Annotated in this window: 127 protein-coding genes, 4 tRNA genes and 2 pseudogenes (1 of these 133 only partly in view); 43 read left to right on the top strand and 90 right to left on the bottom strand. The window is 71.5% G+C overall.

Translation table 11 applies throughout. The features are described 5' to 3' along the window. On the top strand, window positions 1–664 hold a 664-nt coding region (locus tag BLW76_RS01545), incomplete at its 5' end, for a M15 family metallopeptidase (RefSeq protein WP_244170010.1). Window positions 665–715: 51 nt separating this feature from the next. On the opposite strand, the gene BLW76_RS49410 is transcribed toward BLW76_RS01545, so the two are convergent. From BLW76_RS49410 to BLW76_RS01520, 7 genes are all read right to left on the bottom strand, one after another. Beyond that, window positions 716–961, bottom strand: a complete 246-nt coding sequence (locus BLW76_RS49410; protein ID WP_244170009.1) for a hypothetical protein — start codon at window positions 959–961, stop codon at window positions 716–718. Window positions 962–995: 34 nt separating this feature from the next. Continuing rightward, the gene (locus tag BLW76_RS49405) at window positions 996–1,241 is read right to left on the bottom strand and encodes a hypothetical protein (protein ID WP_244170008.1); all 246 of its coding nucleotides are present in this window, start codon (window positions 1,239–1,241) and stop codon (window positions 996–998) included. Between the two features lie 66 nt (window positions 1,242–1,307). Next, window positions 1,308–2,462: a hypothetical protein gene (locus BLW76_RS49400; RefSeq protein WP_244170007.1), complete on the bottom strand. Its 1,155-nt coding sequence runs from the start codon at window positions 2,460–2,462 to the stop codon at window positions 1,308–1,310. Window positions 2,463–2,626: 164 nt separating this feature from the next. Continuing rightward, window positions 2,627–6,538 carry a DNA-directed RNA polymerase subunit beta' gene (locus BLW76_RS01535; RefSeq protein ID WP_091304045.1) on the bottom strand — a complete coding sequence of 1,304 codons (3,912 nt, stop codon included), beginning with the start codon at window positions 6,536–6,538 and terminating at the stop codon, window positions 2,627–2,629. An 88-nt stretch (window positions 6,539–6,626) separates the two neighbouring features. Further along, on the bottom strand, window positions 6,627–10,130 hold the full coding sequence (rpoB, locus tag BLW76_RS01530) for a DNA-directed RNA polymerase subunit beta (RefSeq protein WP_091304044.1): 3,504 nt from the start codon (window positions 10,128–10,130) through the stop codon (window positions 6,627–6,629). 1,324 nt (window positions 10,131–11,454) lie between these two features. Then, window positions 11,455–12,507 (bottom strand): helix-turn-helix transcriptional regulator, encoded by a 1,053-nt coding sequence (locus tag BLW76_RS01525; protein WP_244170006.1) that lies wholly within the window; start codon window positions 12,505–12,507, stop codon window positions 11,455–11,457. Window positions 12,508–13,283: 776 nt separating this feature from the next. Then, window positions 13,284–13,739 carry a type II 3-dehydroquinate dehydratase gene (locus tag BLW76_RS01520; RefSeq protein ID WP_091304042.1) on the bottom strand — a complete coding sequence of 152 codons (456 nt, stop codon included), beginning with the start codon at window positions 13,737–13,739 and terminating at the stop codon, window positions 13,284–13,286. Between the two features lie 188 nt (window positions 13,740–13,927). Between BLW76_RS01520 and BLW76_RS01515 the strand changes: the two genes are divergently transcribed. Next, window positions 13,928–15,190, top strand: a complete 1,263-nt coding sequence (locus BLW76_RS01515; RefSeq protein ID WP_091304041.1) for a cytochrome P450 — start codon at window positions 13,928–13,930, stop codon at window positions 15,188–15,190. 20 nt (window positions 15,191–15,210) lie between these two features. Here the strand turns inward: BLW76_RS01515 and BLW76_RS01510 are convergent, their stop codons facing one another. Beyond that, window positions 15,211–16,104, bottom strand: coding sequence for an IS982 family transposase (locus BLW76_RS01510; protein ID WP_091304040.1), 894 nt, complete (start codon window positions 16,102–16,104; stop codon window positions 15,211–15,213). 231 nt (window positions 16,105–16,335) lie between these two features. Between BLW76_RS01510 and BLW76_RS01505 the strand changes: the two genes are divergently transcribed. Together BLW76_RS01505 and BLW76_RS01500 are read left to right on the top strand one after the other, a co-directional pair. Next, the gene (locus BLW76_RS01505) at window positions 16,336–16,626 is read left to right on the top strand and encodes a transposase (RefSeq protein WP_167384425.1); all 291 of its coding nucleotides are present in this window, start codon (window positions 16,336–16,338) and stop codon (window positions 16,624–16,626) included. An 8-nt stretch (window positions 16,627–16,634) separates the two neighbouring features. After that, on the top strand, window positions 16,635–17,507 hold the full coding sequence (locus BLW76_RS01500; RefSeq protein WP_143060522.1) for an IS3 family transposase: 873 nt from the start codon (window positions 16,635–16,637) through the stop codon (window positions 17,505–17,507). 46 nt (window positions 17,508–17,553) lie between these two features. Here BLW76_RS01500 and BLW76_RS01495 read toward each other — a convergent pair. From BLW76_RS01495 to BLW76_RS01480, 4 genes and pseudogenes are all read right to left on the bottom strand, one after another. Further along, a pseudogene (locus tag BLW76_RS01495) lies at window positions 17,554–18,378 on the bottom strand (HARBI1 family protein); the annotation flags it as partial. A gap of 271 nt (window positions 18,379–18,649) precedes the next feature. Continuing rightward, window positions 18,650–19,561, bottom strand: a complete 912-nt coding sequence (locus BLW76_RS01490; protein WP_091304036.1) for a transketolase family protein — start codon at window positions 19,559–19,561, stop codon at window positions 18,650–18,652. Then, window positions 19,558–20,262 (bottom strand): thiamine pyrophosphate-dependent enzyme, encoded by a 705-nt coding sequence (locus tag BLW76_RS01485; protein ID WP_091304035.1) that lies wholly within the window; start codon window positions 20,260–20,262, stop codon window positions 19,558–19,560. Before BLW76_RS01485 ends, BLW76_RS01490 begins: the two co-directional genes overlap by 4 nt. A 15-nt stretch (window positions 20,263–20,277) precedes the next feature. After that, window positions 20,278–21,096: a 27-O-demethylrifamycin SV methyltransferase gene (locus tag BLW76_RS01480; RefSeq protein ID WP_091304034.1), complete on the bottom strand. Its 819-nt coding sequence runs from the start codon at window positions 21,094–21,096 to the stop codon at window positions 20,278–20,280. A gap of 197 nt (window positions 21,097–21,293) precedes the next feature. On the opposite strand from BLW76_RS01480, the gene BLW76_RS01475 reads away from it, so the two are divergent. Genes BLW76_RS01475 through mhpA form a run of 4 tightly spaced genes read left to right on the top strand, consistent with a single transcriptional unit; the run spans window position 21,294 to window position 26,045 of the window. Next, window positions 21,294–22,568: a cytochrome P450 gene (locus tag BLW76_RS01475; RefSeq protein WP_091304033.1), complete on the top strand. Its 1,275-nt coding sequence runs from the start codon at window positions 21,294–21,296 to the stop codon at window positions 22,566–22,568. Window positions 22,569–22,586: 18 nt separating this feature from the next. Continuing rightward, window positions 22,587–23,345: a thioesterase II family protein gene (locus BLW76_RS01470; protein WP_091304032.1), complete on the top strand. Its 759-nt coding sequence runs from the start codon at window positions 22,587–22,589 to the stop codon at window positions 23,343–23,345. Then, window positions 23,342–24,535 (top strand): phthiocerol/phthiodiolone dimycocerosyl transferase family protein, encoded by a 1,194-nt coding sequence (locus BLW76_RS01465; RefSeq protein ID WP_091304031.1) that lies wholly within the window; start codon window positions 23,342–23,344, stop codon window positions 24,533–24,535. Before BLW76_RS01470 ends, BLW76_RS01465 begins: the two co-directional genes overlap by 4 nt. A gap of 7 nt (window positions 24,536–24,542) precedes the next feature. Next, complete coding sequence (gene mhpA / locus BLW76_RS01460) at window positions 24,543–26,045, top strand: bifunctional 3-(3-hydroxy-phenyl)propionate/3-hydroxycinnamic acid hydroxylase MhpA (RefSeq protein WP_091304030.1); 1,503 nt, start codon at window positions 24,543–24,545, stop codon at window positions 26,043–26,045. Between the two features lie 9 nt (window positions 26,046–26,054). On the opposite strand, the gene BLW76_RS01455 is transcribed toward mhpA, so the two are convergent. The 3 genes from BLW76_RS01455 to BLW76_RS01445 all read right to left on the bottom strand — a co-directional run bounded on the left by BLW76_RS01455 (window position 26,055) and on the right by BLW76_RS01445 (window position 29,517). After that, complete coding sequence (locus BLW76_RS01455) at window positions 26,055–27,476, bottom strand: NDP-hexose 2,3-dehydratase family protein (protein ID WP_091304029.1); 1,422 nt, start codon at window positions 27,474–27,476, stop codon at window positions 26,055–26,057. Between the two features lie 81 nt (window positions 27,477–27,557). Next, the gene (locus BLW76_RS01450) at window positions 27,558–28,610 is read right to left on the bottom strand and encodes an LLM class flavin-dependent oxidoreductase (protein WP_091304028.1); all 1,053 of its coding nucleotides are present in this window, start codon (window positions 28,608–28,610) and stop codon (window positions 27,558–27,560) included. A gap of 22 nt (window positions 28,611–28,632) precedes the next feature. Next, on the bottom strand, window positions 28,633–29,517 hold the full coding sequence (locus tag BLW76_RS01445) for a TIGR03621 family F420-dependent LLM class oxidoreductase (protein WP_091304027.1): 885 nt from the start codon (window positions 29,515–29,517) through the stop codon (window positions 28,633–28,635). Window positions 29,518–29,653: 136 nt separating this feature from the next. On the opposite strand from BLW76_RS01445, the gene BLW76_RS01440 reads away from it, so the two are divergent. Both BLW76_RS01440 and BLW76_RS01435 read left to right on the top strand, forming a co-directional pair. Continuing rightward, window positions 29,654–30,625, top strand: coding sequence for a Gfo/Idh/MocA family protein (locus tag BLW76_RS01440; protein ID WP_091304026.1), 972 nt, complete (start codon window positions 29,654–29,656; stop codon window positions 30,623–30,625). 25 nt (window positions 30,626–30,650) lie between these two features. Beyond that, window positions 30,651–31,949 (top strand): aminotransferase family protein, encoded by a 1,299-nt coding sequence (locus tag BLW76_RS01435; RefSeq protein ID WP_167384428.1) that lies wholly within the window; start codon window positions 30,651–30,653, stop codon window positions 31,947–31,949. 59 nt (window positions 31,950–32,008) lie between these two features. On the opposite strand, the gene BLW76_RS01430 is transcribed toward BLW76_RS01435, so the two are convergent. Then, window positions 32,009–32,656: a dTDP-4-dehydrorhamnose 3,5-epimerase family protein gene (locus tag BLW76_RS01430; protein WP_244170004.1), complete on the bottom strand. Its 648-nt coding sequence runs from the start codon at window positions 32,654–32,656 to the stop codon at window positions 32,009–32,011. Between the two features lie 6 nt (window positions 32,657–32,662). Continuing rightward, a complete protein-coding gene (locus BLW76_RS01425; protein ID WP_091304024.1) occupies window positions 32,663–33,808 on the bottom strand; it encodes a glycosyltransferase in 1,146 nt (381 codons plus the stop codon). Window positions 33,809–34,004: 196 nt separating this feature from the next. Here BLW76_RS01425 and rfbH point away from each other — a divergent pair, with 196 nt between their 5' ends. The 4 genes from rfbH (at window position 34,005) to BLW76_RS01405 (ending at window position 38,418) form a co-directional block, all read left to right on the top strand. After that, window positions 34,005–35,312 (top strand): lipopolysaccharide biosynthesis protein RfbH, encoded by a 1,308-nt coding sequence (gene rfbH / locus BLW76_RS01420; RefSeq protein WP_091304023.1) that lies wholly within the window; start codon window positions 34,005–34,007, stop codon window positions 35,310–35,312. A 53-nt stretch (window positions 35,313–35,365) separates the two neighbouring features. Then, window positions 35,366–36,631 (top strand): cytochrome P450 family protein, encoded by a 1,266-nt coding sequence (locus BLW76_RS01415; RefSeq protein ID WP_091304022.1) that lies wholly within the window; start codon window positions 35,366–35,368, stop codon window positions 36,629–36,631. A gap of 25 nt (window positions 36,632–36,656) precedes the next feature. Further along, on the top strand, window positions 36,657–37,868 hold the full coding sequence (locus tag BLW76_RS01410; RefSeq protein ID WP_091304021.1) for a cytochrome P450: 1,212 nt from the start codon (window positions 36,657–36,659) through the stop codon (window positions 37,866–37,868). Between the two features lie 67 nt (window positions 37,869–37,935). Further along, window positions 37,936–38,418 carry a pyridoxamine 5'-phosphate oxidase family protein gene (locus tag BLW76_RS01405; RefSeq protein WP_244170003.1) on the top strand — a complete coding sequence of 161 codons (483 nt, stop codon included), beginning with the start codon at window positions 37,936–37,938 and terminating at the stop codon, window positions 38,416–38,418. Here BLW76_RS01405 and BLW76_RS01400 read toward each other — a convergent pair. The 22 genes and pseudogenes from BLW76_RS01400 to BLW76_RS01300 form a co-directional block, all read right to left on the bottom strand. Next, window positions 38,415–39,146 carry a TetR/AcrR family transcriptional regulator gene (locus tag BLW76_RS01400; protein WP_091304019.1) on the bottom strand — a complete coding sequence of 244 codons (732 nt, stop codon included), beginning with the start codon at window positions 39,144–39,146 and terminating at the stop codon, window positions 38,415–38,417. The genes BLW76_RS01405 and BLW76_RS01400 overlap by 4 nt on opposite strands. 84 nt (window positions 39,147–39,230) lie before the next feature. Beyond that, entirely contained in the window at window positions 39,231–40,739 is a 1,509-nt protein-coding gene (locus BLW76_RS01395) for a DHA2 family efflux MFS transporter permease subunit (protein WP_167384427.1), read from the bottom strand. A 222-nt stretch (window positions 40,740–40,961) separates the two neighbouring features. After that, entirely contained in the window at window positions 40,962–41,726 is a 765-nt protein-coding gene (locus BLW76_RS01390; protein ID WP_091304017.1) for a PIG-L deacetylase family protein, read from the bottom strand. A 167-nt stretch (window positions 41,727–41,893) separates the two neighbouring features. Then, on the bottom strand, window positions 41,894–42,796 hold the full coding sequence (gene rifN, locus BLW76_RS01385; protein ID WP_091304016.1) for a kanosamine kinase: 903 nt from the start codon (window positions 42,794–42,796) through the stop codon (window positions 41,894–41,896). 6 nt (window positions 42,797–42,802) lie between these two features. Then, window positions 42,803–43,501 carry an HAD-IA family hydrolase gene (locus BLW76_RS01380; protein WP_091304015.1) on the bottom strand — a complete coding sequence of 233 codons (699 nt, stop codon included), beginning with the start codon at window positions 43,499–43,501 and terminating at the stop codon, window positions 42,803–42,805. Window positions 43,502–43,513: 12 nt separating this feature from the next. Then, window positions 43,514–44,584: a Gfo/Idh/MocA family protein gene (locus tag BLW76_RS01375; RefSeq protein WP_091304014.1), complete on the bottom strand. Its 1,071-nt coding sequence runs from the start codon at window positions 44,582–44,584 to the stop codon at window positions 43,514–43,516. Next, window positions 44,581–45,747, bottom strand: coding sequence for a 3-amino-5-hydroxybenzoate synthase (gene rifK / locus BLW76_RS01370; protein WP_091304013.1), 1,167 nt, complete (start codon window positions 45,745–45,747; stop codon window positions 44,581–44,583). The genes BLW76_RS01375 and rifK overlap by 4 nt, the downstream gene beginning before the upstream one ends. A gap of 60 nt (window positions 45,748–45,807) precedes the next feature. Further along, a complete protein-coding gene (locus tag BLW76_RS01365; RefSeq protein ID WP_091304012.1) occupies window positions 45,808–46,620 on the bottom strand; it encodes a shikimate dehydrogenase family protein in 813 nt (270 codons plus the stop codon). A gap of 108 nt (window positions 46,621–46,728) precedes the next feature. Further along, complete coding sequence (locus BLW76_RS01360) at window positions 46,729–48,045, bottom strand: 3-deoxy-7-phosphoheptulonate synthase class II (RefSeq protein ID WP_091304011.1); 1,317 nt, start codon at window positions 48,043–48,045, stop codon at window positions 46,729–46,731. Continuing rightward, complete coding sequence (locus tag BLW76_RS01355; RefSeq protein WP_091304010.1) at window positions 48,042–49,082, bottom strand: 3-dehydroquinate synthase family protein; 1,041 nt, start codon at window positions 49,080–49,082, stop codon at window positions 48,042–48,044. Before BLW76_RS01355 ends, BLW76_RS01360 begins: the two co-directional genes overlap by 4 nt. Next, window positions 49,079–49,267 (bottom strand): hypothetical protein, encoded by a 189-nt coding sequence (locus tag BLW76_RS01350; RefSeq protein ID WP_091304009.1) that lies wholly within the window; start codon window positions 49,265–49,267, stop codon window positions 49,079–49,081. Before BLW76_RS01350 ends, BLW76_RS01355 begins: the two co-directional genes overlap by 4 nt. A 19-nt stretch (window positions 49,268–49,286) precedes the next feature. Further along, window positions 49,287–50,063 (bottom strand): arylamine N-acetyltransferase, encoded by a 777-nt coding sequence (locus BLW76_RS01345; protein ID WP_091304008.1) that lies wholly within the window; start codon window positions 50,061–50,063, stop codon window positions 49,287–49,289. Window positions 50,064–50,067: 4 nt separating this feature from the next. Beyond that, window positions 50,068–60,228 (bottom strand): type I polyketide synthase, encoded by a 10,161-nt coding sequence (locus BLW76_RS01340; protein WP_091304007.1) that lies wholly within the window; start codon window positions 60,226–60,228, stop codon window positions 50,068–50,070. 48 nt (window positions 60,229–60,276) lie between these two features. Then, on the bottom strand, window positions 60,277–65,325 hold the full coding sequence (locus tag BLW76_RS01335; protein ID WP_091304006.1) for a type I polyketide synthase: 5,049 nt from the start codon (window positions 65,323–65,325) through the stop codon (window positions 60,277–60,279). Between the two features lie 32 nt (window positions 65,326–65,357). Then, window positions 65,358–70,577: a type I polyketide synthase gene (locus BLW76_RS01330; RefSeq protein WP_091304005.1), complete on the bottom strand. Its 5,220-nt coding sequence runs from the start codon at window positions 70,575–70,577 to the stop codon at window positions 65,358–65,360. A gap of 10 nt (window positions 70,578–70,587) precedes the next feature. After that, window positions 70,588–80,517 carry an SDR family NAD(P)-dependent oxidoreductase gene (locus tag BLW76_RS01325; RefSeq protein WP_482746685.1) on the bottom strand — a complete coding sequence of 3,310 codons (9,930 nt, stop codon included), beginning with the start codon at window positions 80,515–80,517 and terminating at the stop codon, window positions 70,588–70,590. A 101-nt stretch (window positions 80,518–80,618) separates the two neighbouring features. Further along, window positions 80,619–85,520 (bottom strand): annotated as a pseudogene (locus BLW76_RS50740) (type I polyketide synthase); the annotation flags it as partial. 72 nt (window positions 85,521–85,592) lie between these two features. Beyond that, entirely contained in the window at window positions 85,593–99,743 is a 14,151-nt protein-coding gene (locus tag BLW76_RS01320; RefSeq protein WP_091304004.1) for a type I polyketide synthase, read from the bottom strand. 41 nt (window positions 99,744–99,784) lie between these two features. After that, the gene (locus tag BLW76_RS01315) at window positions 99,785–100,975 is read right to left on the bottom strand and encodes a cytochrome P450 (RefSeq protein ID WP_091304003.1); all 1,191 of its coding nucleotides are present in this window, start codon (window positions 100,973–100,975) and stop codon (window positions 99,785–99,787) included. Between the two features lie 25 nt (window positions 100,976–101,000). Then, entirely contained in the window at window positions 101,001–101,216 is a 216-nt protein-coding gene (locus BLW76_RS01310; RefSeq protein ID WP_167384423.1) for a DUF5988 family protein, read from the bottom strand. Between the two features lie 187 nt (window positions 101,217–101,403). Then, entirely contained in the window at window positions 101,404–102,168 is a 765-nt protein-coding gene (locus tag BLW76_RS01305) for a Gfo/Idh/MocA family protein (RefSeq protein WP_091304001.1), read from the bottom strand. Continuing rightward, a complete protein-coding gene (locus BLW76_RS01300; RefSeq protein WP_244170002.1) occupies window positions 102,165–103,157 on the bottom strand; it encodes a Gfo/Idh/MocA family protein in 993 nt (330 codons plus the stop codon). Before BLW76_RS01300 ends, BLW76_RS01305 begins: the two co-directional genes overlap by 4 nt. 75 nt (window positions 103,158–103,232) lie before the next feature. On the opposite strand from BLW76_RS01300, the gene BLW76_RS01295 reads away from it, so the two are divergent. Next, the gene (locus tag BLW76_RS01295; RefSeq protein ID WP_091303999.1) at window positions 103,233–104,474 is read left to right on the top strand and encodes a hypothetical protein; all 1,242 of its coding nucleotides are present in this window, start codon (window positions 103,233–103,235) and stop codon (window positions 104,472–104,474) included. Window positions 104,475–104,478: 4 nt separating this feature from the next. Here BLW76_RS01295 and BLW76_RS01290 read toward each other — a convergent pair whose 3' ends face one another. The 18 genes from BLW76_RS01290 to rplJ all read right to left on the bottom strand — a co-directional run bounded on the left by BLW76_RS01290 (window position 104,479) and on the right by rplJ (window position 121,137). Further along, the gene (locus BLW76_RS01290; protein ID WP_091303998.1) at window positions 104,479–105,189 is read right to left on the bottom strand and encodes an ESX secretion-associated protein EspG; all 711 of its coding nucleotides are present in this window, start codon (window positions 105,187–105,189) and stop codon (window positions 104,479–104,481) included. Next, a complete protein-coding gene (locus tag BLW76_RS01285; protein ID WP_091303997.1) occupies window positions 105,189–106,115 on the bottom strand; it encodes a hypothetical protein in 927 nt (308 codons plus the stop codon). Before BLW76_RS01285 ends, BLW76_RS01290 begins: the two co-directional genes overlap by 1 nt. A gap of 355 nt (window positions 106,116–106,470) precedes the next feature. Then, a complete protein-coding gene (locus BLW76_RS01280) occupies window positions 106,471–107,079 on the bottom strand; it encodes a DUF3558 domain-containing protein (RefSeq protein WP_143060520.1) in 609 nt (202 codons plus the stop codon). Next, complete coding sequence (locus BLW76_RS01275) at window positions 107,076–107,528, bottom strand: PE domain-containing protein (protein WP_143060519.1); 453 nt, start codon at window positions 107,526–107,528, stop codon at window positions 107,076–107,078. Before BLW76_RS01275 ends, BLW76_RS01280 begins: the two co-directional genes overlap by 4 nt. A gap of 101 nt (window positions 107,529–107,629) precedes the next feature. Further along, window positions 107,630–107,884, bottom strand: a complete 255-nt coding sequence (locus tag BLW76_RS01270; protein ID WP_091303994.1) for a hypothetical protein — start codon at window positions 107,882–107,884, stop codon at window positions 107,630–107,632. A 532-nt stretch (window positions 107,885–108,416) separates the two neighbouring features. Next, window positions 108,417–109,307, bottom strand: a complete 891-nt coding sequence (locus BLW76_RS01265) for a hypothetical protein (RefSeq protein ID WP_091303993.1) — start codon at window positions 109,305–109,307, stop codon at window positions 108,417–108,419. Window positions 109,308–109,389: 82 nt separating this feature from the next. Further along, window positions 109,390–109,959, bottom strand: coding sequence for a hypothetical protein (locus BLW76_RS01260; protein ID WP_091303992.1), 570 nt, complete (start codon window positions 109,957–109,959; stop codon window positions 109,390–109,392). A 36-nt stretch (window positions 109,960–109,995) separates the two neighbouring features. Then, window positions 109,996–111,261 (bottom strand): MCE family protein, encoded by a 1,266-nt coding sequence (locus BLW76_RS01255; protein ID WP_091303991.1) that lies wholly within the window; start codon window positions 111,259–111,261, stop codon window positions 109,996–109,998. Next, window positions 111,261–112,430: an MCE family protein gene (locus BLW76_RS01250; protein WP_091303990.1), complete on the bottom strand. Its 1,170-nt coding sequence runs from the start codon at window positions 112,428–112,430 to the stop codon at window positions 111,261–111,263. Before BLW76_RS01250 ends, BLW76_RS01255 begins: the two co-directional genes overlap by 1 nt. Beyond that, window positions 112,427–113,611, bottom strand: coding sequence for an MCE family protein (locus BLW76_RS01245; RefSeq protein WP_091303989.1), 1,185 nt, complete (start codon window positions 113,609–113,611; stop codon window positions 112,427–112,429). The genes BLW76_RS01250 and BLW76_RS01245 overlap by 4 nt, the downstream gene beginning before the upstream one ends. Beyond that, a complete protein-coding gene (locus BLW76_RS01240; RefSeq protein WP_091303988.1) occupies window positions 113,608–114,594 on the bottom strand; it encodes an MCE family protein in 987 nt (328 codons plus the stop codon). The genes BLW76_RS01245 and BLW76_RS01240 overlap by 4 nt, the downstream gene beginning before the upstream one ends. Further along, a complete protein-coding gene (locus BLW76_RS01235) occupies window positions 114,591–115,619 on the bottom strand; it encodes an MCE family protein (protein ID WP_091303987.1) in 1,029 nt (342 codons plus the stop codon). Before BLW76_RS01235 ends, BLW76_RS01240 begins: the two co-directional genes overlap by 4 nt. Further along, on the bottom strand, window positions 115,616–116,941 hold the full coding sequence (locus BLW76_RS01230; RefSeq protein ID WP_091303986.1) for an MCE family protein: 1,326 nt from the start codon (window positions 116,939–116,941) through the stop codon (window positions 115,616–115,618). Before BLW76_RS01230 ends, BLW76_RS01235 begins: the two co-directional genes overlap by 4 nt. Next, window positions 116,938–117,774: an MlaE family ABC transporter permease gene (locus BLW76_RS01225; protein ID WP_091303985.1), complete on the bottom strand. Its 837-nt coding sequence runs from the start codon at window positions 117,772–117,774 to the stop codon at window positions 116,938–116,940. The genes BLW76_RS01230 and BLW76_RS01225 overlap by 4 nt, the downstream gene beginning before the upstream one ends. A gap of 4 nt (window positions 117,775–117,778) precedes the next feature. Next, window positions 117,779–118,531, bottom strand: coding sequence for an MlaE family ABC transporter permease (locus BLW76_RS01220; protein WP_003060268.1), 753 nt, complete (start codon window positions 118,529–118,531; stop codon window positions 117,779–117,781). 38 nt (window positions 118,532–118,569) lie between these two features. After that, window positions 118,570–119,754, bottom strand: coding sequence for an ABC transporter ATP-binding protein (locus tag BLW76_RS01215; protein ID WP_091303984.1), 1,185 nt, complete (start codon window positions 119,752–119,754; stop codon window positions 118,570–118,572). Window positions 119,755–120,149: 395 nt separating this feature from the next. Continuing rightward, window positions 120,150–120,533, bottom strand: a complete 384-nt coding sequence (rplL, locus tag BLW76_RS01210) for a 50S ribosomal protein L7/L12 (RefSeq protein WP_091303983.1) — start codon at window positions 120,531–120,533, stop codon at window positions 120,150–120,152. 49 nt (window positions 120,534–120,582) lie between these two features. Further along, window positions 120,583–121,137, bottom strand: a complete 555-nt coding sequence (gene rplJ / locus BLW76_RS01205) for a 50S ribosomal protein L10 (RefSeq protein ID WP_091303982.1) — start codon at window positions 121,135–121,137, stop codon at window positions 120,583–120,585. Window positions 121,138–121,449: 312 nt separating this feature from the next. On the opposite strand from rplJ, the gene BLW76_RS01200 reads away from it, so the two are divergent. Continuing rightward, window positions 121,450–122,298, top strand: coding sequence for a hypothetical protein (locus BLW76_RS01200; protein WP_091303981.1), 849 nt, complete (start codon window positions 121,450–121,452; stop codon window positions 122,296–122,298). On the opposite strand, the gene BLW76_RS01195 is transcribed toward BLW76_RS01200, so the two are convergent. The 6 genes from BLW76_RS01195 to BLW76_RS01170 form a co-directional block, all read right to left on the bottom strand. Next, window positions 122,295–123,068: an alpha/beta fold hydrolase gene (locus BLW76_RS01195; protein WP_091304067.1), complete on the bottom strand. Its 774-nt coding sequence runs from the start codon at window positions 123,066–123,068 to the stop codon at window positions 122,295–122,297. The two genes, BLW76_RS01200 and BLW76_RS01195, sit on opposite strands and share 4 nt — an antisense overlap. A gap of 161 nt (window positions 123,069–123,229) precedes the next feature. Continuing rightward, window positions 123,230–123,949, bottom strand: coding sequence for a 50S ribosomal protein L1 (gene rplA, locus BLW76_RS01190; RefSeq protein WP_003079259.1), 720 nt, complete (start codon window positions 123,947–123,949; stop codon window positions 123,230–123,232). Between the two features lie 74 nt (window positions 123,950–124,023). Continuing rightward, complete coding sequence (gene rplK / locus BLW76_RS01185) at window positions 124,024–124,461, bottom strand: 50S ribosomal protein L11 (protein ID WP_043781763.1); 438 nt, start codon at window positions 124,459–124,461, stop codon at window positions 124,024–124,026. A 74-nt stretch (window positions 124,462–124,535) separates the two neighbouring features. Further along, entirely contained in the window at window positions 124,536–125,396 is an 861-nt protein-coding gene (nusG, locus tag BLW76_RS01180) for a transcription termination/antitermination protein NusG (protein ID WP_091303980.1), read from the bottom strand. A 66-nt stretch (window positions 125,397–125,462) separates the two neighbouring features. After that, window positions 125,463–125,903 (bottom strand): preprotein translocase subunit SecE, encoded by a 441-nt coding sequence (gene secE / locus BLW76_RS01175; protein ID WP_091303979.1) that lies wholly within the window; start codon window positions 125,901–125,903, stop codon window positions 125,463–125,465. A 26-nt stretch (window positions 125,904–125,929) separates the two neighbouring features. Next, window positions 125,930–126,002: transfer RNA gene (locus BLW76_RS01170), tRNA-Trp, on the bottom strand. A 206-nt stretch (window positions 126,003–126,208) separates the two neighbouring features. Here BLW76_RS01170 and BLW76_RS01165 point away from each other — a divergent pair. From BLW76_RS01165 to BLW76_RS01150, 4 genes are read left to right on the top strand one after another with little or no spacing between them, the layout of a single operon-like run. Next, a complete protein-coding gene (locus tag BLW76_RS01165) occupies window positions 126,209–127,129 on the top strand; it encodes a TIGR03619 family F420-dependent LLM class oxidoreductase (RefSeq protein WP_091303978.1) in 921 nt (306 codons plus the stop codon). Between the two features lie 60 nt (window positions 127,130–127,189). After that, window positions 127,190–127,540 (top strand): GntR family transcriptional regulator, encoded by a 351-nt coding sequence (locus tag BLW76_RS01160; protein WP_091303977.1) that lies wholly within the window; start codon window positions 127,190–127,192, stop codon window positions 127,538–127,540. Further along, entirely contained in the window at window positions 127,537–128,496 is a 960-nt protein-coding gene (locus BLW76_RS01155; RefSeq protein ID WP_091303976.1) for a hypothetical protein, read from the top strand. The genes BLW76_RS01160 and BLW76_RS01155 overlap by 4 nt, the downstream gene beginning before the upstream one ends. 35 nt (window positions 128,497–128,531) lie before the next feature. After that, a complete protein-coding gene (locus BLW76_RS01150; RefSeq protein ID WP_091303975.1) occupies window positions 128,532–129,437 on the top strand; it encodes an SGNH/GDSL hydrolase family protein in 906 nt (301 codons plus the stop codon). A gap of 202 nt (window positions 129,438–129,639) precedes the next feature. Here BLW76_RS01150 and BLW76_RS48275 read toward each other — a convergent pair whose 3' ends face one another. From BLW76_RS48275 to BLW76_RS01120, 6 genes are all read right to left on the bottom strand, one after another. Beyond that, window positions 129,640–130,038 carry a MaoC family dehydratase gene (locus BLW76_RS48275; RefSeq protein ID WP_167384422.1) on the bottom strand — a complete coding sequence of 133 codons (399 nt, stop codon included), beginning with the start codon at window positions 130,036–130,038 and terminating at the stop codon, window positions 129,640–129,642. Next, window positions 130,035–130,484, bottom strand: a complete 450-nt coding sequence (locus BLW76_RS01140; protein WP_091303973.1) for a MaoC family dehydratase N-terminal domain-containing protein — start codon at window positions 130,482–130,484, stop codon at window positions 130,035–130,037. Before BLW76_RS01140 ends, BLW76_RS48275 begins: the two co-directional genes overlap by 4 nt. A 77-nt stretch (window positions 130,485–130,561) precedes the next feature. Next, a complete protein-coding gene (gene rpmG / locus BLW76_RS01135; protein ID WP_005152047.1) occupies window positions 130,562–130,726 on the bottom strand; it encodes a 50S ribosomal protein L33 in 165 nt (54 codons plus the stop codon). Between the two features lie 49 nt (window positions 130,727–130,775). Then, window positions 130,776–130,848, bottom strand: a tRNA-Met gene (locus tag BLW76_RS01130). Between the two features lie 50 nt (window positions 130,849–130,898). Continuing rightward, a tRNA-Thr gene (locus tag BLW76_RS01125) sits at window positions 130,899–130,971 on the bottom strand. A gap of 80 nt (window positions 130,972–131,051) precedes the next feature. After that, complete coding sequence (locus BLW76_RS01120; protein WP_091303972.1) at window positions 131,052–133,691, bottom strand: putative bifunctional diguanylate cyclase/phosphodiesterase; 2,640 nt, start codon at window positions 133,689–133,691, stop codon at window positions 131,052–131,054. 237 nt (window positions 133,692–133,928) lie between these two features. On the opposite strand from BLW76_RS01120, the gene BLW76_RS01115 reads away from it, so the two are divergent. The 4 genes from BLW76_RS01115 (at window position 133,929) to BLW76_RS01100 (ending at window position 138,932) form a co-directional block, all read left to right on the top strand. Next, window positions 133,929–134,867: a GNAT family N-acetyltransferase gene (locus BLW76_RS01115; RefSeq protein ID WP_091303971.1), complete on the top strand. Its 939-nt coding sequence runs from the start codon at window positions 133,929–133,931 to the stop codon at window positions 134,865–134,867. A 70-nt stretch (window positions 134,868–134,937) separates the two neighbouring features. After that, entirely contained in the window at window positions 134,938–135,792 is an 855-nt protein-coding gene (locus BLW76_RS01110) for an SAM-dependent methyltransferase (RefSeq protein ID WP_091303970.1), read from the top strand. Between the two features lie 100 nt (window positions 135,793–135,892). Next, complete coding sequence (lon, locus tag BLW76_RS01105; protein ID WP_091303969.1) at window positions 135,893–138,295, top strand: endopeptidase La; 2,403 nt, start codon at window positions 135,893–135,895, stop codon at window positions 138,293–138,295. 142 nt (window positions 138,296–138,437) lie between these two features. Further along, window positions 138,438–138,932, top strand: a complete 495-nt coding sequence (locus BLW76_RS01100; RefSeq protein WP_091303968.1) for a LysM peptidoglycan-binding domain-containing protein — start codon at window positions 138,438–138,440, stop codon at window positions 138,930–138,932. A 132-nt stretch (window positions 138,933–139,064) separates the two neighbouring features. Here the strand turns inward: BLW76_RS01100 and BLW76_RS01095 are convergent. Next, window positions 139,065–139,146 (bottom strand) — tRNA-Tyr (locus tag BLW76_RS01095). 130 nt (window positions 139,147–139,276) lie between these two features. Between BLW76_RS01095 and BLW76_RS01090 the strand changes: the two genes are divergently transcribed. Then, window positions 139,277–139,768, top strand: a complete 492-nt coding sequence (locus tag BLW76_RS01090; RefSeq protein ID WP_091303967.1) for a YajQ family cyclic di-GMP-binding protein — start codon at window positions 139,277–139,279, stop codon at window positions 139,766–139,768. A gap of 34 nt (window positions 139,769–139,802) precedes the next feature. On the opposite strand, the gene BLW76_RS01085 is transcribed toward BLW76_RS01090, so the two are convergent. Continuing rightward, on the bottom strand, window positions 139,803–140,465 hold the full coding sequence (locus tag BLW76_RS01085) for a hypothetical protein (RefSeq protein WP_091303966.1): 663 nt from the start codon (window positions 140,463–140,465) through the stop codon (window positions 139,803–139,805). Between the two features lie 125 nt (window positions 140,466–140,590). On the opposite strand from BLW76_RS01085, the gene BLW76_RS01080 reads away from it, so the two are divergent. Together BLW76_RS01080 and rfbA are read left to right on the top strand one after the other, a co-directional pair. Further along, window positions 140,591–141,715, top strand: coding sequence for a sialidase family protein (locus BLW76_RS01080; protein ID WP_091303965.1), 1,125 nt, complete (start codon window positions 140,591–140,593; stop codon window positions 141,713–141,715). A 45-nt stretch (window positions 141,716–141,760) separates the two neighbouring features. Next, window positions 141,761–142,642 carry a glucose-1-phosphate thymidylyltransferase RfbA gene (gene rfbA / locus BLW76_RS01075; protein ID WP_091303964.1) on the top strand — a complete coding sequence of 294 codons (882 nt, stop codon included), beginning with the start codon at window positions 141,761–141,763 and terminating at the stop codon, window positions 142,640–142,642. On the opposite strand, the gene htpX is transcribed toward rfbA, so the two are convergent. Then, on the bottom strand, window positions 142,639–143,490 hold the full coding sequence (gene htpX / locus BLW76_RS01070; RefSeq protein ID WP_091303963.1) for a zinc metalloprotease HtpX: 852 nt from the start codon (window positions 143,488–143,490) through the stop codon (window positions 142,639–142,641). The two genes, rfbA and htpX, sit on opposite strands and share 4 nt — an antisense overlap. A 136-nt stretch (window positions 143,491–143,626) precedes the next feature. Between htpX and BLW76_RS01065 the strand changes: the two genes are divergently transcribed. Then, the gene (locus BLW76_RS01065; protein ID WP_091303962.1) at window positions 143,627–144,595 is read left to right on the top strand and encodes a YncE family protein; all 969 of its coding nucleotides are present in this window, start codon (window positions 143,627–143,629) and stop codon (window positions 144,593–144,595) included. A 7-nt stretch (window positions 144,596–144,602) separates the two neighbouring features. On the opposite strand, the gene BLW76_RS01060 is transcribed toward BLW76_RS01065, so the two are convergent. Continuing rightward, window positions 144,603–144,971, bottom strand: coding sequence for a YrdB family protein (locus BLW76_RS01060; protein WP_167384421.1), 369 nt, complete (start codon window positions 144,969–144,971; stop codon window positions 144,603–144,605). 198 nt (window positions 144,972–145,169) lie between these two features. Here BLW76_RS01060 and BLW76_RS01055 point away from each other — a divergent pair, with 198 nt between their 5' ends. From BLW76_RS01055 to BLW76_RS01005, 11 genes are all read left to right on the top strand, one after another. Then, window positions 145,170–146,402, top strand: a complete 1,233-nt coding sequence (locus tag BLW76_RS01055) for a class I SAM-dependent methyltransferase (RefSeq protein WP_091303960.1) — start codon at window positions 145,170–145,172, stop codon at window positions 146,400–146,402. A gap of 1 nt (window position 146,403) precedes the next feature. After that, entirely contained in the window at window positions 146,404–147,195 is a 792-nt protein-coding gene (locus BLW76_RS01050; protein WP_091303959.1) for a glycosyltransferase family protein, read from the top strand. Next, complete coding sequence (locus BLW76_RS01045) at window positions 147,192–147,839, top strand: PIG-L deacetylase family protein (protein ID WP_091304066.1); 648 nt, start codon at window positions 147,192–147,194, stop codon at window positions 147,837–147,839. Before BLW76_RS01050 ends, BLW76_RS01045 begins: the two co-directional genes overlap by 4 nt. Before the next feature lie 5 nt (window positions 147,840–147,844). After that, a complete protein-coding gene (locus BLW76_RS01040) occupies window positions 147,845–148,864 on the top strand; it encodes an NAD-dependent epimerase/dehydratase family protein (protein ID WP_091303958.1) in 1,020 nt (339 codons plus the stop codon). After that, window positions 148,864–150,144: a DUF4910 domain-containing protein gene (locus BLW76_RS01035; RefSeq protein WP_091303957.1), complete on the top strand. Its 1,281-nt coding sequence runs from the start codon at window positions 148,864–148,866 to the stop codon at window positions 150,142–150,144. The genes BLW76_RS01040 and BLW76_RS01035 overlap by 1 nt, the downstream gene beginning before the upstream one ends. Before the next feature lie 5 nt (window positions 150,145–150,149). Then, window positions 150,150–151,475 carry an MATE family efflux transporter gene (locus tag BLW76_RS01030; RefSeq protein WP_091303956.1) on the top strand — a complete coding sequence of 442 codons (1,326 nt, stop codon included), beginning with the start codon at window positions 150,150–150,152 and terminating at the stop codon, window positions 151,473–151,475. A 7-nt stretch (window positions 151,476–151,482) separates the two neighbouring features. After that, on the top strand, window positions 151,483–152,427 hold the full coding sequence (locus tag BLW76_RS01025) for a glycosyltransferase family 2 protein (protein WP_091303955.1): 945 nt from the start codon (window positions 151,483–151,485) through the stop codon (window positions 152,425–152,427). Further along, window positions 152,424–153,608 (top strand): polysaccharide pyruvyl transferase family protein, encoded by a 1,185-nt coding sequence (locus tag BLW76_RS01020; protein ID WP_091303954.1) that lies wholly within the window; start codon window positions 152,424–152,426, stop codon window positions 153,606–153,608. The genes BLW76_RS01025 and BLW76_RS01020 overlap by 4 nt, the downstream gene beginning before the upstream one ends. Beyond that, complete coding sequence (rfbC, locus tag BLW76_RS01015) at window positions 153,605–154,153, top strand: dTDP-4-dehydrorhamnose 3,5-epimerase (RefSeq protein ID WP_091303953.1); 549 nt, start codon at window positions 153,605–153,607, stop codon at window positions 154,151–154,153. Before BLW76_RS01020 ends, rfbC begins: the two co-directional genes overlap by 4 nt. 8 nt (window positions 154,154–154,161) lie before the next feature. Next, window positions 154,162–155,478: a glutamate-1-semialdehyde 2,1-aminomutase gene (locus BLW76_RS01010; RefSeq protein ID WP_091303952.1), complete on the top strand. Its 1,317-nt coding sequence runs from the start codon at window positions 154,162–154,164 to the stop codon at window positions 155,476–155,478. A 93-nt stretch (window positions 155,479–155,571) separates the two neighbouring features. Then, a complete protein-coding gene (locus BLW76_RS01005) occupies window positions 155,572–157,053 on the top strand; it encodes a right-handed parallel beta-helix repeat-containing protein (protein WP_208613182.1) in 1,482 nt (493 codons plus the stop codon). Between the two features lie 428 nt (window positions 157,054–157,481). Here BLW76_RS01005 and BLW76_RS01000 read toward each other — a convergent pair whose 3' ends face one another. From BLW76_RS01000 to ddaH, 14 genes are all read right to left on the bottom strand, one after another. Beyond that, window positions 157,482–158,129 (bottom strand): phosphatase PAP2 family protein, encoded by a 648-nt coding sequence (locus BLW76_RS01000; RefSeq protein ID WP_091303951.1) that lies wholly within the window; start codon window positions 158,127–158,129, stop codon window positions 157,482–157,484. Next, window positions 158,126–159,295: a glycosyltransferase gene (locus tag BLW76_RS00995; protein WP_091303950.1), complete on the bottom strand. Its 1,170-nt coding sequence runs from the start codon at window positions 159,293–159,295 to the stop codon at window positions 158,126–158,128. Before BLW76_RS00995 ends, BLW76_RS01000 begins: the two co-directional genes overlap by 4 nt. Continuing rightward, window positions 159,292–160,560 carry an O-antigen ligase domain-containing protein gene (locus BLW76_RS00990; RefSeq protein ID WP_244170000.1) on the bottom strand — a complete coding sequence of 423 codons (1,269 nt, stop codon included), beginning with the start codon at window positions 160,558–160,560 and terminating at the stop codon, window positions 159,292–159,294. The genes BLW76_RS00995 and BLW76_RS00990 overlap by 4 nt, the downstream gene beginning before the upstream one ends. A gap of 1 nt (window position 160,561) precedes the next feature. Further along, window positions 160,562–162,088 carry a right-handed parallel beta-helix repeat-containing protein gene (locus BLW76_RS00985; RefSeq protein WP_091303949.1) on the bottom strand — a complete coding sequence of 509 codons (1,527 nt, stop codon included), beginning with the start codon at window positions 162,086–162,088 and terminating at the stop codon, window positions 160,562–160,564. Between the two features lie 9 nt (window positions 162,089–162,097). Beyond that, complete coding sequence (locus tag BLW76_RS00980) at window positions 162,098–164,095, bottom strand: alginate lyase family protein (protein ID WP_091303948.1); 1,998 nt, start codon at window positions 164,093–164,095, stop codon at window positions 162,098–162,100. Then, window positions 164,092–166,269: a bi-domain-containing oxidoreductase gene (locus BLW76_RS00975; protein ID WP_091303947.1), complete on the bottom strand. Its 2,178-nt coding sequence runs from the start codon at window positions 166,267–166,269 to the stop codon at window positions 164,092–164,094. Before BLW76_RS00975 ends, BLW76_RS00980 begins: the two co-directional genes overlap by 4 nt. Continuing rightward, window positions 166,266–168,176, bottom strand: a complete 1,911-nt coding sequence (asnB, locus tag BLW76_RS00970; RefSeq protein ID WP_091303946.1) for an asparagine synthase (glutamine-hydrolyzing) — start codon at window positions 168,174–168,176, stop codon at window positions 166,266–166,268. The genes BLW76_RS00975 and asnB overlap by 4 nt, the downstream gene beginning before the upstream one ends. 31 nt (window positions 168,177–168,207) lie before the next feature. Beyond that, on the bottom strand, window positions 168,208–169,962 hold the full coding sequence (locus BLW76_RS00965) for a Wzz/FepE/Etk N-terminal domain-containing protein (protein ID WP_091303945.1): 1,755 nt from the start codon (window positions 169,960–169,962) through the stop codon (window positions 168,208–168,210). After that, window positions 169,959–171,317 carry a GumC domain-containing protein gene (locus BLW76_RS00960; protein ID WP_167384420.1) on the bottom strand — a complete coding sequence of 453 codons (1,359 nt, stop codon included), beginning with the start codon at window positions 171,315–171,317 and terminating at the stop codon, window positions 169,959–169,961. Before BLW76_RS00960 ends, BLW76_RS00965 begins: the two co-directional genes overlap by 4 nt. A gap of 109 nt (window positions 171,318–171,426) precedes the next feature. Then, a complete protein-coding gene (locus BLW76_RS00955) occupies window positions 171,427–172,551 on the bottom strand; it encodes a glycosyltransferase family 4 protein (RefSeq protein ID WP_425265994.1) in 1,125 nt (374 codons plus the stop codon). A 61-nt stretch (window positions 172,552–172,612) separates the two neighbouring features. After that, window positions 172,613–173,923, bottom strand: coding sequence for a nucleotide sugar dehydrogenase (locus BLW76_RS00950; protein WP_091303943.1), 1,311 nt, complete (start codon window positions 173,921–173,923; stop codon window positions 172,613–172,615). Between the two features lie 193 nt (window positions 173,924–174,116). Next, entirely contained in the window at window positions 174,117–174,800 is a 684-nt protein-coding gene (locus BLW76_RS00945) for a glycoside hydrolase family 75 protein (protein WP_091303942.1), read from the bottom strand. Between the two features lie 182 nt (window positions 174,801–174,982). Next, window positions 174,983–175,642: a polysaccharide deacetylase family protein gene (locus tag BLW76_RS00940; protein ID WP_091303941.1), complete on the bottom strand. Its 660-nt coding sequence runs from the start codon at window positions 175,640–175,642 to the stop codon at window positions 174,983–174,985. An 82-nt stretch (window positions 175,643–175,724) separates the two neighbouring features. Then, entirely contained in the window at window positions 175,725–176,561 is an 837-nt protein-coding gene (gene ddaH, locus BLW76_RS00935; RefSeq protein WP_349256870.1) for a dimethylargininase, read from the bottom strand. Window positions 176,562–176,635: 74 nt separating this feature from the next. Here ddaH and BLW76_RS00930 point away from each other — a divergent pair, with 74 nt between their 5' ends. Next, window positions 176,636–177,082: an Lrp/AsnC family transcriptional regulator gene (locus BLW76_RS00930; RefSeq protein ID WP_033261465.1), complete on the top strand. Its 447-nt coding sequence runs from the start codon at window positions 176,636–176,638 to the stop codon at window positions 177,080–177,082. A 175-nt stretch (window positions 177,083–177,257) separates the two neighbouring features. Here BLW76_RS00930 and BLW76_RS00925 read toward each other — a convergent pair whose 3' ends face one another. Further along, a complete protein-coding gene (locus BLW76_RS00925) occupies window positions 177,258–177,647 on the bottom strand; it encodes a hypothetical protein (protein WP_091303939.1) in 390 nt (129 codons plus the stop codon). Window positions 177,648–177,683: 36 nt separating this feature from the next. Between BLW76_RS00925 and BLW76_RS00920 the strand changes: the two genes are divergently transcribed. The 3 genes from BLW76_RS00920 (at window position 177,684) to BLW76_RS00910 (ending at window position 181,696) form a co-directional block, all read left to right on the top strand. Beyond that, the gene (locus tag BLW76_RS00920; protein WP_091303938.1) at window positions 177,684–178,448 is read left to right on the top strand and encodes an enoyl-CoA hydratase; all 765 of its coding nucleotides are present in this window, start codon (window positions 177,684–177,686) and stop codon (window positions 178,446–178,448) included. A gap of 261 nt (window positions 178,449–178,709) precedes the next feature. After that, complete coding sequence (locus BLW76_RS00915; protein WP_091303937.1) at window positions 178,710–180,635, top strand: 2-oxoacid:acceptor oxidoreductase subunit alpha; 1,926 nt, start codon at window positions 178,710–178,712, stop codon at window positions 180,633–180,635. Continuing rightward, window positions 180,632–181,696, top strand: coding sequence for a 2-oxoacid:ferredoxin oxidoreductase subunit beta (locus BLW76_RS00910; RefSeq protein ID WP_091303936.1), 1,065 nt, complete (start codon window positions 180,632–180,634; stop codon window positions 181,694–181,696). The genes BLW76_RS00915 and BLW76_RS00910 overlap by 4 nt, the downstream gene beginning before the upstream one ends. A gap of 99 nt (window positions 181,697–181,795) precedes the next feature. Here the strand turns inward: BLW76_RS00910 and BLW76_RS00905 are convergent, their stop codons facing one another. Further along, window positions 181,796–183,007: a sunset domain-containing protein gene (locus BLW76_RS00905; protein ID WP_091303935.1), complete on the bottom strand. Its 1,212-nt coding sequence runs from the start codon at window positions 183,005–183,007 to the stop codon at window positions 181,796–181,798. Between the two features lie 23 nt (window positions 183,008–183,030). Beyond that, window positions 183,031–183,876 carry the 3' portion of a polyprenyl synthetase family protein gene (locus tag BLW76_RS00900; RefSeq protein WP_091303934.1) on the bottom strand. The gene runs 207 nt beyond the window's last position, so the window shows 846 of its 1,053 coding nt (coding positions 208–1,053); its start codon lies beyond the right edge, outside the window; its stop codon occupies window positions 183,031–183,033.

Raw genomic sequence — 183,876 nt, 5'->3', positions numbered from 1 at the left:
CGACGTGGCGCCGTCGATCCTGCAGGACATCCGCTACGACACGCCGCACAACTTCGTCGGACAGCGCATCGACGGGTACCGCCGTCCGATGTGCATCCTGACCCGGCAGGCCGCCGAAGGCCTGCGGAAGGTGCAGGCCCAGGTCGTCCGGCAGGGGTACACGCTCAAGGTGTACGACTGCTACCGGCCGCAGCGGGCCGTCGACCACTTCGTGCGGTGGGCCAAGGACCTCGCCGACGAGAAGATGAAGGCGGAGTTCTACCCGAACGTCGCCAAGGACCGGCTCTTCGCCGACGGGTACATCGCCGAGAAGTCCGGGCACAGCCGCGGCAGCACGATGGACCTCACCCTCGTGCGCATCCCGCCGCCGGTCCAGCGGCCGTACCGCCCGGGCGAGCCGCTCGTGCCCTGCTTCGCGCCGCGGGACCAGCGGTTCCCCGACAACACCGTCGACATGGGCACCGGTTATGACTGCTTCGACCCGCTCGCCACCGACAACCCGGCGATCTCCGGCGCCGCGAGGCAGCACCGCGACCTCCTGCGTTCGACGATGGCCGCGGCGGGCTTCCGCAACCTGCCCGAGGAGTGGTGGCACTTCACCCTGAACGGCGAACCGTTCCGGACACCTACTTCGACTTCCCGGTCGCGGGGCAGCCTGCACTGAAACGGAAAGCGCCCGCGGTCCATTGTGGACCACGGGGCGCCCTGTTCCTGGTTACGCCGAGCGACGGCGGCGGGCGCCGAACACCAGGCCGCCGCCGAGCGCGAGGGCGAGCAGCGCCAGTGCGCCGAGACCGAGCGCGTCGACACCGGTGCTGGCCAGCCCGGAGGGGCCGCTCTGGCCGCCACCCGTGCCGCCGCCCGGACCGGTCGTCGTGGTCGGGGGCGCCGGCCGTGCAGTCGGCCGGGTTGACCGGCACCGTCGCAGCGGCGCGTCACCTTCCTCCGCGTCGATCCGCACCTGGACGGGCCGCTCGGCCGGACCGGGACGTAGATCACGGCCGGGTTCTCGTACTTGATCTTCCAGCCCTTCGGCGGCAGGAGGTACAGCTGGTAGTCGGGCCCGGGCGCCCGTCGTGGAACTCGAAGTGCCCGTTCGCGTCGGTCGTCCGCTCGGCGGTGACCGGGCAGTGCCCGTCGGACACGAGCACGACCTTGGTGCCGGCGACGCCCTGCTTCACCCCGCCCTGCTCACCGTAGACGGCCACGTCACCCACGATGGTCGCCTTGCCGCCGGGCACCGACGCCTCGTCAGCGGGCGAGCGCGTGGTTGTCGAGGTCGACGCCGCGGTAGCCGAAGTCGCAGCTCACCGTGACGATGCCGCGGTCGAGAGCGCCCGCCGGCACCTGCTCGGTGACGTCGATCGTGCGGGTCTCACCCGGCGCGATCCGCACCCCGTCGCCGGCGAGGTCGCCCCAGCCGGCCCCGTGCCCTTCAGGGCGTACGAGGCACCGAAGCGGTCGCATTCGGCCACGATGCCGGTGAGCGGCACCGAGCCGGAGTTCGTCAGCTTCACGGCGACGTGCGCCAGATCGCCGACCTGGTAGCTGTCCTGGGTGAAGGCCATCGACGCGGTGAGCTTGCCGTCGAGCGGCGGCGCCCCGCGGACGAGCAGCTCCGTGTCCGCTCCGACCTCGATGTTCTGGAACGGGAACAGCCACCCGCCGAGCACGTCCCCGCCGAAGTGGTACTTGGCCGCCGGGATCTCGCCGAAGTCGAAGTGCCCGCCCTTGCCGCTCGTCGCCTGGTAGGTGAGGGAGCTGTACCGCAAGGTGAGCGTGATGCCGGTCAGCTCCTCGCCGGCGTCGAACGTGCCGTTGCCGTTCGCGTCGCCGTACACGACGCCGGTCGCGTGCCCGGGCGTCTTCTCGAGCTTGATCGGGATGTCGAAGCCGGGGGCGACGCCGTGGCCGTCCTTGTCGTAGACGAAGCCGCGCAGGTTCGCGTGGTCCTGGCTGATGTCCTGGAGCTGCCCGACGACCGCCTGGGTGAAGGTCTCGCCCGGCTGCAGCGTCACCCCGGGCTTCCCGCTGAGCGGGCCCCAGCCGTCGATGAACGGGACCACGAGGTCGTCGGGCTTGTCGAACCACTGGGCGACCTGCAGCCCCTCGGCGGGCACGCTGCGCGGGTTGTGGATCTTGATGGTGAAGTGGACGTCCGCATTGGTCGGGTACGAATCCGCGATGTCGAACGAAACGTCGAGATCCGGCTGCGGAACGGGATCGTCCTGCGGCTGCGCCGCCGCGGGCTTGCTCTCCGGCTGGGTCGAACTCGGCGGTGGCACTTCCGAACTGGGCGGCGCCTCCGACGGGGATGGCACTGTGGACGGCGCGGTCGACGTCGGTGTCGGCGCCGGGTCCTCCGCGGCCGCCGGGCCGGCGAACGCGCTGGTCAGCACGGCCGCGGCCGTCAGTGCGGCGAAGATGCGCGCGACGGATCTCGCGCCTCTGGATGTGTTCACGAACAGTCACCCCTGATTACCCGTTGGAAACGCGCAAAGCCCCCGAACCGCGTGAACCGGCTCACTCTAGCCGCATCCGGGCGGGTGAATACCCGATCAGGTGACAAAAGGAGGAAAGGCCCCCGCCGGAAACCCGGCGGGGGCCTTTCTCGTCAAAAACCTCGTCAGCGGAAGTCGCGGCCGAAGTCGTAGTCGTCCAGCGGGACCGCGGCACCGGTGCCCGTCCCGAACACGTCCGGGGTGTAGTAGCCGTCGTCGTAGGACGGGATCGCGTACGCCGCGACCCGGGCCTCCTCGGTCGGCTGCACCTGGATGTTGCGGTACCGGTTGATGCCCGTACCGGCCGGGATCAGCTTACCGATGATCACGTTCTCCTTGAGGCCCACGAGCTTGTCCGAGCGGCCGTTGATGGCCGCGTCGGTCAGGACTCGCGTGGTCTCCTGGAACGACGCCGCCGACAGCCACGAGTCCGTGGTGAGCGACGCCTTCGTGATCCCCATCAGCACCGGACGGCCCGAAGCCGGCTCGCCGCCCTCGGCGACCGCGGCCCGGTTCGTCGCCTCGAACTTGGTCCGCTCGGGCAGCTCGCCCGGCAGGAAGTCCGTGGCACCGGAGTCGATGATCGTCACCCGGCGCAGCATCTGCCGGACGATGACCTCGATGTGCTTGTCGTGGATCGACACACCCTGGGCGCGGTACACCTTCTGGACCTCGTCCACCAGGTGGATCTGCGCCTCGCGCGGCCCCATGACCCGCAGGACCTCGTGCGGGTCCGGCGTGCCCTCGAGCAGCTGCTGACCGACGTGCACGTGGTCACCGTCGCCCAGCGGGCCGTTCGGGGTGTTCGCGAGCCGCTGCCGCTTGGACAGCTTGTCGAAGACGATCTCCTCGCCCCCGTCGTCCGGGATGAGGGTGATCTTCCAGAACCGCTCGCTCTCCTCGATCCGCACGCGGCCGTCGACGTCGGCGATGGGCGCCTTGCCCTTCGGGACGCGGGCCTCGAACAGCTCCTGGACACGCGGCAGACCGGTCGTGATGTCGTCACCGGCCACACCACCCTGGTGGAACGTACGCATCGTCAGCTGCGTACCCGGCTCACCGATCGACTGGGCGGCGACGATACCCACCGCCTCGCCGACGTCGACGAGCTGACCGGTCGCCATCGAGCGGCCGTAGCAGGTCGCGCAGATACCGACGGCCGACTCACAGGTCAGCACCGAGCGGACCTTGACCTTCGAGATGCCGCTGCCGAGCAGCTTCTCGATGGCCGGGTCGCCCAGGTCGTCGCCGGCGTTCAGCACGACGTTGCCCTTGGCGTCCACCGCGTCCGTCGCGAGGTTCCGCGCGTACACGGAGGTCTCGACGTGCTGGTCGCGCAGGACCTTGCCGTCGCCGATGTCCTCGCCGATCGGCATCATGATGCCGCGGGTGGTGCCGCAGTCGATCTCGCGGACGATGACGTCCTGCGAGACGTCCACCAGACGCCGGGTCAGGTAACCCGAGTCGGCGGTGCGGAGCGCCGTGTCCGCCAGGCCCTTCCGGGCACCGTGCGTCGCGATGAAGTACTCCGCCACCGACAGGCCCTCACGGAAGTTGGCCTTGATCGGACGCGGGATGTACTCACCCTTCGGGTTCGACACCAGGCCACGCATCCCGGCCAGCGACCGGACCTGCGTCATGTTACCGGCGGCGCCCGACTTCACGATCATGGCGATCGGGTTGTCGTCCGGCAGCGCCGTCTCCATGATCTTGTGGACCTCTTCGGTGGCCTGCGTCCACACCTTGACGAGCTCGTTGTTGCGCTCGGCGTGCGACAGCTGACCGCGCTGGTAGCGCTTCTCCACCTGGGAGGCCTTGCCCTCGTACTCGTCGAGGATGGCCTTCTTGCCCACCGGGGTGAGCACGTCCGAGATGGCGACGGTGACGCCCGACCGGGTCGCCCAGTAGAAACCGGCGTCCTTCAGCCGGTCCAGGGTCTGCGCGACCTGGGTCATCGAGTACCGCTCGGCGAGGTCGTTCACGATCGCGGCCTGCCGCTTCTTCGGCATCGGCTCGTTGATGAACGGGTAGTCCGCCGGCAGCAGCTCGTTGAACAGCACGCGGCCCAGGGTCGTCTCGGCCAGCCACGCCTTGCCCGGCTCCCAGCCCTTCTCCGCGAGCGCCGGCTCGTCGGCCTTGGCCGGCTGCCGGTCGGTGATGCGGATCTTGACCGGGGCGTGCAGGCTCAGCGCCTTGCGGTCGAAGGCCATGATGGCCTCGGCCGGCGACGAGTACGCGTTGCCCGCGCCCTCGGCCGTCTCGGTGAGCCGGGTCAGGTGGAACAGGCCGGTGACCATGTCCAGTCGCGGCATGGCGAGCGGGCGGCCCGACGCCGGCGACAGGATGTTGTTCGCCGACAGCATCAGGATCCGGGCCTCGGCCTGCGCCTCGGCCGACAGCGGCAGGTGCACCGCCATCTGGTCACCGTCGAAGTCCGCGTTGAACGCCTCGCAGACCAGCGGGTGCAGCTGGATGGCCTTGCCTTCGACCAGCTGCGGCTCGAAGGCCTGGATGCCGAGGCGGTGCAGGGTCGGCGCACGGTTCAGCATCACCGGGTGGCCGGTGATGACCTCTTCCAGCACGTCCCACACCTGCGGCCGCGAGCGCTCCACCATCCGCTTGGCGGACTTGATGTTCTGCGCGTGGTTCAGGTCGACCAGCCGCTTCATGACGAACGGCTTGAACAGCTCGAGCGCCATGTCCTTCGGCAGGCCGCACTGGTGCAGCTTCAGCTGCGGGCCGACGATGATGACCGAACGGCCCGAGTAGTCGACTCGCTTGCCGAGCAGGTTCTGGCGGAACCGGCCCTGCTTGCCCTTGAGGAGGTCGGACAGCGACTTCAGCGGCCGGTTGCCCGGGCCGGTGACCGGACGCCCGCGGCGGCCGTTGTCGAACAGCGCGTCGACGGCCTCCTGCAGCATCCGCTTCTCGTTGTTGACGATGATCTCGGGCGCGCCGAGGTCGATCAGCCGCTTGAGGCGGTTGTTCCGGTTGATGACCCGGCGGTACAGGTCGTTCAGGTCCGACGTCGCGAAGCGGCCACCGTCCAGCTGCACCATCGGGCGCAGGTCCGGCGGGATGACCGGGACGGCGTCGAGCACCATGCCGCGCGGGTCGTTGCCGGTGGCCTGGAAGGCCGCGACGACCTTGAGCCGCTTCAGCGCGCGGAGCTTCTTCTGCCCCTTGCCGTTGCGGATGGTGTCGCGCAGGCTCTCGGCCTCGGCGTTGACGTCGAACTCGGTGGCCAGCTTCTGGATGGCCTCCGCGCCCATGCCGCCGGTGAAGTACTCGCCGTAGCGGTCGACGAGCTCGCGGTAGAGCAGCTCGTCGGCGATCAGCTGGCGGGTGTCGAGCTTCGTGAAGGTCGTCCAGACCTCCTCGAGGCGGTCGAGCTCGCGGCCGGCGCGGTCGCGCAGCTGACGCATCTCGCGCTCGCCGCCCTCCTTGACCTTGCGGCGGACGTCGGACTTGGCGCCCTCCGCCTCCAGCGCGGCCAGGTCGGCTTCGAGCTTCTGCGCGCGGGCCTCGATGTCCGCGTCACGCTTGGTCTCGAGGTTCTTGCGCTCGACACCGATCTCGTTCTCGAGGGTCGGCAGGTCGTTGTGGCGCAGCTCCGTGTTCACGCCGGTGATGACGTAAGCAGCGAAGTAGATGATCTTCTCGAGGTCCTTCGGCGCCAGGTCCAGGAGGTAGCCCAGGCGGGACGGAACACCCTTGAAGTACCAGATGTGGGTGACCGGGGCGGCCAGCTCGATGTGGCCCATCCGCTCACGGCGAACCTTGGCACGGGTCACCTCGACGCCGCAGCGCTCACAGATGATGCCCTTGAAGCGGACGCGCTTGTACTTGCCGCAGTAGCACTCCCAGTCCCGGGTCGGGCCGAAGATCTTCTCGCAGAAGAGGCCGTCCTTCTCGGGCTTGAGCGTCCGGTAGTTGATGGTCTCCGGCTTCTTGACCTCGCCGTACGACCACTGACGGATGTCGTCGGCCGTGGCGAGACCAATGCGGAGCTCATCGAAAAAGTTGACGTCCAGCACGTCTGAATCCCCTTGGGGTTGTTTCGGCTAGAGAGGGGTCGGCGGGCGAGGCGGGACCCACGGGAGGCAGGTCCCGCCTCAGCTCCGGTCAGTGCACGACGTCGTCCACCGAGGGCGACTCGTTGCGGGACAGGTTGATGCCGAGGTTCGCCGCGGCGCGCTCGAGGTCCTCGTCGTCGGAGTCGCGCATCTCGATCGCCGCACCGTCGCTGGAGAGCACCTCGACGTTGAGGCACAGCGACTGGAGCTCCTTGAGGAGCACCTTGAACGACTCCGGGATGCCCGGCTCGGGGATGTTCTCCCCCTTGACGATGGCCTCGTACACCTTGACGCGGCCGACCACGTCGTCCGACTTGATCGTCAGCAGCTCCTGCAGCGTGTAGGCGGCGCCGTACGCCTGCATCGCCCAGCACTCCATCTCACCGAAGCGCTGGCCACCGAACTGCGCCTTACCACCCAGCGGCTGCTGCGTGATCATCGAGTACGGACCGGTGGAGCGGGCGTGGATCTTGTCGTCGACCAGGTGGTGCAGCTTCAGGATGTACATGTAGCCGACGGACACCGGGTACGGGTACGGCTCGCCGGAGCGGCCGTCGAACAGGTTGGCCTTCCCGTTCTCCTTCACCATCCGCTCGCCGTCGCGGTTCGGCTTCGTGCTGGCGAGCAGCCCGGTGAGCTCCTCTTCCTTCGCACCGTCGAACACCGGGGTGGCGGTGTTCGTGCCGGGCTCGACGTCGCGGAGCTCGGGCGACAGGTTCTTCGCCCAGTCCGGGTCGCCCTCGATCGTCCAGCCCTGCGACGCCAGCCAGCCCAGGTGCAGCTCGAGGATCTGGCCGATGTTCATACGACGCGGCACACCGTGGGTGTTCAGGATGATGTCGACCGGGGTGCCGTCCTCCATGAACGGCATGTCCTCGACCGGCAGGATCTTGCCGATGACACCCTTGTTGCCGTGCCGGCCGGCGAGCTTGTCGCCCGGCTGGATCTTGCGCTTCTGGGCCACGTAGACGCGGACCAGCTCGTTGACGCCCGGGGGCAGCTCGTCGTCGTCCTCGCGGGAGAACACCCGGATGCCGATGACCTTGCCGGTCTCGCCGTGCGGCACCTTCAGCGAGGTGTCGCGGACTTCGCGGGCCTTCTCGCCGAAGATCGCGCGGAGCAGGCGCTCCTCCGGGGTCAGCTCGGTCTCGCCCTTCGGCGTGACCTTGCCGACCAGGATGTCGCCGTCGCGGACCTCGGCACCGATGCGGATGATGCCGCGCTCGTCGAGGTCGGCCAGGACCTCCTCGGAGACGTTCGGGATGTCCCGGGTGATCTCCTCGGCGCCCAGCTTGGTGTCGCGGGCGTCGATCTCGTGCTCCTCGATGTGGATCGACGTCAGCACGTCGTCCTGCACCAGGCGCTCGGAGAGGATGATCGCGTCCTCGTAGTTGTGGCCCTCCCACGGCATGACCGCGACCAGCAGGTTCTTGCCGAGGGCGACCTCACCGTTTTCGGTGGACGGGCCGTCGGCGATGACCTGACCGGCTTCGACCCGGTCGCCCTCGTTGACGATCGGGCGGTGGTTGAAGCAGGTGCCGTGGTTCGAGCGGCGGAACTTGTAGAGGCTGTAGGCCTTCCGCGTGCCGTCGTCGTGCATGACCGTGATGAGGTCGGCCGACAGCTCCTCGACCACGCCCGACTGCTCGGCGACCAGCATGTCGCCGGAGTCGATCGCGGCGCGCAGCTCCACGCCGGTGCCGACGTACGGCGCCTGGCTGCGGAGCAGCGGCACGGCCTGACGCTGCATGTTCGCGCCCATCAGCGCGCGGTTCGCGTCGTCGTGCTCGAGGAACGGGATCATCGCCGTCGCGATCGAGACCATCTGCCGCGGCGACACGTCCATGTAGTCGATGTCGAGCGGGTCGATCAGCTCGACCTCGCCACCCTTGCGGCGGGCCATGACCCGGTCTTCGACGAAGTTGCCGTCGTCGTCGATCGGCGCGTTGGCCTGGGCCTTGACGTAGCGGTCTTCCTCGTCGGCCGTCAGGTAGTCGATCTGGTCGGTGACCCGGCCCTCGACGACCTTGCGGTACGGCGTCTCGATGAAGCCGAACGGGTTGACCCGCGCGTAGGAGCAGAGCGAGCCGATCAGGCCGATGTTCGGGCCTTCCGGCGTCTCGATCGGGCACATCCGGCCGTAGTGCGACGGGTGGACGTCGCGGACCTCCATGCCGGCGCGCTCACGCGACAGACCACCCGGGCCCAGCGCGTTGAGGCGGCGCTTGTGGGTCAGGCCGTCGATCGGGTTCGTCTGCTGCATGAACTGCGACAGCTGCGAGGTGCCGAAGAACTCCTTGATCGCCGCGCCGATCGGGCGGATGTTGATCAGGGTCTGCGGGGTGATCGCCTCGACGTCCTGCGTGGTCATGCGCTCGCGGACGACGCGCTCGGTGCGCGACAGGCCGACCCGGATCTGGTTCTGGATCAGCTCGCCGACGGTGCGGATGCGGCGGTTGCCGAAGTGGTCGATGTCGTCGGTCTCGACCGGGATCTCGGTGCCGTTCGCCGCGTCCATCTTGTCCTCGCCGGCGTGCAGCCGGACCAGGTACTCGATGATCGTGACGATGTCCTCTTCGGTCAGCGTCCCGTTGTCGATCGGCGTCGACAGGCCCAGCTTCTTGTTGACCTTGTACCGGCCGACCTTGGCCAGGTCGTAGCGCTTCGCCTTGAAGAACAGGTTCTCCAGCAGGGTCTGCGCGCTCTCCTTCGTGGGCGGTTCGCCCGGGCGGAGCTTGCGGTAGATGTCGAGCAGCGCCTCGTCGGTGCCGGCGGTGTGGTCCTTCTCGAGGGTGGCCAGCAGCGTCTCCGAGAAGGAGAAGCGCTCGCGGATCGCCTCGGTGGTCCAGCCGAGCGCCTTCAGCAGCACGGTGACGGGCTGGCGGCGCTTGCGGTCGATGCGGACGCCGACGGTGTCGCGCTTGTCGACGTCGAACTCCAGCCAGGCACCCCGGCTCGGGATGACCCGGACGCTGAAGACGTCCTTGTCGGAGGTCTTGTCGATGTCCTTGGAGTAGTAGACGCCCGGGGAGCGGACCAGCTGGGACACCACGACACGCTCGGTGCCGTTGATGACGAAGGTGCCCTTGTCGGTCATCACCGGGAAGTCGCCGAGGAAGACCGTCTGGCTCTTGATCTCACCCGTGTTGTTGTTGACGAACTCCGCCGTGACGAACAGCGGGGCGGCGTACGTCATGTCCTTGTCCTTGCACTCTTCGATCGAGGCCTTGACCTCGTCGAAGCGCGGGGCGGAGAAGGACAGGGACATCGAACCGGAGAAGTCTTCGATCGGCGAGATCTCGTTGAGGACCTCTTCGAGGCCGCCGACCGGGTTCTCCTCACCCTCCTCGACACGGCGCTGGAACCACGCTTCGTCCCCGGTGAACCACTGGAACGACTGGATCTGGACGTCGAGCAGGTTGGGGGTGTTCAGGGGTTCGCGAATCTTTGCGAAGGAAACCCGCTTGGGCGCGCCGGGGATTCCCGTGGCCTCCGAGCGAGATTCAGCCGAGTTGGTCGCAGCAGTGGCCTGGTTCGCGGGAGAGACTGCCAAGATGCGTCCTTCCGGGGACAATGAGCGGTGACGGCCGCCATAGCAACAGCTATCAGCGACTGTCAAGGGTGCCGTGTGCCCACTATCCTAACTACCGGCTCCGGGCAGCCTGAAAGAGGGCAGCGCAAAGAGGCAGTCTAGCCCGAACGTCGCGGCTTGTCCAGGGGGCGCTCCCGATGGGGCCCAGCCTGCTTCGCAACGTCTTCAGGTATGCCTCCGGGCGACCCGGAGGTCCCTCCCGCAAGGGCCCCGGTTTCGCCGTCGGGAGTAAGCGTGACCCCACCGGCGCTTCCAGTCAAGATGCCACACGGGGGTCCCGCCGGTTGGCGCAGCGTGGAAGAGGGTCAGCGGAGCGTGAGCGGCCGAATATCATTCCAGCTACCGGCCGGTAATGCCACCTTGGGGGGCTCTACCTGGGGTTTCCGGGGCGGGGTGGGGGTATGGCGAAGGCCACCGGGGCGGAGTTGAGGCCGGTGTGTCGGGGCGGGATTTTTCGGGGTTCGCTCGGGGCGTAGGGGGTCGGGAGAGCGCTTGCCGGGGTGGGGTGGGGGGCGCGACGGGTGGTGGCGCGGGCGAGGGTGGTGGGGCCGATGGGGCGGCTGGGGCGCTTCTGGACGCGGTGGGCACGGTCGGTGGGTGACCGCGGGGCCCGGGGTGGGTGCGGGGCCCGGGGGTGGGTGCGGGCCCCGGGGGGTGCGGTCGGCGCGGCCACGGGTGGGCGCGGCTGGGGCGGCCAGAGCGGGCGCGCTCGGCAATAGCCCCGCGCCGGGGGCCCGGTGGGCGCAGCTGGACAGCCAAAGCGAGCACGCACGGCAAACAGCCCCGCGCCGGGGGCCCGGTGGGCGCAGCTGGACAGCCAAAGCGAGCACGCACGGCAAACAGCCCCGCGCCGGGGGCCCGGTGGGCGCAGTTGGACAGCCAAAGCGAGCACGCACGGCAAACAGCCCCGCGCCGGGGGCCCGGTGGGCGCGGCTGGGCAGCCAGAGCGAGCACGCACGGCAAACAGCCCCGCGGGCAGGGGTAGGCGCGGCCGGGGCGGGCCGACACGACCGAACCCGCGGCGCAGCCGGCGCCCCGAGGCAGGTCGCGCCACCGAGGCGGTCGCCCGGCCAACGAGCCGTCGCACCCGCGTCCGTCCACGCGCGTCCATGTAATAAGGCGGCCCACCCACCTTGGGCGCCGCCGGTGGAGGGCGGATCCCGCGTCCGCCCTCCACCGCGGCGCTCGCGCACGCCCTGCCGCCACGACTCTGGGGCCGCAGGGTGTGGTGGGTTCGTCCGGTCGCGCCGCCCTCCACTGCGGCCGACCAGCTCCTGCCAAGACGCTACGAAAACACCTTCCAGGCCGCCGCCAGCTCGACCCTCGACGTGATGTTCATCTTCTGGAACACCTTCTTCAGGTGGAACGCCACCGTGTGTCTCGAAATGAACAGCTGCCTGCCGACCTCGTTGTTGGTGTGGCCCTGGCTGACCAGCTCGGCGACCGCGAACTCCGTGTTCGTCAACCCGTGGGGCACGAGGCCTTCGCACTCCACCGTCCGGGTCGTGCCGCGGCGGATGCCGTACTCGCGGAGCTTGTTCACCACCCGGGCCGAGTCGCGGGTGGCGCTCACCGCCGTGTACGTGTCCAGGACCGCCTCGAGGATGCGGATCGTCCGGTCGCGCTCGGAACACCGGACGGCCAGCAGGCTCGCCAGGTCCTCGCGCGCCGACGCCGTGCACCACCGGTCGGGGTGGATGTCGGCCGCTTCGCGCAGCTTGGCCGGGTCCTGCTCCAGGAGGCCTGCCGCGTGCAGGGCCGAGCCGCGGATCACGCTGAACTCCGGCTGCTCGGCCGCCAGGGCCGCGGCCTCCTCGACCGAGGCCTTCGCCAGGTCGAGCGCGCCCAGCTTGACGCAGGCGCGCACCAGCCAGGACGCCGCCGCCGGTTCCGACACCAGCAGCTGCCGGAGCACCACCGGGTTGGTGACGATGCCGGCGATGAGGCTCGCCGCGCTCTCCACCCCGCTGCGGGCCTCGACCGCCTGCGCGGCCACCCAGGCCCCCGGCGCCTGCCCGAAGTACCCGAGCAGCGCCTCGTCCGACAGCTTGTCGACGAAGTGGCGGCACGCCCGCATGTCCGCCCGGCGCAGCGCACCGAGCGCCAGCACCACGTAACTGGGCGGCCGCAGCGACCGGTCGCCGCAGCTCTCGGCGATCCGCAGCCCGGTGCTGATCTCTTCCATCGCGTCGTCGACGCTGCCCATGGCGAACAGCAGGCTGCCCCGGACGTTGTGCTTCACGGCGGTCATCCGGTCGGAGGCTGCCCCGCCCCGATCCGCGTCCACCGCGTCCAGCACCCGGCGGCCCGCTTCCAGGTCCCGGGCCTTGATCAGCAACCCGACATACCAGAACTGGGCGAGCTGGGAAAGTTCGTCGGATTCCCGGCGATTGCCGGCGGCAGCCGCCTTGGCGCAGTGCAAGCCCGCGTCGAGCCGCCCGTTGAACCACGACGATGCGGAGCGGCGAAGGAAGCCAGCGGTATCGCACGACCGCTGCATCAAATCATCACCGAACCCCGCGAACGGATTCTGTGGCATTTGTAGGTTTGGTACGTCCAACATCGATCGGCTATCCCCCAGGCATAGACGAAGCGGAAACGATCAGCGGCTCGCCGCGCTCCAGCGGATTCAACGACACCGAGCAGGAACGGCTAATGTCCCCGCAGGGGCCGTTCTTCGAAGGTAATACGCCCCGCGTTAAGTCGGTGTTCACGCGGAACGCAGTTTGTTTGTCAACGCGTGGCGACGCCCCAGAAGGCGCGAAAGGAGCGCGCCACCCACCAACCTCCCCAGGTTGACATGTTAAAGATTCACACCTTGCTGCGCCTACAGTAGCTCCGCACTGACGCCTCGTCACCGCCGGTGTGACTCCGATCACAATCTCCTGAATTGCGGTTGTGCGGGAACTTTCCTTGCCTGACAAGGACATTTGCTGATAGTACGACGGCCACGTCAGCCAGCTGGCCTAGCGCGCAAACGGTTAGTAGTCAACAAACCATACGGTCGTACGGATGTTCACGGTAACCGTGGACTGAACCACTAACGAATTACCAGGTCCGCGGGGACATTACGCGGAATGCCCCGAACCCGGGGTACCGGCGCCGATGGCGCGATCAGCCCAGCGCATTCGGCGATTCGGCGGACAAGTGCAGCAGGGCGCGCGCGGCGAGGCGGTAGCCGAACGCGCCGAGGCCGACCACCACGCCACTCGCCAGCGGAGCGATGACCGACTCGTGGCGGAACTGCTCGCGCGCCCAGACGTTGCTGAGGTGGACCTCCACCCACGGCGGCTCGTAGCTCGCCAGCGCGTCGCGCAGGCTCCAGCCGGCGATCATCAGCGCGCCGGGGTTGACGATGGCGCCGACCGTCGTGTCGCGGTGCGCGTGGATCGCGCCGACCAGCTCGCCTTCGCCGTCACGCTGCACCGACACGACGTCCCAGCCGCGGGGACGCACCTCCTCGGCGACCGCCTTTTCGATGTCGGCCAGCGTGTCGGTGCCGTAGATCTCCGGCTCGCGCCGGCCCAGCACACCCAGGTTGGGACCGTTCAGCAGCAGGACGTCGGGCACGGGACACACCTCGCTCTTCAGGGGGGCCGGACCACCCCATGCTGTCGACGCCGCCCGACGCGGCACCACACCCACGTTGATAGTTGCGCCCGGTGACCTATCAGACCAGGGGATGCCCGGCCGGCCATCCGGAACCTAGGCTCCGCACCGAGGCTTATCCGGCGAACCGGGAATGGAGTTCCGTCGCAGTGACGACCAACGTGACCGAAAACGCGCCGAGCAACGAATCGCTGCGCTCACCGCTGCCACCGGAATTCGTCCGGCGCGAAGATCCGTTCCACGTCCCACCCGCATTGGTGGCCGTGGCCGAGCGGGGACCGGTCGCCAAGGCGACCCTCGCCGCGGGCGACCCGTTCTGGCTGGTTTCCGGATACGAAGAAGCGCGCGCGGTGCTTTCGGACCCGCGGTTCTCTTCCGACCGGTTCCAGTACCACCCGCGGTTCAAGGAGCTGTCGCCCGAATTCCGTGAACGCCTGCGCGACGACAAGGCGCGCGCCGGGTCGTTCATCAACATGGACCCGCCGGAGCACACCCGGTACCGGAAACTGCTCACCGGGCAGTTCACCGTGCGCCGGATCCGCGAGCTCGGCGCCCGGATCGACGAAATCGTCGCCGGCCGGGTGGACGCCATGCTGGCCGGCGGCACCACCGCCGACCTGATGACGGAGTTCGCGTTCCCCGCGCCCTCGCTGATGATCTGCGAGCTGCTCGGCGTGCGGTACGAGGCCCGGGCGGAGTTCCAGCAGCGTGCGGCCGCACTGCTGCAGATGAACCAGCCGGTCGCGGAGGCGGTGAAGAACGCCGACGCCCTGCGCGCGTTCATGCAGGAGCTGGTCGAGGACAAGCGCCGGAACCCGGCGGGTGACCTCCTCTCCGGCCTGATCCACCACGCCGGCGCCGACCCCGCGCTCACCGACGACGAGCTGATCAACATCGCGAACCTGCTGCTCATCGCCGGCTACGACACGACCGCGAGCATGCTGGGGCTCGGCATCTTCGTGCTGCTGCAGCGCCCGGCACAGCTCGCCACGCTGCGGGACGACCCGGACCGCATCGCCGACGCCGTCGAGGAGCTGCTGCGCTACCTGTCCGTGGTGAACCCGGGGATCTTCCGGTTCGCCAAGGAGGACCTGGAGTTCGCCGGCGAGCACATCCCGGCCGGCTCGACGGTGGTCGTGTCGGTGGTGGCCACCAACCGCGACCAGCGGCAGTGGCCGGACCCGGACCTGGACTTGACCCGACCCCGCGGCCCGCACCTGGCCTTCGGCCACGGCGTCCACCAGTGCCTCGGCCAGCAGCTGGCCCGGATGGAGATGCAGGCGGGGTACGCGGAACTGCTGCGCCGCCTGCCGAACCTCCGGCTGGCCGTGCCGCCGGAGGAGGTCCCGCTGCGCAACGACATGCTGACGTACGGGGTGCACTCCCTGCCGATCGCCTGGGACGCCCCCTAGACGAGTAATGCGTAACTCGGTCAGTGGTCGTAGGCGGTCAGTGATCGGGTGATGGGTTGGCCGGTGGCGCGGTTGTGCCAGATGGCGGCGGTGAGGGCCAGGAGGCGTTGGGCGACGCGGACGCCGACGCCTTCGATGGTGCGTCCACCGTGCTGTTCCAGGTTCAGCTGGCCCTTGAGGGTGTCGTTGACCGACTCGATGAGCTGGCGGATGGACTTGAGCAGCGGCTCACCGGGATGCGGCTTGCGGTTGCGGTAGGACGGCCGGATCAGCCGGACCCCGCGCTCGGCCAGGAAGCGGTCCAGTTCCGCGGAGACGTAGCCCTTGTCGGCGATGATCAGCAGCCCCGGACGTTCGGTGAGCAGGTGGGGTTCGTGGTCGCAGATGGCCATGAGCACCTGCCGCTCGTCGACCTTCGGGTCGGCCAGCGCCCAGGCGACCGGGAGTCCGGCCGGGGTGCAGACCAGATGCAGCCGCAGTCCCCAGAACCAGCGCGAGTGTGAGCGGCAGAAGCCATACTTTGCCCAGCCGGCCAGCTCCGAACGCTGGACCGTGGGTCGGGAGCGACCGCATTCGACCGGGGTGGAGTCCACGATCCAGGTGGTGTCGGTCCACAGGTCGGTGTCCGCCGCCAGCCAGCGCATGACCTGCTTGACCAGCGGCAACGCGGCACGCAGCCGACGGTTGTAGCCGGACTGGCCAGGCAGATAGCGGAACGCGCCGGGCATCCGGGCGGGCAGGAACCGCAGCCAGCGGGCCTCGGAGGTGAACCCCAGCAACGCCTGGGCCACGGCCAAGGTCACCAGCTCCGCGTCGGTCAGCTTCGGCGGCCTGCCCACCCGCCGCCTGCCGGCGAGGTGGTCGTCGATCTTGACGTAGAGTGCGGTGAGAAGGGTGTTCAGGTCTGTCGTCACAAACCGATCTTGAACACCCTTCGCCCATCTCCAGCCACCACCCAAACTTACGCATTACTCGTCTAGGACACAGAGGGCCAGGGCCCGGACCGCAGCCGGCGGTCCGGGCCTTCACGCGCTGCGGACGCCAAGCGCCCCAATGAGGTTTTCTCAGTAGCGGCCGTTGAGCTTCCCCCGGTTGTCCGGACACCTGACCTGAGATGACCGATGGTCACCAGGGAGGATGTTCCGATGCCTGCACCACACCCGCCTGAGTTCCGTCAGCGCGCCGTCGAGCTGGCCCGCCTCGGCGACAAACCGGTCGCCGCGCTGGCCAAGGACCTGGGGATCAGCGAGTCCTGCCTGCGCAACTGGATGGCCCAGGCCGACGCCGACGAGAACGGCTCAACCACAAAGCTGACCAGTGCGGAGAAGAAGGAGCTTGCCGAGCTGCGCCGGAAGAACCGGCAGCTTGAGATGGAGAATGAGATCCTGAAACGCGCGGCGGCGTACTTCGCGCGGGAGAACATCCTCCCAAAGTAACCTTCCCGCTGGTCTGTGAACTCGCCGCGGACGGTATCGACGTCACGGTGGCCTGCCGGGTATTGAACGTGTCCCGCTCCGGATACTACGAATGGCGCGACCGGCCGCCCTCGACCCGAGAGGCGGAGAACACGGTACTGCTGAAACACATCGAACAGATCCACGCCGATTCCCGCGGCACCTACGGCTCACCGCGCGTGCACGCCGAACTCATGCTCGGTCTGGGGATGCCGGTCAACCTCAAACGGGTCGAGCGGCTCATGCGCGAGGCCGGGATCCAGGGCCTCTACCGGCGCCGCCGGCACCACACCACAGTCCGTGACCCGGCCGGGCAACCCAGCGCCGACCTGGTCAACCGCCAGTTCACCGTCGACGCCCCGGACCGGTTGTGGATCACCGACATCACCGAACACCCCACCGAGGAGGGCCGGGTCTACTGCGCCGCGGTCATGGACGCCTATTCCCGGCTCATCATCGGCTGGTCCATCGCCGGCCATATGCGCACCGAACTGGTCACCGACGCCCTCGGTATGGCCATCCTGCGCCGCCAGCCGGAAAACGACACCACCATTCTACATTCCGACCACGGCTCGCAATATACCTCGTGGGCATTCGGGCAACGTCTCCGCAATGCCGGACTGCTCGCGTCCATGGGCACAGTCGGCGACTGTTACGACAATGCCATGATGGAATCGTTCTGGGGCACTCTTCAGCTTGAACTTCTCGACTCGAGAACGTGGAAAAACCGAGACGAACTTGCCAATGCGATATTCGAATGGATAGAGTGCTGGTACAACCCGAAGCGGAGACATTCCAAGATCGGGATGCACAGCCCCGCCACGTTTGAGGCCCTCAACCAGCCACCACACGCGGCACCCTGACCCCACACCCGCCGTGTCCGGCGAACGGGGGGAAGCTCACGTGGTGTTCGTGGTGGGTGAGGACGAGGGCTGCTTGGACGATGTGGCCGATGCGGTGGGGGCAGAGGGTGATTCGTTGGAGTGCTGACCAGCGGGTTTTGAGGAGTGCCATGGCGCGTTCACCCAGGGCGCGGGCCCGGGCGTGCAGCAGGTTGTGGACCCGTTGCCGGGCGTTGAGGGGTGGTTGACCTGCGGTTTTCTTGAACGGGGTGAGGATGCCGATCCCGGCGGCGTGGTAGGCCTTGTCGGCCAGAGTTCTCAGGCCCTGGCCGGCGGCGGCGGTCAACGCGCCGACGATTCCGTGGTCGCGGGCGGCGGAGAGGTCGTTGCGGGAGCCGGGCAGCACCGCCGAGACCCACAGCGGGAACCCGTCGGGGCTGGCCAGGAACTGGATGTTCCCGCCGAAGGCGCGGTGCTTGCCCGAGTACCACAGGTGCACGATCCGGCCACGGTTCTTACCTTTGGTTTTGATCGTGGTGGCCGCGACCCGGTCACACGGGATCAGGGTGCCGTCCAGGATCACGTGTGTGTCACCTCGGGTGTGGCGCTCGCGCAGGACCTGATGCAGGTCCGGGGCCTGGGCGGCGAGGGCGGTGATCGCTTCGTGCAGGTAGCGGTAGGCGGTGGCGACGCTGATGCGATGGTCGGCCGCCAGCCGGTGCAGGGGGGTGGCGTCGCGGAACCAGCGCAGCACCAGCACCGCCTGCCAGTACGGGGTCAACGCGCGCCGGCCCCGGCGGGTGCCACGCCGCCGACGCTCGGTGTGCAGGACACGGGCAACGAACCAGACCAGTTCACGCGCCACATCGAGGGTGGCACCATAATGGATCACGTGGGGCCTCTGGAACTCTAGGATTCGATCTTCGCAAATCCAGTCCTACCAGGGGCCCCACGCCTCATCCCACGCCAACACGCCCACCCGAGCCCAGCCCTACTGAGAAAACCTCAATGTGGCGTTGGTTGCGTCCAACGCACCGAACGCCACATTGGGTGCGCTGGACGCACCGAACGCCACATTGGGGGCATCCCGACACGGCGAAACGGCTCCACGCCGCACCGCCTGGGGGTTCGCGGTGCGGCGTGGCGCCGGTGGGGGCCGCTCGTCAGGCGACGAAGCGGGCGATCGAGTCCGCCAGTGACTCGGCGTCGACGCCGAACAGGCGGTCGTGTTCCTCGGCCGTGCCGTAGACGCGGGCCTCGCGGTCGCGCCACGTGCCGAACGAGCGCAGGCGGTGGGGGACGTCGGCCAGCGCTTCCGTCACCTCGAACGCCGACGTGCCGCGCAGGTACGGCTCGACCAGCACGACGTTCGGGGCCGCCGCGCCGACCGCCGCGCGCAGGCCGGCGTGGTCGAACGGGCGGATCGTCGACGCGTACAGCACGGTCACGTCCGTCGTCGCCGTGGCCGCCAGGACCTGGTCCAGGACCGGGCCGACCGCGACGACCACGCCCGCGCGGCCCTGGCGCAGCACCGTGAACCCGGACGACACCGGCACGGATTCGCTGTTCGCGCGCTCGGACAGCCGGACGTAGACGCGGTTGTCACCGGCGATCGCCGCCGCCAGCAAGGGCGCCACCTCGTCCTCGTGGCCCGGGACGTGCACCGTCCAGCCCGGCAGCGTGTCCAGCAGGGCCACGTCGCCGGGTGCCTGGTGCGTGCGGCCCCACGACGGGTCGTCGTAGGAGGCGCCCACGCTGACCAGCACCGCGCCGACGTCCTGGTGGCCGAGGCCGATCTTGAGCTGCTCGAACGGCCGCTCGACCAGGAACGGCGCGTACGTGTGCACCACCGGCCGCTGGCCGGCGAGCGCGAAGCCGCCGGCGATGTCGATCATCGCCTGCTCGCGGATGCCGAAGTTGTGGACGCGGTCCGGGAACTCCTTCTTGACGTCCCAGAAGAACCACGACGAGATGTCGGCGGTCAGCATGACCACCCGCGGGTCCGCGGCGAGGGACTCGATCACCGATTCGGCGAAGACCGTCCGCATCTGCTTCCTGGTCACCTGGGCGGTCATGCGGTGCTCCCTTCCTCGAGCGGGAGGATCTCCGCGACGACGGCCCGCGGCCGCCCGTCGGTCTCCCCGGTCAGCGCCTTCTCCAGCTCGTCGTGGTCACGGCCGTCGACCGTGGTCGCGGCCCAGCCCTCCTGCTCGAAGCGTCCGGCGATGCCGCCCGGCCAGCCGAGGCTGGCGGTCTTGTTGTCGATGACGATCGCGGTGAGGCGGTCGAGCCCGAGCCGGCCGGCGATGGCCATCGTCTCGTGGTTGCTGCCCTCGTCGAACTCGCCGTCGCCCATCAGGACGAAGACCCGGGCGTCGCGGCCCTGTGCCCGCAGCGCGAGCGCGGTGCCGACGCCGAGCGGGAGCCCGTGGCCGAGCGAGCCGGCGCTGATCTCCACGCCGGGGGCCAGGGTGCGGTCCGGGTGCATGCCGAGCGGCGAACCCCACTGCCGCCAGGTGTCCAGCGTCTCCGGCTCGATGAAGCCCTTGGCGGCGAGCACCGCGTAGTAGGCCATCGGACCGTGGCCCTTGGAGAGGTAGAACCGGTCGCGGCCGGGGTCGTCGATGGTCGACGGCGACACGTTGAGCACGCGCTCGTAGAGCACCCAGATCGCGTGCAGCGTCGACGCCGCGGCCCAGCCGTGCTTCTCGTCCCCCGTCATCCGGCCGAACAGGCCGCGGAGGTTCTCTTCGGTCATCTGCGTGGTTTCGGGCATGGTTTCGGGCTTCCCTCAGTCGGGCTTGCGCGCGGTCAGCAGGACGTAGCCCAGCGACGGTTCCTCGCTGAACGCGCGGAACCGGCCGAGCGTGACCTCGAACTGTGCGGCCTCGATGTGCTGCAGGGCCTGTTCCCGCAGCTGTTCGAACCGCTCCGCCGCCTTGGTCCACGACGGCCGGGTGTAGGTGCTGACGTCTTCGCCGTGCTCCGGCTCGAGGCCGGCTTCGCGCAGGTGGGCGTGGTACTCGTCGAGCGAGACGACCGACACCACGCCCTTGCCGACCTCGCGGACGCGCTCGGCGTCGGCTGCCAGCCCGGCGGGGCTCGGCACGAGCAGGAAGTCGCCGAGCGCCAGGCGCCCGCCCGGCCGCAGCACCCGGGCCGCCTGGCGGATCACGTGCCAGCGGTCCGGCATGTGGTGCAGCGACTCCAGCGCCCAGACGACGTCGAACGAGCCGTCCTCGTACGGCAGCTCCATCGCGTCGGCGTACTCGAAGACGACCCGGTCGTCGACGTCGGCCTTGTAGGCGCGGTCGTTCGCCCGCTCCACCTGCTTCTCGCTGATGGAGATGCCGGTGACCATGACGTCGTTGGCCACGGCCATCCGGATGGCGGGCTCACCGTTGCCGCAGCCGATGTCCAGCAGGCGGTCGCCCGCGTGCAGCCGCAGCATCGCCGTCAGCTTGTCGGTGAGGCGCGTGGTGGCTTCTTCGAGCGTCGCGGATTCGTCGTCCCAGTACCCGTGGTGCAGGTTCTCACCCCAGAGCTGGTCGAGCAGGTCCGCGAAAGCGTCGTAGCCCTTACCAATCTCGTTCGGAGTCGGCTTCGTCACCAGTACCCCTCAGCATCGTCTCGGCATCGTTCACCGCAGGCTATGGGAGACACGGCAGGTCACGGCATCCCTCGTTCTGATAGCGCACCCATCGTCCACATAGGACGCCGAGGCGAGCACTGCCAGGTTGGGGGATGCCCCGCGGGCTGCCGCTTCCCTACCGTCCGACCCGGGCACGCCTCACGCGAACGGAAGGGATGGCCATGACCGCCACCGCCAAGCCGTCGGCCGAGCCGGTCGACCTGTTCTCCCCGGAAGTGGTCGCCGACCCGTTCGGCTGGTACGCGCGCCTGCGCGAGGAACCGTTGCCGCACACCGGGACGCTGAACCTCGGCACCATGATGGGCGGGCCGGACATGTGGCTGGCCACCCGCTACGAGGACGTGCTCACCGTCCTCACCGATCCGCGCTTCCTCACCAACCCGCCGGCGGACTCGCCGCTGGCGGACATCCGCGACGGCGTCTTCAAGGCGATGAACTTCCCCGAAGACCTCATCCCGTGGATGGCCAACAAGCTCAACACCGCCGACGGCGAGGACCACACGCGGCTGCGCAAGCTGGTCTCGTACGCGCTGACCGCGCGCCGCGTCAACGCGCTGCGGCCGCGCGTCGAGAAGATCACCGCGGACCTGCTCGACCACATGGCGGAGCTGGGCAAGGACGGCTCGCCGGTCGACATCGTCGAGGAGTTCTGCTTCCCGCTGCCGGTCACGGTCATCTGCGAGCTGGTCGGCATCGACGAGCCCGACCGCGCGGCCTGGCACGCCTGGGGCAACGCGATGGCGACGATGGACGGCCCGAAGATCCCGCCCGCGCTGCGCAAGTGCATCGCCCTCTCCCGCGAGCTGATGGCCCGCCGCCGCGTCGAGCCGCAGGACGACCTGGTCACCGCCCTGGTGCAGGCGCAGGCCGAGGACCCGGGCCGGGTGTCCGACGACGAGATCGTCGGCATCCTGTTCAGCCTCGTCACCGCCGGGCACCAGACGACGACGTACCTGATCGGGAACTCCGTGCTCTTCCTGCTGGAGCACCCCGACCAGCTCGCCCGGCTCAAGGCCGAGCCGGCGCTGTGGGCGCAGGCCGTGCGCGAGCTGCAGCGCCTCGGCCCGCTCCAGTTCACGCAGGCCCGCTTCCCGTCGGAGGACGTCGAACTCGGCGGCGTCACGATCCCGCGGGGGACGCCGGTCGCGCCGCTGCTGCTGGCCGCCAACACCGACCCGCGCAAGTTCGACGAGCCGGACAAGCTGATCGTCGACCGGCTGAGCGTCGCCAACGAGATGCACCTGTCCTTCGGCAAGGGCATCCACCGCTGCCTCGGCCAGCACCTCGCCTACCAGGAGGCCGAGGTGGCGCTGCACGGGCTGTTCACCCGGTTCCCGGACCTCGCGCTGGCCGTGCCGCGCGAGGAGATCCCGTGGATCCTGCGGCCGGCGTTCACCCGGACCAAGACACTCCCCCTGAAACTCGCTTAGCCCGAAAGGCGATTCGCCGTGCACCGACCAGACGCCGAGAAGTGGTTACGCCGGTTCGAGCGGGCTCCGGACGCGCGAGCGCGGCTCGTGTGCCTGCCGCATGCCGGCGGCTCGGCCAGCTTCTTCTTCCCGCTCGCCAAGGCCCTCGCTCCCGCGGTGGAGGTCCTGGCGGTCCAGTACCCGGGCCGTCAGGACCGGCGCCACGAGCCGCCCGTCGACAGCATCGGCGGGCTGACGAGCCGGCTCCTGGAGGTGCTGCGTCCCTTCGACGACCGGCCGCTGGCGTTGTTCGGGCACAGCATGGGCGCGATCGTCGGCTACGAACTGGCGTTGCGGCTGCCCGCCGCGCCGGCGCACCTGTTCGCGTCCGGGCGGCGGGCGCCTTCGCGCTATCGCGACGACGACGTGCGCGGCGCCTCGGACGAGCGGCTGGTGGCCGAGCTGCGGACGCTGGGCGGGTCCGACGCCGCCATGCTCGCCGATCCCGAGCTGCTCGCCATGGTCCTGCCCGCGATCCGCGCCGACTACCGCGCGGTCGAGAGGTACCGGCACGAGCCCGGACGGCGGCTGGACTGCCCCATCACGGTGTTCACCGGCGACCGCGATCCGCGGGTGTCCGTCGCCGAGGCTCGCGCCTGGGCGGAGCACACGACCGGGCCGTCCGACCTGCGCGTGCTGCCGGGTGGGCACTTCTTCCTGGTCGACCAGGCCGCGCCGATGATCGAGGCGATCACGGAGAAGCTGGCCGGCGCCGCGCTCACGGGAGGCAGGCCGTGACGCGGGCCGCCGTCCGGCGGGCGCTGGCGCCCAGCGAGAGCATCCACGCCGTCAAAGAGGCCTACATCGGCTACACCGTGCGCGCCGAGGGCCGGCTCGATCCCGACGCGCTGACCACCGCGTTCGACGCGGTCTCACGCGCCTACCCGCAGCTCTCGGCCCGGGTCGAGTTCACGCCCGACGGCGCGGTGCTCACCGAGTCCGAAGACGCCACAGCACGGCCGGAGATCCGGTTCGCCGACGGCGATCCTTCCCGGCCACTGGCCGGGCTCGACCTCGACCAGAGCCGGTCCCTGAGCGCGCTCAACGTCGTCCGGGACGGCGACGAAGCCGGCGTCTGCCTGGCGATCCAGCACAGCGTCGCCGACGCCCACCACGCCATGGCGATCCTCTCGGCGCTGTGGTCCTGCTACACCGACGTCGTCCACGGCGTGCCGCTCGACCTGGGCCGGCACCCGTACCCGCGGTCCCTGGAAGACCTCCTCTCCGAGCGCGGCATCCTCGGCAGCGGTGCGGCGCCACCGGCACCGGCCGACCCGCCGGATCCCGTCATCCGCCCCGTGGTCCAGCTCCGGCTGACCGAAGCCGAGACGACGGCACTGGCGAACCTCGGCCACCGCGAAAAGGTGACGATCAACGGCCTCGTGTCGGCCGCGGTCCTGCTGGCCGAGGCCGAGATCCGCGACATGCCGCTGACCGACCTGATCTACCGGTACTCGGTCAACCTGCGCAGCAGGCTGACGCCGCCGGTCGGCGCGACCGAGGGCACGAACGTGCTCGGCGGCGTCGGGTTCAAGGTCACCGGCGGCCTCGCGCACGACGCCGTCGCGATCGGCCGGGCCATCGGCGAGCAGCTGCGCGCCGGCCTGGCCGACGGCTCGGTGCAGCGCAGCATCCTGGACATGTTCGCGCGGCCCGCCGCCGCGAAGCCGTGGGACCCGAAGCTCGCCCTCGCCGTCGTCAGCATCATGAACTGGGGCGTCGCCCCGCCGCTGCGCACCCCGGACGGCCTGCGGCTGACCAACCTGCACTCGGCGTCCCGGATGCGGGAGACCACCGCGCTCGGCGGCTACGTGCTGAGCAGCTTCGGCGGCCGGATCGGCCTCGACCTGGGCTGGCCCGAGGGCGACCCTTCGGTGCCGCGGCGCATGGACTGCCTGCGCGAACAGCTGGCCCGCCTGACCCTGTGAGGTTCCTTTGACGGACACGGACGTCGTCATCGTCGGCAACGGCCCGATCGGCGCCACTCTCTCGGTGCTGCTGGCCCAGCGCGGCTGGCGGGTGACCGTGCTGGAGCGCCGGCCGAAGCCGTACAAGCTGCCGCGGGCGACCAGCTTCGACGGCGAGACGGCCCGGCTGCTGGCCGCCACCGGCATCGGCCCGGACCTCGGGCGGATCACCGCGCCGGCCAACGGCTACCAGTGGCAGACCGCCGACGGGCAGACCCTGCTGGACATCGCCTTCACCACTGAAGGGCCGTACGGCTGGCCGGACGCGAACACCATGCACCAGCCGGCCCTCGAGGAGCTGATCGCGGCCCGGGCGGCGGAACTGCCGGAGATCACCGTGCTGCGCGGGCACGAGGTCGTGGCCATCGCGGACGGGGAGGTCGTCCAGGTGACCGCCGCCGACGCCGACGACGTGACGCGGACGCTCTCGGCGCGGTGGGTCGTCGGCTGCGACGGCGCCAACAGCTTCGTGCGCGAGCACCTCGACGTTCCGGTGACCGACCTCGGCTTTTCGTACGAGTGGCTGCTGTGCGACGTCCAGCTGAACGAGCAGCGCGAGTTCGTGCCGACGAACGTGCAGATCTGCGACCCGGCCCGGCCCACGACGCTGGTGGGCAGCGGGCCCGGCCGCCGTCGCTGGGAGTTCATGCGGCTGCCGGGCGAAAACGCGGCCGAGCTGAACTCCGACGAGACGGCGTGGCGGCTGATGGCGCCCTACGGCGTCACCCCCGAAACGGCGACGCTCCTGCGCAGCACCACCTACATCTTCCAGGCCCGCTGGGCCGACCGGTGGCGGGTCGGGCACGTCCTGCTCGCCGGCGACGCAGCGCACCTGATGCCGCCGTTCGCCGGGCAGGGCATGTGCTCCGGCATCCGCGACGTCACCAACCTGGCGTGGAAGCTCGACCTGACGCTCCGCGGCCTGGCGTCCGAGTCCCTTGTGGACAGTTACGGCGACGAGCGGCGGGAGCAGGCGCGGGAGGCCATCCTCGCGTCGGTCCAGCTCGGCCGGGTGATCTGCGTGACGGACCCGGCGGCCGCCGCCGAGCGGGACGCGACCGTGCTGGCCAACCGCCGCGGCAAGCCGGCGGGCCGTCCGGAACCGGCCAAGCCGCTCACCGGCGGGCTGCTGCACGAAAGCCCCGGAGCGGGCGTGGTCGTGCCGCAGGGCCGGGTGCAGGTGGGCGGGACCACCGGGCTCTTCGACGACGTCGTCGGCCGGGGTTTCGTACTGCTGACGACCGAGTCGCACGGCTCGGAGTTCCTCGCCGAGCTGGGGACGCACGTCGTCCGGCTGGACGACGAGGTGGACGTCGACGGTGTCTACCGGCCGTTCCTGGCCCGCTTCGGGGCGACCTCGATGCTGGTGCGGCCGGACTACCACGTCTACGGCACGGCCGGCCCGGGCGACCTCGACACCCTGGTGGCCGACCTGCGGGACCGCCTGCGTGCGGCGGTCCCGACCGGCTGACCCGGAGCGTCAGAAGCTGCGCAGGCCGGCCATCAGGCTGCGCAGCTCCACCGTCAGGTAGTTGCTGTGCGACAGCAGGGACATCAGCTGGCCGAGCGTCGTCCAGAGGAAGCGGTCGTCGGGCTCGGGGGCGAAGTCGTCCTCGACCTCGATCACCAGGTAGCGGTTCTGGGCGTGGTAGAACCGGCCGCCTTCCTCGGAGTGCACGACGTCGAGCCGGACACGGCCGGGGGGCGCCGCGAGCGCGTAGTCCAGGTACGGCGGGCGGTGCTCCGCCGGCGCGTCGGCGTAGTTGCCGGGCTGGCAGTGCACGGTCGCCGTCAGCTCGGCGATGTTGAGCGTGCCCGCGTCGCTGCGGGCCTGCACCAGTGCGTGCAGCGTGCCGCCGATCCGCTTGACCAGCAACACGAGCAGGCCGGACTGCCGGGGCGCCACCAGCGGCTGCGTCCACGAGCTCACCTCGCGGTTGCTGGCCTCCACGGACACGGCGACGACGTCGAAGTACTTGCCGTCCTGGTGATCGATGACCTCGTGGCCGAGCCGCCAGCCGTCCTCGGCGATCTCCTTGAGCGGCACCCGGCGCTGCACCAGCTCCTGGCGGGCGCGCACCTCGGTGAGCCAGCTGAGGACGTGGCCCGGGTCGTGGACGGCCCGGCCGCGGCCGGACAGCGAGCGGTGGACCGCCGCGACGAACGAGCCGTCGCCGTCGATCCGGGCGTCCGGCCGCGCGAGGGCGGGCGGGACGCACGCGAGGACCGTCCGGGAGTCCATGTTCACCATGTGGTCCAGCCGCAGCAGCCGCCGGATCTGGTCGAGCGTCAGCCAGCAGAAGTCCTCGTCCAGCGGGACGTCGTCGTCGGTCTCGACCACGATGTTGCGGTTGCGCTTGTGCAGGAACCACGACCCCTGCTCGGACTGCAGCCCGTCGAACAGGACGCGGCCGCGGGAGCCGGGCCGGAAGTACTCCATGTACTTGGTGGCCGCGCCGCCGTGGACCTTCATGTAGTTGCTGCGGGTGGCCTGCACGGTCGGCGAGATCTGCAGCCCGTTGATGTTGCCCGGCTCCATCTTCGCCTGCATCAGGCAGTGCGGGACGCCGTCGAACCGCTTGACGAGGATGCCGAGCACGCCGATCTCCGGCTGCACGATGATCGGCTGGGCCCACTCGCTCACCCAGGGCCGGTCGGTCCGCACGCGCAGGCCCTCGACCGAGAAGAACCGGCCGCTGGCGTGCACGAGGTTGCCCGTGTCGGGCTCGAAGTCCCAGCCGGACAGGTCCGCGAACGGGATCCGGTCCACCCGGAAGCTGTTCGCGCGGGCCCGGGCGTTGAACCAGGAGTGGAAGTCCGCCATGGACATGACCGCGTCGTCGGCCACGGCGTCGGAGCGCCCGTCCCGCGCCGTGTCTTCGTGAATCGCGCTGTGGACCACGTCACTCCCTTCCTCGGCTGCGGCGAGCCTAGGCCGGGCACGGTGGGCCGGACATCCCCCGAACTGATAGGAACCGCGTGGTCAGCGGAACGCGGGCATGACTTCGGCGGCGAAGAACCTCAGCAGCTTCTTCATCTCCTCGAGCGGGAGCCGCCGGGTGGAGCCGAAGTCGCACAACAGGTTGCCGTAGCCCATGTCCTCAATGGACTTGATCTGGCCGATGACGCGCTCGGGGTCGCCGATCACCTCGAGCTGGTTCCACGCGAAGTCGGGCTCGGCCGAGAGGTCCTTCAGGCGTTCCAGGTGGTACTCGTAGCTCTTCGCCGCGCCGCCGGTCTTCAGGTCGATCGGCGCGTTGCCCGCCAGGAAGACGCGCGTGCGGTCGAACGCCGCCTCGAAGCGGGCCTGCTCCTCGCGGGCCCGTTCGTTGGACTCCGCCACGTACACGACCCGGCTGGCGACGAGCTCGACGTCGGTGTCGACGCCGTGCGCGGCGGCCGTCTTGTGCCACGTCTGCGCGGCTTCGGCGATCCGCGCGAAGGGCGCGGCCGGGTCGGCGAGGATCGGGAGGCCGCGGGCGGCGTACTTCCGCACGGTCTCCGGGCTGATGGCGGCCACGTGCAGCGGCGGGTGCGGCCGCTGCACGGGTTTCGGCCACAGCGTCAGCGGGTGGGTGGTCTCGTGGAACCGGCCCCGGTACTCGAACCCCTCCGTGGTGTACAGGCCGAGCAGCACGTCGAGGCACTCGTCGAACCGGTCGCGGGATTCGGCGAGGTCGAGCCCGAAGTTCTCGAACTCGATGCTCTGGTAGCCGCGGCCGACGCCGAGCTCGAGCCGGCCGCCGGACAGCAGGTCGACCATGGCCGCCTCCTCGGCCACGTGGATCGGGTTGCGCAGCGGCAGCACGACGATGCCGGTGCCGAGCCGCAGCCGTTCGGTGCGGCCGGCCAGGTGGGCGAGCATGGTGAGCGTGTTGGGCACGGTGCCGAAGTCGTGGAAGTGGTGTTCGGCGAGCCACACGCCGTCGAAGCCGAGTTCCTCCAGGAGCTCGACCAGCTCGACGTGGTAGCCGTACACCTCCGGCGCGCTCATCCCGGCGAACTGGTGGAAGAGGTGGAAGGTCGAGAACTTCATGGCGGCTCCCTTCGGCTTTCCCCTACTTCCCGTGCAGGAGATCGATGACCGGGGCGAGTGCTTCGAGGTTGTGCTCCAGCACGGTGAAGTAGCTGAACCCGTACCGCTCCCGGTGGGTTTCGAGCTGGTCGGCGATCTGCGCGGCGGTGCCGACGAGCACGGTCGGCAGGGCGGCGAGCTGCTCGACCGTGCGCTCCGGCATCCGCCGGTGCACCGCTTCCAGGCCGGCCCGGCGATCGGCGGTGACGTCGACGCAGTGGGCGAAGACGTTCAGCTCGACCTCCGGCGCCCGGGCCCCGAGCGCGGCCTTGGCGAAGCCGACGCGTTCGGTGAGCTCGGCGGCGTCGGCCAGCAGCATCTTGTGCGAGGCGGTGGCGCCGATGAACGCGATGGCGTCCGCGTACCGGGCGGCCAGTGCGAGCAGGCCGTTGCCGCGCCCGCCCAGCAGCAGCGGCGGGCCGGACGGCTGCGCCGGCCGCGGCTGGTGCGCCGGGTCGGCGTAGCTCCGCTTGAGCTGCTCGATCGTCCGTTCGAGGTGGTCGAGCCGTTGCCGGGCCGTCGGAAAGGGAATTCCGGCGGCGTCGAACTCGGCTTTCACGTATCCCGCACCGAGGCCGAGTTCGAACCGGCCGCCGGTGCACTGGTCGGTGCCGGTGACGTCCCGCGCGAGCAGCACGGGATTGTAGAAACCGGCGTTGAGCACGAATGTCTTGAGCCGGACGCGTTCGGTGTTCTCCGCGGCCAGCACCAGCGCCGGAAACGGGGCCGGCATCCCCAGGTGGTCGCCCACCCCGACGACGTCGTAGCCGAGATCCTCGGCCTTGCGGCACTTTTCGACCCAAGCGCGGCGCGGCACGGGCGTGATGAGATCGACCCCGAACCGGAACGGCTTCCTCCCAGTGGCCATGACGGCAAAGTACCAATCATCTGATCATTTGTCCGGCCCGTTTCCCGGTCGGCGATCGCTATCAGGACGAGGGATGCCCGGCCGGTCGCGGGTGTCCTAGCGTGGGCGGCGAACCGTGCCGGCGTAAGGAGAACCCGTGGCCCCACTGCGCATCGGGATCATGGGCTGCGCGAGCATCGCCGTGCGAAAGGTGCTGCCCGCCATGGCGTCGCTGCCGGGCACGGCAATCGCGGCGATCGCCAGCCGCGACGCCGGCAAAGCCGCGGAAATCGCGCGCGCGCACGGCTGCCGCGCGATCGAGGGCTATTCGGCGCTGCTGGACCTCGACGACGTCGACGCCGTCTACCTCCCGTTGCCGAACGCCGAGCACGCCGGCTGGATCGACCGCGCGCTGGCCGCCGGAAAGCACGTGCTCGCCGAGAAACCGTTGACCACCAGCGCGTCCCGCACCCGTGAGCTGATCGCCGCGGCCCGCGCGGCCGGGCTCGTGCTCATGGAGAACGTCATGTTCCTCCACCACAGCCAGCACGTGGCGGTCCGGAAACTGCTGGCCGACGGTGCCATCGGCGAGCTGCGCGCGTTCCACGCCGCGTTCGCCGTGCCGCCGCGCCCGCCCGGCGACATCCGCCACCGCGCCGACCTCGGCGGCGGCGCTCTGCTGGACACCGGCGTCTACCCGGTGCGCGCGGCGATGACTTTCCTGGGCAGCGAAGTCGACGTCGTCGCGGCAGTGCTCACCCGGCGCCACGGCCACCCGGTCGAGTCCGCCGGGCAGGCGTTGCTGTGCACGGCCGACGGCGTGAGCGCGTCCGCGACCTTCGGGATCGACCACGCCTACCGGTCCTCCTACGAGCTGTGGGGCAGCGAAGGGCGGCTCGTGCTCGACCACGCCTTCACCCCACCCGCCGGCCACGTCCCGGTGCTGCGCCTGGAACGCCGTTCGGGCGCCGAGGAAATCGCGCTGCCGCCCGACGACCAGGTGGCGAACACCCTGGCCGCGTTCGCGGCGGCCGTCCGCTCGGGACGGCTTCCCGACAACGACGACGTGCTGCGGCAGGCCGTGCTCGTCGACGACATCCGCACCCGAGCGAAGCGCTACGCCAGCTGAGGCCAGGAGGAACCAGATCGTGACGATGACCGTGCAGGAAGCGCCGTCCCAGCTGCTGGCGGCGCGGCTGCAGATCCCCCCGATCCCCTACAGCCACGCCGCCGGCTCGTGGGTGTACGCCGCCGACGGCAAGCGGTACCTCGACGGCGCCAGCGGGATCGTCAACGTGAACATCGGCCACGCGCACCCCGTGGTGGTCGAGGCCCTGCGGGACCAGGTCGGGATCTGCACCTACGCCAGCCCCGGCACGTTCGCGCCCGAGCTGATGGAGCAGCTGGCCACGGCCACCGCGCGGGCGGTGCACCGGCCCGACGACCGGGTGATGTTCACGCCGACCGGCACGCACGCCACGGAGTCCGCCATCGCCCTGGCCCGGCTGGTGCAGCGGGCCCGCGGCGAAGAGGGACGGCACCGGATCCTGACGTCGACGCTGGGCTACCACGGCAACAGCGCGTTCGTGCTCGCGCTGTCGGGCCACCGCTCCCGGCGGCCGCACGAGGACGACAGCTTCGGCCTCGCCCCCGCGTTCAACCCGCCGTACCCCGGCCAGCACCTCGGCTGCCCGTACCCCGCCTGCCGCGTCGAGTGCGTGCGGGCGGTGCGCGACGCGATCGTCGCGGCCGGCCCGGAGAGCGTGGCCGCGGTGCTCATGGAACCGGTCAACGGCACGACGGGCGGCGGGTACGTGCCGCCGCCGGGCTACCTGCGCGCGCTCCGCGAGGTCTGTGACGAGTTCGGCGTCCTGGTCATCCACGACGAAGTCCTGACCGGGCTGGGCCGCACCGGGCTCCCGCTGGCCTCGCACCACACCCCCGGCTCGGCGGCGGACATCGTCACGCTGTCGAAGGGACTGGGCGCGGGGTACGTCCCGCTGGCCGCCACGATGATCTCCCCGCACCTGGCCGAGGACATCACGGCGAGCGGCAAGTGGCTGCCGCTGATGGGCACGATGTCGGCGACGCCGCTGCAGGGCCGGGCCGGGCTCGCGGTGCTGTCGGTCCTGGACGACCTGGGGGCACTGGACCGCGACGAGGTACGCGGCGCGGCCCTCGGCCGGCTGGTGGCCGACGCCGTGCGGGGCCAGTCCGTGGTGACGGACGTGCGGGGGCTCGGGTACTTCCACGGCATCGAGCTGGCGCCGGGGACGGTCGGGGAGGTCATGCGGATCACCCGGGCCGAAGGCCTGCTGCTGTACCCGTACGTCGGGTTCCGGCCGGACCGCACGGGCGAGGGGCTGCTGGTGGCGCCGCCGCTCAACGCGACGGACGGCGATCTGGACTTCCTCGGCGAGACGCTGCGTTCGGCCCTGTCCCGCGTGGGATGACGGGTTCACGGCAGAAGGCCCGGGACCTTTTCGGTCCCGGGCCTTCTGCCATCCACGATTCAGGAAGCCGCAGCCGCCTCGGTCAGCCGGACGCGCGCCGCCCGCAGGGACAGGCACTCCTCGTACCGCGGCAGCAACCCCAGCTCCCCCGCCTCCCGCAACGTCGGCGCCGCCGCGTCGCGCTCCGACAGGATCGGCTCGCCCGGCAGGTTCAGCGGCAGGCCGATCTCCGGGTCCAGCGGCTGCACGGTGAGCACCTCCGCCGGCCGGTAGAGGTCCGACAGCAGGTACTGGACGCACGTGTCGTCCTCGAGCGACACGAACGCGTGGCCGAGACCCTCCTCCACGTACACCGCGGTCCCGCCGTGGGCGTTGAGCACGATCATGTCCCACCGGCCGAACGTCGGGGACCCGATCCGCACGTCGACGACGAAGTCGAGCAGCGAACCCCGCAGGCACGTCACGAACTTGGCCAGGCCGGGCGGGGTCGCCGCCCCGTGCACGCCGCGGACGACGTTGCGGCACGACGTCGAGACGTTCGTCTGCAGGAACCGCGGCCGGTAGCCGAGTGCCTCCGTGAGCACGTCCTCGCGGTAGACCTCGAAGAAGTCGCCGCGGGCATCGCCGAAGGAACGCGACGAGACCAGGTGGGCGCCGTCGATGGCCAGCGGCCGCACCGTCATGCTGCGGGTGGTGACGCTGCCCATGTCCGCTTAGGACGCTTCCTGGACGAGCCGCTCGATGCGCAGCGCCACCTCGTTCGGCGACGGCAAGGCGGCGATCTCCCGGGCGAGCCCGCCCGCCGCCGCTCGGTACGCCGGGTCGGTGACCAGCTCGCCGCACGTCTTCGCGATGACCTCGCTCGCCGCTTCCTCCGGCGAGAGCACGACCGCGGCACCCGTCTCGGCGAGGCGGCGGGCCATTTCGCCGGCGCGGTAGAGGTTCGGGTCGGGGATCACCACCTGCGGCACCCCGAAGCTCAGGCCCGTCATCATCGTGCTGCCGCCGGTCTGGTGCACCAGGACGTCGCACGTGGGCGCGACGACGTCGAGCGGGATCCAGCCCGCGCGCACGTTCTTCAGCCGCTCGCGCAGTTCCGGCGCGGCGTCCTCGGTGACGGCGACGACGACCTCGGCGTCCAGCGTGGCGACCTGCTCGACGACGGCCTGCAGGAAGTCGTACTGGTTGTAGTTCGCGACGCCGGTGCCGATGGTGACGCCGATCCGGGTGCCCGCGCCCTTCTGGTACATCCAGGGTTCCACCACGGACTGCGAGTTGCCGGGGATCCACCGCATCGGCTGCCCGCCCGCGAGGTCCGCGGGCAGCAGGCTCGGCGGCGCGATCTCGATCGTCATCGCCGGCTCGGGCAGGCGGTCCAGGCCGAGTTCCTTCAGCTGGTCGCGCAGCTGGTCCTCGGCGCCCCGGTCCATCAGCCGCGGGCTGTGGATGTCCCAGGCGTGGCGCACGTACGGCACGCCCAGGTGCGCGGCCAGCAGCGGACCGGCGTAGGCGGTGACGCCGCTGACGATGACGTCCGGGCGCCAGTCCTTGCTGAACGCCAGCAGGGCGTCGAGGGTCACGTACTCCATGTGCGCGTACCAGCGGCCCGCCATGACCTCGCGGTCCTCGGGCACCTCCGGCACGTGCGTCAGGCCGCTCTCGGCGATGACCTGGCGCGGCGTGACGCCCGGGGCCGTGGTCCGCACCGCGGACAACCCGACGCCGGCGATCGTGTCGGCCAGCTCGTCGACCGACGCCGTGGTCATCACCTGGTGCCCGGCGTTGCGCAGGGCGTTCGCGAGCGGGACGTGGCTGAACACCGTCGACGGGGCGACCCCGGCGAGATTGAGAACCTTCACAAGATCGTCCTCCCAGGGGATGGCTGGTGTCGGCTCCAGCTTGCCCACGAGGACGGCCGGGGCCATCACCAACGCGAGTAGTCCCGGGCGGTCACCGGAAGCGGCCTACCACGTTGAGGGATGTCCCCCTTCTCCCGCGCTTCTAGCGTGACTCGAGCGTGAGGTCCGCAATCGAGGAGCAGGGGATCGATACGACATGGTCGACTCAGCCCGATCGGACCTGCTGGCGCAGGTCCGCGACTACCACGACGCCCAGTCCCCCGGGCCGGCGCCGTTCATCCCGGGGCAGACGCCGATCCTGTCGTCCGGGGCGGTGCTCGACGCCGACGACCGCGAGGCCCTGGTGGCCGCCGCGCTCGACCTGCGCATCGCCTCCGGCACGATCGCGACGAAGTTCGAGTCCGCCTTCGCCCGGAAACTCAAGCGACGCAAGGCGGTGCTGACGAACTCCGGCTCGTCGGCGAACCTGCTGGCGCTGAGCACGCTGACGTCGCCGACGCTCGGCGACGAACAGCTCAAGCCGGGCGACGAGGTCGTCACGGTCGCCGCCGGCTTCCCGACCACGGTGAACCCGATCCTGCAGAACGGCATGATCCCGGTGTTCGTCGACATCGAGCTCGGCACGTACAACACGACGGCCGAGCGCGTCGAGGCCGCGATCTCCCCGCGCACGCGCGCCATCATGATCGCGCACACGCTGGGAAATCCTTTCCCCGTCGGGGAAGTCGCCGAAATCGCGAAGCGGCACGACCTCCACCTCATCGAGGACAACTGCGACGCCGTCGGCTCCACGTACAACGGGCAGCTCACCGGCACGTTCGGCCGGTTCTCCACGGTGTCCTTCTACCCCGCCCACCACTTGACGATGGGCGAGGGCGGCATGCTGCTGTCGTCGGACATCAAGCTGGCCAAGCTGGCAAAGTCGTTCCGCGACTGGGGCCGCGACTGCTGGTGCGAGCCCGGCGAGGACGACCGCTGCCTCAAGCGGTTCGACCTGCACCTCGGCACGCTGCCGGAGGCCTACGACCACAAGTACGTCTTCTCCGAGGTCGGCTACAACCTCAAGAGCACCGACATCCACGCCGCGCTCGGGCTGAGCCAGCTGGCGAAGCTGCCGGACTTCATCGACGCCCGCAAGCGCAACTGGCGTCAGCTGCGCGAAGGCCTCGACGGCCTGCCCGGGCTGATCCTGCCGGAGGCGACGCCGGGCAGCGACCCGAGCTGGTTCGGGTTCATCATCACGGTGAAACCGGACGCGGGCTTCGCCGTCCCCGAGGTCGTCGACTACCTGGAGGCCCGCAACATCCGCACCCGGCGGCTGTTCGCGGGCAACCTCACCCGCCACCCGGCCTACATCGGCAAGCCGCAGCGCATCGCCGGCCCGCTGACCAACAGCGACATCGTCACCGAGCGGACGTTCTGGATCGGCGTCTACCCCGGGATCACCACGGAAATGATCGAGTACGTGATCGGCACGCTCAAGGAGTTCGTCGCCACGCACTGACCGCGCGGGCGTCCACAAAGGACTGTGCGCTACCCAACACGAAAGGAAGAACCATGACCACCACTGCCGAGACTTCGGCCGAACCGGTCGACCTGTTCTCCCCGGAAGTGGTCGCCGACCCGTGGGGAGCGCACGCGGCGGTCCGCGAAGCACCGACGCTGCAGATCGGCGGCTTCATGGGCGGGCCGCCGATGTACCTGGCCGCCCGCTACGAGGACGTCCGCCAGGTCCTGATGGACCAGCGGTTCCAGTGCAACCCGCTGGCCGACTCGCCCGCCGAGGACATCCGCAACGGCGTCTTCCGGCACCTGGACATGCCGGAGGAGCTGATCCCCTGGCTGAAGAACCTCATCAACGCCTCCGACGGCGAGGAGCACGCCCGGCTGCGCAAGCTCGTCTCCTACGCGCTCACCGCGCACCGGGTCGGCAAGTTCCGCCCCCGCGTCGAGGAGCTCACCTCCGAGCTGCTCGACAAGCTGGAAGCGGAAGGCGGTGACGGGACGCCGATCGACCTCGTCGAGGCGTACTGCTACCCCCTGCCGGTCACGGTGATCTGCGAGCTGGTCGGCGTCGACGCCGAAGACCGCCCGCAGTGGCGTGCGTGGAGCGACGCGATGGCCACCCTCGACGGCAAGCGGCTGCCCGAAGAGGTCCGCAAGACCCTCATCGCGGCACGCGGGATGATCGAGCGGCGCCGGGCCGAGCCGAAGGACGACATGGTCACCGCGCTCGTCGAGGCGCAGGCCAAGAACCCCGGCATCGCCACCGACGACGAGCTGGTCGGCATCCTGTTCAGCCTGGTCACCGCCGGGCACCAGACGACGACTTACCTGATCGGCAACTCGGTGCTGGCCCTGCACGAGCACCCGGACCAGCTGGCCCGGCTGAAGGCCGACCCGACGCTGTGGCCGCAGGCCGTGCGCGAGCTGCAGCGCCTCGGCCCGATCCAGTTCGGGCAGCCGCGGTTCGCCACCGAGGACATCGAGGTCGGGGGCACGGTGATCCCGCGCGGGATGCCGGTCGTGCCGCTGATCATGGCCGCCAACAGCGACCCGCGGAAGTTCCCGGAGCCGGAGAAGCTGAAGATCGACCGGCTCGCGGTCGGCAGCGAGAGCCACCTCGGCTTCGGCAAGGGCATCCACCGCTGCCTCGGCCAGCACGTCGCCTACCTGGAGGCGGAAGTGGCGCTGCGCGGGCTGTACACCCGGTTCCCGGACATGACGCTGGCGGTGCCGCGCAAGGAGATCCCGTGGATCCTAAGGCCCGGCTTCACCCGGACCAAGGACCTCCCGGTGCGGCTCGTCGCGCCGGCGTCCTGACGACCCTTCGCCGGAGGAGATTCCCTTGACCGAGACCGTCGCCTTCCCGCAGGACCGCACCTGCCCGTACCGGCCGGCGCCGGGCTACGAGCCGCTGGCCGGCAAGCGCCCGATCGCCGAGGTCACCCTGTACGACGGCCGCAAGGCCTGGGCGGTCACCGGGCACGAACTGGCCCGCAAGCTGCTGACCGACCCGCGCATCTCCAGCGACCGGACGAACCCCGCGTGGCCGATGGTCAGCGCGGCCGCGGCCGTCGAGTTCACCGACGTCCAGCAGAAGGTCATCAAGCTGCTCACCGCGCTGGTGGGCGTCGACGGCCCGGCCCACCGGGCGCGGCGCAAGCTGGTGCAGGCGGGGTTCACGGTCAAGCGGATCGACTCCCTGCGGCCGCGGATCCAGGCGATCGTCGACCGGCAGATCGACGAGATGGTCGCCGAAGGCGCCCCGGCGGACCTGCTGAAGAAGTTCGCCTCGCCGGTGCCGCTGATGGCGTTGTGCGACCTGCTCGGCATCCCGCACGAGGACCAGGACTACTTCGAGCGGAAGGCGCACCAGATCCTGTTCGGGCCGGACGCCGGCGGCGCCTACGACGAGCTGATGGCGTACCTGACCAAGCTGATCGACAAGGCCCAGCAGAACCCGGCCGAGGAGGGCTTCCTGCAGGCCCTGCTGGCCGAGCGCGACCCGGCGAGCGACATCGACCACGAGGAAATCCTCCAGATGTTCCTCATCGTGCTGGTGACCGGCCACGACACGACGTCGAGCTCGATCGGGCTGGGTGCCTTCACGCTGCTGCAGCACCCGGAGAAGCTGGCCGAGCTGCGGGCGGACCCGTCGCTGATGCCGGCCGCGGTCGACGAGCTGACGCGGTTCGTGGTCGTCCCCGACGGCCTGCAGCGGGTGGCCGCGGCCGACATCGAGGTCGACGCGGACACCACGATCCGCGCGGGTGACGGCGTGTTCTTCCTGTTCTCGCTCATCAACCGGGACGAGGAAGCCTACGACGACGGCGACCAGCTGGACTGGCACCGCCCGACGTTCCGCGACCACCTGACGTACGGGTTCGGCACGCACCAGTGCGCGGGGATGAACCACGCCCGCGCGATCATGGAGATCGCGTTCCAGCGGCTCATCGACCGGCTGCCGGGTCTGCGCCTGGCTGTCCCGGCCGACGAGATCCGCGTCAAGCCGGGAGACGCGTTCCAGGGACTGGCCGCGCTGCCCGTCACGTGGTGATGTTGTTGGCCGGCCGGGTTCTCCCGGCCGGCTTTCCCCTGGGGAGGGCGGTTCCGTGGACCTGAGCATGACCGAGCGGGAGCAGCAGGAGTTCCTCGCGGGCAAGCACATCGGGGTGCTCGCGCTGGCCCGCCGCAGCGGCCCGCCCCTGGCGGTCCCGATGTGGTACGGCTACTCCCCCGGCGGCGACGTGCTGCTGTGGACCGACGGCGAGGACACCCTGAAGGGCCGCCTGATCAAGAAGAACGGCGAGTTCACGCTGGTGGTCCAGAACGAGGACCCGCCCTACCGGTACGTCTCGGTGTCCGGCCCGGTGACGGGGTGGGCGGACGCCACCGTCGACGCGGCGTACTCGGTCGCGTCCCGGTACCTGCCCGAGAAACAGGCGCGGGAGTTCGTCGAGGCGTTCAACCCGGGGCACGTGATCATCCGGATGACCCCGGACCGCTGGCGCAGCGTCGACTACGGCAAGACGTCGAACGTGCTGACGGACAGCTCACGGCTGGCAGAACACGTGCAGACCGCCCGGCGGGGGCGGGGCCGCAGCTAAGGGGTTCCGGCGACCATGCCGGTGAACAGCCAGTGCAGGCCGCGGTCGAAGTCGCGGTCGCGGAGTTCCTCCATCGACCGGTCGCCGTCGCGGTCCAGCAGGCCGCCCTGTTCGAGGGCCGGCGACAGCGCCGCCATGCTGCCCGTGACTTCGGCCGCGAACTCCTCGGCCGTGCGGCCCGTCTCGGCGAGGTGCTCCAGCCAGCGGCTTTCCGTCGCCGTGAAGCCGTAGACGTACTGGAAGACCACGTTCAGCGCGGCCGAGCGGTCCTTCAGCGGCAGCGGTGACCGCGCCATCACGGCCTGGGCGCACTCGGTGAACCGCACGCTGCTCGGGCCGATGTTCAGGTATTCGCCGTAGCACCGGATCGCCCACGGGTGGGCGATCATCGTGCGGCGCCACGCGCGGGCGAGGGCGCGGAGGTCTGCTCGCCAGTCCTCGCCGTCGTCGAGCGACGGGAGCTCGATCTCGCCCGCCACCGCGTCCAGGGCCAGTTCGAGCAGGTCGTCCTTGTTCGCGACGTACCAGTAGACCGACATCGGCGTGACGTGCAGCTCCTCGGCCAGCAGCCGCATGGAGAACTTCGCGTCGCCCTCGGCGTCGAGCACGCGGACCGCGGTGGCGACGATCTTCTCGCGGTCGAGCTCGGATTCGCCGGCCCGGTGCTTGCGGGCCGGCCGCGGGGAAAGCCACACGCTCTCGCGCGGTTGTGCCGCCCGTTTGCCCATCGTGGCCTCCCTTCTCGCCGGCGTTCAACGGTAAAGGGGGCAGGGTGCGGGGCGCCACGCACCCTGCCGGATCGGGGGCCGCCTTCAGGCGGCCTGGTGGGCCTCCGCCCGGGCCGCCCGGCGCAGCAGCAGGCCGGCGAGCAGGCCGCCGAGGACGACGGCCAGCGCGCCGATCAGCTCGCTGGCGCGCACGCCGCCGGCGAAGGCGTCGTGCACCTGCGCCTGCGCCTCGGGCGTCCGGGCGCCGAGCAGCGCCTCGTGGAGCGAGCCGGCGGCGCCGGCACCGAGCCCGACCGGCAGCAGCGCGGCGAACCGCGAGTTGAGCACGGCGCCGAGGATGGCGACGCCGAGCCCGCTGCCGAACTGGTTGACGGTGCCCTGCACCGCGGCCCCCGCCCCGGCCTTCTCCGCCGGGATCGAGGTCATGATGGCGTTGGCCATGGCGGGCATGGCCAGCGCGATGCCGCTGCCCATGACGAGCAGGCCGGCCAGCATCCCGCCGTACCCGCGGTCGGGGGTGCCGAGCAGGGCCACCATGGCGAGCCCGGCGGCGTTCAGCGTCATCCCGACGGTGATCGTCAGCGCGATGCCCAGTTTTTCCAGCACCTTCGCGCCGATGCCGACGACGTTGAGCGCGACGACGACCAGCGCGAGCGGAGCCGTCTTGAGCCCGGCTTCCAGGGGGCCGTAGCCGAGCACGAGCTGCAGCTGCTGCGTCAGCAGGAAGACCGAGCCGCCCATCCCGAAGGCGACGAGCAGGCCGCCGGAGATGGCGCCGTTGAACCGGCGGTTGCGGAAGAAGGCCATGTCCAGCATGGGGTTCGGCACGTGCAGCTCCCACCGGACGAAGGCGGCCAGCGCGGCCACGCCGAGGCCGGCCGCGGTCAGGACGGTGCCCGAGGCCCAGCCGTGTTCCGGGCCGGAGATGATCGCGTAGACGACCCCGACCATGCCGACGGTGGAGAGCGCGGCACCGACCAGGTCGGGCCGTTTGCCTTGCGGGTCACGGGATTCCGGCACGAGCTTCGCCACGGCGACGCAGCCGAGCAGCGCCACCGGGATGTTGATGAGGAAGATCGAGCCCCACCAGAAGTGGTCGAGCAGCACCCCGCCGATCAGCGGGCCGCTGGCGTAGCCGAAGGAGCTGACGGCGCTCCACAGCCCGATCGCCTTGGGGAGTTCTTTTTCGTCGAAGACCTGCATGACGACGGCGAGCGTGGTGGTGGTCAGCAGCGCACCCCCGATCCCCATCCCGGCCCGGGCGGCGATCAGCTGCCCGGAGGAAAGGCTGAACGCGGCGGCGAGCGAACCCACGCCGAACAGGAGGAGGCCGACGAGCAGCGAGCGTTTCCGGCCGTACCGATCGCTGAAACTGCCGGCGGTGAGCAGCAGCCCGGATTGGACGAGGGCGTAGGCGTTGATCATCCATTGGATGTCGGCGGTGGTGGCGCCGAGGTCTTCGGTGAGCTTGGGGATGGCCAGGTTGAGCACGGTGTTGTCGACCAGGACGACGAGCTGGGCCAGGGAAATGACGGCCAGTATCAGCCAGCGTCGGGGATTCCTGGTATCGGCAACCGTCACCGTGGCGTGCATTTCGCGCAAGAGGTCTCCTCTGGTTGCGAATTGCGTCCGGCAAGTTCTTATACACCATATAAGGAGTGGGGAGTGGTGCGCAAGGTCCCGAGGGCGGACACGAAGAAGCCCCCACCGTCCCCGCGTCACGCGGGAAGATGGGGGCTTGGGGCCGGGAACGACCGGCTGCCGCGGTCACCCCACGGCCTTTCGCCGGTTCCGGAGCAACCCTGGCCCGGCCGGCTACGCCATCAGGTCGGTTTCGGTGATCCCCGGCCCCTGGCCGGCGCGGATGAACCATTCGGTGCCGAACATCGTCCGGAAGGTGTCCTCCGGCAGGTCCGTGAACAGCGTCGACTGCGGCGTGATCTGGCTGGCGTGGGCGAGCAGGGCCTTGCGCTTGTATTCGGTGTACGCGGAAACGTCGACACGGCAGGTGAGTTCGGCCTCCGGCGTCCCGAAGTCCGGACCGGCGGGCAGTTCGACGCCGGCCTGCTCGGCGAGCACGCGCTGGTTGGCCTTGATGTGCTCGCGGTTGATCGTCGACTGGAAGACCTTCGGCGTGCCCGCGAGCTCCGCCGCCCGCGTGCCGACCCGGTGGACCTGGATGTGGTCGGGATCGCCGTAGGTGCCCTTCTCGTCGTACACGGTCAGCACGTCGGCGGCCTCCTCACGGAGGATCACGGCGAGCTTCTGCACGGCTTCTTCGACATCAGCGGTCTGAAAGGTGCCACCCTCCGCGGCGGCCGTCATCCCGGAGTCGGTGTAGCCGAGGAACTCGAGCCGGTCCACACCGAGGACGTCGGCGGCCGCGCGGGCCTCGGCCGCCCGGCGATCCGCGAGTGTCTCACCGTCGGCGAGGAGACCGTCGGGGTTGTAGCCGAGCTCCCCGCGGGTGGCGAGCACGAGCACGACGCGGTGGCCGTCCTCGTGGGCCTTGCGCAGGACGCCGCCGCAGGTGGTGGTGTCGTCGTTGGGGTGCGCGTGAAAGGAAACCAGAGTGCCCATGCGCCGAACCTACGCACGCGAGGCGCGCGCGGGATCCCGCAGGTGAGCAGTCCCGACGCGGGCGGTGCTCCCGCGCCCGCAGCGCTGGGCAGGGCTCGGCGCACCGGCCGCCGGGCAGCCGACCTCAAGCCCCAGCCCCGCCGATCAGCGCCCCGACAGCCGAGCACTCACGGCACTTCCCCCGCCGCCACCAGGCCGGCCAAAGCCACCGCACCCCGCAGCGACGACAACCCGCCCAACGCCGCCGGCTCCACCGGCAACGGCGCCTGCCCCTGCCGCACGAAGTCGGCCAGGTACCCCGCCACCGACGGCACGATCTCCGGCAGCCCCGCCGCGAAACCCCCGCCGATCAGCACGCGATCAGGGTGGACCAGCTCCTGGACGCTCGTCACCGCCGCCGCCAGGGCGCGGGTGCTCCCCTCCAGGGCGTCCGCCGCCCAGGGTTCTCCGTCGCGCAATGCCTTCTGCAGCGCGTAAAACGACACCTCCGCGCCGCGCAGCAACCCCGCTCGGCGCAAAGTCGCCGGGCCCGAAGCAAGCGCTTGCAGGCAGCCGCGGCGGCCGCACACGCACCGGACTCCGCCCATCTCGACGATCACGTGGCCGATCTCGAACGAGCCGCGGCCGAGGCCCGGGCAGGGCACTCCGCCCAGGACCAGGCCGCCGCCGATGCCGGTGCCCACGCCGATGTACAGCAGGTTCTCGCAGCCCGAGGCCCGCGCCTCGGCGAGCGCACCCAGGTCGCCGTCGTCCGCCCAGGCCACCGCAGCTTCGGGGAAGAGCTCGTGCAACGTCGTCTTCAGGTCCACCCCGGTCCACTCCGGGCGGCTGGGCCAGGTCGCGACCCGGCCGTCCGGGCCGACCGTGCCCGGCATCGCGACGCCGACCGCCGACAGGGGTGCGCCGAGGCCGGCGCGCAGGCGGGCCACGTGGGCCGACAGCTGCGCCAGGTCCTCCTCCGCGCTGTCCCTGGCTCCCCAGCCGAACGACGTTTCGGCCACGCACTCGGAACCGGTCTCGACGCGGAAGGCGACCTTGGTGCCGCCGACGTCAATGCCGAGGTGGTACACGCGCGATCAGCGACCGGGCACCGACGGGCAGAGCGCGAGCAGGTCGGCCGGCTGCCGCAGCACGACGTCGGGGCCCGCGGCGAGCAGCTCGCCGATGTCGTCCGGGGGCGCCCACAGGGCCGCCGCCGAAGCGACGCCCGCGCCCTGCGCGCTGGCGATGTCGGTGGGCGCGTCGCCGATCATGATGGCCTGCCCGGGCGGGACGTCCAGCAGGCTCAGCGCGTGCGCCACGATGTCGGGGGCCGGCTTGGGGCGGGCGACCTCGTCCGAGCCGATGACGTGCTCGAAGAACGGGAGCAGGCCGAGGTCGTCGAGCAGCGACCGGGCCCGCGGGCCGCTCTTGCCGGTGGCGACGGCCAGCCGCAGGCCACGCGCGCGCAGCGTCAGCAGCAGCTCGGTGACGCCGTCGAAGACCTGGACCTCGCCGGCGAGGCGGTAGCTCTCGCGGACGAAGGGTTCCTCCATCTCCAGCGGCAGGTCCATGATCCGCATGATATCCGGAAAATAACGGCCGAGGTGGCGCCGATACTCCGCGAAGGGTGCCGGCCCGTCGCCGACGACCTCGGCGTAGGCGATGGCGAAGGCCTCGCTCATCACCGCGAAGCTGTCGACGACGACCCCGTCGAGGTCGAAGATGACCGCGTGCCGGACCGGCACCGAGGGATCGGCCCCGGTCTCCGGCCGATCGACGATCGGGAATGTCATGGAGCACCCTTTCTACTGGTACGCCGGGACGGCGGCGCGCGCCGAACCCGCGGAGGCGTAGAAGTTCTCGATCATCGAGACGATCGGCCGCGCTTCGGCGACGGCGCGGCCGCGGTTGGCCGGGTCGGCCAGCATCGCGGCGAGGTCGCCCACCTGGCGCGTGTACTCGACGCCGACGCGTTCGAGCGGCACGGGCAGCCGGGTGGTGGTGCCCTCGCGGGTCACCGTCAGCACGGGTTCGGGCTCCCGGTTGGGGCTGAAGCCGAAGGTGCACCGCAGGTCCGCGGTGCCGGCGCTGCCTTCGACGTGGATCAGCGAGACGTCCCGCGCCTGGTGCGACGCCCAGCTCGCCCGCAGCGACACCGAGACGCCGTCGTCGCGGACCAGGAAGCCGCGCGCGGTGTCCTCGACGTCGGCGGCGTCGGCGCCGAGCTGGTCCTGCCGCCAGGCCGCGCGCCAGGCGCCGGCGTTGACGAAGTCGTCCGACGTCACGCCGATGACCTGGGTGAACGTGGCCGGCCCGAGCAGGAACGCGAGCGTGTCGAGCAGGTGCCAGCCGAGGTCGTACAGCGCGCCGCCGCCGGCCTTCTCGCGCTGGGTGAACCAGCCGCCCGCGCGCGGCACGCCCCGGGCCCGGATCCAGCCCATGGCGACGTGCCGGATGTCGCCGAGCTCCGGCAGTAGCCGCCGCAGCGCCCCGACGTCACCGCGGTAGCGGGCGGCGCTGCCGGCCAGCAGCATCCCGCCGCTGCGCTCGGCCGCCGCGAGGACGTCGATCTCGGCCGAGGTCAGGCACACCGGCTTCTCGAGGAACACGGAGATCCCGGTGGCGAGCAGCGCGCCCGCCACCTCGGTGTGCAGGTAGTTGGGCACCGCGACGACGGCGAGGTCGACGTCGCGCGCGGTCAGCGCGGACACCGCGGCGTGCGTGGGGATGCCGGTCGCCTTCGTGAACGCCTGCCGCGACGCCGGGTCGGCGTCCACGGCCGCGACCACCTGGAAGTCCGCGTGCTCGCGCAGCAGGGGCAGCCACAGCTCCCGGCCCGCCCAGCCGAGCCCGACCACCGCGGCCCGGACACTCATGCCCTGGCCACGGCGTCGGCGATGATCTCCGCGGTCGCGTGCATCTCCGGCTCGCCGGCGAGCAGGACCCGGTGGTGCAGCCAGACGCAGTCGCTGCTGATCGCGTCGGTGTTCGGGCAGCGCCGCGCGATCGCGTCCAGGGTCTCGTCGGGGGCGCCGAGCTCCCAGAAGGCGTCGGTGCGGTAGATCGCGCGGAACGCGGCGAAGGCGGGCAGGCCGGCCTCGACGAGCCGGTCGACCAGGACGTTGCGCCGCTCCTCGGGGAGCCCGGGGACGCGGAACATGGCCATGTAGTGGGAGTTGCGGTCGGCGCGCACGTCGCCGCCCTGCGGCACGACGCCGTCGATCGCGCCGAGCAGCTCCGACAGCAGGGTCCAGCGCTCGTCGCGCACGGCGATCTGCTCGTCGAGGCGGGCCAGCTGCGCACGCAACACGGACGCGGTGAACTCGTTGAGCCGCATGTTGGAGCCGGCGATCTTGTGGAAGTACCGGCGGTCGTCGCGGGGACGGCCGCAGCTGTGCCGGAGGAACGCCGTCTCGTACTTTTCGGTTTCGCCGTCGGGGAAGACGACCGCGCCGCCCTCGCCCGCCGTCATCAGCTTGCCGTTCTGGAAGCTGAACGTGGCGATGCTGTCCAGCTCGCCGACGCGCTTGCCCTGCCAGCGCGCGCCGTGCGCGTGCGCGGCGTCCTGCAGCAGCGGGACGCCGGTGTCGGCGGAGATCTTGGCCAGCGCGTCCATGTCGGCCATCAGCCCGGCCATGTGCACCGGCATGATCACCTTGGTGCGCGGGGTGACGGCGGCGGCGACCGCCTCCGGGTCGAGGTTGTAGGTGCGCGCGTCGACGTCGACCGGGACGGTGACCGCGCCGAGCCGCTGGGCCGCCTGGGACGAGGAGATGAAGGTGAAGGCGGGCACGATGACCTCGGTGCCCGGGCCGACGCCCATGACCTGCAGGGCGAGCTCCAGCGCGTGCGTGCCGTTCGTGACCGCCAGCGCGTGCGCGGCGCCGTGGTGGGCGGCGAACTCGCGCTCGAAGGAGTTCACCTCGTCCCCGCCCATGCGCCACCACTGGCCCTGTTCGAGCGCGCGGACCAGGCCGGCCCGCTCGGCGTCGTCGTACTGCGGCCACGCCGGGAATTCCGGTGCCTTTCGCGCGTTCATGGTTCTCCGAATCTCCGCTGGGGTTCGAATGAAAAAAGGCTAGATCGGCAGCCGCGGGCGCTACATCCCTCGGCTTGGTAGCGTCCCCAGGCCGAAAAAAGCGCGGTAGGAGTCCATTTGCCCGTCGAGCATGTGGATTCCGTGATGGACGCGGTGCCCGAGCGCCGCCGCTTCGCGGAGAAGGCGGGTTTCGCGGGGTTTCATGATGATGTCGGCGACCACGCTGCGCGGGGCCAGCTCCGCCGGCCGGAACGGCAGCGGGTCTTCGGGACGCAGCCCGAGCGGCGTCGCGTTCACGACGATGTCGGCGCCCGCGATGTCCGGTTCGGCCGACACCGACGTGCGGCCGGGCCAGTGTGCGCCCAGGCGCGCTTGCAACGACGTCAGCTTCGCCGTGTCCGGGTCGCAGACGACCAGCCGGTCCGCGCCCGCGGCCAGCAGAGCGGCCGCGATGGCGCTGCCCGCGCCGCCGGCCCCGGCCAGGAACACCTTTTGTGCCTGGGGATCGTGCCCGGCTTCGACGAGCCCGGCCACGAAGCCGGTGCCGTCGAAGTTCTCGGCGTACCACCGGCCGTCGGCCTCCCGGCGCAGGACGTTGGCGCTGCCGGTGATCTCCACCATCGGGCCGCACCGGTCGGCGAGCCCGGCCGCGGCCGCCTTGTGCGGCACGGTGACGAAGATGCCGTCGAGGTTGGCGACGGCCTTCAGCCCGGCGACGATCCCCTCCAGCTGCGACGCCGGCGCGTGCACCGGGACGAGCACCGCGTCGAGGCCCAGCTCCGCGAACAGCGGGTTCAGCAGCCCGGGCGACTGGACCTGCGCGACCGGATCGCCCAGCACGACGTACAGGCGGGTGGTGCCGCTGATGGTCATCTCGCCCTCTCCTCAAACGCCCCAATGTGGCGTTGGTTGCGCTCAACGCACCGAACGCCACATTGGGTGCGTTGGACGCACCGAACGCCACATTGGGGCGCATGGGGCTCAGCGCAGCAGCTTCGCGATCGCGTACGCGAGTTCGACCGACTGGTCGCCGTTGAGCCGCGGGTCGCACGCGGTCAGGTAGCGGTCGGGCAGGTCGGTCTCGGCGATGCCGGCGGCGCCGCCGAGGCACTCCGTGACGTCGTCGCCGGTCACCTCGACGTGGATGCCGCCCGGGTGGGTGCCGAGCTGCCGGTGCACGGCGAAGAAGCCGGCGAGCTCGGCGACGACGTGGCCGAAGTGGCGGGTCTTGTAGCCGTTGCCCGAGGTCCGGGTGTTGCCGTGCATCGGGTCGCACTGCCAGATCACCTCGTGCCCGGACGCGGCGACCTTCTCCACGATCGGCGGGAGCAGCTCGCGGACCCGGTCGTGGCCCATGCGGCTGACCAGCGTCAGCCGGCCCGGCGTGCGGTGCGGGTCGAGCCGCCGCACGTACTCGACGACCTCCTCCGGGGTGCAGCCCGGCCCCAGCTTCAGGCCGATCGGGTTGGCCAGGAGCTCCGCGAACGCGATGTGGGCGCCGTCGAGCTGCCGGGTGCGCTCCCCGATCCACAGGAAGTGCGCCAGCCCGCTGGCCAGCCGGGGTTCCGGGCCTGCGGAGTCCGGCCGCAGGACGGCCCGCTCGTAGTCGAGGAGCAGCAGCTCGTGGCTGACGTAGATCTCGCTCGGCCGTGCCGGCCGGCCGCGGTCCGGGAACGGCCACGCGCCGACCGGGGACGCGCGGCGGGCGCCGGCGAGCACGACCTGCGCCACCCGCGGTTCGATGCCCTCGGCGCAGAGCTTGCGGACGACGTCCATCGCGCCGGCGGCGTGGGCGTACGCCAGCAGCATCCGGTGCGGGTCGGGTGTCCGGGCCGCGACCGTGCACTCCGGGGAGTTCACGATGTCGCCGCGGTAGACCGGCAGGCCCCGCGCGTCCTCGGTCTTGGACCGCGGCTTGGCGAACTGCCCCGCCATCCGGGCGATCTTGACCACCGGCAGGCCGGCCGCCTCGGCCAGCACGTCACCCATCCGCTCCAGCACGCCCAGGTTGGCCCGCAGGTGCGGCTCGGTGTTGCCGGCGAACGTCTCCGCGCAGTCCCCGCCCTGCAGCAGGAACGCCTCGCCGCGGGCGACGGACGCGAGCCGCGCGCGCAGCCGGGCCGTCTCCGCCGGGGTCACGATCGGGTCGGCCTCGTGCAGCAGCTCGATGACCGCGTTCGCGCGCTCGGCGTCCGGCCAGCACGGCTGCTGCGCGGCCGGCCGGGCCAGCGCCGCGCTCAGCCGTTCCGCGAGCACCGAGAGGGCACTTTTACGTGAAAGTGCCCCCCTCCCGTTCATGTCGCCCCCAGCAGGGTTTGCAGGTCGGCGCGGGGCATCCCGGCCAGGACGTCGGTGACGACGTCCGGCGGCACGTCGCTCACCAGCTCGGCACCGCGAGGCCCGGCCAGCACGAAGGCGAGCCCGGTGACGGCCTTCTTGTCGCGGTGCATCTGGCGGACGAGCACCGCCGGGTCGACGTCCTCGGGCAGCGCGGCGGGCAGGCCGTAGTGGCGGACGACGTCGAGGTGTTCGTCCACTCCGGACTGGTCGAGGCGGCCGAGCGCACCGGCCAGCCGGCCCGCGAAGACCGTGCCGATGGCCACCGCTTCGCCGTGGCGCAGGGCGAAGTCCGTCGCGATCTCCAGTGCGTGCCCGAGGGTGTGGCCGTAGTTGAGCAGGTGCCGCGGCCCGGTGTCCCGCTCGTCCTGCGCCACGATGCCCGCCTTGAGGGTGACGCCGGCCGCGATCTGCTCCGGCAGCGGGCGGCCGCGCAGGTCCGGCGCGCCGATGAAGTGGCAGCGGGCGATCTCGCCGAGGCCGTTCAGCAGCTCCCGCCGGGGCAGGGTCGTGAGGTAGTCCGTGTCGCACAGCACCGCGCTGGGCTGCCAGTACGCCCCGACGAGGTTCTTGCCCGCCGGCAGGTTCACCGCGGTCTTCCCGCCCACGCTGGCGTCAACCTGCGCGAGCAGCGACGTGGGCAGGTGGACCACGGCGACGCCCCGGTGGTACAGCGCGGCCGCGAGCCCGACGACGTCCGTGGTCGTGCCGCCGCCGCAGGAGACGACGACGTCGGACCGGGTCAGCCCGAACCGCGCGAACTCGCCGCAGAGATCCTCCACTGTGGACAGCCGCTTGGCCGGCTCGCCGTCCCGCGCCGGCAGCACGAGCGTCTCGACGCCGGTGTCGGGCACCCAGTCGCGCGGCCGGGCCGAGACGACCACGGCCCGCCGCGCGCCCAGCCGACGGACGACCCCGGGCAGGGAGTTCCGCACGCCGGGGCCGACGAGCACGTCGTAGGACCGTTCCTGCAGGTGCACCGGAATCGTCGTGGTCACGGCGAGGGCTCCCGCGGCTCCGGCAGCGTCCGGTACGGCAGGTCGGCGATCCGGGCCACCGGCTCGCTGCCGTGGTGGAGGTATTCGCCGCCGTAGAAGAGGTGCAGGTAGGGCAGGTAGTGCAGGTGGTAGGCGGACCTGCACACGCCGGCGAACCTCGCCAGCAGGCCCTCTTTTTCCGTCATCGTCGTGCCTTTCGCCGGTTCAGCCGTGGTCGCCGGACAGCACGCGGGCCACCAGCGCCCGGTGCTCGTCGTCGTCGGTGATGGTGCGCACCTGCTCGCGGCCGTCCGTGACCGTCAGGTACCGCCGCTGCCGCAGGAAGACCTGGCCGCCGTCGAACGCCCGGCCGCACAGGGTTTCCCGGGTGTCGGTGCGGGTGGTGTCCCCCACCAGTGCCCGGAAGTTGTCCTCCAGTTCCTTCCAGTCACTCCACTCGCGCGGCTGGGTCGTGAAGGTGTAGATGGTGCTCCAGCGGGTGACCGCGCCGCGGCGTTGCACCGCGTGCCCGGAGTCCTGCTCCACCACCCGGAACTGGCTGCCGTACTGGGTTTGCACGGCGGGCGAGAGCTTCAGCGGCTCGACGTAGGTGGGGCCGGGGTAGCCGACGTCCACCAGCCAGTCGGCGCCGTCGAGGGTGACGAGGTTGAACATGTGCTCGACGTCGGTCCCGAAGGTCTCGCGGCCTTCGGCGGTGCTGCCGGCGAGTGGCGTGACGTCGTAGCCGAGTTCGGTGAGCAGCCGGTGGAACAGCCGGTTCAGGTGGTAGCAGGCGCCGCCTTTCGCCTCGGCGATGCTGGTCACGAAGACGTCGTCCTCGTCGAGGTCGACGACGTTGACCGCGTCCCGCGGGGGGTAGGCGAGGCTGCTGTACGGGATCGCCGTCAGGTGGCTCTTCTGCAGCTTCGCCAGCGTCTCCAGGTCCACGCCGGTTTCCCCGCCGCAGCCGATCTGCTGGAGGTAGGTCTCCACGTCGAACACGTCATCACCCCTTCGTTGAGAGCAGTTCGTTCAGGTGCGCGGCGAGCAGGGCCGGGGTCGGGTGGTCGAAGACCACGCTCGGCGCGATCTTCCGTTCGGTGCGGGCGCGCAGCCGGTTGCGGAGTTCGACCGCGGTGAGCGAGTCGAACCCGATCTCGAACAGCCCCTGGTCCGGGTCGACCTGCCGGCCGCCGCGGTAGCCCAGCACCCCGGCCACCTGGGCACGCACCAGGTCCAGGAGGACCTTCGCCCGCTCGGCCGGGTCGAGCCCGGCCAGCCGGCCGGCCCAATTCTCGTCCACAGTGGACGCCGTGGGCGCCTGCTGCCGTCGCGCGCGGACCAGGCCGCGCAGCAGGTGCGGCACGTCGGCGCCGCTCGCCGCTTCGGCGCGCAGGCCCCGCAGGTCGAGCCGGGCGGGCACCAGCACGGCGTCTCCGGCGGAGATGGCGGCGTCGAAGAGTTCCATGCCCTCCGCGGGGTTCATGGCGACGAGGCCGCCGCGCCGGGTCATCCGGGCCCGGCCGGCTTCGTCGGTCCCGGCCGCCATGCCGCCGGAGGTCTGGTCCCACAGGCCCCACGCCAGCGACTGGCCCGGCAGGCCCGCCGCGCGGCGGTGGGCCATCAGCCCGTCCAGGTACGCGTTGGCCGCGGCGTAGCTGCCGCTGCCCGCGCCCATGAACACGGCCGAGACCGAGGAGTAGACGACGAACGCGTCGAGGTCGCCGGCCAGCTCGTGGAGGTGGCGGGCGGCGTCGGCCTTCGCGGCGAACACCTCGGCCAGCCGGTCCGGCGTCACCGTCCCGATCACCCCGGCGTCGGCGATCCCGGCCGTGTGGATGACGGCGGTCGGCCGGTGCTCGGCCAGCAGCGCCGCCACCTGGTCCCGGTCGGCGACGTCGCAGGCGGCGACCGAAACGTCGGCGCCCAGTGCGGTGAGGTCGGTGACCAGGTCCTTCGCGCCGTCGGCGTCCAGGCCGCGACGGCTGGCGAGCACCAGCTGCCGGACGCCGTGCCGCTCGACGAGGTGCCGGGCGGCCAGGCCGCCGAGCGAGCCGGTCCCGCCGGTGACCAGCACCGGCCCGTCGGTCTTGAACCCGGCGGGCGCGTCCGGCCGGGCGGCGCGGGCGAGCCGCGGGATGGACAACGTCGTGCCGCGCACCGCGACCTGCGGCTCGCCGGTTTCCAGCACCGAGCCCAGCAGCGGCGGCACCGCGGAGTCGGCGTCCAGCAGGACGATCCGGTCCGGGTTCTCCGCCTGGGCGGCCCGGACCAGGCCCCACACGGCGGCCGCGGCCGGGTCGGTCACCACGCCGTCGCCGGCGGGCACCGCCCCGCGCGTCACGATCACGAGCTTCGTGTGCTCCAGCCCGCCGCCGGCCAGCCAGCACTGGACGACGTCCAGCACCCGGACGGTGAGGGCCGGCACCGGGTCGCCGACGGCTTCCATGACGGCCGCCGCCGGAGCCTCCGCCGCGCCGGTCAGCACGTCGTCGGCCAGCGTCGCCACCTGCTCCGCCGAGCCCACCGGCACCCAGGACGGCACCGGCAGCGCGGTGTCCACTGGGGACAGTGGAGTCCAGGCCACCCGGTACAGCGAGCCGGCGCCGGCTGCCGTGTTCAGCTGGTCGTTCGACACCGGGCGGCCGACCAGGGAGTCCAGCGTCACGACCAGGCCGCCGGTCTCGTCGACGGCCTCCAGGGACATGCTGTCCCGCTCGGGCTTGGCGACGCGCACCCGCAGCGTCGAGGCGCCTGCCGCGTGCAGCCGCAGGCCGTTCCAGGCGAACGGCAGCCGGACTTCGTCGCCGTAGGACTCGGTGTCCGCGGCGGCGCTGACCATCGTCGAGTGCAGGGCCGCGTCCAGCAGGGCGGGGTGGATGCCGAAGGCGCCCGCGTCCGCGTCCTCGGGCAGGGCGATCTCGGCGAAGGTCTCCTCCCCGCGGCGCCACACGGCGCGCACCGCCCGGAACGTGGGGCCGTACCCGTAGCCGACGTCCGCGAGCACGTCGTAGGCACCGGTGATGTCGACGGCCTTCGCGTCCGGCGGCGGCCACGCGGCGAAGTCGAAGGCCGCGGCGCGTGCCCGGCCGCCCGGGGCCAGGACGCCGGTGGCGTGCCGGGTCCAGCCGTCGTCGTCTTCGCGCCGGGAGTGGACGTCCACCGTGCGCGAGCCGTCCTCGGCGGGACCGCCGAGCGCGACCTGCACGCGGACCCCGCCGCGGCGGGGCACCACGAGCGGCGCCTCGATCACCAGCTCGTCGAGCACCGGGCAGCCGGCCTCGTCGCCGGCCCGCACGGCCAGTTCGACCAGGCCGGTGCCGGGGACGAGCACGACGTCCCGGACCGCGTGGTCGGCCAGCCAGGGGTGCGACCGCAGGGACAGCCGCGAGGTGAAGAGGAGACCGTCGGACTGCGGCAGCTCGACGACCGCGCCGAGCAGGGGGTGGCCGGCCCCGGCCAGGCCCAGGGAAACGGCGTCGGACGCGGTGTCCGTGGGGCGGAGCCAGTAGTGCTCGTGGTCGAAGGCGTATGTCGGCAGATCGACCCGGGCCGGGGGTACCAGCGTGGTCCAGCCGACGTCGACGCCGCGGACGAACAGCTCCGCCATCGAAGTCAGCAGCCGCCGCGGGCCGCCGTCGTCGCGCCGGAGCGAACCGGTGACGGCGGCGCCGGTCTCGTCGGTGAGCTCGCTGATCGGCTGGACCAGCACCGGGTGGGCGCTGATCTCGACGAACACGCCGTGGCCCTGGGCCAGCAGCGCTTCGACGGCCGGGCCGAACCGGACCCGGCCGCGTAGGTTCCGGTACCAGTAGCCGCCGTCGACGACTCCGGCGTCCCGGATCCACTCCCCGGTGAGGGTGGAGAAGAAGGGCACCAGGGGCGCCCGGGTGTCGATCCCGGCGAGGGCTTGGGCGAGGGTCTCCTCGATGTCTTCGACATGCCGGGTGTGCGACGCGTAGTCCACGGCGACCCGGCGGACGCGGATTCCCGCACCGGAGAGCACTTCCAGTGTTTCGTCGAGGGCCGTCGCGTCTCCCGCGATCACCACGGACCCCGGAGCGTTGACGGCGGCCACCTCGACCCCGGCCGCCAGCCGCGGCTCCACGTCGGCTTCGCCCGCGGCGACCGAGGCCATGCCGCCGCGGCCGGAGAGCTTCGCGGCGATGGCCTGGCTGCGCAGCGCGACCACCTTCGCCGCGTCTTCGAGCGACAACGCACCCGACACGCAGGCGGCGGCGATCTCGCCCTGGGAGTGGCCGACCACCGCGTCGGGGACCACCCCGGCCGAGGACCAGACCGCGGCCAGGCCGACCATCATCGCCCAGCTCGCGGGCTGCAGGACGTCGACCCGGTCCAGGTCGCCTCCGCCACGGAGGACGTCGAGCAGCGACCAGTCGATCCACGGCTCCAGCGCGGCCGCGCACTCGGCGATCCGCTCCGCGAACACCGGGGACGTTTCGAGCAACTCGCGGCCCATGCCGGCCCACTGCGTGCCCTGGCCGGGGAAGACCCAGACGAGCTTGCCCGGTGTCCCGGCCCGGCCGGCGACCAGGCCGGGTTGGTCCTCGCCCCGGGCGAGCGCGGCCAGTCCGGCGCGGGCCTCGTCGGCCGAGTCCGCCACCACGACCGCGCGTTCGCCGAACCGGGCACGGGCGGCCAGGGCACCGGCCACGTCGGCCAGCGGCTCGTCCCCGAGGAACGCGGCCAGCCGGCGGGCCTGCCTGGTCAGGGAGCCGGCGCTGCGGGCCGACAGGACCAGCGGCACGATCCCGCTGTCCGGCCGCGTCTCGGCGAGCTGTGGCTCGTCGGGCGCTTCCTCGATGATCAAGTGGGCGTTCGTGCCGCTGATGCCGAACGACGAGACCCCGGCCCGGCGCGGACGTCCGTTGCGCGGCCACTCGCGGGCCTCGGTCAGCAGCGAGACCGCGCCCGCGGACCAGTCGACCTGGCTGGTGGGTTCCGCGGCGTGCAGTGTGGGCGGCATGACGCCGTGCCGCAGCGCCTGCACCATCTTGATCACGCCCGCGACCCCGGCGGCCGACTGCGTGTGCCCGAAGTTCGACTTCACCGAACCGAGCCACAGCGGCGTCTCGCGCTCCTGCCCGTAGGTGGCCAGCAGGGCCTGGGCCTCGATCGGGTCGCCCAGCGCGGTCCCGGTCCCGTGGCCCTCGACGATGTCTACATCGGACGGTTTCAGCCCGGCGCCGGCGAGGGCCCGGCGGATGACCCGCTGCTGCGAGGGACCGTTGGGGGCGGTCAGGCCGTTGGACGCGCCGTCGGAGTTCACCGCGCTGCCGCTCAGCACGGCCAGGATCCGGTGCCCGCGCTCGCGCGCCACCGAAAGCCGCTCCAGGACGACGACGCCGACGCCCTCGGCCCAGCTCGTGCCGTCCGCGCCTTCGGCGTAGGCCTTGCACCGGCCGTCGCCGGCCAGGCCGCGCTGCTTCGCGAACTCGACGAAGGTGCCGGGCGTGCCCATCACCGTGACACCGCCGGCCAGTGCCATCGAGCACTCGCCCTGCCGCAGGGCCTGCCCCGCCAGGTGCATCGCGACCAGCGACGACGAGCACGCCGTGTCGATCGTGACCGCCGGGCCCTCGAACCCGAAGACGTAGGACACGCGGCCCGACACGACGCTCGAAGCGCCCGCGGTGCTCGCGTAGCCCGCCAGCTCGGCCGGGTCCGCGCCCATGCCGTAGCCCTGGTTGGACACCCCGGCGAACACGCCGACGTCGGCGCCCTTCAGCGAACCGGGGTCGACGCCGGCCCCTTCGAGGGCTTCCCAGGACACCTCCAGCAGCAGCCGCTGCTGCGGATCCATGGCGAGGGCTTCACGCGGGGAAATGCCGAAGAAGCCCGCGTCGAACAGCCCGGCGCCTTCGAGGAAGCCGCCCTGGCTGGTGTAGGTGGTGCCGGGGTCGTGGTCGAACAGGTTCTCCAGGTCCCAGCCGCGGTCTTCGGGGAACGGGGACAGGCCTTCGAGGCCGTCGCGCACCAGGCGCCAGAGGCCTTCGGGATCGGTGACCCCGCCCGGCAGGCGGCACGCCATGCCGACGATGGCGATCGGCTCGCCGAGGTCCGCGGCCGCCGTCGTCACCGCCGGAGTGGCCGCGGCCGGGTCGCCGAGTTCGTCACGCAGGTAGCGGGCCAGCGCCACCGGCGTCGGGTAGTCGAAGACCAGCGTGGCGGGCAGTTTCAGCCCGCTCGCCTCGCGCAGCCGGTTCCGCAGTTCCACCGACGTCAGCGAGTCGAAGCCGGTGTCCTTGAACGCGGTGTCCGCGCGGACGGCTTCCGGCCCGGCGTGCCCGAGCACCAGCGCGACCTGCGTGCGGACGACGTCGAGCAGCAGCGCCTCCTGCTCGGCCGGGGCGAGCCCGGCGAGCCGTCCGGCCAGGCCGGAGTCCACAGTGGACGCCGGACGCGCCTGCTGCCTGCCCGGGCGGACCAGGCCGCGCAGCAGGTGCGGCACCGGCCCGCCGGCCCGCGTCTTGCGCAGGTCGAGCTTGACCGGGACGACGAGCCCGTCCGGCGCCGCGTCGAACAGCTCCATGCCTTCGGCGGGCGAGAGGGCGAGGACGCCGCCGCGGCCGGCACGCGCCTGGTCCGCGCCGCCGAGGTGGGCGGTCATGCCGTCGGTCTGTTCCCACAGGCCCCAGGCCAGCGACGTGCCGGGCAGGCCCGCGGCCCGGCGGCGGGCGACCACGGCGTCCAGGTAGGCGTTGGCGGCGGCGTAGTTGCCCTGCCCGGCGGAGCCGAAGACGCCGGACGCGGACGAAAACACGACGAAGGCGTCGAGGTCCAGGTCGCGGGTGAGCTCGTCGAGGTGGCGGACGGCGTCGACCTTCGGGGCGAACACCTTGGCCAGCCGCTCCCGCGTCAGCGACTCGAAGACGCCGTCGTCGAGGACCCCGGCCGTGTGCACGACGGCGGTCGGATGGTGTTCGGCCAGCAGCGCCTCGACCCGGGCGCGGTCGGCGAGGTCGCAGGCGACCACGGAGACTTCGGCGCCCTGGGCGGTCAGTTCCGCGGTCAGCTCGGCCATGCCGTCGGCGGCGGCCCCTTGACGACTCGCGAGCACGAGCCGCCGGACGCCGTGCCGGGCGACCAGGTGCCGGGCGGTGAGCACGCCGAGCGAGCCGGCGCCCGAGATCAGGACCGTCCCGCCGGACACGGCCGGTGTCCCCGCGGCCTCGGCGCGGGCCAGGCGGGGAGCGGTCAGCGTGGTGTCCCGGATCGCGACCTGCGGCTCGCCGGAGGCCAGCACCCGGCCCAGCGGCACTGCACCGTCGGTGTCCAGCAGGATGATCCGGTCCGGATTTTCCGCCTGGGCGGCCCGGATCAGGCCCCACACCGCGGCACCGGCCGGGTCGGTCACCTCGTGGACGGCGCCGCGGGTCACGACGACCAGGCGAGCGTCGTCGGCTGCGTCGGCGAGCCAGGTCTGCACGGCTTCCAGGACTCGGCCGGTCAGTTCCAGGGGGTCCCGCTCGCCGGATGCTTCGAGCACCTCGACCTGGTCCGCGGGCGCCTCCCCGGCTGGGGAAATCTCGGTCCACGCCAAGCGAAACAGCGCGTCACGGTGGGCTGCCGCGTCCAGCTGCTCGGTCGAGACCGGGCGGGAGACCAGGGAATCCGCCGTCACGACGAGCCCGCCTGCCTCGTCCGCGGCCTCGACCGAGAGGGCGTCCGGGCCACTCGGGGCGAGCCGGACCCGCAGCGCGGACGCCCCGGCGGCGTGCAGCACCAGGCCGTTCCAGGCGAACGGCAGCACCGGCCGCCCGGGCTCTTCCGTCGTGGCGGCGCCGAGCATCCCGGCGTGCAGGGCCGCGTCCAGCAGGCCGGGGTGGATGCCGAACCGGGCCGCGTCCGCGCGATCGTCTTCGGCCAGGGCGACCTCGGCGAAGATCTCGTCGCCACGACGCCAGACCGTCCGCAGGCCGCGGAACGACGGCCCGTAGGTGTACCCGCGCTCGATCAGCTCGTCGTAGAAGTCCCCGACGTCGATCCGCTCGACACCGGGTGGTGGCCAGGCGGTGAAGTCGAACGGTTCGTGCGCCGACGAGGTCGCGGCCAGGAACCCGGTCGCGTGCCGGGTCCACACCTCCGCGCCGGCGTCCTCGCGCAGGGAGTACACCTCGACCGTGCGCGCCCCCGTCTCCCCCGCCGCGCCCACGACGACCTGGATCCGGACGCCGCCGCGGTCGGGGACGGGCAGCGGGGCCTCGATGACGAGCTCCTCGAGGACCGGGCAGCCTGCCTCGTCCCCGGCCCGGACGGCCAGCTCGACGAGCCCGGTGCCCGCGACGAGCACCACCCCGCCGATGACGTGGTCGGCCAGCCAGGGGTGCGACTTCAGCGACAGCCGCGAGGTGAAGACCAGGCCGTCCGGCTGCGGCAGCCGGACGACCGCGCCGAGCAGCGGGTGGTCGGCCGCGACCTGCCCGAGCGAAGCCGCGCCGGTGGCAGGCGCGGCCGGCTGGAGCCAGTAGTTCCGCTGGTCGAAGGCGTACTTCGGGAGGTCGACGAACCCGGTCACCGGCGGCAGCAGGGCGGACCAGTCGACGCCGACCCCGCGGACGAACAGCTCGGCGACCGCGGCGAGCAGCGCCGTGTCTTCCGGGCGGTCGTCCCGCAAGGCCGCCACACACGTGACGTCGGCCGTCTCCTCGACCAGGCCGGTCAGCGCAGCTCCCGGCCCCAGCTCCACGAACAGGGTGGCGCCGGACTCCGCGATGCCCTCGGCGAACCGCACCGGACGCCGGACGTGTTCGGCCCAGTAGCCCGGCTCGGTGAGTTCGCCGGGCCCGGCGAGCCGGCCGGTCACGTTGGAGACGACCGGGATTTCCGGCTCGTGCCAGGTCACCCCGGCCAGCTCGGCGGCGAACTCGGCCAGCATCGGGTCCATCCGCGCGGAGTGGAAGGCGTGCGAAACCTTGAGCTGCTTGGTCTTGTACCCGCGCTCGCGCATTTGTGTGGCAGCCGCGAGGACCGCGTCTTCGTCACCGGAAAGGACCACCGCCGAAGGACCGTTGACGGCGGCGAGCTCGACACCCTCGCCGAGCAGTTCGGCGACTTCGGCTTCGGACGCCGCCACGGCGACCATCGCCCCGCCGGGCGCCAAAGCCTGCATCAACCGTCCTCGTGCCGCGACGATCCGGGCCGCGTCCGGCAGCGAAAACACCCCCGCGGCGTACGCGGCGGTGATCTCGCCGATGGAGTGGCCGATCACGACGTCCGGCCGGACACCCCAGTACCCGGCGAGCCGGAACAGCGCGCTCTCCACCGCGAACAGCCCGGCCTGGGTGAAGACCGTCTGGTTCAGCAGCCCGGTTTCCGCGGGGACTTCGCCCAGCACGACGTCCCGCACGCGGTGGCCGGCGCGTCCGGCCAGGCAGGTGTCCAGCTGTTCGCAGGCCTCGTCGAACGCCGTCGCGAACACGGGGTACCGGTCGTAGAGCTCCCGGCCCATCCCGGGCCGCTGGGATCCCTGGCCAGGGAAAACGAAAGCGACGTTGCCCGGCTTGCCCGAACCGGTCACCACACCGGGCACCCGCTCGCCGCGGGCCAGCGCACGCAGCCCGGCCACGGCTTCTTCGTCCGTGCCCGCGACCACGACCGCGCGGTCACCCAGCAGCGCCCGGCCCGAAAGCAGCGCACCCGCCAGTCGAGCCGCCGGCACGCCGGACTCCAGGGCGTCGGCGAGCCGACCCGCCTGAGCGGCCAGAGAGGTGGGACTGCCCGCCGAGACGACCAGCGGCAGCGGCCCCTCGACCACGGGTTCGTCCGGGACGGCGTCGACCGGAGGCGCCTCTTCGAGGATGAGGTGCGCGTTCGTGCCGCTGATGCCGAACGCCGACACGCCGGCCCGGCGCGGCCGGTCCCCGGCGGGCCACGCGCGCGGCTCGGTCAGGAGCGAAACCGCGCCGGCCGACCAGTCGACCTCCGGTGTCGGCTCGGCGACGTGCAGGGTCGGCGGCATGGTGCCGTGGCGCAGGGCCTGGACCATCTTGATCACCCCGGCCACGCCGGCGGCCGCCTGCGTGTGCCCGAAGTTCGACTTGACCGAGCCCAGCCACAACGGCGTCTCACGGCCCTGGCCGTAGGTGGCCAGCAACGCCTGCGCTTCGATCGGGTCGCCGAGCGCGGTGCCCGTGCCGTGCGCCTCGACGATGTCCACATCGGACGCCACGAGACCGGCCCCGGACAGGGCCTTGCGGATCACGCGTTGCTGCGACGGCCCGTTCGGCGCGGTCAGGCCGTTCGACGCGCCGTCCTGGTTGACCGCGCTGCCCCGGATGACGGCCAGGATCCGGTGCCCGCGTTCCTGGGCCACCGAAAGCCGTTCGAGGACGAGCACGCCGGCGCCCTCGGCCCAGCCGGTGCCGTCCGCGGTCGAGGAGAAGGCCTTGGACCGGCCGTCGGCGGCCAGCACCCGCTGCCGCGAGAACGCCACGAACGTGCCGGGCGTCGGCATCACCGTCGCGCCGCCGGCCAGTGCCATCGAGCACTCGCCCGCGCGCAGGGCCTGGGCGGCGAGGTGGATGGCCACCAGCGACGACGAGCACGCCGTGTCGATGGTGACCGCGGGTCCTTCGAGCCCGAAGGTGTAGGACACCCGGCCCGAGGCCACGCTCGACGCCGCGCCGATGCCCGCGAACGCCTCCAGGTCGGGGGTGATCGCGCCGGCGCCGTAGCCCTGGGTGAACACGCCGGAGAACACGCCGACGTCGCTGCCCTTCAGCGACAGCGGGTCGACGCCGGCGTCTTCCAGCGCCTCCCACGACGTCTCCAGCAGCACCCGCTGCTGCGGGTCCATGACGAGGGCCTCGCGCGGCGAGATGCCGAACAGGCCCGCGTCGAACAGCCCGGCCCCGCGCAGGAAGCCGCCCTGGCTGGTGTACGACGTTCCCGGGTTGTCGGGGTCCGGGTCGAACAGGCCGTCCAGCTCCCAGCCCCGGTCGTCGGGGAAGTCCGAGAGGGCGTCGACACCGCCGGCCACCAGCTGCCACAGGTCTTCGGGCGAGGCCACCCCGCCGGGGAACCGGCAGGCCATGCCGACGACGGCGAGCGGCTCGTCGGCGTGCCGGGCGCCCTGCTTGCGCAGGCTGTGCAGCTCCGCCGTGACGCGCTTGAGGTACTTGAGGAGTTTCTCGTCCGTGGCCATTCCTGTGTCCTCACAAGGGTTTGCTGGAGCGTCGGTCGCGGACCGGGGTCAGGTGAGACCCAGCTCCTCGTCGATGAAGTCGAGGACTTCGTCGGCGGACGCGGCTTCGAGCCGGTCCGCCAGCGTTGCGCCGTCCGGTTCCCCGCTCACCCCGTTGCACCGGGCCACCAGGCCCTGCAGCCGGAGGGTGAGCCCGGTCTTCGTGGATTCGTCGAGGACCAGCCCGCCGAGCAGCGCCTCGACGTCTTCGAGCCGGGCGTGCACGACCGAGAGCGCGTCGTCGCCGGCGCCGAGCTCGTCGCGCAGGTGCCGGGCGAGGGCCAGCGGGGTCGGGTAGTCGAAGGCGAGCGTGGCGGGCAGTTTCAGCCCGGTGCTCTCCCGCAGCCGGTTGCGCAGGTCGACCGAGGTGAGCGAGTCGAACCCGGCGTCCTTGAACGCGGTGTCGGCGCGGACGGCGTCCGGCCCGGCGTGCCCGAGCACGGCGGCGACCTGGCTGCGCACGAGGTCGACGAGCAGTGCCTCCTGCTCGGGTGCGGCCAGCCCGGCCAGCCGCTGCTGCAGCGAGTCGTCCACTGTGGACGCACCCTGGGCGTGACGGCGGCCGGGGCGGACCAGGCCGCGCAGCAGGTGCGGCACGGCGCCACCGGCCCGCACTTCCCGCAGGTCGAGCTTGACCGGCACCAGCACCGCGGGCTGCGCGCCCAGCGAGGCGTCGAGCAGGGTCATGCCCTCGTCGGCCGTGATCGGGCGGACGCCGCCGCGGCTCATCCGGGCCTGGTCGGTGCCGCCGAGGTGCGCGGTCAGGCCGGTGGCCTGCTCCCACAGGCCCCAGGCCAGCGACAGGCCGGGCAGGCCCGCCGCCCGGCGCTCCGCCATCGCCGCGTCCAGGAACGCGTTCGCGGCCGCGTAGTTGCCCTGCCCGGGCGAGCCGAAGACGCCGGAGCCGGAGGAGAACACGACGAACGCGTCGAGGTCCCGGTCGCGGGTCAGCTCGTCGAGGTGGCGGACGGCATCGACCTTGGGCGCGAAGACCTTGGCGAGCCGCTCTCGTGTCAGTGTCCCGATGACGCCGTCGTCGAGGACGCCCGCGGTGTGGATGACGCTCGCCGGGCGGTGTTCGGCCAGCAGGGCGGCCACCTGGTCGCGGTCGGCGAGGTCGCAGGCGACGACGGACACGTCCGCGCCCTCGCCGGTGAGGTCGGTGACCAGGTCCTTCGCGCCGTCGGCGTCGAGGCCGCGGCGGCTGGCCAGGACCAGGTTCCGCACGCCGTGGTGGGTGACCAGGTGCCGGGCGACGATCTCCCCGAGCACCCCCGCGCCGGAGACGAGGACCGTCCCTCGGAGACCATCCCCGGCGGTGGCCTCAGCGCGGGCGAGGCGCGGTACGTGGAGGGCGGCGCCGCGCACGGCGACCTGCGGCTCACCGGTGGCCAGCACCGCACCCAGCGGCACTTCGCCATCGGTGTCCAGCAGGACGATCCGCTCCGGGTTCTCCGCCTGCGCGGACCGGACGAGACCCCAGACCGCGGCCGCGGCCGGGTCGGTGACCGGCGTGTCACCGGCGGGCACCGCACCGCGCGTCACCACGACCAGGCGTTCCGCTTCGGGCTCGGCCAGCCACGTCTGGAGCTTTTCCAGGACCCGCGAGGTGGCGGTCAGCGGGGCGTCGCCGCCGGGGACCTCCAGCACGTCGGCGACACCGTCGGCCTGCTGACTCCCGGGGAGTTCGATCCAGTTCACCTGGAACAGCGAGTCCCGGGTGGTGCCCGGCTGCCCGACGGACACCGGGCGCAGCACCACTTCCTCCGCCGTGACGACCAGGTTGCCGGCGCCGTCGGTCGCTTCCAGGGAACCGCCGGGCCCGCGCCGGACCCGCAGGGCCGACGCTCCCTCGGCGTGCAGTGTCACGCCTCGCCATTCCATGGGCTGCGACAGGTCTTCGCCGACCAGGGCCGTGTGCAGGAGCGCGGGGTGGATGCCGAACGCGCCGGCGTCCACGTCGTCGGGCAGGGAGACTTCCGCGAAGATCTCGTCGCCGTTCTGCCGCGTGCCCGGCGGCGGCGTCGCCGAGAGCGTGCCGGTGGCGTGCCGGGTCCACTCGTCGCCGGCGTCGTCGGGCTGGGAGTACACCTCCAGGGGGCGTAGACCGTTTTCGTCCGGCCCGCCCACCATGACCTGCACCCGGATCGCGCCGCGCTCGGGCACGATCGGCAGCGCCTCGACGACGAGTTCGTCCAGCACCGGGGTCCCGGCCTCGTCGCCCGCCCGGATGGCCAGCTCGGCCAGTGCCGCGCCGGGCACGACGATGATTTCGTCCAGGGCGTGCTCGGCCAGCCACGGCTGCGTCTTCAGCGACCACCGGGAGGTGAAGACCAGGCCGCCGGTCTGCGGCAGCCGCACCACCGGACCCGCCGCGTCGGCCGCCGTCTCGACGTACCGCAGCCAGTAGTGCCGGTGGTCGAAGGCGTACGTCGGCAGGTCGACGCGGGCGGGCGGCACGAAGGTCGTCCAGTCGACGTCGACGCCGCGGACGAACAGCTCCGCCATCGAAGTCAGCAGCCGCCGGAGGCCGCCGTCGTCCCGCCGCAATGTCCCGACGGCGTCAGCGAGTTCACTGATCGGCTGCACCAGCACCGGGTGAGCGCTGACCTCGACGAACACGCCGTGCCCTTGCTCGATCAGTGTCTGCACCGCCGAGCCGAAGCGGACCTGGTTGCGCAGGTTCCGGTACCAATAACCGCCATCCAGGACACCGTCCCGCACCCATTCGCCGGTGACCGTCGAGAAGAACGGCACCACCGGCGCCTGCGCCTCGATCCCAGCCAGAGTCTCGGCGAGAGTGCCCTCGAGGTCCTCGACGTGCCGGGTGTGGGACGCGTAGTCCACCGCCACCCGCCGTCCGCCGAGGACCTCGACAGCCTCAGTGAGAGCTTCGGCATCACCCGCGATCACCACCGACGACGGGCCGTTGACCGCGGCCACCTCGACCCGGTCGGCCCACGGCGCCAAGCGGGCGACGGCGTCTTCCTCGCTCAGCGCGACCGACGCCATCCCACCGCGGCCGGCCAGCTTCGCCGCGATGGACTGGCTGCGCAACGCGACCACCTTCGCCGCGTCCTCGAGCGACAACGCACCCGACACGCACGCGGCGGCGATCTCGCCCTGCGAATGGCCGAGCACGGCATCGGGAACCACCCCGGCCGAGGACCACACCGCGGCCAGGCCGACCATCACCGCAAAGCACGCGGGCTGCAGGACATCGACCCGCTCGAGGTCGCCCTCACCACGGAGGACGTCGAGCAGCGACCAGTCGATCCACGGTTCGAGGGCGGCCGCGCACTCCTTGATCCGCTCGGCGAACACCGGCGACGCGTCGAGGAGCTCCCGGCCCATGCCGACCCACTGCGAGCCCTGGCCCGGGAACACCCACACGACCTTGCCCGGCGCACCCACCCGACCGGTGACCGCGGCCGTGTTTTCCCCGCGAGCCAACGCTTCCAGGCTCGTCACGGCCTCGTCCCGGCTGCCCGCCACCACGACGGCCCGGTCGTCGAACCGGGAGCGGCCGGCGACCAGCGACCCGGCGACGGCGGGCAGGGGCGCGTCGGATTCGCGGAGGAACGCGGCCAGCCGCCCGGCCTGACCGGCCAGTGCCCCGCGGGCCGACACCACGATCGGCACGACACCGGCGACGGCTTCGGCCGGAGCGGTCTCCTCCTCGGGCGCTTCTTCCAGGATGAGGTGCGCGTTGGTCCCGCTGATCCCGAACGACGAGACCCCGGCCCGGCGCGGACGGCCGTCGCGCGGCCACTCCCGCGCCTCCGTCAGCAGCGAAACCGCGCCGGCCGACCAGTCGACCTCGGTGGACGGCTGGTCGACGTGCAGGGTCGGGGGCAGCACGCCGTGCCGCAGCGCCTCGACCATCTTGATCACGCTGGCCACGCCCGCCGCGGCCTGGGTGTGCCCGAGGTTCGACTTGATCGAACCGAGCCACAACGGTGTCTCGCGGTCCTTGCCGTAGGTGGCCAGCAGGGCCTGCGCCTCGATCGGGTCACCCAGGGTCGTGCCCGTGCCGTGGCCTTCGACGGCGTCTACATCGGACGGTGAAAGCCCGGCTTCGGCGAGGGCGGCGCGGATCACCCGCTGCTGGGACGGGCCGTTGGGCGCGGTCAGGCCGTTCGAGGCGCCGTCGGAGTTGACCGCGATGCCGCGCAGCACCGCCAGCACGCGATGCCCGCGCTCGCGGGCGACCGACAGCCGTTCCAGCGCGATGACGCCGACGCCCTCGGCCAGCCCCATGCCGTCGGCGCTGTCCGCGAAGGCCTTGCAGCGCCCGTCCCTGGCGAGCCCGCGCTGCCGGGAGAAGGACACGAAGGAACCGGGCTGGGCCATCACCATCGCGCCGCCGGCCAGCGCCATCGAGCAGTCGCCGCGGCGCAGGGCCTGCGCGGCGAGGTGCATGGCGACCAGCGACGACGAGCACCCGGTGTCGACGGTGACCGCCGGGCCCTCGAAGCCGAGGACGTACGACACCCGGCCGGACGCGATGCACGGCGCCGCCCCGGTGCCGACGAACCCCTCGAGTTCCGGGGCGACCGTGCCGCCGCCGGCGCCGTAGCCCATGCTCGCGACGCCGGTGAACACGCCGACGTCGCTGCCCTTCAGCGAACGCGGGTCGGTGCCGGTGCGCTCGATGGCCTCCCACGACGTTTCCAGCAGCAGCCGCTGCTGCGGGTCCATCGCGACGGCTTCCCGCGGCGAGATCCCGAAGAACCCGGCGTCGAAGAGCCCCGCGTCGTGGAGGAAGCCGCCCTGGTCGGTGTACGTCGTGCCCGGGCGGTCGGGGTCGGGGTCGACGAGCCCGTCGACGTCCCAGCCGCGGTCGCCGGGGAACGCGGTGACGGCGTCGACGCCGTCGGCCACCAGCCGCCACAGGTCCTCGGGCGAGGCGACGCCGCCCGGGTACCGGCACGCCATGGCGACGATGGCGATCGGCTCCCGCGCCTGGTCCTCGACCTCGCGCAGCCGCGTGCGGGCGTCGCGGGCGTCGGCGATGGCCCGCTTGAGGTAGTCGCGGAGCTGTCCCTCGTCAGCCACTGATCTCAACTCCCAGTCTCACGTGTGCGGTTTCAGTCGAGCCCGTCGACGAGGGCGAAGAGCTCCTCGTCGCTGGCCGTGTCGAGATCGTCGGAGGTGCTCGGCCGGGCTTCCGCCGCCTTGAGCAGTTCCCGCAGCCGGGCGGCGATCCGGTCGCCGTCCGAGGCGGCCGCGATGGCCGTCTCCAGCCCGGCGAGGCCGGCCAGCACCGCGTCGGCCGGGGACGCCTCCTCGACGGCCAGTTCGGTGCGCAGGTGCCGGGCCAGCGCCAGGGGGTTCGGGTGGTCGAAGACCAGCGTCGCGGGCAGTTTCAGGCCGGTGGCCTCGCGCAGCCGGTTGCGCAGCTCCACAGACGTCAGCGAGTCGAAGCCGGCGTCCTTGAACGCCGCGTCCGCGCGGACGCCGGAGCTGCCGGCGTGCCCGAGCACGATGGCGACCTGGCCGCGGACGAGGTCGAGCAGCAGCTTTTCCTGGTCGGCCACGGTGAGCCCGGCGAGCTTGCGGGCCAGGCCGCCGTCCTCGCCCGGTGCCGTGCGTGCCGCCTGCCTGCCCGCCCGGACGAGCCCGCGCAGCAGGTGCGGCACGGTGCCGCCGGCGGCCGCGTCGGCCCGCACTTCGCGGAGGTCGAGCTCGATCGGCACCAGCAGGGCTTCCCCGGCCGCGAGGGCCGCGTCGAACAGCTCCATGCCCTCGGCGGACCCGAGCGCCCGCACGCCGCCGCGGCCTTCACGACGGCTCATCCGGGCCAGGGTCAGGTCGTCGATGGTGCCGGCCATGCCGGTGAGCTGCTCCCACGGGCCCCAGGCCAGCGAAAGCCCGGGGCGGCCGGCCGCGCGGCGGGCGGCCATCAGGCCGTCGAGGAAGGCGTTCGCTGCCGCGTACCCGCCGCTGCCCGCGCCCATGAAGATCGAGGAGGCGGACGAGTAGACGATGAACGCGTCGAGGTCTCCGGTCAGCTCGTCGAGGTGGCGGACCGCGTCGACCTTGGGGGCGAACACCTTGGCCAGCCGGTCCCGGGTCAGTGCGCCGGTGACACCGGCGTCGAACACGCCCGCCGTGTGCACCACCGCCGTCACCGGGTGGTCCGCGAGCAGCGCGGCCACCTGGTCGCGGTCGGCGACGTCGCAGGCCACCACGGACACGGACGCGCCGTGCCCGGTCAGCTCGGTGACGAGGTCTTCGACGCCCTCGGCGTCCGGCCCGCGCCGGCTGGCCAGGACCAGGCGCCGGACGTCGTGCCGGGTGACCAGCGCGCGGGCGGCCAGCGCACCCAGCGTCCCGCCGCCGGAGACGAGGACCGTCCCGTCCGGCCGGAACGTCAGCGGTGTCTCGGCCGGTTCGGTGACGCGGGCGAGCCGGGGCACCGAGAACGTGGTCCCGCGCCACGCGAGCTGCGGCTCGCCGGTCGCCAGCGCGGCTTCCAGCGGCACGTCGCCGTCGGTGTCGAGCAGCACGATCCGGTCGGGGTTCTCCGACTGGGCGGCCCGGACCAGGCCCCACACCGCGGCCCCGGCCGGGTCGGTCACCTCGCGGACGGCACCGCGGGTCACCACGACCAGCCGGGCGTCTTCCGCCGCCTCGGCGAGGAACGCCTGCACGGCTTCCAGCACCCGGGTGGTCAGGACCAGGGGCTCCCCGCCGACCGCTTCCAGCACCTCGGCCTGCCCGGCAGGCGCCACACTGTCCACAATGGTCAGTTCGGGCCAGTCCACCCGGTACAGCGAGCCGGTGCGCGCGGTGTCGAGCTGGTCGAGAGCGACCTCGCGCAGGATCAGCGAGTCCATGGTGAGCACCGGGGCGCCGGTCTCGTCGGCGGCCTCGACGGTCAGCGCGTCCGGCCCGCCGGGCGCGACCCGGACCCGCAGCCCCGCGGCGCCCACGGCGTGCAGCGCCAGCCGGTTCCACGAGAACGGCATCACGGATTTCCCGGGCTGCCCCGACGCGGCCGCGGCGATCGTCCCGGTCTGCAAAGCCGCGTCGAGCAACGCGGGGTGGAGGCCGAACCGGGCGGCGTCCTCCCGGCGGTCGTCGGGCAGGGCGACCTCGGCGAAGACCTCGCCGTCGCGTTGCCACACCGCCCGCACGCCCTGGAACAGCGGCCCGTACGCATATCCGCGTTCGGCGAGGTCCTCGTAGAAGCCGCCGATCTCGACGCGCTGCCCGCCCGGGGGCGGCCACGCGGTGAAGTCGAAGCCGCCGGTCGGGCCCGGCGTCGCCGAGACCGTGCCGGTCGCGTGCCGCGTCCACACGTCGTCGCGCCGGGAGTGGATGTCGACCGTGCGGGAGCCGTTCTGGTCCGGGCCGCTCACCGTGACCTGGACGCTGACGCCCGGGGCGGGCACGACGAGCGGCGCTTCGGTGACGAGTTCGTCCAGCACCGGGCAGCCGGCTTCGTCGCCGGCCCGCACGGCCAGTTCGACCAGGCCGGTGCCGGGGAAGAGCACCACGCCGCCGATGGTGTGGTCGGCCAGCCAGGGGTGTGTCCGCAGCGACAGGCGCGAGGTGAACACCAGGCCGTCCGACTGCGGCAGCGGCACGACCGCGCCGAGCAGCGGGTGCCCGGCCGGTGCCTGGCCGAGCGAGACGGCGTCCGCCTGCTCGGCCGGCCGGAGCCAGAAGTGCTGGTGGTCGAAGGCGTACGTCGGCAGGTCGACGCGCGCGGGCGGCACCAGCGTCGTCCAGTCCACGTCGACGCCGCGGACGAACAGCTCCGCCATCGACGTCAGCAGCCGCCGCAACCCGCCGTCGTCCCGCCGCAGCGTCCCAACGGCATCGGCGAGTTCACTGATCGACTGCACCAGCACCGGGTGCGCACTGACCTCGACGAACACGCCATGCCCCTGCTCGATCAACGCCTCGACCGCAGCGCCGAACCCAACCTGGTTACGCAAGTTCCGGTACCAGTAACCGCCGTCCAGGACACCGCCCTGCACCCATTCACCGGTCACCGTCGAAAAGAACGGCACCACGGGCGCCTGCGCCTCGATCCCGGCCAAGGTCTCGGCGAGCGTGTCGCGGATGTCCTCGACGTGCCGGGTGTGGGACGCGTAGTCCACGGCGACCCGCCGACCACCGAGAGCTTCGACGGCCTCGGTGAGCGCTTCGGCGTCACCCGCGATCACGACCGAGGCGGGACCGTTGACTGCCGCGATCTCGACACGGCCCTCCCACGGCGCCAGCCGGGCAGCCACCTCGTCGTGGCCCAACTGCACCGACGCCATGCCACCGCGGCCGGACAGCTGCGCGGCGATCGCCCGGCTGCGCAGGGCCACCACCTTCGCCGCGTCGTCCAGCGACAACGCCCCCGAGACGCAGGCGGCCGCGATCTCACCTTGGGAGTGCCCGAGCACCGCGTCCGGCCGTACCCCCACGGACTCCCACACCGCGGCCAGCCCCACCATCACCGCGAAACACGCGGGCTGGAGCACGTCGACGCGGTCCAGGTCGCCGTCACCGCTCAGGACGTCGAGCAGCGACCAGTCGGTCCACTGGTCCAGGGCGGCCGCGCACTCCTTGATCCGCTCGGCGAACACCGGCGACGCGTCGAGGAGCTCCCGGCCCATGCCGGCCCACTGCGTCCCCTGGCCCGGGAACACCCAGACGACCTTGCCCGGCTTGCCCGCCGTCCCGGTCACGACACCAGGCGCGGCCGCACCGCGGGCCAGGGCACCGAGGCCCGCGCGGGCTTCCGCCTCCGAACCGGCCACGACGACCGCGCGTTCCTCCAGCACCGCGCGCCCGGACACGAGCGCCCCGGCGAGCTGCCCCAGTGGCACGTCCACCCCGGTCAGCCGTTCGGCCTGCCCGGCCAGGGAACCGGTGCTGCGCGCGGACACCACCAGCGGGACGACGTCCGGGGACGACGGCACCGCGACCGCGGGCTCCTCGGGCGCTTCTTCGATGATCAGGTGCACGTTCGTGCCGCTGACGCCGAACGACGACACCCCGGCCCGGCGCGGCCGCGAGCCGCGCGGCCAGTCCCGGGCTTCCGTCAGCAACGAGACCGCACCCTCGGACCAGTCGACCTGCGCGGTGGGCTCGTCGACGTGCAGGGTCGGCGGCATGACGCCGTGCCGCAGCGCCTGGACGACCTTGATCACGCTGGCCACGCCCGCGGCGGCCTGGGTGTGGCCGATGTTCGACTTCAGCGAGCCGAGCCACAACGGCGTCTCGCGCTCCTGACCGTAGGTGGCCAGCAGCGCCTGCGCCTCGATCGGATCGCCGAGGCTCGTGCCGGTCCCGTGCGCCTCGACAAGGTCCACATCGGACGGTCCGAGTCCGGCGTCGGCCAGCGCGGCGCGGATGACGCGCTGCTGCGAAGGGCCGTTCGGGGCGGTGAGGCCGTTGGACGCGCCGTCCTGGTTCACCGCGCTGCCGCGCAGGACGGCGAGGACGTGGTGCCCGCGCTGCCGGGCGACCGACAGCCGTTCCAGCACGACGACGCTGATGCCCTCGGCGAGCACCATGCCGTCGGCACCCGAGGCGAAGGCCCTGCACCGGCCGTCGGCGGCCAGGCCCCGCTGCCGCGAGAAGACGACGAAGGAGTCGGGGCCCGACATCACCATCGCGCCGCTCGCGAGGGCCATCGAGCAGTCGCCCCGCCGCAGCGCCTGCGCGGCGAGGTGCATCGCGACCAGCGACGACGAGCACGCCGTGTCGATCGTGACCGCCGGGCCTTCGAACCCGAAGACGTAGGACACCCGGCCCGACGCCACGCTCGACGCCAGCCCGGTGCCCGCGAAGCTCTGCATCTCCGGCCCGGCCAGGCCACCGCCGTAGCCCGAGCCGCCGGCGCCGGTGAACACGCCGACGTCGGTGCCCTGCAGCGACGTCGGGTCGAGGCCGACGCCTTCCAGTGCTTCCCAGGACGCCTCCAGGAGCAGCCGCTGCTGCGGGTCCATGGCCAGTGCCTCGCGCGGCGAGATCCCGAAGAAGCCCGGGTCGAACAGGGCCGCGTCGTGGAGGAAGCCACCGCGGTCGGTGTACGACGTGCCCGCGTGGTCGGGGTCCGGGTCGAACAGGTTCTCCAGGTCCCAACCGCGGTCGGCCGGGAACTCCGAGACGGCGTCGCCGCCCTCGGCGACCAACCGCCACAGGTCGCCGGGTCCGGTGACGCCGCCGGGCAGCCGGCAGGCCATGCCGACGATCGCGATCGGCTCGCGGGCGGCGTCGACCCGCTTCTTCAGCGTGCCGACCTCTTCGAGGGACTTCCGCAGCGCCTCGACGACCTTTTCATACGACGCACTCACCACTTGCTCCCCATCACTCGTCGCCGAAAGCCAGTTGCACGAGGTCGTCGACACCCAGTTCGGCGATCGACGGCTCCTCGGTCGCGGCGGACGCCAGCGCGTGCCGCAGCCGGTCGCCGTTGGTCCCGTTGTGCCCGTTGGTCTCCGGGACCAGCCGCGCGCTCAGGAACCGCGCCACCGCCAAGGGGTTCGGGTAGTCGAAGACCAGCGTGGCGGGCAGCTTCAGCCCGGTCGCCTGGCGCAGCCGGTTGCGCAGTTCCACCGACGTCAGCGAGTCGAACCCGGTGTCCTTGAACGCCGTGTCCGCGCGCACCGCGTCCGGCCCGTCGTAGCCGAGCACGACCGCGACCTGCCCGCGCACCAGGTCGACGAGCCGCGCCTCCCGCTCGGCCGGGGCGAGCCCGGCCAGTCCGTCGTCCACAGTGGACACCGAGCGGACCTGGCTCCTGGCCGGCCGCACCAGGCCGCGGAACAGGACCGGGACCGTGCCCGCCCGCATCGCCGCGAGGTCGAGCTTGATCGGCACGAGCAGCGACTCGTCCGTCCGCAGCGCGAGGTCGAACAGCGCCAGGCCCTCTTCGCGGGTCAGTTCCAGGACGCCGTTGCGGCTCGCCCGCGCGTGGTCGACGTCGCTGAGGTGCGCCGCCATGCCGCTGCTGCGTTCCCAGAGACCCCAGGCCAGTGACAGGCCGGGCAGGCCCGCGGCCCGGCGGCTCGCCATGGCCGCGTCGAGGAAGGCGTTCGCCGCCGCGTACGGGCCCTGGCCGCCGCCGCCCAGCACACCCGCGACGGACGAGAACACGACGAACGCGCCGAGGTCCCGGTCGCGGGTCAGCTCGTCGAGGTGATGCGCGGCGGTGACTTTGGCCGCGTAGACGTTCGCGAGCTGGTCAGGGGTCAGCGCCTCGATCACGCCGTCTTCGAAGACACCGGCCGTGTGCACCACCCCGGTCAGGTCCGGCAGGTCCGCGACCAGCGCGGCCACCTGGTCCCGGTCCGAGACGTCACAGGCCACAAAGGACACATCTGCGTCGGCCAGGTCGGCGACCAGGTCCTTCGCACCCTCGGCGTCCGCGCCCTGCCTGCTGGCCAGCACGAGTTTCCGCACGCCGTGCCTGCCGACCAGGTGCCGGGCGACGAGGGCGCCCAGCGATCCCGCACCCGAGATCAGGACGGTCCCGTCCGGGTCGAACGCGGCGGGCGCGTCCGCGATCCGGGTGGCGCGGGCCAGGCGGGGCACGAGAAGCGTCGTGCCCCGGACCGCGAGCTGCGGCTCACCGGAGGCCAGTACGGCGCCCAGCGGGATCTCGCCGTCAGTGTCGAGCAGGACGATCCGGTCCGGGTGCTCCGCCTGCGCGGACCGGACCAGGCCCCACACCGCGGCCGCGGCCGGGTCGGTCAGCGTGCCGTCGCCGCCGGCGGGCACGGCCCCGCGCGTGACGACGACCAGGCGTTCCGCTTCGGGTTCGGCCAGCCACGCCTGGAGCTTCTCCAGGACCCGCGTGGTCGCCGCCAGCGGCGAGTCGCCCGCGACCACCTCCAGCACCTCGGCGTCCTCCGCGGTGGCCGTCACCCGGCCCATGGGGAGTTCGGTCCAGTCGACGCGGAACATCGCGTCGTGGCCCGCGGCGCCCAGCTGCTCGGCCGAGACCGGCCGGGACACCAGCGAGTCCATGGTCAGGACCAGGCCGCCGGTTTCGTCGGCGGCCTCGACCGACAGCGCGTCCGAGCCACTCGGCGCGAGCCGGACCCGCAGCGCCGACGCACCGGCCGCGTGCAGGACCAGGCCGTTCCACGCGAACGCCAGCACCGGCTCGCCGGGCTCAGCGCCGACCGTCGCGGCCTGCAAAGCCGCGTCGAGCAGTGCCGGGTGGACGCCGAACCGGCCCGCGTCCTTGCGCAGGTCCTCGGGGAGGGCGACCTCGGCGAACACCTCGTCACCGCGCCGCCACGCCGCCCGCAGGCCCTGGAACGCCGGCCCGTACCCGTACCCACGCTCGGCCAGGTCTGCGTAGAAGGTCTCGACGTCGACGCGCTCGGCGTCCGCGGGCGGCCAGGCCCGGAAGTCGAACGCCGTGCCCTGGCCGGGAGCCGTCGACAGCACGCCGGTGGCGTGCCGCGTCCACGAGCCGCCGTCGCGCCGCGAGTAGACGTCCACCGTGCGTGAGCCGGTCTCGTCCGGGCCGCTCAGCGTGACCTGGACGCGGACCGCGCCCTGGGCGGGCACGACCAGCGGCGCCTCGATGATCAGCTCGTCGAGCGCGGTGCAGCCGGCTTCGTCGCCGGCCCGCACGGCCAGCTCGGCCAGCCCGGAACCGGGGAGGATCACCACGCCGCCGACCACGTGGCCGGCCAGCCACGGGTGCGTCCGCACCGACAGCCGCGAGGTGAAGACCAGGCCGTCGGACTGCGGCAGCTCGACGACCGCGCCCAGCAGCGGGTGGTCGGCGGCCGCCTGGCCCAGCGAAGCCGCGTCGGTGGCGGATTCGGCGGGCCGGAGCCAGTAGTGCCGGTGGTCGAAGGCGTACTTCGGCAGGTCGACCCGGCCCGCCTGCGGCAGGACCGCGGTCCAGTCGAGCGCGACGCCCCGCACGTACAGCTCGGCCATCGACGTCAGCAGGCGGCGCAGGCCACCGTCGTCGCGCCGCAGCGATCCGGTCACCACGGCGTCGTCGCTGATCTCGCTGAGCGGCTGGACCAGCACCGGGTGCGCGCTGACCTCGACGAACACGCCGTGGCCCCGGCGCACCAGCTCCGCCACCGCCGGGCCGAAGCCGACCCGGTTGCGCAGGTTCCGGTACCAGTAGCCACCGTCGACGACCCCGGCTTCGGTGATCCAGTCGCCGGTGAGCGTGGAGAAGAACGGGACCGCCGGAGCCTGCGCCTCGATCCCGGCCAGGGTTTCGGCGAGGAGGTCCTCGATGGCTTCGACCTGGTTGGTGTGGGACCCGTAGTCGACGGCGACCCGCCGGACGCGGACGTCCTGACCGGTCAAGGCTTCGACGACCTCGTCGAGGGCCCGGGCTTCCCCGGCGATCACCACCGAGGTCGGGCTGTTGACCGCGGCCACCTGGACCCGGTCGGCCCACGGCGCCAGCCACGCGGTCGCGTCTTCTTCGCTCAACGCGACCGAGGCCATGCCGCCGTGGCCGGCCAGCCGGGTGGCGATCGCCTGGCTGCGCAACGCGACGACCTTGGCCGCGTCCGGCAGCGACAACGCTCCCGACACGCAGGCGGCGGCGATCTCGCCCTGGGAGTGGCCGACGACGGCGTCCGGCCGCACCCCCGCGGACTGCCACACCGCGGCCAGGCCGACCATCACCGCGAAGCTCGCGGGCTGCACCACGTCGACGCGGTCCAAGTCACCTTCGCCGCGCAGGACGTCCAGCAGCGACCAGTCGACCCACGGTTCCAGCGCGGCCGCGCATTCGGCGACCCGCGCGGCGAACACCGGAGACTCGTCGAGGAGCTCACGGCCCATGCCCGCCCACTGGGAGCCCTGGCCCGGGAAGACCCAGACGAGCTTGCCCGGCGAACCCGCCCGGCCGGTGACCACCGCGGCCGTGTCTTCGCCGCGGGCCAGCGCGGCCAGGCCCGTCACGGCTTCCTCGCGGGAACCCGCGACGACGACCGCGCGCTCGGTCAGCGCGGCCCGGTCGGTCACCAGCGCCCGGGCGACGCCCGCCAGCGGGACGTCACCCTCGACCAGCGAGGCGAGCCGGCCCGCCTGAGCGGCCAGGGAAGCCGTGCCGCGGGCGGAAACCACCACCGGCACCACCGGCACCTCGGGCGTGGGCACCGGCTCTTCGGCGGGCGCCTCTTCCAGGATCAGGTGGGCGTTCGTGCCGCTGACGCCGAACGCGGACACCCCGGCCCGGCGCGGACGGCCGGTGCGCGGCCACTCGCGAGCCTCCGTCAGCAGTTCGACGGCACCGGCGGACCAGTCGACCTCGGGCGTCGGTTCGTCGACGTGCAGTGTCGGCGGCAGAACCTCGTGGCGCAGGGCCTGGACCATCTTGATCACGCCCGCGACCCCCGCCGCGGCCTGCGCGTGGCCGATGTTCGACTTGAGCGAGCCCAGCCACAACGGCGTCTCACGGTCCTTGCCGTAGGTCGCCAGCAGGGCCTGGGCCTCGATCGGGTCACCCAGGGTGGTGCCGGTGCCGTGCGCCTCGACGACGTCCACATCGGACGGTGCCAGCCCGGCGCTCACCAGCGCCCGGCGGATCACCCGCTGCTGCGAAGGCCCGTTCGGGGCGGTGAGGCCGTTCGAAGCGCCGTCCTGGTTGACCGCGCTGCCGCTCAGCACGGCCAGGATCCGGTGGCCGCGTTCGCGGGCCACCGACAGCCGTTCGAGGATGACCACGCCGACGCCTTCGGCCCAGCCGGTGCCGTCGGCCGCGGCGGCGAACGCCTTGCAGCGCCCGTCCACGGCGAGGCCGCGCTGGCGGGAGAACTCCACGAACGCCCCGGGGTTCGCCATCACGGTCGCGCCGCCCGCCAGGGCCATCGAGCATTCGCCCTGGCGCAGCGACTGCGCGGCGAGGTGCATCGCGACCAGCGACGACGAGCACGCCGAGTCGATCGTCACCGCCGGGCCTTCGAAGCCGAACACGTACGACACGCGGCCGGACGCCACGCTCGACGAACCGCCGGTGCCCGCGAAGCCCTCCAGCTCCGGGGTGACGACGCTGTCCCCCGGCGCGACGTAGCCCTGGCCGAACATGCCGGTGAACACGCCGACGTCGTCGCCCTTGAGCGAAAGCGGGTCGACCCCGGCGTCTTCCATGGCCTCCCAGGACGTCTCCAGCAGGAGCCGCTGCTGCGGGTCCATCGCGACGGCCTCGCGCGGCGAGATCCCGAAGAAGCCCGCGTCGAAGAGGCCGGCTTCGTGCAGGAACCCGCCGTGCCGGGTGTAGGTCTTGCCCGGGACCGCCGGGTCCGGGTCGTACAGGCCGTCGGTGTCCCAGCCGCGGTCGGCGGGGAACTCCGAGACGGCGTCCCGGCCCTCGGCCACCAGCCGCCAGAGGTCCTCGGGGCCGGTGACCCCGCCCGGCAGGCGGCAGGCCATGCCGACGATGGCGATCGGCTCGCCGAGGTCGGCCTTCGCGGCCGTCGTGGTCACCGCCGGCTCGGCCGCGCCGCCGAGTTCTTCGCGCAGGAACTTGGCCAGGGCCTGGGGGTTCGGGTAGTCGAAGACCAGCGTGGCGGGCAGCTTCAGCCCGGTCGCCTCGCGCAGCCGGTTGCGCAGTTCGACCGCGGTCAGCGAGTCGAAGCCGGCGTCCTTGAAGGCGGTGTCCACGCGGACGGCACTCGCGTCGGCGTACCCGAGCACGACCGCCACCTGCGCCCGGACCAGGTCGAGGAGCCGGGTGAGCTGGTCGGCCGGGCTGAGACCGGCCAGCCTGCCGTCCACAGTGGACGCTGTCCGGGCCTGCCTGCGGCCAGGGCGGACCAGGCCGCGCAGCATGTGCGGCACGGTCCCGCCCGCGCGGAGGTCCAGCTTGGCGGGCACCAGCAGCGACTCGCTCGAGCCGAGGGCGGCGTCGAACAGGTCCATGCCCTCGGCCTGCGTCATGATCTGGAGGCCGCCGCGGCGGCTCATCCGGGCGCGGGTGGCCTCGTCGGTGTTGGCGGCCATGCCGGTGCTCTGGTCCCACAGGCCCCAGGCCAGCGACAGGCCCGGCAGGCCGGCCGCCCGGCGGTTCGCCATCAGGCCGTCCAGGAAGGCGTTGGCCGCGGCGTAGCTGCCGCTGCCCGCGCCCATGAACACGGCGGAAACCGAGGAGTAGACGACGAAGGCGTCGAGGTCCCGGTCCCGGGTCAGGTCGTCGAGGTGCCGGACGGCGTCGACCTTCGGCGCGAAGACCCGGGCCAGCCGCTCGCGGTCGAGCGTCCCGATGACACCGGCGTCGAGGACACCGGCGGTGTGCACGATGGCGGTCGGCTGGTGCTTGTCGAGCAGTGCGGCCACCTGAGCGCGGTCGGAGACGTCACAGGCCACCACCGAAACGTCCGCGTCCAGATCGGCCACGCCCTCGGTGTCCCGGCCGCGCCGGGAGGCCAGGACCAGCCTCCGCACCCCGTGGCGCTCCACCAGGCGCCGGGCCACCAGGCCGCCGAGCGCGCCGGCACCCGAGATCAGGACCGTCCCGTCCGGGCGGAACACGGGCTCCCCGCTCTGCTCCGCGCGGGCGATCCGGGGCACGAAGAACTTCCCGCCGCGCACCGCGAGCTGCGGCTCGTCGCTGGTCAGGGCCGGGATCTCGCCGTCGGTGTCGACCAGGAAGATGCGGTCCGGGTTCTCCGCCTGGGCGGCCCGGACCAGGCCCCACACGGCCGCTCCGGCCGGGTCGGTCACCACGCCGTCGCCGGCCGGGACGGCACCGCGGGTCACCACGAGCAGCCGCGCGTCTTCCGCCGCTTCGGTGAGGAACGCCTGCACGGCTTCCAGCACCCGGGCGGTCAGGTCCAGTGGCTCCTCGCCGAAGGCTTCGACCACCCGGTCCGGCACCGCACCGTCCACAAGGGGCAGTTCGGTCCAGTCGACCCGGTACAGCGAGCCGGCGCGGGTCCGCCCGGCCGAGAGTTCCCGGCCCACCACCGGACCAGCGGTGACGACCAGGCCACCCGTTTCGTCGGCCGCTTCGAAGGACACGCCGGGCACCAGCCGCACCCGCAGGGCCGAGGCGCCCGCGGCGTGCAGAACCAGGCTGTGCCACTGCGCCGGCTCCTCGCCCTCCGCGAGGACCGGACGCACGGCCGCGTCCAGCAGCAGGGGGTGGATGCCGAACGCGCCGGCGTCTTCCGGCAGGGCGACCTCGGCGAAGATCTCGGTGTTCTCGCCACTGCCACGCCGCCAGAGACCGTCGGCCTCCTGCGCGCCGGCCGGGGGCCAGGCGGTGAAGTCGAACGGCTCGTGCGCCGGAGCCGTGGCGGACAGGTGCCCGGTGGCGTTCCGGGTCCAGTCCTCGTCGCCTTCGCGCTGGGAATACACCTCGACCGTGCGCTCGACGAGCACGACCTGCACGCGCAGGCCGCCGCTTTCGGGCAGGACGAGCGGAGACTCGACGGTCAGGTCGTCGAGGACCGGGCACCCGGCTTCGTCACCGGCCCGCACGGCCAGCTCCACGAGCGCGGCTGCCGGGACGCCGTCGGCCAGCCACGGGTGCGTCCGGACCGACAGGCGCGAGGTGAACACGAGGCCGTCCGACTGCGGCAGCGGCAGGACGGCACCCAGCAGTGGGTGGCCGGCCCCGGCCAGGCCGAGCGCGGGCGCGTCGGCCGCGGCGGGCGGGCTGAGCCAGAAGTGCTGGTGGTCGAAGGCGTACGTCGGCAGCTCGACGCGCGCGGGCGGCGCCATCGTGGTCCAGTCGACCGGGACGCCGCGGACGAACAGCTCGGCCATCGACGTCAGCAGCCGCCGCAACCCGCCGTCGTCCCGCCGCAGCGTCCCAACAGCGTCGGCGAGTTCACTGATCGACTGCACCAGCACCGGGTGCGCACTGACCTCGACGAACACGCCATGCCCCTGCTCGATCAACGCCTCGACCGCAGCGCCGAACCCAACCTGGTTACGCAAGTTCCGGTACCAATAGCCGCCGTCCAGGACACCGCCCTGCACCCACTCGCCGGTCACCGTCGAAAAGAACGGCACCACGGGTGCCTGCGCGTCGATCCCGGCCAAGGTCTCGGCGAGCGTGCCCTCGATGTCTTCCACGTGCCGGGTGTGGGACGCGTAATCCACCGCCACCCGACGACCGCCGAGAGCTTCGACAGCCTCGGCGAGCGCTTCAGCGTCACCCGCAACCACCACCGACGACGGCCCATTCACCGCCGCGATCTCGACACGGCCCTCCCACGGCGCCAGCCGAGCAGCCACCTCGTCGTGGCCCAACTGCACCGACGCCATGCCACCGCGACCCGACAGCTCCGCCGCGATCGCCTGGCTGCGCAACGCGACGACCTTGGCCGCGTCCTCGAGGGACAGTGCGCCGGACACGCAGGCCGCGGCGATCTCGCCCTGGGAGTGGCCCAGGACCGCGTCCGGCACGACACCCACCGACGCCCACACGGCCGCGAGCCCGACCATGACGGCGAAACTCGCGGGCTGCAGCACGTCGACCCGGTCCAGCAGGCCGGTCTCGCCGCGCAGGACGTCCGGCAGGGACCAGTCGATCCACGGCTCCAGCGCGGCCGCGCACTCTTCGACCCGCTCGGCGAACACGGGGGACGTGTCCAGGAGCTCCCGGCCCATGCCGGCCCACTGGGTCCCCTGGCCGGGGAACACCCAGACGGTCTTGCCCGGCATGCCCGCGGTGCCACTGACCAGGCCGGGCGCGCTCTCGCCGCGGGCCAGCGCGGTCAGTCCCGCGCGAGCCTCCTCGGCGGATTCCGCCACGACGACGGCCCGGTCGGTCAGCGTCGCGCGGGTCGACAGCAGGGCACCCGCCACGCGGGCCAGCGAGACGTCCCCGTCGAGGAACGCCGCCAGCCGTCCGGCCTGGCCCGCCAGGGAACCGGTGCTGCGCGCGGAAATCACCACGGGCACCACGCCGTCGGGCACGTCGGCCTCGGGGGTTTCGCCGGCGGGCGCCTCTTCGAGGATCAGGTGCGCGTTGGTGCCGCTGATGCCGAACGACGAGACGCCGGCCCGGCGCGGGTGGCCGTTGCGGGCCCACTCGCGGCCCTCGGTCAGCAGCTCGACCGCGCCCGCGGACCAGTCCACCTGCTTGGTGGGCTCCTGGACGTGCAGGGTCGGCGGCAGGGCGTCGTGCCGCAGCGCCTGCACCATCTTGATGACGGCGGCGACGCCCGCGGCGGCCTGGGTGTGGCCGACGTTCGACTTCAGCGAGCCGAGCCACAACGGCGTCTCACGGTCCTTGCCGTAGGTGGCCAGCAGGGCCTGGGCCTCGATCGGGTCACCCAGCGCCGTGCCGGTGCCGTGCGCCTCGACGACGTCCACATCGGACGGTCGCAGGCCGGCGCCCGCCAGTGCCGCCCGGATCACCCGCTGCTGCGAAGGCCCGTTCGGGGCGGTCAGGCCGTTCGAAGCGCCGTCCTGGTTGACCGCGCTGCCCCGCAGCACGGCGAGCACCTGGTGCCCGCGCTCACGGGCCACCGAAAGCCGTTCGAGGACGACGATCCCGACACCCTCGGACAGGACCGTGCCGTCCGCGCCGTCGGCGAAGGCCTTGACCCGGCCGTCCTCGGCCATGCCCCGCTGCCGCGACATGCCGATCACGCCGATCGGCGAGCCCATCACGGCGACCCCGCCGGCCAGTGCCATCGAGCACTCCCCCGCCCGCAGCGCCTGCGCGGCCAGGTGGATCGCGACCAGCGACGACGAGCACGCCGTGTCCACCGTGACGGCCGGGCCCTCGAACCCGAAGGTGTAGGAGACGCGGCCCGAGGCGACGCTGCCGGCGGTGGCGGTGGTGACGAAGCCTTCGAGTTCGGCGGGCATGTTGCTCAGGGACTCGAGGTAGTCGTGGATGGAGACGCCGGAGAAGACGCCGACGGCGTCCCCGCGGGCCTTGGTCGGGTCGATGCCCGCGCGCTCCAGGGCTTCCCAGGACGCTTCGAGCAGCAGCCGCTGCTGCGGGTCCATGGCCAGGGCTTCGCGCGGCGAGATCCCGAAGAAGCCCGGGTCGAACAACGCGGCCTCGTGCAGGAAGCCGCCCTGGCGGATGTAGGCCGTTCCCGGACGTTCCGGGTCCGAGTCGAACAGGCCCTCCAGGTCCCAGCCGCGGTCTTCGGGGAACGGCGACATGCCGTCGCGGCCTTCGGCGACCATCCGCCACAGGTCGTCCGGGCTCATGACGCCGCCGGGCAGGCGGCAGGCCATGCCGACGATGGCGATCGGCTCGTCCGCGTCCGCCTTGGTGGTGGTCACCGGCGTGGCCGCCGCGCCCGCGACCGTCTCGCCCAGCTCCTCGCGCAGGTGGCGGGCGAGCGCGACCGGTGTCGGGTAGTCGAAGACGAGCGTGGCGGGCAGCTTGACGCCCGTCGCCGCGCTCAGCCGGTTCCGCAGCTCGACCGCGGTCAGCGAGTCGAAGCCGAGGTCGCTGAACCCGTGGGTGCCCTGGGCCAGCTCGGGGCGGTGAAGCCGAGCACCGCGGCCGCCTCGGCCTGGACGATGCCCAGCAGGACGCCTTCCTGTTCCTCGGCGGGCCGCCCGGCGAGCTTGCCGAGCAGGCCGCCACCGCCGCTCGCCGCCGCCGTCCGCGTCACCCGGCGGCTCGCGCGGACCAGGCCGCGCAGCAGGTGCGGAACGTCTCCGCCGCCGCGCAGGGTCTTCAGGTCGAGCTTGATCGGCACCAGCAGCGCCTGCTCGGCGGCCAGGCCGATGTCGAAGCTGTCGAGAGCCTCGGCGGGGGTCATGGCCAGCACGCCGCCGCGGCTCATCCGGGCCTGGTCGGTCGCGCTGAGGTGGGCGGTGAGGCCGTCGGCCTGCTCCCACAGGCCCCACGCCAGGGAGACACCCGGCAGGCCCGCGGCGCGGCGCGAAGCCATCAGGCCGTCGAGGAAGGCGTTGGCCGCCGCGTAGTTGCCCTGCCCGGCCGAGCCCATGAGCGCGGCCGCCGAGGAGAACACGACGAAGGCGTCGAGGTCGTGGTCGCGGGTCAGCGCGTCGAGGTGCTGGACGGCGTCGACCTTGGGGGCGAACACCCCGGCCAGCCGCTCCCGGTTCAGTGCCCCGATGACGCCGTCGTCCAGCAGACCGGCCAGGTGCACGAGGCCGGTCGGGCGGTGCTCGGCCAGCAGCGCGGCGACCTGGTCGCGGTCGGCGACGTCGCACGCGACCACGGACACGCTCGCGCCCTGCTCGGCCAGCTCCGCGAGGAGGTCTTCCGCGGCCACGCCACGCCGGCTCGCGAGCACCAGCCGCCGGACGCCGTGCCGGGCGACCAGGTGCTTGGCCACGAGCGCGCCCAGCGAGCCGGTGCCGCCGGTGAGCAGCACTGTCCCTTCCGGACTGAACACCCCGTCCGCCGCTTCGCCGGTGGCCCGGGACAGCCGCGGGACGGAGAAAGCCCCGCCGCGCACGGCGATCTGCGGCTCACCACTGCCCAGCAGCGCACCCAGCGGCAGGTCACCGTCGGTGTCGACCAGGATGATCCGGCCCGGGTTCTCCGCCTGCGCGGCCCGGACCAGGCCCCACACGGCAGCCCCGGCGGGGTCGGTCACCTCGCGCACGGCGCCGCGGGTCACCACGACGAGCCGGGCTTCCTCGGCCGCGCTTTCGAGCCACGCCTGCACGGCTGCCAGCACCCGGCTGGTCAGCTCAAGGGGCTCCCCGCCGGCGGCCTCCAGGACCTCGACGTGGTCCGTGGCCACGCTTGCGATTCCCTGTTCCAGGTCGACCCAGCCGACCTGGAACAGCGAGTCGCGTTCCTCGCCCGCCGCCGTCTCCAGCTGCGCGGCCGAGACTTCCCTGGACACCAGCGAATCCATGGTGACGACCAGGCCACCGGTCTCGTCGGCGGCCTGGAACGTCAGCGCGTCCGGCCCGCCCGGCGCGACCCGCACCCGCAGCGCCGACGCGCCGACGGCGTGCAGGACCAGGCCGTTCCACGCGAACGGCAGCACGTTGCGGTCGTCGCCGGGGTTGGCGAAGGCGTTCGTGTGCAGGGCCGTGTCGAGCAGCGCGGGGTGGAGGCCGAACTTCCCGGCGTCTTCCTGGTGGTCGTCGGGCAGCGCGACCTCGGCGAAGACCTCGTCACCGCGGCGCCAGACCGCCCGCATGCCCTGGAAGGCGCCGCTGTAGGCGTAGCCGCGCTCGGTGAGGTCGGCGTAGAAGTTCTCGACGTCGATCGGCTCCGCCCCCGCGGGCGGCCAGGCGGCGAAGTCGAAGCGGTCCGGCTCCCGTGACGTCGACTCGCCCAGCAGGCCGGTCGCGTGCCGGACCCATTCGTCGCCGTCGTCCCGCATGGAGAAGACGTCGACCGCGCGCGAGCCGGTTTCGGTCGGCCCGCTCACCGCGACCTGCACCCGGACGCCGCCACGCTCGCCGAGCACCAGCGGCGCCTCGATGACGAGCTCTTCGAGGACGCCGAAGCCGAGTTCGTCCCCGGCGCGCAGGGCGAGGTCGACGTACACCGTGCCCGGGATGAGCACGACCCCGCCGATCGCGTGCCCGGCCAGCCACGGGTGCGTCTTCAGCGACAGCCGCGAGGTGAACACGAGCCCGTCGGACTGCGGCAGCGGCACGACCGCGCCGAGCAGCGGGTGGTCGGCGCCGGCCAAGCCGAGCGACCCGGCGTCGGTCGCCGAGCCGCCCAGCTGCAGCCAGTAGTGCTGGTGGTCGAAGGCGTACGTCGGCAGTGCGACGCGCCGGGAGGGCGGCAGCACGCCGGTCCAGTCGACGGTCACGCCGCGCACGAACAGCTCGGCCGCCGAGGCCAGCAGGCGCCGGAGGCCGCCGTCCTCGCGCCGCAGCGTCCCGGTCACGACGGCGTCGTCGACCAGCTCGTTGATCGGCTGGACCAGCACCGGGTGCGCGCTGACCTCGACGAACACCCGGTGGCCCTGCTCGATCAGGTCGGCCACGGCGGGGCCGAACCGGACCTGGCGACGCAGGTTGCGGTACCAGTAGCCGCCGTCGAGCACGCCGGCGTCGTCCACCCACTCGCCGGTGACGGTCGAGTAGAACGGCACCGCCGGGGCCTGCGCGCGGATCCCGCCGAGCATCTCGGCCAGTGCGTCACGGGCGGCTTCGACGTGCTTGGTGTGGGACGCGTAGTCCACGGCCACGCGCCGGATCCGGACGCCTTGGTCGTCGAGCGCGTCGAGAGCTTCGTCGAGGGCCTCGGCGTCTCCGGCGATGACCACGGACGTCGGCCCGTTGACGGCCGCGACCTCCACGCGGCCGGCCCACCGCTCGATCCGGGCGGCCGCGTCTTCCTCGCTCAACGCGACCGAGGCCATCCCGCCGCGACCGGCCAGGGAAGCCGCGATGGCCTGGCTGCGCAGGGCAACCACCTTCGCGGCGTCGTCCAGCGACAGCGCACCCGAGACGCACGCGGCGGCGATCTCGCCCTGCGAGTGACCCACCACGGCCTCGGGTTCGACGCCGAGCGAAGCCCACACCGCGGCGAGCCCGACCATCACGGCGAAGCTCGCGGGCTGCACGACGTCGACCCGGTCCAGGTCGGCGTCGCCGCGCAGGACGTCGGTCAGCGACCAGTCGACCCAGCGGCCGAGCGCGGCTTCGCACTCGGCGATCCGCGCGGCGAACACCGGCGAAGCGTCGAGGAGCTCGCGGCCCATCCCGGCCCACTGCGTGCCCTGGCCGGGGAAGACCCAGACGACCTTGCCCGGGGCACCCGAGCCGCGGCCGCTGAGCAGGCCGGGCGCGCTCTCCCCGCGGGCCAGCGCCTGCAGCCCGGTCACGGCTTCTTCGCTCGACCCGGCCACGACGACCGCGCGTTCGCTGAGCATCGCGCGGCCGGACACGAGCGTCCCGGCCATGTCCGCCAGGGAGACCCCGTCGACCTCCGCCAGCCGCCCGGCCTGGGCAGCCAGCGAGGCCGCGGTCGCCGCCGACACGACCAGCGGCACCACCCCCGCGGGCGCAGACTCTTCGACCGCCGGCTCGTCGGAGGGTGCTTCTTCGAGGATCATGTGCGCGTTGGTGCCGCTGGCGCCGAACGCGGAGACGGCACCGCGGCGCGGGTGGCCGTTGCGCGGCCACTCGCGGCCCTCGGTGAGCAGCTCGATCGAGCCGGACGACCAGTCGACCTGCGGCGTGGGCGCGTCGACGTGCCGGGTCGCCGGGAGCTGCCCGTGCCGCAGCGACTGGACCAGCTTGATCACGCCGGCCACGCCGGACGCCGCCTGCGTGTGGCCGACGACGGACTTGACCGAGCCGAGCAGGAGCGGCCGCTCGCGGTCCTGCCCGTAGGTGGCCAGCAGGGCCTGCACCTCGATCGGGTCGCCGAGGACCGTGCCGGTGCCGTGCCCCTCCACGGTGTCCACATCGGACGGTGACAGGCCGGCGCTGGCGAGGGCCTTGCGGATGACCCGCTGCTGCGCGGGACCGTTCGGCGCGGTCAGGCCGTTCGACGCACCGTCCTGGTTGACCGCGCTGCCGCGGATGACGGCCAGGACCTGGTGCCCGCGCTCACGAGCCACGGAGAGCTTCTCCAGCAGCAGCACGCCGACGCCTTCGGCCCAGCCGGAGCCGTCGGCGGCCGCGGCGTAGGACTTGCAGCGCCCGTCGAAGGCCAGCGCCCGCTGCCGCGCGAAGCCGACGAACCCGCCCGGCGTCGCCATCACGGTCGAGCCGCCGGCCAGTGCCATCGAGCACTCACCGCGGCGAAGCGCTTGTGCGGCAAGGTGAATCGCGACCAGCGACGACGAGCACATCGTGTCGACGGTGACGGCGGGGCCTTCGAGCCCGAGCGTGTAGGCGACCCGGCCGGAGGCGACGCCGCCCGCCGTGCCCAGGGCGCGTTCCAGGCTCATGAAGCCCTCGAACCCGCTGAGGTCCGGGGCGTAGTCCTGGTGCACGACCCCGGCGTAGACGCCGATGTCGCTGCCGCGCACCGAATGCGGGTCGATGCCCGCGCGTTCGAGGGTCTCCCAGGACACCTCCAGGAGCTGCCGCTGCTGCGGGTCCATGGCGAGGGCCTCGCGCGGCGAGATGCCGAAGAACCCGGCGTCGAACTGGGCCGCGTCGTGCAGGAAGGCGCCTTCCCGCACGTACGTCGTCCCGGGGTTGTCGGGGTCCGGGTGGTAGAGGCCGTCGACGTCCCAGCCGCGGTCTTCGGGGAAGCCGGTGTAGACGTCGGCGCCTTCGGACACCACGCGCCAGAAGTCCTCCGGGCCGCGGATCCCGCCGGCGTAGCGGCAGGCCATGGAGACGATCGCGACGGGCTCCGCGGCGGCCGCGGCGAGGGCGGCGTTCTCCTGCTGGAGGCGGACGTTCTCCTTCAGCGAGGCGCGCAGTGCGTCAACGATCTGCTCGTTCGGCGCGGACATGTTCTTCCTCCACGATTCGTTCGCCATCGGCGGTCAGCTCGTCTGCCCGAGGGCCCGTTGCACGAGACCGGAGATGTCCAGTGCGTCGATCAGTTCTGCGTCGTCGGCCGCGGCCGGGGCGGGGACCTCCGGCGCCGGCCCGGCTTCCGCTTCGGCCAGGCCGAGCAGGGCGTCCAGGACGCCCGCCTCCTTGAACCGGGCGAACGGCACGGCCGCCAGCACCCGCCGGAGGTCGTCCTCCCGGCCGTCCAGGCCGTCGTCGGCCTCCCGGAGGAGCTCGACGCGCAGGTAGCCGACCAGCGCCTCCGGGGTGGGGTAGTCGAAGATCAGCGTCGCGGGCAGCTTGAGCCCGGTGGCCGCGTGCAGGCTGTTGCGGAGGTTGACCGCGGCCAGGGAGTCGAAGCCGACCTCCTGGAACGCCTGCCGCGGGCCGATGGCTTCGGCCCCGCTGTGGCCGAGGACGGTCGAGGCGTGCCCGCGGACCAGCTTCAGCAGGATGCGGTTCTGCTCGGCGTCCGGGACGGCCCGCAGGGAGTCCGCGAGCGACGCGGCCGTGTCGCCGTCTTCGCCGTCGTCCTGCGTGGCCTGCAGGATCGCCTTCGCCTCGGGCAGGTCGGCGAACAGCGGGCTGGGCCGGACCGACGTGAACGCGGGGACGAAGGCACCCCAGTCCATGTCGGCCACCGCCACGGCCTTTTCGTTGCCGGCGACCGCCTGCACCATCGCGGTGACCGCGAGCTGCGGCGCCATCGGCAGCACACCGCGGCGGCGCAGCTGGGCGAGGGCGGCCTCGTCCATGCCGATGCCGACCTCGTCGAGGGCGCCCCAGGCGATCGACGTCGCCTTGAGGCCGCGGGCCCGGCGCCACTCGACCAGGGCGTCGAGGACGGCGTTGGCCGCCCCGGCCGGGCCCTGCCCGCCGCCGCCCCAGATGCCGGCGATCGAGGAGAACACGACGAAGGCGTCGAGCGGGGTGTCCTCGAACAGCTGGTCCAGCCACACCGCGGTGGTCACCTTGGCGGTGAAGACCGCGTCGAGGTCGGCGCGCCCGGTGTCGTCGACGGCGCTGGTCTGCGCGATGTCGGCGGCGTGCACGACCGCGGTGACCGCGGAGGCCGCCACCAGCCGTTCCAGGGCGTCCCGGTCGGCGCAGAACTCGACCGTGGTGCCCGTCTCGGCCAGCTCGTTCCGCAGGTCGTCGACGCCGTCGCCGGTGACGATGAGCCGTTCGGCACCGGACCGCGCGAGCCAGACCGAGGCGTGGCGGCCGAGCCCTTCGGCCCCGCCGGTCACCAGGACCGTGCCCCGCGGTTCCCACCTGCCCGGCCCGTCCGGCGCCGGCTTGCGGACCAGCCGCCGGTGGTAGACGCCGGACCGCCGGATCGCGAGCTGGTCCTCGCCGCCGGTGCCGTTCAGGACACCGAGCAGGGCCTGGGCGGTCCGCGCGTCGGCCACGGCGGGCAGGTCGATCAGGCCGCCCCACCGGTCGAGGCGTTCCAGCGCGACGGCGCGGCCGAGGCCCCAGACACCGGCCTGGGCCGGTGCGGTGACGGCGTCCTGGATGCCGATGTTCACGGCGCCGGAGGTGAGGCACCACAGCGGCGCGGCGACGCCGGTGTCGCCCAGGGCCTGGACCAGGGCAAGGGTCGCCGCGGTGATCTCGGTGGCGTCCGCGGGGCCGCCGTCGAGGGCCAGCAGCGACAGCACCCCGGCGAAGTCGTGCTCCGCGAGGACACTCCGCAACCGCGCGGCCAGCTCGGCCCGCGAAGGCGTCCCGATCTCCAGCCGGACGAGGTCGAGGCCCTGCCCGGCCAGCTCCGCCAGGAGCGGACCGGTGGTGCCGGCCGGGACGACGGCCAGCCAGCGCCCGCCCGGCACGCCGGTGGCCTCGCGTTCCAGGGGCTGCCAGGTGACGTGGTAGCGCAGCTTCTCCGCGGTCGAGCGCTCGCGGCGCCGGTCCCGCCACCCGGCGAGCACGGGCACGACGGTGCTGAGCGCCCCGCGCTGTTCGGGGCCGAGGTCGAGCAGCTCGGCCAGGCTGTCCACATCGGACTGTTCGATCGCGGTCCAGAACTCGCCGTCCGCACCTTCGGCGGCTTCGGCGGTCTCGGCCTCCTGCAGCCAGAAGTGACGCCGGTCGAAGGCGTACGTCGGCAGGTCGACCCAGCCGGCTTCGGGCACCATCGCGGCCCAGTCCACGGCCACGCCGCGGACGTACAGCTCGGCGGCCGAGGCCAGCAGGCGCCGGAGCCCGCCGTCGTCGCGGCGCAGTGATCCGCTCACCACGGCGTCGTCGCTGATTTCGCTCAGCGGCTGGACCAGCACCGGGTGGGCGCTGATCTCGACGAACACCGTATGCCCCCGCCCGGCCAGGTCCGCCACCGCCGGGCCGAACCGCACCTGCTGCCGCAGGTTCCGGTACCAGTAGTCCCCGTCGACGACGGCGTCTTCGAGCCACCCGCCGAGGACGGTGGAGTAGAACGAGATCACCGGCGCCTGGGCGCTGATCCCGGAGAGGGACTTGTCCAGGGTCTCGGCGATGGCCTCGACGTGCCGGGTGTGCGAGGCGTAGTCCACGGCGACCCGCCGCACCCGGACGCCGTCGGTTTCCAGCGCGGCGAGAGCTTCGCCGAGGGCCTGCGCGTCGCCCGCGACGACGACCGAGGACGGGCTGTTGACCGCGGCCACCTCGACCCGGCCGTCCCACGGCGCCAGCCGCGCGAGCGCGTCCTCTTCGCTCAACGCGACCGAAGCCATGCCGCCGCGGCCGGCCAGTTCCACGGCGATCGCCTGGCTGCGCAGCGCGACCACCTTCGCCGCGTCGGCCAGCGACAACGCACCCGACACGCAGGCGGCGGCGATCTCGCCCTGGGAGTGGCCCAGCACGGCGTCGGGCACCAGCCCCAGCGACTCCCACACCGCGGCGAGGCCGACCATCATCGCGAAGCTGGCGGGCTGCACCACGTCGACGCGGTCCAGGAGGTCGGCGTCGCCGCGCAGGACGTCGAGCAGCGACCAGCCGGTCCACGGCTCCAGCGCGGCCGCGCAGTCCGCGATTCGCGCGGCGAACACCGGCGAGGAGTTCAAGAGCTCCCGGCCCATGCCGAGCCACTGCGAGCCCTGGCCGGGGAACACCCAGACCACCTTGCCCGGCTTGCCCGCGGTCCCGGTCACGACGCCGGGCGCCTGCTCGCCGCGGGCCACCGCCTGCAACCCGGCCTGCGCCTCGCCGGCCGAGCCCGCGATGACGACCGCGCGCTCGTTCAGCGTCGCGCGCCCCGACACGAGGGCACGGGCCACGCCGGACAGCGACTCGTGCTCGAGGACCGCGGCCAGCCGCCCGGCCTGCCCGGTCAGGGAGCCGGTGCTGCGCGCGGACACCACCAGCGGCACCACGGAGAGCGGCTCGTCCGCCACGGGTTCTTCGGCGGGGCCTTCTTCGATGATCAGGTGCGCGTTGGTCCCGCTGGCCCCGAACGAGGACACCCCGGCCCGGCGCGGACGCTCACCTCGCGGCCACTCGCGGGCCTCGGTCAACACCTCGATCGCCCCGGCGGACCAGTCGACCTGGCTGGTGCGCTCGCCGGCGTGCAGCGTGGCGGGCATGACGCCGTTCCGCATGGCCATGACCATCTTGATCACGCCGACGACCCCGGCCGCGGCCTGCGTGTGCCCGATGTTCGACTTCAGCGAGCCGAGCCACAACGGCGTCTCGCGGTCCTGCCCGTAGGTCGCGAGCAGGGCCTGCACCTCGATCGGGTCGCCCAGTGCCGTCCCGGTCCCGTGCCCTTCCACGACGTCCACATCGGACGGTGCCAGCCCGGCCGTGGCCAGCGCGCCGCGGATCACCCGCTGCTGCGACGGCCCGTTCGGCGCGGTCAGGCCGTTCGACGCGCCGTCCTGGTTGACCGCGCTGCCGCGCAGGACGGCCAGGATCCGGTGCCCGCGTTCCCGCGCCACCGAAAGCCGTTCGAGGACGACGACGCCGACGCCCTCGGACCAGCCGGTGCCGTCCGCGCCCTCGGCGTAGGCCTTGCACCGGCCGTCGGCGGACAGGCCGCGCTGGCGGGAGAACTCGAGGAAGGCGTCCGGGCTGGCCATCACGGTCGCGCCGCCGGCCAGTGCCATCGAGCACTCGCCCTGCCGCAGCGCCTGCGCCGCCAGGTGGATCGCGACCAGCGAAGACGAGCACGCCGTGTCCACGGTGACCGCCGGGCCCTCGAAGCCGAACGTGTAGGCCACCCGGCCGGACGCGATGCTCGAAGCCGTCCCGGTCATCGTGTAGCCCTGGACGTCCTCGGGCACTTCGCGCAGCCGGGTCACGTAGTCGTGGTGGACGATCCCGGTGAAGACGCCGACGTCGCTGCCGCGCGCGGACAGCGGGTCGACGCCCGCGCGTTCCAGTGCCTCCCACGACGTCTCCAGCAGCAGCCGCTGCTGCGGGTCCATGGCCAGCGCTTCGCGGGGCGAGATGCCGAAGAGGCCGGCGTCGAACTGGGCCGCGTCGTGCAGGAAGCCGCCGGTGCGCGTGTAGCTCGTGCCCGGGTGGGCGGGGTCCGGGTGGTAGAGGCCGTCGAGGTCCCAGCCGCGGTCGACGGGGAAGCCGGAGATCGCGTCCCGCCCTTCGGCGACGAGGTTCCACAGCTCTTCGGGGCTGTCCGCACCACCCGGCAGCCGGGTGCTCATGCCGACGATGGCGATGGGCTCGTCGGAGACGTCCCGCGTCACCACGGCCGGTGCGGCCGGGCGCTCGCCGAGCAGTGCGGCGCGCAGGTGGGCCGCGACGGCGGCCGGGTTCGGGTAGTCGAAGATCAGCGTGCTGGGCAGCTCGACGCCGGTGAAGTCGCGCAGGCGGTTGCGCAGCTTGATCGCGCTGAGGGAGTCGAACCCGTGGTCCTTGAAGGACTTCTCGACGTCGAACGCGCCGGTGTCCCGGTGGCCGAGCACCACCGCGGCGCTCTCCCGGACCAGGTCGAGGACGTCCTGCACCGGCTCGGCGGGCTTGGCCACGACCGGAGGCGTTTCGTCGGTGCCGACCCAGAAGCGCTCGTGCTGGAACGCGTAGGTGGGCAGGACGGTCCCGACCGCCGCAGCGGGCCGGTCGAGGACGGCCGTCCAGTCCACGGCCACGCCCCGGACGTGCAGTTCGGCGAGCGCGGTGAGGACGTCGGAGACCTCGGCGCCGTTCTTGCGCAGGGTCGCTACGCAGCTCTGCTCCGGGCCACCGAGCGTGCCGAGCGCCATGGCGGCGAGCGCGCCACCCGGGCCGAGTTCGAGGTACGTCGTCGCGCCCTGGGTGTTCAGCTCGGTGACGGCGTCGCCGAACCGCACGGCGTTGCGCACCTGGCCGACCCAGTAATCGGCGGTGTCGAGGGCCGCGAGCTCCCCGGTCAGCGTCGAGACGACGGGCAGCGAACCGGGCCGGTACGTCAGGCGCTGGGCGACCGCGCGGAAGCCGGCGAGCATCGGTTCCATCAGCGGCGAGTGGAAGGCGTGGCTGACGGCCAGCCGCTTCGTCTTGCGACCGCGGTCCGCCAGTTCGGCGGCGACGGCCAGCACGGCGTCCTCGGCACCGGAGAGCACCACCGAGTCCGGGCCGTTGACCGCGGCCACGCAGACGGCGTCGCCGAGCAGGTGCGTGACCTCGTCCTCGGTGGCCTGGACGGCGACCATCGCGCCGCCCGCGGGCAGGGCCTGCATCAGCCGGCCGCGCGCGGCGACCAGTTCGCCCGCTTCGGCCAGGTCCAGCACCCCGGACACGTGCGCGGCGGCGAGTTCGCCGATCGAGTGGCCTGCCAGGAGGTCCGGCCGGACGCCCCAGGACTCGAAGAGCCGGAACAGCGCGGTCTCCACGGCGAACAGCGCGCCCTGGGTGTACATCGTCTGGTCCAGCAGCTCGCGGTCGGTGAAGACGACCTCGCGCAGCGGACGTCCGCCCAGGTGCGCGTCCACGGCGTCGCACGCGGCCTCGAAGGCGTCGCGGAAGACGGGGAAGGTGCCGGCGAGCTCGCGGCCCATGCCCACCCACTGGCTGCCCTGGCCGGTGAAGAGGACGGCCAGCTTGCCCTCGACCGGCGTCCCGGTCACGACGCTCGCGCCGAAGGCGGTGAGGTCGGCCTTGAGCTGCTCCCGGTCCGCGGCCAGGACGACCGCCCGGTGGTCGAGCCGGGCCCGGGTCGTGGCCAGGGCGTGGGCGACGTCGGGAACGCTCACCTCAGCGCCGAGGAAACCGGCGAGCCGCGCGGCCTGCCCGCGCAACCCGGCCGCCGAACGCGCGGAGAGCAGCACCGGCACCAGGTACTCGGCCGGCTCCGGCGCCACTGCCTCGGTCGGCGCCGGAACCTCTTCGAGGACGACGTGCGCGTTGGTGCCGCCGATCCCGAACGAGGACACGCCGGCCCGGCGCGGGTGGCCGTTGCTCGCCCAGTCGCGGTTCTCGGTCAGCAGCTCCACCGCCCCGGCCGACCAGTCCACATGGGACGACGGCCGGTCGACGTGCAGTGTCCGGGGCAGCACGCCGTGCCGCATGGCCATCACCATCTTGATCACGCCCGCGACACCCGCGGCGGCCTGCGTGTGCCCGAGGTTCGACTTCACCGAGCCGAGCCAGAGCGGCCGCTCGCGATCCTGGCCGTAGGTGGCGAGCAGGGCCTCCGCCTCGATCGGGTCGCCCAACGTGGTCCCGGTGCCGTGCGCCTCGACCGCGTCGACGTCCGATGTGGACAGTCCGGCCGCGGCCAGCGCCTTGCGGATCACCCGCTGCTGGGCCGGGCCGTTCGGGGCGGTCAGGCCGTTCGACGCGCCGTCGGAGTTGACCGCCGACCCGCGGACCACGGCCAGCACCTGGTGGCCCCGGCGCTGCGCCTCGGACAGCCGCTCCACCAGGAGCAGCCCGACGCCCTCGGACCAGCCGGTGCCGTCCGCGGCGTCGGCGAACGCCTTGCACCGGCCGTCGGGGGCGAGGCCGCGCTGCCGCGAGAACTCGACGAAGGTCTCGACCGTGCCCATCACCATCACGCCGCCGGCCAGGGCCATCGAGCACTCGCCGCGCTGCAGGGCCTGCACCGCCATGTGCAGCGCGACCAGCGAAGACGAGCAGGCCGTGTCGACCGTGACGGCCGGGCCTTCGATGCCGTAGTGGTAGGCGACGCGGCCGGAGAGCACGCTGGCCGAGCCGCCGGTGAGCCGGAAGCCCTCGACACCGGCGGCATGGTGCATCCGCACGCTGTAGTCGTGGCTGTTGACACCGGCGAAGACGCCGATGTCCTGCCCGGCCAGTGTGGTCGGGTCGATCGCGGCCCGCTCGAACAGCTCCCACGACGTCTCCAGCAGCAGCCGCTGCTGCGGGTCCATCGCGAGGGCCTCGTTGGGCGAGATGCCGAAGAAGCCGGCGTCGAACCCGGCGGCGTCGTCGAGGAAGGCGCCGTGCCGCACGTACGTCGTGCCTTCGTGGTCGGGGTCTTCGTGGTAGAGCCGGTCGGTGTCCCAGCCGCGGTCGGCGGGGAACTCGGTGACGGCGTCGACGCCGTCGGCGACCAGCCGCCACAGGTCCTCGGGCGAGGCGACGCCGCCGGGGAACCGGCACGCCATCGCGACGATCGCGATCGGCTCCTCGGCCGCGGCGGTCCCGATCTCGGCCCGGCGCGGGGTGCTTGCGCCGAAGAGCTTGGTCCGCAGGTGGTCCGCGAGGGCCGTCGGCTTCGGGTAGTCGAAGATCATCGCCGGGGACAGGGTGAGCCCGGTGGCGGCGGCGAGCCGGTTCCGCAGTTCGACCGCGGTGAGCGAGTCGAAGCCGGCGTCCTTGAACGTCCGTCCTGAGTGGACGGACTCGGCGCCGGCGTGGCCGAGCACCTCGGCGGCGTGCCGCCGCACCAGATCGAGCAGGGCTTCGGCCTGTTCGGTCTCGCCCAGCCCGGCGAGACGTTCGGTCAATGACGCGGTCTGGGCCGCCGTCCGGCGCGGCAGCGGGGCCAGGCCACGCAGCAGCGGCGGGATCGGGCCGCCGGACTTCGCCGCCGCCCGCAGCGCCGGGACGTCGAACTTGGCCGCGACGAGCGCGCCGCCGGTGCCGATGGCGGCGTCCAGCAGGGCCATGCCCTCGTCGGCGGGGAGGCCGGCCATGCCGATCCGCTCGTTGCGCCGCAGGTCGGCGGCGGTGAGGTGCTCGGTCATGCCGCTGACGGCCGCCCAGTAACCCCAGGCGATGGACACCGCGGGCAGGCCTTCGCGGTTCCGCTTGTGTGCCAGCGCGTCCAGCTCGGCGTTGGCGGCCGCGTACCCGGCCTGGCCGGGGTTGCCCAGCACGCCCGCGGCCGAGGAGAACAGCACGAACGCGGCGAGGTCGGCGTCCCGCGTCAGCTCGTCCAGGAGGCGGGCGGCGTCCACCTTCGGCCGTCGCGCGGTGGCCAGGCGGTCCGGGGTCAGCTCGGTGACGACGCCGTCGCCGAGCACACCGGCGGTGTGGATCACGGCGGTGAGCGGGTGCGCGGCCGGGATGGCCGCCAGGACGGCTTCGAGCTGGGCCCGGTCCGCCACGTCGCAGGCGGCGATGGTGACGGACGCGCCCAGCGCGGTCAGCTCGTCACGGAGTTCGGGGGCTTCGCCGCGGCGGCTGACCAGCACCAGGTGCCGGACGCCGTGGGCCGTGACGAGGTGCCGGGCGGTCAGCGCGCCGAGCGTGCCGGTGCCGCCGGTGATGAGGACCGTGCCCTCGGCGTCGAGCGGCCGCGCGTCCCGCTCGGGCGGAATCCGGACCAGCCGGGGCACGGAAGCGACGCCGTCACGCACCCTGATCTGGGGTTCGCCGCTCGCCACCACGGCGGGCAGCACGGAAGGGTCGTCGAGGTCGGCCAGGACGATCCGGCCCGGGTGCTCCGCCTGCGCCGAGCGCACCAGGCCCCAGATCGCGGCCGCGCCGGGCTCGGTGCTGTCCCCGGTGACCACGACGAAGGGAGTTTCCGTCTCGTTCGCCAGCCAGGTCTGGAGTGTGGAGAGGGTCTCCTCGACCGACGTGGCCTCGTACGGCAAGAAGCCGGCTTCGGCGGCCGGAAGCGGGATCTCCGTCCAGTCGACGCGGAAGAGCGAGTCGGTGGCCCGCTGTCCGGGGGTGAACGGCGTGCCGCGCACGGCTTCGACGCTCAGGACGGGCTGCCCGGCCGGGTCGGTCAGCCGCAGGCCGGTCGCCGTCGGCGTGCACGTGACGGCCGTCGCCCCGGCGGCCAGCAGGGACACACCGGTCCAGACGGACGGCAGCAGGTCGTCGCCGACGACCGTGCGGACGGCGGCGTCCAGCAGCGCGGGATGGATCCCGTACCGGTCCGCGTCACGCAGGTCCAGCGCGACTTCGCCGGCGTCTCCCGCCGCCACCGGGTCCGTCACACCGGCGGCGGCGGGACGAGCGAGGGTGCCGTGGGCGTGCCGCGTCCACGGTTCGTCCACCTCGCGGGAAAAGACCTCGACCGACCGCTCACGCGTCTCGCCGGGTTCGCCGACGAGCAGCTGGACCTCGCGGCTGCCGCGTGGCGGCAGCACCACCGGCGCGTCAATGGTCAGTTCGGTGAGGAAGGGCGTGCCGGCCAGGTCGCCGAGCCGGATGGCCGCCTCGACCAGTGCCGCGTTCGGGACCAGGCCGTCCACCGCCCAGGGCTGCGCCCGCCGTGACCACCGCGCCACGGCGGTGAGGCGGTCCGCACCGGGCGTGCTGACGACCGTGCCCAGCAGCGAGTCCCCGTCCGCCGCCGGTTCGGCGCTTTCGAGCCAGTAGTGCCGGTGGTCGAAGGCGTAGGTCGGCAGGTCGACCCAGCCGGCGGCGGGCACCATCGCCGTCCAGTCAATGTCGATGCCGCGGACGAACAGCTCGCCCATCGAGGTCAGCAGCCGCCGGATGCCACCGTCGTCCCGCCGCAGTGTCCCGACGGCCTCGGCGAGTTCACTGATCGGCTGCACCAGCACGGGGTGCGCGCTGACCTCGACGAACACCGTGTGACCCTGCTCGATCAGAGCCGTCGCGGCGGTCCCGAACCGGACCTGGTTGCGCAGGTTCCGGTACCAGTACTCGCCGGCCAAGGTTCCGTCCTGCACCCACTCGCCGGTGACGGTCGAGTAGAACGGCACGGCCGGGGCCTGGGCCCTGATCCCGGCCAGGGCCTCGGCGAGGGTGTCGCGGATGTCCTCGACGTGCCGGGTGTGCGAGGCGTAGTCCACCGCCACCCGCCGCACGCGGATTCCTTCACCGGACAGGGCTTCCAGGGTCTGGTCGAGGGCCTGAGCATCCCCGGCGATGACCACCGACGAAGGCCCGTTGACCGCGGCCACCTCGACCCCGTCCACCAACTTCGGGAGCACGTCGCCCTCGCTCAGGGCAACCGACGCCATCCCGCCGCGACCGGAAAGCTCCGCCGCGATCGCCTGGCTGCGCAACGCAACCACCCTCGCCGCGTCCTCCAGCGACAACGCACCCGACACACAAGCGGCCGCGATTTCCCCCTGCGAGTGCCCGACCACCGCATCCGGCCGGACTCCCACGGACTCCCACACCGCGGCCAGGCCCACCATCACGGCGAAGCACGCCGGCTGCAGAACGTCGACCCGGTCCAGGTCACCTTCGCCACGCAGGACATCGAGCAGCGACCAGTCGATCCACGGCTCCAGGGCAGCCGCGCAGTCCGCGATCCGCGCGGCGAACACCGAAGACTCTTCCAGCAGCTCGCGGCCCATCCCGGCCCACTGCGTCCCCTGGCCCGGGAACACCCACACGACCTTGCCCGGCGTCGCCGGACCGGCCGCGTTCAGCGCCCGCAGCCCGGCCACGGCTTCTTCGCGCGAACCGGCCACGACGACCGCACGTTCGTCCAGCACCGCGCGACGCGACACCAGCGCTCCGGCCACCTCGGTCAGCGAGACGTCCCCTTCGAGGAACGCCGCCAGCCGCTCGGCCTGCGCGGACAACGACTCCGTGCTGCGCGCCGACACGACCAGCGGCACGACCGCGGCTTCCGGGGTGGCGGCCGGTTCGTCGAGCGGTGCTTCCTCGATGATCAGGTGCGCGTTGGTCCCGCTGACCCCGAACGACGAGACCCCGGCCCGGCGCGGCCGTCCGTTCCGCCGCCACTCCCGAGCCTCGGTCACCAACGAGACCGCACCGGCGGACCAGTCGACCTCTTGAGTCGGTTTGTCGACATGCAGTGTCGGCGGCAGGAGCTCGTGCCGCAGCGCCTGCACCATCTTGATGACGCCCGCGACCCCCGCGGCCGCCTGCGCGTGCCCGATGTTCGACTTCAGGGAGCCGAGCCACAGCGGCCGCTCCCGCTCCTGGCCGTAGGTCGCCAGCAGCGCCTGCGCCTCGATCGGGTCACCCAGGGTCGTGCCGGTCCCGTGCGCTTCCACGACGTCCACATCGGACGGTGCCAGTCCGGCGGCGGCCAGCGCCCGGCGGATCACCCGCTGCTGCGAGAGGCCGTTCGGCGCGGTGAGGCCGTTGGACGCGCCGTCCTGGTTCACCGCGCTGCCACGCAGCACGGCCAGGACCCGATGGCCACGCTCCCGGGCCACCGACAGCCGCTCGAGGACGACCACGCCGACACCTTCGGACCACCCGGTCCCGTCGGCCGCCGCCGCGAAGGCCTTGCACCGCCCGTCGGGCGCCAGCGCGCGCTGGCGCGAGAACTCGACGAACGAGCCCGGCGTCGCCATCACGGTGACACCGCCGGCCAGTGCCATCGAGCACTCGCCCTGCCGCAGCGCCTGCGCTGCCAGGTGCACGGCGACCAGCGACGACGAACACGCCGTGTCCACGGTGACGGCCGGACCTTCCAGGCCCAGCACGTACGACACCCGGCCCGAGGCCACGCTCGACGCGACCCCGGTGGTGACGAACCCTTCGAGTTCCTCCGCCACCGGGCCGGCCCCGTAGCCCTGGCCCATCAGGCCGGAGAACACGCCGGTGTCGGTGCCCTGCAACGCGATCGGGTCGACCCCGGCGTGCTCGAGGGCCTCCCACGAAGTCTCCAGCAGGAGCCGCTGCTGCGGGTCCATGGCGACGGCCTCGCGCGGCGAGATCCCGAAGAAGCCCGCGTCGAACTGGCCGGCGTCGTGCAGGAACCCGCCCTGGCCGACGTACGACGTCCCGGCGCGGGCCCGCTCGGGGTCGATGAGGCTGTCGAGGTCCCAGCCGCGGTCGTCGGGGAACGCCGAGACGGCGTCGACACCGTTCGCCACCAGCCGCCACAGGTCTTCGGGGGACGCCACCCCACCCGGCAGCCGGCACGCCATCCCGACGATCGCGATCGGCTCGTCCGGGTCGGCGGTCACGACCGGCTCGGCGACGGCTCGGGTGAGCCCGAGGAGCTCGTCCCGGACGCGGGTGGCCAGCGCCGACGGCGTCGGGTGGTCGAAGACGGCACTGGCGGGCAGCCACCGGCCGGTGTGCTCGGTCAGCCGGTTGCGCAGCTCGACGATGGCCAGCGACGTGAAGCCGAGGTCGCGGAAGGCGCGGCCGGCCGGGACCGGCTGCCCCAGCACGTCGGCGGCCTGCGTGCGGACGAGGTCTTCCAGCAGCTCACGCTGGGCTTGTTCGTCCAAACCGGACAGTCGCGCCCGCAGCGCCGCGGCGACGGACTCGTCGGCCTGCCGGGCCTGCTCCTCGTGCTCGGCCGCGGCGTACCGCAGCTGTCCCGGCTCATCGGCCAGGAGGCCGCGCCGGACCTTGCCGGACGCGGTCCGCGGGATGTGGGCGACTTCGAGGATCCGCTCCGGCACCTTGTAGGCGGACAGCTGCTCGCGGCACTTTTCGATCAGCGCGTCCGCATCGAACCCGGACGGCCCGGGAATCACGTAGGCGACCGGCACCTCGCCGAGCGTCTCGTGCGGGGCACGGCCGACGGCCGCGTCCGCGACGCCGTCGGCCGTGCGCAGGACCGCCTCGACCTCGCCGGGGTGGATGTTCGCCCCGCCGCGGATGATGAGTTCCTTGATCCGGCCGCGGATGGTGAAGTAGCCGGCGTCGTCGCGGCGGGCCAGGTCGCCGGTGCGGAACCAGCCTTCGACCATCGCCGCGGCGGTCGTCTCCGGGCTGTTGTGGTAGCCGAGCATGACGTTCGGCCCGCTGACCCAGACCTCGCCCTCCTGGCCGGCGGGGACGTCGAGCCCGGTCTCGGGGTCGACGATCCGGACGCCGACACCCGGCACGGGGAGGCCGCACGAGCCGTCGACCCGGGCGCCGTCCGGCGGGTTCATGGTGATGGCGCCGCAGGTCTCGGTGCTGCCGTAGGCGTCGATCAGCGGAACGCCGAAGGTCTCTTCGAACTCGCTCCGCAGCCCGGCGCCGAGGACCGCGCCCCCGGCCAGGCCGATCCGCAGGCTCGGGGCGGCGAACCCGCTCTGCCGGGCGGCCCGCACCAGGTGGTGGTACGTGGTCGGCACGCCAGCGAGGAACGTCGAGTCCTCGGCGCGCAGCAGCCGCATCACGTCGTCGGCGGAACTGCCGTCGGCGATCCGGACGGTGGCCCCGACGACGGTCGCGGACAGCACGCAGGCGATGTGCGAAAGGCTGTGGAACAGCGGCAGCGGCCAGAGCACCCGGTCTTCGGCCGAAAGCCCCGGGATCGGCACGTAGCAGGAGGCGACCGACCAGAGGCCGTTGCGCTGGGTCGACAGGACGCCCTTGGGCAGGCCCGTCGTCCCCGACGTGTAGAACATCCAGGCCGGTTCGTCGAGGTCGAGGTCGTCCGCGGCGGGCTCGGCCGGTTCGGTGACGGCGAGCTCGTCGTAGGAGTGCGCGCCCGCCGGGACGTCGTCGCCGGTCACCAGCAGCCGGACCCCCGGCGCGAGCCGCAGCCGGGCCGCCTGCGTGGCGTCGGTGATGACCGCGGTGGCACCGCTGTCGGTCAGCGGGTACGCCAGCTCGGCCGTCGCGGACCCGGGGTTGAGCGGCACGGCGACGGCGCCGGCCCGCAGGACCGCGTAGTAACTCTCCACAGTGGACACGCGGTTGCCGAGGCAGATCGCCACCCGGTCCCCGTGCCGGACGCCGAGGCCGGCCAGGTGCCCGGCCAGCCGGCGCGTCCGCGCCTCGAGGTCGCCGTAGGTGACGGCCCGGTGGTCGTCGGCGAAGGCGGTTTTGCCGGCGAAGCGGGTCGCGTTCTCCAGGAGTGCGACGTGAAGTGGCTTGATGAGATCGGTGCGCACTGTGCCGCAGATCCTTTCGGGTGTACGGGGGGGAAGACCGCTCACCAGGAGACGGGGAGCTTCTTCACCGAGAAGACGGAACCCTTCAGCCGCAGCGGCACCTCGTCGGCCGGGACGGCCAGGCGGAGGTCGGGGAACGCCCGCAGGAGCGCGGTGAAGCCGGCCCGCAGCTCGATGCGCGCCAGGTTCTGGCCCAGGCACTGGTGGATGCCGAAGCCGAACGCGACGTGGCCGGCGGTGTCGCGGTCGATGTCCAGCTTCGCCGGACAGCCGAACTTGGCCGGGTCGCGGTTGGCCGCGGGCAGCGACACCGTCACCGTGTCGCCCTGCTTGATCAGCTCGCCCTCGAGCTTGAGGTCTTCCAGCGCGGTGCGGTAGGTGTGGTACTGGTTGACGGTCAGGTAGCGCAGCAGCTCCTCGATCGCGGCGTCGAGCTTCCCCGGCTCCGCCCGCAGCTTCGCCAGCTGGTCGGTGTGGTGCAGCAGCGCGAAGACGCCGGTGGCGAGCGCGCCTTCGGTGGTCTCGTACCCCGCGAACAGCAGCAGGGTGACGATGTTGCGCAGCTCCTCCTGGGTCAGGTCCTCGGTGACGAGCGAGCTGATCAGGTCGTCGGCGGGCTGCTTGCGCCGCCGCTCGATGACCTCGTCGAAGAACTTCCCGGCCGATTCGTAGGCGGCCGCGGCCTCGGCCGGGTCGGCCTCCGCGTCGTGCAGCAGGGTCACCGCGGGCACGTACCGGTCGCGTTCTTCGTAGGGCAGGCCGACGAGCTCGCCCAGCATCCGCAGGACCAGGGGCTTGGCGAAGTCCATGACGATGTCGGCCGGCGCGCCCTTGGCCCGCATGACCTCGATCTGCTCGGCGGCCACCGCCTCGACGCGCGGGATCAGCCTGCTCGTGCGGCGGACGGTGAACTCGCCGGTCAGCAGCTTGCGGTAGCGGGTGTGCCCGGGCGGGTCCATGTGGATGAACATGCCGGGGATCAGCGGGTGGGTCGGGATGACCTGGCCCTGGTGGGTGACCGGGAAGTGGCCGATTTCGCAGCTGTGGCTGAACCGCGGGTCGCTGAGGACCTCGCGGACCAGGTCGTAGCCGGAAACGATCCAGCCGACGTGCCCGTCCGGGTAAACCATCTTCGCGAGCGGCCGTTCTTCGCGCAGCTCGTCGAATATCGCGGGCGGATCGAACTTGTCGGTCCGATCCCACGGCACCTCGAAGGAGATTGCGTCGGTCATGGAAACCTTTCCAGGGGAAGATTCTCTATTCGGCGATCTTCGTGCGGTGCGACCACCGGAAGACGGCGATGTCACAGCCGTCGACGGCCTGGAACTCCCCGCCGTGCACGAAGTGTTCGTAACCGGCCCCGTGGCGGATCTTGAGCGTGTTCTCCAGCGCACCGGCGTCGACGCTGCGGTTTGCCAACGCCAGTTCGGCCGGCCCGCCACTCAACGCGATTTTCACCTGCGTAACACTCATCGCGGCCTCCACCTATTTCGGGAATCTCCCAGCACAGAGCGGTTTTTTCATTCTCGATTCAGGCTAGGCGAGCCACCGCAAGGCGACATCCCTCACTCTGGTAGAGCCCTCGCGCCTCCCCGCACGGACACAACAAAAGGGACTTTCCCCTGTGACACAGGAGAAAGCCCCTTGGTGGCGAAGCCGCTTACAGGTCGACGGGCTGCCCGGTGCGCGCGGATGCGTAGGCCGCTTGGACGATCCGGAACGTGCGCAGCGCGGCCCGGCCATCCGGTCCGGCCCCGTTGCCGCCGAGGAAGTCGTTGAGCAGCAACGCGTCCAGGTCTTCGCCACCCAGCTCCGGCCGGTCGCCGTCGAGCAGCCGTGGACCGGCGTCGTACTGCACGCTCGCCTTGTCCCCGACGAAGGTGACGGCGGGCAGGCCCGTTCCCGACGGGCTGCGGCGGCAGTCGAACGAGGCTGCTTTCCCGCTGCCGTACCGGACGGTGAGCACCGCCGCGCTTTCCCCGGTCCGTCCACTGAGGACGGTGTTGGCCTGTGCGTACACCTGCCGGGCCGGTTCGCCGCCGAGCACCGCGTCCGCCAGGTCGAGCAGCGACGGCGCGGCGGCCGCCAGCACGCCGTCCGCGCTCGTCGTCACCGAGCCGAGGATTGTCGTCAGCTCGCCGATGCCGCCGTCGGCGATGCCCTTGCGCACCACCGCGAACGCCTCGCCGTGGCAGGCCGGGGACGCGAAGGTGAGCCCGTCGCCCCCGGCGTCCACGATGGCTTTCAGTTCGGGTTCCCGGTCCGCGGAGGGGTGGTCGCACAGCACGCGCGCGCCGGCGTCGGCGGCCCGCAGGACCGGCTCGAACGCGTCCCAGCTCGCCGTGACCACGGCTTCGACGTCCGGCAGGCCGCGCAGCGCCGCGGCGTACCGCTCGGGCGTTGACGACAGAACGGCGACCTTCACGCGGCACCTCGCACCGGCAGTTCGACGGCCCGCCCGGTCCACGCGGACTCGGCGGCGGCGTGGATGATCCGCACGGCGGCCAGCGCGTCGCGCGCCCCGATGCGCGGCTCGGGCCCACCGGCGAAGGCCGCGGCGAACTCCCGCATCTCGGTGTCGAACACCGACGGCCCGCCGTACGCGAAGTTCCCGGCGTCGCCGTCGACCACCCGGACCTCCTGGGGCCACTCGGAGTCGTAGCCGACCGTGCCCCCGGTGCCCGAGACGTGGAAGGCGACCCGCACCGGCGGCCGGGGCGTGGCCGTCCACCGGCTCACGACCTGGCTGACGGCGCCGCTGGCGTGGGTCAGCACCGCGGTCCCGGTGGCGACGGCCCCTTCGGGTGCCGGGGTGGCGATCTCGCCCTGGTAGCAGGCGTGCACGCGGACGACGTCCCCGAAGACCCAGTGGGCGAGGTCGGCGCCGTGCAGCAGCTGGTCGGTGAGGATGCCGCCCGAGCGCGCGGAGGCGTGCCCGGTCCACGGCCGCGGGTGGTAGGCGGAGAAGGAGAACCGGCCGATCGCGCCCTCCCCCAGCCGCCCGCTCGCGACGAGTTCGTGCAGCCGCGCGTAGGGCGCGGCGAACCGCACGTCGTGGGCGGCGTAGAGCCGCACGCCCGCCTTTTCCGCGGCGGCGACGATCTCTTCGGCCTCCTCGGCACTGGCCGCCAGGGGCTTTTCGCACACGACACCGACGCCGGCGGCGATGGCGGTCATCGCGATCTCGTGGTGGCTCGCGGTCGGCGTGCAGATGTCGACGGCGTCAGCCCCGTCGAGCGCCTCGGCCAAGGAGCCGGCGGACTTCACCCCGAACTCCCGCGCCAGCTCGGCGCTCCGGCCGTCGGCGGAGTAAGCCCGCACGGCGGCGCCGGCGCCGAGCCACGCTTCCAGGTGCAGCCGGGCGATGAGCCCCGCACCGATCAGAGCCACCTCGAGCGGCCGCGATGTCTTCACGTACCGAGACTCGCCCACACCGCCCGGTGGGAACCATTACCAACGTGGGTAGTTCGGGCTGCCACACTGGCTGCCATGTGCGAGGCATGTGAACTCGAACCCGACCTCCCCGCCCTGCCGCCCGTGCAGCTGCCCTCCGCGGCCGAAGCGCTGGCCGCCGCCGAACGCAGCCCCGGCCTGGCCGATCTGCGGCGGTACGTCGCGGAACTGGACGGTACCTCGAAGCCCGGCCGCACCTTGCTGCCTCGCTGGGCCGAAGCGTGCGGGCTCGTCCGGGTTCTGAAGGACACGCACGTGCCGATGAAGAAGAACGCGAAGCTGCTCAAGCAGCCATTGGAGCTGTGGGCGCGGGCGTTCGAAGCACTCGGTGAGGCCGGCTACGGCATCGCCGTCGAAGACGACGAGGTGCCGTTCGAGTTCGGCATGCTGTTCCCGGACTTCCTCAGCGGGCTGCAGATGACGCTGTACTCCGCGGGCGGCACGCCCATGCCCCTGGAACTGCTGTACGGACTGGCCGACGAGATGCCGTCGCTGTTGACGGGGCTCGATGTTCACGGCGGCTCGCAGTGGCACCACGGCCTCCGGGTGACCTTGGCGGTGCTGGACCGCTTCGGCGCGATCGAGCGAAGTGAAGCCGGCGAGGAGGACCTGGCCAAGATCGCCGAAGCCGTCGGCCGTCCCGGACCCGACCCGACCCTCGTCCGCTTGACCCCGCTCGCCTTCTGGGCGTTGAACCGCATGCTCCGTGCCGAGGGCGTCGACGCACCGGTCATCGGCGAGCTGGCGGCGGCTCCGTTCGAGACCCTTGCCGATCACCTCACCGAGGCATCCCCGGAGGTCGCCGAGGCCGAACTGGCCGCCTGGCTCGCCCACCGGTCCCCGGCGGACGCCGCCACGGAAGCCGCCGGGTTCCTCCGGGAGGCGGAAAGCCCGGCGCAGCGGCTGCTGGCACTGCTCGCGCTGGAGGCGACCGGTGCCGTCGGCGTCGCCGCCGCCCGGACCGTCCGCGAAGAAGGCGGTATCGCCGGCGCGGTCACGGCGGCTTGGCTGGTCGAACGCGGCGAGATCGCGGCCGGAACGCTGACCGCCGACGAGATGTCCCTCGGCATGACCGATCACCTCGCGGCCATGGACGACTTCGGCGTGCTGTTCGCCGAACTGGAGGCGTTGGACGACCCGCTCGCCGTGGTCGGGGTGATCGCCGCGGCGGACCACCCGGACCGGCTCCGCCTCCTGGACGTGATCGCCCAGGAGCACCCGGACAACAAGGTCGCCAAGCAGGCGCGCAAGGCCCGGTTCACGCTTCGCCGGAACTGAGCCTTCAGTCCAGCCGGCGCCGCAGCTCGTCCAGCTTGGCGAGCAGGGCACCGTCCGAGCCGCCGACGGTGACCACGAACCTGCCGTCCGAGCAGCGGTGGCTCAGCCAGCGCCCCTGATCGGTGTCGACGAACGTGACCGGTTCGCTCCGGCGTTGACCACGATCGTCCCGGACGCCGGCGAAGACCTGCCCACCGGCGTACCGGGGCTGCGCGAAAATCGCTGCGACGCGCGCAGCCTGACCGCGAGGTTCTTCGCCGTCCAGGTCCGCGACCGGCACCGAGTACGAGACGGACCGGGCGGGCGGATGCTCGGGCAGCTCGCGCACGACCATCCTGGCCAGCGCCTCCAGGCGGGCGGGCCGCACCAGGATCCGGCCTTCCCCGGGCAGGTAACACGCGAACGCCCCCGACCGCCGCCCGGCGGCGGTGTGCAGCCGGTAGGTCAGTCCTTCGGTCTGTACGTAGGCAGACACCGCCTCCGGAGCACGGCAGAGGAGCCACAAGCTGTCTTCGAGATTCTCGCCGGGCTCGTCTTGGTCGAGGAAGCCTTCCGCCGCCAGCTCTTCGCGCGCGGCCGCGGCCCGTGCGGACTCCGCGTCGGGACTGCGCCACACGGGCTCGGGAGCGAGCACGGGCGGGAGCGTGAGCCCCAGCCGGTCCGCCGCCCAGTGCACGCTCGCCGCGGTCAAGACGGTTTCGTGCCGGACGACCATCAGAGGCCGATGGTCGGCGGAACCGGCTTCATTCCGTCCGGGAAGCCGCCGAACAGCTCGTCGGGGTCGGGTTCCTGGAGGATGTCGAGCCGCTTGTGCTCCTTGTCCTCTTCCTTCTCGCTGCCACGCCCCACGGGGGCGCCCATGGCGCCGGCGCCAGGTTTCCCGGCGGCACCGGCGAGGCCTGGCCGCGCCGCCCCGGGTTCACCGAACCGCCCGGCACCACTCCGGCCGCCGGGCTCGCTGCCCGATCCGCCACGCCCGCCACCGGGCCGGCTTCCGCTACCGGTTCCGCCTCGCCCGCCACCGGGCTCGCCGCCGGTTCCGCGACGCCCGCTACCGGGTTCGCCGCCGGTTCCGGGTGTCCCGATCCGGCCCGTCACCCCCGGCCCGCCGACCACCGGCACCCCCGGCCCGAGGCGGCCGGTGACGTCCCCCGATCCGCCGTCCCGCCCGAAGCCGGGGCCGGGCGGGCTTGTGCTCTCACCGGCGTTGACGGGCGAGATCGGCGTGAGCCCGGTCGTCCGAGTCGCGTCGTCCTGGCCGGGTCCGGTGGCCGGGCGCTGCTGCCCCGGTGTGTCCTGGCCGGGCACAGTTCGCGTGTCGTGGCCGGGAACGGTGCCGTTGCCCGGACGCTGCTGCCCGGAGGTGTCCTGGCCGCCGACATCGGTCCCGCGGTGCTCGACCTGCGTGGTGCGGTCGGTGCCGGTCCGGTGGTCGTCGTGCCCGCCGGGCGGAATGACGGCCGGCGCCTTCTCGGCGTGTTCGATGTCGGCACCACCCGACGGCAGCGTGAGGTCGCCGTAGTCACGGGGCAGGCCGGCGGTGTTGTCGCCGCTTTGGCCGTTGTAGGTGCCGTAGTGCCGGACAACCTCCTGAGCCTTGGCGTTCCACCCGGCGATCTCTTCGTCCTTGTGGGTGAGCATCGGCAGGTGGCGGCTGAGAAAGTCGTCCTGGGGCCGCGGTCCGGCCCATCACCGACCTTGTTCCGCAGGTCGCCGTAGTCGGCCCCCTGGGTCATCAGGGAGCTTTGCGCCGCGGCGAGGTGAACGGCACTGACCTCCGAGGCGGCCAGCAGCGGACCGGCGCCGGCCTGCGCCTGGCCCGCGGCGTTGCCGGACCAGGCTTCGCTCATGGCGGCCTGGAGACGGGTCATCATGTCCCGCGCCTCGACGTGCTTGGCGGCCATCTGCTGGGCCAGTTCACTGGAGGCGAAGAGGCTTTCGGGTCCATCGCCAGCCTTGAGGAAGTCGACGATCTGCTGGGCGGTGTACGCGGTCATCAGGTACCCGCCTTCATGGTGGACACCGCCATCTCGGTTGCCTTCCGGACAACCGGACAGGGATTCGCGTAGTCCTTCGAATCGGGGTCGACCGATACTTGAACACTGTAGGCGAGGTCATCGCGCAGGCCGACAACGAGTTGACACTTGCCCTTGGGCTGCGCGTCCAGAGAATCCAACAGCACACCAGGATAACCCGAAATATCCTCGACAGGTTCAAAGAACGGCCACTGACCCTGATCGTGCTGCTTGTAGACGTTGGCGAGACTGCTGCCAATCGTCAACAAGGTGGCGTGGATCGTGATCCCGATCTCATCAAAGGCGTTCCACTCACAACTTGGCCCGAACTTACTTTCCAGGTCAGGCTTCGGCTGTGTCGTGATGCCCAACTGGGAGACTTGGTCGGCGGTGAGCGCCGCACACGGCTGCTCCCGGTAACGAGCGGGGTCGAGAGGTTGTGCAACCTTTGGCACATTCGGACTCTCGTCGGCGCCAGAAGCCGAACTGGGCACACTTGCAGAGGGGGAGGGGCGACCAGCGACATCACGGGAGCAGCCGGTGACGAGCACAACCACCGAAAGCATCATTGCAAGCTTGCAATACTTCACAGTTCAGTCCCCATGACGTTGAACGAGTCGCCCGCCGAATCATCGGCGTGCTGATACTTCTCGATCATCTTCTCAAGCGATTTAACATAGCCGACCGCATAATTCCACTGCTGCTCAACGCTGCGCTGATACAGGTCCCCATGCGCCTTCGCAGCAGTGTTGTTTTCCGTGCTTGCCTGGTCCCCGGCCGGTGGCAGTACCGCCCGAAGCTCGTTACCGCGTGCTCGGAGTTCGTCGAGGGTGTCCCGCAGGTCTTGCCACTGGGGCAGCAGCGCCTGCATCTGTTCCACATCCAGCTTGAACCCACCCGAGCCACCGCCGGCAGCGGCCTGGTCCAGGCGTTGCTGAAGGATCTGCATCTCCGTGGCGTGGACGCCCTTGACCGACGGATCGTCCACCGGCACCCGGTACCCGGCCGCCCCCGTCACACTTCGCGCGAAATCAGGCATGCAGAACTTCCTCCCCGAAGCCCCCTGTGAGTGCCCGCACACACTCCGTCAGCAGATCAAGCTATCAGACGACGGGAAGGGAGTCAGCCGTTCCACCCGGTTCAGCGAGTCACCCGGACGGAGGCCAGGATCCGGTCCCTGACCTCGGCTGGCAGGATGCCGGCCAGGAACACCACCGCCACTCCGTCCGGCTCGTGGACCGGATATCCCTGCAGGTCCATCTCCACCAGCGGGGCCATCGGGTCGGTGGCGACGCAGGCGTCTTCGGCGACGAAGATCCGTGCGCCGCGACCAGTGGCTTCGCCGGTGCGGATGTCGCGCGGGACTCCGCCGAAGCCCGTCGAACGGGGGGTCATACAGGCGGTCGACGAGGCCTTGGCGCAGGATCGTCGTCAACGTGGTATTGACGTCCGAGGTACCGGTTACCAGGCCGATACCCAGGACACCTTCGGGGCGTTCGACGTTGACGCAGCGGGTCGAACCGTAGGTCGCCAGCTCGAACGTCGTGGCGGTGAGACGTACCCGCTCCGCTCCGCGCGCCCACTCATCACTGATGTCGTAAGTCAGCGCCTGCGACGGCGCGACCTCGCCGCCGCAGGCCGGGTCGGTCGGGGGACATGGCCTCAGCGTCGTTGTCCCGGCAATGTGACACCAACGCCCTGATCGTGCAGTTCTGCTGCGCCGAGTTCGGCCGTAACTTCGGGCCATGACAGCGACCTGGCGGCCCGGCCGCCTGCGCCCGGATCGAATCCACGCCGTCGCCGCGAACGGGCAAGGCCTCTGTGGCGCCGAAGTCGCGGCGCCCCAGCCGGTCCGGTGCGCGGTGTGCACACTGCTCGACGCGGGCGTTCCAGAAGCGGCACTTTCACGTGAAAGTGCCGCTCCGCCTTACTTGGACGGCGAGGGGGAAGCCGGTGCCGACGAGGGGGCCTGCGACGCCGCCGGGACCTTCGGCGCGTTGTAGGTGTCCATGTCGGTGATCTTCCACTTGTCGCCCTGCAGCTGGGCGTTCAGGTGGAGCTGGGCCGTGCCCGCCGTCGTCTTCTTCGTGTCCGTGCGGGTCGAGGTCTGGTCGACGAAGACCATCACCTTCGCCAGGTCTCCGTTGAGCATGATGACCGCCGCGCGGGTGACCTTGCACGTCACGATCATCTTCTGCGCCGGCGCCAGCCGCTTCACCTCGCCCATCAGCGAGTTGTACTTGGCCTTGACGTCGTCGTTGGCGAGCAGGTCGTTCGCCGCGTCCTCGGTCTTCTTGATGTTGTTGAAGTCGTAGGAGAACAGCGCCTCGGCCGCCTTCGACACCGCGTCCTTGACCTGCGCGGTCTTCGCGACGTCCAGCAGCGCCGTGTTGCTCGTCGCCGAGGAGATCTTGGTTTCCTCGTACTTGAACCAGAACGCCAGCGAGCCCAGCGCCAGCGCGACGAGCACCAGTGCACCCGCCACCAGGTACGAGCGCTCCCGCGGCGACCGCCCGGCCTTCACCGGCTCGTCCGCCTCGGCGACCGCGACCTCGGCTTCCTCGGTCGGCTTCGCGACCCCGGTGTCCCGCTGCTTCCGCCGTGGCGTCGGCCGCGGAGCGGCTTCTTCCGCCGCCGACGGCTCGCCCGTGAGCGCGTCGACCTGCGGCTCTTCCTCGACAGCGGGCTCGACCGCCGCGAACACCTGCGTGTCCTCGGCCGGTGCCGTGTCGACCGGGCGGGGCGCCGGACGAGGACGCGGCTTGGCGGTCCGCTCGGCGGCCGTCTCGTCCGTCGAGGGCTTGCGCAGCCCGGCCACGCGGGGACGCCGCGACGGCGTCGGGGTGCTGCGCGGCGGCTGGCGGCGGGAGGGAGGCACTACAAGCTCCTTTGAGGTGACGCTACTGGCCGGCCGCGACGAGCGGGACGCTGTCGATGCCCGACAGCTTCCAGTCATCGCCCACCCGGGTCATCGACACTTCGAGGCGCAGCGGCTTCGCGCTGCTCTTGTCGCCCTGGGTGACGGTGGTGGCGATGGCGGCGAGGAAGCTGGCCTTGCCTTCGTGGTCGTCCAGCTCCTCGACGGCGATGTCCTGGACGTCGGTGGTGACCTTCGTCTTGGCGTCGGAGAGCGCCTTGCGGAACGTCGGCGCCGACTGGTCGATCTGCTGGCTCATCTTGTCGTCCGACACGGCCTTCTGCCGGGCGAAGAAGCCGTCGAGGTCGGTGTAGTCGACCTCGGTGTAGGCCTTCAGCGCGTTGGTGCCCGCCTTGACGACGGCCTCGCGCGACGCCGCCAGGTCGGCGTTGTCGTCGGCCGCGGCCGCCCACCACTGGATGCCGAAGAACGCCGCGGCGATCAGGGCGGCCAGCGCCAGCGCCCCGGCGCCGAGCACCAGGGTTCGCGAAGGGTCCTTCGCCGGCGACTCGGCAGCCTCCGCTGCCGAGGGAGCCGCCTCGTCCGTGCTCATGACACTCCAGAGTAGGTAACGGTCATCAAATCCACGTCAGGACAGGCCGAGCAGCGAGCCCAGGCTGTTCAGGCTGACGCCGGGGCTGCCGACGATGCCCGGAACGCCCCGGGTGTCCCGCTCCTCGGCCAGCTCTTCGGCCGGCCGGTTCGCGTTGGCCGCGACGTCGCTGTCCGACGGCGCGACCGGCACCCCGCCGTACGGCGCGTTCTGCGCCCCGCGGACGTTGATCGGGCTGCCCTTCGGTTCGGCACAGTACGCGTCTTCCTTCGCCGGCTTCGCCGAGAGGTCGTTGCCGGTGCGGTACTGCGAGTACGGCAGGTACCCCTTCGTGCAGGACGGCGGGTTGAACAGGTTGAGCACCAGGCCGAGGTGCGCGGTGCCGTCGCCGGGCGCCACGCTGCTCGCCGCCCCGGCCAGCGCCGGGTACGTCACGAGCCCCTGCTCGATCCCGTCGAGGCGGGTCACGGTCAGGTTGGCCGTGGTGAGCAGGTTCGCCGTCAGCGCGCCGAGGCCGGGGCCGGACTCCTGCAGCACCTGGCTGATCTGCGTCGCCACCTGCGGGGTGATGCCGATGAGCTTGCGCAGGTCGCCGTCGGAGTTCTTCAACGTGCCGGTGAGCTCGTTGAGGCTCTTGCTGAACGAGGCGAAGTTCGCCGCCTCGGCGTTCTGCGTGTCGAGCACCTGGCCGCCGGCGTCGAGCAGCTGGATCGTCTGCGGCAGGTACTGCTGCGCCGTCGTGGTGAAGCTGCGCGCGGTATCGAGGAGCTTCTGCAGGTCGCCGCCGGTGCCGCGGAAGGCGTCGTAGGACTCGTCGACGACCGTGCGCAGCGAGTCGACCGGGACCGACGCGGCGAGCGAGTCGAGGTCGCCGATCAGCCGGTCGGTGCTGACCGGGGTGGTCGTCTTGTTCGCCGGGATCACCGAGCCGGCCGCCAGGTACGGGCCCTGGTCGGCCTTGGGCCGCAGGTCGACGTACTGCTCGCCGACCGCCGAGCGGTTGGCGACGACGGCGTCGAGGTCCGCGGGCACCCGCGGCGCCGACGGGTCGATGTTCAGGTCGGCCTCGAGCCCGGTCTGGGTGAGCCGCAGCTCGCCGACCCGCCCGATGTTGTAGCCGCGGTAGGTGACTTCGGCGTTGGTGAAGATGCCGCCCGACTCGTTGAGCTGCAGCTTCACCGTGTAGCCGCTGTTCCCGAACACCGTGCCGAGCCCGGCGAACCGGACCAGCGCGTAGACGATCGCGACGACCGAGATCACCACGAAGGCGATCAGCTGGATCTTCGTCCGGCGGATCAGCATCAGCCCGCACCTCCCAGGAGCCCGAAGAGGTTGCCCAGGCCCGGCTTCGACTGCGTGGACTGCGTGCCGGGGATCGGCAGCGGCGGCGGCTGGTTGGCCGGCGTGCCCTGGACCCCGCCGGTCAGGCCGGCCAGCGGCAGCTGCCCGGCGAGGGCGTTCTGCCTGCTGTTGCCCAGGTTGTCGACGATGGTCTTCAGGTTCAGGTCCACCTTCGCGAACAGGTTGAAGTAGTCGCCCTTGACGCCGTTGACGGCCTGGTCGCTGAACGGGAACGTCAGCAGGATCTCCAGGGCCTTCGGCAGGTCGTTGCCTGCCTCGCCGAGCTTCTGCAGCGTCGGCGTCAGCGCCTTGAGGTCGGCGACGAGGTCCTTCTGCGACTTGTTCACCGTGTCGGTGGCGACGCCGGAGAGGTTGTCGAGCGCCTGGAGCATGGTGACCAGCTGGCCGCGCTGCTGCTCCAGCACGCCGAGGCCGGGCCCGAGGTTGTCGACCGCGCCGACCAGCTTGTCCTTCTGGTCGTTGAGGGTCGAGGAGAGCCGGTTCAGCCCGTCGATGGCCCGGGTGATGTTCTTCGACTGGTTGTCGAGGTTCGTCACCAGCTGGTTGGCGTTGTCCAGCAGGGCCTTGATGTCCGGCTCGCGGCCGGACGCGGCCTTGTTGAGCTCCTTGGTGATGGTGTTGAGCTGGTCGATGCCCCCGCCGTTGAGCAGCAGGGACAGCGCGCCGAGCAGCTCTTCGACCTCGACGCTGCGGTTCGTGCGGGCCAGCGGGATGGTCGCGTTGTCGGCGAGCTTGCCGTGGGCCTGGTCGTCGCCGGGCGAAGCCAGCTCGACGTACTTCTCGCCGAGGAGGCTGGACTGCTTGACGTTGGCGATCGCGTTGGCCGGCAGCTTGATGTCGCCGTTGACCTTCAGCGTGACCAGCGCGTGCCAGCCGTCCTTGGTGAGCCCGACGTTCTCGACCCGGCCGACCGGCACCTCGTCGACCTTCACCCCGGCCTGCGGGGTCAGGTCGAGCACGTCCCGGAACTCGACGTTCACCGTGTACGGGTGGTCGCCGAGGTCGGCGCCGCCGGGCAGCGGCAGGTCGTAGATGCCCTTGAAGGCACAGCCGGAGAGCGTCAGCGCGGACACTGTCGCGAGCGCTCCGACCGTCAGGAGCTTCTTCACTGGCCACCTCCGTAGAGCTGCCCGGCGACGGGCAGGGGCAGCGGCGGCAGCTGGCCGGACTGCAGGGCCTGCACGGTCTGTGCCACGGACGGCAGCGGGATCACCTTGTCGACCACGCCGGCGATGCTCTGGCAGGCGTCGCCGAGCACGTCGGGGATGCTGTTGGTGCCGACCTGCTTGAGGAGACGGCAGATCATCACCAGCGGCGGCTGGGTCAGCTCGTTGAGGTTCGGCCGGGCGTCGAGCGTGCCGGACGAGCCGTTGTAGGTGTTGACCAGGTTGCTCAGGCCGACCGGGGCGACGTCGAGGATCTCGGCGAGCGAGCTGCGCTGGTCGACGAGCACCTTGGTGATGCCGGCCAGCTTGTCCACATTGGACTTCAGCCGGTCGTGGTTCTGGTCGATGAACGCCTGCACCGCGGTGAGCGTCGTGCCGAGCTGCTGCACGGTCGCGGCCAGGTTGTCCTTTTCGGACGCCAGGTAGCCGCTGACGTCGGCGAGCCTGCTCTCGAAGGTGCGCACCTGCTTGTCGGAGTCGGCCAGCGTCTGCGAGAACTTGCCGAGGTTTTCGACGGTGGCGAACAGGTCGTCCTTGTTGCCCGACAGCGTGCCTGCCGCCTGGCCGAGCTTGGTGATCGTGTCGTGCAGGGCCTGGCCGTTGCCGTCGACGTTGGCCGCCGCGGTGTTCAGCAGGTTCGACAGCGACCCTTCCTTGTTGACGCCGTTCGGGCCGAGGGTCTCGCTGACCCGGGCCAGGCTGGCCGCCAGCTGGTCGACCTCGAGGGGCACCTCGGTGCGGTCGAGGCCGATGACCGCGCCGTCGGAGATCCGCGGGCCGCCGGTGTACGCCGGGGCGAGCTGGACGTACCGGTCGGACACCAGCGACGGCGCCACGATGAGCGCCTTGGCGTCGGCCGGGACGGCGACCGAGCGGTCGTACTCGAAGTCGACCTTCACCTGGTTGCCCATCGGCGTGATCTTGGTGACCGTGCCCATGTCGACGCCGAGCATCCGCACGCTGTTGCCCTCGTACAGGCCGACGGCGCCGGCGAAGTACGCGGTCAGGTGGTTGCGGCCGGCGTCCTTGAGGGTCCACCAGATCCCGCCGGCGACGACGAGCGCCAGGACGATCGCGATGGTGAAGCCCCGGGTCAGGGCCTGCCCGAAGCGGGTGTCACTCATTTCGTGTAGCACCCCTCTTCGTTGATCGGGCCCATCGACGGCAGCAGCAGGCCGCAGATGTAGTTGTCGAACCAGCGGCCGTTGCCGATGGTGTTGGTGAAGACGCGGATGAAGGGCGCGAACTTCTTGAGCCCCTCGGCCAGCGAGTCCTGGTTGCGCTGCAGCATCGACGTCAGCTGGTCGAGCTGGGTCAGCACCGGGTCGAGCTGCTTTCCGTTGTCGTCGATCAGGCCCTGCAGCTGGGTGGCCAGCTCGCGGGAGCCGTTCAGCAGCGCGGTGATCGCGTCCTCGCGCTTGGCGAGCTCGGCGAGCAGGTCGTTGCCGTCGTCGAGGAGCTTCTGCACTTCGGCGTCGCGGTCGACCAGCGTCTGCGACACCTCGCGGGTGTTGGCGAGCAGGTTCGACAGCTGCTGGTCGCGCGAGGCGATCGTGTCCGACAGCTTCGACAGCCCGGTCAGCGCGCCCCGGACGTCCTCCGGGGTGTTGGCGAAGGTCTGCGAGATCGTGTCGAAGCTCTGCGCCAGCTGCTTGGTGTCGATGTTGTCGACCGTCTGGGACAGCCCGCGGAAGGCGTCGAGCACGTCGTAGGGCGCCATCGTGCGGTCACGCGGGATGCCGGTGCCGGGGTTCAGCGCGTTCTCGCCCTGCGGGTCGAGCGACAGGTACTTCTGCCCGAGCAGCGTCTTGATCTTGATCGCGGCGCTGGTCCGGTCGCCCAGCCAGGCGTCCTTGACCTTGAACGACACCTTCACCGACGCGCCGTCGAGCTCGATGTCGCTGATCTTGCCGACCTTGACGCCGGCGATCCGGACGTCGTTGTCCTTCTGCAGCCCGGAGGCCTCGCTGAACTCGGCGGTGTAGGTGGTGCCGCCGCCGATCACCGGCAGGTCGTCGGAGTTGAGCGCGGCGATGAAGCCGAGCGCCAGCACGACGATCCCGACCAGCGCGATCGGCACGGGGTTGCGCTTCTGGAACGACTTCATCCCTGGCACCTCGCCCGGTTCGCCGGCAGCAGGGGCAGGGCGACGTCGTTGATCAGTGGCGGCAAGCTCACGCTCCCGGAGAACTCACAGGCGTAGAAGTTGAACCAGGAGCCGTAGTCCGCGGTGCGGGTCAGCGTGCTCACCTTGGTCGGCAGGAACTGGATGAAGTGCTCCAGCTCCGGCTCGTTCTTGTTCAGCTGCTGGGTCAGGTTGCCCAGCGCGCTGATGTCGTTCTTCAGCGGCTCGCGGACCTCGCCGAGCAGTCCGGACGTCGTCTCGGCGAGGTTGCCGAGGCTCTCGATCGCGTCGCCGATCGGCTTGCGGTCGGCGGCCAGCCCGGACACCAGCTGCTGCAGCTTCACGATCAGGTCGTTGAGCTGCGGGGTGTGCGCGTTGACCGTGTCGAGCACCGAGTTGAGGTTGTCGATGACCTCGCCGATCACCTGGTCCTTGTCGGCGATCGTGGTGGCCAGCGACGCCGTGTGCGACAGCAGGCTCTCCACGGTGCCGCCCTCGCCCTGCAGGACCTGGATGACCTCGTAGGACAGCTTGTTGACGTCGTCCGGGTTGAGTGCGGTGAACAGCGGCTTGAAGCCGTTGAACAGCTCGGTCAGGTCGAGCGCGGGCGTGGTCCGCTCCAGCGGGATGGTGCCGCCGGGCTGCAGCGCCTTGCCGCCGGAGTTCTCGCCCTCGCCGAGGGAGACGTACCGCTGGCCGACCAGGTTGCGGAACTTGATCTGCGCGGTCACCCCGGCGGGCAGCGTCCGGCCGGCGTCCACTTCGAACTCGACCTCGGCCTGGCGCTTGTCGACGATCTTGACGTCCTTGACCTGCCCGACCCGGACGCCGGCGATGCGGACGTCGTCGTTGGGCAGCAGCAGCGTCGCGTCGGTGAAGCGCGCCTTGTAGGCGTTGGTGCTGGTGGTGTTGATGTTGGCGATGCTGATCCCGAGGATCGTCGTGAACAGCACGGTGACGACCACGAAGATGCCGAGCTTGATCAGCGGCGCGAGCAGGCCCCTCACTTGACCGTCACCTCCGCACCCCGGTACAGCGGGCCGACGAGCAGCGCGCTCCAGCCCGGGACGTCCGCGGCGTTCATGCCCAGCTGCGGGCCGAGCAGGTCGGCCAGGAAGCCCTGCTCCGCCGTCGAGTACGCCAGATCACCACCGCTGCCGCCGTTGCCGGCCGCGTCGGCCTTGAACTTGGCCGGGTTGAGGCCCTCGCCGACGCTCTTCGGCGCCGGCTGGTGCAGCGTGCCGTCCTTGAACGCGCCGTCCGGCGGCTCGGACGGGAACGGCTTCGGGATGTCCTTGATGTCGTAGCAGCGCGGGCCGCGCTTGTCGTCGAACCGCGGCTCTTCCTTGCCCGCCTGGTAGGGCGCGCGCGGCACGATGATCTCGATGGTGGCGTGCAGGCCGGGCTGGTTGGTGCCCTTGCCCAGCGCCTGGTCGATCAGCGGCACGTTCTTCGCCATCTGGGAGATCACGCAGGGGTACTCCGGCGCGTACTTCGCCAGCAGCTCGGCCGTCGGCCGGGCGGTGTCGACGAGGGAGATGATGTTGTCCTTGTTGTTCTGCAGGAACGTCTGCAGGTCCACCGAGGCCTGGGTCAGGCTGCCGTAGAGGTTGGCCAGGTTCTGCCGCTCGTCGACCACGGTCCGGGTCGTCGTGCTCAGGTTGTCCAGGCTCTGCACCAGGTCCGGGGCCGCGTCCTTCAGGTGGTCGGAGAACTCCGCCAGCGCCTTGAGGTTGTGCTGCAGCTCCGGCTCGTGCGGGTTCAGCTCGCCGATGTAGCTGCCCAGCTGCGAGAGCGTGTCGCCGAGCTGGTCACCGCGGCCGGACAGCGCCGTCGAGATCGCGGTGAGCGTGGCCGACAGCTTCTGCGGCTGCACCGCCTGCAGCACCGGCATCAGGTGGGCGAACGCCTGCTCCAGCTCGACCGCGTTCGACGTCCGGTCCTGCGGGATGACGTCGCCGGTGGAGAGCGTCTTCGCCGACGGGTCCTTCGGGATCTCCAGCGAGACGAACCGCTCGCCGAAGAGCGTCTTGGGCAGGAACCGCGCCGAGACGTTCTCCGGGATGAGCTTCGCGGACTCCGGCTGCAGCGCCAGCGTCAGCTCGGCACCCCTGTCGGTGGCGACGATGTCCTGGACGGACCCGACGATCAGCCCGCGCACCTTGACGTCGGACTGCTTGATCAGCTGGTTGCCGATCTTGTCGGCCTCCAGCTTGACCGTGACGACCGGCGTGAACGCCTTGTCGTAGAGCGCGATGGACAGCGCCACCCCGCCGACCATCACGGCGATGAGCAGCAGGCCGAGCAGCCTGCGCCGGAGCACCCTCATCCCGCGATCCTTACCGTGACGTCGGTTCCCCAGATGGCGAACCCGATGAAGAAGTTCATGATCGACACCGTGACGATGGACAGCCGCACGGCCTTGCCGACCGCGACGCCGACCCCGGCCGGGCCACCGGTCGCCCGGTACCCGAAGTAGCAGTGCGACAGGATGATCAGGACGCTGAACAGCAGCACCTTGATGAACGAATAGAGCACGTCCTGCGGCGGTAAGAAGAGGTCGAAGTAGTGGTCGTAGGTGCCCGCCGACTGGTTGTAGATGTAGATGACGACCAGTCGTGACGCGAGGTACGAGCTCAGCAGGCCGATGATGTAGAGCGGGATGACCGCGACGAACCCGGCGATGATCCGCGTCGTGACCAGGTACGGCAGGCTCGGCACGCCCATGACTTCCAGCGCGTCGATCTCCTCGGAGATCCGCATCGCGCCCAGCTGCGCGGTGAACCCGGCGCCGACCGTCGCGGACAGCGCGAGGCCGGCGACCAGCGGGGCGATCTCGCGGGTGTTGAAGAACGCCGTCAGGAAGCCGGTGAAGGCCGACGTCCCGATCGAGTTCAGCGCCGAGTAGCCCTGGAGGCCGACGAGGACACCGGTGAACAGGGTCAGGCCGACCATCACGCCGACCGTGCCGCCGATGACGGCGAGCGAGCCGGAGCCGAAGCTCACCTCGGCCAGCAGCCGGAGCACCTCTTTGGTGTAGCGGCGGATGGTCCGCGGCGTCCACAGCAGCGCGCGGCCGTAGAACGACATCTGGTCACCGAGGGTGTCCAGCGTCTGCAAAGGACGGTTGACGACGCGTTTCGCGCCCTGGAGGAACGTCATGGCGCTAGTCCAGCTTTCCGGGCACGATCTGCAGGTAGATCAGGGTGATCACGAAGTTCACGACGAACAGCAGCAGGAACGTGATGACCACCGACTGGTTCACCGCGTCCCCGACGCCCTTCGGGCCGCCGGAGGGGTTGAGGCCCCGGTAGGACGCGACGACGGCGGCGATGAACCCGAAGATCAGCGCCTTGATCTCACCGACCCAGAGGTCGGGCAGCTGCGCGAGGGCGGAGAAGCTCGCCAGGTACGCGCCCGGCGTCCCGCCCTGCAGCACGACGTTGAAGAAGTAGCCGCCGAGCACGCCGATGACGCTGACCATGCCGTTGAGCAGGAGCGCGACCAGCATCATCGCGAGGGTGCGCGGGACGATCAGCCGCTGGACCGCGGAGACGCCGAGCACCTCCATCGCGGCGATCTCTTCGCGGATGGTCCGGGCGCCGATGTCAGCACAGACGGCGGAGCCGCCCGCGCCCGCCACCAGCAGCGCGGTGACCAGCGGACTGGCCTGCTGCACGGTGGCGAGCACGGAGCCCGCGCCGGTGTAGGACTGCGCGCCCAGCTGGCGGGCGAGCGAGCCGAACTGCAGCGAGATGACCGCGCCGAACGGGATGGCCACCAGGGCCGTCGGCAGGATGGTCACGCTCGCGATGAACCAGGACTGCTGGATGAACTCCCGCAGCTGAAAAGGCCTCTGGAACAGGCCGCGGACGATGTCCAGGCCGAGAGCGAACAGGTTCCCGGTCTCGCGGAGCATGCCGATCCCGGGGATCTTCGCCTGTGTTGCGGGAGAGCTCACCTGCCACCTGGCCCGTTGTCTCGTGGCGGTGGCATCCGGTGCGTGCCGGGTTGTCTCGGCGGCTGGCCGCCGCCCGGGATCCGGGCCACCTGGTCGGCGGGCAGCTGCCCGTGGTGCTGGTTCGGAACGCCGTCACCCTGCGGGCGCGCCCCGACCTGCTGCGGCTGGCCGCGGTGCGGGCGCACGCCGTAGTGGCGCTGCTCCTCCGGGCTCAGGGACTCGATGATGCTTTCCTGCGCGGCCGGCGGCAGCCGGTGCATGATCTCCATGACCCGGTCCTTGCGGCGGACGGCACCCATCCGGGTGGCCACGCCCGGCGTCGTCTGCATCTGCGGCGGCACCCCGGAGATGTCCTCGACCCCGCCAGCGTGGTGGCCGGCGTCGAACATCGCCTGCTCGGCGGCCATCTGGGCGGAGTCCTTCTCCTCGGACATCCCGATCGGGCCCTGCATCTTGCCGTTGAGGAACTGCTTGACGACCGGTTCTTCGCTGGTCAGCAGCACCTCGCGCGGGCCGAACATGACCAGTTCCTTGCGGAAGAGCATGCCCAGGTTGTCCGGGACCGTGCGGGCCAGGTTGATGTTGTGCGTGACGATCAGGAAGGTCGCGTCGATCTGCGCGTTGACGTCGAGGAACAGCTGCGAGATGTAGGTGGTGCGGACCGGGTCGAGGCCCGAGTCCGGCTCGTCGACCAGGATGATCTCGGGGTCGAGCACCAGGGCGCGGGCCAGGCCGGCGCGCTTGCGCATCCCGCCGGAGATTTCGCCGGGCAGCTTCTTGTCGGCGCCGTTCAGACCGGTCATGTCGAGCTTTTCGAGCACGATCCGGCGGATTTCCGTCTCGGACTTCTTCGTGTGCTCGCGCAGCGGGAAGGCGACGTTGTCGTAGAGGTTCATCGAGCCGAACAGCGCGCCGTCCTGGAAGAGGACGCCGAAGAGCTTCCGGATTTCGTAGAGCTTGTGCTCGGAGCAGGTGACGATGTCGACACCGTTGATCACGCAGCGGCCGCGGTCGGGCTTCAGCAGCCCGATCATCGACTTGAGGAAGACGGACTTGCCGGTCCCTGACGGGCCGAGCATGGCCGACACTTCGCCCGGGGGGAGCGTCAACGTGACGTCCCGCCAGATGGTCTGCTTACCGAAGGACTTCGTCAGACCTTCGATGACCACCTCGGCACCCATCGCACCTCCAGGAGCTGTTCCGCGTCATTGCGCCCGCTGCCACACCCTGCCACCCACGCCGGCGGCGGATGTGGGCCTGTGGCGCCCACGAACCCGCGTCAACCAGGTGCAACGAGCTGAGTGCGAACAGGTTACTCACCAGTTTTCTTTTCTGGCCAGCCCCGGGCCCATCGTCATCCCGCCGTGATCGCCAATGGGCAGCACGGTAGCCCATTCGGGCCAACTACGCAGTCCTCCGGAGCCCGGAACCCACGATTCGGGGGCCCCGGGGCCATTCGGACAACGGTCCTAGGGGGTGCCGGTGGCGCGGTATCCGGAAAACGGAACGGGGCGGGCATCCGAAGTGGATGCCCGCCCCGTCACGAGGTGGTGCGTAGGCGCCGACGCGCCCGGGATCACTTGATGGTGATCTTGGCGCCCGCGGCCTCGAGCTTCTCCTTGGCGGCCTCGGCGGCCTCCTTGTCGACCTTCTCCAGGAGGGCCTTGGGAGCGGCCTCGACCAGCTCCTTGGCCTCCTTCAGGCCCAGGCCCGAGACGACCTCGCGGACGACCTTGATGACCTGGATCTTCTTGTCGCCGGCGCCCTCGAGGACGACGTCGAACTCGTCCTGCTCCTCGACCGGGGCGGCAGCGGCGGCGGCGGGGCCGGCGACGACGGCGGCCGGGGCAGCGGCGGTGACGTCGAAGACCTCTTCGAACTCCTTGACGAACTCGGACAGCTCGAGGAGGGTCAGCTCCTTGAAGGCGTCGATCAGCTCGGCGGTGCTCAGCTTCGCCATGATGGCTTCCTCTCAGAAAAACGAACGAGACGTTCGGGGTGGGGGTGGTTCAGCTCTCGGCGGGTGCTTCGGCTGCTTCGGTACCGGCGGCGTTGCGCTGCTTCTCCTCCAGCGCGGCAGCCAGGCGGGCGACCTGGGACGCCGGCGCCTGGAACAGCGCGGCGGCCTGGGAAAGCTTCGCCTTGAACGCGCCCGCCGCCTTGGCGAGCAGGACCTCACGGCTGTCGAGATCGGCGATCCGGTTGATCTCGTCCACGGACAGCGCTTTGCCGTCCATGTAGCCGCCCTTGATCACAAGCGCGTTGTTGTCCTTCGCGAAGTCGCGAAGCGCCTTGGCGGCGTCGACAGCTTCACCCTCGACGAAGGCGATGGCGGTCGCGCCGACGAACAGGTCCTCGAGACCCTGGATGCCGGCGTCCTCGGCCGCCCGCTTGACCAGGGTGTTCTTCGCGACCCGGTACTTGGCACTGGTGCCGAGAGCGCGGCGCAGCTGGGACAGCTGGGACACGGAGAGGCCGGTGTACTGGGTAACGACGGTGGCCGAGCTGGTGCGGAAGCTCTCCGCGATCTCGGCGACGGCCGCCACCTTGTCGGGCTTCGCCATGGTCGCCTCCTCTCTTGGCTAGTGTTTCCACTGGCTGTTCGAGGAGCCCCGTTCACGACAAAACGCCCTCGCGCAGACAGGCGCGGGGCGTTGTAGGGCGCTTGCGGGCGCCCGGCCTCGTTCCTCCTGCGCGGGCCGCCCGGCGAGTGCGGGACCTTCGTTCCCCGTTGAGGCGGGGAAAACCAGCGGTCTTCGGTAGAACCGTCGTCAACTATACCCCGTCGGTTGTCAAGGTTTTCCCGGGGGCCGGTCTGACCTGCGTTTAGGGCGCCTGGGGGTTCCGTGCGGCGCCTCGGGGGGCATCATGGTGACGTGGCGGAGCAGCGCGATGACGGAAAGCCGGGCGCGGAAATCGAACCGGCGGGCTCGACCACGCCCGCGGCGGGTCCTCCGCCCGAGGCGCCGGTGGACCCGGCGCAGCTGGAGCAGTTCCGCCAGTTCCAGCAGTTCCAGGACTACCTGCGGTTCACCCAGGCCCAGCAGGGCAACCAGCCGGCCCCCGCACCGGACGCGGGCGTCGTCCAGGCCCCGCCGTCCCATCCGGGCAGCCAGCCCCCGATGATCCCGCCGGGCTACCAGCTGGTCCCGACCGAGCGGCGTCGCGCGCCCCGGTGGCTGGCATGGCTGGGGAAGAAGGTCATCGCGTGGGTGCTGGCCTTCATCTTCGTCGTGGTCGCGGGCACGTGGCTGTACAACCACTTCTTCCCGAACGACTCCGGCAAGACCTCCGCCCAGATCGCCCAGGAGGGTGGCGGGACCTACCACACGAACCACATCCTCTCGACCAGCCCGTACGAGGCGGTCCGGTCGGTCTACGACGCCGTCGCGCAGAACCTCGTCCCGCAGGGGTGCGGGCGGATGCGCGAAGACGTGCAGCAGAAGTTCGCCCAGGACCTCGGGTATGCGGACTGCCAGGTCGCCGTCCACGAGCTGAACCGGCAGGTCAAGAGCAAGAACGACTACGCCGAGTCGATGCCGTCGTACGTCTCGGAGCCCATCCCGGGCGACAGCTTCACGATCAGCTCGTGCCGGTTCGGCATCCGCGGCGGCCCCGCGCTGGGCGCCTTCACCGTGCAGAAGGTCGAGAAGAGTCAGTGGCTCATCACCGGGCACACGAACGAGCCCACGCCCTGCCCGCCGCCCACCCCCACCAGCCGCTAGCGCGGGTGCGGCGCGGACAGGAACGACACCAGAGCCTCCGCGAACGCCGGTGACATCACCGCCGTCATGTGGTCGCCCGGGATGCGGACCAGCCGGGCGCCCGCGATCGCCGCCGCCAGTCTCTCCGGCTCGGCTGCCAGCTGGTCCTGCTCGCCTGCCAGCACCAGCGTCGGGACTCCGATCGACGACAGGTCCAGGTGGCCCTCGCGCGAAGCCAGCGCCACCGCCGCCAGTGCTTGGCGGTCGCCGCCCACCGCGTCGGCCAGGAGGCGGAACGGTACTCCCGAGCGCGGTACCAACGCGGGGTCCTCCGCCAGCAGCGCCGAGGCGATGTCGACCGGCTTCAGTACCCGCAGGTCCACGCCGCCGAAGTCGACGATGCCCGAGCCCACGCCGCCCGTGGCCAGGCAGCGGATGCGCTTGTCCGCCGCCGTCACCGTCAGGGCGATGATCGCGCCCATCGAGTAGCCGACCATCGAGACCTCGTCGAGGGCCAGCTCGTCCAGCAGGGCCGAGACGTCGCGGGCCATCGCGTCGTCGGCGTAGCGGGACTCGTCGTGCGGCTTCTCGGACCGGCCGTGGCCGCGGGCGTCCAGGGAGATCACCGTGAAGCCCGCCGACCGCAGCGCCGCGACGACGCCGGTGGAGATCCAGTTCGCGTTCGTGTCCGCGGCGAAGCCGTGTTGCAGCAGCACCGGGCGGTGGGCGCCGTCGCCCTCCCACACCGTGTAGTTCAACCGGAGCCCGTCGAACGACGCGAAAGTCGGCATGATGTCCATCAGACACGAAGAAAGGGCGCCCCCGCAGCAAGCGGGAGCGCCCTTTCTGGTGATCTCAGCCTCAGAACCTTATTCAGCCCTCGGCCGGCGCGAGGTTCGCCTCATGCGGGCGGGTTGCGTGCCGTAGCGCCGTCCTAACCAGAATAAGGTTCTCAGACGGCCGCTTCCTCGGAAAGCAGGTTGCGGGTCCGCAGCGGGTCGACCGGGATGCCCGGGCCCATCGTCGTGGTGAAGGTGACCTTCTTCAGGTAACGGCCCTTCGCCGACGACGGCTTGGCGCGGAGGATCTCGTCCAGCGCCGCCGCGTAGTTCTCGACCAGCTTCTCGGTGTCGAAGGAAGCCTTGCCGATCACCAGGTGCAGGTTGGCCTGCTTGTCGACGCGGAAGTTGATCTTACCGCCCTTGATGTCCTGCACGGCCTTCGCGACCGCGGGGGTCACCGTGCCGGTCTTCGGGTTCGGCATCAGGCCACGCGGGCCGAGGATGCGGGCGATGCGGCCCACCTTGGCCATCTGGTCCGGCGTCGCGATCGCGGCGTCGAAGTCGAGCCAGCCACCCTGGATGCGCTCGATCAGTTCGTCGGTGCCGACCGCGTCCGCGCCGGCGGCTTCGGCCTCGGCGGCCTTGTCGCCGACGGCGAAGACGATGACGCGGGCGGTCTTACCGGTGCCGTGCGGCAGGTTCACGGTGCCGCGGACCATCTGGTCGGCCTTGCGGGGGTCCACACCGAGACGCATCGCGACCTCGACGGTCGCGTCCATCTTGGTCTTGGAGGTCTCCTTCGCCAGCTTCGCAGCCTCGAGCGGCGCGTACAGACGCGTCTTGTCGATCTGCTCCGCAGCCTGGCGGTAAGCCTTGCTGTGCTTGGGCATGTCTGCTGTTCCTCAATTCAACGGATCAGTGTGGTGCGAGCCAGCCCTGGCTCTCCCACGGGTACTTCAGAAAATCAGGCGTCGACGACCGTGATGCCCATCGACCGAGCAGTGCCGGCGATGATCTTCGCGGCCTGGTCGATGTCGTGCGCGTTGAGGTCGGTCTCCTTGGTCTTGGCGATCTCGCGGACCTGGTCCCAGGTGACCTTGGCGACCTTGGTCTTGTGCGGCTCGCCGGAGCCCTTCTCCACGCCCGCGGCCTTCAGCAGCAGCTTCGCGGCCGGCGGCGTCTTCAGCTTGAAGTCGAACGACCGGTCCTCGTACACGGAGATCTCGACCGGGACGACGTCCCCGCGCTGCGACTCGGTCGCGGCGTTGTAGGCCTTGCAGAACTCCATGATGTTGACGCCGTGCTGACCCAGCGCGGGGCCGACCGGCGGCGCGGGGTTGGCCGCACCCGCCTTGATCTGCAGCTTGATGATCGCCGCAAGCTTCTTCTTCTTGGGTGGCATTTCTTTTCCTGTCCTGTACTACGTTCCCCGCGTACCTGCCGTGGACGCGGGGACTGCGACCGGAAGGCCGGCCGTCAGATCTTGGAGACCTGGTTGAACGACAGCTCGACCGGGGTCTCCCGGCCGAAGATCGACACCAGGACCTTCAGCTTCTGCCCGTCGACGTTGACCTCGGAGATCGTCGCCGGCAGCGTCGCGAACGGGCCGTCCATGACCGTGACCGACTCGCCGACCTCGAAGTCGACCTCGACGGCCGGGCCGCCGAGCGGCGCCGCGACGGCGGCTTCGCCCTTGCTGGCCTTCGCCGGGGCTTCCTTCTCGACCTGCGGGGCGAGGAACTTCAGCACCTCGTCCACGGTCAGCGGCGACGGCCGCGAGGTGGCGCCGACGAACCCGGTGACACCCGGCGTGTTGCGCACCGCGCTCCACGAGGCGTCGTTCAGGTCCATCCGGACCAGGATGTAGCCGGGCAGCACCTTGCGCTGCACCTGCTTGCGCTGGCCGTTCTTGATCTCGGTGACCTCTTCGGTCGGGACCTCGATCTGGAAGATGTAGTCCTCGACGTCCAGGGTCTGCGTCCGGGTCTCGAGGTTGGTCTTCACCTTGTTCTCGTACCCGGCGTAGGAGTGCACGACGTACCACTCGCCGGGCGCGGCGAGGAGCTCGGCGCGCAGCTTGGCGACCGGGTCCTCGTCGTCCGCGGCGGCCTCTTCGGCCACGGCCACGTCGTCGTCGACCTCGCCGCCCTCGTCGGCCGAGGCGTCGGCGGCGTCCGAGACGTCGGCGGCGGAGTCATCGGAAGCGTCGTCCTCGGAGTCCGACACGTCGACGGGCTCGAGGTGCGCGGACTCCTCGTCACCGAGTGCCGCGTGCACCTGCTCGTCGGAAAGCTCGGTCAGGTCGTGACCGGCTGCTGTGCCGTTGTCGGAGGTCACGTTCCGTCCTCTCAGTTGATCATTGCCGGGGCCCGGGCCCCGTTCGGCGCCACGCCCTGGGGCGCGTCAGCCGAAGATGTGGCCGATGCCCCACTTGAACAGGAGGTCCAGGCCACTCACCAGAGCCACCATGAACACCACGAAGACCAGCACGACCGCGGTGTAGGTGACCATCTGCTTCCGGTTGGGCCAGATGACCTTGCGCAGTTCCGCCCAGACCTCGCGGACGAAGCGCACCAGCCGCGCGAACACGGAAGCCTTCTTCGGCTTCTGGTCCCGCTTCGGAGTCGGAGCGCCCTTCGCGTCGGGGGCGGTCTTCTCCCCCGACTTCCCGGCCGGGCGGGTCTTGTCGTCCGCACGTGCCGCGGACTTCCCCGCCGGACGAGCGGTCGCACGGCGCTCACGCCGGGCAGCGGCTGTGACGGGACGGGACTGGCTCTCGGGCTTCTGCCCGGCGCCGCCCTGCTCCTGCTCGCCGCCGCTGGCGTCGCTGTCGCTCACGACCACTCCTCCGCTCCACCAGTTCCGTTACGCAGGGGTGACAGGACTTGAACCTGCAACCTGCGGTTTTGGAGACCGCTGCTCTGCCAATTGAGCTACACCCCTGTGGAGCCCCGATCGCTCGGAGCCCCGGTGGACGCATTCCATCGTCCCCACCATCCAGGCGGGGATGACCGTAGTGCGTTCCAAGTCCCGAAGTCTACGGCAAGCCTCGCGAGGGTCCGCAACCGCGCCCCCCGATCGACCACCGCACCCCGGCCGGCCTGCGGAAAAATCCCCGCCGACCTCCTGATCATGCCAGGATGTCCGCCATGACGACCACCCCCCGTCCGGCGGGGGCTCCGATGCGGCTCGGGCTCGCCCTCCCCCAGTACGGCGCGCTCGCCGATCCCGCGGCCGTGCCGCGTTTCGCGACGGCCGCGGAGGACCTCGGCTTCACCTCGCTGTGGGTGGGCGACCGGATCCTCGCGCCGCGGGCGCCATCGGACCTCTACCCGGGCGGCGGGACGCCGGAGCACCCGTACCCCAAGGAGTTCGAGACCTTCGCCGACCCGTTCACGACGCTGGCCGCCGCGGCGGCGGTGACCCGCACGGCCCGCCTCGGGACGAGCGCGCTGACCGGCCCGGTGTATTCCCCGGTGCTGCTCGCCAGGGCCCTGGCCTCGCTCGACCTGGCCTGCTCGGGCCGGCTGGACGTCGGCTTCGGCCTCGGCTGGCTGCGCGAGGAGTACTTCGCCACCGGCGTGCCGTGGGCGGACCGCGGCCTGCGGCTCGAAGAGCTGCTCGACGCGCTCGAAGCGCTGTGGACCGGCGACCCGGCCGAGCACGAGGGCCCGCAGTGGCGGATCGCGCCGTCGACGGTCGGCCTGCGCCCGGCGCAGCAGCCGCGCCCGCCGGTGCTGCTCGGCGGGTTCTCCCCGCCGGCGCTGGCCCGGGTGGGGCGCCGCGCGGACGGCTGGCTCGCCGGCTGGATGCCGGAGCAGTACCTGACCGGCCTCTGGTCGGTGGCGCTCGACGCGGCCGAGCAGGCGGGCCGCGACCCGGGTGCACTGCGCCGGGTGCTGCGGATCAACCCGCGGCCGGGCACCGCCGTCGAGACGGCCGCCGACGTCCGACCCTGCCTCGACGTGGCCCGTGAGCTGGGTATTTCCGAGGTGCTCGTCGACCTGCACTACGTCGCCAAGAACGTCGACCACGCCCTGGACCTCGCCGGCGAACTCGTCGCGAGCTGAGCCGCCCCGCTGTGACGCACCTCTCGCGCACACCCTGATAGTTCTATTATAGTTAGAACTATGCTCGTTCAAATCGATCCGAGCTCCACCGTCCCGCTCTTCGAGCAGGTGGCCGCGTCGCTGCGCCGGTCCCTCGCCGACGGCAAGCCGGCTCCCGGCCAGCAGCTGCCCCCCGCCCGCGAACTGGCCGCGGCCCTCGAGATCAACGTCCACACCGTGCTGCGGGCGTACGCGCTGCTCCGCGACGAGGGCCTCATCGACCTGCGCCGCCGCCGGGGCGCCGTCGTCATCGGCGGCGCGTCGAACCGCGCGCGGCTGGCCGAGCTGGCCGAAGACCTGGTCCGCGAAGCGAAGCGCGCGGGCGTCGGCCTCGACGAGCTCACCGGGGTGTTGAAGGAGAAGTACTCATGACCAAGCTGATCCGGGTCCTGTTCGCCACGGCCGTGCTGCCGGGCGCCGCGCTCGCCGTCGCGGGCACGCTCGAAGGCGCGTGGGCGCACCGGCTGCCCGACCCCGTCGCGACGCACTGGAACAGCGGCCCGAACGGCGCCACCCCGCTCGCCGTGTTCACCGGCGTGTGCTTCGGGCTCGGCGTGCTCGCCGTCCTGCTCCTGGCCACGACGGCGGTGACGACGCTGCGCCGCGGACGCCCGCTGCCGCGCGCCACCATCGGCGTGGGCGTGGGGTTCGCCGCCCTGCCTGCCGCGGTCCTGCTTTCGGTGCTGGTGGCGAACCTCGACGTCCCGGAGTGGCACGCGGCCCGCAGCGGCCTCGTCGTCGTGCTCTTCATGCTGGGCGCGGCGGCCCTCGGCGTCGTCGCGGCGCTCGTCGGCGGCCTGCCGTCGGCGCCGGAACCCGAGGCGACCGCGAACCGGCCGAGCGTCGGCCTGCGGCCGGGACAGCGCGCGTACTGGGTGAGCTGGGCGGCGAACCCGGCGATGCTCTGGGCGCTGACGCTGGTCCCGGTGGCGATCGCGCTCGTGCCCGCCGGGGTCTCCTGGCCGGTGGCGATCTGGACGGCCCTGGTCGGCGTGCTGGTCGCGGCGCTGACGTACCGGCTGTCGGCGACCGTGGACGCCAAGGGCGTGACAATCCGCTTCGGCCTGCTGGGCTTCCCGTGGCGGCACCTGGCGCTGGACAGCATCCGCGAAGCGGACACGCGCGAGGTGGCGACGTTCCGCGACGGCGGGCTCGGCCTCCGGTTCAACCCGGTCACCGGCACGACGGCGTACAAGGTCCGCGGCGGCCCGGCCCTGGTGCTTTCCCTGGCCAGCGGCCGGACGGTGCTGGTGAGCGTGGACGACCCGGAGACGGGCGCGGGACTGGTCAACGACCTGCTCGCGCAGCGGATCACCCGGATTGACTAGGTCGGCGGCGCGGCGGCTTCGGTAGAAACGAAGAAGTGGCGAAGAAGAGCGGTGGCGGCGGCTGCCTGGTGCTGGTGCTCGTGGTCGGGCTGCTGGCCTTCGGGTACTACAAGTGGCAGCACGGCTCGTCGTCGGCGCCCCCGGACGGCGCGGACACCGGCGGCGGCAGCGGCCGCTACGTCGCACTCGGGGATTCGTACACGTCTTCGCCGCGCACCGGCCGCCAGGCGGGCACCCCGGCCGGCTGCGACCGCTCGGACGACAACTACCCGCACCTGGTCTCGGCGAAGCTGAAGCCGGCGCAGTTCGCCGACGTCAGCTGCAGCGGCGCGACGACGGCCAACCTGACCGGGTCGCAGAAGACGGGCAACGGCACGAACCCGCCCCAGCTGGACGCGGTGACGGCGGAGACGACGCTGGTGACGGTGGGCATCGGCGGCAACGACGCCGGGTTCTTCTCGTACGCCTCGAGCTGCGCGACGACCGACCAGAACGCGTCACCGTGCCGCGACCGCCTGACGGCGGGCGGCCGCGACCAGCTGGCCGAGCGCATCGACGCGACGGCCCCGAAGATCGGCGCGATCCTCGACCGCATCCACAAGCAGGCCCCGAAGGCCAAGGTGGTGGTGGTCGGCTACCCGACGGTGCTCCCCGACGGCGCCGGCTGCTGGCCGTCACTGCCGTTCGGCGCGGGCGACATCGAGTACTTCCGCGGCGCGCTGGGCAAGCTGAACAAGATGCTGGAGGACCAGGCGGACGCCCACCGGGCGGGCTACGCGGACACGGCCACCCCCGGCAAGGGCCACGACGTGTGTTCGGCGTCGGACAAGCGCTGGGTGGAGGGCCTGCTGCCCGCCTCGCCGGCCGCCCCGCTCCACCCGAACGCCCGGGGAGAGCAGGGCATGGCCGACGCGGTCCTGGCGGTGCTGAAGCTGCCGTAACGCCGCCGCCCCGAGCGCCCCAATGTGGCGTTGGTTGCGCTCAACGCACCGAACGCCACATTGGGTGCGCTCAACGCACCGAACGCCACATTGGGTGCGCTCAACGCACCGAACGCCACATTGGGTGCGTCCAGCGCACCGAACGCCACATTGGGTGCGTCAGATGCACCGAACGCCACATTGGGGCGCATGGCAAGCCTGGTCAGCGGCGGACGAGGGCCTGCGGCTTCCCCAGCACGGTCTTCCCGTCGAACTTCACCACGAGGTCGATCCGCGCGATCCCGTCGTCCTTCACGTCCGCGACCTTGCCGGTGATCTCCACCACCGCGCCCTCGGCCGTGTTCGGGACCACGACCGGCCGCGTGAACCGGGCGCTGAAGTCGACCAGCCGGGCCGGGTCACCCAGCCAGTCCGTGACCACCCGGCCCGCCACCGCCATCGTCAGCATCCCGTGGGCGATCACGTCCGGCAGGCCGACGTCCTTCGCGAACGTCTCGTTCCAGTGGATCGGGTTGAAGTCCAGCGCCGCCCCGGCGTAGCGCACCAGCTGCTCGCGGGTGATCCGAACCTCGAGGGCAGGCAACTCGTCGCCGGTGTTCACGCGTTCTCCCCTCGGACGACCAGCTGCGCGCGGGTGGTGCAGACCTTCTGGCCGGCCGCGTCGGTGATGTCCGCGCGCAGGTTGATGAAGTCGTTGCCGGCGCGGGCCATGATGCCGTCGATGTGGGTGGTCACCTCGAGCACGTCGCCGGCGTACACCGGGCGCGTGTAGGTGAAGCCCTGGTCGCCGTGGACCATCCGCGCGTAGTCGAGGCCGAGCTCGGGGTCGGCGACGATCGCGTTGATCGAGGCGAGGTTGATGATCGTGAGGAACGTCGGCGGGGCGATCACGTCGGGGTGACCGGCCTCGCGGGCCGCCTCCGGGTCGCGGTAGACCGGGTTCGCGTCGCCGATCGCGTCGGCGAACTCCCGGATCTTCTCCCGGCTCACTTCGTAACTGGTCTGCGGCGGATAAGTCCGCCCGGTGAACGACTGGTCCAAGGGCACCCGAGGAGGCTACCAACAGCAAAGAGCCGCCCCGGTGGTCCAGGGCGGCTCTTCGAAGCTGGTGCGAACGCGCTACGTCAGCGGGTTTCCTTGTGCGTCCGGTGCGTACCGCAGTTCGGGCAGAACTTCTTCATCTCCAGGCGATCCGGGTTGTTGCGCCGGTTCTTCTTGGTGATGTAGTTGCGGTGCTTGCACTCTTCGCACGCCAGCGTGATCTTGGGTCGCACGTCGGTGGCAGCCACAGCGTTTCCTTCTCTCTCAGGTCCGGGGGCCAGCCCCGTCGTTACCGCGTAGCGGTGGCCGGACTTGAACCGGCGACACAGCGATTATGAGCCGCTTGCTCTGCCAACTGAGCTACACCGCCCTTACATGACCCAAGCCGCGACACGCAGGCGTGACGCGGCTGAGGTCGAGAGCCCCTTTACGGAATCGAACCGTAGACCTTCTCCTTACCATGGAGACGCTCTGCCGACTGAGCTAAAGGGGCCTGGCCTCTCGCGAGGACTTGGAAAGATTAGCAACCCCCGTCACCCGCCCGTGCAACCGGGGTCCCCAAACCGCAAAACCTCAGGTCAGGAGGGTCAGCACGGTCTCCGAGTGCCGCCCCGGCGAGCGGGCCGTCCGGGCCTGCAGCCACGCCTCCAGCCGGTCCTCCGGCAGCGGCCGCGAGATCAGGTAGCCCTGGGCGACGTCACAGCCCATCGCCTCGAGCTGGTCGCGCGCCACGTCCTCCTCGACGCCCTCGGCCACCACCGTCAGCCCGAGCGAGTGCCCCAGCTCGACGATCGACCGCACGACCGCCAGGTCGCCGAGGTCGGTGCCCATGCCGAGGACGAAGCTCTTGTCGATCTTGACCTGGTCGACCGGCAGCTGCCGCAGGTACGCCAGCGACGAGTACCCGGTCCCGAAGTCGTCGACGGCGAGGGTGATGCCCAGCGAGTGCAGCTCCCGCAGGATCGGCAGCGCCTTCTGCGGGTCGGACATCACGCCGGACTCGGTCAGCTCGAACGTCAGCAGCTCCGGCGGGATGCCGTAGTGCTCCAGCTCGCGGGCGACCTTGTTCGGGAAGTCCTCGTCGGCCAGGTTGCGCACCGACAGGTTGACCGCCACCGAGATCCGCAGGCCCTCGTCGAGCCACTTGCGGCAGCGCTTGAGCGCCTCGCCGAGCACGAAACCGGTCAGGACGCCGATCAGGCCGGCCGCCTCGATGGCCGGGACGAACTCGTCCGGGCCGAGCCTGCCGAACTCCGGGTGCACCCAGCGGACCAGCGCCTCGACGCCCTGTACCTGCCGGTTCGGCAGGGTGATCTTCGGCTGGTAGTGGACGCTGACCTGGCCGTCCTCCAGCGACTGCCGGAACTGCGTCACCATCTGGAAGCGGCGCAGGAAGATCTGGCCCATGCTCGGCACGTAGCCGCGGACCTCTTCGCCACCCTTCGTCGCGCGGACGGCCACGTCCGCGCGCTGCAGCAGGCCTTCGATGTCGACGACGTCGCCGGGTTCGTCCGCGGACGTCGTCGCGTAGCCGATCATCGCGTTCGCCTCGACCGAGAGCCGGTCGACCGGGTAGGGCGCCGACAGCTCTTCGCGCAGCCGTTCCGCCGCGTGGTGGGCGTCCTCGGGCGGGCAGCCGACGAGCAGCGCCGCGAAGGACGCGCCTTCGAGCCGGGCGAGCGGGACGTCGGGGCCGAGCGCGTCGCGGATGCGGCGGCCGGCCGCGACCACCATCCGGTCGGCCCACGCGTAGCCGAGCGCGTCGCTCACCGTCGAGAAGACGTCGAGGTCGATCCGCAGCACCACGGCGTTGGCGAAGTCCCGCAGCGGCTCCTTCGCCACCTGCCGGAAGCCCGGCCGGTTGAGGTGCCCGGTCAGCGGGTCGTGGTAGGCGTCGTGGCGCAGCGTCGCCAGCAGCCGCCGGTTGTCCAGCGACGTCGCGAGGTGGCTGGCCATCGTGCCGAGCAGCTGGACGTCGTACTTGCCGAAGCCGCGCCAGCGGGACAGCCGGTCGTGCGCCTCGACGACGCCGAGCAGCCGGTTCGCGCTGCGCAGCGGGACGACGAGCGCCTCTTGCGCACCGCGGTCGAGCAGCGCCGCGCGGACGTCGGGGTTGGCCTCGGTGATCCGGAAGTGCCGGACGTGCGCGCCGGGCAGCCGCAGCAGCGGGTCGTCGGCGGCCGGGTCCGCGGGCGGCAAGTCGTCGCCCGCGACGACGACCCGCATGGTGTCCTTCGGTTCGAGCCGCAGGCGCAGCACGACGCGGCCGGCGGCGAGCTGGTCCTTGATGCGCTCGGCGATCGTCGCCCATTCGCGGACGTCGACGCCGCCGACGAGCTCGTCGGCGCGGCTGGCCGGGCGCGCCGCGGCCTGCTGGCCCGAGCGGGCCACCATCAGGCTGACGTCCGAGAGCGCTTCCATGTCCCGCTGCTCGCGCAGCAGGTCGGAGTACGCCCAGTACAGCGCGGTGAGGCCGAGGAAGACGGCGAGCACCAGCGGCCAGGCCTGGGGCGTGGTGGAGATGACGAGGTAGCCGGAGAGGCCGACGGACGCGTTGACGAAGCCGACGACCAGGATCCGCCCGGTGAGCCGGACGGCGGTGCTGACCCGCATGCGGCGCCGCAGCACGCGCACCGCGGCCAGCGCGAGCAGCGTGCTCACCAGCGGCGCGGTCAGCGTGCCCGCCAGTGCCGCGACCCACGGGATCTTGTCGCCCGCCCCGACGGCGTGCTTCACCAGCCCGGCGACCGCGAAGGCGCCGGTGATCTCGAGCAGGAACGCGCCCGCGTTGTAGAGGACGCGGCCGGCGACCTTGCGCGCGAGCAGCGTGCCGATGCCGGCGATCAGGTGCGCGGCCAGCACGACCTCGAACGGCGCGATGAAGAACCCGATGACGAGCGGGATTTCGGTGAACGAGATCGTCCACGAGATGCCGCTGCGGACGTCGACGTTGATGCCGAGCTGTTCGGCGAGCAGGAAGGCGACCGCGAGCACGGGCCCGATCCACAGCAGCCGGTCGTCCCAGTGGAACGGCAGCCACGAACCGACCGCGAACGCGGCGGCGAGCCCGAGGCTCAGCACGGCGAAGGTGTAGACGCGGAACCGGCGTTCGTCGGTGCGGGCTTCGGCGGAGACGGGGGGTGTCCCGGAAGCGGCTCCCGGCCCGGGCTGCGCCTGCGCGACGGCGTCGCCGTGGGCGTTGGTGTCCGGCATCCGACCTTCCCTCCCGGCTTGTCCACCGGCAATGATCCGTGACTTCGGGTGTGGACAAGGGCCATACCGTACCCCGTAGGGCGTACCCGTGTCCCTTTCGAGACAGTAGGAGATCACCCCAGGGTTAACAATGCCTCGAACGCGCTGACCTGCGTGGACCAAGGAGTGAAACGCCGGATGTCCGAACTCGGTCCGGTTCTCTACGCAAGGGACGCCGGGTAGCGCTTCAATGGGCGCATGCACAGCGATGTGATTGCCACCGAGCACGCGACGCGGCTCGCGGCGGTGGATCCCCTGCTCCCCGGATCAACTCCCTTCGAGGCGGCGGAAAACGCCGTGGTGCTGGAAGTCGCGACGGGCGACTCCGCGGCGTCCGGACTGGCTTCCCGCGTCCAGGTCGACCGCGACGCCCCGAACGCGCCGTGGCGGGCGCTGACCGAGCACCGGCTCGACCTCCAGCTGGCCGGCCCGCAGCCTGCGGCCGTCCTGGACGCCCTCCTCACCCGATGGGATGAACATCTCCGCGCGGTCGCCGAGCGCGGCGACACGGAGACGGCGGCGATCGTCCCGCGCGCGAGCCGCGACGCCGCCGGCGCCCGCGAAATGCTGCACCACGGCTTCGCGCCACTGCGGGTCATCGCGGTCCGGCCCGCGCAGCGGCACGTCCCGGCGACCCCGCTCGGCACCCCCGGCGTCAAGATCCGCCGCGCCGCGCCCGACGACCTCGAGACCGCGGTGGCGCTCGGCATGGAGCTGCACTCCTACGACGCCCAGTACGGCACGGTGAACTGGCGCACCGGGGTCGAGGAGATCCTGGCCAAGGACCTCGCGGAGCAGCTGAAGCGGCCGGAACCGCCGCTGTGGATCGCCGAGCTGTACGGCCGCCCGCTCGGCATGGTGAGCGTCCAGCACCCGGGTGAGACCGGCTGGATCAGCGGCCGCGTCGCCGCGTCCCGCGTCGGCTACCTGTCGTCGCTGGCGGTCGCGGAGGCCGCGCGGTCGTCCGGCGTCGGCACCGCGCTGGCGACGCACGCCCACCACGTCCTCGACGAGGAAGGCGCCGACGTCGTCCTGCTGCACCACGCCGCGGCGAACCCGCTGTCGACGCCGTTCTGGTACGCGCAGGGGTACCGCCCGCTGTGGACGTACTGGCAGCGTCGACCGGCTGTTCGGTGAACTACTGGAGGATTACCCGGGCTGCCACGGGCTTATAGGCTGGCCTCGCCACCAGCGAGGGGAGCCTGAAGTGACCGACCAGCGGGATTCCGCGCCGAGAGCGCCCGAAGGCGTCGACACCGAGAAGCCGTCCGCGGCCCGGATCTACGACTGGTACCTGGGCGGTACCCAGAACTGGGCCGTGGACCGCGAGTTCGGCAGGCGCATGGAGCAGCAGTGGCCGCTGGTGCGCCCCGGGTCGAAGCAGAACCGCGAGTTCATGAACCGCGCGGTGCGCGCGGCGCTACGGGCCGGCATCCGGCAGTTCATCGACCTCGGCTCGGGCGTGCCGACGGCGGGGAACGTGCACGAGGTCGTCGAGGCGGAGCTGCCCGACGACCACGACGCGAAGGTCGTGTACGTCGACTACGAGCCGGTCGCGGTCGCGCACGCGACGCTGATCCTCGAAGAGGGCATGGCGACCGACTGGGCGGGCATCGTCCAGGCCGACATGCGCGACGCGAAGTCGGTGCTGCGCGCGCCGGAAACACGGCGGCTCATCGACTTCTCGCAGCCGGTCTGCCTGATCATGGCGGCGGTGCTGCACTTCGTCGGCCCGGACGACGACCCGGAGGGGCTGCTGGCGACCTACCGCGACGCGCTCGCGCCGGGCAGCTGGCTGGCGATCTCGCAGATGAGCGAAGGCGACGGCAAGGGCGAAATGCTCGACGGGCTGCGCTGGTTCGTCGAGCAGTACCGGAAGACGAGCAACCCGGTCTGGTTGCGCAACCGCGAAGAAATCCAGCCGCTCTTCGGTGACTGGGAGCTGCTGGAGCCGGGCATCGTGCACCTGCCGGACTGGCGGCCGGACCGGAAGATCAACGCGCTCGAGGCGGAGGCCCGCCCGTTCGCGTGGTGCGCCGTCGGGGTGAAACCAGGCCGCTGACCTGCGGTTTTGGTGATCGCTGTGGGCGAACGCACCATCGGAAACAAACGCACCCATCGGAGAGTTGAGCTAGGCAGACTCAACTACACGAGGAGTGCACATGTCCGACACCCGCCTCCTGCCCGTGCTCCCGCTCGATGACGACGTCGTGCTGCCGGGCATGGTCGTCCCGCTCGACCTGACCGACACCGAGACGCGGGCAGCGGTGGAGTCCGCCCAGGCCAAGGCGCCGAGCCAGGCGTCGTTCCCCGGCATCCGGTCCGCCGCGCCCGCCAAGGCCGAGGTGCTGATCGTCCCGCGCGTCCACGGCGAGTACGCCGAGTTCGGCACCGTCGCCACGGTCGAGCGCATCGGCCGCGTGCCCGGCGGCAAGGCCGCCGTGCTGCTGCGCGGCACCACCCGCGCGGTCGTCGGCCGAATCGCCGACGGTCCTGGCGCCGCCCGCTGGGTGCACGCCGAGGACGCCCCCGAAACCACCGACGACCGGACGGCCAAGCTCGCGGCCGAGTACAAGGCCGTCGTCATCTCGATCCTCCAGCAGCGCGGCGGCTGGCAGCTGATCGACGCCGTCCAGCAGGTCGAAGAGCCGTCCGCGATCGCCGACCTGTCCGGCAACGCGCCGTACCTGTCGACCGACCAGAAGCTCGAGCTGCTGTCCGCTTTGGACGTCAGCGCCCGGCTGGAGAAGGCCCTCGAGTGGAGCAAGGAGCACCTCGCCGAGCTCGAGGTGACCGACACGATCCGCAAGGACGTCGCCGAGGGCATGGAGAAGCAGCAGAAGGAGTTCCTGCTGCGCCGCCAGCTCGAGGCCATCCGCAAGGAGCTCGGCGAGCTCGACGGCACCGCGGACGAGACGGACTACCGCGCCCGCGTGGAAGCCGCCGAACTGCCCGACGCCGTCAAGAAGGCCGCACTGGCCGAAGTGGACAAACTGGACCGCACGTCCGACCAGTCCCCCGAGGGCGGCTGGATCCGCACCTGGCTGGACACCGTCCTGGAGCTGCCCTGGAACGAGCGCACCGAGGACGTGTACGACATCGCGGCGGCACGGGCCATTTTGGACGCCGACCACGCGGGCCTCGACGACGTCAAGGAACGCATCATCGAGTACTTGGCCGTCCGGAAGCGCCGTGCGGAAAGCGGTCTCGGCCCGGTCGGCGGACGGCGGTCCGGTGCGGTGCTGGCCCTCGCGGGCCCTCCCGGAGTCGGCAAGACGTCGCTGGGTGAGTCCGTCGCGAAGGCCATGGGCCGCAAGTTCGTCCGCGTCGCCCTGGGCGGCATCCGCGACGAGGCGGAGATCCGCGGCCACCGCCGCACGTACGTCGGCGCGCTGCCCGGCCGGATCGTCCGCGCCATCAAGGAAGCCGGCTCGATGAACCCGGTGGTGCTGCTCGACGAGATCGACAAGGTCGGCGCCGACTACCGCGGCGACCCGACCGCGGCGCTGCTCGAAGTGCTGGACCCGGAGCAGAACCACACGTTCCGCGACCACTACCTCGAGGTCGAGCTGGACCTGTCCGACGTCGTGTTCCTGGCGACGGCCAACGCGCTGGAGACGATCCCCGGCCCGCTGCTGGACCGCATGGAGCTCGTCACGCTGGACGGCTACACCGAGCACGAGAAGGTCACCATCGCCCGCGACCACCTGCTCCCCCGCGAGCTGGAGCGCGCCGGCCTGGGCGCTGCGGACGTGGTGCTGACGGACGCGGCGTTCAGCCGGATCGCCGCCGAGTACACCCGCGAGGCGGGCGTGCGCGACGCGAACCGGACGATCGCCAAGGTGCTGCGGAAGATCGCGACGAAGGTGGCACTGGACGAGGTTTCGCTGCCGCTGTCCGTCGACGCCGGTGACCTGGACACCTACCTGGGCCGCCCGCGGCACATCCCGGAGTCGTCGCTGCCGGCGTCGACCCAGCGCACGGCAACCCCGGGCGTGGCAACGGGCTTGGCGGTGACCGGCGCGGGCGGCGACGTCCTGTACATCGAGGCGTCGCTGGCGGACGAGGAGTCCGGCGCGTCGGGCCTGCAGCTGACCGGCCAGCTCGGCGACGTGATGAAGGAGTCGGTGCAGATCGCGCTGTCGTACCTCAGGTCGCACGGCGCGGAGCTGGAGCTGCCGGTGGGCGACCTCCGCAACCGCGGCATCCACGTCCACGTCCCGGCGGGCGCGGTCCCGAAGGACGGCCCGTCGGCGGGCATCACGATGACGACGGCGCTGGCGTCCCTGCTGTCGGGCCGCGTGGTCCGGCCGGACGTGGCGATGACGGGCGAGGTGTCCCTGACCGGCCGGGTCCTCCCGATCGGCGGCGTGAAGCAGAAGCTCCTGGCCGCGCACCGCGCGGGGATGAAGACGGTGATCATCCCCCAGCGCAACGAGCCGGACCTCGACGACGTCCCGGCCGAGGTGCTTTCGCAGCTGGACGTCCACGCGGTGGCGAACGTCCGCGAGGTCCTGGACCTCGCCCTGACCCCGGCTTCGACGCCGGTTCCCCAGGCGGCGTAACCCCGAGCGCCGCCACCTGGAACGGCCGGTTTCCTTTCCCGCGGGAAACCGGCCGTTCCGCAACTGGTGACCAATTCCTCTATCGGACGCCCGCCGAATACCGATCATTGTGTTTGTCGAATCGGATTGGGAGGGCGAGAAAATGACAATTTATCTCCAACAACCACGCGCATACGACTTGGTGGGCAACGTGATCCAGGTCGCCGGCGTGGCAGGCGGAGCGTTCGAGGCGGCCTTCAACTACCGCATCCACGAGGGCCACGACGAGGTGACGGGCTCGTTCATGGCCGGCGACGGCACGGGTGGGCACGGCCAGTTCCAGATCACCGTCGACGTCACCGGCGCGGCTTTCACCCTGGACCGCTTGTTCGTGGACGTGTTCCACGAATCACCCAAGGACGGCGCGGAACTGGGCAAGGTGGTCGTGCCGGTGGTCTGGGGCCCGAAGATCGTCCCGGGCTACCAGAGTTACCTGGAGCACATCGTGGTGGCGGGCGAAACGCTGTGGGGAATCGCCGCCAAGTACTACGGCTCGGGCAACCTCTACCACCGCTTGGTGGCGGCCAACCCGACCACGATCCCCAACCCGAACGTCATCCACCCCGGCGACCTGATCCGCGTGCCCCAGGGCACCTGAACCCAAGGCGACCACTCCGGGGGTCCAGGGGGCGGAGCCCCCTGGCGGGGGTTTGGGGGTTCGACCCCCAAGGGACACAACAAAGAGAGCCATGTCTGCGCTTTCCGCAGACATGGCTCTCTTGCGATCGTGTGGCGGGTGAGGGATTCGAACCCCCGTAGGCAATGCCAACTGGTTTACAGCCAGTCCCCTTTGGCCACTCGGGTAACCCGCCCAGGCCGGTTCGCACCGGCCGGGGAGAAGCTTACCCAATGCCCCCGAGCAGGGGTCAACCGGGATACCCGTCGGGTGACAGGGGCTAGGCTGGGTGGCCCCTGACAAGCGAGTACGAGGTGTGAGGACACGTGGCGGATCCCTCTTTCGACGTCGTGAGCAAGGTCGACCGCCAGGAGGTGGACAACGCGCTCAACCAGGCGAGCAAGGAGCTGGGCACCCGGTTCGACTTCCGCGGCACGGGCACGACGATCAACTGGTCCGGCGAGGAGGCGCTCACGATCGAGTCCGAGACCGAGGAGCGCGCGCTGGCCGCGGTCGAGGTGTTCAAGGAGAAGCTGATCAAGCGCAGCATCTCGTTGAAGGCCTTCGAAGCCGGCGAGCCGGCGCTGTCGGGCAAGATCTACAAGATCTCCGGCAAGATCCTCCAGGGCATCGCCTCGGACAAGGCGAAGCAGATCGCCAAGTTCATCCGCGACGAAGGCCCCAAGGGCGTCCAGGCCCAGATCCAGGGCGACCAGCTGCGGGTGTCGGGCAAGAAGAAGGACCAGCTGCAGGAGGTCATCGCCCTGCTGAAGGGCAAGGACTTCGAGATCGCGCTGCAGTTCACCAACTACCGGTGACGCCGCCGCGGGCACCCGGGCTCCGGGTGCCCGCTCAGGACGGCGTCAGCGTCCAGTTCGCCTCGTAGCTGTCCACCTGCAGGTAGGCCGGCCCGCGGACGTCCCGCTCCACCTGCAGGTCGCCGATCTGGTTGAGGATCAGGTCGCGGTCCAGGGGCGATGCCATCACCCACAGCCCCACGCTGCCGCGGGTTTTCGCGGTGAACCTGATGCGGGTCACGCCCGCCGGGAGCCTCAGCACCGCGTCGCCGTGGCCTGCCGTCTCCTTGCCGCTCTCCGCCGTCGCGATGCTTCGGTGGTCCGCGATCGTCGCCGTCCAGGGGGCGTTCGCGTGGACCGTCACCCTCTTCGTCGGGCGGTCGGGGTACGTGTTCAGCCACGTCGTGCCCTTGTACGCGCCGATCGCGTTGACCAGGCCGTGCTCGCCGCCGTCGGTGTCGATGATCACGTTGGACGTGCACTTCGGGCAGTCGAACGTGAAGAACCCCACCTGGTCCGGCGGCCAGGTCGTCGTGAACTCGCCGCTGCCCGTGCCCGTGTGCGTCTCCGGCGGCACGTCACGCGGAACCGGCGGAGCAGGCGGAGCCGTCGAAGTGGGCGCGGAGCCGGACTCCGCGACGATCGTGCCGTAGCCGGTCGGCGGCGCGCACGCCGACGCCAGGACCAGGGCCAGCAGGCCGGCCAGCCGAATTTTCATCGTTCCCCCTCGGTGATCTTTCGGCGCGCGGGCCGGGAGCGTTACCCGAACGCGTGACTGCGGCCGGTGACCGTCGCCCACTCGTGTTGTAATCGCGCGATCACTGCGTGTGGAGGGGATCGGGAATGCGCCGCTTGCTGGTCTTCGTGCTGACGCTCTCGGCCGTGGCCTCGCTGCTGACGCCGGCGAGCGCGGCCGAGCGCCGGCAGCTCGTCCCCGGCTTCGGCGCCTACCCGCGGCTGATCCGGCTGGAGAACGGGCGCATCATCGCCACCCTGACCAGCGAAGACGCCGGCGGCAAGTTCACGCCGGTGCTGGAGAGCACCGACGAAGGCGAGTCGTTCCACCAGATCGGCGCGATCCGCGACCCCGACGGCCGGTCCGGCATGTGCTGCGGCACCGTCTACGAACTGCCGGAACGCGTCGGCAGGCTCCGCGCCGGGACGTTGCTGTGGGCCGCGTCCTACCGGCAGGACGCCGGGCCGCAGCGGCGCATCGGGATCCGCGTCTGGGCCAGCAAGGACGCCGGCCGCTCGTGGACCTTCCTGTCCGAGGCCGCGCGGTCGCACAACATCGACGGCATCTGGGAGCCCGAGTTCACCGTCGACGCCGGCGGCACGCTCTGGCTCCACTTCGCCGACGAGACGCAGGCGCCGAAGTATGCGCAGGTGCTCAACCGGGTCGCCTCGACCGACGGCGTGAACTGGGGCACCAAGCAGCTCACCATGGCGATCCCGCCCGACCGCGTCCGGCCCGGCATGCCGATCATCCGGCGGCTGCCCGACGGCCGCTACTACTTCGCCTACGAGATCTGCAACTTCCGCGACCGCTACTGCGACCCGTACTTCAAGATCTCCGCCGACGGCGCCAACTGGGGCGACCCCGCCGATCCCGGCACCCGCGTCGACACGGCCACCGGCAATTACTTCCAGCATGCGCAAACCGTCACGCTTTTCCCCGGCGGCCCGAACGGCGTCCGGATCGTCATGGTCGGCCAGATCTACACCAACGCCAAGGGCGTCCCGCAGCCGCTGAACGGCCAGGTGCTGCTGGCCAACGACGACTTCGGCAGCGGCCACTGGTACGAACTCCCTGCTCCCGTGCACATCACCGGCATCCGCAACCACTTCTGCCCCAACTACTCCTCGACGCTGCTGCCGGTCGACGACGACCGGAGCGTGCTGGAGATCGCCACCGAGGACAACGGCGGCTGCAAGGCCTACTTCGGTAAGGGATCCATCTTCGAGTGACGGCCCGTAGGGTGGGCGGCGACCACGCGAAGAGGGAGGCAGTCCATGAAGGGGATCGTGCTGGCCGGAGGCAGCGGGACACGCCTGCACCCGATCACCCAGGCGGTGTCCAAGCAGCTGCTGCCGGTCTACGACAAGCCGATGGTCTACTACCCGATCTCGGTGCTGATGCTGGCCGGGATCCGCGAGATCCTCGTCATCTCCACCCCCACCGACCTGCCGATGTTCCGCAGGCTGCTGGGCAACGGCGACCAGTTCGGCGTCACGTTCTCCTACGCCGAGCAGGCGAGCCCGAACGGCCTGGCCGAGGCGTTCGTGATCGGCGCGGACTTCATCGGCGACGACGACGTGGCGCTCGTCCTCGGCGACAACATCTTCTACGGCCAGGGCTTCTCCAGCCGCCTCCAGCAGGCCGTCCGCGAGCTCGACGGCTGCGTCCTGTTCGGCTACCCCGTCAAGGACCCCGAGCGCTACGGCGTCGGTGAGGTCGACGAGACGGGCAAGCTGCTCACCATCGAGGAGAAGCCGCTCAAGCCGCGCTCCAACAAGGCGATCACCGGCCTGTACTTCTACGACAACCAGGTCGTCGACATCGCCCGCGCGCTGAAGCCGTCGACGCGCGGTGAGCTGGAGATCACCGACGTCAACCTGACGTACCTGCGCCAGGACCGGGCGACGCTGGTCGAGCTCAGCCGCGGGTTCGCCTGGCTCGACACCGGCACGCACGACTCGCTGCTCGAAGCCGGCCAGTTCGTGCAGGTGCTGGAGCACCGCACCGGCGTGCGCATCGCCTGCCTCGAGGAGATCGCGCTGCGCATGGGCTTCATCAACGCCGCCGAGTGCTACGCGCTGGGCGAGAAGCTGGCGAAGTCCGGCTACGGCGACTACGTGAAGGCTGTCGCCGTGGCGGCGGGGGCGGCAGGCTAGAACCGGCGCCGCGCCATCTCCTCGAGCCGCGCGATGCGGTCGGCGATCGGCGGGTGGGTCGAGAACAGCTTGCTCAAGCCCTCGCCAGGGCGGAACGGGTTCGCGATCATCAGGTGCGACTGCGACACCAGCTGCGGCTCGGCGACCAGCGGCCGCGCCCGCGTGCCGGCGTCCAGCTTCCGCAGCGCCGACGCCAGGCCCAGCGGGTCGCCGGTCAGCTCGGCGCCGGACGCGTCGGCCTGGTACTCCCGCGACCGGCTCACGCCCATCCGGATGACGGCTGCCGCGATCGGGCCGACGAAGATCAGCAGCAGGCTGACCAGCGGGTTCCCGTCGCGGTTGCTGCCGCCGAAGAACAGCGCGATGTTCGCGAGCACGCTGATCACGCTGGCCAGCGCGCCGGCCACGCACGAGATCAGGATGTCGCGGTTGTAGACGTGCGACAGCTCATGGCCGAGCACGGCCCGCAGCTCGCGCTCGTCGAGCAGGTCGAGGATGCCGGTGGTGCAGCAGACCGCCGCGTGCCGCGGGCTGCGGCCGGTGGCGAACGCGTTGGGCGCGACCGTCGGGCTGATGTAGAGCTGCGGCATCGGCTGCCGGGCGACCTGCGCGAGCTCGCGCACGATCCGGTACATCGCGGGCTGCTCGACCTCGGACACCGGCCGCGCCCGCATCGCGCGCAGGGCCAGCTTGTCGGAGTTGAAGTAGGCGAACGCGTTCATCCCGAGGGCGACGAGCAGGCCGATGACCAGTGCCCCGCGCCCGAAGAGCCCGCTGAGCGCGACGATGATCGCCGACAGCAGGCCGAGCAGCAATGCCGTCTTGAGTCCGTTCTGGTGCCCGTGCACGCGCGCTCGCCTCCGTCCGCTGTCCCGACTGGGTTTGTCCAGTGGAAACAACGCGATCGGGGGACGCGAAGTTCCTTCACGTGGCGAGGGCGCGGGTTACGCTCGGGCAGCCAGTCGATCAGGAGCGGAGGCGCCGATGCAAGGTGGCCGGCTACCCCGGCGGACCCTGTTCGCCCTGGTCACGGCGGGTGCGGGCGCCCTCATCCTGCCCGGGACGGCACGGGCGGCGGACGTCCGGTCGCTCGACATCGGCGGCGCCCCGGCCGGGCTGGCGGTGAACCCGGTCACCGGCCTCGGGTACGTCACGGACGCCCAGGCCGGGACGGTGTCCGTGGTCGACCCGCGCGGCGCGTCGGTCGACGACGTGATCCACGTCGGCGGCGAACCCGGCGACGTCGCGGTCGACCCGAAGGCCGGCCGGATCTACGTCGCGAACCCGCCGGCGGGCACGGTGGTGGTGCTGGACGGCCGCAGCCACGAGCTGGTGAGCGTCGTCGGCGCGGGTGCCGGCGCGTCCGCGCTGGCCGTCGACGAGCAGGCGAACCGCGTCTACGCGGCCAGCGGCGCCACCGGGACGCTCGCCGTGCTCGACGGCGTGAGCTGCACCCTGGCGGCGCTCGTGCCCGGCCCCAAGCCGGGCCTCGCGGGCATCGGGGTCGACCCCGGCCGCAAGCTGGCCTACTGCGCGAGCCCCGCCACCGATTCGGTCGAGGTGTTCTCGATCGACACCGGCAAGTTCGTCGCTTCGGTGCGGGTCGGCCGCAACCCGACGGGCGTGGCGGTGCACCACCAGAGCGGCACGGTGTACGTCGCGAACTCCGGCATCCACCACATGTCCATTGTGGACGCCGCCACGCGCACCGAGCGCAAGACGGTGTTGCTGCGCAGCGAATCCTCCGCGCTGGCCGTGCACCAGGGCACGAACACGGTGTACACGAACGGCGGCCAGAACGGCCTCGCCCGCGTCGACGGCGCGGCGGGCACGCTGAGCGGCGAGCTGTCGCTGGGCGTGAACCCCGGCGACGTCGCCGTCGACCAGCGCTCGCGCACGGTCTGGGTCACCGACCCGCTGCACGGCCGGATCTTCCTGGTCCGCGATTTCTGATCGCGCGTCAGCCGTCCTTGGCGACCGCCCGGGTGAGGGCGGCCACCCCGATCCCCGCCACCGCGATCGCGAGGCCCACGACCAGCCAGCCCACCAGCGCGAGCACCACGCCGGTGACCGCGAAGAGCGCGAACTCCAGCAGGAAGCGCGCCGGTTCCGGGAGCCGCCGGCGGGCCCGCGGGGCGACGAACAGGCCCCAGAGCACGGCCGCCCCCAGCGGCAGCAGGACGGCGTCGACGATCGCCAGCACCACGCCGCTGCCGAGCTGGGTCCCGGCGAGCGCGAGGCCGCCCAGGAGGGCCAGCTCGGTGAGGAAGCGGACCGTCAGCACCACGCCCGTGAACCCGCTCAGGCGGGGAGTCGGCTCCGATTGCATCCGGCCAGCCTAGGAGCACGTCCACTGTGGACGTTACGGGGCCGGGCGAGTACGGTTGGTGATTCCCGCCACAGTTAGGCCATTCAGGTTGCGGTTCCGAATCGGTCCACCAGCGGCTCCCGCGTCGCTGTAACGACCTCCCGGCGCCGGTCGACGTGTTGGATGCACATCGCGACCGCGAGACTGGGAGCCTGGTAGATGACCACATGTCGACTCTGCGGTTCGACAAACACGGCCAGCGTCGTCGACCTCGGCGCGACTCCCCCGTGTGAGCGATTTTTGACGGCGGAGCAGCTCGACGAGCCGGAAGCCACCTTCCCGCTCCACCTGCAGGTGTGCACCGACTGCTGGCTCGCCCAGATCCCGCCGCTGATCGACCCCGACGACACCTTTACCGAGTACGCGTACTTCTCGTCCTTCTCGACGTCGTGGGTCGAGCACGCGAAGCGCTTCGTCGACGGCGCGGTCGACCGGCTCGGGCTCGGCGAGAAGTCGTTCGTCGTCGAGGTGGCGAGCAACGACGGATACCTGCTCAAGCACGTCGTCGGGCACGGGATCCGGTGTCTGGGCGTGGAACCTTCGGTGAACGTCGGACAGGCGGCGCGTGACGCCGGCGTGCCCACGCTGACGGCCTTCCTGTCCGAGGAAACCGGCCTGCAGGTGCGCGAAGAGCACGGGCCGGCCGGCCTCGTCGCCGCGAACAACGTCTACGCGCACATCCCCGACGTCCTCGGCTTCACCAAGGGCCTCCGCGCCATGGTCGCGGACGACGGCTGGGTCTCCATCGAGGTCCAGCACCTGCTCACGCTGATCGAGAAGAACCAGTACGACACGATCTACCACGAGCACTTCCAGTACTACACGGTCGAATCCGCGCGCCGGGCGCTGGCCACCGGCGGGCTGACCGTGGTCGACGTCGAGCTGCTGCCGACGCACGGCGGATCCATCCGGCTCTGGGCGCGCCCCGACGCCGTCGCGGGCGAGCCCAGCGAGCGGATGACCGACGTGCTGCAGCGGGAGAAGTCGGCCGGGCTGCACGAGCTGTCCGGGTACACCGAGTTCGCCGAGCGCGTCACCCGCGTGCGGCTGGACCTGCTGAAGTTCCTCATCGAGGCGCGCAAGGACGGCAAGACCGTCGTCGGCTACGGCGCCCCGGGCAAGGGCAACACCCTGCTGAACCACTGCGGCATCCGCACGGACCTGCTGCAGTACACGGTCGACCGCAATCCCTACAAGCACGGCCGGTTCACGCCGGGCACGCGCATCCCGGTGCTGCCCCCGGAACGGATCGAAGCGGACCGGCCCGACTACGTGCTCGTCCTCCCCTGGAACCTCCGGGAGGAACTGACCGAACAGCTCTCCTACATCGGGACCTGGGGCGGAAAGCTCGTTTTCCCGATTCCCCACTTGGAAATCGTCGAGGTGCAGTGAAGTGAAGGTCGTCCTCTTCTGCGGTGGTTACGGGATGCGGATGCGCAACGGCGCGGCCGACGACGTCCCGAAGCCGATGGCGATGGTCGGTCCGAGACCGCTCATCTGGCACGTGATGCGCTACTACGCGCATTTCGGCCACACCGAATTCATCCTGTGCCTCGGCTACGGCGCGGCGCACATCAAGAACTTCTTCCTGAACTACCAGGAAACCATTTCCAACGACTTCGTGCTCCGCAACGGGCAGGCCGAGCTGCTGTCCACCGACATCGCGGACTGGACGATCACGTTCGTGCAGACCGGCATCGAGTCGCCGATCGGCGAGCGGCTGCGCCGGGTGCGCCCGTACCTCGACGGCGACGACATGTTCCTCGCGAACTACGCCGACGTCCTGTCCGACGTCCCGCTGCCCGACATGATCGAGCGCTTCGAGAAGTCGGACGCGGGCGCGTCGATGATGGTCGTCCCGCCGCAGTCGTCGTTCCACTGCGTCGAAATGGACGAAGGCGGCATGGTCGGCTCCATCACCGCGGTGAGCGAAATGCCGCTGTGGGAGAACGGCGGCTACTTCGTGCTGCGCCAGGAAGTGTTCGACCACATCCCGGAGAACGGCGACCTCGTCGCCGACGGCTGCGCCGAGCTGGCCAAGCAGGGCCGCCTGCTGGCGTACCCGTACCGCGGGTTCTGGAAGCCGACCGACACGGTCAAGGAGCGCGCGGCGCTGGACTACGCCTACAGCCACGGCGAACGGCCGTGGGCGCTGTGGGAGCGCGCCGCCGTGAGCACCGCGTGATCGGGCTCCGGCCGGATCGGCTCGGCAGCGTCGTCGCCCTCGGCGCGCACTGCGACGACATCGCGATCGGTGCCGGCGGCACGCTGCTGACGCTGTGTTCCGCCCGGCCCGGCCTGCGGGTCGACGCCCTGGTCCTCACCGGCGGCGGTACCGAACGCGAGGACGAGGAGCGGGCGGCGCTGGCGGCGTTCTGCCCGGGCGCGGACGTCACCCTCACGGTGCTGAAGCTGCGTGACGGGCGCTTCCCGACCCACTGGGAAGAGGCCAAGGACGCCCTGGAGGACCTGCGGCGGCGGACCGACCCGGACGTCATCCTGGCGCCGCGCACCGACGACGCCCACCAGGACCACCGCGGGCTGGCGCAGCTGGTGCCGACGACGTTCCGCAACCACCTGACGCTCGGCTACGAGATCGTCAAGTGGGACGGCGACCTCGGCAGCCCGTCGGTGTACCAGCCGCTGTCCGACGAGCTCGCGGAGGCGAAGGTCCGGCTGCTGCAGGAGCACTACGCGTCGCAGCGGCACCGGCCCTGGTACGACCGCGAGGCCTTCCTCGGGCTGGCCCGGATCCGCGGCATCGAAGCCGCCGCGAAGTACGCCGAAGCGTTCTTCGTCAAGAAACTCACTCTCGATCTGAAGGGCTGAATCCGATGCGGGTGTTGCTGACGGGGCACAAGGGCTACCTGGGGACGGTGATGGCCCCGGTGCTCGCCGCCGCCGGCCACGAAGTCACCGGCCTTGACTCCGGGCTGTTCGAGGACTGCCTGCTCGGGCCCGCTCCCGCCGACCCGGCCGGGCACGTCGTCGACCTGCGAGACGTCACGCTCGAGCACGTCACCGGGTTCGACGCGGTGATCCACCTGGCCGCGCTGTCGAACGACCCGCTGGGCTCGCTCGCGCCGGAGCTGACGTACGACATCAACCACCACGCGTCGGTGAAGCTCGCGAAGCTGGCGAAGGACGCCGGCGTCAAGCGGTACATCTACGCGTCGACCTGCTCGGTGTACGGCGCCGGCGGCGACAATCTCGTCGACGAGGACGCGCCGCTGCGGCCGGTGACGCCGTACGCGGAGTCGAAGGTGCGCGTCGAAGCCGACGTCCACGAGCTCGCCGACGACGACTTCACACCGGTGTACATGCGCAACGCGACCGCGTTCGGCTACTCGCCCCGCCTGCGCGGCGACATCGTGCTCAACAACCTGACCGCGCACGCCCACCTGTCCGGCGAGGTGCTGGTGCTGTCGGACGGCACGCCGTGGCGGCCGCTGGTGCACGCCCAGGACATCGCGCGCGCGTTCGCGGCAGCGCTGACGGCGCCGAAGGAGGCCGTGCACAACAAGGCCTTCAACATCGGCACCGAAGAGAACAACGTCACCGTCGCCGAGATCGCCCAGGAGGTCGTCGAGGCCGTGCCGGGCTCGACGTTGAACATCACCGGCGAGGCGGGCGCCGACCCGCGCTCGTACCGGGTCGACTTCTCGCGCTTCCGCGCGGCGATCCCCGGCTTCACCTGCGACTGGTCCGTCAAGGACGGCGCCGTCGAGCTCATCGAGGCCTACCGCAGGTTCGGCCTCACCCGGGAGTCGTTCCAGCAGCTGTTCACCCGGCTGGCCTGGCTGAAGAGCGAGGGCGAAGCCGGCCGCGTCGACACCACCCTGCGGCGGAAGTAGTGGCGGGCCCGCAGCTGCGGACCGGGGCGGAACTGCACGCCCTGGTCGAGCGGCTGTACCCGATCTGCCGCAGCATCACCGGCGACGGCGTGCGGCAGACCCTGGACATCATCGGCGAGCACATTCCGCTGGACCGCCACGAGGTCCCGACCGGCACCGCGGTGCTGGACTGGACGATCCCGCAGGAGTGGAACATCCGGGACGCGTACGTCGCCGCCCCTTCCGGGGAACGCGTTATCGACTTCCAGGAGCTGAACCTGCACGTCGTCGGGTACAGCGTCCCGGTGCGGCAGCGGATGCCGCTGAGCGAGCTGCGGGAGCACCTGCACACGCTGCCCGACCAGCCGTCGTGGGTGCCCTACCGGACCAGCTACTACGCCCCGGCCTGGGGATTCTGCCTCGCGCAGGAGAAGCTCGGCGCCCTGCCCGACGGCGACTACGACGTCGTCATCGACTCGACACTGGCCGACGGTTCGCTGACCTACGCCGAGCACGTCGTCCCGGGCCGCGTCACCGACGAGGTCATCGTGTCCTGCCACGTGTGCCACCCGTCGCTGGCCAACGACAACCTCGCCGGCATCGCGGTGGCCGTTTCCCTGGCCCAGCAGCTGGCTTCGGCGCAGCCGCACTACACGTACCGGTTCCTGTTCATGCCGGGCACGATCGGCTCGATCACCTGGCTGGCGCGCAACGCTTCCCGGATCGACAAGGTGCGCCACGGGCTGGTGCTGGCGTGCGCGGGCGACCCGGGTTCGTTGACGTACAAGAAGTCCCGCCGCGACGACGCCGAGATCGACCGCGTCATGCAGCACGTGCTGCGGTCGCGGGAGCATCGCGTCGTCGACTTCTCGCCGTACGGCTACGACGAGCGCCAGTTCTGCTCGCCGGGCTTCAACCTCGGCGTCGGCTCCCTGACGCGCACGCCGTACGCCGGCTACCCGGAGTACCACACCTCGGCTGACAATCCGGGCTTCGTCTCGCCTGCGGCCATGGAGGACACGCTCGGCGCGCTTCTCGAGGCGTTCGCCGTCCTGGACCGCAACCGCCGGTACGTCAACCTCAGCCCGTACGGCGAGCCCCAGCTCGGCAAGCGCGGGCTGTACGACTCGCTCGGCGGCCGCAGCGACGCCAAGCAGGCCCAGATGGCGATGCTGTGGGTGCTCAACCTCTCCGACGGGTCGCACTCGCTCCTGGACATCGCCGAGCGCGCCGGCCTGCCCTTCGACATCGTCGACGTCGCCGCCCGGGCACTCCACGACGCCGGCCTGGTCAAGGAGTGAGCGACGTGGCCAACCATCGCCGTGCACCGCGCTCGATCTTCCGGTCGGGCGCGGTTCGCGCGATGGCCGGACGGTTGAGCTGGGGCCTCGGCGACCAGGCCGTGTCCAGCCTGACCAACTTCGCCGTCGGGCTGTACGTGGCCCGTTCGCTCGGCACGTTCGCGTTCGGCATCTTCAGCCTCGCCTGGGTCACCTACGGCGTGGTGCTCAACATCTCGCGCGGCCTCGCCACCGACCCGCTGATGGTGCGGTTCAGCGCGGTCGCCGAGGATCGCTGGCGCCTGGGGGTCGCCAGCGCCTCCGGCACCGCGATCGGCGTCGGCTGCGCGACCGGGCTGGTCAGCCTCGTGGCCGGCCTGGCCGCGGGCGGCCCGCTCGGCAACGCGTTCGTCGCCCTCGCCGTCGTGCTGCCGGGCCTGCTCCTGCAGGACGCCTGGCGCTTCGCGTTCTTCGCCCGCGGCGCGGGCAAGAAGGCGTTCGTCAATGACTGCGTGTGGGGCGTCGCGCTGATCCCGGCGCTGTACATCGCCGCGCAGATCCACACGGTGGTCGCGTTCGTGCTGGCCTGGGGCCTGTCCGGCGCCGTCGCCGCCCTCTACGGCGGGTTCCAGACGCGGATCCTCCCGCACCCACGCGAGCTGCTCGGCTGGCTCCGGACGCAACGCGACCTCAGCGTCCGGTACCTCGTCGAGAACGTCAGCAACAGCGGCGCGTCGCAGCTGCGCGCGTACGGCCTCGGCGCCATCGCCGGCATCACCGCCGTCGGCGCGGTCCGCGGCGCCGAGCAGCTCCTCGGCCCGTTCCTGGCCCTGCTCATGGGGCTGTCCCTGGTCACCGTCGCCGAGGGCGCGCGGGTGCTTCAGCGGGCGCCGCACCGGCTGAAGCACTTCTGCGTGATCCTCGGTGGCGGGCAGGCCGCCGCCGCCCTGTGCTGGGGCCTCGGCCTGCTGCTCCTGGTGCCCGACAGCGCCGGCCGCTGGGTGATGGGTTCGGTGTGGGATTCGGCGTCGCCGCTGATCCTGCCGGTGACCCTCGCCGTCGTCGGCGCCAGCTTCGCCACGGGCGCCGCGGCCGGCCTGCGCGCGCTCGGCGCGGCCCCCCGCAGTTTGCGGTCCCAGCTGATCGCCTCCCTGTTCTACGTCACCTTCGGCATCACCGGCGCGTTCCTCGGCGGCGCGGCCGGGTCCGCGTGGGGCGTCGCGACGGCCACCCTCAGCGGCTCCGTCGTCTGGTGGTTCCAGCTGCGCCTGGGACTGCGCGACTACATGCCGCCGGGCGCCGACGAGCCCACCGTGGTGTTCGAGCCGATCAAACAGCCGATCAAGGAATGAGGACTCCATGACCACCGTCCCGCGGCTGAGCCTCGGCCTCCCGGTGTACAACGGCGAGGAGTACCTCGCCGAGTCGCTGGACGCCCTGCTCGGCCAGACCTACGAAGACTTCGAGCTGATCATCTCGGACAACGCCTCGACCGACGGCACCGACGAGATCTGCCGCCGCTACGCCGAGAAGGACTCCCGGATCCGCTACGTCCGCCAGCCGAAGAACATCGGCGCGACGCCGAACCACAACTTCGTGTTCGACGTCTCCCGCACCGAGCTCTTCAAGTGGGTGTCCCACGACGACCTCTACGCCCGCGACCTGCTCAAGCGGTGCGTCGAGGCCCTCGACGAGCGCCCGGACATCATCCTCGCCCACTGCGACCAGGCGATCATCGACGGCGACGGCCGCATCGTCCAGCCGCTCGAGTACACGCTGAACACCGCCTCCCGGCACGCGCCGGACCGCTTCCGCAGCATCCTGTTCGAGCCGGGCGGCGACGACTTCTACGGCGTCATCCGCGCCGACGTCCTCCGCCGCGTCAAGCCGCTCGACAGCTACCACCACGCCGACCGGACGTACTCGGCCGAGCTCGCCCTCCACGGCCCGTTCCACCAGGTGCCCGAGCTGCTCTACTTCCGCCGCGACCACCCGGGCCGCGCGGAGCGGGCCAACCCGACCATCCGGGGCCGGTGCGCGAATCTGGACCCGCGGCGCGCGAACCGGCTCCGGAACCCCACCGTCCGCCTGCTCGGCGAGTACGTCTACGGGTTCGCGGACCTGATCCGCCGCGCGCCGATCTCGGCCGCCGACAAGCGCGAGTGCTTCGGCCACCTCGGCGCCTGGCTGACCAACCGGGCCCGGTCCGGCCACGGCGAGCGCGTCGAGGACCGCGCGCCGACCGCCTCCGACGTCGCCACGGTCAACGAGATCGTGGCGGGCCGGGAAGGCAGGCTCGCGTGAAGCGTGCGCCCCGTGTCGGCGTGTTCGGCCTGCTCGGCTCGGGGAACCTCGGCAACGACGGTTCCCTCGAAGCCGTGCTCGGCTACCTGCGCGCCGAGTACCCGGACGCGGTGCTGAGCGCCCTGGTCGGCGGCCCCGAGGTCGTCCGCGAGCGGTACGGCCTCGACGCGACGCCGCTGCACTGGAACCAGTCCGAGTACGAGACGGCGTCCGGCCTGCGCTCAGTGGCCCTCAAGGGCTTCGGCAAGCTGGTGGACATCGCGCGCACCGCGGCCTGGGTCCGCAAGCAGGACGTCGTCATCGTGCCCGGCATGGGCGTGCTCGAAGCGACACTGCCGCTGCGTCCCTGGGGTTTCCCGTATTCGCTCTTCCTCCTCTCCGCCACCGGGCGCCTGTTCGGCACCAAGGTGGCGCTCGTCTGCGTCGGCGCCAACGAGATCAGCGCCCGGGCGACGCGCGCCCTGGTCCGCTGGTCCGGCCGGCTCGCCGCCTACCGCTCCTACCGCGACGACATCTCGCGCGACGCCATGCGCGCCATGGGCGTCGACACGAGTGCCGACCAGGTCTATCCCGACCTCGCGTTCTCCCTCCCCACCCCGGCCGCCGGCGGCCAGCCGGCCGCCGTCGGCGTCGGGGTGATGGCCTACTACGGCGGCAACGACGACCGCGCCGACGCCGACCGCATCTACCGCCACTACGTGGACACGATGAACCGTTTCGTCGCGTGGCTCGTTGACCAGGACAGACCCGTCCGGCTGTTCATCGGCGACCGGATCGACCGGCAGGTCGTCGACGAGATCATCGAGAAGACCGCCTCCCCGCTGGTGACGGCGGCTCCGGCGGAGACCCTGGACGAGCTGATGCACGAGATGGCCGCGGTGGACAGCGTGGTGGCCACGCGCTACCACAACGTGCTCTGCGCCCTGAAGGTCTCGAAACCGACCGTGGCGATCGGCTACGCACCGAAGAACGACGTCCTGATGGCGGAGATGGGCCTCGACGGCTTCACCCAGCGGGCGAAGACCGTCGGCTTCGACCGGCTCGTCGAGCAGTTCACCGAACTCGAGAACCGCTCGGCCGAACTGCGCCAGACGCTCCAGGAACGGAACGAGATGAACGCGCAACGGCTCAAGGACCAGTTCGCCGCTCTTTCGGCGGCCCTCTTCGGGGGTGGGCGATGAAGGCCATTCCAGTGCCCGAGATCGACGGGGCGTATCTGTTCGAACCCACACCGCACGCGGACCAGCGCGGCTTCTTCAGCCGGACGTTCGACCGCGACGTCGTCGCGTCGGTGGGAATCAACCCGGACGGCTTCGTCCAGGACAGTCTTTCCCGCTCCCGCAAGGGTGTCGTCCGCGGGATGCACCTGCGCGGCGGGGCCGGCGAGGCGAAGCTGGTGCGGTGTTCGCACGGCGCCATCTTCGACGTCGTCGTGGATCTCCGACCGGATTCGCCGACATTCCGGAATGTGAAAACCTTCGAACTCTCCGGCGACACCCAGGTTTCCGTGTACATCCCGGCGGGGTGTGCCCACGGATTCCAGTCACTCACCGATCCCTCTGACGTTTCGTACCGTATCGATCGGGCGCACGATCCTGAAGAGGACATTACGATTTCGTACAAAGACCCCGAATTGGACATTTCGTGGCCACTGTCGGTCACAATGGTCAGTGACCGGGACGAACGGGCGCCCTCTCTCGGAGAGGCGTTGAAACCAACGAGGTGAGCCACGACATGGGAACGAACCTGCCCCGCTCCACGGAGGCGAACGAGCGGCTGCACCGGGTCATCCCCGGCGGTGCGCACACTTACGCCAAGGGCTCGGACCAGTATCCCGAAGGGATGGCCCCGGTCATCTCCCACGGCCGCGGCGGTCACGTCTGGGACGTCGACGGCAACTCCTACGTCGAGTACGGCGCCGGGCTGAGAGCCGTCAGCCTCGGCCACGCCCACCCGCGGGTCGTCAAAGCGGTGCGCGGCGAGCTGGAGAAGGGCAGCAACTTCATCCGGCCGTCGATCATCGAGGCGGAGGCCGCCGAGCGGTTCCTGGAGAACGTCCCGACGGCCGACATGGTGAAGTTCACCAAGAACGGCTCGGACGCGACGACCGCCGCGGTCCGGCTGGCCCGCGCGGCCACCGGCCGCAAGCTCGTCGCCAAGTGCGCCGACCACGCCTTCTTCTCCACCGACGACTGGTTCATCGGCACCACGCCGATGAACGCGGGCATCCCGGACGAGACGACGGAAGCGGTGGTGTCCTTCCCGTACGGCGACCTGCAGGCCGCGGAGGAGCTGCTGCAGCGCCATGACGGCGAGATCGCGTGCATGATCCTGGAGGCGGCCGCCGCGGTGGAACCGCCGCCGGGGTACCTGGAGGGCCTGCGCTCGCTGGCCACCCGGCACGGTGTCGTGCTGATCTTCGACGAAATGATCACCGGCTTCCGGTGGTCCGCCCACGGCGCGCAGGGCCTCTACGGCGTCACGCCCGACCTCTCGACGTTCGGCAAGGCGCTCGGCAACGGCTTCGCGGTCTCCGCGCTGGCGGGCAAGCGCGAGCTGATGGAGATCGGTGGCCTGCGCACCGACCGCGAGCGGGTGTTCCTGCTTTCGACCACCCACGGCGCCGAGACGCACTCGCTCGCCGCCGCGATGGCCGTCATGGACGTCTACCGCGACGAAGACGTCATCGGCCGCCTGCACGCCCTCGGCGACCGGCTCGCCGCCGGCGTCCGCGAGGTGGCGGCCGGAATCGGCGTCGAGGACCACGTGGTCGTCCGCGGGCGGGCCAGCAACCTGGTCTTCGGCACGCTCGACGAGCAGCTCAAGCCGTCCCAGCCGTACCGCACGCTGTTCCTGCGCGAGCTGATCAGCGGTGGCGTGCTCGGACCGTCCTTCGTGGTCAGTGCCGCGCTCACCGAGGCCGACATCGACAAGACGATCGACGTCGTCGCCCAGGCCTGCACGGTGTACCGCAAGGCGCTCGACGCCAACGACCCCACGCCGTGGATGGGCGGGCGCCCGGTGCAGCCCGTGTTCCGCAAGCACGCCTGATCCCCGCACGGACGGGCCGGATTCACCCGTTGGGTCCGATGAGGACACTTGAGGGTGACTGTTTTCCAGCCCGTTCGTGCGTAACTTCCTGCCATGGGCAGATCTCGTGCGGTTCTCGTCGCTGCTTGCTCGCTCCTGATCGCCGTGGCGTGCCCGGCGGTCGCGGGCGCCGCCGACGGGCCCGCTCCGGTGTGCGACAGGCAACCCACCGGGTACGAGCAGCCACCCACCGGAGCCGTCGCCGTCGACCCGGCGGTCGACGGCGACCTCGCGGCCAAGACGGCGGCACACCCGGCGGGCACGACGTTCTGGCTGCGCCCCGGCACCCACACGCTCGGCCAGGACGAGTACGGCCAGGTCGCCCCCAAGGACGGCGACGTGTACCTCGGCGCGCCGGGCGCGGTCGTCGACGGCCGCGGCGTCAACCGGGCGGCCTTCACCCAGCAGGCCCGCAACGTCGAGATCCGCGGCCTCACCATCCGCCGGTTCGCCGCCCTGCAGGACCAGGGCGTGGTCAACCACGACTCCGGCGACGGCTGGCTCATCGAGAACACGACCATCGAGGACAACGCCGGCGCGGGCCTGATGGCCGGCGCTCGCCAGGTCGTGCGGCACAGCTGCCTGCGCAACAACGGGCAGTACGGGCTCAACGCGTACCAGGCGGGCGACGGCATCACCGGGCTCGTGCTGGAGGGCAACGAGATCACCGGCAACAACACCGGTGACTGGGAGGCCAAGGTGCCGGGCTGCGGGTGCAGCGGCGGCGCCAAGTTCTGGGCCGTGAACGGCGCCAACATCCGCGGCAACTGGGTCCACGGCAACCACGGCGCCGGGCTGTGGGCCGACACGAACAACAACGACTTCCTCGTCGAGGACAACCTGTTCGAGGCCAACGACGCCGAGGCCCTGTTCTACGAGACCAGCTACAACCTGGTGCTGCGCGGCAACACGTTCCGCCGCAACACCCTGGTGCAGGGCCGCGCGTTCGCCGCCCGCGGCGACAACTTCCCGGCGGCGACGGTGTACCTGTCGGAATCGGGCGGCGAGCCCCGCGTACCGGCGCGGACGTCGGCCATCGACATCAGCGGGAACACCTTCGAGGACAACTGGGCCGGCATCACGTTGTGGGAGAACGCCGACCGCTTCTGCAACAGCCCGGCGAACACCTCGACGGGTTACTGCACCAAGCCTGCCGACAAGGCGTCGTGCACGGCGGGCCGGATCGAGCGGCCCCCGGCGTACGACGACTGCCGCTGGAAGACGCAGCGGGTGGCGGTCCACGGCAACGCGTTCCGCTTCGACCCCGGCCGCGTCGGCTGCACGAGCCTGTGCGGGCGGATGGCCCTGCTGTCGAACTTCGGGACGTTCCCGGACTGGTCGCCCTACAAGGGAACGGTGATCGAAGAGGCCATCACGTTCCACCAGGCCAACCGGTGGCACGACAACTCCTACTCCGGGCCGTGGACGTTCGTGGTGCATGACACCTCCAAGACGGTCGACACTGCGGGCTGGCGCGCGGCGCCCTACTCGCAGGACGAGTGTTCTTCGTTCGGCGGTGGGCCCGCCGGCTGCTGATCACGAGCTTGCCGAGGGGGTCCGACAGTTTTCGCGCCCCTCTGATTCGTCGGGCGACTTTTCCCTTGCAGGTAAAGGGAAAAGTCGCGAACGGAGAATTTCGGACAGCGGTTCACCCGTTTCAGGGATGGCGGTCGCACGCATGTTCGGTACCGTCGGAGACATGACCCGATCAATTGCCCGCCCCGTCCACAGTGGACGAAATAGTCATGTGAACCGAGCACTCGCCTCACCTCGAAGACGCGCGCCGCTACACCAGGCGGCATCGCCGAGCGCCGATCGGCCACCCCAGGAGCTAACCCAACCCCGCGGAAAACAGGCCGCTTCGGCGCGTGGCCCACCGCTCCTCGAGCCGACCACCCAAGCACCAGCCCGCACCTCAGCGCAGGCGCCAACCACCCAGGAGGCCCACAGGACCGCCCCAGAACTCAGAGCCGGTCAGCGACCCGGTCCACCACCCAAGCAGTCGCCGGCACCGCGGCCAGCGCGGCGCAGAACCCCCCGACCGCATCCGTCGGGTAATGCGCGCCCAACGCCACCTCAGCCCACCCCATCACCAAGCCGGCCACCAGCGCCAACCCCAGCACAACCGCCATCGCGGCCGCCCGGCCCAGTCCCCACCGCTCGGTGAGCAACAGCGCGATGATCAGCGCCAGCGCCGTCGCCAGGGCAGTGTGACCGCTCGGGTACGACAGGAACTCGCCGTGGATGGTGCGGCCGACCAGCGGCTTCAACACCGTCGTCAAGGCCACCGTCACCACGACACCCGCCACCGTCAGCACGGCCGTCCGGACGCGGCGGGCCAACCAGCACACCCCCGAAAGGAGCGCGATCAGGATCACCGACCCCACCGGCTCGCCACCGAAGTCGACCACCAGCGCGACGTACCGCCACGGCGGCTCGACCCCGTAAATCGACGGCAGGAGGGCAGCGTCGATGCCGGTCAGGCCCGAGTCCCGGAAGTGGAGGATGCCCAGGGCCACCAGGATCGCCGTCGCCAGGGCGGCTGTCATCGCCAGCGGAGCGCGCAGCACGGCCGGCAGGGCCGCGGGCGCCGTCCGGACGAGCTGCCTCACGCCTCGATCGCCGCCTCGTACCCGGCGATCAACCGGTCCAAGCCGACCGCGGGCGTGAAGTCCTTCTCGTACCGGACGCGGGCCGCGTCGCCCATGTCGCGGTTGCGGTCGGCGACGACCGTGCGGAGGCGGTCCGCGAGGGATGCCTCGTCGTTCGGCGTGTGGAGAAGTCCCGTGACTCCGTCGTCGACCAGTTCGGGGAACGCGCCGTGCGCGGCCGCGACCGTCGGAACGCCGGCGGCCATCGCCTCGACCACCACCAGGCCGAAGGCCTCCAGCCACGTCGACGGCGCAACCACCGCGATCGCGTCGGCGGTCAGGGCCCGGCACTGCGCCTTGTTCTGGAGGCCGACGTACGAGACGTCCGTGCGGCCGGCCGCCCAGGCGGCGACCTCGTCCTGCATCGGACCGGTCCCGGCGATGACCAGGGGCACGCCCAGGGCACCGTCGAGGCGGTCCCAGGCCCGCATCAGCAGGCCGACCCCCTTTTCCTCGGTGACGCGGCCGAGGAACAGCACGTGCTTGCCGTCGCCGGTGCGGCGGACGCCGGGGTCGGTCACGAAATTGTGCTTCACCACCATCCGCTCGCCGGGCATCCCGGCCGACACCAGGAGGTCACGTTGGGCCGCCGAAATGCAGAAGAACCGGGACACCCCCGTCCACCACCGGCGCCGGTTCGCGACCATGCTCGCCGCCATCGGGAGCGTGGCCGCGGCCGAACCGCGGTAGCAGCCGTGCTTCACCGCCGGCAGCGGTGAGCCGCCGACGCACTCGGTGCAGATGCGGCCGTCGCGGTGGAGCGTGCCGGGTGGGCAGACCATCGTGTAGTTGTGCAGCGTCGCGACCGCGGGCACCCCCGCGTCCGCGCACGCGGCGACCACCGACGGCGACAGCAGCGGGAACGTGTTGTGGATGTGCACGACGTCCGGGCGCGACGCCCGCAGCCGGGCGGCGAGCTCCTTCCGCACCGCCGGGTTCCACGGCACCATCAGCGGGACCGCCGCCTTGCGGGGCAGCGGCATGGCCGCGATGTCGTCGCTGCGGCGTTCGAACAACGACACCTGGTGACCGCCCTCGGCGAGCAGCGTCACCTCGGCGTCGACGACGTTGTTCTCGCCGCTCGGCTGCTCGGACCGGTAGCGGTTGTGCACCACGAGCACCTTCACGCGCCTGCACCTCGCACGTCTGCCCCCTTCGCCGGGATGAATGCTTGTTCGTCGGACTGCGGCACCCCGCGGACCAGCAGCGACGCGGCGACCGCCAGGTGCAGCAGGTACGGCGAGGCGTCGCCGAGACCCGCTTCGGTATAGGAGGCCGAAACGCAGTAGGTGATCAGGAAGATCGCACACGCCCTCGCCAGCGAAGGCGGCCGGAGCACCGCGACCACGATCAACGTCAGGAGGAACGCGGCGACCAGCGCGATCCCGACGAACCCCTGCTCGTGGTAGATCGCGAGCCAGCTGTTGTCGATCGGGAGGCCGTCGTAGGACTTGTCCGTCAGGCCGACGCCGAAGATGTACTCCCCCGTCGTCCGCGGGGCCTCCAGCAGCGCGTCCCACACCTTCGCGCGGCCGGTCAGGCTGGAGAAGTTGTCGGCGCTCTGCCCGCGGAGGAACCACGTCTGCAGCGCGCCCGCGAGCACGATGCCGGCGACCCCGCCGACGCCGACCGTCCACGCGAACACCTTCCGCGCGCGGGCACTGGTCAGCACCATCGACAGGAAGGCCACCGCGAGGCCGGCGACGAGGCCGAGCGTCGCCGTGCGGGTGTGCGTGAGCATCAGCAGCCCCAGCACCGGCACCACGATCAGCACCGCGCTGCGCCACGTCGTGCGGCGCCCGAACCAGAGGAGGAGCGTGAGCCCGGAAATCACCGCCGCGTACTGGCCGATCTGCGGCGGGGTCAACGGCCAGACCGCGCCCGAAAGCCGGCCGCCGTACTCCTCCGGCATCGCGTTGCCGGGCGAGACCACCAGGCCGACCGCCACCGACGCGAGCACGACCGCGTAGGTGCGGATGTGGTACCGGACGAAGCTGAACCCACCGTCCCACCAGCGGGTCAGCAACCAGAGCGTGGAGACGAACACCGTGAGCCGGAAGCACCGGAACAACGCGCCGAGACCCTCCTGCAGGTCGGCGCTGGAAAGGATGCTCGTGCCGAGCAGGGCCGTCAGCAGCAGCAGGTACGCGCTCGGGCGGATCCGCAGGTGCTTGTTCAGCGCCAGCGCGATCACGAACGCCGTCATCAGCGAGCCCATGGTGACCAGCTGGCTGACCGACCGCGGCAGCGGGAGGATCGTCTTCGCGCCGGTCGAGCCGAGCGTGTTGAGGATCAGCAGGGCCCACGCCAGGCCCGCCCACTTCGGCGTCGAGGAAGCGGGTTCGGGCGCGGCGTCGCCGCGGAGGCCGGCCGTTCCGGGGTGCGCCGCCATGTCAGCCTCCACCCTGCGCGGTGAAGGTGCTGCCGCTGTCCTGCGAATACGGCGCGCCTTCCCACTCGCCGATCTCGAGGATGCGGTCGGCCGAGTAGGTGATGAACGTCCACGGGCCGGCGTAGCTGTTGTCGTGCCAGCGGTTGTCCTGCTTGAAGGTGATCGCTTCCTGGACGACGTCGCCGCGGTACGGCGACCAGTCCGGGTAGCTGCCGAAGTTCGACAGCAGGCCCATCCGGCCGCACGAGGCCTGGCAACCCACGACGGCCGGGTCGAGGACGAACTTGTTGTCGTGGATGTCGACGTGCTGGGTCTTCCAGCGGCAGTCGGCCAGGAGCGGGCCGCTGGTGATCGCCGGGGCCGCGCACTGCTTGACGGCGGGCACCAGCCGGGTGCAGTCGCCCGAGGAGGTGTTGGCCGGGCTGTTGCAGAACCGGTCGGCGTTCTCCCACAGCGTGATCCCGGACCAGTTGTTCTCCAGGTAGTTGCGGGAGATCTCGATCTTCGCGGTGCGGGCCTTGATCCGCGGCTCGCCGCCGGACTCGGAGATGTAGACCGCCGGCGTCGGGAAGTTGTCGCCGCGGTCGGCGTACCGGCGGCCGTCGGCCCAGTTGTTCTTGCGGATCGTGTTGTCGCGGATGATCGCGTTGTAGCTGATCTCGTAGATCAGCGCGGCGCTGTCGTTGTTCTCGATGAGGTTGCCCTCGATGAGGAAGTCGTTGTTGTTCGTGTCGGCCCACAGGCCGGTGCCGTGGTTGTCGTGCACCCAGTTGCCGCGCACGTCGGCGCCGTTCACGGCCCAGAACTTGACGCCGCCGCTGCAGCCGCAACCGTCGATCTTGGCTTCCCAGTCGCCGGTGTTGTTGCCGGCGATCTCGTTGCCTTCGACGACGAGCGCGGTGAGCGGCGTGTTGCCGGAGTAGGCGTTCATCCCGTACTGGCCGTTGCGGCGCAGGCAGTTGCCGCGCACCTGCTGGCGCGCGCCCGCCATGAGCCCGGCGCCGTCGTTGTCCTGGATGGTCGAGTGCTCGATCACCCAGCCGTCGCCGGAGTCGTGGTTGACCACGCCTTCGTCGCGCGGGGCCACGAAGCCCTGCACGGTCAGGTAGGTGATCTTGACGTTGGTCGCGTGGCCGGTGAAGGCGTACTGGTTGATCTTCCGGCCGTCGACGACGGCGCCGGCCGCGCCGATGTAGACGTCGCCGTCCTTGGGGGACACCTGGTCGTACTTGTCGTCGCCGAGGACGTGCTTGCCGGGCTTGAGCCAGAAGGTCGTGCCGGGGCCGGCCGAGCGCGTCTTCGCCGCCAGGTCCCCCGGCACGGCGGGATCGACGACGACGGCGCCCGCCGGCGGGGCCGCGGGACCGGCCGGCTGCTTGTCGCACACCGCGGCGACCGACCCGCTGGGGGCCGGGGTGGCCTGGGCCGGCCCGCCGTCGGTGTCCGGGCCGCCGGAGCACGCCGCAACCGTGAGCAGGACTCCGAGCAGCGGAGCTGCACGGCGAAGTCGGAAGCGGCGGGCTGTCACGAGCGGGTCCTAACTGAAGCGGAGCAGGGTGGTGAGGTGTCCGGGCGATCCGGAGCCGACAAGCGTGGTGGCGGGTTCCTTGCGCCCGAACCCCGCGGAGTACCAGCCGAGCGGCGGCTCGGTCTCCCCTCGGTGCACGGTCCACGCAAGCTCGGGCGGCAGTTCCATGACGGCGGTGCGGACAGCACTGGTCAGCGACCCGGAAACCCGCCCGACGAGCGGGTCGGCGGCCGTGCCGGACTCGTTCGTTCCCTCGGCCGTCCAGCGGAGGCGGGCGGTGGTTCCGTCGAGCATGACCGTCACCGACGGGCCGAAGTGGAACGCCAACCGCGCCGCCCCCGGCGAACCCTCGCCCAGGACTTCGTCGACGATCTTCAGCACGTCCCCGTCCAGCTCCACCGTGCGCCGGTGGACGGCCGGGGCGTAGCCGTCGTGGGCGGCCGACCAGCGGTTCGGGCCGAGGTCCGGGGTGTGCACCTCCAGCACCTTCGTCACCGCGTGGCGGGTCCACAGGAACGGGCCGCCCGAGACCGACTGGTCGCGGCCGGCCAGCTCGAGCGTGTTGTGGCCCAGCGTCGACCGGAAGTACTGCCGCCACTGCGGCTCGCCGTGGTAGCAGAACGTGCCCGGGTCGGCCAGGACGTCCACGCCGTCGTGGCGGACCTCCAGCGACAGCGCGTCCGCGTGGGCGTGCGCCGCGATCGACAGGAACCCGTGGGGACCTCCGTCGCAACGGACCCACACCCGGCCCGAACGCAGGATCGTCATCCCCGCGTCCCGCAGGTGCGCCGGGCGACGGCCGGGGCGGACGCCCGTGACGCGCGGGGTGCGCGACACCAGAGCGGCCAGCAGCGGCGTCCGCACGTCGTCGCCCGGGATCGTGGGCCACCAGTCCAGGCGGCCGAACAGCGCCTCACCCGAGGCCAGCAGCGACGCCCAGCGGTCCGTCGCCGTGCCGTCGACGATCAGGCCGAAGCCGTCGTCGGCGTCGCCCTGGCGAGGCGGGCGCATCCGATTGTCCACAATGGACGCCAGAGCGTCGGTCATCCGGAGCAGGACGTCCCACGTCGAGTCCGGCACCGGCGTGCCCGCGGCGTCGGCCTCGGCGGCGGCCGCCAGGCCCAGCTCCAGCACCAGGCCGTGGTACTCGGACGCCAGTTCGGCGTTGAGCCCGGAGGGGAACGTGTTGCGTCCCAGCTGGACGTCCAGCGAGCGCATCGCCTCGGCCCGCCAGCCCGCGGACTCCGGGAACCAGCCGAACGCGCACGCCGCGGCCAGCAGCCCGGCGTCCTCGGCGATCACGTGGTTGTTCGCCGACGAGCCGTGGCTGCGCAGCGTCGCGAGCCAGTTCTGGTGGTGCCACAGCTGGAGCTGGAAGTCCGGGTTCTGCTCGAACAGCTCCGCCGCGTCCTCCCAGCCGTCGAGCAGGCGGCGGGTCCACACCCACGACAGGAGCCGGATGCCCAGCTCGATGCCGCTCACCCAGTGCGGTCCCCGCAACGGCGGATTCGCGGCCCACCAGGACCGCAGGTGCTCGGCCACGCGCGTGGCGTACGCCGATGAGCCGGTCACCGCGTACGCGGCCGCCAGCACGGTGAGGTGCTGGTGGCGCGACGGCTCCCAGATCTGCTTGATGTCGCCGACCGTGTCCTCCGACCGGTACGGCACGTCGAACGCGTACATGTCGGACGGCGCGCTGCGCCCGGTCTTGGGGTCGAGGAACCAGTCGGGTGCCACGAAGTCCGTGCGCTCGACGCCGAAGAACTCCGCGCGGCCCGCCATCAGCTCGTCGGCCGTGGCCACGAGCCGCGCGACAGCCTCGCCGGACACCTTACCCAGCACGCCGGCGGGCAGTGTCGCGGTGACGCGGGGATGCGCGGGCCAATTCGGCGGCGTGGGCAGCGCGGACCGCCACTGCCGCTGCACGACGGCGTGCCGCGCGCGGCCGACGACCTCCGCCGGCCCCATCCGGGACAGCCGGCGAAGGTACCAGCCGGGACCCATCATGGCCGGGCACCCGCCTTCCGGGGCAGCTCGATCCGCACCGGGGCCGCGTTCGCCGCGCTTGTCTGGGCGGCCAGCGTCGCCAGCGTCGTCGCGGCCAGGGACTCCACCGAGATCGGCATCGGGCCGCCCGTGCGCACCGCCGTCAGGAACGCTTCGACCTCGGCCGCCTGGCCCTTGTCTCGGCCCTTCGGGATACGCGAGCTTGCCCACTTCTTGCGCGAGTACACCGATGCGCGGACGAAGTCGTCGAACTTGAGGACCTTGCCGTCCGCGACCACGTCCAAGGTCTCCTTCGGGAAGCCCGACGAGCCCGTCTCCGCGTAGGTGATCACCGCCGTCGAACCGTCCGCGTAGCCGAGGGTCACCTGCAGGTCTCCTGTGGCGTACACCGAAACCGGGTCGGCGTCGAGGAGCCAGCTCACCGTGTCGATGAAGTGCCCGCCCTCGCCCGCGAAGCGGGAGCCCTCCGAGTCCGTCTGGTTGTACCAGCTGCCGTGGTCGAGGCGGCCCGCGTTGACCAGGTAGCGGACGCTCGCCGGGCCGACGCGGGGGCCGAACTGCTCGCGGGCCTCGTGCAGCAGCGGAGCGAAGCGGCGGTTGAAGCCCACCTGCAGCCGGTCGTTGCCCGACTCCTCGATCGCGTCCAAAACCCTCTGCAACTCATCAGGAGACAGCGCCAGCGGCTTCTCGACGAACACCGACTTGCCCGCCAGCAGCGCCTGCCGGGTCAGCTCCGCGTGCGAGCTGTGCCGCGTCACGACGAACACCGCGTCGATCGAGGAGTCGCCCAGCACGTCGTCGATGTCGGTCGACGCCGCGGCGAAGCCGAACTTGCGGCGAGCGTTCGCCCCGGACAGTGCCGACGTCGTCGCGACGTGCTTGAGCTGCACGTCCGCGCGCTCCACCAGGTGCGGCAGCAGCATCGACGACGCGTAGTTGCCCGCCCCGATGAAGCCCAGGCGCACCGGCTGCCCGGCCGGCAACGAGGCCGCCGGGGACGACGTCACGCCGACCCGCGCCGACGTCACGACCGGCTCGGTCCGGGCGACCGCGTCCGGGTACCGGAACAGCACCGCCACGGCCTTCAGGGCCCCCTCGTTCAGGGACTTGTACGTCGAAACCGCGTCCGAGAAGTCCGAGACGTGCGTGATCAGCGGCTCGACGTCCAGCCGGTCGCGCGCGACCAGGTCGAGCACGCACTCGAGGTTGCGGCGCTCGGTCCAGCGGACCTGGCCGATCGGGTAGTCACGGCCTTCCAGCTCGTACGACGGGTCGTAGCGGCCCGGCCCGTACGAACGCGAGAACCGGACGTCCAGTTCCTTCTCGTAGTAGGCGTTCCACGGCAGGTCGAGCTTGCACTTGCCGATGTCGATCACGCGGCCGCGGTCGCGCGACAGCTTCGCGGCCAGCTCCACCGGGTCGTTCGTGTTGCCGCCCGCCGCCAGGTACGTCTGGTCGACGCCCGCGCCGTGCGTCAGCTCGTCCACCGCCGTGTCGACGATGCCGGACGCCGGGTGGGCGCAGGTCAGCGCGCCGAGGCTCTCGGCGAGCTTGCAGCGCTCCGGGTCCGGGTCGACGCCGACCACGCGCACGCCGGACGACGCCAGCAGCTGCACCACCAGCTGGCCGATCAGGCCGAGGCCGATCACGAGCGCGACGTCGCCGATCTGGGGCTCGCCGCGGCGGACGCCCTGCATCGCGATGGACCCGACCGTGCCGAACGCCGCGTGCCGCGGGTCGACGCCGGCCGGCACCGGCGAGTAGAGGTTCTTGGGCACCCAGTTCAGCTCGGCGTGCAGCGCGTGCTCGTTGCCCGCGCACGCCACCAGGTCGCCGACCTTCACGTCGGTGATGCCGTCGCCGACCTGCTCGACGATGCCGCACAGCGAGTAGCCGAGCGGGGTGTAGGAGTCCAGTTTGGACGTCACCTTGCGGTAGGTCGCCGAAAGGCCGTTGGTGGCCACGCTCTGCATGACCTTCGCGACCTGGTCCGGCCGCGCCTTCGCCTTGCCCACCAGCGACATGCTGGCCTCGGACACCTTCATCATCTCGGTGCCGGTCGAGATCAGCGAGTACACCGTCCGCACCAGCACGCCGCCCGGCTTGCAGGCCGGCTCGGGCACGTCGAGGAGCGCCAGTTCCCCGCTCTTGTAGTTCTGGACTACCTGCTTCACTTCGCTCCCGCTCCAGACATCGCGTTCCGGTACCAATACTCAAGAGTCAAGACGTGCCAGAGGTGCTTGCCGCGGTCTTCCTGACCGGCGGCGTCCTCGGCGACCATGCGCTGCAACGCCTCGCGCTGCAGGAGACCGGACGAAACGAGCACGCCGTCGTTGACGACCTCGCGCACCAGCGGCGCCAGGTCGCGGCTCATCCAGGCCCGCAGCGGCGCGCTGAACAGGCCCTTCGGCCGGTGCACGATCTCGCTCGGCAGGATGTTCAGCGCCGCGTTCTTCAACGCCATCTTCCCGGCGCGGCCGACGATCTTCTTGTTCCCCGGGATCCTGAACGCCGCCCGCACGACCTCGACGTCGACGAACGGCGTCCGCACCTCGGTGGACGCCGCCATCGTCGACCGGTCCGTATACGTGAGGTTCAGGCCCGGCAGGAACATCCGCGAGTCGGCCAGGCACATCCGGTTGACGAAGTCGTCGAGGGCCTGGTCGTTGTACGTGTCCGCGTGCTCGGCCAGCACGTCGTCCACAGAGGACGCGAGGTCCGGGTTGACCAGCGACAGCAGCTCCGCGCGGTCGTACATCGTGTAGCTGCGCCGGAACGCCGTCTCCTCGGGCAGGCCCGCGAAGGACAGGAACCGCTTCGCGAACCGCACCGACCGGTAGCCGCGCTTGGCCGACGCGACCGGCAGCCGGTCCACAATGGACTCCACGGGACGCCGGACCGCGCCCGGCACCTTGTGGTAGCGCAGGGCGATCAGGTTCGCCAGGTGCTTGCGGTAGCCGGCGAACAGCTCGTCGGCGCCCATCCCGGACAGCATCACCTTGACGCCGGCCTCGCGCGCGGCCGAGCAGATCAGGAACGAGTTGATCGCCGCCGGGTCGCCGATCGGCTCGTCGAGGTGGTAGGTCATCTTCGGCAGCAGGTCGAGCACCTGCGGCGCGATCTCGATCTCGTGCAGGTCGACGCCGAACTTCCCGGCGACGATCCGGGCGTAGCGAAGGTCGTCCGGCATGGCTTCGAACTTGGCGTCCTCGGGCCGGAACCCGATGGTGTAGGCCGAAATCCCGGGCTGCGACCGCGCGGCCAGCGCCGTCAGGTAGCTGGAGTCCAGCCCGCCCGAGAGGAAGGTCGCCACCGGGACGTCGGAGAGCAGGTGCTTGGCCGTCGACTCGGCGATCACGGCGTGCAGGTCGACCTCGCCGTCGAAGGCCGCGCCCTCCTCGGCGACCTCGCGCAGCGACCAGAACCGGCCGCGGTCTACCTGGCCGTCCGGGCGGCAGCGCAGCCACGTGCCCGGCTGCAGTTTCTCCGCGCCCTGGTAGGCACACCGGCTGTCCGGCACCCAGTAGTAGAGCAGCGACGCGATCAGCGCCGCGTTGTCGACCTGCAGCGACCCGCCCAGCTCACCCGCGAGGGCTTTCAGCTCGGACGCGAAGGCGACGCCGCCCGCACGCTGGACGAAGAACAGCGGCTTGATGCCCAGCTGGTCGCGGACCAGGAACAGCTCGCCGGTGCCCTCCTCGAACAGCGCGAAGGCGAACATGCCGCGCAGCTTGGGCAGGCAGTCGGTGCCCCAGCGCCGCCACGCCTGCAGCAGCACCTCGGTGTCGGACGTCCCGCGGAAGCGCACCCCCGCCGCGGACAGCTCGGCCCGCAGCTCGGGCGCGTTGTACAGCTCGCCGTTGTAGCTCAGCGCGAGCCCGTCGAGGGCCATCGGCTGGGCGCCGGTCTCGGACAGGTCGATGATCGAGAGCCGCCGGTGGCCCAGGTGCACGGAGCCGGGGCCGGCGCGGTGCTCGTAACGCCCGGAACCGTCCGGGCCGCGGTGGGCCAGCGTCTTGGTCAGCCGGTCGGTGAGCGGCCCGCCGTCCGGCCAGAGGTAGGTGCCTGCGATGCCGCACATGGAGTGCGCTCCCCTTCGGTCGCGGCGCGGGTCAGGAAACTTCCGCGCTTTTTTCGGGCTCGAGGTCGGCGTCGAGTTCGCCCTTGTGGCTCGGTTCGGCGTGGTCGCGCTTGAACGGCGACGGCCGCTTCGGTGGCTTGACCGGGGCGAACTTCTTCGTCGGCGCGTTCAGGTGGTCCGGGACGCTCACGCCCCCGGGTGGCGGCAGTGGCGACGCCGGTGGCCTCGGCGTGGCGAGCGCGGGCGGGAGCACCGGCCGGACCGGCGTGAACCGGCGCGTCGGCTGCTCGGTGACGACGCGCTCGGCGACGCGGGCGACCAGCTCGTCGAGGCGGTCTTCGCGCTCGGCCGGGGCCGGCGGGGTCGCCGGCCGGCCGCGGCCGCGCAGGGCCGTGTGCAGGCCGTCCCAGAGCGTGCCGTCGGACTTGTCGCGCGGGTCCGGGTCGACCAGCACGACGCCGAGGATCGGGATCGCCTGGTCGGCCAGCTGGCGGGCGACGGTGTGCAGCCACAGCGTGTTCGCGTGCCCGGCCTTCACGACCAGCACGGTCTCCTCGCCGAGGTGCTCCAGGTCGGTCCACGCCGTGCCCGGCGACACCGTGCCGACGCCGACGCGGCGCTCCTCCGGCGTCGCGGGCGGGTCGCCGGCACCGACCACGGAGACCTCGCTCTTCGTCTCCTGCGCCAGCTTGCGGACGTCCTCGCCCGGCAGGTCGTCGACGACGCTCGCGGTGTCCAGCTCGCCGGCGATGTCCAGGGCGAGGGCGGCGGCGACCTTCGGCGCGCCGAGCTCCAGCAGCGACACCTCGCGCGGGTCCTGCTTGATCAGCCGGACCAGCGTCGTGGCCACACGCTGGCGTTCGGACACCGCGCGCGACCGCCGCCACAGCCGGGCGGGGCCTCGCGGCTTCGACGGCAGCTGCGCGATGACGGACGCGCCGAGGTGCGTCGAGATCTCGCGGCGCAGCACCGGCTTGTCGCGCGAGACCGCGCCGACGGCGACAAGTGCGAGCCCGAGGGCCAGGCCGAGCGCGAAGCCGATCCCGGCGTTGGTCGCGGTGGTCTTGAGGAACGCCTTGGGCAGCACGCGGGCCGCGTCGACGACCTGGGTGCCCGCGGCGACCTGCGGGCTGCCGATGCCTGCCTGCTGGGCACGCGCGGTGAAGTCCGAGATCTGCGCGGTGAGCGCGGCCCGGCGGCTGTAGAGGTTTTCGAGGGTGGGCTGGCTGGCCTGCCTGCCCTTGCCCTCCTCCTCGACGATCTGCTGCTCGATCTTGCCGAGCTCGTCCTGGGCGTTCTTGCGCTGGTCGAGGATGGCCTGCGACTGCGCGGCCGCGGCCGCCTGGCTGCGCCGGACGTGGTCGGCGATGAACGTCTCGGCCAGCGCCTGCGCCCGCGCCGCGGCCTCTTCGTTGCTCTTGGCCTTGACGGTGATCTGCAGGATGTTGTTCGTCAGCCCGAGCCCCGCGTAGTTCTTCATGAAGTCTTCGGGCGAGTCGGTGCTGCCCAGCTTCTTCAACGCGGCTTCGGCGATCTGGGTCGTCTGCAGCACGGCGACGTCGGTGCGCATCAGCGTGCCGCTGTCGGTCGGCGAGTCGTCCTGGTGGACCACGATGACCTTGGCGACCGCGGTCGGCGGCGCCGGCAGCAGGACGGCGAGCGCCGCGCCGGCGATGAGCCCGAGCAGCGCGGTGGCCAGCCAGAACCGCTTGCGGCGGCGGATGGCGATGAACAGCCGCTGGAGATCGACCAGCGGCGCGGCGGGGGTTTCGGGAGTAGTCGTCACGCCGAACCTGCCAGGGCTTTCTCGGGGGCTTCCGCCGCGGGTCCGGGCTTCTCCGGCTCGGTCGGCCGGACGGGGTGGGTGAGGACGGCGCCGACGATCTCCCGGCCGCCGTCGGCGCAGGCTTCGGCGAGCCGGACCAGCTGCCACGCGGTGCGCGTGCCGGCGCCGAGCACGACCAGGACCCCGGAGCTCGCCGTGGCGTCCGGCACCGTCGGCCGGTCGGCCGAGAACTCGAAGATCCGCAGCGGCACGGACAGCCGGTCGGCCAGCTCGGCGAGCTGCGCGGCGGCCAGGCGGCCGGTCTCGTCGTCGTCGGCCACCAGCAGCAGGACGTCGGCGGGGCCGGTGGCCACCCGGGCCAGCACCCGGCGGTAGCGGATGTCGCGGTTGACCTCGTCGGCCGAGGTCGCGACCGGCGGCAGCACCCACGGCCGGTCGCCGCCGAGCAGGTGCCGGACCTTGCCGAGGAGGCCGGTGGCCGGCGCGCGGTCGCCCTGCGGGGTGGTGACGTCGACGCCGGCGAGGATCGGCGCGCCGAGCGCGGAGGCGATCTCCGGCTCGCCCCGCAGGCGCCGGTCGGTGCGGGCGGTGAACAGGTGGCCGAACACGCCGGCGAGGAAGAACAGCACCGCGCCCCCGGCCACGAGCTGGGTCAGCGTCGGGGCCGCCGGCGACGTCGGGCGCTGGGCAGGCCCGAGCACCACGGTGTTGCCGACGCCGGTCGCGAGATCGGCCTCGTTGAGGTCGTTGATCGCCTGCTCCAGCGACGTCTTCAGGCCTTCGAGCTGGGTGCGGACCTGCACGCTTTCCACGGTCAGCTCGCCGCCGACGTTCTTGGCGAGGTCGCTGATCTTCTCCGTGGTCAGCTTGACCTGCTGGCGCAGCGACTCGCGCTGTTCCTGGGCCAGCTGCACCGAGGCGTCGGCGGAGTTGCTCGCCAGCTGCCCGGCGAACTTGACGTACTGCTGGGCGACCTGGTCGGCGAGCTGCTGGGCGTGCTCGGCGGTGTCGGCGGAGACGGTGATCGTCACGACGTTGCTCTGCGCCACCGACGTGCTGACCTGGTCCTTCAGGTCGGCGCCGCTGGGGTGCCACGGCAGCACGGCGGCGGCGCGGTCGAGGACGACCGAGGCCTTCGCGATGTCGGCCTGGGTGAGCAGCTCGTCGGCCTGGCGCGGGCCCTGGAGCAGCACGCTGGACGTCGTCTTGTAGCCGGGCGAGAACAGGATCGACGCTCCGGCGCCGACCAGCGCGCCCAGGACGGCGAGGGCGGCCAGCAGCCGCCATCGTCGTCGCAGGACCTGCCCGACCAGGGCCAGGCGCACCGTGTCGTCAGTCAACGGCGGGATCTCCATTCCTGAGCCGGGTACGCCGAACGGGTTCAGTTGATCGGCCGGTTACCGGAACCGTCGTCCGACCGAGAGCTTTGGTTACACGTCCGGTGAGTTCTTGACCGAACGGCGATCAGGACTTCACAGCGTGCTCATACGCGGCGAGCAGGTTCTTCGCCGAGTTCTCCCACGAGAGCGCGCCGGCCACCCTGGCCTGGCCGAGCTTGCCCATCCGGATCCGCTCTTCGGGGTCGTCGAGCAGCCGGGACACCAGCGCGGCGAACGCCGACTCGTCGTTCGCCGGGGCGTACACGGCCGCGTCACCTGCGGAAACGCGCGCCTCCCGCAGCTCGAACGAGACGATCGGCTTGCTCATCGCCATGTACTCCATGACCTTGTTCATCGTGGAGACGTCGTTGAGCGGGTTCAGCGGGTCCGGCGACAGGCAGACGTCGGCGGTGGACAGGTAGCGGACGAGGTCCTCGTCGGAGATCCGGCCGGTGAACTCGACCTGGTTGGCCAGCCCGAGCTTCGCCGACAGCGCGACCATGTCGTCGAACGCGTCGCCGGAGCCGACGAACACCGCGTGCCAGTCGGTGCGGCCGACCTCGTCACGCAGCTTCGCGAGCGCGCGCAGGGCGTAGTCGACGCCGTCCTGCGGGCCCATCACACCGAGGTAGGCGAGCAGGTACGGCTTGCCCTTCTTGAGCTCGGGCTCGGCCGGCACCTCGTGGAACCGCTCGACGACCGGCGCGCTGCGCACCACGAAGACGTCCTCGGGCCGCTTGCCGCCGCGGATCCGGGCGACCTGCTTGTAGCTCTCGTTCGTCGAGATCACGACGTCGGCGGCGCGGTAGGTGGCGCGTTCGAGCGCGCAGACCCCGCGGTAGAGCAGGTCCTGCCCGCGGTCGAACCGGGAGAGGTACAGCTCCGGGCACAGGTCGTGCTGGTCGAAGATGAACTTCGCGCCCTGGCGCTTCAGCACCTTCGCGACCAGGTACAGCAGGTCCGGCGGGTTGCAGGCGTGCACGACGTCGACCGGCCCGACCTTGCGGGCCAGCCGCAGCGTGTGCCACAGCGCGGTGCCGTACTCCTGCAGGTAGCCCGCGGGGCCGCCGGTCGCCGCCTTGAGCGGGTAGCGGTGGATGTGGACGCCGTCGACGACGGCTTCGGCCTCGGTGTCGCGTTTCGTGCCCTGCGGGCAGATCACGTGGACTTCCCACCCGGCGTCGCGCAGGGTCGTGGACTCCTGCCACACCCGCCGGTCGAAGGGAACGGAGAGGTTCTCGACGAGAATCAGCGCTTTACCAGGCTGCGTTTTACCAAGCAAGGCCGGCATATCCCTCTTCAAGGCGACGCTCCGCGGCGTCGGGCAGGCGGACGAGGTCGACGATCTCCCGGTCGTGCGGCAGGGCCGCCAGCACGTCCGGGTCCTTGGTGCCCACGAGCAGAACCTCGGCGTGGTTCACGACCTCGCCGACGGACCCGGCGAGCAGCTGGCCGAGGTGCGGCAGCCGGCTCTCGATGTACTCGCGGTTGGCGCCCATCAGCCGCGAGAGGCTGACGTTGGCGTCGTAGATCTTCAGGTCGTACCCCTTGCCGAGCAGCTTCTCGGCCAGCTCGACCAGCGGGGACTCGCGCAGGTCGTCGGTGCCCGGCTTGAACGACAGGCCGAACAGCCCGACCTTGCGCTTGCCGGTGCGCGCGACCAGGTCGAACGCGCGCTGCAGGTGTTCGTCGTTCGACGCCAGCACGTGCGACAGGATCGGCACGCTGACGTCGGCCCGGTGCGCGGCGTAGACGAGCCCGCGCAGGTCCTTCGGCAGGCACGAGCCGCCGAAGGCGAACCCGGGCTTGAGGTAGGCGGGGCTGATGTTGAGCTTGGTGTCGGCGAGGAAGACGTCGATCACCTGGTGCGAGTCGAGCCCGAGGGCCCGGCAGATCGCGCCGAGCTCGTTGGCGAACCCGATCTTCAGGCCGTGGAAGGAGTTGTCCGCGTACTTCGTCATTTCCGCGACCGGGATCGGCACCCGGAAAACCGGGCCGGGCAGGCCCTCGTACAGCGCCGCGACCGCGTCTCCACTGGCCGCGTCGATCTCGCCGATCACCGTCTTCGGCGGGTCGAAGAAGTCGCGGACGCTGGTGCCCTCGCGCAGGAACTCGGGGTTCACCGCGACGCCGAAATCGACGCCGGCGGTGCGGCCCGAGGCCTTCTCCAGGATCGGGACCAGCAGGTCGAGGCAGGTGCCGGGCAGCATGGTGCTGCGGAAGACGACGGTGTGCCGCTCGCTCTTCTTCGCCAGCGCCTCGCCGATTTCCTCGGCCACGCGCTCGAGGTAGACGGTCGAGAGGCTGCCGTTCGACGCCGACGGCGTGCCGACGCAGACCAGCGAAATCTCACTGTCCGCGACGGCTTCCGCGACGTCCGTCGTGGCTCTCAGCGCGCCGCTCGCGACGACCTCGGCGGTCAGCTCGCCGATCCGCTCCTCGACCACCGGGGCGTTGCCCTGCGTGATGAGGTCGATCTTCACCGGGTTGACGTCCACGCCGACCACCCGGTGTCCCTGCCCCGCCAGGCACGCGGCGGAGACACAACCGACGTAACCGAGCCCGAAGACACTGATCTTCACGCCAAACCTCCGCTATTCCGCGCGACCCTCAAGTTGGTCGGCGGGCGCCCCTGGATCGTTACCGCGGCTGCGGCGGACGGGGGAAGGCGTGAGACTGCGGTGAGCCGCAAGGGATTCGGGTGAGAATTGCGTCTCGATCCGGCGGCGGGCCGTGGCCGGGAACCACGATCCGCCGCCGGTCGGTGAAGAGGTGTCAGTTGTTGTTCACGAAAGTGGTGGCGAGGCTTTGCCCCTTGCTGACCGCATTGGCGTGGTTCTCGATCGGCGAGACGGTCGAGTTCTTGAAGCAGATGTAGGTGACGCCGGAGTCGGTGCCGCCGTTGGACGGGTCGGGGTTGATGCCGAGGTCCTTCGCCGTGGCGTAGGAGGCTTCGCCGATGATCTGCGACGGCCCGGTGTCGCCGATGACCGTGTATTCGACCTTGCCGTTGTAGATCACCGCGCAGGAGCCGCCGCCCTTGAGCCCGGACGAGGAGTACTTCCAGATGCTGCTGGAGCTCGGCACGACGATGTAGGGCAGTTTCGCGGCGTTGAGCGGCTTGCCGTCGGACTGGTGGAACGCCGTGTCGGCCTGGAAGCAGCAGTCGGTGTCCTCGTTGCACTGCGTGGTGCGCTGGCCGTCGCAGTCGATGTCCATGTCGGCTTTCCAGAAGACCGCGCCGTTGGCGTCGCAGACCGCGACCGTCTTGCCCGAAACGTCTTCGTCGGTCTTGTACTTGCCGTTCGAGATCTGCCGGCAGCTCGTGGTCTTCGCGAGCAGCTGGGCTGCCGTCGGAGCGGCTGCCACGGCGTCCGGGGCCGGCGACGCCGAAGCCAGGGCCGACGGCATCGCGGCCGCCGCCAGCGCGAGCGTCGCGAGCAGGATCAGTTTCCGCATTCCTGGTGCTCCCTTTAGTTAGGAAACTTTCCTTTCGGCGGCGGGGCACCAGGATGCACCTCGGGGCCGGGCGCGTTCAAGACTTCCGGGTGCGGGAATTTCCCATCAGCCGGCCGAAGTTGACGAAAAGGCTGTTCACCGGTGCGGAGCGCGCGAGACGGTGTCCCGGTCGCCGGGACGGCTCAGCGGGCGGTGCGGCGGAACAGGCGGTTCGCCCAGCGCGAAGCCCGCCGCCGGGAGCCGGCGAGGACTTCGTCGAGCCAGTCGCCGTCGAGGTCGTGCGGCAGCTCGGTGCGCGCCTGCAGCCAGCCGTCCCGGCGGGCGGCCCCGCCGTCGCTGGAGTAGACGCGGGTGGCGCCGGCCTGGCGCAGCCGCGCGAGCACGCGCCGGTCGTAGGCGCCGAACGGCAGCGAGTACCGCCGCACCGGACGGCCGCACAGGTCGCCGAGCAGCTTCGGGGCGTCCGTCAGCTCGCGGGCGGCGTGCCGGTCGTCGAGGCGCCGCCAGTCGCGCGGCTCCCAGCCGTGCGAGCCGATCTCCATCCCGGCGTCGACGAGTTCGCGCAGCCCTTCGCGGTCGAGGTAGCCGCGCTGCCCGAGGCGGCCGGCAAGCGGGAAGAACTCCGCCGTCAGCCCGCGGTCGGCCAGCCGGGGCAGCACGATGTCGACGTCGGATTCGTTGCCGTCGTCGAAGGTGAGGTGGACGTCCTCGCGGTCGGCGGCGACGTCGAGGACGCGCTCGAACTGCTCGACGGTCAGCCAGCGCTCGTCCTCGCCCGGGTCGAGCGGACGCGCCGGCCGGCCCACCCCGTGCACGGCGAGGATCACCGTCACCACTCCCACCGCCTGCCACTGCGAGTAGTCGATTTGTTACTTCGATTAATCGCCGTGGCAAACGGGTGAGTTACACGTTTTCGGACGTTGATCAGCCCTTGCGGATTTCCAGGGTGCAGCACTTCGGGCCGCCGCCGGCTTTCCGCAGCTCGGAGATGTCGACGTAGACCGGTTCGTACCCCCGTGCGAGCAGAATTTCACCCAGACGGGTGGCCTCCACCGGGAGGACGACATTGCGGCCGTCGGAGACGCCGTTGAGGCCGAAGCACTCGGCGTCTTCCTTCGTGGCGAGCACGGCGTCCGGGAACACCCGCTCGAGCACGCGGCGCGAGCCTGCCGAGAAGGCGTCCGGGTAGTAGACGATCTGCGCGCGGGTCGTGTCCGTCGCCTCGGCGAGCACGAACAGGGCGGTGTCGAGGTGGTAGTAGCGCGGGTCGACCAGCTGCAGCGAGACGACCGGGACGCCGAGGACTTCCTGGGCTTCCGCGTGCGCGGCCGGGTCGGTGCGGAAGCCGGTGCCGGCCAGCAGCAGGGAGCCTGTCCAGGCGAAGTCGCCCTCGGCCTCGTTGATCTTCTCCGGCATGGTGATGTCGCGGTAGCCGTGCTCGACGAACCAGCGCCGGAAGTGCTCGGCCTCCGCGGCGCGCTGCGGCGCGCGGAACCGCGAGCCGAGCACGCGGCCGTCGACGACGGTGCCGGAGTTGGCGGCGAAGACCATGTCGGGCAGGCCGGGCTGGGGGTCGATTTCTTCGACGGTGTGGCCGAGCCTGCGGTAGGTGTCGCGCAGTTCGGTCCACTGCGCGACGGCGACGTCGGCGCTGACCGGCTGGGTCGGGTCCATCCAGGGGTTGATCACGTAGTCCACCGCGAAGAAGCGCGGCGGGCACATGAGGTATCGACGAGTGGTCGGTACGCGCATCGCCTGCATGACTGCAGGGTAAGGCGTGCCTAATATCGCAATCAATCGCTGTTCGCTGCGCGTATCTGTGCTAAATGTTGCGTGTGAACACCATCGACCAGCGAATCGTTTCGTGTCTCGTGGCGAACGCGCGCAGCAGCTACGCGGAGATCGGCAAGGTGGTCGGCCTGTCGGCGCCGGCGGTCAAGAGGAGGGTCGACCGCCTGCTGGAGACGGGCATCCTGCGGGGCTTCACGGCGGTGGTCGACCCGGAGGCGCTGGGCTGGGGAACGGAGGCGTTCGTCGAGGTCACGTGCCAGGGCAACATCACCCCGGCCCGCATCCGGGCGCGCCTGGAGCCCCTGCCGGAGGTGGTGGCGGCGTACACGGTGTCCGGCGCGGCGGACGCGATCGTGCACCTGCGGGCGGCGGACATCCACCACCTGGAGACGGCGCTGGAGCGGCTGCGGGGGCTGGAGATCGTGGACCGGACCGTGTCGACGGTGGTGCTCTCGCGGTTGCTCGAACGGCCGCCCACTCCGGAGCAGTGAGGCCTCCGGCCCCCGGTCTCCAGCCTACCGGCGGGGTCCGACGGTTCCGGGCGGGCGCACGGCACCGGTCCACAGGTCAGCGGGCCTGTGGACAGGTCCGCTCCCCGAGCTCCGAGATCGCGAAAACCGTCGGCCGTCGCCGATACGCTGGTCGCCGGGGGCCGGAGGCGCGACCTCAGCCGCCCAGTGCGCGCAGCACAGCCGGTGCCTCGTCCGGGTGCAGCCGCAGCTCCGCCCGGCCGCCCGCCGACTGGAATGTCACCGCCTGCTGGTCGACCGCCTGCATCGTCAGCTCGCCCGGCTCGAACACCACCGGCTCCGCACGCAGGCCCCGCCACCGCACCGGCCCGTCGCCCACGACCAGCCACCCGCGCCGCTCGCGGCCGGCCGTCAGCTCCGGCGACCGCAGGACGCACGGGTACTCCACCCGCGAACCGCGCGCCAGGGCCGCCGCCCGGGACCGGCGGCGGCGGGCGCCGGACAGCTCCGCCGTGTCGATCGCCGCCAGCAGGTTGCCCACCAGCACGATGATGCCCTTGACCAGCGCCCCGACCAGTTCCCCCATGCCCCACCAATACCGGACCGTGCCACCCTGGGCGCCATGACCGACAGCATCGTCAGCGAGCACTCCGGCGGCGTCGCCCTCATCACCGTCGACGCTCCCGGCAGCCGGAACGCGCTGACCCTCGACCTCTCCGCGCAGCTCGCCGCCGCCGTCGGGGCCGCCGAACGGGACGAGTCCGTGCACGCCGTCGTCGTCACCGGGACGCCGCCCGCCTTCTGCGCCGGAGCTGACCTGTCCGCGCTGGCCGAGGCAGGCGAAGCCGGGCTGCGGGCCATCTACAAAGGCTTCCTCGCCGTCGCGCGGTGCACGCTGCCGACGATCGCCGCCGTCGGCGGGGCGGCCGTCGGGGCCGGGCTGAACCTCGCCCTCGCCGCCGATGTGCGGCTGGCCGGGCCGCGGGCCAGGTTCGTCGCCCGGTTCCTCGAACTCGGGCTGCACCCCGGCGGCGGGATGACCTGGATGACCCAGCGGCTGGCCGGCCCGCAGCAGGCCGCCGCCATGACCTTGTTCGGGCAGGCGCTGGACGCCGAAGGCGCGGTGCGGGCCGGGCTGGCGCTGCGCGTGGTCGACGGCGACCACGATGACCTGCTGGCGGCCGCACGTGACCTCGCTCACGCCGCCGTCACCGCGCCGCGCGAGGTCCTGATCGCCACCAAGCGCAGCCTGCGCACCACCGCGGACCTGGGGCGGCACAGCGACGCCGTCGACGTCGAGATCGCACCGCAGCTGGCCTCGCTGGCGTCACCGGAGTTCGCCGAACGGCTTTCCTTGATGCGGAACCGGATCCGTTCTCGCCCGTGACTCGATCAGGGGCCCCTACCCTTGCCGGAGATGCGCGTCACAACGCGCCGCAGTGGTTACGCTTTACCATCGGTTACAGGTATCCGGTGTATCTGTACGCGAAAACCGGGAACCGCATGGATGAGGTCGTCCAGCAGCCGGGACACTACCAACATCGGTGTTGAGGGCGAGCTAACCTCGGGAGTAGATCTGGTGAGCGCAGCCGCGGCACCGGCAGGCGAACGGAAGCCGTACCGTCGGGAGAGAGGGAATCCCTGACCCATGAGCACGAGTGCGAACGGCAACGCCGCTGGTCACGGCTCGCTCGCCGCAACCAGGCCGACCGAGGTCAGCAAGCTGGACCGGGTGGTCATCCGGTTCGCGGGCGACTCCGGTGACGGCATGCAGCTGACCGGCGACCGCTTCACGTCCGAAGCCGCCGCGTTCGGCAACGACCTGTCGACGATGCCGAACTTCCCGGCCGAGATCCGCGCACCACAGGGCACCATCCCCGGTGTCTCGAGCTTCCAGGTGCACTTCGCCGACTACGACATCCTCACCCCCGGCGACCGGCCGGACGTGCTGGTGGCGATGAACCCGGCCGCGCTGAAGGCCAACCTCGGCGACGTGCCGCACGGCGGCACGATCATCCTCAACACCGACGAGTTCATCAAGCGCAACCTGACGAAGGTCGGCTACGCGACGGACCCGCTGGACGACGACACGCTCGCGCCCTACCAGGTGCACCGGGTCGCCATGTCGACCCTGACCCAGGGCGCGCTCGCCGACACCGGCCTCGGCAAGAAGGACGCCGAGCGCTGCAAGAACATGTTCGCGCTCGGCCTGCTGTCGTGGATGTACCACCGGCCGACCGAGGGCACCGAGCGGTTCCTGCGCGAGAAGTTCGCGAAGAAGCCGGACATCGCCGAGGCCAACATCCTCGCCTTCCGCGCGGGCTGGAACTACGGCGAGACCACCGAGTCGTTCGCGACGACGTTCCAGGTCGCGCCGGCGAAGCTGACCCAGGGCACCTACCGGCAGATCACCGGCAACACCGCGCTGGCCTACGGGATCGTGGCCGCCGGGCAGCGCTCGGGCCTGCAGATCCTGCTCGGCACGTACCCGATCACGCCGGCGTCGGACATCCTCCACGAGCTGTCCAAGCACAAGAACTTCGGCATCATCACGTTCCAGGCCGAGGACGAGATCGCCGGCATCGGCGCCGCGCTCGGCGCGTCCTACGGCGGCGCGCTCGGCGTCACCTCGACGTCCGGGCCGGGTGTCGCGCTGAAGTCCGAAGCCGTCGGCCTCGGCGTGATGGTCGAGCTGCCGCTGGTCGTCATCGACGTCCAGCGCGGCGGCCCATCCACCGGCCTGCCGACCAAGACCGAGCAGGCCGACCTGCTGCAGGCGATGTTCGGCCGCAACGGCGAGTCGCCGGTCCCGATCGTCGCGCCGCTGTCGCCCGCCGACTGCTTCGACGCGGCCGTCGAGGCCACCCGGATCGCGCTGAAGTACCGCACGCCGGTGCTGCTGCTGTCGGACGGCGCGATCGCGAACGGCTCCGAGCCGTGGCTGATCCCGGACGTCGACGAGCTGCCCGACCTGCGCGTCGAGTTCGCCACCGAACCCAACGCGGACAACGACTCCGGCGAGTTCTGGCCGTACGTCCGCGATCCCGAGACCCTCGCCCGCGCGTGGGCCATCCCGGGCACGCCCGGCCTGCAGCACCGCATCGGCGGGCTGGAGAAGGCCGACCGGACCGGCCACATCTCCTACGACCCGGACAACCACGACAAGATGGTCCGGCTGCGGCAGGCGAAGATCGACGGCATCGACGTCCCCGACCTCGTCGTCGACGATCCCTCCGGCGGCAAGGCCCGGGTGCTCGCGCTCGGCTGGGGCAGCTCGTTCGGCCCGATCGGCGCGGCCTGCCGGCGCGTCCGCAAGCAGGGCCTGCCGATCGCGCAGGCGCACCTGCGGCACCTCAACCCGCTGCCTGCCAACCTCGGCGACATCCTGCGCAGCTACGACAAGGTCGTGGTGCCGGAGATGAACCTGGGTCAGCTGGCGCTGCTGCTGCGGGCGAAGTACCTGGTCGACGTCCACTCGCACACCAAGGTCGCCGGGCTGCCGTTCAAGGCCGAAGAGCTGCAGAACCTGTTCTCGGAGATCATCACCAGCGTCACGACGGAGGCGGCGAAATGACCGCGATCGATCTGGGGATACCCAACCTCGGCGGCCTGGACCTTGTGCCCACCACCGACGAGCCGCAGAAGGCCAAGGACTACAAGTCCGACCAGGAAGTCCGCTGGTGCCCGGGCTGCGGCGACTACGTCGTCCTCAACGCCGTCCAGTCGTTCCTGCCGACGCTCGGCCTCAAGCGCGAGAACATCGTGTTCATCTCGGGCATCGGCTGCTCGTCGCGCTTCCCGTACTACCTGAACACCTACGGCATGCACTCGATCCACGGCCGCGCGCCGTCGATCGCCACCGGGCTGGCCACCACGCGGCCCGACCTGTCGGTGTGGGTCGTCACCGGTGACGGCGACGCGCTGTCCATCGGCGGCAACCACCTGATCCACGCGCTGCGCCGCAACGTGAACATCAAGATCCTGCTGTTCAACAACCGGATCTACGGGCTGACCAAGGGCCAGTACTCCCCGACGTCCGGGCAGGGCATGGTCACGAAGTCGACGCCGATGGGTTCGGTGGACACGCCGTTCAACCCGCTGTCGCTGGCGATCGGCGCGGAGGCGTCGTTCGTGGGCCGCGCGCTGGACTCCGACCGCAAGGGCCTGACCGAGGTCCTGCAGGCGGCGGCGCAGCACCGCGGTTCGGCGCTGGTGGAGATCTACCAGAACTGCCCGATCTTCAACGACGGCGCGTTCGACGTCCTCAAGGACGCCGACGAGGCCGCCACGCGCCTGATCCCGCTGCGCGCGGGCGAGCCGATCCGCTTCGGCCCGAACCAGGAGTTCGGCGTCAAGCGCGGCGACTGGGGCGGGCTGGACGTCGCCAAGGTCGCCGACATCGGCGAGGACAACATCGTGGTGCACGACCCGTCGATCGCGGACACGTCGTACGCGTTCGCGCTCTCGCGCATCGGCGACCAGAACCTGAACCACGTCCCGACGGGCATCCTCCGCCAGGTCGAGCGCCCGACGTACGACGACGGCGCCCGCGCCCAGGTCGAGGAGGCCCGCGCGGCCCGCAAGCCGGACCTGCAGGGCCTGCTGCGCGGCAAGGACACCTGGACCGTCGCGTAACCCCGCTTGTGAAGAAGGCCGCCATGCCCGGTGCATGGCGGCCTTGTTCGCATTCAGGCCCGGACAAGAGTCCCGGACCTCAGGTCGTTCGTCCGAACCTCAGCCGAGCGGCCGGAACCCGACGCGCTCGGCGTCTTCCGCCGTCCGGAACCACACCTCGGCGACCATCTTCGGGAACTGCGCCGACTCCTCGGTGCAGTACCGCAAGGCGGTGACGCTGGCCTTCACGGCGAAGCTGTCGCTGGGGGCGCCGCCACCCGGGCGCGGCATCGCCGAGCCGGGGCCGAACGGGCCAGGCGGGACCGAGTCGGCCGCCGACTGGCGGGCCGGCGGCGGTTCCGGCGCCACGACACTCGCGGCCGCCTGGTTCGGCTGGACCGACGGCTCGAACAGCGAACCGCTGTGGCCGCCGGACAGGTCGGGCTCGCGGCGCTCGACCGTGCGCATCGACGGCTGGATCGGCTGGGGCGTGTCGAACCCGCCGCGCACCGCCTCCCGCGGCTGCCGCTTCGGCAGCACCTGCGTGGCTTCGGCGGGGGTCTCCGGGGGCACGTCGAGGTCGCTCTCGGCGATGTCGCCGCCGAACGCGTACTGCGGCGGCTCGGCTTCTTCCGGCTCGGCCTTGCCGACCGAGCCGAGGTACCGCGTGCGCTCCACCGGCTCTTCGAACGCCGACCGCTGCTCGGAGGAAGCGTCGCGGTCGAACCAGTCCGGCGCCGCCTCGCCGGATGGTGGCGTGAACAGCGAGCCGGCGGTGTCGGAGTCGGCGTTCTGCTCGAGCCGCGCCAGTGCGGGCGACTCCGGCTCGAGGTCGTCGTCGAACGAGTCCCCGACCGGGGTGAGGTACTGGGTCGGGTCGGCGCGCTCCGGCTCGTCCTCGGGCGTCAGGAACTGGTTGGCCGCGCTCCGGTACGGGTCGTCTTCCGCGGGTTCCGGCTCCGGCTCCGGCGCCTGAACGAACGGCTCGGTCGGCGGCATCCGCGGCGGCACCTGGGCGTCGAGCTCGGCGAAGTCCTCGTCGATGTCGTCGTGGACGTCGTCGCGGTGGATCGGCGGCGCGGCGACCAGCGTGCCGGGGTAAGACGTCTCCTGGCGGGTCGGCGCCGGCTCGGCCCGCCGGAACGCCTCGGTGCCGCTCACCGACCCGGCGTTCGCGGGGGTGCGCGCGGCGTCGGCGTGGGCCTGCGCCAGCGCGCTCTCCAGCCGGCGGACGCTCTTGCGGAGCGGCAGCACCAGCACCAGCCAGGTGAGGAGCACCCCGACGAAGAACGCGGCGAGGCTCCACAGCCAGACCTGTCCGAATATGGACATCTTTTCCTGCCCCTGTTAAGTGCTCAGCGCGTGCGCGCGACCAGGTAGTCGGCGACCGACTCGCACGCGTCCCGGGCGGGTGACGCGGGCAGCGCGGTGAGCTCGGCTCGCGCGCGCTGAGCGTAGTCGGAAAGGGTGACGCGTGCTCGATCGAGTCCGCTACTCACCCGGAGGAGGTCGAGCGCCTCCTGCACGAGGGCGTCGTCGGCGATCGGTCCGGACAGCAGCTCGATGAGCCGCGGGTCGGTCTCCGGGTCGGCCAGCGCGTACAGCATGGGCAGCGTCCGGACGCCTTCGCGCAGGTCGGTGCCCTGCGCCTTGCCGAGCTCGTCGGACGGCGAGGCGATGTCGATGATGTCGTCGGAGATCTGGAACGCGGTGCCGATGATGTCGCCGAACCGGCGCAGCGCCTCGATGTGCTCCTCGGCGGCGCCGGACATCATGCCGCCGAAGCGGCCGGAGGTGGCGATCAGCGACCCGGTCTTCTGGGCGATGACGGTGAGGTAGTGCGCGACGGCGTCGTCACCCGGACCGGGGCCGACGGTCTCCCGCATCTGGCCGGTGACCAGCTCGCCGAAGGTCTCGGCGATGATCCGCGCGGCGTCCGTGCCGAGGTCGGCGACCAGGCGCGACGCGTGCGCGAAGAGGAAGTCGCCGGTGAGGATGGCGATGGTGTTGTCCCAGCGCGCGTTGACGCTCTCGGCGCCGCGCCGCATGTCGGCCTCGTCCATGACGTCGTCGTGGTAGAGCGTGGCCAGGTGCACCAGCTCGACCGCGGCGGCGGCGATGATGACGTGGTCGTCCTGCTTCGGCCCGAACTGCGCGGCGAGCAGGGTGAACAGCGGACGGAAGCGTTTGCCACCGGCCTC

Source organism: Amycolatopsis tolypomycina (assembly GCF_900105945.1).
Taxonomy (GTDB): Bacteria; Actinomycetota; Actinomycetes; order Mycobacteriales; family Pseudonocardiaceae; genus Amycolatopsis; species Amycolatopsis tolypomycina.
The sequence above is the reverse complement of the archived record's forward strand: the minus strand, read 5'-3'. Positions and strand labels throughout refer to the sequence as shown.

What these genes read in the sequence shown, in the direction of transcription:
- BLW76_RS00905 (WP_091303935.1), bottom strand. Translation starts at nt 183,007, where the DNA reads ATGTCCATATTCGGACAGGTCTGGCTGTGGAGCCTCGCCGCGTTCTTC.
- BLW76_RS01505 (WP_167384425.1), top strand. Translation starts at nt 16,336, where the DNA reads ATGCCTGCACCACACCCGCCTGAGTTCCGTCAGCGCGCCGTCGAGCTG.
- BLW76_RS00980 (WP_091303948.1), bottom strand. Translation starts at nt 164,095, where the DNA reads ATGATGGGTCCCGGCTGGTACCTTCGCCGGCTGTCCCGGATGGGGCCG.
- BLW76_RS01120 (WP_091303972.1), bottom strand. Translation starts at nt 133,691, where the DNA reads ATGCCGGACACCAACGCCCACGGCGACGCCGTCGCGCAGGCGCAGCCC.
- rifK (WP_091304013.1), bottom strand. Translation starts at nt 45,747, where the DNA reads ATGAACGCGCGAAAGGCACCGGAATTCCCGGCGTGGCCGCAGTACGAC.
- BLW76_RS01240 (WP_091303988.1), bottom strand. Translation starts at nt 114,594, where the DNA reads ATGAAGTCGTTCCAGAAGCGCAACCCCGTGCCGATCGCGCTGGTCGGG.
- BLW76_RS01225 (WP_091303985.1), bottom strand. Translation starts at nt 117,774, where the DNA reads ATGACGTTCCTCCAGGGCGCGAAACGCGTCGTCAACCGTCCTTTGCAG.
- BLW76_RS01195 (WP_091304067.1), bottom strand. Translation starts at nt 123,068, where the DNA reads ATGCCGACTTTCGCGTCGTTCGACGGGCTCCGGTTGAACTACACGGTG.
- BLW76_RS01215 (WP_091303984.1), bottom strand. Translation starts at nt 119,754, where the DNA reads ATGGGTGCCGAGGTGGTCATCGAAGGTCTGACGAAGTCCTTCGGTAAG.
- BLW76_RS01055 (WP_091303960.1), top strand. Translation starts at nt 145,170, where the DNA reads ATGACCACATGTCGACTCTGCGGTTCGACAAACACGGCCAGCGTCGTC.
- BLW76_RS01435 (WP_167384428.1), top strand. Translation starts at nt 30,651, where the DNA reads ATGACCGTGCAGGAAGCGCCGTCCCAGCTGCTGGCGGCGCGGCTGCAG.
- BLW76_RS01270 (WP_091303994.1), bottom strand. Translation starts at nt 107,884, where the DNA reads ATGACCCCCCGTTCGACGGGCTTCGGCGGAGTCCCGCGCGACATCCGC.
- BLW76_RS01245 (WP_091303989.1), bottom strand. Translation starts at nt 113,611, where the DNA reads ATGAGTGACACCCGCTTCGGGCAGGCCCTGACCCGGGGCTTCACCATC.
- BLW76_RS01490 (WP_091304036.1), bottom strand. Translation starts at nt 19,561, where the DNA reads ATGACCGCCCAGGTGACCAGGAAGCAGATGCGGACGGTCTTCGCCGAA.
- BLW76_RS00990 (WP_244170000.1), bottom strand. Translation starts at nt 160,560, where the DNA reads ATGGCGGCGCACCCCGGAACGGCCGGCCTCCGCGGCGACGCCGCGCCC.
- BLW76_RS01065 (WP_091303962.1), top strand. Translation starts at nt 143,627, where the DNA reads ATGCAAGGTGGCCGGCTACCCCGGCGGACCCTGTTCGCCCTGGTCACG.
- BLW76_RS01005 (WP_208613182.1), top strand. Translation starts at nt 155,572, where the DNA reads ATGGGCAGATCTCGTGCGGTTCTCGTCGCTGCTTGCTCGCTCCTGATC.
- BLW76_RS01060 (WP_167384421.1), bottom strand. Translation starts at nt 144,971, where the DNA reads ATGCAATCGGAGCCGACTCCCCGCCTGAGCGGGTTCACGGGCGTGGTG.
- BLW76_RS01375 (WP_091304014.1), bottom strand. Translation starts at nt 44,584, where the DNA reads ATGAGTGTCCGGGCCGCGGTGGTCGGGCTCGGCTGGGCGGGCCGGGAG.
- BLW76_RS01415 (WP_091304022.1), top strand. Translation starts at nt 35,366, where the DNA reads ATGACCACCACTGCCGAGACTTCGGCCGAACCGGTCGACCTGTTCTCC.
- BLW76_RS01405 (WP_244170003.1), top strand. Translation starts at nt 37,936, where the DNA reads ATGACCGAGCGGGAGCAGCAGGAGTTCCTCGCGGGCAAGCACATCGGG.
- BLW76_RS01275 (WP_143060519.1), bottom strand. Translation starts at nt 107,528, where the DNA reads ATGCCTGATTTCGCGCGAAGTGTGACGGGGGCGGCCGGGTACCGGGTG.
- BLW76_RS01360 (WP_091304011.1), bottom strand. Translation starts at nt 48,045, where the DNA reads ATGAACGGGAGGGGGGCACTTTCACGTAAAAGTGCCCTCTCGGTGCTC.
- BLW76_RS00910 (WP_091303936.1), top strand. Translation starts at nt 180,632, where the DNA reads ATGACCGCGATCGATCTGGGGATACCCAACCTCGGCGGCCTGGACCTT.
- BLW76_RS01390 (WP_091304017.1), bottom strand. Translation starts at nt 41,726, where the DNA reads ATGGGCACTCTGGTTTCCTTTCACGCGCACCCCAACGACGACACCACC.
- BLW76_RS01260 (WP_091303992.1), bottom strand. Translation starts at nt 109,959, where the DNA reads ATGAGCACGGACGAGGCGGCTCCCTCGGCAGCGGAGGCTGCCGAGTCG.
- rfbA (WP_091303964.1), top strand. Translation starts at nt 141,761, where the DNA reads ATGAAGGGGATCGTGCTGGCCGGAGGCAGCGGGACACGCCTGCACCCG.
- BLW76_RS01395 (WP_167384427.1), bottom strand. Translation starts at nt 40,739, where the DNA reads ATGCACGCCACGGTGACGGTTGCCGATACCAGGAATCCCCGACGCTGG.
- ddaH (WP_349256870.1), bottom strand. Translation starts at nt 176,561, where the DNA reads ATGCAGGCGATGCGCGTACCGACCACTCGTCGATACCTCATGTGCCCG.
- BLW76_RS01230 (WP_091303986.1), bottom strand. Translation starts at nt 116,941, where the DNA reads ATGAGGGTGCTCCGGCGCAGGCTGCTCGGCCTGCTGCTCATCGCCGTG.
- BLW76_RS01220 (WP_003060268.1), bottom strand. Translation starts at nt 118,531, where the DNA reads ATGCTCCGCGAGACCGGGAACCTGTTCGCTCTCGGCCTGGACATCGTC.
- BLW76_RS00925 (WP_091303939.1), bottom strand. Translation starts at nt 177,647, where the DNA reads ATGGGGGAACTGGTCGGGGCGCTGGTCAAGGGCATCATCGTGCTGGTG.
- BLW76_RS01085 (WP_091303966.1), bottom strand. Translation starts at nt 140,465, where the DNA reads ATGAAAATTCGGCTGGCCGGCCTGCTGGCCCTGGTCCTGGCGTCGGCG.
- BLW76_RS01350 (WP_091304009.1), bottom strand. Translation starts at nt 49,267, where the DNA reads ATGACGGAAAAAGAGGGCCTGCTGGCGAGGTTCGCCGGCGTGTGCAGG.
- BLW76_RS01315 (WP_091304003.1), bottom strand. Translation starts at nt 100,975, where the DNA reads ATGACCGACGCAATCTCCTTCGAGGTGCCGTGGGATCGGACCGACAAG.
- rfbH (WP_091304023.1), top strand. Translation starts at nt 34,005, where the DNA reads ATGGTCGACTCAGCCCGATCGGACCTGCTGGCGCAGGTCCGCGACTAC.
- BLW76_RS01285 (WP_091303997.1), bottom strand. Translation starts at nt 106,115, where the DNA reads ATGCTCACCCACAAGGACGAAGAGATCGCCGGGTGGAACGCCAAGGCT.
- BLW76_RS01310 (WP_167384423.1), bottom strand. Translation starts at nt 101,216, where the DNA reads ATGAGTGTTACGCAGGTGAAAATCGCGTTGAGTGGCGGGCCGGCCGAA.
- BLW76_RS01025 (WP_091303955.1), top strand. Translation starts at nt 151,483, where the DNA reads ATGACCACCGTCCCGCGGCTGAGCCTCGGCCTCCCGGTGTACAACGGC.
- BLW76_RS01040 (WP_091303958.1), top strand. Translation starts at nt 147,845, where the DNA reads ATGCGGGTGTTGCTGACGGGGCACAAGGGCTACCTGGGGACGGTGATG.
- BLW76_RS01115 (WP_091303971.1), top strand. Translation starts at nt 133,929, where the DNA reads ATGCACAGCGATGTGATTGCCACCGAGCACGCGACGCGGCTCGCGGCG.
- rplL (WP_091303983.1), bottom strand. Translation starts at nt 120,533, where the DNA reads ATGGCGAAGCTGAGCACCGCCGAGCTGATCGACGCCTTCAAGGAGCTG.
- BLW76_RS01080 (WP_091303965.1), top strand. Translation starts at nt 140,591, where the DNA reads ATGCGCCGCTTGCTGGTCTTCGTGCTGACGCTCTCGGCCGTGGCCTCG.
- rplA (WP_003079259.1), bottom strand. Translation starts at nt 123,949, where the DNA reads ATGCCCAAGCACAGCAAGGCTTACCGCCAGGCTGCGGAGCAGATCGAC.
- BLW76_RS01365 (WP_091304012.1), bottom strand. Translation starts at nt 46,620, where the DNA reads ATGACCATCAGCGGCACCACCCGCCTGTACGTCGTGCTGGGCGATCCG.
- BLW76_RS00920 (WP_091303938.1), top strand. Translation starts at nt 177,684, where the DNA reads ATGACCGACAGCATCGTCAGCGAGCACTCCGGCGGCGTCGCCCTCATC.
- asnB (WP_091303946.1), bottom strand. Translation starts at nt 168,176, where the DNA reads ATGTGCGGCATCGCAGGCACCTACCTCTGGCCGGACGGCGGGCCGCTC.
- rplK (WP_043781763.1), bottom strand. Translation starts at nt 124,461, where the DNA reads ATGCCACCCAAGAAGAAGAAGCTTGCGGCGATCATCAAGCTGCAGATC.
- BLW76_RS01485 (WP_091304035.1), bottom strand. Translation starts at nt 20,262, where the DNA reads ATGCCCGAAACCACGCAGATGACCGAAGAGAACCTCCGCGGCCTGTTC.
- BLW76_RS01155 (WP_091303976.1), top strand. Translation starts at nt 127,537, where the DNA reads ATGACCAAGCTGATCCGGGTCCTGTTCGCCACGGCCGTGCTGCCGGGC.
- rfbC (WP_091303953.1), top strand. Translation starts at nt 153,605, where the DNA reads ATGAAGGCCATTCCAGTGCCCGAGATCGACGGGGCGTATCTGTTCGAA.
- BLW76_RS01400 (WP_091304019.1), bottom strand. Translation starts at nt 39,146, where the DNA reads ATGGGCAAACGGGCGGCACAACCGCGCGAGAGCGTGTGGCTTTCCCCG.
- BLW76_RS00915 (WP_091303937.1), top strand. Translation starts at nt 178,710, where the DNA reads ATGAGCACGAGTGCGAACGGCAACGCCGCTGGTCACGGCTCGCTCGCC.
- BLW76_RS01290 (WP_091303998.1), bottom strand. Translation starts at nt 105,189, where the DNA reads ATGGTCGTCCGGCACGAAACCGTCTTGACCGCGGCGAGCGTGCACTGG.
- BLW76_RS01010 (WP_091303952.1), top strand. Translation starts at nt 154,162, where the DNA reads ATGGGAACGAACCTGCCCCGCTCCACGGAGGCGAACGAGCGGCTGCAC.
- BLW76_RS01450 (WP_091304028.1), bottom strand. Translation starts at nt 28,610, where the DNA reads ATGAAGTTCTCGACCTTCCACCTCTTCCACCAGTTCGCCGGGATGAGC.
- BLW76_RS01100 (WP_091303968.1), top strand. Translation starts at nt 138,438, where the DNA reads ATGACAATTTATCTCCAACAACCACGCGCATACGACTTGGTGGGCAAC.
- rplJ (WP_091303982.1), bottom strand. Translation starts at nt 121,137, where the DNA reads ATGGCGAAGCCCGACAAGGTGGCGGCCGTCGCCGAGATCGCGGAGAGC.
- BLW76_RS01380 (WP_091304015.1), bottom strand. Translation starts at nt 43,501, where the DNA reads ATGACATTCCCGATCGTCGATCGGCCGGAGACCGGGGCCGATCCCTCG.
- BLW76_RS01160 (WP_091303977.1), top strand. Translation starts at nt 127,190, where the DNA reads ATGCTCGTTCAAATCGATCCGAGCTCCACCGTCCCGCTCTTCGAGCAG.
- BLW76_RS00945 (WP_091303942.1), bottom strand. Translation starts at nt 174,800, where the DNA reads ATGCGGAAACTGATCCTGCTCGCGACGCTCGCGCTGGCGGCGGCCGCG.
- lon (WP_091303969.1), top strand. Translation starts at nt 135,893, where the DNA reads ATGTCCGACACCCGCCTCCTGCCCGTGCTCCCGCTCGATGACGACGTC.
- BLW76_RS01340 (WP_091304007.1), bottom strand. Translation starts at nt 60,228, where the DNA reads ATGGCCACGGACGAGAAACTCCTCAAGTACCTCAAGCGCGTCACGGCG.
- BLW76_RS01295 (WP_091303999.1), top strand. Translation starts at nt 103,233, where the DNA reads ATGTGCGAGGCATGTGAACTCGAACCCGACCTCCCCGCCCTGCCGCCC.
- BLW76_RS01430 (WP_244170004.1), bottom strand. Translation starts at nt 32,656, where the DNA reads ATGGGCAGCGTCACCACCCGCAGCATGACGGTGCGGCCGCTGGCCATC.
- BLW76_RS01255 (WP_091303991.1), bottom strand. Translation starts at nt 111,261, where the DNA reads ATGCTGATCCGCCGGACGAAGATCCAGCTGATCGCCTTCGTGGTGATC.
- BLW76_RS01445 (WP_091304027.1), bottom strand. Translation starts at nt 29,517, where the DNA reads ATGGCCACTGGGAGGAAGCCGTTCCGGTTCGGGGTCGATCTCATCACG.
- BLW76_RS01475 (WP_091304033.1), top strand. Translation starts at nt 21,294, where the DNA reads ATGGCCATGACCGCCACCGCCAAGCCGTCGGCCGAGCCGGTCGACCTG.
- BLW76_RS01165 (WP_091303978.1), top strand. Translation starts at nt 126,209, where the DNA reads ATGACGACCACCCCCCGTCCGGCGGGGGCTCCGATGCGGCTCGGGCTC.
- BLW76_RS00960 (WP_167384420.1), bottom strand. Translation starts at nt 171,317, where the DNA reads ATGGAGATCCCGCCGTTGACTGACGACACGGTGCGCCTGGCCCTGGTC.